General features: G+C 63.0%; 209 protein-coding genes, 1 tRNA gene, 1 other RNA gene and 1 riboswitch (2 of these 212 only partly in view). Of the genes, 113 read left to right on the top strand and 98 right to left on the bottom strand.

The features are described 5' to 3' along the window. The 3 genes from AC6CIG_RS04905 to queF all read left to right on the top strand — a co-directional run. Positions 1–127 carry the 3' end of an anthranilate synthase gene (locus AC6CIG_RS04905; protein WP_127710135.1) on the top strand. 2063 nt of this gene lie to the left of the window's left edge, so 127 of the gene's 2190 nt are visible here — the last part of the coding sequence; its start codon lies beyond the left edge, outside the window; the stop codon is at positions 125–127. A 168-nt stretch (positions 128–295) separates the two neighbouring features. Then, positions 296–1216 carry a cation diffusion facilitator family transporter gene (locus tag AC6CIG_RS04910; RefSeq protein WP_127710133.1) on the top strand — a complete coding sequence of 307 codons (921 nt, stop codon included), beginning with the start codon at positions 296–298 and terminating at the stop codon, positions 1214–1216. Next, on the top strand, positions 1213–1677 hold the full coding sequence (gene queF, locus AC6CIG_RS04915; protein WP_018095676.1) for a preQ(1) synthase: 465 nt from the start codon (positions 1213–1215) through the stop codon (positions 1675–1677). Before AC6CIG_RS04910 ends, queF begins: the two co-directional genes overlap by 4 nt. Before the next feature lie 95 nt (positions 1678–1772). Here queF and AC6CIG_RS04920 read toward each other — a convergent pair whose 3' ends face one another. Further along, complete coding sequence (locus AC6CIG_RS04920; RefSeq protein ID WP_164866931.1) at positions 1773–2261, bottom strand: GNAT family N-acetyltransferase; 489 nt, start codon at positions 2259–2261, stop codon at positions 1773–1775. Continuing rightward, positions 2258–2836 carry a HupE/UreJ family protein gene (locus AC6CIG_RS04925; protein WP_127710131.1) on the bottom strand — a complete coding sequence of 193 codons (579 nt, stop codon included), beginning with the start codon at positions 2834–2836 and terminating at the stop codon, positions 2258–2260. Before AC6CIG_RS04925 ends, AC6CIG_RS04920 begins: the two co-directional genes overlap by 4 nt. A gap of 197 nt (positions 2837–3033) precedes the next feature. Here AC6CIG_RS04925 and AC6CIG_RS04930 point away from each other — a divergent pair, with 197 nt between their 5' ends. Further along, positions 3034–3621, top strand: a complete 588-nt coding sequence (locus tag AC6CIG_RS04930) for an ATP-dependent Clp protease proteolytic subunit (RefSeq protein ID WP_003534438.1) — start codon at positions 3034–3036, stop codon at positions 3619–3621. A gap of 462 nt (positions 3622–4083) precedes the next feature. Next, positions 4084–5793 carry a 2-isopropylmalate synthase gene (gene leuA, locus AC6CIG_RS04935; RefSeq protein WP_127710129.1) on the top strand — a complete coding sequence of 570 codons (1710 nt, stop codon included), beginning with the start codon at positions 4084–4086 and terminating at the stop codon, positions 5791–5793. A 208-nt stretch (positions 5794–6001) separates the two neighbouring features. Here leuA and AC6CIG_RS04940 read toward each other — a convergent pair whose 3' ends face one another. The 3 genes from AC6CIG_RS04940 to AC6CIG_RS04950 all read right to left on the bottom strand — a co-directional run bounded on the left by AC6CIG_RS04940 (position 6002) and on the right by AC6CIG_RS04950 (position 8445). After that, positions 6002–6829 (bottom strand): anti-sigma factor family protein, encoded by an 828-nt coding sequence (locus AC6CIG_RS04940; RefSeq protein WP_127710127.1) that lies wholly within the window; start codon positions 6827–6829, stop codon positions 6002–6004. Positions 6830–6832: 3 nt separating this feature from the next. Continuing rightward, positions 6833–7348: an RNA polymerase sigma factor gene (locus tag AC6CIG_RS04945; protein ID WP_127710125.1), complete on the bottom strand. Its 516-nt coding sequence runs from the start codon at positions 7346–7348 to the stop codon at positions 6833–6835. A 194-nt stretch (positions 7349–7542) separates the two neighbouring features. Further along, positions 7543–8445 (bottom strand): metallophosphoesterase family protein, encoded by a 903-nt coding sequence (locus AC6CIG_RS04950; RefSeq protein ID WP_127710123.1) that lies wholly within the window; start codon positions 8443–8445, stop codon positions 7543–7545. Positions 8446–8527: 82 nt separating this feature from the next. Between AC6CIG_RS04950 and AC6CIG_RS04955 the strand changes: the two genes are divergently transcribed. Beyond that, positions 8528–9019, top strand: coding sequence for an NUDIX domain-containing protein (locus AC6CIG_RS04955; protein ID WP_127710121.1), 492 nt, complete (start codon positions 8528–8530; stop codon positions 9017–9019). A gap of 95 nt (positions 9020–9114) precedes the next feature. On the opposite strand, the gene AC6CIG_RS04960 is transcribed toward AC6CIG_RS04955, so the two are convergent. Beyond that, a complete protein-coding gene (locus tag AC6CIG_RS04960) occupies positions 9115–10107 on the bottom strand; it encodes a glutathione S-transferase family protein (RefSeq protein WP_127710119.1) in 993 nt (330 codons plus the stop codon). A 256-nt stretch (positions 10108–10363) separates the two neighbouring features. On the opposite strand from AC6CIG_RS04960, the gene AC6CIG_RS04965 reads away from it, so the two are divergent. Continuing rightward, entirely contained in the window at positions 10364–10915 is a 552-nt protein-coding gene (locus tag AC6CIG_RS04965; protein ID WP_018095665.1) for a GNAT family N-acetyltransferase, read from the top strand. Between the two features lie 65 nt (positions 10916–10980). On the opposite strand, the gene AC6CIG_RS04970 is transcribed toward AC6CIG_RS04965, so the two are convergent. Genes AC6CIG_RS04970 through AC6CIG_RS04985 form a run of 4 tightly spaced genes read right to left on the bottom strand, consistent with a single transcriptional unit; the run spans position 10981 to position 17808 of the window. After that, positions 10981–13050, bottom strand: a complete 2070-nt coding sequence (locus AC6CIG_RS04970; protein ID WP_127710117.1) for a hypothetical protein — start codon at positions 13048–13050, stop codon at positions 10981–10983. Between the two features lie 10 nt (positions 13051–13060). Further along, a complete protein-coding gene (locus AC6CIG_RS04975; protein ID WP_498322481.1) occupies positions 13061–15874 on the bottom strand; it encodes a DUF4159 domain-containing protein in 2814 nt (937 codons plus the stop codon). After that, complete coding sequence (locus AC6CIG_RS04980) at positions 15871–16791, bottom strand: DUF58 domain-containing protein (protein WP_127710113.1); 921 nt, start codon at positions 16789–16791, stop codon at positions 15871–15873. The genes AC6CIG_RS04975 and AC6CIG_RS04980 overlap by 4 nt, the downstream gene beginning before the upstream one ends. A gap of 3 nt (positions 16792–16794) precedes the next feature. Continuing rightward, complete coding sequence (locus AC6CIG_RS04985) at positions 16795–17808, bottom strand: AAA family ATPase (protein WP_127710111.1); 1014 nt, start codon at positions 17806–17808, stop codon at positions 16795–16797. 357 nt (positions 17809–18165) lie between these two features. On the opposite strand from AC6CIG_RS04985, the gene AC6CIG_RS04990 reads away from it, so the two are divergent. From AC6CIG_RS04990 to AC6CIG_RS05000, 3 genes are read left to right on the top strand one after another with little or no spacing between them, the layout of a single operon-like run. Next, positions 18166–18789, top strand: a complete 624-nt coding sequence (locus AC6CIG_RS04990) for a DUF1285 domain-containing protein (protein WP_026168666.1) — start codon at positions 18166–18168, stop codon at positions 18787–18789. Beyond that, a complete protein-coding gene (locus AC6CIG_RS04995) occupies positions 18786–19418 on the top strand; it encodes a CoA pyrophosphatase (protein WP_127710108.1) in 633 nt (210 codons plus the stop codon). The genes AC6CIG_RS04990 and AC6CIG_RS04995 overlap by 4 nt, the downstream gene beginning before the upstream one ends. Next, entirely contained in the window at positions 19415–20674 is a 1260-nt protein-coding gene (locus AC6CIG_RS05000) for a CCA tRNA nucleotidyltransferase (RefSeq protein WP_437411689.1), read from the top strand. Before AC6CIG_RS04995 ends, AC6CIG_RS05000 begins: the two co-directional genes overlap by 4 nt. A gap of 18 nt (positions 20675–20692) precedes the next feature. Here AC6CIG_RS05000 and AC6CIG_RS05005 read toward each other — a convergent pair whose 3' ends face one another. After that, positions 20693–20878 carry a DUF1059 domain-containing protein gene (locus AC6CIG_RS05005; RefSeq protein ID WP_003534500.1) on the bottom strand — a complete coding sequence of 62 codons (186 nt, stop codon included), beginning with the start codon at positions 20876–20878 and terminating at the stop codon, positions 20693–20695. A 173-nt stretch (positions 20879–21051) separates the two neighbouring features. Between AC6CIG_RS05005 and AC6CIG_RS05010 the strand changes: the two genes are divergently transcribed. Continuing rightward, positions 21052–21594: an adenine phosphoribosyltransferase gene (locus tag AC6CIG_RS05010; protein ID WP_028010466.1), complete on the top strand. Its 543-nt coding sequence runs from the start codon at positions 21052–21054 to the stop codon at positions 21592–21594. A gap of 45 nt (positions 21595–21639) precedes the next feature. Here AC6CIG_RS05010 and AC6CIG_RS05015 read toward each other — a convergent pair whose 3' ends face one another. Together AC6CIG_RS05015 and AC6CIG_RS05020 are read right to left on the bottom strand one after the other, a co-directional pair. Further along, on the bottom strand, positions 21640–22110 hold the full coding sequence (locus tag AC6CIG_RS05015) for a MaoC family dehydratase (RefSeq protein WP_127710104.1): 471 nt from the start codon (positions 22108–22110) through the stop codon (positions 21640–21642). Further along, complete coding sequence (locus AC6CIG_RS05020) at positions 22107–22562, bottom strand: MaoC family dehydratase (protein WP_437411690.1); 456 nt, start codon at positions 22560–22562, stop codon at positions 22107–22109. Before AC6CIG_RS05020 ends, AC6CIG_RS05015 begins: the two co-directional genes overlap by 4 nt. Before the next feature lie 165 nt (positions 22563–22727). On the opposite strand from AC6CIG_RS05020, the gene AC6CIG_RS05025 reads away from it, so the two are divergent. After that, a complete protein-coding gene (locus tag AC6CIG_RS05025) occupies positions 22728–23834 on the top strand; it encodes a hypothetical protein (RefSeq protein WP_498322483.1) in 1107 nt (368 codons plus the stop codon). A 24-nt stretch (positions 23835–23858) separates the two neighbouring features. On the opposite strand, the gene ychF is transcribed toward AC6CIG_RS05025, so the two are convergent. After that, on the bottom strand, positions 23859–24962 hold the full coding sequence (gene ychF / locus AC6CIG_RS05030) for a redox-regulated ATPase YchF (RefSeq protein ID WP_127516871.1): 1104 nt from the start codon (positions 24960–24962) through the stop codon (positions 23859–23861). A 229-nt stretch (positions 24963–25191) separates the two neighbouring features. Between ychF and clpS the strand changes: the two genes are divergently transcribed. Further along, positions 25192–25497: an ATP-dependent Clp protease adapter ClpS gene (gene clpS / locus AC6CIG_RS05035; protein ID WP_127710100.1), complete on the top strand. Its 306-nt coding sequence runs from the start codon at positions 25192–25194 to the stop codon at positions 25495–25497. Positions 25498–25847: 350 nt separating this feature from the next. Here clpS and pth read toward each other — a convergent pair whose 3' ends face one another. From pth to AC6CIG_RS05050, 3 genes are all read right to left on the bottom strand, one after another. Next, positions 25848–26567, bottom strand: coding sequence for an aminoacyl-tRNA hydrolase (gene pth / locus AC6CIG_RS05040; protein WP_127710098.1), 720 nt, complete (start codon positions 26565–26567; stop codon positions 25848–25850). Positions 26568–26812: 245 nt separating this feature from the next. Beyond that, positions 26813–27430 (bottom strand): 50S ribosomal protein L25/general stress protein Ctc, encoded by a 618-nt coding sequence (locus tag AC6CIG_RS05045; RefSeq protein WP_018095651.1) that lies wholly within the window; start codon positions 27428–27430, stop codon positions 26813–26815. A gap of 153 nt (positions 27431–27583) precedes the next feature. After that, entirely contained in the window at positions 27584–28765 is a 1182-nt protein-coding gene (locus AC6CIG_RS05050; RefSeq protein ID WP_127710096.1) for a benzoate/H(+) symporter BenE family transporter, read from the bottom strand. A 318-nt stretch (positions 28766–29083) separates the two neighbouring features. Here AC6CIG_RS05050 and AC6CIG_RS05055 point away from each other — a divergent pair, with 318 nt between their 5' ends. From AC6CIG_RS05055 to AC6CIG_RS05070, 4 genes are all read left to right on the top strand, one after another. Beyond that, a complete protein-coding gene (locus AC6CIG_RS05055; RefSeq protein WP_127710094.1) occupies positions 29084–30040 on the top strand; it encodes a helix-turn-helix domain-containing protein in 957 nt (318 codons plus the stop codon). Between the two features lie 137 nt (positions 30041–30177). Then, on the top strand, positions 30178–31686 hold the full coding sequence (gene adh / locus AC6CIG_RS05060) for an aldehyde dehydrogenase (RefSeq protein ID WP_100671828.1): 1509 nt from the start codon (positions 30178–30180) through the stop codon (positions 31684–31686). 91 nt (positions 31687–31777) lie between these two features. Next, positions 31778–32155, top strand: coding sequence for a DUF779 domain-containing protein (locus tag AC6CIG_RS05065; RefSeq protein WP_018095647.1), 378 nt, complete (start codon positions 31778–31780; stop codon positions 32153–32155). A gap of 71 nt (positions 32156–32226) precedes the next feature. Next, positions 32227–33057, top strand: coding sequence for an isocitrate lyase/PEP mutase family protein (locus AC6CIG_RS05070; RefSeq protein ID WP_026168664.1), 831 nt, complete (start codon positions 32227–32229; stop codon positions 33055–33057). A gap of 40 nt (positions 33058–33097) precedes the next feature. On the opposite strand, the gene AC6CIG_RS05075 is transcribed toward AC6CIG_RS05070, so the two are convergent. The 6 genes from AC6CIG_RS05075 to lgt all read right to left on the bottom strand — a co-directional run bounded on the left by AC6CIG_RS05075 (position 33098) and on the right by lgt (position 39524). Further along, on the bottom strand, positions 33098–34030 hold the full coding sequence (locus AC6CIG_RS05075) for a ribose-phosphate pyrophosphokinase (RefSeq protein ID WP_018095645.1): 933 nt from the start codon (positions 34028–34030) through the stop codon (positions 33098–33100). Positions 34031–34316: 286 nt separating this feature from the next. Beyond that, complete coding sequence (locus tag AC6CIG_RS05080; RefSeq protein WP_127710092.1) at positions 34317–35198, bottom strand: hypothetical protein; 882 nt, start codon at positions 35196–35198, stop codon at positions 34317–34319. Between the two features lie 258 nt (positions 35199–35456). Next, positions 35457–36608, bottom strand: coding sequence for a M24 family metallopeptidase (locus AC6CIG_RS05085; RefSeq protein WP_018095643.1), 1152 nt, complete (start codon positions 36606–36608; stop codon positions 35457–35459). Position 36609: 1 nt separating this feature from the next. Next, positions 36610–37404 (bottom strand): peptidoglycan editing factor PgeF, encoded by a 795-nt coding sequence (gene pgeF / locus AC6CIG_RS05090; protein ID WP_127710091.1) that lies wholly within the window; start codon positions 37402–37404, stop codon positions 36610–36612. A 162-nt stretch (positions 37405–37566) separates the two neighbouring features. After that, on the bottom strand, positions 37567–38670 hold the full coding sequence (locus AC6CIG_RS05095; RefSeq protein ID WP_127710089.1) for a class I SAM-dependent methyltransferase: 1104 nt from the start codon (positions 38668–38670) through the stop codon (positions 37567–37569). 11 nt (positions 38671–38681) lie between these two features. Continuing rightward, the gene (gene lgt / locus AC6CIG_RS05100; protein ID WP_127710087.1) at positions 38682–39524 is read right to left on the bottom strand and encodes a prolipoprotein diacylglyceryl transferase; all 843 of its coding nucleotides are present in this window, start codon (positions 39522–39524) and stop codon (positions 38682–38684) included. Between the two features lie 284 nt (positions 39525–39808). Between lgt and AC6CIG_RS05105 the strand changes: the two genes are divergently transcribed. The 4 genes from AC6CIG_RS05105 to AC6CIG_RS05120 all read left to right on the top strand — a co-directional run bounded on the left by AC6CIG_RS05105 (position 39809) and on the right by AC6CIG_RS05120 (position 42339). Further along, a complete protein-coding gene (locus AC6CIG_RS05105; RefSeq protein WP_100671982.1) occupies positions 39809–40096 on the top strand; it encodes an accessory factor UbiK family protein in 288 nt (95 codons plus the stop codon). Between the two features lie 473 nt (positions 40097–40569). Further along, positions 40570–41070 (top strand): type III secretion system chaperone family protein, encoded by a 501-nt coding sequence (locus tag AC6CIG_RS05110; RefSeq protein WP_018095638.1) that lies wholly within the window; start codon positions 40570–40572, stop codon positions 41068–41070. Position 41071: 1 nt separating this feature from the next. Further along, positions 41072–41890: a pyrroline-5-carboxylate reductase gene (gene proC, locus AC6CIG_RS05115; protein ID WP_127710085.1), complete on the top strand. Its 819-nt coding sequence runs from the start codon at positions 41072–41074 to the stop codon at positions 41888–41890. Positions 41891–41997: 107 nt separating this feature from the next. Beyond that, positions 41998–42339: a tRNA-binding protein gene (locus tag AC6CIG_RS05120; RefSeq protein WP_018095636.1), complete on the top strand. Its 342-nt coding sequence runs from the start codon at positions 41998–42000 to the stop codon at positions 42337–42339. A 12-nt stretch (positions 42340–42351) separates the two neighbouring features. On the opposite strand, the gene AC6CIG_RS05125 is transcribed toward AC6CIG_RS05120, so the two are convergent. The 5 genes from AC6CIG_RS05125 to AC6CIG_RS05145 all read right to left on the bottom strand — a co-directional run bounded on the left by AC6CIG_RS05125 (position 42352) and on the right by AC6CIG_RS05145 (position 46566). Continuing rightward, the gene (locus tag AC6CIG_RS05125) at positions 42352–43734 is read right to left on the bottom strand and encodes an ATP-binding protein (RefSeq protein ID WP_127710083.1); all 1383 of its coding nucleotides are present in this window, start codon (positions 43732–43734) and stop codon (positions 42352–42354) included. 33 nt (positions 43735–43767) lie between these two features. Next, the gene (locus AC6CIG_RS05130) at positions 43768–44469 is read right to left on the bottom strand and encodes a response regulator (protein ID WP_013844742.1); all 702 of its coding nucleotides are present in this window, start codon (positions 44467–44469) and stop codon (positions 43768–43770) included. 217 nt (positions 44470–44686) lie between these two features. Further along, positions 44687–45205, bottom strand: coding sequence for a MarR family winged helix-turn-helix transcriptional regulator (locus tag AC6CIG_RS05135; RefSeq protein ID WP_018095634.1), 519 nt, complete (start codon positions 45203–45205; stop codon positions 44687–44689). Between the two features lie 141 nt (positions 45206–45346). After that, positions 45347–45613, bottom strand: a complete 267-nt coding sequence (locus AC6CIG_RS05140; protein ID WP_127710081.1) for a hypothetical protein — start codon at positions 45611–45613, stop codon at positions 45347–45349. A 323-nt stretch (positions 45614–45936) separates the two neighbouring features. Beyond that, positions 45937–46566, bottom strand: a complete 630-nt coding sequence (locus AC6CIG_RS05145; RefSeq protein WP_018095632.1) for a DUF1236 domain-containing protein — start codon at positions 46564–46566, stop codon at positions 45937–45939. Positions 46567–46784: 218 nt separating this feature from the next. On the opposite strand from AC6CIG_RS05145, the gene AC6CIG_RS05150 reads away from it, so the two are divergent. Beyond that, positions 46785–46940 carry a hypothetical protein gene (locus AC6CIG_RS05150; RefSeq protein ID WP_080636519.1) on the top strand — a complete coding sequence of 52 codons (156 nt, stop codon included), beginning with the start codon at positions 46785–46787 and terminating at the stop codon, positions 46938–46940. A 109-nt stretch (positions 46941–47049) separates the two neighbouring features. Then, positions 47050–47691 (top strand): MBL fold metallo-hydrolase, encoded by a 642-nt coding sequence (locus tag AC6CIG_RS05155; protein WP_018095630.1) that lies wholly within the window; start codon positions 47050–47052, stop codon positions 47689–47691. A gap of 74 nt (positions 47692–47765) precedes the next feature. Here AC6CIG_RS05155 and AC6CIG_RS05160 read toward each other — a convergent pair whose 3' ends face one another. The 6 genes from AC6CIG_RS05160 to AC6CIG_RS05185 all read right to left on the bottom strand — a co-directional run bounded on the left by AC6CIG_RS05160 (position 47766) and on the right by AC6CIG_RS05185 (position 52099). Further along, positions 47766–48191, bottom strand: a complete 426-nt coding sequence (locus AC6CIG_RS05160; protein WP_018095629.1) for a BA14K family protein — start codon at positions 48189–48191, stop codon at positions 47766–47768. Between the two features lie 143 nt (positions 48192–48334). After that, positions 48335–48550, bottom strand: a complete 216-nt coding sequence (locus tag AC6CIG_RS05165; protein ID WP_003532915.1) for a cold-shock protein — start codon at positions 48548–48550, stop codon at positions 48335–48337. 669 nt (positions 48551–49219) lie between these two features. Further along, a complete protein-coding gene (locus AC6CIG_RS05170; RefSeq protein ID WP_127710079.1) occupies positions 49220–50122 on the bottom strand; it encodes a DMT family transporter in 903 nt (300 codons plus the stop codon). Between the two features lie 186 nt (positions 50123–50308). Further along, positions 50309–51499 (bottom strand): PQQ-dependent sugar dehydrogenase, encoded by a 1191-nt coding sequence (locus AC6CIG_RS05175; RefSeq protein ID WP_018095627.1) that lies wholly within the window; start codon positions 51497–51499, stop codon positions 50309–50311. Positions 51500–51624: 125 nt separating this feature from the next. Further along, complete coding sequence (locus AC6CIG_RS05180; protein ID WP_498322492.1) at positions 51625–51909, bottom strand: hypothetical protein; 285 nt, start codon at positions 51907–51909, stop codon at positions 51625–51627. Next, entirely contained in the window at positions 51902–52099 is a 198-nt protein-coding gene (locus tag AC6CIG_RS05185) for a hypothetical protein (protein WP_018095625.1), read from the bottom strand. Before AC6CIG_RS05185 ends, AC6CIG_RS05180 begins: the two co-directional genes overlap by 8 nt. A 398-nt stretch (positions 52100–52497) precedes the next feature. Between AC6CIG_RS05185 and AC6CIG_RS05190 the strand changes: the two genes are divergently transcribed. Next, a complete protein-coding gene (locus AC6CIG_RS05190; RefSeq protein WP_100671814.1) occupies positions 52498–53700 on the top strand; it encodes a pyridoxal phosphate-dependent aminotransferase in 1203 nt (400 codons plus the stop codon). A 119-nt stretch (positions 53701–53819) separates the two neighbouring features. Here the strand turns inward: AC6CIG_RS05190 and AC6CIG_RS05195 are convergent, their stop codons facing one another. Further along, a complete protein-coding gene (locus AC6CIG_RS05195; protein WP_127710075.1) occupies positions 53820–54686 on the bottom strand; it encodes an NAD(P)-dependent oxidoreductase in 867 nt (288 codons plus the stop codon). Positions 54687–54710: 24 nt separating this feature from the next. Continuing rightward, positions 54711–55472, bottom strand: coding sequence for an SDR family oxidoreductase (locus AC6CIG_RS05200; RefSeq protein ID WP_018095622.1), 762 nt, complete (start codon positions 55470–55472; stop codon positions 54711–54713). A gap of 112 nt (positions 55473–55584) precedes the next feature. On the opposite strand from AC6CIG_RS05200, the gene AC6CIG_RS05205 reads away from it, so the two are divergent. Beyond that, positions 55585–56475, top strand: coding sequence for a LysR substrate-binding domain-containing protein (locus AC6CIG_RS05205; protein WP_437408803.1), 891 nt, complete (start codon positions 55585–55587; stop codon positions 56473–56475). 37 nt (positions 56476–56512) lie between these two features. Here AC6CIG_RS05205 and carA read toward each other — a convergent pair whose 3' ends face one another. Further along, a complete protein-coding gene (gene carA, locus AC6CIG_RS05210) occupies positions 56513–57718 on the bottom strand; it encodes a glutamine-hydrolyzing carbamoyl-phosphate synthase small subunit (protein WP_018095620.1) in 1206 nt (401 codons plus the stop codon). A gap of 326 nt (positions 57719–58044) precedes the next feature. Between carA and AC6CIG_RS05215 the strand changes: the two genes are divergently transcribed. The 12 genes from AC6CIG_RS05215 to AC6CIG_RS05270 all read left to right on the top strand — a co-directional run bounded on the left by AC6CIG_RS05215 (position 58045) and on the right by AC6CIG_RS05270 (position 71009). Further along, on the top strand, positions 58045–58494 hold the full coding sequence (locus AC6CIG_RS05215) for a GatB/YqeY domain-containing protein (protein ID WP_127710069.1): 450 nt from the start codon (positions 58045–58047) through the stop codon (positions 58492–58494). A gap of 228 nt (positions 58495–58722) precedes the next feature. Next, positions 58723–60726: a DNA primase gene (dnaG, locus tag AC6CIG_RS05220; protein WP_127710067.1), complete on the top strand. Its 2004-nt coding sequence runs from the start codon at positions 58723–58725 to the stop codon at positions 60724–60726. Between the two features lie 45 nt (positions 60727–60771). Next, the gene (gene recQ / locus AC6CIG_RS05225) at positions 60772–62682 is read left to right on the top strand and encodes a DNA helicase RecQ (protein ID WP_127710065.1); all 1911 of its coding nucleotides are present in this window, start codon (positions 60772–60774) and stop codon (positions 62680–62682) included. Between the two features lie 139 nt (positions 62683–62821). Next, entirely contained in the window at positions 62822–64009 is a 1188-nt protein-coding gene (locus AC6CIG_RS05230; RefSeq protein WP_127710063.1) for a glycine C-acetyltransferase, read from the top strand. A gap of 23 nt (positions 64010–64032) precedes the next feature. Beyond that, complete coding sequence (gene tdh, locus AC6CIG_RS05235; RefSeq protein WP_127710061.1) at positions 64033–65067, top strand: L-threonine 3-dehydrogenase; 1035 nt, start codon at positions 64033–64035, stop codon at positions 65065–65067. Positions 65068–65505: 438 nt separating this feature from the next. Next, positions 65506–67560, top strand: a complete 2055-nt coding sequence (rpoD, locus tag AC6CIG_RS05240) for an RNA polymerase sigma factor RpoD (protein WP_018095614.1) — start codon at positions 65506–65508, stop codon at positions 67558–67560. A gap of 272 nt (positions 67561–67832) precedes the next feature. Further along, positions 67833–68123 (top strand): GYD domain-containing protein, encoded by a 291-nt coding sequence (locus tag AC6CIG_RS05245; protein ID WP_003532955.1) that lies wholly within the window; start codon positions 67833–67835, stop codon positions 68121–68123. Positions 68124–68325: 202 nt separating this feature from the next. After that, complete coding sequence (locus AC6CIG_RS05250) at positions 68326–68895, top strand: transglycosylase SLT domain-containing protein (RefSeq protein WP_018095613.1); 570 nt, start codon at positions 68326–68328, stop codon at positions 68893–68895. A gap of 95 nt (positions 68896–68990) precedes the next feature. Beyond that, the gene (locus AC6CIG_RS05255; protein WP_029956413.1) at positions 68991–69344 is read left to right on the top strand and encodes a DUF1428 domain-containing protein; all 354 of its coding nucleotides are present in this window, start codon (positions 68991–68993) and stop codon (positions 69342–69344) included. Between the two features lie 123 nt (positions 69345–69467). Continuing rightward, positions 69468–69890, top strand: a complete 423-nt coding sequence (locus AC6CIG_RS05260) for a secondary thiamine-phosphate synthase enzyme YjbQ (protein ID WP_127710059.1) — start codon at positions 69468–69470, stop codon at positions 69888–69890. 102 nt (positions 69891–69992) lie between these two features. After that, complete coding sequence (locus tag AC6CIG_RS05265) at positions 69993–70397, top strand: ketosteroid isomerase-related protein (RefSeq protein WP_127712483.1); 405 nt, start codon at positions 69993–69995, stop codon at positions 70395–70397. A 255-nt stretch (positions 70398–70652) separates the two neighbouring features. After that, positions 70653–71009, top strand: coding sequence for a hypothetical protein (locus AC6CIG_RS05270; protein ID WP_018095609.1), 357 nt, complete (start codon positions 70653–70655; stop codon positions 71007–71009). A gap of 93 nt (positions 71010–71102) precedes the next feature. On the opposite strand, the gene AC6CIG_RS05275 is transcribed toward AC6CIG_RS05270, so the two are convergent. Next, positions 71103–71891 carry an SIMPL domain-containing protein gene (locus AC6CIG_RS05275; RefSeq protein ID WP_003537551.1) on the bottom strand — a complete coding sequence of 263 codons (789 nt, stop codon included), beginning with the start codon at positions 71889–71891 and terminating at the stop codon, positions 71103–71105. Between the two features lie 145 nt (positions 71892–72036). On the opposite strand from AC6CIG_RS05275, the gene AC6CIG_RS05280 reads away from it, so the two are divergent. The 10 genes from AC6CIG_RS05280 (at position 72037) to AC6CIG_RS05325 (ending at position 82503) form a co-directional block, all read left to right on the top strand. Next, positions 72037–72112, top strand: a tRNA-Ile gene (locus tag AC6CIG_RS05280). Positions 72113–72762: 650 nt separating this feature from the next. Next, entirely contained in the window at positions 72763–75630 is a 2868-nt protein-coding gene (locus tag AC6CIG_RS05285; RefSeq protein ID WP_127712768.1) for an ATP-binding protein, read from the top strand. A gap of 122 nt (positions 75631–75752) precedes the next feature. Continuing rightward, entirely contained in the window at positions 75753–76751 is a 999-nt protein-coding gene (locus AC6CIG_RS05290; RefSeq protein ID WP_127712769.1) for a zinc-dependent alcohol dehydrogenase family protein, read from the top strand. Between the two features lie 46 nt (positions 76752–76797). Continuing rightward, positions 76798–77097 carry a tautomerase family protein gene (locus AC6CIG_RS05295; protein WP_056584964.1) on the top strand — a complete coding sequence of 100 codons (300 nt, stop codon included), beginning with the start codon at positions 76798–76800 and terminating at the stop codon, positions 77095–77097. Positions 77098–77185: 88 nt separating this feature from the next. Further along, a complete protein-coding gene (locus AC6CIG_RS05300) occupies positions 77186–78175 on the top strand; it encodes an alpha/beta fold hydrolase (RefSeq protein WP_498322497.1) in 990 nt (329 codons plus the stop codon). Between the two features lie 93 nt (positions 78176–78268). After that, positions 78269–79234, top strand: coding sequence for an MBL fold metallo-hydrolase (locus AC6CIG_RS05305; protein WP_100671800.1), 966 nt, complete (start codon positions 78269–78271; stop codon positions 79232–79234). 127 nt (positions 79235–79361) lie between these two features. After that, positions 79362–79799 carry a DsrE family protein gene (locus AC6CIG_RS05310; RefSeq protein WP_018095588.1) on the top strand — a complete coding sequence of 146 codons (438 nt, stop codon included), beginning with the start codon at positions 79362–79364 and terminating at the stop codon, positions 79797–79799. A 125-nt stretch (positions 79800–79924) separates the two neighbouring features. Further along, positions 79925–80770: an SDR family NAD(P)-dependent oxidoreductase gene (locus tag AC6CIG_RS05315; RefSeq protein WP_127712776.1), complete on the top strand. Its 846-nt coding sequence runs from the start codon at positions 79925–79927 to the stop codon at positions 80768–80770. 198 nt (positions 80771–80968) lie between these two features. Further along, on the top strand, positions 80969–81421 hold the full coding sequence (locus tag AC6CIG_RS05320) for a nuclear transport factor 2 family protein (RefSeq protein WP_127712771.1): 453 nt from the start codon (positions 80969–80971) through the stop codon (positions 81419–81421). Beyond that, on the top strand, positions 81418–82503 hold the full coding sequence (locus AC6CIG_RS05325; RefSeq protein ID WP_127712772.1) for a Gfo/Idh/MocA family protein: 1086 nt from the start codon (positions 81418–81420) through the stop codon (positions 82501–82503). Before AC6CIG_RS05320 ends, AC6CIG_RS05325 begins: the two co-directional genes overlap by 4 nt. Before the next feature lie 377 nt (positions 82504–82880). On the opposite strand, the gene AC6CIG_RS05330 is transcribed toward AC6CIG_RS05325, so the two are convergent. The 4 genes from AC6CIG_RS05330 to AC6CIG_RS05345 form a co-directional block, all read right to left on the bottom strand. After that, a complete protein-coding gene (locus AC6CIG_RS05330) occupies positions 82881–84365 on the bottom strand; it encodes a DUF1254 domain-containing protein (RefSeq protein WP_127712773.1) in 1485 nt (494 codons plus the stop codon). A gap of 112 nt (positions 84366–84477) precedes the next feature. Continuing rightward, a complete protein-coding gene (locus AC6CIG_RS05335; protein WP_127712774.1) occupies positions 84478–86013 on the bottom strand; it encodes a DUF1254 domain-containing protein in 1536 nt (511 codons plus the stop codon). A gap of 107 nt (positions 86014–86120) precedes the next feature. Next, a complete protein-coding gene (locus tag AC6CIG_RS05340; RefSeq protein ID WP_437408807.1) occupies positions 86121–87113 on the bottom strand; it encodes a helix-turn-helix domain-containing protein in 993 nt (330 codons plus the stop codon). Between the two features lie 73 nt (positions 87114–87186). Next, positions 87187–88353: a helix-turn-helix domain-containing protein gene (locus AC6CIG_RS05345; RefSeq protein WP_498322500.1), complete on the bottom strand. Its 1167-nt coding sequence runs from the start codon at positions 88351–88353 to the stop codon at positions 87187–87189. 571 nt (positions 88354–88924) lie between these two features. On the opposite strand from AC6CIG_RS05345, the gene AC6CIG_RS05350 reads away from it, so the two are divergent. Next, positions 88925–89638: a DNA helicase gene (locus tag AC6CIG_RS05350; RefSeq protein WP_127712825.1), complete on the top strand. Its 714-nt coding sequence runs from the start codon at positions 88925–88927 to the stop codon at positions 89636–89638. Positions 89639–89838: 200 nt separating this feature from the next. Further along, positions 89839–90465 carry a hypothetical protein gene (locus AC6CIG_RS05355; protein WP_100671791.1) on the top strand — a complete coding sequence of 209 codons (627 nt, stop codon included), beginning with the start codon at positions 89839–89841 and terminating at the stop codon, positions 90463–90465. A 118-nt stretch (positions 90466–90583) separates the two neighbouring features. On the opposite strand, the gene AC6CIG_RS05360 is transcribed toward AC6CIG_RS05355, so the two are convergent. The 3 genes from AC6CIG_RS05360 to AC6CIG_RS05370 all read right to left on the bottom strand — a co-directional run bounded on the left by AC6CIG_RS05360 (position 90584) and on the right by AC6CIG_RS05370 (position 92892). Then, positions 90584–90922: a hypothetical protein gene (locus AC6CIG_RS05360; protein WP_164867141.1), complete on the bottom strand. Its 339-nt coding sequence runs from the start codon at positions 90920–90922 to the stop codon at positions 90584–90586. A 660-nt stretch (positions 90923–91582) separates the two neighbouring features. Further along, complete coding sequence (locus tag AC6CIG_RS05365) at positions 91583–92167, bottom strand: methyltransferase domain-containing protein (protein WP_127712799.1); 585 nt, start codon at positions 92165–92167, stop codon at positions 91583–91585. A 95-nt stretch (positions 92168–92262) separates the two neighbouring features. Continuing rightward, positions 92263–92892, bottom strand: a complete 630-nt coding sequence (locus AC6CIG_RS05370) for a hypothetical protein (RefSeq protein WP_127712800.1) — start codon at positions 92890–92892, stop codon at positions 92263–92265. Positions 92893–93013: 121 nt separating this feature from the next. Between AC6CIG_RS05370 and AC6CIG_RS05375 the strand changes: the two genes are divergently transcribed. Then, positions 93014–93250: a hypothetical protein gene (locus tag AC6CIG_RS05375; protein ID WP_018095575.1), complete on the top strand. Its 237-nt coding sequence runs from the start codon at positions 93014–93016 to the stop codon at positions 93248–93250. 46 nt (positions 93251–93296) lie between these two features. Here AC6CIG_RS05375 and aac(3)-IV read toward each other — a convergent pair whose 3' ends face one another. Further along, on the bottom strand, positions 93297–94106 hold the full coding sequence (aac(3)-IV, locus tag AC6CIG_RS05380; RefSeq protein ID WP_127712801.1) for an AAC(3)-IV family aminoglycoside N-acetyltransferase: 810 nt from the start codon (positions 94104–94106) through the stop codon (positions 93297–93299). Positions 94107–94646: 540 nt separating this feature from the next. Between aac(3)-IV and AC6CIG_RS05385 the strand changes: the two genes are divergently transcribed. From AC6CIG_RS05385 to AC6CIG_RS05400, 4 genes are all read left to right on the top strand, one after another. After that, on the top strand, positions 94647–96473 hold the full coding sequence (locus AC6CIG_RS05385) for an AfsR/SARP family transcriptional regulator (RefSeq protein WP_127712802.1): 1827 nt from the start codon (positions 94647–94649) through the stop codon (positions 96471–96473). 17 nt (positions 96474–96490) lie between these two features. Then, complete coding sequence (locus tag AC6CIG_RS05390) at positions 96491–96706, top strand: hypothetical protein (RefSeq protein ID WP_127712803.1); 216 nt, start codon at positions 96491–96493, stop codon at positions 96704–96706. Next, complete coding sequence (locus tag AC6CIG_RS05395) at positions 96703–97917, top strand: YcaO-like family protein (protein WP_164867134.1); 1215 nt, start codon at positions 96703–96705, stop codon at positions 97915–97917. Before AC6CIG_RS05390 ends, AC6CIG_RS05395 begins: the two co-directional genes overlap by 4 nt. A gap of 124 nt (positions 97918–98041) precedes the next feature. Further along, entirely contained in the window at positions 98042–98275 is a 234-nt protein-coding gene (locus tag AC6CIG_RS05400) for a hypothetical protein (protein ID WP_018095571.1), read from the top strand. 123 nt (positions 98276–98398) lie between these two features. On the opposite strand, the gene AC6CIG_RS05405 is transcribed toward AC6CIG_RS05400, so the two are convergent. Next, entirely contained in the window at positions 98399–99193 is a 795-nt protein-coding gene (locus tag AC6CIG_RS05405; protein WP_437411698.1) for a DUF1194 domain-containing protein, read from the bottom strand. Positions 99194–99427: 234 nt separating this feature from the next. On the opposite strand from AC6CIG_RS05405, the gene AC6CIG_RS05410 reads away from it, so the two are divergent. Together AC6CIG_RS05410 and AC6CIG_RS05415 are read left to right on the top strand one after the other, a co-directional pair. Further along, positions 99428–100741: a glucoamylase family protein gene (locus AC6CIG_RS05410; RefSeq protein WP_127711338.1), complete on the top strand. Its 1314-nt coding sequence runs from the start codon at positions 99428–99430 to the stop codon at positions 100739–100741. 49 nt (positions 100742–100790) lie between these two features. Continuing rightward, a complete protein-coding gene (locus tag AC6CIG_RS05415; protein WP_127711336.1) occupies positions 100791–101270 on the top strand; it encodes an anthrone oxygenase family protein in 480 nt (159 codons plus the stop codon). A 63-nt stretch (positions 101271–101333) separates the two neighbouring features. On the opposite strand, the gene AC6CIG_RS05420 is transcribed toward AC6CIG_RS05415, so the two are convergent. After that, entirely contained in the window at positions 101334–102125 is a 792-nt protein-coding gene (locus AC6CIG_RS05420; RefSeq protein ID WP_018095567.1) for a crotonase/enoyl-CoA hydratase family protein, read from the bottom strand. 84 nt (positions 102126–102209) lie between these two features. Here AC6CIG_RS05420 and AC6CIG_RS05425 point away from each other — a divergent pair, with 84 nt between their 5' ends. Further along, positions 102210–102806 carry a TetR/AcrR family transcriptional regulator gene (locus AC6CIG_RS05425; protein WP_127711334.1) on the top strand — a complete coding sequence of 199 codons (597 nt, stop codon included), beginning with the start codon at positions 102210–102212 and terminating at the stop codon, positions 102804–102806. Continuing rightward, positions 102803–103165 carry a VOC family protein gene (locus AC6CIG_RS05430; protein ID WP_018095565.1) on the top strand — a complete coding sequence of 121 codons (363 nt, stop codon included), beginning with the start codon at positions 102803–102805 and terminating at the stop codon, positions 103163–103165. The genes AC6CIG_RS05425 and AC6CIG_RS05430 overlap by 4 nt, the downstream gene beginning before the upstream one ends. A 112-nt stretch (positions 103166–103277) precedes the next feature. On the opposite strand, the gene AC6CIG_RS05435 is transcribed toward AC6CIG_RS05430, so the two are convergent. Continuing rightward, entirely contained in the window at positions 103278–104561 is a 1284-nt protein-coding gene (locus AC6CIG_RS05435) for a cystathionine gamma-synthase family protein (protein WP_018095564.1), read from the bottom strand. Positions 104562–104792: 231 nt separating this feature from the next. Here AC6CIG_RS05435 and AC6CIG_RS05440 point away from each other — a divergent pair, with 231 nt between their 5' ends. After that, entirely contained in the window at positions 104793–106472 is a 1680-nt protein-coding gene (locus AC6CIG_RS05440) for an alpha/beta hydrolase (RefSeq protein WP_127711332.1), read from the top strand. Between the two features lie 65 nt (positions 106473–106537). On the opposite strand, the gene AC6CIG_RS05445 is transcribed toward AC6CIG_RS05440, so the two are convergent. Next, the gene (locus tag AC6CIG_RS05445; RefSeq protein WP_127711330.1) at positions 106538–107389 is read right to left on the bottom strand and encodes a LysR family transcriptional regulator; all 852 of its coding nucleotides are present in this window, start codon (positions 107387–107389) and stop codon (positions 106538–106540) included. 122 nt (positions 107390–107511) lie between these two features. Between AC6CIG_RS05445 and AC6CIG_RS05450 the strand changes: the two genes are divergently transcribed. The 3 genes from AC6CIG_RS05450 (at position 107512) to AC6CIG_RS05460 (ending at position 114091) form a co-directional block, all read left to right on the top strand. Next, complete coding sequence (locus tag AC6CIG_RS05450) at positions 107512–109959, top strand: GcvT family protein (protein ID WP_127711328.1); 2448 nt, start codon at positions 107512–107514, stop codon at positions 109957–109959. Continuing rightward, a complete protein-coding gene (locus AC6CIG_RS05455) occupies positions 109956–112403 on the top strand; it encodes a GcvT family protein (protein WP_127711326.1) in 2448 nt (815 codons plus the stop codon). Before AC6CIG_RS05450 ends, AC6CIG_RS05455 begins: the two co-directional genes overlap by 4 nt. 143 nt (positions 112404–112546) lie before the next feature. After that, positions 112547–114091 carry a trimethylamine methyltransferase family protein gene (locus AC6CIG_RS05460; RefSeq protein WP_018095559.1) on the top strand — a complete coding sequence of 515 codons (1545 nt, stop codon included), beginning with the start codon at positions 112547–112549 and terminating at the stop codon, positions 114089–114091. Positions 114092–114106: 15 nt separating this feature from the next. Here the strand turns inward: AC6CIG_RS05460 and AC6CIG_RS05465 are convergent, their stop codons facing one another. From AC6CIG_RS05465 to AC6CIG_RS05515, 11 genes are all read right to left on the bottom strand, one after another. After that, positions 114107–114628 (bottom strand): hypothetical protein, encoded by a 522-nt coding sequence (locus AC6CIG_RS05465; protein WP_127711324.1) that lies wholly within the window; start codon positions 114626–114628, stop codon positions 114107–114109. A gap of 106 nt (positions 114629–114734) precedes the next feature. Beyond that, complete coding sequence (locus AC6CIG_RS05470; protein WP_437411699.1) at positions 114735–115871, bottom strand: ABC transporter substrate-binding protein; 1137 nt, start codon at positions 115869–115871, stop codon at positions 114735–114737. 1 nt (position 115872) lies between these two features. Beyond that, entirely contained in the window at positions 115873–116604 is a 732-nt protein-coding gene (fhuF, locus tag AC6CIG_RS05475; RefSeq protein WP_437411784.1) for a siderophore-iron reductase FhuF, read from the bottom strand. A gap of 28 nt (positions 116605–116632) precedes the next feature. Next, entirely contained in the window at positions 116633–118807 is a 2175-nt protein-coding gene (locus AC6CIG_RS05480) for a TonB-dependent siderophore receptor (RefSeq protein WP_127711320.1), read from the bottom strand. 408 nt (positions 118808–119215) lie between these two features. After that, the gene (locus AC6CIG_RS05485; RefSeq protein WP_127711318.1) at positions 119216–120643 is read right to left on the bottom strand and encodes a gamma-aminobutyraldehyde dehydrogenase; all 1428 of its coding nucleotides are present in this window, start codon (positions 120641–120643) and stop codon (positions 119216–119218) included. Between the two features lie 27 nt (positions 120644–120670). Next, positions 120671–121486 carry an ABC transporter permease gene (locus tag AC6CIG_RS05490; protein ID WP_018095553.1) on the bottom strand — a complete coding sequence of 272 codons (816 nt, stop codon included), beginning with the start codon at positions 121484–121486 and terminating at the stop codon, positions 120671–120673. Beyond that, on the bottom strand, positions 121476–122426 hold the full coding sequence (locus tag AC6CIG_RS05495; protein WP_018095552.1) for an ABC transporter permease: 951 nt from the start codon (positions 122424–122426) through the stop codon (positions 121476–121478). The genes AC6CIG_RS05490 and AC6CIG_RS05495 overlap by 11 nt, the downstream gene beginning before the upstream one ends. Next, a complete protein-coding gene (locus AC6CIG_RS05500) occupies positions 122423–123418 on the bottom strand; it encodes an ABC transporter ATP-binding protein (RefSeq protein ID WP_018095551.1) in 996 nt (331 codons plus the stop codon). Before AC6CIG_RS05500 ends, AC6CIG_RS05495 begins: the two co-directional genes overlap by 4 nt. Before the next feature lie 191 nt (positions 123419–123609). After that, a complete protein-coding gene (locus AC6CIG_RS05505) occupies positions 123610–124770 on the bottom strand; it encodes an ABC transporter substrate-binding protein (RefSeq protein ID WP_018095550.1) in 1161 nt (386 codons plus the stop codon). Positions 124771–124892: 122 nt separating this feature from the next. Next, entirely contained in the window at positions 124893–125801 is a 909-nt protein-coding gene (locus AC6CIG_RS05510) for a LysR family transcriptional regulator (protein ID WP_018095549.1), read from the bottom strand. A gap of 99 nt (positions 125802–125900) precedes the next feature. Beyond that, the gene (locus AC6CIG_RS05515; RefSeq protein WP_018095548.1) at positions 125901–126923 is read right to left on the bottom strand and encodes a LacI family DNA-binding transcriptional regulator; all 1023 of its coding nucleotides are present in this window, start codon (positions 126921–126923) and stop codon (positions 125901–125903) included. 267 nt (positions 126924–127190) lie between these two features. Between AC6CIG_RS05515 and AC6CIG_RS05520 the strand changes: the two genes are divergently transcribed. From AC6CIG_RS05520 to AC6CIG_RS05560, 9 genes are all read left to right on the top strand, one after another. Then, positions 127191–128525 carry an ABC transporter substrate-binding protein gene (locus AC6CIG_RS05520; protein ID WP_127711310.1) on the top strand — a complete coding sequence of 445 codons (1335 nt, stop codon included), beginning with the start codon at positions 127191–127193 and terminating at the stop codon, positions 128523–128525. Positions 128526–128623: 98 nt separating this feature from the next. Then, positions 128624–129571 (top strand): carbohydrate ABC transporter permease, encoded by a 948-nt coding sequence (locus AC6CIG_RS05525; RefSeq protein ID WP_018095546.1) that lies wholly within the window; start codon positions 128624–128626, stop codon positions 129569–129571. Next, a complete protein-coding gene (locus AC6CIG_RS05530) occupies positions 129568–130509 on the top strand; it encodes a carbohydrate ABC transporter permease (RefSeq protein ID WP_127711308.1) in 942 nt (313 codons plus the stop codon). Before AC6CIG_RS05525 ends, AC6CIG_RS05530 begins: the two co-directional genes overlap by 4 nt. Continuing rightward, positions 130506–130694, top strand: a complete 189-nt coding sequence (locus AC6CIG_RS05535; protein WP_498322505.1) for a hypothetical protein — start codon at positions 130506–130508, stop codon at positions 130692–130694. The genes AC6CIG_RS05530 and AC6CIG_RS05535 overlap by 4 nt, the downstream gene beginning before the upstream one ends. Positions 130695–130698: 4 nt before the next feature. Then, on the top strand, positions 130699–131796 hold the full coding sequence (locus AC6CIG_RS05540; protein ID WP_127711306.1) for an ABC transporter ATP-binding protein: 1098 nt from the start codon (positions 130699–130701) through the stop codon (positions 131794–131796). Next, complete coding sequence (locus tag AC6CIG_RS05545) at positions 131789–132784, top strand: ABC transporter ATP-binding protein (protein WP_127711304.1); 996 nt, start codon at positions 131789–131791, stop codon at positions 132782–132784. Before AC6CIG_RS05540 ends, AC6CIG_RS05545 begins: the two co-directional genes overlap by 8 nt. Positions 132785–132794: 10 nt before the next feature. After that, entirely contained in the window at positions 132795–134432 is a 1638-nt protein-coding gene (locus tag AC6CIG_RS05550; protein WP_127711302.1) for a dihydroxyacetone kinase subunit DhaK, read from the top strand. 182 nt (positions 134433–134614) lie between these two features. Continuing rightward, positions 134615–135538: an alpha/beta hydrolase gene (locus AC6CIG_RS05555; protein ID WP_127711300.1), complete on the top strand. Its 924-nt coding sequence runs from the start codon at positions 134615–134617 to the stop codon at positions 135536–135538. Positions 135539–135545: 7 nt separating this feature from the next. After that, the gene (locus AC6CIG_RS05560) at positions 135546–135959 is read left to right on the top strand and encodes an ACT domain-containing protein (RefSeq protein WP_127711298.1); all 414 of its coding nucleotides are present in this window, start codon (positions 135546–135548) and stop codon (positions 135957–135959) included. Between the two features lie 67 nt (positions 135960–136026). On the opposite strand, the gene AC6CIG_RS05565 is transcribed toward AC6CIG_RS05560, so the two are convergent. Next, entirely contained in the window at positions 136027–138024 is a 1998-nt protein-coding gene (locus AC6CIG_RS05565) for a CocE/NonD family hydrolase (RefSeq protein WP_127711296.1), read from the bottom strand. 79 nt (positions 138025–138103) lie between these two features. Next, entirely contained in the window at positions 138104–139693 is a 1590-nt protein-coding gene (locus AC6CIG_RS05570) for an ABC transporter substrate-binding protein (RefSeq protein ID WP_127711294.1), read from the bottom strand. A gap of 123 nt (positions 139694–139816) precedes the next feature. Between AC6CIG_RS05570 and AC6CIG_RS05575 the strand changes: the two genes are divergently transcribed. Further along, complete coding sequence (locus AC6CIG_RS05575) at positions 139817–140611, top strand: helix-turn-helix domain-containing protein (RefSeq protein ID WP_018095536.1); 795 nt, start codon at positions 139817–139819, stop codon at positions 140609–140611. Between the two features lie 29 nt (positions 140612–140640). Here AC6CIG_RS05575 and AC6CIG_RS05580 read toward each other — a convergent pair whose 3' ends face one another. The 9 genes from AC6CIG_RS05580 to bcoG form a co-directional block, all read right to left on the bottom strand. Continuing rightward, positions 140641–142272 (bottom strand): ABC transporter ATP-binding protein, encoded by a 1632-nt coding sequence (locus AC6CIG_RS05580; protein ID WP_127711292.1) that lies wholly within the window; start codon positions 142270–142272, stop codon positions 140641–140643. Continuing rightward, on the bottom strand, positions 142265–143092 hold the full coding sequence (locus AC6CIG_RS05585; protein ID WP_100671758.1) for an ABC transporter permease: 828 nt from the start codon (positions 143090–143092) through the stop codon (positions 142265–142267). Before AC6CIG_RS05585 ends, AC6CIG_RS05580 begins: the two co-directional genes overlap by 8 nt. Further along, complete coding sequence (locus AC6CIG_RS05590) at positions 143089–144213, bottom strand: ABC transporter permease (protein ID WP_018095533.1); 1125 nt, start codon at positions 144211–144213, stop codon at positions 143089–143091. Before AC6CIG_RS05590 ends, AC6CIG_RS05585 begins: the two co-directional genes overlap by 4 nt. After that, positions 144198–145787: an ABC transporter substrate-binding protein gene (locus AC6CIG_RS05595; protein ID WP_018095532.1), complete on the bottom strand. Its 1590-nt coding sequence runs from the start codon at positions 145785–145787 to the stop codon at positions 144198–144200. The genes AC6CIG_RS05590 and AC6CIG_RS05595 overlap by 16 nt, the downstream gene beginning before the upstream one ends. 339 nt (positions 145788–146126) lie before the next feature. Further along, complete coding sequence (locus tag AC6CIG_RS05600) at positions 146127–146909, bottom strand: carnitinyl-CoA dehydratase (protein WP_018095531.1); 783 nt, start codon at positions 146907–146909, stop codon at positions 146127–146129. 5 nt (positions 146910–146914) lie between these two features. Further along, positions 146915–148978: an acetate--CoA ligase family protein gene (locus AC6CIG_RS05605; protein ID WP_127711288.1), complete on the bottom strand. Its 2064-nt coding sequence runs from the start codon at positions 148976–148978 to the stop codon at positions 146915–146917. 77 nt (positions 148979–149055) lie between these two features. Next, the gene (locus tag AC6CIG_RS05610) at positions 149056–150216 is read right to left on the bottom strand and encodes an acyl-CoA dehydrogenase family protein (RefSeq protein WP_127711286.1); all 1161 of its coding nucleotides are present in this window, start codon (positions 150214–150216) and stop codon (positions 149056–149058) included. Positions 150217–150401: 185 nt separating this feature from the next. Next, positions 150402–151892 carry a carnitine 3-dehydrogenase gene (locus tag AC6CIG_RS05615; protein ID WP_127711276.1) on the bottom strand — a complete coding sequence of 497 codons (1491 nt, stop codon included), beginning with the start codon at positions 151890–151892 and terminating at the stop codon, positions 150402–150404. 138 nt (positions 151893–152030) lie between these two features. Next, entirely contained in the window at positions 152031–152933 is a 903-nt protein-coding gene (bcoG, locus tag AC6CIG_RS05620; RefSeq protein ID WP_018095527.1) for a 3-dehydrocarnitine:acetyl-CoA trimethylamine transferase BcoG, read from the bottom strand. A 109-nt stretch (positions 152934–153042) separates the two neighbouring features. On the opposite strand from bcoG, the gene AC6CIG_RS05625 reads away from it, so the two are divergent. Further along, positions 153043–154014, top strand: coding sequence for a GlxA family transcriptional regulator (locus AC6CIG_RS05625; RefSeq protein ID WP_018095526.1), 972 nt, complete (start codon positions 153043–153045; stop codon positions 154012–154014). A 91-nt stretch (positions 154015–154105) separates the two neighbouring features. Here AC6CIG_RS05625 and AC6CIG_RS05630 read toward each other — a convergent pair whose 3' ends face one another. The 5 genes from AC6CIG_RS05630 to AC6CIG_RS05650 form a co-directional block, all read right to left on the bottom strand. After that, the gene (locus AC6CIG_RS05630; protein WP_018095525.1) at positions 154106–154867 is read right to left on the bottom strand and encodes an SDR family NAD(P)-dependent oxidoreductase; all 762 of its coding nucleotides are present in this window, start codon (positions 154865–154867) and stop codon (positions 154106–154108) included. Positions 154868–154871: 4 nt separating this feature from the next. After that, the gene (locus tag AC6CIG_RS05635) at positions 154872–155690 is read right to left on the bottom strand and encodes an ABC transporter permease (RefSeq protein WP_018095524.1); all 819 of its coding nucleotides are present in this window, start codon (positions 155688–155690) and stop codon (positions 154872–154874) included. Further along, positions 155690–156556: an ABC transporter permease gene (locus AC6CIG_RS05640; RefSeq protein ID WP_018095523.1), complete on the bottom strand. Its 867-nt coding sequence runs from the start codon at positions 156554–156556 to the stop codon at positions 155690–155692. Before AC6CIG_RS05640 ends, AC6CIG_RS05635 begins: the two co-directional genes overlap by 1 nt. Before the next feature lie 155 nt (positions 156557–156711). Next, on the bottom strand, positions 156712–157875 hold the full coding sequence (locus AC6CIG_RS05645; protein ID WP_127711272.1) for a polyamine ABC transporter substrate-binding protein: 1164 nt from the start codon (positions 157873–157875) through the stop codon (positions 156712–156714). Between the two features lie 51 nt (positions 157876–157926). Next, positions 157927–159048: an ABC transporter ATP-binding protein gene (locus AC6CIG_RS05650; RefSeq protein ID WP_201269685.1), complete on the bottom strand. Its 1122-nt coding sequence runs from the start codon at positions 159046–159048 to the stop codon at positions 157927–157929. 142 nt (positions 159049–159190) lie between these two features. Between AC6CIG_RS05650 and AC6CIG_RS05655 the strand changes: the two genes are divergently transcribed. The 18 genes from AC6CIG_RS05655 to derI all read left to right on the top strand — a co-directional run bounded on the left by AC6CIG_RS05655 (position 159191) and on the right by derI (position 178049). Then, positions 159191–159994, top strand: coding sequence for a helix-turn-helix transcriptional regulator (locus tag AC6CIG_RS05655; RefSeq protein WP_018095520.1), 804 nt, complete (start codon positions 159191–159193; stop codon positions 159992–159994). Positions 159995–160202: 208 nt separating this feature from the next. Continuing rightward, the gene (locus AC6CIG_RS05660; protein WP_026168650.1) at positions 160203–161162 is read left to right on the top strand and encodes a sugar-binding transcriptional regulator; all 960 of its coding nucleotides are present in this window, start codon (positions 160203–160205) and stop codon (positions 161160–161162) included. A 115-nt stretch (positions 161163–161277) separates the two neighbouring features. Further along, a complete protein-coding gene (locus AC6CIG_RS05665; RefSeq protein WP_100671750.1) occupies positions 161278–162723 on the top strand; it encodes an ABC transporter substrate-binding protein in 1446 nt (481 codons plus the stop codon). 188 nt (positions 162724–162911) lie between these two features. Then, entirely contained in the window at positions 162912–163835 is a 924-nt protein-coding gene (locus AC6CIG_RS05670; protein ID WP_018095517.1) for a carbohydrate ABC transporter permease, read from the top strand. An 11-nt stretch (positions 163836–163846) separates the two neighbouring features. Continuing rightward, a complete protein-coding gene (locus tag AC6CIG_RS05675) occupies positions 163847–164704 on the top strand; it encodes a carbohydrate ABC transporter permease (protein ID WP_018095516.1) in 858 nt (285 codons plus the stop codon). 4 nt (positions 164705–164708) lie between these two features. Next, positions 164709–165827: an ABC transporter ATP-binding protein gene (locus AC6CIG_RS05680; protein WP_127711266.1), complete on the top strand. Its 1119-nt coding sequence runs from the start codon at positions 164709–164711 to the stop codon at positions 165825–165827. Continuing rightward, positions 165824–166948: an ABC transporter ATP-binding protein gene (locus tag AC6CIG_RS05685; protein WP_127711264.1), complete on the top strand. Its 1125-nt coding sequence runs from the start codon at positions 165824–165826 to the stop codon at positions 166946–166948. Before AC6CIG_RS05680 ends, AC6CIG_RS05685 begins: the two co-directional genes overlap by 4 nt. Continuing rightward, the gene (locus AC6CIG_RS05690) at positions 166948–168525 is read left to right on the top strand and encodes an FGGY-family carbohydrate kinase (protein ID WP_018095513.1); all 1578 of its coding nucleotides are present in this window, start codon (positions 166948–166950) and stop codon (positions 168523–168525) included. Before AC6CIG_RS05685 ends, AC6CIG_RS05690 begins: the two co-directional genes overlap by 1 nt. Then, positions 168522–169559: a 2-hydroxyacid dehydrogenase gene (locus tag AC6CIG_RS05695; RefSeq protein ID WP_127711262.1), complete on the top strand. Its 1038-nt coding sequence runs from the start codon at positions 168522–168524 to the stop codon at positions 169557–169559. The genes AC6CIG_RS05690 and AC6CIG_RS05695 overlap by 4 nt, the downstream gene beginning before the upstream one ends. A gap of 9 nt (positions 169560–169568) precedes the next feature. Further along, the gene (locus AC6CIG_RS05700) at positions 169569–170237 is read left to right on the top strand and encodes a class II aldolase/adducin family protein (protein ID WP_018095511.1); all 669 of its coding nucleotides are present in this window, start codon (positions 169569–169571) and stop codon (positions 170235–170237) included. A 4-nt stretch (positions 170238–170241) separates the two neighbouring features. After that, the gene (locus AC6CIG_RS05705) at positions 170242–171780 is read left to right on the top strand and encodes a glycerol-3-phosphate dehydrogenase (protein WP_127711260.1); all 1539 of its coding nucleotides are present in this window, start codon (positions 170242–170244) and stop codon (positions 171778–171780) included. A 13-nt stretch (positions 171781–171793) separates the two neighbouring features. Beyond that, positions 171794–172849 (top strand): class II aldolase, encoded by a 1056-nt coding sequence (locus AC6CIG_RS05710; protein ID WP_018095509.1) that lies wholly within the window; start codon positions 171794–171796, stop codon positions 172847–172849. Next, positions 172846–174129, top strand: a complete 1284-nt coding sequence (locus AC6CIG_RS05715; protein ID WP_127711258.1) for an FGGY-family carbohydrate kinase — start codon at positions 172846–172848, stop codon at positions 174127–174129. The genes AC6CIG_RS05710 and AC6CIG_RS05715 overlap by 4 nt, the downstream gene beginning before the upstream one ends. Continuing rightward, complete coding sequence (locus AC6CIG_RS05720) at positions 174126–174971, top strand: TIGR01459 family HAD-type hydrolase (protein WP_127711256.1); 846 nt, start codon at positions 174126–174128, stop codon at positions 174969–174971. Before AC6CIG_RS05715 ends, AC6CIG_RS05720 begins: the two co-directional genes overlap by 4 nt. A gap of 13 nt (positions 174972–174984) precedes the next feature. Next, positions 174985–175923, top strand: coding sequence for a sugar phosphate isomerase/epimerase family protein (locus AC6CIG_RS05725; protein ID WP_018095506.1), 939 nt, complete (start codon positions 174985–174987; stop codon positions 175921–175923). 94 nt (positions 175924–176017) lie between these two features. Then, complete coding sequence (locus AC6CIG_RS05730) at positions 176018–176803, top strand: DeoR/GlpR family DNA-binding transcription regulator (RefSeq protein WP_127711254.1); 786 nt, start codon at positions 176018–176020, stop codon at positions 176801–176803. Then, a complete protein-coding gene (locus AC6CIG_RS05735; RefSeq protein ID WP_437411705.1) occupies positions 176800–177567 on the top strand; it encodes a triose-phosphate isomerase in 768 nt (255 codons plus the stop codon). The genes AC6CIG_RS05730 and AC6CIG_RS05735 overlap by 4 nt, the downstream gene beginning before the upstream one ends. Positions 177568–177611: 44 nt before the next feature. After that, a complete protein-coding gene (gene derI / locus AC6CIG_RS05740; RefSeq protein ID WP_003537271.1) occupies positions 177612–178049 on the top strand; it encodes a D-erythrulose-4-phosphate isomerase in 438 nt (145 codons plus the stop codon). Between the two features lie 145 nt (positions 178050–178194). Here derI and AC6CIG_RS05745 read toward each other — a convergent pair whose 3' ends face one another. From AC6CIG_RS05745 to AC6CIG_RS05780, 8 genes are all read right to left on the bottom strand, one after another. Beyond that, complete coding sequence (locus AC6CIG_RS05745) at positions 178195–180426, bottom strand: TonB-dependent siderophore receptor (RefSeq protein ID WP_164866996.1); 2232 nt, start codon at positions 180424–180426, stop codon at positions 178195–178197. Between the two features lie 152 nt (positions 180427–180578). Further along, entirely contained in the window at positions 180579–181463 is an 885-nt protein-coding gene (locus AC6CIG_RS05750) for an AraC family transcriptional regulator (RefSeq protein WP_127711248.1), read from the bottom strand. A 204-nt stretch (positions 181464–181667) separates the two neighbouring features. Continuing rightward, positions 181668–182141 (bottom strand): 6,7-dimethyl-8-ribityllumazine synthase, encoded by a 474-nt coding sequence (locus tag AC6CIG_RS05755; RefSeq protein ID WP_127711246.1) that lies wholly within the window; start codon positions 182139–182141, stop codon positions 181668–181670. 89 nt (positions 182142–182230) lie between these two features. Continuing rightward, positions 182231–182396, bottom strand: a riboswitch (FMN riboswitch). A gap of 114 nt (positions 182397–182510) precedes the next feature. Beyond that, positions 182511–183572 (bottom strand): ABC transporter ATP-binding protein, encoded by a 1062-nt coding sequence (locus AC6CIG_RS05760; protein ID WP_100671731.1) that lies wholly within the window; start codon positions 183570–183572, stop codon positions 182511–182513. Positions 183573–183576: 4 nt separating this feature from the next. Beyond that, the gene (locus AC6CIG_RS05765) at positions 183577–184365 is read right to left on the bottom strand and encodes an ABC transporter permease (protein WP_018095499.1); all 789 of its coding nucleotides are present in this window, start codon (positions 184363–184365) and stop codon (positions 183577–183579) included. Further along, the gene (locus AC6CIG_RS05770) at positions 184362–185243 is read right to left on the bottom strand and encodes an ABC transporter permease (protein WP_018095498.1); all 882 of its coding nucleotides are present in this window, start codon (positions 185241–185243) and stop codon (positions 184362–184364) included. The genes AC6CIG_RS05765 and AC6CIG_RS05770 overlap by 4 nt, the downstream gene beginning before the upstream one ends. 77 nt (positions 185244–185320) lie before the next feature. Then, positions 185321–186424 (bottom strand): ABC transporter substrate-binding protein, encoded by a 1104-nt coding sequence (locus AC6CIG_RS05775; RefSeq protein ID WP_018095497.1) that lies wholly within the window; start codon positions 186422–186424, stop codon positions 185321–185323. A gap of 186 nt (positions 186425–186610) precedes the next feature. Further along, positions 186611–187489 carry a MurR/RpiR family transcriptional regulator gene (locus tag AC6CIG_RS05780; RefSeq protein WP_127711244.1) on the bottom strand — a complete coding sequence of 293 codons (879 nt, stop codon included), beginning with the start codon at positions 187487–187489 and terminating at the stop codon, positions 186611–186613. A 170-nt stretch (positions 187490–187659) separates the two neighbouring features. Between AC6CIG_RS05780 and AC6CIG_RS05785 the strand changes: the two genes are divergently transcribed. The 8 genes from AC6CIG_RS05785 (at position 187660) to AC6CIG_RS05820 (ending at position 196647) form a co-directional block, all read left to right on the top strand. Continuing rightward, positions 187660–188433, top strand: coding sequence for an N-formylglutamate amidohydrolase (locus tag AC6CIG_RS05785; protein WP_018095495.1), 774 nt, complete (start codon positions 187660–187662; stop codon positions 188431–188433). A gap of 127 nt (positions 188434–188560) precedes the next feature. Beyond that, complete coding sequence (locus tag AC6CIG_RS05790) at positions 188561–189070, top strand: TRAP transporter small permease subunit (protein ID WP_018095494.1); 510 nt, start codon at positions 188561–188563, stop codon at positions 189068–189070. Then, the gene (locus AC6CIG_RS05795; protein ID WP_018095493.1) at positions 189067–190392 is read left to right on the top strand and encodes a TRAP transporter large permease; all 1326 of its coding nucleotides are present in this window, start codon (positions 189067–189069) and stop codon (positions 190390–190392) included. The genes AC6CIG_RS05790 and AC6CIG_RS05795 overlap by 4 nt, the downstream gene beginning before the upstream one ends. A 96-nt stretch (positions 190393–190488) precedes the next feature. Further along, the gene (locus tag AC6CIG_RS05800) at positions 190489–191538 is read left to right on the top strand and encodes a TRAP transporter substrate-binding protein (protein WP_018095492.1); all 1050 of its coding nucleotides are present in this window, start codon (positions 190489–190491) and stop codon (positions 191536–191538) included. A 94-nt stretch (positions 191539–191632) separates the two neighbouring features. After that, the gene (locus tag AC6CIG_RS05805; protein ID WP_018095491.1) at positions 191633–193003 is read left to right on the top strand and encodes a glutamine synthetase family protein; all 1371 of its coding nucleotides are present in this window, start codon (positions 191633–191635) and stop codon (positions 193001–193003) included. A gap of 190 nt (positions 193004–193193) precedes the next feature. Next, a complete protein-coding gene (locus tag AC6CIG_RS05810; RefSeq protein ID WP_127711242.1) occupies positions 193194–194579 on the top strand; it encodes an aldehyde dehydrogenase family protein in 1386 nt (461 codons plus the stop codon). Continuing rightward, on the top strand, positions 194576–195721 hold the full coding sequence (locus tag AC6CIG_RS05815) for an iron-containing alcohol dehydrogenase (RefSeq protein WP_127711240.1): 1146 nt from the start codon (positions 194576–194578) through the stop codon (positions 195719–195721). The genes AC6CIG_RS05810 and AC6CIG_RS05815 overlap by 4 nt, the downstream gene beginning before the upstream one ends. A 209-nt stretch (positions 195722–195930) precedes the next feature. Continuing rightward, positions 195931–196647 carry an AAA family ATPase gene (locus tag AC6CIG_RS05820; RefSeq protein ID WP_003529183.1) on the top strand — a complete coding sequence of 239 codons (717 nt, stop codon included), beginning with the start codon at positions 195931–195933 and terminating at the stop codon, positions 196645–196647. A gap of 26 nt (positions 196648–196673) precedes the next feature. Here the strand turns inward: AC6CIG_RS05820 and AC6CIG_RS05825 are convergent, their stop codons facing one another. Both AC6CIG_RS05825 and AC6CIG_RS05830 read right to left on the bottom strand, forming a co-directional pair. Next, positions 196674–197963, bottom strand: coding sequence for an NAD(P)/FAD-dependent oxidoreductase (locus AC6CIG_RS05825; RefSeq protein ID WP_127711238.1), 1290 nt, complete (start codon positions 197961–197963; stop codon positions 196674–196676). Positions 197964–198150: 187 nt separating this feature from the next. Next, complete coding sequence (locus tag AC6CIG_RS05830; RefSeq protein WP_018095486.1) at positions 198151–199557, bottom strand: L,D-transpeptidase family protein; 1407 nt, start codon at positions 199555–199557, stop codon at positions 198151–198153. Positions 199558–199724: 167 nt separating this feature from the next. On the opposite strand from AC6CIG_RS05830, the gene AC6CIG_RS05835 reads away from it, so the two are divergent. Then, positions 199725–200564, top strand: coding sequence for a DUF4432 family protein (locus AC6CIG_RS05835; protein ID WP_018095485.1), 840 nt, complete (start codon positions 199725–199727; stop codon positions 200562–200564). A gap of 69 nt (positions 200565–200633) precedes the next feature. Then, positions 200634–200972 (top strand): protein tyrosine phosphatase family protein, encoded by a 339-nt coding sequence (locus AC6CIG_RS05840; protein ID WP_127711236.1) that lies wholly within the window; start codon positions 200634–200636, stop codon positions 200970–200972. A 34-nt stretch (positions 200973–201006) separates the two neighbouring features. On the opposite strand, the gene AC6CIG_RS05845 is transcribed toward AC6CIG_RS05840, so the two are convergent. From AC6CIG_RS05845 to AC6CIG_RS05855, 3 genes are read right to left on the bottom strand one after another with little or no spacing between them, the layout of a single operon-like run. Beyond that, positions 201007–202653 (bottom strand): thiamine pyrophosphate-binding protein, encoded by a 1647-nt coding sequence (locus AC6CIG_RS05845; protein WP_127711234.1) that lies wholly within the window; start codon positions 202651–202653, stop codon positions 201007–201009. 35 nt (positions 202654–202688) lie between these two features. Continuing rightward, positions 202689–203642, bottom strand: a complete 954-nt coding sequence (locus AC6CIG_RS05850) for a DMT family transporter (RefSeq protein ID WP_127711232.1) — start codon at positions 203640–203642, stop codon at positions 202689–202691. Further along, a complete protein-coding gene (locus AC6CIG_RS05855) occupies positions 203639–204583 on the bottom strand; it encodes an alpha/beta hydrolase (RefSeq protein WP_127711230.1) in 945 nt (314 codons plus the stop codon). Before AC6CIG_RS05855 ends, AC6CIG_RS05850 begins: the two co-directional genes overlap by 4 nt. 180 nt (positions 204584–204763) lie before the next feature. On the opposite strand from AC6CIG_RS05855, the gene AC6CIG_RS05860 reads away from it, so the two are divergent. The 4 genes from AC6CIG_RS05860 to metF all read left to right on the top strand — a co-directional run bounded on the left by AC6CIG_RS05860 (position 204764) and on the right by metF (position 209712). Then, a complete protein-coding gene (locus AC6CIG_RS05860; protein WP_127711228.1) occupies positions 204764–205531 on the top strand; it encodes a ribonuclease T2 in 768 nt (255 codons plus the stop codon). Between the two features lie 129 nt (positions 205532–205660). Beyond that, positions 205661–207310, top strand: coding sequence for an energy-dependent translational throttle protein EttA (gene ettA / locus AC6CIG_RS05865; protein ID WP_127712425.1), 1650 nt, complete (start codon positions 205661–205663; stop codon positions 207308–207310). Positions 207311–207745: 435 nt separating this feature from the next. Then, positions 207746–208768: an ArsR/SmtB family transcription factor gene (locus AC6CIG_RS05870; RefSeq protein WP_018095479.1), complete on the top strand. Its 1023-nt coding sequence runs from the start codon at positions 207746–207748 to the stop codon at positions 208766–208768. A gap of 2 nt (positions 208769–208770) precedes the next feature. After that, positions 208771–209712 (top strand): methylenetetrahydrofolate reductase [NAD(P)H], encoded by a 942-nt coding sequence (gene metF, locus AC6CIG_RS05875; RefSeq protein ID WP_127712424.1) that lies wholly within the window; start codon positions 208771–208773, stop codon positions 209710–209712. 532 nt (positions 209713–210244) lie between these two features. Here metF and AC6CIG_RS05880 read toward each other — a convergent pair. From AC6CIG_RS05880 to AC6CIG_RS05900, 5 genes are all read right to left on the bottom strand, one after another. Continuing rightward, positions 210245–211189 (bottom strand): DMT family transporter, encoded by a 945-nt coding sequence (locus AC6CIG_RS05880; RefSeq protein WP_127712423.1) that lies wholly within the window; start codon positions 211187–211189, stop codon positions 210245–210247. A gap of 211 nt (positions 211190–211400) precedes the next feature. After that, a complete protein-coding gene (locus tag AC6CIG_RS05885; RefSeq protein WP_127712422.1) occupies positions 211401–212618 on the bottom strand; it encodes a lytic murein transglycosylase in 1218 nt (405 codons plus the stop codon). 137 nt (positions 212619–212755) lie between these two features. Further along, positions 212756–213541 carry a glycoside hydrolase family 25 protein gene (locus tag AC6CIG_RS05890; RefSeq protein WP_018095475.1) on the bottom strand — a complete coding sequence of 262 codons (786 nt, stop codon included), beginning with the start codon at positions 213539–213541 and terminating at the stop codon, positions 212756–212758. 160 nt (positions 213542–213701) lie between these two features. Continuing rightward, positions 213702–214367: a class I SAM-dependent methyltransferase gene (locus tag AC6CIG_RS05895; protein WP_127712421.1), complete on the bottom strand. Its 666-nt coding sequence runs from the start codon at positions 214365–214367 to the stop codon at positions 213702–213704. After that, positions 214364–215614, bottom strand: coding sequence for a BtaA family protein (locus tag AC6CIG_RS05900; RefSeq protein WP_127712420.1), 1251 nt, complete (start codon positions 215612–215614; stop codon positions 214364–214366). The genes AC6CIG_RS05895 and AC6CIG_RS05900 overlap by 4 nt, the downstream gene beginning before the upstream one ends. A gap of 252 nt (positions 215615–215866) precedes the next feature. On the opposite strand from AC6CIG_RS05900, the gene AC6CIG_RS05905 reads away from it, so the two are divergent. Further along, positions 215867–217228, top strand: coding sequence for a serine hydrolase domain-containing protein (locus AC6CIG_RS05905; RefSeq protein ID WP_437411707.1), 1362 nt, complete (start codon positions 215867–215869; stop codon positions 217226–217228). 37 nt (positions 217229–217265) lie between these two features. On the opposite strand, the gene AC6CIG_RS05910 is transcribed toward AC6CIG_RS05905, so the two are convergent. The 3 genes from AC6CIG_RS05910 to AC6CIG_RS05920 all read right to left on the bottom strand — a co-directional run bounded on the left by AC6CIG_RS05910 (position 217266) and on the right by AC6CIG_RS05920 (position 220394). After that, the gene (locus tag AC6CIG_RS05910; protein ID WP_127712418.1) at positions 217266–218270 is read right to left on the bottom strand and encodes a transglycosylase SLT domain-containing protein; all 1005 of its coding nucleotides are present in this window, start codon (positions 218268–218270) and stop codon (positions 217266–217268) included. A gap of 133 nt (positions 218271–218403) precedes the next feature. Beyond that, positions 218404–219039, bottom strand: a complete 636-nt coding sequence (locus AC6CIG_RS05915; protein WP_018095470.1) for a LysE family translocator — start codon at positions 219037–219039, stop codon at positions 218404–218406. 140 nt (positions 219040–219179) lie between these two features. Continuing rightward, the gene (locus AC6CIG_RS05920; protein WP_018095469.1) at positions 219180–220394 is read right to left on the bottom strand and encodes a pyrophosphate--fructose-6-phosphate 1-phosphotransferase; all 1215 of its coding nucleotides are present in this window, start codon (positions 220392–220394) and stop codon (positions 219180–219182) included. A gap of 343 nt (positions 220395–220737) precedes the next feature. Between AC6CIG_RS05920 and AC6CIG_RS05925 the strand changes: the two genes are divergently transcribed. The 7 genes from AC6CIG_RS05925 to rsmH form a co-directional block, all read left to right on the top strand. Next, a complete protein-coding gene (locus AC6CIG_RS05925; protein WP_018095468.1) occupies positions 220738–221445 on the top strand; it encodes a J domain-containing protein in 708 nt (235 codons plus the stop codon). After that, positions 221442–222206, top strand: a complete 765-nt coding sequence (locus tag AC6CIG_RS05930) for an N-acetylmuramoyl-L-alanine amidase (protein WP_127712417.1) — start codon at positions 221442–221444, stop codon at positions 222204–222206. The genes AC6CIG_RS05925 and AC6CIG_RS05930 overlap by 4 nt, the downstream gene beginning before the upstream one ends. Before the next feature lie 226 nt (positions 222207–222432). Continuing rightward, positions 222433–222972: a lytic transglycosylase domain-containing protein gene (locus AC6CIG_RS05935; protein WP_018095466.1), complete on the top strand. Its 540-nt coding sequence runs from the start codon at positions 222433–222435 to the stop codon at positions 222970–222972. A gap of 137 nt (positions 222973–223109) precedes the next feature. Continuing rightward, positions 223110–224297 carry an NAD(P)/FAD-dependent oxidoreductase gene (locus AC6CIG_RS05940; protein ID WP_498322517.1) on the top strand — a complete coding sequence of 396 codons (1188 nt, stop codon included), beginning with the start codon at positions 223110–223112 and terminating at the stop codon, positions 224295–224297. 71 nt (positions 224298–224368) lie between these two features. After that, positions 224369–224766: RNase P RNA component class A (rnpB, locus tag AC6CIG_RS05945), an RNA gene on the top strand. Between the two features lie 417 nt (positions 224767–225183). After that, positions 225184–225624, top strand: a complete 441-nt coding sequence (gene mraZ / locus AC6CIG_RS05950) for a division/cell wall cluster transcriptional repressor MraZ (protein WP_018095464.1) — start codon at positions 225184–225186, stop codon at positions 225622–225624. 14 nt (positions 225625–225638) lie between these two features. Continuing rightward, a protein-coding gene (gene rsmH, locus AC6CIG_RS05955; RefSeq protein ID WP_127712416.1) for a 16S rRNA (cytosine(1402)-N(4))-methyltransferase RsmH crosses the window boundary here: on the top strand, positions 225639–226495 show its 5' portion. 169 nt of this gene lie beyond the right edge of the window; only the first 857 of its 1026 coding nucleotides appear in the window; it begins with the start codon at positions 225639–225641; its stop codon lies beyond the right edge, outside the window.

Consider the following 226495-nt stretch of genomic DNA (forward strand, 5'->3'; position numbering starts at 1 on the left):
GGAGCCGGTGGCGGCCGTGCAGTTCCATCCGGAATCGATCATGACGCTCGGCGGTGACGCCGGCATGCGGATGATCGAGAACGTGGTTGCCCATCTCGCCAAGCGGGCGAAGACCAAGGCAGCCTGACCTCTTGCGCGTCGGCTGTATCGGCCGGAGGCATTCGACCGTTTGACAAGCGGCCCGTAATCGCCCATATGGCGCCCATGATCCGCCTGCGCGAAAACCCGCGCGGGCGGTTTTGCATTTGAATGGCCTTGCATCTGCAACTCGTTTGCATCTGCAGGAGGAATGACGATGACCGGAACCGACAATAGTACCATCCTGCGACTCGCCTTCTGGGGCATCCCCCTGTCGCTGGCCGTGATGGGTCTTAAAATGCTCGCCTGGTGGGTGACGGGCTCGGTGGCGCTCCTGTCCGACGGGCTGGAATCCTCCGTCAACGTGGTCGCCGCGGTGATTGCCTATGCGATGATCGGCTATGCGGCAAAGCCGGCCGATGCCGATCACCCCTTCGGGCATCACAAGGCGGAATACTTCTCCGCGGTCATCGAAGGCGTGCTGATCGTCCTGGCGGCGTTGCTGATTATCTGGGAAGCCATCCCCGAAATGATGGCACCGGTGCTTCTGAATGCACCGACGCTAGGCCTCGCCATCAATTTCGCCGCCGGCGTCGTCAATGCGATCTGGGCCTATGTGCTTATCCGCGCCGGCAGCCGCCATCGCTCGCCGGCCTTGAGTGCGGACGGCCAGCATATTCTCTCCGATGTCGTGACCTCCGTGGGCGTGCTCGTCGGCCTTCTTCTCGCCATCGCCACCGGCTACGCGATCCTCGATCCGCTGCTCGCCGTGATCGTCGCGGGCAACATCCTCTTCCAGGGCTGGAAGGTGATTTCGCGCTCCGTCGACGGGCTGATGGACAGAGCGGTGCCGGCGGACGAGGAGGAGGCGATCAAGGCGGCGATCGCGGCTAATGCCGGCGGGTCTCTCGGGGTCCATGATCTGAAGACGCGTCAGGCGGGCCCGGCGATTTTCGTGGATTTTCACATGGTCGTGCCGGAGGCGATGGCGGTCGGTGACGCGCACGATATCTGCGACCGGATCGAGGAGGCGATTCGCGTCGTGCACTCGGGCGCGGAGATCGCCATTCACGTCGAACCGGAAGGCGAAAAGGCGCACGGGGTGCGCGTTAAAGTTAGTGGAGCATCACGGAAATGACCAAGACTGACGTATCGGGACTTTCACAACTGGGGACGAAGGTCGATCTGCCCCAGAGCCCGGAAGAAGCGGTTCTCGAAAGGGTGCCGAGCGGGCACGGCGGCACGGATTTCGTCGTGCGCTTTACGGCGCCCGAGTTCACCTCGCTTTGCCCTATGACCGGGCAGCCCGACTTCGCGCATATCGTCATCGACTATGTGCCGGACGGCTGGCTGGTCGAATCGAAATCGCTCAAGCTGTTCCTGCATTCGTTCCGCAACCACGGCGCTTTCCACGAGGATTGCACGATCGAGATCGCCAAGCGGCTGGTTTCGCTGCTTTCGCCGAAGTGGCTACGGATCGGCGCCTACTGGTATCCCCGCGGCGGCATCCCGATCGACGTTTTCTGGCAGACGGGAAACCCGCCCGAGGGCGTCTGGCTGCCGGATCAGGGCGTGCCGACCTATCGCGGACGGGGATGATGGCGGTGGCCGATTTGCGAGGACCGTCTCGCCTCTATCTTCGGCTGGATCCGCTGACCTGGGGATGAGCCGCCCGCCGGTTCGCACGGATTTCCCTATCGATCGAGCCGAACTGCTTTTGACAGGCCGATCTTTTCCAGTTCGGTCTGGAGTATCGGGTCGAAAGCGACCTTCCTCCAAAGCACTCGGTAGCCGAGACGCTGGTAGAGTTGAAGCGCCCGCTCGTTTTGGGCCGCCACCTGGATTGCGGCTTGCCTGTATCCACGCTCGGCGATTTGCGCTTCGAGCGCCTTTATGAGGGCCGATCCGGCGCCCCGTCCTTCGAAGGCGGGAGCCACCCAGATATCGCTGATGACATCGTCATCGTGCTCGCGGGCGCCGAGGCCGGCAGCTTCTCCATCGACTTCAGCGACGAGAATGCGAGGCCCCAGTTCTCGCACGAACGGCAGAAACGGATTGTTCTGTTCGGTGGCCGCCGCAACATGCGCCGGCACAAGCGGCTTTATGCCTTTGCGCCAGGCTTCAAGGCCGATTTGAGCGAGAAAGTCCGCCTCCTGCGGCAGCGCGGAGCGAACCAGTATCATCCGAGGATCAAGGCTGCGCCGGCTATGGCGGTGGCGCCGCCGACGATACGAGTGACGACGCCGCGCTCCGCAAGCCGGGCGAGCCCCATGCCGAGACCGATGCCGGCAATGTGCAGAAGAGCGGTTGCGATCACGAATCCTGCTGCAAACGACCAGGTGCCGGCCGAGCCCAATTCTCCACCGTGGGCATGGCCATGGAAGAGCGCGAAGGCCGCGACGATGGCTGCAGCCGTTGCCGCGTCAAGCCGGACGGCTATGGCGACGACCAGGCCGAGCGCCACGACGGAGGCGAGAATGGCCGGTTCGACAAGGGGCAGGGGAGCGCCGGCGTGGGCGAGAACGAAGCCGAGCACCATCGTCGCGACAAAGGCAGCCGGCACGCTCCACAGAGCCCTGCCGCCGATCTGAGCCGCCCAAAGGCCGACGGCGATCATCGCAAGAACGTGGTCGGCTCCGAACAGCGGATGGGAAAGACCCGCCATCACCGACCCGTGTTCGGCTGGATCGAGATGGGCGAAGGCAGGCGCGGAGGAGCCGGCGAAGAGCGCGGCTGCGAGAAGGACGGATTTCTTCATTCTGGGCCCCGATACGGACATTGATGATCCGCTGATCTTATTGGGCTCCCACCGGCTGTCCATACGTCATTTGGCGGGGCCTGTTTACCATCGTGCCGAGGCGGGCGGTTCGAACCGTGTTAACGCCGCCGTTTGCATTGTTTTCGCCGTCGAGTCGCATTATCTGGTTGGAAGACATTTCATGAGGAGTCCGAAGAATGCGGAACGACGACGACCAGGAAGAAAAGAAGACCGAATTGCCCTTGGGCAAGGAGACGGAGGCGAACCTTTTCAAGTCGCGTTCGATTTTCATTTACGGGACCATCACCCAGGAACTCGCGCAGAAGGTCTGCTCGCAGCTCGTGGCGCTTGCCGCGGCCAGCGACGACGATATCCGCCTCTTCGTCAACTCGCCCGGCGGCCATGTCGAATCCGGCGACAGCATCCACGACATGATCAAGTTCGTGAAGCCTAAGGTCTGGACCATCGGCACCGGCTGGGTCGCATCCGCCGGCGCGCTCATCTATGTCGCTGCGCCCAAGGAGCAGCGCTTGTGCCTGCCGAACACCCGCTTCCTGTTGCACCAACCCTCGGGCGGAACGCGCGGCATGGCTTCCGACATCGAGATCCAGGCACGCGAGATCATCAAGATGAACGAGCGTCTGAACCGGATCTTCTCCGAAGCGACCGGACAGCCGGTCGACAAGATCGCCAAGGACACAGATCGCGATTACTGGCTCGGTGCGGAAGAGGCGAAGGCCTACGGTCTCGTTTCGCGCATCGTCACCTCCATCGCGGAAATCTAGAGCGTCCGCCCCTCATCCGCCTGCAGACACCTTCTCCCGCAAGCGGGGCGAAGGGAGGCGAGGCGCCGCCTCAGACCCCTTTCCCCCACGCGCGGGGAAAGGGCTCGTCCTCGGACCAAACCCCGAGGAGAGGGCACTCTTGCTCCGCTTTACCAAGCCGTGTATAGGCTTTTCCATGACTGAGGCCGACGCAAACAAGATCGCAGCGATCTTTTCGGGACACGATGCCAATCGTGCTCCTGCGCGCGCCTTCGCCTCCCTTCTTCTTCTCGGCCTTATCCGCGGTTGCCGGGTTCGCTGAGGAGCGCCCGGCGGCCGAAAAGCCTTGCCGGCACCTGCTCCTCGAAATCCAGAAAAGCTGAACCAAATCGCGCGGCCCCCGCGGCATCGCCATCGCAATGTCCCGAATGATCGGCTATTGCATGCGGCAGGCTACGCTCCAGTGACGAAGAGAAGCTGCACATGATTTTGAAATCGCATTCCATCAAGACCGGCATGCCCGAAGCGGCTGTGAAATATCAGCCCTATCCGCAGATCGCGCTGCCGGATCGCACGTGGCCGTCAAAGGCGATTACCGAGGCGCCGATCTGGTGTTCCGTGGATCTTCGCGACGGCAACCAGGCACTCGTCGACCCGATGGGTCACGACCGCAAGGCGCGCATGTTCCACCTCCTCCTGGACATGGGCTTCAAGGAGATCGAGATCGGCTTCCCCTCCGCGTCGCAGACGGATTTCGATTTCGCCCGCTGGTGCGTCGAGGAAGGCAACGTCTCCGAAGACGTGTCGCTGCAGGTGCTGGTACAGTGCCGGCCGGAATTGATCGCGCGGACCTTCGAGGCGCTTGAAGGTGCGCACCGGCCGATCGTGCATTTCTACAATTCGACGAGCGAGCTGCAGCGCCGCGTCGTCTTCGGCAAGGACGTGGCCGGCATCAAACAGATCGCGACCGACGCCGCCAAGATGATCACCGACATGGCCGCGAAAGCGGGCGGCGGCTATCGCTTCGAGTACTCGCCGGAAAGCTTCACGGGCACCGAACTCGAAGTGGCATTGGAGATTTGCAACGCCGTGATCGAGATCGTCCGGCCGACGGCGGACAACAAGCTCATCATCAACCTGCCCTCGACCGTGGAGATGGCGACGCCGAACATCTATGCCGACCAGATCGAATGGATGTGCCGCAATCTCGACAATCGCGAGAACCTGATCGTCTCGCTGCATCCGCACAATGACCGCGGCACCGGCATTGCCGCAACCGAGCTGGGGCTGATGGCGGGCGCCGACCGTGTCGAGGGGACGCTCTTCGGCAATGGCGAGCGCACCGGCAACGTCGATGTGGTGACGCTGGCGCTCAACATGTTCACGCAGGGCGTCGATCCCAAGCTCGACTGCTCGGACATCGAGCGGATCAAGGAAGTCTACGAATATTCCAACCAGATGGTCATTCCGGAACGCCACCCCTATGTCGGCGAACTGGTTTACACGGCTTTCTCCGGCTCGCATCAGGATGCCATCAACAAGGGCATGAAGGCGATCAAACAGGCGAACAAGCCGACCTGGGAGGTACCCTATCTGCCGATCGATCCGCGCGATGTCGGACGCAGCTATGAAGCGATCATCCGCATCAACTCGCAGTCGGGCAAGGGCGGCATCGCCTATATCCTGCAGGAGGACTACGGGATCAATCTGCCGCGCAATCTGCAGATCGAGTTCCGTGAGGAAGTCCAGCGCATCACCGACGAGGAAGGCAAGGAGCTGCCCTCGAAGCGCATCCATCAGCGCTTCATCGAAAGCTATGTCGAGCAGCCGGGCGCGCGCATCAAGTTCGTCGACCATCACACCTACCCTGTAGGCGAGCACAAAGGCTTGCGCGTCGTTGCCGCCGAGATCACGGACGGCGGCGAGACCAGACAGATCGAGGGCAAGGGCACGGGCCCGATCGACGGCTTCATCAACGCACTGTCGATCTATCTCGGCGTCGAACTCTCGGTGGCGGATTACTCCGAGCATTCGCTGCAGCATGGTTCGAACGCCGCTGCGATCGCTTATGTCGAGGTCGAGTATCCGGGCGGCAAGCTCTTCGGCGTCGGCATCAACACCAATATCGTGGCCGCCTCACTGGAGGCGATTGTCTCGGCTGCCAACCGCGTGCTGGACGTGATGGGGAAGTGACGCGCTTGCCCTGGTAGGTGCCCCTTGCCCCGACCCTCTCTCCGCGCGCGGAGAGAGGGTAATGGTATTGGGCAGCGCTCATTTAGGTTGATCTTCGATAGGGTCGCGGAAACGCTTCCGACCCTGGCTCATATGCGATGGCTCTGCCTCCCATGAGCAGAAGGTCGCGATGGCTCTGTGCGGGGCAGATACTCGGTCTTGATCAGCGTCAAATATTCGCCGCCACCGTTTCGGCAAGGTCCTGCAGAGCGGGGTCGGAGGACGGACCTATCATCACAAATGAGACGCTTTCCCGTTGCCACGATATCAAGCCGAGGTCGCCGCGGATGGTCTCGGTGAATTCGCCGGATTGTTGCGCGTCGCCTTGCTTGAGAAAACAGATGGTGAAGACCTCTCCCTCCCGGTCGCGATAGACGAGCTGGGCAACCGGCCTGCCGTTGGCGGCAAGGAGCCTCGCCCCTTCGAAGGATAATCCCTTGCGGGCGAGATCGGGGACAGCGAAGCTCACGCCGACGCTTGCGGCAAGCCAGGTCTCGATCTCGGCCGCCTGCGTTCCCGGCACCTCGACCAGATGCTCCTTCTGGCGCGAATAGATGCGGTGAGATCCGACGATATCGTCGATCCAGGGGCGGTCATCGGCCTGGTTCATCGGCTCGACGAAATCCGTGGCGCTGCCGAGAATGAAGCCGGCGGCTCCGCCGAGCAGGAAAAGGGCGGTGGAAGCGGCGAGGATGCGCGGCCAGATGCGAGCGCTTCGTCTTGGAAGGCTGGCCGTCGTTACCCGCTCCGATTTCGGGTTGATGCCGGGGCCTTGCTTTATCTGGCGCACCAGCGCCAGCGGCACCGGATCATGGAGGAAGTTTTCGAAAGCCCCGTTGCCGAAGGCGCTGCCCGACTTGAGCTTGTCGAGCAATGCCCTTGCCTCGTCGTCGCGGGCGAGAAGATCGTCAAGCTCGGATTTTTCGCTTTCTGCGAGTTCGCCGTCGATATAGGCGGACAACCGCACCTCGAGCGTCAGCCCCTTCGTTCGCAGCAACGGTCAGGCCCTCCTTTCCGTATTTTCGGACAACATGGCCGCGAGCCTGAGCCGCGCCGTCGACAGTCTGCTCATGACCGTACCGACGGGGATGCCGAGGATCTCCGCCGTTTCCCGGTAGCTGTGGCCTTCGACATTGACGAGGAGGAAGACGCTTGCCAGTCCCTCCGGCATCGACAGGATCATCTTCTGCACCTGATTGGCATAGGCGGCCTTTTCGGCTGTTGCTTCGACGTGCGGTTCTTCCCGCTCGAAAACGTCGACCGCACCGGCGCTGCGCACCTTGCGCTTGCGGATTTCGTCCACCCAGAGATTGCGGGTCATCGCATAGACCCAGCTTTCCAGCCGGCCCTCGCCATTCCATAGGTGACCGCGCGCGATTGCCCGCTCGCAAACTTCCTGGACGAGATCGTCGGCATCATTGGCATTGCGGGCCAGCGTGATCGCGAAGCGGCGCAGTTTGGGCAGCAGGCTGACCAAATCCCGTCTGAAATCCTTCATTTCTGCCGCTGGGCGCATTGCTCTTCCAGTAAAACGTGCCGGATCGCGCGTCCATTCGCCATCCGGACGCACCATCAATGATATGGAACATTTGGTCCTAAGTCTGCAAGGGAAGAGCCGGAACGGAAAGAGGTTTTTGCGCCCCGGCAACCGGTTTTCCCCACGCCGGCGCGGGTCCTTGAATCGGCCGGCACCGAGAGGCTTCCGGCGTTTCAGAAATACGTCGTTTCGGCGAGCACCACGCCGGTCGCGTCCGGGTTGATCGCGTAGCGCTCCCGGGTCAGCCGCCAGTCTCCGGGCTCGCCGTCGACGGAAAAGAGATTATAGGCGGCGACGGGCTTGCTGCCTCCGGGACCCTGCGAAGCGGATGCGATGCCGACGACCGGCACCGGCCCCGTATGCCCCTTGAGCCAGTGGAGCGTATTGAGATGCGTGTGGCCGTGCAGAACCAGCTCGGCCCCGCCGGCGGAGATGGTGGCAGCGAAACGGCGGATGCCGATCATGCGCTTGTGCATCGAGGTCGCGCCGCGAATCGGCGGGTGATGGATCATGACGATGCGGAACAATCCGGCTTCGCCGGCCTGGCGAAGGAGGTTGACCGTCGCGCGCGCCTGTCGCGGCCCGAAATAGCCGCTCGCGGCGAAAGGGGGAGTGGCCACGGCCGTCGAGCAGCCGATGAGCGCCACCCTTCCGCGCACCCGCATATAGGGAAAGCAGGCATGCTTCTTCATCCAGCCGCTGGGGCCGTCGTCGCCGCGCATGAAGGGATACCATGCATGCGTGATCTTCTCGTATGCGCCGGGCACATAGGCGTCGTGGTTGCCTGGAACCACCGAGATTTCATTGGGGTCGCCCGCGTCCGCGAGCCATTCGGTAACCGCTTCGATCTCCAGCGAAGAGGCGAGGTTGACGAGATCTCCGGTGATCGCCAGGTGATCCGGATTGCGCACCTCGATGTCCTGCATCAGGCAGTCGAGCGTCCCGGGAAAGAGATGGCGCACCCTGTTCCTGTGCCAGTTGACGAATCCGGTGATCCGCTTGGAAGCGAGTTCGCGGAGGGAGAGATCGGGCAAAGGCCCCAGGTGGACATCGGATATATGCGCAAGTTTGAACATTAATCTCGTCTAGCGCATATTCCCGGGAAGGGGAATCAGTAATGGACTATTCCCGGAAACCGTGAATGTGAGGAGAAGGCGTATGGACGAGAGCCGCGGGCCGGAGATGCCCTCCTGGCGGCTCCGCTTTCTGACGCGGTTTGCCCATGTTTATTTCGCCCTGGCCCGCGGCATGACGCTCGGCGTGCGGGCTGCCTGTTTCGACGATGAGGGGCGGGTCTTTCTCGTAAGGCATTCCTATCTGCCGGGCTGGCATCTTCCCGGCGGCGGCCTCGACCGCAACGAGACTGCGGTGGAGGGCCTTGCCCGCGAACTCAAGGAGGAGGGCAACCTCGTGCTGACGACGGCACCGCTGCTCTTTCAGGTCTACTACAACCGGCGCACCAGCAAGCGCGATCACGTCATCTTCTTCCGCTGCGATAATGTCCGCCAGGAGCGGCCGAAGCGTGCGGATCTCGAAATCGCCGCGGCGGGCTTCTTTCCGCTCGACGACCTTCCGGCGGACACGACGCCTGCGACCCGGCGCCGGCTGGCGGAGCTCGCTGGAAGCGCGGCGCCCGATACGTTCTGGTAGGCGACCGATCGCCCCCTCATGCGCCTGCTTGTCCCTTCTCCCCCGCAAGCGGACGAAGGGACAAGCGGCTAGCGCCCATTTTCTCTCATCCTTGTTCAGAGGTTATCCCGCCCGTGCGGCGCTCCAAGGTCGAGCACCGGACCCGCCGGCACGATGCCCGTGGGATTGATCGTCGTATGGCTGCGGTAATAGTGCTGCTTGATGTGGTGCATATTGACCGTCTCGGCGACGCCCGGCACCTGGTAGAGCTCGCGCAGATAGCCGTAGAGATTCGGATAGTCCGCAATGCGGCGGATGTTGCATTTGAAATGGCCGACATAGACCGGATCGAAACGGACGAGTGTCGTGAAGAGCCGCCAATCGGCTTCCGTCAGGCGGTCTCCCGTGAGATAGCGCTTCGACGCGAGGCGGTTCTCCAGTTCGTCCAGCATGGAGAAGAGGGCGGCGACGCTCTCCTCATAGGCCGCCTGGCTGGTTGCGAAGCCGGCCTTGTAGACCCCGTTGTTGACCGCGTCGTAGATACGCGCATTGAGCGCGTCGATTTCGGGACGCAGATCTTGCGGGCAGAAATCTGCCGTCGAGCCGGTCAGACGATCGAAGGCCGAGTTGAACATGCGGATGATTTCGGCGGACTCGTTCGAGACGATCGTGTTCTTCCGCTTATCCCAGAGGACCGGCACCGTCACCCGGCCGGAATAGACCGGGTCGGCGCGCAGATAGACTTCCCAGAGCATGCGCGAGCCGAAGAGGTGATCGGCGGTGCCGCCGTTCTCGCCCTCACGGTCCTCTCCCTTGAATTCCCAGCCATTGGCCAGCATCAGCGGGTCGACGATGGAAAGAGAGATGAGGTCTTCGAGCTTCTTGAGCTTGCGGAAGATCAGCGTGCGGTGCGCCCAGGGGCAGGCAAGGGACACATAAAGATGATAGCGGCCCGCTTCGGCCTCGAAGCCGCCTTCGCCGGAAGGGCCGGGCGATCCATCTGCCGTGATCCAGTTGCGGAACTGCGATTCGCTGCGCTTGAAATGACCGTTCGTCGCACGCGTGTCGTACCAGACATCCTGCCAGACGCCATTCACGAGCCTACCCATAGGCCAACTCCTTTCGATCGTTTGCTGACGTCATAATTAGTGCTGAGAACCGCGGCCGATAGATGTGAAATTCCGAACAGTGCGTTTTACCCTTTGACTGGCAGCATTTTTCTGCTATCGGCGAAACGGTAGCTCTTTCATCTGGGAACGATCACAACAATGATCCTGTCGGGAAGCCTGCGACGACGCTGATGCTGCAAACGCCCATTCGGGGCGAGCCATCCTCCATGTCCGTTCGCATGCCGGTTCTCGACACATGAAAAAGCACGATCTCGTCTATCTGACCGAAGACGCATCCCACGACGCAGCCATCGAAATCATCAATGAAGAGGCGTTCGGGCCGGGTCGCTTCACCCGCGCCGCCGCGCGGATTCGCGAGCAGGGGCCCCATGACCGGGCGCTCTCCTTCATCTGCGCCGATAACGGCGAAACGATCGCGTCGGTCCGGATGACGCCGGTAACGGCCGGTTCGGTGAAAGGACATCTGCTCGGCCCGCTTGCCGTCCGGCCCTCGCACAAGAACCAGGGCATCGGCCGGGAACTCGTCCGTATTGCAGTCGAAGCGGCGCGCCGCAAGGGCACCGAAGCGGTTATCCTCGTCGGCGATCCGCCCTATTACCAGCCGCTCGGTTTCGAGAAGGTACGCCACGGCGCGCTCCAATTCCCGGGTCCCGTCGATCCCGCGAGGGTTCTCGTCGTGCCGGTCGCGCCGGACGTTCACGCCCGGCTTGAAGGCGTGATCGCCTGGCGGGATGACGGCGCCACCTGCCTCACTGCGCGCACGGAGGCGCAAGGGGCGGCTGCCTGATCTCTGGACGTCGGCTATTCGTCGTCCTTGGCCCGAGAATGGCGAAGCCGTGGCCTAGTCGGCGTTCACCGACCCTCGCGATACCAGGTAGCGGAGATGAGGAAGAGCAGTGCCGCCAGGCCGAAGAGCCCCGCGAAAAGTGAAAGGGAATCAATGCCCTTCAGCACCGTCTCGTCGGTCATGCGCAGCGACAGGCGCTGATCGTCCGCCACGCGGACGGCGCCGCGAACCGGGAGGATAGACGGGAGGTCGACGGGTCCGTCGGCGCTGGCCAGACGGCGGACCAGGCCCTTCGTCTTCTCCGCCCAGGGTTTGATCTTCTCCTCCGTGGAAATCGCCGCCTTGAATTCGGGCGCATCGACGTTGCCGACATGGACGAGCGTCGTCAATTCGTCGTTGGCAACTTCGAAGAGGCCGATTTCATTGGTCTCGACCTCAGCCTTGTAGAGCCCCGGCTCGCCTTCCGTGAGCGTGACTTCCTGGGTCCGGCCGGAAGGATAGGTGAGGGTCGCCTGGCCGGGATCTCCTTCGATCGTCTGGCGCGTGATCTCGAGCGTCCGGCCCATCGCGCGGGCGGTGAGCGCCTCCTCTTCGAGCGCCGGCTCCTGCATAAGCCAATGCGCCGTGCGGCGATAGAGCGAGACATGCGGCCCACCCCCTTCGAAGCCGCGCGCCCAAAGCCAACCCTGGTCGGAGAGCAGCATGGCGACACGCCCCTTGCCGACGCGATTGAGGACCAGCAGCGGCTTGCCGTCAGCAGCTTCCATTACCGTCTGCCCGAGCGGCCTGTCCACGTCGACGGTACGGAACCAGCGGCCCCAGGCCGGCGGTTCGTCCGCTGCCCCTTCGAGCCCGCGGGTGACCGGGTGCTTCTTTCCTTCCTCCGAGAGCCGGGGGAAGAACGCCTTCTCGTTCATGACGCCGGTCGGCGTTGCCGGCAGCACCGCCGCAAGCGGGGTCGCGGCGATCGAATCGTCGCCGGCGTGCTCCGGCCCGGCGGCGATCAGCAGCGCTCCACCGTTCTGCACGTACTGGGCGATGTTGTCGTAATAGAGGATCGGCAGCACGCCACGATGCTGGTAGCGATCGAAAATGATGAGGTCGAACTCGCTGATCTTGTCGACGAAAAGCTCCCGCGTCGGGAAGGCGATGAGCGAGAGTTCGTTGATCGGCGTGCCGTCTTGCTTCTCCGGCGGCCGGAGAATGGTGAAATGGACGAGGTCGACCGCGGCATCGGATTTCAAGAGGTTGCGCCAGGCGCGCTCGCCCGCATGCGGCTCTCCCGAAACGAGGAGCACGCGAAGATTTTCGCGGATGCCGTCGAGCACATGCACGGCGCGGTTGTTCGTCTCCGTCACCTCGCCGGCAACCGGATTGACGGCGAATTCCAGGATGTTGTTGCCGCCGCGCGGAACGGTGAAGCTGAACGGAACGTCTGTGCCGGGCTCCGCCTGCTCCGTGGCGATCTCGTTGCCGTTCAGGCGGATCGTCACCTCGGCGCTGCCGCCGGGAGCCGCGCCGTCATCCACGACCCGAAAGGTCATTCTCTGCTGTTCGCCGACGATGCCGAAGCGGGGGGCGCTGACGATTTCGATGCGCCGGTCGAACTCGTCCGGCTTGCCGCTGATCAGGGCGTGGACGGGTGCATCGAAGCCGAGCTTCTGGTTGACGTCCGGCACGTCGTGGATCTGGCCGTCGGTAATGAAGATGGCGCCGCCGACACGGGCGGGCGGCACGTCTGCGAGCGCCGTTGTCAGGGCGCCGAAGAGCCTGGTCGAGGGGGCCTCGGTTTCCTCGCCGTCGGCGGCTTCGACAATGCGCGCCTCGATCTGGGGGAAACGGGAAAGGCGTTGCTTGAGCCCCTCGAGTGCCTGGTCGGTCTGCGCGCGGCGGTCACCGTTCTCCTGGCTCTGGCTGCGGTCGACAACGACGGCGACAATGGTGGAGAGGGGTTCGCGCTCCTCCTGGAAGAGGACGGGATTTGCAAGCGCGAGGCAGAATGCAGCCAGCGCCGCCGCCCTGATCCAGGCTCCCCGAACGCCGCGCCAGATACCGAGTGCCGCCAGAACGGCTGCGACAAGCGCCAGTGCCGCGAGATACGGCCAGGCGAGAAGCGGCGAGAAATCGATTGTCATCGCCGGGTCCTCATTGTCCGAGCCGCTCGAGCAGGGCGGGCACGTGCACCTGGTCGGCCTTGTAGTTGCCGGTCAGCATGTACATCATGATGTTGACACCGGAGCGAAAGGCGTATTCGCGCTGCATTTCGTCCGGCGGCACGGTCGGCAGCAGTGCGACTCCGTTCGAATCCACGGCCCATGCACCGGCAAAGTCGTTGCCGGTGATGATGATCGGCGTCACCCCGTCGCCCGGCCGCGCCGGCCGGTTGCTCGGTTCCTCGCGACTATCGAGCTGGGATTCGATCCACAGCGGGCTGCCGGTATAGCGGCCGGGAAAATTCGTCAGCAGATAGAAGGCCTTGGTCAGGACATGGTCGGCCGGAACCGGCTCCAGCGGCGGTATGTCGAGATTGCCGAGGATCGCCTGGAGACGTTCGGTGTTCGCGCTGGTTCCGTTCGATGAAGAGCCGAGCGAGGAAAACTGATCACGCGTGTCGAACAGGACCGTGCCGCCCGCCCGCATATAGGCATCGATTCGGCTGACGGCTTGCGGGCTCGGCATGGGCGCGCTGGCGGAAATCGGCCAGTAGATGATGGGGTAGAGGCTCAATTCGTCCTTGGAGATGTCAAGGCCGACGGGCGCGCCGGGCTCGAGCGTGGTGCGATAGGTGAGGAAGTCGGTGAGGCCTCTCAGCCCGTCTTCGGAAAGGCGGTCCACCTCTTCCTCGCCGGTGACCACATAGGCGAGATGCGTGGTGTCCAGCCGCTCGAGGATGCGCTGGTCGTCCGGGCGCGTGTCGTCGGCAAAGACCTGCGGCGGGGCGAGGAAGACGGTTCCGGCGAGGACTATGATGATTGCCGAAGCGGCCCTTGCCGTCCGAGCGCGTGAAAACACGCCACCCATGAAGAGCACGATCAGAGCGTCCGCGAGCAGCAGCAGGAGGGCGAGCGTCATCAGCGCCGGCTTCAGCGACCAGCTTTCCGTACCGGCCAGCCGCTCGGAGGTATGAGGGCCGGCGGCGGTCATGTCGATCCGCTTGAGCTCGGCGTCGCGCGGTAAGAGGTTGAGCGCCGTAAAGCCGTCCTCGGAGCCGTAGAGCCCCGGAGGATTGTCGGCTGTCGCGACCGGTGCCTTGCCGGGCACGATGTCGAGGGGACGGGCATTGCCCGTCTCGGCGACGAGCACGCCATCGGCGTTCAGAAGCCGGTAGGGCGGCAAGGTCTGCGCCTTCACCGCCTTGCCGTCGCTGGCGATACCGCCGCCGCGCGAGAGCTGGACACTGCGGCGGAGCATTTCAACGAAATGGCCCGAGATCGGCAGGTTCGACCATGTGGCCTCGGCGCTGACGTGAAAGAGCACGATGCGGCCCGCCCCGCGTGTCGCAGTCGTGACCAGCGGTGTGCCGTCGGCGAGGTTTGCCCATGTGCGCTCCGCCAGATCGGCTGTCGGTTCGGCCAGAACCTGACGCTTGACGAGAATGTCGGTGGGGCGGGCCATGCCGGCGAAGGGACTGTTGCCGGGATAGTCGGCGAGCGGCTGCGGTTCGGACCAGGAGAGCGCGCCGCCGAGCGCCCGTTCGCCCTGGCGAAGCGTGACCGGGACGAGCGGATCGTCGGCAGGTGCGGCGGCCAGGCGGGGGCCGGCGAAGCGGATCAGCGTGCCGCCGTTGTCGATCCATTTCGCAAGCAGAGGATAGGTCTCTTCCGGCAGCCGGCCGATGTCGGCCATGATCAGAACCGAGGGGCGCTGCTCGAGAAGCTCCGGAATTGCAACGGCAAGATCGTTCTGGCGGGGCTCGACGAGATCGGCATAGGGGGCGAGCGCCCGATTGATATAGTAGAGCGGCGAGAGCAGCGGCTGCGACAGGTCACGTGCCTCGCCGCTCAGTAGAGCCACGCGACGGCGGCGAAAGCCGTCGTCGAGGAGATGCTGGGCGCCGGCGGTCGCGGCTCCTTCGATGCCGATGCGGGCGAAGTCGTTGCGCAGTTCGAACGGGGCCTCGATCATCCCCTTGGCGGTTGCTGCGCCGGGTGCGAAATCGATGGCCCCGCCGGCGATCGCCCGGCCGCGGGTATCGAACGCAACGATGGGCAGGGAACGGCCGTCGTCGGTCTTCAGCCGGCTCGCCGTCACCGACATGCCGCCGGACTCGTTGCTCGTCGCAGTGAGCGCCACGGCCTCGCTGCCGTCCGCTTCGATCACCTTGAGACCGGCCGCGCCGATCCCGGCCAGCGCCTCCATCGTCTTGCCGTCGCCCCCTTCGATGCCGTCGGTGATGAAGGCGACCGTTCCCGGAGGAGCGTCTTCGAAGGCCGCCTGCAAGGCCGCGATTGCGGAACCACGGTCGGCGGGCAGCGGCTCGGGTCTGGCCGCCGCCAGCCGGTTGCGCGCAGTGCTCGCCGATCCGGGCGTCGCGTCGTGCTGGCGCTCTCCGGTGAAGACGATCGAAATCGCGACATCCTTCGCCTCGGCGTCGTCGATCAGCGCCGAGGCGGCTTCGACACGCCGCTCCCAGTCGGGCGCCGTTGCCCAACTGTTGTCGATCAGCAGCGCCAGCGGCCCGGAGGTCGCGAGCGTATTGCTGCGCGGGTTGAAGACGGGGTCGGCGATCGCGAAGATGACGGCCGCGGCCATCAGCATCCTGAGAAGGGTCAGCCACCAGGGGCTTTTCGAGGGTGTCTCCTCGCGCTTCATCACCGAAGCCAGGATGCGCAGCGGCGGAAAGATTTCGGCCGCAGGTCTTGGCGGCGTCATGCGCAGCAGCCACCAGATCACCGGCAGTGCCACGAGTGCTGCCAGAATGGCGGGGTTGGCAAAAATGAAGGAGAGGCCGCCGATCATGCAAGCCCCCCATGGGCCGCTCGGCCCGGCATGCCTGAAAGATGCATATGCACCGTGACCAGAGCTTCCGACGCCGCCCGATCCGTTCTGTGCGGAATGAAGGTCCAGCCGAGATGGCGCAGGCTCGTGCCGAGGCTTTCGCGGCGGGCGCGATAGGCACGCTGGTAATCCTCGCGCAGGATCTCGGCGCGTCCCGCGGTCAGCTTCTCGCCGGTTTCAGGGTCGGTGAACTCGGTTCTGCCGGCATAGGGGAAGACTTCCTCCGCCGGATCGGCGATCTCCACGACATGGCCGCGCAGGCCCCGGCGGGCGAGCGGTCCAAGTCGTTCCATCACCCTGTCGGCGGGGTCGAGAAAATCGCCGATCAGAACCAGGTCGCTGGCGCCGCGGATCATTGCGGTATCGGGCAGGCCCTCCGAAAGCGGACTATGCATGATTGCGGTTGCCAGCCGCTCGGCGGCGTTGCGTGCCGAAACCGGCTCCATCACGCCCGGGCAGCCGATCCGCTCGCCGGAACGGGCGAGAATTTCGGCGAGCGCCAGCATCAGCACCAGAGCGCGGCTCTCCTTCGAAACGGCGCCGAGCGTCGATTTGTACATCATCGAGGGCGAGAGATCGGCCCAGAGCCAGATCGTGTGCGCTGCCTCCCATTCGCGGTCGCGGACATAGGTGTGGTCGTCCTTGGCGGAACGGCGCCAGTCGATACGCGAGAAGCTTTCCCCGTCGCTGTAGGGGCGGAACTGCCAGAAGTTCTCGCCGATACCGCGCTTGCGCCGGCCGTGCCAACCGGTGATGACCGTGTTGGCGATCCTGCGGGCCTCGACAAGACAGTCGGGCACCAGCATCGCGCGCTGCTGCGCGCGCGACAGGACCTCACCGGAAGGGGTACGCGCGACAATGTGCCCGATCGAGGCCATGCGTCAGCCCTTGGCCCGCTTCACCAGGTCGGCGATGACGTCGCGCACCGACATGCCCTCGGCGCGGGCGGCGAAGGTCAGCGCCATGCGGTGCTGGAGAACCGGCTCGGCGAGCGCAAGGACGTCGTCGATCGAAGGGGCAAGCCGCCCGTCGTAGAGCGCGCGGGCGCGGGCGCAGAGCATGAGCGCCTGTCCGGCGCGCGGACCCGGCCCCCAGGCAACGTTCTTGTCGGTGTCGACATTGCCGTTGCCGGGGCGTGCGGAACGAACGAGCGCCAGGATGGCGTCGACCACCTTCTCGCCGACAGGCATCTGACGGATCAGCCCCTGGATCTGCTGCAGGCGGCCTGCGTCGATCACGGGCCGCGCCTCGGTTTCTGCGAGTCCGGTCGTCTCGAGCAGGATCTGTCTTTCGGCGGCAAGCTCGGGATAGCCGACATCGACCTGCATCAGGAAGCGGTCGAGCTGGGCTTCGGGAAGCGGATAGGTGCCTTCCTGCTCCAGCGGGTTCTGGGTTGCGAGCACGTGGAACGGCTGTGGCAGGTCCTTGCGGTCGCCCGCGATGGTGATGTGATATTCCTGCATCGCCTGCAGCAGGGCCGACTGCGTGCGCGGCGAGGCGCGGTTGATCTCGTCGGCCATCAGGAGCTGCGTGAAGATCGGGCCGGGAATGAAGCGGAAGGAGCGATGACCTGCCGCGTCCTGGTCCATGACTTCCGAACCCAGGATATCGGAGGGCATGAGGTCGGGCGTGAACTGAATGCGGCTGTTGTCGAGCCCGAGAACGATGCCGAGCGTGGCGACGAGCTTGGTCTTGGCAAGTCCCGGAACGCCGACAAGCAGCGCGTGTCCGCCGGAAAGTACCGCGAGCAGCGTTTGCTCGACGACGCTCTCCTGACCGAAAATGACCTTGCCGATCTCGGCGCGGACCAGCGCGACCTCTCCGAGCGCTGCCTCGGCTGCGGCGACGATCGCCTTTTCGTCGGCCAGTTCGGTCGCGCCTTTCATTACACTCATTGCAAGTCTCCCGGTCGTCCGCTTCTGGATCGATCGCCGATGCCGGCTGTCCAGTTCCTGTTTTTCAATTTAGACCCCGCGGGGCGGCTGACAAGCCGCCGCCGTCGCACTATCTCGTGAGCTTGACACCAAAGCCTGAAGCATTGCGTTCCAGGCGCGAATGCGGACATATGCGCCGAAGCGAGCTTGTGGTGCATAGCCGACGCTACAGCGCCGCGTCTTATCAGACGCGCAAGGCTTGCTGTAGCACTTTTAGCTGCTGCATGCGTTTGTCCCCGATCGGCCACGAACAAGGACATGCAGCAGGCAACGGCGTCATGCTTCGGATGCAAGATCGAGACCAAACGGGACGGAACAATGGCAGAAGCCAAGATTCAGCAAATGGGCGATGCGGCCGGCCTGGCGGCGCTGATCGCACGCGCTGCCGGGCAGACGGGCGGCGAGGCGAGAGGGTTGCCGCCGGTCGACCGCTGGAATCCGCCGTTCTGCGGCGACATCGACATGGAAATCCGCGGCGATGGAACCTGGTTCTACATGGGCACGCCGATCGGCCGGCAGCCGCTGGTGAGGCTGTTCTCGACCGTGCTTCGCAAGGACGAGGACGGCAAGACCTATCTCGTCACGCCTGTGGAAAAGGTCGGCATCCGGGTCGCCGACGCGCCGTTCATCGCCGTGGAGATGAGCGTGACCGAGAAGGACGGCGAGAATGTGCTGACCTTCCGCACCAATGTCGGCGACGTGGTCGAGGCGGGCCCGGAGCATCCCTTGCGCTTCGTTATCCACGGCGACAATCGCGAACTCAAACCCTATCTGCATGTGCGCGGGCGGCTGAAAGCGCTCGTCTCGCGACCGGTGATGTACGACATCGTCGAGCTCGGCGAGACCATCGCGGTGGAAGGGGTGGAGATGTTCTGCGTCAGATCGGCCGGAGCGATCTTCCCGATCATGCCCGCGGCCGAGCTGGAAGCTTTGTGCCGATGAACGGTCACCCATACTCCGCCGACGAATTCCGTCGCCGCGCGCTGCAGCAGGCGGGGGGGCCGATCGAGACTGCCTGGCGCGATCACGGGGACTTCCTGCTGAACCCGGGCATCGTATCCTATCTCGAGTCCCTGCATCTGAAGGACGCCGCAGTCCTCGTCCCGGTCGTCGACGACGGCGAAGACGCCAACGTCATCTTCACCCAGCGCACCTCGAATTTGCGCAAGCATTCCGGCCAGGTCGCCTTTCCGGGCGGTGCGGTGGATCCGGAAGACCCCTCCATCGAAGTCGCCGCACTGCGCGAGGCTGAGGAGGAGATCGGGCTCGATCCGCGTTTCGTCGAGACGGTCGCGCGGCTGCCGCATTACATGGCCATGTCCGGCTTCCGCATCACGCCGGTGCTTGCGGTGGTTCAGCCCGGCTTCGTGCTTGAGCCTAATCCGGAGGAAGTGGAGAGCGTGTTCGAGGTGCCGTTGTCGTTCCTGATGAATCCCCGAAATCATGGACGGGGAAGCAGTCACTGGCAGGGCGCTGAGCGCCATTTCTATCGCATGCCCTATGGCGAAAGGAACATCTGGGGGATCACCGCGGGGATCGTCCGCATGCTCTATGAAAGGCTCTATGCATGACTTCCATTGTCGCCGAGCGCTGGTTTCAGGCTCCTCATCTTCGCCGCATCTTCGACCTGTTGAACGCCGATGGCGGCGAGGTTCGGGTCGTCGGAGGCGCGATCCGCAACAGCCTCATGGGTTTGCCGGCCGGCGACGTCGACCTGGCAACCACCTGGCGTCCCGAGGAGGTGACCGAGCGGGCGGGGCGCGCCGGCATCAAGGCGGTGCCGACGGGAATCGACCATGGCACCGTGACGCTCGTCATAGAAGGTGTTCCCTATGAGATAACGACTCTGCGCCGTGACGTCGCGACCGACGGGCGTCGCGCCGAAGTGGCCTTCGGGACCGACTGGAAAGCGGATGCGGAACGCCGCGACTTCACCATCAACGCCCTCTATGCCGGTGCGGACGGCGAGATCATCGACCATGTCGGGGGCCTCGGGGACATAGAGACGCGGACGGTGCGTTTCATCGGCAGCGCGGCCGAACGCGTGGCCGAGGATTACCTCCGTATTCTTCGCTTCTTCCGCTTCTTCGCCCATTACGGCAGCGGCCGTCCGGACGCCGAAGGCCTGCGGGCCTGCGCCCAGGCCCGCGCGAAGCTCGCCACGCTTTCCGCCGAACGCGTGTGGACGGAGACGAAGAAGCTGCTTTCGGCCGACGACCCCGGCCGTGCGCTCCTGTGGATGCGGCAGGCAGGTGTGCTGAGCGAGATCCTGCCCGAGACCGAGAAATGGGGCATCGACGCTATCCCCGCGCTGATCGCGGCGGAGAAGAGTTTTTCCTGGCAGGCGGACCCGCTCCTTAGGCTTGCGGCGATCGTGCCGCCCGACGCCGACCGGCTTGAAGCCATGGCCAAACGTCTGCGGCTGTCCAAGGTGGAGAGCGCCTACCTCGACCGGTTCGCCGAAGCGCCGGAAATCGCCGCTACTCTTGCGGATGCGGCGCTCGACCGCAGGCTCTATCGCCATGGCGCAGAAGGCATCGTCGTCCGGCTGAGGCTTGCGCTTGCCTCGGCACGCCGCAAGGCCGAAACCGATCCGGCATTCCTTGCCGACAGCGCCTCCTTTCACCGACTCCTTGCACGGGCGGAGAAATGGCAGCGGCCTGTCTTCCCGTTGAACGGTGCCGATGTCCTCAAACTGGGGGTTCCCGCCGGTCCCAAGGTGGGGGAAGTGTTGGCAGAGCTTGAAGCCTTCTGGGTCGAGCGCAACTTCAAGGTCGAGCGGGCGACCCTCGTCGCCCGGCTCGAGTCGATGGTGCGGTCGGGCTGAGACCGGTTCGGGCCGCGGTCAGGCGACCTTGGTTTCGTCGACGATGCGGGCCTTGATGTTGTCGACCATGTTTTCGCGGATGATGGTCTCGCCATGGGTCTCGCGCATATGCTCGACGACCCGGCGCACGATTTCCGCATCATTGTCAGCGCGGGTGTGCCAAGCGCAACCCGGGACGAGCGAACCGCATTCGAATAGGCGCATGGTGTTCCTCCTTCCTACAATCGGCAAGCCTCCCCTTGAAAAGCCTAGCATCAACCCGCGCTCTCGCCAAATTGTTCCGGCCGGGACCCCGAGCGAAGAAAATCCTGTAAACGGGCGCTTTGTTGGTGCTATGCCTGTGGCAATCGAGGATCCAGCAAAGGCCGCATTCACACATGACCGCTGTTCAATCGGAACTGATTTCCGCCATTCGAAGCATTCCGGACTATCCGAAGCCCGGCGTCATGTTCCGTGACATCACGACCCTCCTCGGCAATCCGCGGGCCTTCCGCCGGGCGATAGACGAGCTCGTCCATCCCTATGCCGGTACCAAGGTCGACAAGATCGCCGGCATCGAGGCGCGGGGCTTTATCCTTGGCGGGGCGATTGCGCACCAGCTTTCGGCCGGCTTCATACCCATTCGCAAGAAGGGAAAGTTGCCGCACGACACGGTGCGGATCGCCTACAGTCTGGAATACGGCGTGGACGAGATGGAAATGCACAGGGACGCGGTCGCTCCCGGGGACAAGGTGATCCTCGTCGATGACCTGATCGCCACCGGCGGCACCGCCGAGGGCGCCGCCAAGCTCCTGAAGCAGATGGGTGCGGACATCGTCGCAGCCTGCTTCATCATCGATCTGCCTGAGCTCGGCGGGCGCAAGAAGCTCGAAGCGCTCGGCGTCAATGTGCGCACGCTCATCGAATTCGAGGGGCATTGAGCCCACAGGCTTCTAGGCCAGGATCGAACAGCTGGCCCCGGCCATTCAAGCGAATTCGATGACCTTGCTCTCGAAGCGGATGACCGGCTCGCCGTGCTGGTTCTCGCCCTCGCAGAGGATCGTGTTGATCCGCCAGCCGGGTCGCGAGGCGACGATCCGGGCCTCCAGCAACGTGACCGCATAGGTGATCGTGTCGCCGGCATAGACCGGCTTCAGCCACCTGAGTTCCTTGAACCCGGGCGAGGGGCCGAGCGTCGGCGCATGCAGTCCCTCGGCTGCAAGGCGGCGGATCTCCTCTTTCCAGAACCGCAGGAAGCACTGCATCCAGCCGGCGCTGGTATGCCATCCGGAGGCGCAAAGACCGCCGAAAAGCGACTGTCTCGCCTGCTGCTCGTCGACGTGGAAGGGCTGCGGGTCGAAATCGCGGGCGAAGCGGATGATGTCCTCCGCGGTGAATGTCAGGCTGCCGGTGACGACCTTGCGCCCGGCCTGGTAGAGCTCCTCCAGCGTCATCATGCGCGCGCCTCCCCATTGCGGCGCCTGAACATGACGGAGCATTCCGAAACCGCCACGGCTTCACCGCTCTGGTTCTCGATCTCGTTGCGAAATTTGACGAAGCCGATCGCCGGCTTGGTTTTCGACGGACGCGCCTCCAGGACAAGGCTGAAGCCTGAAAGGATATCTCCGGCAAGGACCGGCTTCTTCCACTCCATGAAGTCGACCCCCGGTGACCCTTGCGAGGACGAATCGCCGAGAAAGGCCTCGATCATCATCCGCATGCCGACCGCGCTCGTGTGCCAACCGGAAGCGGCGAGGCCGCCGAGAATGCTGCTCTTGCCGACCTCTTCATTCAGATGCATGGGCTGCGGATCGAATTCGCTGGCGAAGGCGATCATGTCGTTGGCCTGCATCAGGACCGGGCTGTAGTCGAAACGCCGGCCCTGAGTGAAATCCTCGAAATAAAGCATGCCTCATTCTCTCCTTACGGCGACGCGCGTTCCAAGAGAACGCACAAAGGGCCGACCTTACGTGGCTTCGGTCCGGCTGATTTTCCAGGTTGCGCATGTCGATTGTTCATGCGATCACCTTACCGAAAGTTGCGCGTTGCAGCTTTTTCCCGCAAGGATCCGCCCGTGACAGATTTGAACAAGGCCCTGGCGGCAGCCGCCGAAAAGGGACTCATATCAGCCGATCGTGTCAATGATCTTGATGCTTTTCTTTCGGCGCGGGGGGTGAGTGCAGGCCCCGCAATGGCCGCAGCAAGCCGCCCTGACGAGACACGCCACGATGCGCAAGCGGCAGAAGAGAGCGAGCAGCCGCGCTTCCTGCGCGGATTCCACGACATTCTTATCACGATCGGCGTGGTGGTCGTGCTTGTGGGGCTCTGGGGCATCGGCGGCACGATCGCCGTGCTGCCGCTAATCATCTTTCTGGCGGAAATACTCGTGCGCCGGCAGAGGCTGGCCTTGCCCGCGGTTGCGCTGACCCTGGCGCTCGTTCATTGGGTCGGGCAGGGAATGTACAACGTCATGGCGGCCGGACAGCCTGCGTGGACGGACGAGACCTATTTGATGTTGGCCTATGTCTGCGCTTTTCCAGTCCCTCTGGGGCTGTTTTACTGGCGCTACAGAATTCCCCTGTCTTTCGCCCTGTTCCTGCTGTCGATAGCAGCCGTGGCGGTCGCCTTCGTTTTCCTCGCTCTGGACAAAGCCTTCGGGGTCGACTTCGTTCTGGAAGCGTATCCCCATCTGGTCGCAGCGATTCTTCTCGTGGCGGCGCTGGCGATTTTTGCGCTTGCCATGCGCTACGACATCTCGGACCCGCATCGTCTGACCTTGCGCTCCGACATAGCCTTCTGGCTGCATCTCGCCGCGGCACCGGCCTTACTCCATGCGATGCTCGGTTTTATCGTCATATCCGGTCAGGGCGACGTTTGGTGGACGGGCGAGGGAGGCCTGGGTCAGTCAGCCGCCGTTATTTTCCTCGTGGCGCTTTTCATGACGATCGGTCTGGTGATCGATCGCCGCGCATTCGTGACGTCTGGCCTTTTGTCGCTGGGCGCGGCAATTTGGACGATCCTCCAGAAAAGCGGCGCCTCGCTCGATACCTACGTCTTCATCGCCTTCGCGGTGGTTGGGCTGACGGTACTCGTGATCGGCATTTTCTGGCAGCAGCTGCGCCGCGCAGCGATGAGCCTGCTGCCGGTCGCGATCACCGCGCGCCTGCATGCCGTGCGGTGATCCTGGCTCGCAACGGTTCCGCGCTTACGTATTGAACCGGAAATGGATGACGTCGCCGTCCTGGACGACGTATTCCTTGCCTTCGTCGCGAGCCTTGCCGGCCTCCTTCGCGCCGTTTTCGCCGCCATAGGCGATATAGTCGTCATAGGCGATCGTGTTGGCGCGGATGAAGCCGCGCTCGAAATCCGAATGGATGACGCCGGCGGCCTGCGGGGCCTTGGTGCCGCGCGGGATCGTCCAGGCGCGGGTCTCCTTCGGTCCAACCGTGAAATAGGTGATGAGATCGAGGAGCTTGTAGCCGGCGCGGATCAGACGGTCGAGGCCGGCTTCCTCGAGACCGAGCGCCGCGAGGAATTCCTTCGCTTCCTCTTCCGGAAGCTGCGCGACTTCGGATTCGATCGCCGCCGAAATGACGACCGTTTCGGCGCCCTGTTCCCTGGCCATCTTCTCGACGGCGCGGGTGTGCTCGTTGCCGGTCGCCGCGTCGCTTTCGGCGACGTTGCAGACGTAGAGAACCGGGTGCGAGGTGAGCAGGTTGAGGCTCTGGAGAATGCGAAGCTCGTCGGCGTCGAGCTTGGAAAGCAGGGTGCGCACGGGCTTGCCTTCCTGCAGCAGCTTCAACGATGCTTCCATGATCGGAAGCTGCGCCATCGACTCCTTGTCCTTGCCGGTCGCACGCTTGCGCGTCTGTTCGGCACGCCGCTCGAGGCTGTCGAGATCGGCGAGCATCAGCTCGGTCTCGATGGTGTCGGCGTCTTCGACCGGATGGATGCGGCCTTCGACATGGGTGATGTCGTCGTCCTCGAAACAGCGCAGCACGTGCACGACGGCATCCACCTCACGGATGTTGGCGAGGAACTGGTTGCCGAGGCCCTCGCCCTTGGACGCGCCGCGCACCAGCCCGGCGATGTCGACGAAGGAGATGCGGGTCGGGATGATTTCCTTCGACTTGGCGATGTCGGCGAGTTTGCGCATGCGCGGGTCGGGCACGGCGACTTCACCGGTGTTCGGCTCGATCGTGCAGAAAGGATAGTTCGCCGCCTGCGCCGCCGCCGTCTTGGTCAGCGCGTTGAAGAGTGTGGACTTGCCGACATTCGGCAGCCCGACGATACCGCATTTGAAGCCCATGGCTATAATCCGTCGTTCCTGATTTCTTGAGCGTGGCTATGGGATAAAGGAGAGAAGCGGTCAAGCTTTTCGCGCTGGTCCGCTTGCTCCGGGAGCCGGGTTTCACTTGAATGCCGGGGGACGGAGCGCGATATTGGCGGTAGCGGAGTGAGGAAAAAGGTGGGCGGTTTGCCACCTTCGCCCGCTTGATCGCCAACGCTTTTCTCATGCCATCGACGGCGGATTACCCATGAGCGACAATGATGTAGCCGCAAAGCGCCTGACCAAGCCGAAGCTGGAGCGGCCGAAGCTCTACAAGGTGCTGCTGGTCAATGACGACTACACGCCGCGCGAATTCGTGGTCATGGTGCTGAAGGCGGTTTTCCGGATGAGCGAGGAGGCAGGCTACCGGGTGATGATGACGGCCCACAAGATGGGCTCTTCGGTCGTGGTGGTGTGTGCAAAGGACGTTGCGGAGACCAAAGCCAAGGAAGCGACCGACCTCGGCAAGGAGGCGGGCTTTCCGCTGCTGTTCACCGCAGAGCCCGAGGAGTGAGGCGGCGGCCTGCCCGGTTGGAGCGGGATGCGGGCGAAACCGCGCATATCTCTCGTCATTCCTGTGCTTGTCACAGGAATCCAGCCAGACCTGGTCCCTGGGCTGGAAAGGCTCTTCCCGCGCCGCAGACGCGGCTCTGCTGGATCCCTGTGACGAGCACAGGGATGAGGGTAGGAGAGGGTGCGGTCTCCCGGCGCGCTTCATTGCGTCACAGGTTGATCATTCCCTTGCACATTCGCAAGTGAAGGTTGTGGTGGCGGCACATCCCCAGGCCCTCATTCCTGTGCTTGTCACAGGAATCCAGCCAGGCCAAGTCCTTGGACTGAAAGACTCCTCCGCGCGGCAAGGCCTTAATCCCCCTTCGGCCCGAACATCTTCTTGAGCATGTCGGCCATCGGCCCCGTCGCCGGCAGCTTCTTCGGCTGGGCCGTGACGCGCGCCTGATGGATATGGGATTGCCCCGCCTGCTTCTTCGCAGCGACGGGTTTTTCCACCTCCGGCTTGCCGCCGGTTGCCAGGGCGATCTTGTTCATGATCTGCGAATCCTCGCCCTTCACCAGCATGTCCGCATTGTCGGCGATCGCTTCGAGCAGCGGTGACAGCCAGGTCTGGTCGGCCTTGGCGAAATCGCCGAGCACATGTGCGTGGACCAGATCCTTGACTCCGGGATGGCCGATGCCGAGGCGCAGGCGACGGTATTCCTTGCCGCAATGGGCATCGATCGACTTGATGCCGTTGTGCCCGCCGTGGCCGCCGCCGGTCTTGATCCGGGCCTTGCCGGCGGGAAGGTCCAGTTCGTCATAGATGACGACGATGTCTTTCGGCGCGAGCTTGTAGAAGCGCATCGCTTCGCCGAGCGCTTCGCCGGAGAGATTCATGAAGGTCTGCGGCTTCATCAGCAGAACGCGTTTGCCGTCGATCTCGCCTTCGGAGAACTCCGCCTTGAATTTCCTCGACCAGGCGGAAAAGCCCTGGCGTCGCTGAATGGCGTCGACGGCCATGAAACCGATATTGTGGCGGTTGCCGGCGTATTTCGGGCCGGGATTGCCAAGTCCCGCGATGATCAGCATGCGGCCAAACTCCTGCATTCGCCCTGTGGCGATATATTTGAGTGGCAATCGCCACGCCCAGTTCCCTCAGCCCAAAATCACCGCCATCACCCAAAGTCAACGGCTATTTCCGATACCACTTTATCCGGTTCGCGCGCGGGAGGCAGCATTTGACGGGCAAAAGAAAACCCGCCCCACGAAAATGGGACGGGTTCTTTCATTCGGGGGCGATCCGGCGTGGACAGGGCGTCCGCCGGAAACAGAGATCAAGCCTCTTCTTCGCCGCCTTCAGCTTCTTCTTCAGTCGGTTCGACTTCCTGCGTGCGGCCGGCGATCGTGGCAACCGTGAAGTCGCGGTCGGTGATGACCGGGGTCGCGCCTGCGGGAAGCGCGACGTTCGAAATGTGAACGGTGTCGCCGATCTTGAGGCCGGTGAGGTCGACCGTCAGGAATTCCGGGATGTTGTCGGCGGACACGTTGAGTTCGACCTCGTGACGGACGATGTTCAGCGCGCCGCCCTGCTTCAGGCCCGGCGACTTCTCTTCGTTCTCGAAGCGAACCGGAACCTGTACGGATACCTGGCTGCCCTTGGTGACGCGCAGGAAATCGACGTGCATGGTGAAGTCACGCACCGGATCGAGCTGATAGTCCTTCGGCAGGACGCGAATCTTTTCGCCGTTGACGTTGATCGTCGCAACGGTGGTCATGAAACCGCCGCCGTGGATCTTCATCGTCACTTCCTTGGTGGAGAGTGCGATGGCAAGCGGGGCCTGCTTGTCACCGTAGATGACAGCCGGGATAAGACCGTTGCGGCGAAGTTCACGGGAGGACCCCTTACCAACCCGTTCGCGCGTCTCGGCCTTGAGCTCGTAGGTTTCGCTCATAGGTAGACCTTTCTATGTTGTTTGGAGAGTTCGTCCGTCAAGAATGCGGAAAAACCTGAAGCCGCCATGCGGCTTCATCCGCGTTGCCTCCAAGGGTGTCTGCGCGGACGCGGGGTCCATAACCGAGAACCGGCGCAAATGCAAGGCGCGGCTTCAGGCCCTCTTTTTGGCTAGACGCGCGAGCGCCAGCATGAGGCCGCCCGCGACAAGCCCCCAAAAGGCCCCCGACACGCCGGCGAAACCGACGCCCGAGGCGGTGACGAGAAACGTGATGGCGGCTGCTTCGCGGGTCTCGGCATTCGTGAAGGCGGCAACTGCGGAACCCGAGAAGGCGCCGATCAGCGCAAGGCCGGCAACGGCCTCGATGAGGACCGATGGGGCAAGGCTGACGAAGGTCGTGACGGCTCCGGCCAGGAGGCCGAAGACGACGTAGGCGATACCGGCATTGATTGCCGACCAGTAGCGGCGGGCGCGGTCGGGATGAGAATCGGAGCCGGCGCACATCGCCGCGGTGATCGCCGCGAGATTGACGGCATGTCCGCCGAAAGGGGCGCTCAGCAGCGTGAAAAGCCCGGTCGTGGCGAAGAGGGGACCCGGATCGGGGTGGTAGTCATTCACCTTCAGGACCGCGATGCCGGGGATGTTCTGCGATGCCATCGTAACGATGAAAAGCGGCAGAGCGATGCTGACCAGGGCGGAGGTGCTGAGGGAAGGCGGAACGAACTCGACCTTCGGAACGAGCGCGGCGGAGAGCCCAGCCACGGCGCCCTCCGGCATTTCGATCCCGAAGGCGACGACGAGAACGAAGGCGACGAGCGCGGCGGGAACGGCATAGAGCCTGCTGAAGCTGCCGACGACGGCCCAGGCAAGAACGATAGGCAGGCCGAAGAGCGGGTTGAAGGCGATCGCCTTGACCGGAGCGAAGCAAAGGCTCAGGAGTACGCCGGCGAGCATCGCGTTTGCCAATGCCGCGGGGATGGCGGACACCATCCGGCCGAGGGGCTTCCACAGGCCGGCGACGATGATCAGCACTCCGCAGACGAGGAAGGCGCCGACGGCAGCGCTGAAGCCGCCTTCCACTGCGCCGGAACTCGCGAGCAGGGCCGCGCCCGGTGTCGACCATGCGACGCTGACGGGAAGTCTCGTGACGGCGCTGATGACGATAGCGCAGATGCCCATCGAGACCGACAGCGCCATCAGTCCGGAGGCTGCCTGCGTCTCGTTCGCACCGACGCCGGCGAGCCCGTGCAGGACCACGGCGAAGGAGCTGGCAAAGCCCACGAATGCAATCAGCACGCCCATGAAGAGGCTTTGGACGGAGAAATCTCGGAGCATGGCGGACAACCGGGTGTTGCGATAAGCGAGGTTCCGTGTCGAGTAGCATATCCTCGCCGCCTGTCGATACCGATCTGACGGCGCGGGTCGAGGGCGGAACGAAAAAACCTTCGTCTAGCTGGACCTCCCGCAGCATCGATGCCTATAGTTAGGCCGGGGGAATTGCGCCGTGGGGGAGAGTTCGGCGCCTGGTTCCGCCGAAGAACGCTGTCCAAGCGGAGGAGGGGAGCGCGGGTCTCGCCCGTGTGCCTTGCTTGCAAGCGTTGATCACGTCCACGGGCCGGGAGGCCCGATCGCCGCGATCCAGGGAGGGAGCGATTGCCTTCGATCAGGGACCACTCCGAGCGGGTCTACCGCATCGCACATCAATCTTCCGCTGCGGTGACTTCGCCGGTCGCTGCATCGTGGCGCCGCTGCATGACGCTGCACGGCCTGGCGCCCGAGGAGGCGCGTTCACCCTGGCGGCTTTCCGAGAGCGAGTTCCGGCTGGCGCGCGAAAGCTCCGGCGTCCTGATCGCGGAGGCGAAAGGCGAGCTCGACCGGCTGTTCGCCACGGTCGGAAAGGCCGGGTGCTGCCTGCTGCTGACCGACGGAAAGGGCGTTGCGCTGGAACGACGCGGCGCCGGCGGCGACGATGCGGACTTTCGCGGTATCGGGTTGTGGTCGGGAACCGTGTGGAGCGAGACGAGCGTCGGGACCAATGGCATCGGTACGGCGATCGCGGACGAGCGTCCGGTCCTCATCCAGCGCGACCAACACTTTCTCAGCCGCAATATCGGCCTGAGCTGCGCGACGGCGCCGATCCGCGACGAGAGCGGCAAGCTCGCCGCAGCGATAGACATCTCCACCTGCCGCGACGACGCATCCGAGGCGACGCTCTCGATCCTCTCGCAGGCGGTGCGCGATGCCGCAGCACGAATCGAGGCCAATCTTTTCCGCCGCGCTTTCGTCGGCGCTCGCATCGTTCTCGTACCGGTCGATCGGACGGGACCTGCACTGCTTGCGGTCGACCGTGACGATCTCGTTCTCGGCGCGACGCGGGCTGCCCGGCTGTGGCTCGGACTCGACGACGAGCGTATCGCCGCCGGCGTCCCGGCTTCCGACCTGCTTCAGGAAGACCTGCCTGGCGGGGGCGGCGAATTGCCGGACGCCGAGCGTGCGGCGCTGCGCCGCGCGCTCTCTCGGGCGAAGGGTAATGTGTCGATGGCGGCCGATCTCCTCGGCATCAGCCGCGCGACCCTCTACCGCAAGATGAAGCGGCTTTCTCTCAATTGATCGATATGGACGTCGACCTGTCGCAATTCTGAAACAGTCGGTGCCATCAACCGCGGCGCCGCCCTACCGGAAAAGCGCGTTCGGCCTCACTCTCCTTCCACAGCAACCGCACCGCTGTCATCCAAGGGAGGAAGTCCATGCTGCATCAGAAGATCGTCGAGAACCCGTACAAGCAGAAATACGGAAACTTCATCGGCGGCGAATGGCGCGAACCCGTTGCGGGCCGCTATTTCGACAACACGACGCCGATCACCGGCGGCACGCTTTGCCAGGTCGCGCGTTCGGACGCCGCCGACATCGAGCTTGCTCTCGACGCGGCGCACGCCGCAAGGGAGAAATGGGGCCGGAGTTCGGCGACGGAGCGGTCCAACATCCTGATGAAGATCGCCGCCCGCATGGAGGACAATCTGGAGCTTCTGGCACGGGCCGAAACCTGGGACAACGGCAAGCCGATCCGCGAGACGATGGCCGCCGACATTCCGTTGGCGATCGATCATTTTCGCTATTTCGCTGCCTGCATCCGTGCGCAGGAAGGTTCGATCGGCGAGATCGACCATGACACCGTCGCCTACCATTTCCACGAGCCGCTCGGCGTCGTCGGCCAGATCATTCCTTGGAACTTCCCGATCCTGATGGCCGCCTGGAAGCTTGCGCCGGCGCTTGCCGCGGGAAACTGCGTCGTGCTCAAACCGGCCGAGCAGACGCCGGGGTCGATCCTGGTCTGGGCGGAACTTATCGGCGACCTCCTGCCGCCGGGTGTCCTCAACATCGTCAACGGCTTCGGCCTCGAAGCGGGCAAGCCGCTCGCCACCAGCCCGCGCATCGCCAAGATCGCTTTTACCGGCGAGACGACGACCGGGCGGCTTATCATGCAATATGCCAGCCAGAACCTCATCCCGGTCACGCTGGAGCTCGGCGGAAAGTCGCCGAACATCTTCTTCGCGGACGTCGCCAGCGAGGACGACGACTTCTTCGACAAGGCGCTCGAGGGCTTCGCCATGTTCGCGCTGAACCAGGGCGAGGTCTGCACCTGCCCGAGCCGCGCGCTTGTCCAGGAGAGCATCTACGACCGCTTCATGGAGCGGGCGGTAAAGAGGGTCGAGGCGATCCGGCAGGGCAATCCGCTCGATGAAGCAACGATGATCGGTGCCCAGGCTTCGAGCGAACAGCTCGAGAAAATCCTCGCCTATATCGAAATCGGCAAGGAGGAAGGCGCCGAGGTGCTGACCGGCGGCGGGCGCAATGTGCTCGAAGGCGATCTCTCGGGCGGCTACTACGTCAAGCCGACCGTATTCCACGGCCACAACAGGATGCGCATCTTTCAGGAGGAGATTTTCGGGCCGGTCGTGTCGGTCACGACCTTCAAGACGGAAGCCGAGGCGCTGGAAATCGCCAATGACACGCTCTACGGGCTTGGCGCCGGCGTGTGGAGCCGCGATGCCAATCGCTGCTACCGCTTCGGCCGCGCGATCGAAGCGGGCCGCGTCTGGACCAATTGCTACCACGCCTATCCGGCGCACGCCGCCTTCGGCGGCTACAAGCAATCCGGCATCGGGCGCGAGACGCACAAGATGATGCTGGACCATTATCAGCAGACGAAGAACATGCTGGTAAGCTACAGCCCGAAAGCGCTCGGCTTCTTCTGATCCGGCCGGCCCCCTGCCGGCCCGATCCTGGCGGCGGGCTCCCGATGCTTCATCGGGGGCCTTCCGGCTTCTGCGAATGAGGAGATGCAAATTGAGCGACGGAGCAACGGAGCCGCGCGTGCTTGCGACGGATGCGGCGATCGACCTCATCCGCGAAATCCGGCGCGATCATCCGGATATACTCTTTCACCAGTCGGGCGGCTGCTGCGACGGCTCGTCGCCGATGTGCTACCCGGCGGACGATTATATCGTCGGCGACAACGACGTGAAGCTCGGCGAGATCGACGGCGTGCCCGTCTATATCAGCTCGAGTCAGTACGAGGTCTGGAAGCACACGCAGCTGATCATCGACGTCGTGCCCGGCAGGGGCGGCATGTTTTCGCTGGATAACGGCCGGGAGAAGCGGTTCCTCACCCGCTCGCGCCTGTTTGGTGGGGGCGAGGCTTGCCCGGTGCAGCCCCGCGGTTGACTACGGGAAATTTGTCCGCGTGTTTTCGTTTCATGCTATCGCTGGTTATCTTCAGTCGACGGATGGCGGGCATGGGCAAGCAGCAAGACAAGCACCTGAAATTCCGCGCATTGCACGATCGCGAGGGCGCTTTCGTTATTCCAAATCCCTGGGATGCAGGGTCTGCGCGCATTCTCGCGGCGGTCGGCTTCGAGGCGCTGGCGACGACGAGCGCGGGGCTTGCGTTTTCCATCGGCCGGAGGGATTCGGCGGCGGCTCTCTCGCGCGACGTCATATTGCAGAATGCCCGCGATATCGTCGAGGCGACCGAATTGCCGGTGTCCGCGGATCTGGAGGACGGCTTCGGTAAGGATCCGCTGTGCTGTGCCGAGACGATTTCACTGGCGGCAGGCGTCGGGCTCGTCGGTGGTTCGATCGAAGACGCAACCGGTGATGCCGCCGATCCCGTCTTCGAGTTCGGCCTGGCCGTTGAACGTGTTGCCGCTGCCGCAGAGGAAGCCCGCAAGCACCCCTTCGTCCTCACCGCGCGCGCCGAGAACTTCCTGTGCGGACGGCCTGACCTCGACGATACCATCCGGCGCCTCGTCGCGTTCGAGGAGGCCGGTGCGGATGTCCTCTATGCGCCGGGGCTGCCCGACATCGAAGCGATCCGAACGGTCTGCTCTGCCGTCAAGCGCCCGGTCAATGTGGTCATGGGGCTCGCCGGGCAGGTCTACACAGTGGAACAACTGCAGGAAGCGGGCGTGAAGCGCATCAGTGTCGGCGGCTCTTTTGCTCGGGCTGCCCTTGCCGCACTCATGAGCGCGGCGCGAGAGGTCAAGGAGCACGGCACTTTCACCTATGCGAAAAGTGCCATGCCGGCCCGCGAGGCGGCATCATACATGCTGGACGTCAAGAGATGAACGACGTCCGCGTCTGGTGAGACGCGCGGCGTCGTAAACGTCAATCGAACAGGCTCGATACCGATTCTTCCTGGCTCGTGCGGCTGATCGCCTCGCCGAGCAGCGCGGCGGTCGAGATCACACGGATATTGTGCGCCGACTGCACTGCCGTCGTCGGCTGGATCGAATCGGTGATCACCAGTTCCTTCAACATCGAGGAGGTGACGCGCGCGACTGCGCCGCCGGACAGGACGCCGTGGGTGATATAGGCGGTGACGCTGGTCGCGCCGTTCTTCAGCAGTGCCTCGGCGGCGTTGCAGAGCGTACCGCCGGAATCGACGATATCGTCGATGAGGAGGCAGTCCTTGCCGTTGACTTCGCCGATGACGTTCATCACTTCCGATTCACCGGGGCGGTCGCGACGCTTGTCGACGATCGCCAGCAGACAGTCCAGCCGCTTGGCGAGCGCCCGGGCACGCACGACGCCGCCGACATCCGGCGAAACGACCATGACGTTCTTGAGATTGTAGTTCTCCTTGACGTCTCGCGCGAGGATCGGAACGGCATAGAGGTTGTCGGTCGGGATATCGAAGAAGCCCTGGATCTGCCCGGCGTGCAGGTCGAGGGTCAGAACACGGTCGGCACCGGCTTCGGTAATGAGATTGGCGACCAGCTTGGCGGAGATCGGCGTGCGAGGACCGGGTTTTCGATCCTGCCGGGCATAGCCGAAATAGGGAAGGACGGCGGTGATGCGGCGAGCCGAGGAGCGCCGGACCGCGTCGATCATGATGAGGAGTTCCATCAGATGATCGTTGGTCGGGAAGGAGGTCGACTGGACGATGAAGACGTCCTCGCCGCGCACGTTCTCGCCGATCTCGACGAAGATTTCCTGATCGGCGAAGCGCCTTACTGTGGCTTTGCCGAGCGGCAGGTTGAGATAGTTGCAGATCGCTTCGGCCAGCAGCCGGTTCGAATTGCCTGCGAAAACCTTCATTGACGGTCCGCCTTGAGCTGGCGCGGCCACGTCCGGTCGTCCGGGGGGTGGGTTCTCCGCGCAGATTCCGTGAGCCATTCCGATTGCGGGCAATCACTGCGGACGGCCGCTGTCAGAGCTGATCGGCCGCTTTTTAGCGTCCTTGAAGGTGAATGCAAGGGGATTGCTGCGGCGCAACGCTCAATATCCGAAAAACTTTGCGCCAGCCGGCCAGGATGACGGCGATTCCGGGCCGATTGGCCGAAAATCGGAAAGCGCGGGGGAAAGCGGAGCCCGAGCGGAGGCGCTATCCAGCGGTCGACCGACGCCATTCGATATAGGCGTCGATCGTCTGGCTGGCGATCGCCTCCATCGTTTCTGCCGGGACGGCGCTCCAGGGGTCGGCCGCCGTGTTTGCAACGGAGTCCTGTCCCTGGATGCGGTGCAGGCGATTGCCGCTGCCGTCGAGTATGTCCCAGACATAGACGACCGTCGTCTTGCCGCCGTCGTTGAGCGCTGAAAAATATCCCTTGAGGATATGGTCGCTGGTTTTGTCGGTCGAGCTCTTGATTGCGAGGCCCTGACTGCGCGCCGAAGCTCCGAGCTGCTTCGACAGCGGCGTGACCGCCTGGACCGGCGCGCCGATGATCGGCAGAAAACGGATTCCGCCCGAGCCGGTCGCAGCTGCCGCAGGCGATGCGGCGGCTTGCTGCGTCTGCGCGGGCGCCTGCGTCGTTTCGACCGGTGTGGGCTGCTCCTCGCCGCCATTGTCCTGCGTCGCGTCTTCCACGGGCGGTGCCTGATGCCGGGCGATCCGGGCAGGCGCCGACTGAGGCTGCGTCGTCTGTACCGGTGCTTCACCGCCGGCGAGACGGTTTGCCTGGCCTTCCAGCGTGCCGGCCGGGTCGGTGTAGTCGCTATAGCCGACATTGTCGGCGGCGTGCTGCGGAGGCGGGCTCGAAATGTTGGGCTGTGCCGCGAAGGCGGCGGAGCGGCCCGGCGGCACGCTTTCCACCGGCATCACCGCGGTCTGCGCCGACATGGAGTCGAGATCCGACTGGGTCACCGGAGGGGAGCGGAAAGTGCCTTCGCCCACATCCACCTGCGGGATCAGGGCGTCTGTCGTGTTGCAGCCGGCCAAGGCTGCGGCAAGGCCAAGGCTGGCGATCGGATTGATCTGCTTGCGCATCGTTCCCACCGTCTCCGCTAGATCACGATGATTTTAGGTCGAGCCGACCTAAAATCATGACCGTGATCGCTTCCAAAGAGCGAGAGCGGGACGCGGGCGGAAAACCGCACGCACTTTTCCTCATCCCGCTCTCGAACATCCCGGCGCCGGATGCGGCGGCTGCAGCGCCGCGCGCCCTATGGACGCGCAAAGGTCGCTGCAGCAGGATCAGCCGCCGGCGCGTTCTTCACTTTCGACGGAAATCATAGGGCGATTTCCTTACGCAGATATGAAGTCCAGTCCGTAGCGCGAGAGCGGGCGGGGGGTGTCGGCCGTGGTGAGATAGGTCTGGCCGAGCGTCATGGCGGTGCCGCTGTCCGAATCCATGATGATCATGTGGACGAAGAGGGACATGTCCGGCTCGATCTCCTGCGGATTGCCGATATGGAACATCTGGTGTTCCATCCAGGAGGGCGAGAAGCGTGCGCCGAGCGAATAGCCGCAGGCGTTCAGACGGTGCCGGGCAAGCCCGCGCTCGTCCATGATCTTCGCATGCACGTCGAAGACGGTCCCGAAGGTATTGCCGGGTCGAAGCACCATTTCGATCGCCTGGATCGTTTCCCGACAGGCGCTGTAAAGCTCGCGGTGACGGTTGGTGGGCTCGCCGATCACGACCGTGCGCATCATCGCCGCATGGTAATGGGCGCTGACACCGGCCCATTCGAGCGTGAGCTGATCGTTGGCGTCGAGGTTGCGCCGGCCGGCCTTGTAGCGGCAGAGCAGTGCGTCGGCCCCGGAACCGATGATGAACTCATTGGCCGGATAGTCGCCGCCGCCGGCGAAAACGGCACCCTGCATGGCCGCGAGGATATCCGCCTCGCTGCCGCCCGGGCGGATGAGTGGCAGCGCCGCGTCGAGCGCGTCGTCTGCAAGGCTCGCCGCCTTCTCGACATAAGCGATCTCCGCCGGGCTCTTGATCAGACGCAGGCGGCTGACGAGCAGCGACGCGTCGACCAGTTCCCCGAAAGTGGAGAGCTGGTGGTCGACGAGGCGCGCCGTTCTTCCGGTCATGCCGTGGGTGTCGTATTCGACGCCGATGCGGCGGCCGAGGAGATCGAGCTCACTGAGCAGATTCTTGAGGTCCATGGCGGGATCGGCATTGACCCGATCCACCCATATTTCGATGCGCTCGATATTCGACGTATGACGCGCCTGGCGCAGGTCGGCCGAACGGGTGAGCAGGACCATGGAACCATCCCGCTTGACCACCAGCGACTGGAAGAAGCAATAGCCGAAGGTGTCGTAGCCGGTCAGCCAGTACATGCTCTCCTGCGCGAAGAGCAGTATCGCGTCGAGCTTTTCTTCCTGCATCTTGGCCGTGAGCCGCGCCAGGCGGGCCGCATATTCTTCTTCGGCGAAATGAAGCGCCATCTCAAACCTCCCGTATGAAAATCGCTGATATCTGCCGCCCGTAATCAGGCTCCTGCCTGTGCGTCGTACGGCGATAGGAGAAGAAGCGGTCTTCGTCCGCATAGGTGCAGATGCCGAGGTTTTCCGCCGTCACGCCGGCCTCGGTCAGCCGCCGGACCGTCAATCCGGGAAGGTCGAACATGGCGTGGCCGTCGCGGCCCGACGGCGTGAAAAACGACGCATAGCTTGCCTCGGTGGCGACGAAGCGGGCTACGAATTCGGGGCCGACCTCGTAGTGGCTCCGGCTGATCGACGGTCCGAGACAGGCGATGATGCGCTCGCGGCGGGCGCCGAGCGAGATCATCGCTTCGACGGTGCTTTCGAGCACGCCGCCGAGCGCGCCCTTCCATCCGGCATGGGCGGCACCGATGACGCCTGCTTCCGGATCGGCGAAAAGGACCGGACCGCAGTCGGCGGAGAGAACGCCGAGGACGATGCCGGGCGTTGCCGTTACCAGAGCATCGGCATCCGGCCGCGCGCCGTCGTAACCGGCGTCGACGATGATCGCGTCCGGCGAATGGACCTGGTGCACCGTGGCAAGTTGTCGTGGCTCCGCGTCGAACCAGCGGGCGACCCGGGCTCGGTTCTCGCCGACCCGTTCCCGCTCGTCGTTCGAGCCGAGACCGACATTCAAACCGCGGTAGATGCCCTCGGAAACGCCTCCCTGGCGCGTGAAATAACCATGTGCGATTGCCGGGCCTGCCTTTGCGGCGAAGAGCGGGCTCTGCACAGGGGATAGCGAGGCATCATCCTGCATTCGGTGTTTTCGCCCTCGTGATTTTCTAAGCTTCGTTGGAATTGAGGGCGCGTTGCGGCCCGTCGACTTGCAGCTGATTTGCCGGCGCGATGTTGACCCGGCAGGCGGGGACTGTCAATCGCCCTGCCGAGCCGAGAGACCCGAGGCGGTGCACGGCCGGCGCTAAGACGCCTTCTTCCGGAAGGGCGCCAGGGCGACTTCCGGACTGCTTACCACCAGCACCTTGAACAGTTCCCCCATCCTGCCCGCGCCGGAGCCCGCAAGCCGCTCGACATCGTCGCGGATGCTTTCCTGGGTCGTGTCGTCCTTGTCCCGGCCGAGTGCCGCGGCGCGTTCCAGGAGTCCGAGGCCGACCAGGAAATCACCCTGACGGGCAAGTCCGTTGATCTGCACGCCCTCCGCTTTCGCACGGCTCGCCAACTGCTCGAAATCGACATGGCTGGTCAGGTCGGCGAGACCGGGATTGGCAAGCGGCGGATCATATTCGTGATTGCGGACGGCCTGCAGCGTGTCGCCGTAGCCGGTCGCCAGATGACCGTAGTCGATGATGATCGCCGTGCCGCTGCCGGCGCGGAGGCGCTCGCAGAGCGCGGCCATCACCGCGTCGCGGGCAGGGGAGATTTCGAAGATCGTGCCTTCCGCGACGGTTGGCGCGGGAGAGGGCAGCAATGCGGGATCAATGCCGGCAATGCCTGCGGCAAAGGTCAATCGGCCCTCCGCATCGAGGCCGACCATGCGCTCACGGAAGCCCTGTGCGGTCCGCACGAACTGACGGATCGGAATTGCATCGAAAAGCTCGTTCGCAGCCAGGAGCAGGAATCCGGAGGGAAGGCTGTCGAAGCTCTCATGCCAGCGGACCTTGCCTTCGTGTTCGGCCAAGGTCTCGGCCTGCAGCTTGCGAAGCCGGTCGCTGGTTTCGACGAGATGAACGGTTGTGGTCCGGTACAGCGCCGGCGCCAGCCGCCGGATGACGCGGAGCATGTCGGACATCATCGTGCCGCGGCCCGGACCGATCTCGGCGATAATCGCGTCCTCAGGTGTGCCGTGCTGCTGCCATGCATGCACGAGGAATATGCCGATCATCTCGCCGAAGAGCTGGCTGATCTCCGGCGCGGTGGTGAAATCCCCCGCCCGCCCGAACGGTTCGCGGACGCGATAATAGCCATGCTGCGGATCGGCAAGGCAGAGGGAGAAATAGTCGGTCACGCTGATCGGTCCGTTGGTCCGGATCAGCGCCTTGACCTTGTCGGCGAGAGGATTCGTCATGACTTGTCCAGTCAAGCGGCGGCAGCCGCGCTGCGCGCCCGCGCAATGGCCCAGATTCCGACCAGTAGCATGGGCAGTGAAAGTACCATGCCCATGGTAAGCCAGTCCCCCGCAAGATAGCCGATCTGTGCGTCCGGTTCGCGGAAGAATTCCACGAAAATGCGGCTCGCGGCATAGCCGCAGACGAAGATGCCGGTGACAAGGCCGGGTATTTTCAAGGCTCTGCTGCGATAGACGAACCAGGCGAGCACGACCAGAAGCACGATGCCCTCGAGGGCCGCCTCGTAAAGCTGACTGGGATGACGGGCGAAGGGGCCTCCCGTCGGGAAGACGACCGCCCAGGGCATCGAGGACAGGCGGCCCCAGAGTTCTCCATTGATGAAATTGGCGATGCGCCCGAAGAAGAGCCCGATCGGCACCACTGCTGCCACGACGTCGAACAGGCTCCAGAGGGGGATGGCGTTCCTGCGCGCAAAGATGATCATCGCCAGCGTGGTGCCGAGAAGGCCGCCATGGAAGGACATGCCGCCGTTCCAGATCTGGATCGCGCGGACGGGATTCTCGAGGATGGAGCCGAGATCGTAGAACAGGATGTAGCCGATGCGCCCGCCAAGTACGATGCCGCCGGCCGCCCAGAGCAGGAAGTCGTCAAGCTGCGCCAGGTTGAGGGGGGCGATGCCGTTGCGCCAGAGCGAAGCGTTCTGGATGATGCGGCGCGCGTAGAGCCATCCGAGGAGTATCCCCGCGACATAGGCGAGCCCGTACCAGCGCACGGCGAGCGGCCCTATCGTGAAGATGACGGGGTCGATTTCGGGGAAGGGCAGGATGGCGAGGCGGGTCGCGATTGTTTCCAAGGTCTTCTCTCGTGCCGGACCGATGATTTCGGCGGAACATGACGAGCGAATCCGGCGCGGTCAAGCACCCGCTGCCGCCGCGCAACGACGCCCCAGCCTCTTCGAACGTAGAAAGGTGGCCGCAGTACGCTATACTGCCCCATCGCCGCATCGCAAATTCAAGGACCCTGGAGAACGTTGAGCGGCGTCACGGACGTCATTTTCCTTGCATCCTCACGCCGGGGACCCTACCTGAAATCATGAGCTCCGCCGCATGTGGCGGGATGGAAATGGAGACCAGAAAGATGAGCACAGGCGCCAACCGTATTCTCGATGATCTCGCTCGGCTGATGACGGATGCGGCGGGCGCGGCCCAAGGGGTGCGGCGCGAGGTCGAGGCGGCATTCCGGGCGCAAACCGAAAACTGGCTGAATTCGCTCGATGTCGTAAAGCGCGAGGAGTTCGAGGCGGTCAAGGAGATGGCCGCACGGGCACGGGACGAAAACGACGCTCTCCTTGCTCGTATCGAAGCGCTGGAAGCACGTTTGGCCGCGACCGGTCCGGCAGCCGGCGACATCACGACGGGCAAGTAAAAACCTGCCGCAGGTTGGCCTTCGGTCGCCGTCTACCCTCGAGCCGCGTGCCTTTCCGGCTCTCACGGATGCGAATGCGGCACGGGGCCAATCGGCCACCCGCCGTCGCCCGGCGCATTTCACTTCGTCAGCGTCACGGTTAACAAAAACTGAAAAGTTTTCCACCTGTGGACACTGGCAAAAAACCTTTATCGCAGAGTCGTTTAAGCAGCCGCGCTGAATCAGATTCATAGCGCGGGGCGCAATTCTTCCCGGCAATTTTTAGGCTCAGGGGCTGGCATGCTGACTCTGCCGTTATACACTGATTTTAAATGATGATTCGACACGGACCAAGCAAGCTCCGGGCAGGGTGAGTAAGCCAGGATAGTCGCAGGTCCAGCAATCATAGTGTGTTCGTATCCGGTATTGGGTTTGCAGTGTTGCGTCCTGTGAGCGTGACTTTGCGCGCCTTAGCCGCGCCTTTAGGGTGATGCATGAGCCTTTTGGAAATGGAAGTCGAGCGCCAGTCCAACCCGGTCGATATGATCGAGTTCGTTGCCGCGAATAATGACTGGTCGTTCGAGCGATCCGGCGAGGACGAGATTGCCATGACCGTCGAAGGCAGGTGGGCGGACTACCACGTTTCCTTTTCCTGGATGGAGGAGTTCGAGGCGCTGCATCTGGCCTGCGCTTTCGACATCAAGGTGCCGGACAGCCGCGCAAACGAGGTGATACGACTTCTGTCCCATATCAACGGCCAGGTGCTGATGGGTCATTTCGATCTTTGGCGCCAAGAAGAAGTCATCATCTTCCGGCAATCTCTGTTGCTCGCCGGTGGAGCGGAACCGACGAACCAGCAGGTCGAGGTGCTCCTGTCGAACGCGCTCGACGCCTGCGAGTCCTATTTCCAAGCGTTCCAGTTCGTCGTTTGGTCGGGCATGGATGCGCAGCGCGCGGTCGACGCGGTATTGTTCGAGACCGTTGGGGAGGCATGAAGTGAGCTTTGCCGTTTCGGGTCCGATCGTGCTCGTCGGCGCCGGCAATATGGGCGGCGCCATGCTCGCGGGCTGGCTGAAGAGCGGAGTGCGCGGCAACGACGTTCTCGTCATCGATCCGGGCCCGTCACCGGCGATGGCAAAGCTGCTCGCGGATAGCGGTGTGCAACATGCGACCTCCGCTCCGGCGGGCGCCGAGGCGGGCGCGATCTTCATCGCGGTCAAGCCGCAGGTGATGGAAACGGTGCTGCCACCCCTGAAAGGGCTCGTCGGTCCGCAAACCGTGATCGTTTCGGTGGCCGCCGGCAAGACGCTCGGTTTCATCGAACGGCACCTGGGTGAGGCGGCGACGGTGCGCGCCATGCCGAATACGCCGGCAATGATCGGACGTGGTGTGACCGGCGCCTTCGCGAATGCGCGCGTCAGCGAAGCTCAGCGCGCCCTGGTGCATGATCTGCTGAAAGTCAGCGGCCCCGTCGAATGGGTCGGGAGCGAAGCGGATATCGATGCCGTGACCGCCGTCTCCGGCAGTGGCCCGGCCTATGTGTTTTATCTCGTCGAGTGCATGGCGGAGGCCGGGCGCAAGGCCGGACTCGAGGCGGACCTAGCCATGCGTCTTGCTCGGGAAACCGTCGCGGGGGCTGGTGAACTCCTCCATCAGTCCCCCGACGATGCAGCGCGCCTGCGCCAGAACGTCACTTCGCCCGGCGGTACCACGGCGGCTGCACTGGCGGTATTGATGGCGGATGACGGCATGCAGCCGCTCTTCGACCGGGCCATTGAGGCGGCGCGCAAGCGCGCGGAAGAACTGGCCGGGTAATTCCAGGCGAGACGGCGCGTCTCGCAGTTCACTCTGAAGTTGTCGCAATCGTTCACGTTTCCGGTCGTACGTCGAATCGACCCATCGACGTGATCCGGGGAACATTCATGACTGAAATCATTTCCTACGCCGATTTCGAACGCGTCGACATACGTGTCGGTACAATCGTGGAAGCGGAACCCTTTCCCGAGGCGCGCAAGCCGGCAATCAAGCTCAAGATCGATTTCGGCCCTGACATCGGCATCAGGAAATCCTCCGCGCAAATCACGGCGCACTACAAGCCCGAGGAACTCGTCGGCAGGCAGGTTCTGGGTGTCGTCAATTTCCCGCCGCGCCAGATCGGCCCCGTCCGTTCCGAGGTGCTCACGCTCGGCTTCGAAGATGAGGCCGGTGCGATCGTGCTCGCATCCACCGACAAGCCGGTGCCGAACGGCAAGAAGCTGATGTGATCGTCCCCGTATTTACGTCGGGACACGCACCGTCGCGCGCAGGCCGCCGAGAGGGCTGTCTGCGAGCGTGACATTGCCGCCATGGCTGCGGGCGATGTCGCGGGCCACGGCAAGGCCGAGGCCGGTGCCGGAACTGTCGAGATTGCGGGCTTCGTCCAGGCGGAAGAACGGTTTGAACACGTCTTCGCGTGACCGCTCGGGAATACCCGGTCCGTCGTCATCGACTGTGATGGTCAGCCATTTCGCGCTCTGGCGGGCCTCGATATGCACGGTGTTCGCATAGCGATAGGCGTTGGATGCGAGATTGGAGATGAGCCGCGTGAAGGCGTTCGGCCTCACGTGAATCTCGTTCTCGCCCTGGATCGCGGTCGTCAGCGTCTTGCCGTACAACTCCGCCTCCGCCGAAAGCCGCGCCATCAGATCGCTGAGTTTCAGCTGGCCGACATCCTCTTCCGCGTCTCCTCGGGCGAAGGCGAGATAGCCTTCCAGCATGTTCTGCATGTCCTCCACGTCCTGGTTGAGGCTTTCGAGGTCCGGATTGTTGCCCACAAGTGCCAGCTGCAGCTTGAACCGGGTCAGGATCGTCCTCAAGTCGTGGCTGACGCCGGTCAGCATCGCGGTGCGCTGTTCGATCTGGCGCTCGATCCGCTCACGCATCAGGATGAAGGCGAGACCGGCCCGCCGAATTTCATTGGCACCCCGCGGTGCGAAATCGTCGATCTTCTGTCCCTTGCCGAAGCTCTCCGCTGCGCTGGCGAGCGCCAGGATCGGCCTGATCTGCCCGCGCAGGAAGAGAATCGCGATCGTCAGCAAGACGAGAGACGCGCCGACCATCCATACGAGGAAGATGTGTGTGTTCGATGCATAGGCCTGGTTGCGGCGGGCATAGACCCTGAGAATGCGGTCGTCTTCAAGCTTGATGCGAATTTCCACGATCTTGGAATTGCCGACCGTATCGATCCAGAAGGGACGCCGGATCTGGTCCGAAATCTCCTCGCTGAGGATCTGGTCGAGGATTTCGAAGAAGGGCTTGGGGCGCGGCGGCGGCAGCTCTCCGCCGGGCTCGACGGTTATGTTGAGGTCGAGCTGATCGCGGGCGATGCGGACGATCTGGTCGATATCGCCCTCCCGCGGGAAGGTCGTGATCAGGTCGACAATGGCGGCGATGTCGTTGGTCACCGCCGAGGAGAGGCGCTGGGTGACGAGTTGCCAGTGCCGCTCCATGAACACGAAGGCGACCACGGACTGCAGCAGCACCATCGGGATGACGACGATCAGAAGCGAGCGCGCGTAAAGACCCATCGGCAGCCGGCGCCGCAGCCAGCGGACCACGCGCTTCCAGCCGCCGTCCGCGGGTGTCGTTCCTTCGCGCTTCAAACCGTCAAAGCTTGCCATGGCCCTTGATCCGGCCCTCGTTTCTGCCCATCGTCAGTCAACGCTCAGCCGGTAACCGATGCCGCGAACGGTCTGCAGCCAGACGGGGTTGGAAGGATCGTCCTCGATTTTACGCCTTAGCCGGTTTATCTGCACGTCTATCGTCCGCTCGCCGACCTCGGCGTCGTCGCCGATCAGCTCGTGGCGCGGAATGGTTTCGCCGGCGCGCTGCGAAAACAGCGTCATGATCTCCTGCTCACGGTCGGTGAGGCGGATATGGTCGGCTCCGCGGCGCAGTTCCTTGCGCACGACCGAGAAGGTGTAGGGCCCGAAAATAACCTGATCGACCTTATGTGTCTGTGTCGGCTGGTTGCGGCGCAGAATATTGTTGATGCGGAGCACGAGTTCGCGCGGCTCGAAAGGTTTCGGCAGGTAATCGTCGGCGCCCGCTTCCAGCCCTTCGATACGCGAATTCGCCTCCGCCAGGGCCGTGAGCATGATGATTGGCACCGACTTGATCTGCCTGAGACTTTGCGTCAGAGCGATGCCGCTTTCCCCCGGCATCATCACGTCGACGACCAGAAGATCGAAATCGATTCCTATCAGCTTTCGCCGGGCCTCGTCGGCATCGGCTGCCGTCGTTACGCGAAATCCCTGTTCGACCAGATAGCGGTTGAGCAGGTCGCGGATGCGCCGGTCATCGTCGACGACCAGAAGATGCGCCGCATCGTCGGAGACTGTCGCCTTTGCTATCATCTTTCGCTACCCTCATTGCCCGTCAAGCCGGAAAGGCTGCGCCAAAAATGCCGGAGACCGTGCAGCACAGGCGCCGCGGTCTCCCATTCTCATTCAAGGGGCTACCCGTTCTGCCACGAACGACGAGCCGACGTCCAATCAGACGCGCACAGGTCGCGTAACATTTTGAATCGTTGTGTGACTCTCGGGCGGCTTCCCTGCAGCGCCGCACAGTGAATCAACCCGCAACGTCGTTCATCATGTTGGCGAGAAACCGCTTCACGGTTTCCCGTGCACCCGGTCCGGCCCTTGCCAATGCATCCGCTATGCGGCGGGACTGTGGTTCGGCAAGCGCCCGCGCCAGGGCCTGGCCTTCCGGCGTCGTGTAGAGCATGCGCTGCCGCCGGTCTTCGGGACCGGTTACCTGCCGGATATAGCCGGAATCGATCAACTGCTTGAGGACACGGGCAAGGCTCTGCTTGGTGATCTTCAGCGTTTCGAGAAGGTCCGCGACCGTCATGCCGGGTTCGCGGTTGACGAAATGCACGACGCGATGATGCGCGCGGCCGAATCCGCTCTTCTCGAGAATGGCGTCCGGGTCGCCGGTGAAGTCGCGATAGGCAAAGAAAAGCAACTCGATGATCTCGAAATCTATCGTGTCCACATCTTCGCCAGCGCTGTCGCTTACGCTCTTGTTCCTGATCTGGCCGACCACGCGGTCATATCCTTTCAATCGAAAATGCCGTTCGCGAAACATACCGCAATATATGTCAGTTTGGTTGACATATTTCCATCGAGTCGCATTCATTCAGAGCGAAGACACGCATGGCGCCTCGGCGACACGCAGAAAAGGCGGCCGCAGCCGCCTTTTGCATTGCGATGGATGTCGCCTCAAGACTCACGCCTGCTTGCCGACGAACTGCCCGACAATGCCGTTGAGAACGCCGCCGCCGACGAGAGCGCCGATTGCCTGCATGGCCAGACCGGTCGCGGCGGCCTCTCCGCCAAGCATCTGGATCAGGAACCCGCCGCCGAGGCCGCCGATGGCACCGACGATCGTGCGTGCCACGACTGAGAATGCCTGCTGCTTCAGCATGGCGCTGGCGGCGTTTCCGCCAGCTGCCCCCGCAATCAACTGGGTAATGATAGGCACTAATGCTTCCATCGATCCCTCCGTCCTGCGACCCCTCATCCAGAGCCGCGACATACCGGACAATCCGGCACGGGAAGGTTGAAGCCGACGGGGAGAATTGTCAATTTTGCCACCACTGGTGTTGGCCACAGGCGGCGATCCGGAAGCGGACCTGTGGGATAGTCGCTTGAGTTGTTTCGGGAATTTATTTCGGGCGCGCGCGAGCGCACGAGGACCCTCAAAGCGGCATCGCTCGTGCTCTCTCCTGCCGGCGCGCTTCCGACGGGTGATTCGCCATGACGCAGCGTTGTGAATTGTCGCTGCGCCACTGTGCCTTCCCGCTTTTCGCCTGACGCTTAGCGATAGACGTAGACGACCCTTCTTGTCCCCGGATCGACAAGGACGGGCTGGCCATTGATGGTCACGTACTGATACTCGTAGTCGGGAATTGGCTGGACGGCCACCGTGTTCGGCAGCGTGGCACCGACGACGGCCTCTCCCTCTACATAGACGGTGTCGACCGGGTTCTCGGTGATATAGGTGCGCACCGTAGGAGGCGGAGTCACCGCTTCGACCTGCTCGACCGGACCCACCAGTTCGAGCGGTTCGGACGGCGCCACCACGGTCTCGCCCTCATAGGCGACCGTCGGGACCGAGAGTTCCGTGCGGCGTTCCTGGATCACGGCTGTCGTACCGCCCATGTCCGTGGCCAGGTAACGGGCGTAAGCCCAGCCGCGCAAGCCGTTGACGTCGATGCGGCACCAGTTGCTTCCCTCCATGCAGCCGTCGAGCACGGCAGCACTGCCCCGTGTGGCGACGCCGACTGCAGGATATTGCGGGCCCGGTCCCGCACGCACATTGAGGTCCGTCAGCGTCGTTGCGCTCATTTCGGCATGGGCTGCGGGAATGGCGGCGAGCATCGCGCCGGCTGCCAAAACCGCTCTGAGCGGGGCCGCTTTGAACAGAGTTGGAGAGAGGGTCTTCATCATCTTGCTCCTTCATTTGCAGGCCAGAACGCGCCGCGCTGCAGGGATGTTCCCCCCGTCACATCACGAAATACAGGGATGAAACATATTGCCGTCGCCAAGCGTTGCCGGGACTGAAGGAAGCCGACGAAGTCTTCGCTTTATTGTTGGCCGGCAACGCGCGGCTGAATTATCGATTTCTATCCGACACAGGATGGCTCCAAGCAGGGAGTGACGAGATGCAAGGTGAGATTTCGGACGATGCCAAGCTTGCCGCCAAACGGTTGCGTCCGCTGGTGGTGGTCGTCGTGACAGCCAAGCTCGTGGTTTCGGTGCTGTTGCTCGCGACGGTACACTATTCGCCACCGGCTTCGGAAATCGTGGCCCTGCGCTGATTTGCACTGTCATACCGCTCGCTTATCGCTATAGCTGGGAAAACGGCCTGGATCGGGAAGGGCTTCTCACTTCCAGGCTACCTCACGAGCAAGAGCGAGGCATGGTCCGATGTTACAGGCAGGCATTATCCCGGTAACGCATTTCGAGCAGAACTGTACTGTCCTGTTCGATAGCGAGACCAAGGAGGGCGTGGTCGTCGATCCCGGCGGCGACGTCGACATCATCCTGCAGACGATCCGCGAGAACGGCATCGCGTTGAAGGCTATCTGGCTCACACATGGTCACATCGATCATGCCGGCGGCGCCAAGGAATTGAAAGAAGCACTGGGGCTCGACATTGTCGGACCCCACAAGGACGACCTTCCGCTGCTCGAACGGCTGGAGGATCAGGCGGAGCGCTTCGGCCTCGCGATGAAGGTTCAGAACGTCGTACCGGACCGCTGGCTTGAAGAGGGCGATACCGTCTCCTTCGGCAACCACGTCTTCGAGGTCTTGCATTGCCCCGGCCACGCGCCCGGTCATGTGGTCTATTTCAACCGGGCACAAAATTTCGCCCATGTCGGCGACGTGCTTTTTCACGGCTCAATCGGCCGCACCGACCTGCCGGGCGGCAATCATCAGCAGCTTCTGGATTCGATCCGGGACAAGATACTGCCGCTCGGAGACAATGTGGGCTTCATCTGCGGCCACGGCCCGGGCGGCCAGATCGGCGAAGAGCGGCGCACCAACCCGTTTCTCCGCGGTCTTTGACGAGCGGTGCGAAAAAGAAAAGGGCGCATGACTTCTCCAGTCATGCGCCCTTTCGGGTTCATACGCGGCGGTTTTCAGCCGGCGTTGCAGAAATGGCTGCGGCCGTCATAGCCGACGAAGGTTCCGGTGTCCGGATTGAACGAGCGATAGCGCTGCGAGCAATAGCGATACCAAGCCGGTGTCCAGGGCTCGAGGCCGTAGGTCTCGACCGCCACCGGACGATAGACGGGCCGGTAAACCGGGCGCGGACGATAGACCGGGCGGGGCTCGTAATAGTCGGGCTCCGGATCGATATAGACCCGCTCGCCGTAATAGCGCGGCGGCGGCGGCGAGGCGATCGCGCTGCCGATGAGCGCGCCTGCGGCCAAGCCGACGGCGCCCGCTACCCATGCATCGTCGTTATTGCGATGGCGGTGCCCTGCCTGGGCGGTGCCGAAGGTCGGGATAACGATGGCGGCCGCGGCGACCGACAGGACGGCTGCTTTGATGAATTTGTTCATGGGCTTCAATCCTATGCATGCGACCGGATGGTTTCCGGATTTCATGATGAGCAAAGTCTATATAAGACAAACTGAACGGAGCCTGAACGAAAAAACCCGGCAAAACTGCCGGGCTCGAACTTAACTTTCAGCAGAGAACAGCGTTAGCCGACGATCTGCAGGTTGACCGCCTTCGGGCCCTTGCCGCGGCGATCCGGCTCGGTGTCGAAGGATACCTTCTGGTTTTCCGTGAGACCGCTCAGGCCCGAGGCCTGCACGGCAGAAATATGCACGAAGATGTCCGCGCCACCGTTCTCAGGCTTGATGAAGCCAAAGCCCTTGTCTGTGTTGAAGAATTTTACAGTGCCAGTCTCGGCCATGCGTCAGGTCCTTTTCTCTCCACCCGGGTTGCGGGCAGCATTGCAGTTTTGCCCGATATGGGCGTGGGGGCAGTTCTCGACAATTGAGGAAAGGGTCCTGGTTATCGCGACCAGCCGCAGGAAGGAATAACAGCCTCCCCCCGTTGGCCGCCCGGAGTGGGTTGCGTCTCCGGCCCGCTTTTATTCAAGATCTTCCCGTGTTCGCAGATTGCCCGAACACAGTAAGAGTGATGGGTTTATTTTGAATTGGCAAGCAAAACTTTTCTGACGAGGTATTGCGTCTTATCATTGCTCAAAAAGAGGTCAGTTGGTCGTTTAGACTCGCCTGTTCAAAAAGCATCGCAAGCTGTTGAATTCAAAGCTTTTCGGCCATGGATCGGGATGCGGCTGGATCATTTGCGCCAAATTCCGTCGCACATGGGTATGCCGCAACTTTGTGCAGCCTGGTTTGTCGGTCCAAGCGCCTGATATCGCTCGTCGTTCACGCAGCGCACGGGTGCGAGGGGCCATAGACTGCAGGCCTACAGAAAAACTGCAGGATATATTGCCCGCTCAAGCGCAATTCACAGTTCCAAGCAAAATTGAGGGGTTTCCGAGAGTATTAGTAGTATTAACCCCGATGCGAAGCGCGCGGAGAAATTGCACGGGACGGCCAAAAGAAACCGCTGTTCAGACAGCAGCTTCCGCGGCCTCGCCACGTTTCTTCGTCAGTTCCGGCACGAGCTCGACCGCAAGCATCGCCAGGAAGATGACGGCGCAGCCGACGTAGCCGACCGGAGCGATGGTCTCTCCGAGCAGCAGCACCCCGAACAGGGCGGCGAAGAGCGCTTCGCTCGAGAGGAAGATGGCAGCCTGCGGCGCCGTCGTATAGCGTTGGCCGACGACTTGGCAGATGAACGCGATGCCGCTCGAGAAGATCCCGGCGTAGAGGATCTGCGGGAGGGCGCCGCTGATCGCGTCAAGGCTCAGCGGCTCGAGCAGCCCGGCCAGTGCGCAGCCTGCAACGGCACAGACGGCGAACTGCGTCATCGACAGGAGCATCGGCCGGCCCGTGGCCGGAGCGAATAAGCCGACCAACATCAGCTGAACCGCCCAGAACAGGGCGCAGACGATCGTCAGCATATCTCCGCCGGTCAGCGCCGAAAGCGCGCCGCCGCTCAGGAGAAAGATGCCGAAAGCCGCGAGCAGGGCGGCCGGCCAGATGACCCAGTGCGGCCGGCGGCGCAGGAAGACGACAGTCAGTACCGGGACGAATACCACGTAGAGCCCGGTCAGGAAGCCGGAATTGGTGACGGTGGTGGTGAGGAGGCCGTATTGTTGCGTGACGGCTCCGCCGAAAAGCGCCAGTCCGACGAAGACGAAGTTGCGCATGGCGTTGCGCGGCAAGGGCGCAGCGGCCTGCCTCTTTTCAAGGAGCGCCAGGGGCAGTGCCACGAGTGTCGCGATCGCAAAGCGCAGGCCGATGAACCAGAGCGGTCCGATCGCGTCCATCGCCGTCGACTGCGCTACGAAGCCCGCACCCCAGATTGCACCGGAGAACAGAAGGAAGAGATTGGCTTGAATGCGAGTCACCGCTGGCTCCGGGTCGTGGTCCTGCTCACGGGAGGCGCGCGATCTTCGCGCCATATTCCGCGACTTTCGAGAATCACTCCGAAGCCATGCTGCTCAGGTGATTGCGACCTCGCTCTATCAGTTGCGTTTTTTTCGGGCAAGCCGCTCCGTGTCGCCGTCAGGCTGGGCAGCCGTTCCGTAGCGGACTCATTGCGTCGGAGCTTTGGAGACCCTGAGCACTGCGCCGTCCTCCTCGTCGGTGACCATGATCAGTGCCCCGTCGGAAGCGACGATGACGTCGCGGATGCGGCCGAATTCGCCGTCGAACAGCCGTTCCTCGTTGGTCACGGCGCCGGTCTCGTCGCGGTCCAGGCGGGCAAGCAACTGGTACTTCAGTGCCGCGATCAAAAGGTCGCCGTTCCACTCCGGAAACATTTGGCCGCGATAAACGGCGATCGCGCCGGGCGCGATCGATGGGTCCCAATAGAAGAGCGGCTGCTCAAGACCTTCCTTCGCGGTGCCCTCACCGATCTCCACTCCGGAATAATCCTTGCCGAAGGTGATCACCGGCCAGCCGTAGTTTCTGCCGGGCTGCGGGTTGTTCACCTCGTCGCCGCCGCGCGCGCCGTGCTCGACGGTCAAAAGCTTGCCGTCTTCGGGATCGAAGGCGATGCCCTGGGGGTTGCGGTGCCCTATGGACCAGATCTCGGCCAGGCCGCCGGTGCCGCCGCGATAGGGATTGGAGGCGGGAATGCTGCCGTCGGCGTTGATGTGGAGGATCGAACCGGCATGGTCGCGCGGGTCCTGGGCGCGCTCGCCTTCGCCGCGATCGCCGATGCCGAAGAACAGGCTGCCGTCCTTGTCGATGGCGATGCGCGAGCCGAAGTGCTGCCCCTTCCGGGTGAACCTGTTCATCCGGAAGATCTCCTTCACATCCCTCAGGCTCTGCTCGTCCTGCGAAAGAGCCGCCCGCACGAGAACGGTGCCGTAGCCACCATCACCGCGGACGGAAAGAGTGAGATAGAGTGTCCTGTTGGTCGCAAATTGCCGATCGAGGGCGACGTCCAGAAGACCGCCCTGGCCGTGAGCGGCCGCTTTCGGCACCCCCTTGATCGCAGCCGACAGCTTGCCGTCGCGCAGAATGCGCAGCCGGCCGGGTCGTTCGGTGACGATCAGCGCCCCGTCGGGCATGGCTTCGACCGCCCAGGGATGCTCCAGTCCCGAGGCAAGCGTTTCGACGAGAACGGTTCCTGTCTGAGTGGGAAATTCCCGCCTCTCCTGCGCAGCAGCAGGGGACGAGGCGAAGGCCAGAAAGAGCGAGACTGCAGCCGCCGTCGAGAATGTAAACACTGTTCCGATGTCCATTGAGCCGCCAGTATTCCAGCGCGAGTGCCGCATTGCATTCCTCCGGTCCGTCCGTCTGAGCAAATGCATCGTGCCGTCTCGGAGGTCCGAACGCGCGAGCAACGCGCAAACTGGAGCGGCACGCACGGGCCTTCAAGTCAAATCGGATCAAAACGGCTTTATCGCACCGATCCTGTGGTGAGCGGTCCCGGCGCTTCTCGGATCGCCTCGAGGCGCGTCGGCTGGGGTGCGCCTTCCGTCGCCGGACGATGTCGTCCTCCGGAGTTTTGCTGAAGCAGATACCGCGCGACCTCGTCTTTGGCCTTCACGTAGAAGCCTTTGCCGACGAGCATCAGGCCGGCAAGGGCGAAAAGGGCGACAATCGCAACGACGATTGTCTGGACCGCCGACAGTCGTGCAAAGAGGTCGGCGTTCGGCTGCGACGCGTTATCGTTGTCAGCCATGGCGCGCGGCTTCGGACTGGACGTGGGCCGTCGCGGGCTGCTGCCCGATGTCGGCTTGCGTCGTCACCTGCGTCATCAATCCGAGGACCATCACGATGCAGGCCGCAAGTGCGGCGAGCGCGATATAGAAACCCCAGCGTGCCTCGTTGCGGCGGGTGCGCGAGGCGGCGACTTCATCATCGAGAAACATAGCATACCCCCAAGATGCCGATGCATCCGCATCGCGAATTGGCGCTTGGAAATCGGCTCTTGCGGGACGGAATTGCGGCGCGCTGAGACAGTTGTTGTGGCGAAAAAAAGGCACGTCTCGGCCGCGAAAAAGCGCGGGAGTATCCGGGCGGAGGCGCGTCGACCGATGGTGCGCCGGCAGCCGCTCGGCCGCACGAGCTCATCCAGTTTCGATCGATTGCTTTGATCGCACCCATGAAACTTTGTCATGGTGACGCATTTTGCGCTGACTTGCCGCCGTTTTTCGCCTGAGGCGCTTGCAAGACCGGGCGTCTTTCGACATAGACCTAACCGCTAGGGAACCCCGGTTTTCCGTTCCGTAGCGTCTCACGCCGTCTCGAAACGATCAGGAAACACACCATGGCCTTCCTTGCCGATGCCCTTTCCCGTGTAAAGCCGTCCGCCACCATCGCTGTTTCGCAGAAAGCCCGCGAGTTGAAAGCGAAAGGCCGCGATGTCATCGGCCTCGGCGCAGGGGAGCCGGACTTCGACACGCCTGACAACATCAAGGAGGCCGCGATCGACGCGATCAATCGCGGCGAGACGAAGTACACGCCGGTTTCCGGCATTCCGGAACTGCGCGAAGCCATCGCGAAGAAGTTCAAGCGCGAGAACAATCTCGACTACACCGCGGCGCAGACGATCGTCGGCACCGGCGGAAAGCAGATTCTCTTCAACGCCTTCATGGCGACGCTCAACCCGGGCGACGAAGTCGTGATTCCGGCACCGTACTGGGTCTCCTATCCGGAAATGGTGGCGCTGTGCGGCGGCACACCCGTCTTCGTCTCGACCAAGCAGGAGAACAATTTCAAGCTCAAGGCCGAGGATCTCGACCGCGCGATCACGCCGAAGACCAAGTGGTTCGTCTTCAACTCGCCGTCCAACCCCTCGGGTGCGGCCTATTCGCATGAGGAGCTCAAGGCGCTCACGGACGTCCTCATGAAGCATCCGCATGTCTGGGTTCTGACGGACGACATGTACGAGCACCTGACCTATGGCGACTTCAAATTTGCGACCCCCGTCGAAGTCGAGCCCGGCCTCTACGAGCGCACGCTGACGATGAACGGCGTCTCCAAGGCCTACGCGATGACTGGCTGGCGCATCGGCTACGCGGCCGGACCGCTTCATCTCATCAAGGCGATGGACATGATCCAGGGCCAGCAGACTTCGGGCGCCGCCTCGATCGCGCAGTGGGCGGCCGTCGAGGCGCTCAACGGCCCGCAGGACTTCATCGGGCGTAACAAGGAGATCTTCCAGGGCCGCCGCGATCTCGTCGTCTCGATGCTGAACCAGGCCAAGGGCATTTCCTGCCCGACGCCGGAAGGCGCCTTCTACGTCTATCCGTCCTGCGCCGGGTTGATCGGCAAGACCGCGCCCTCGGGCAAGGTCATCGAAACGGACGAGGATTTCGTCTCCGAGCTTTTGGAGACGGAAGGCGTGGCTGTGGTCCACGGCTCGGCCTTCGGCCTCGGCCCGAACTTCCGCATCTCCTACGCGACCTCCGAGGCGCTGCTGGAGGAGGCTTGCCGCCGCATCCAGCGCTTTTGCGCCGCCTGCAGGTAATGCTCCTGCAGACCCACATGAAAGAGCCCGCTGCAACGGCGGGCTTTTTCATGTTCAGAGCTTGATTCAGCGATCTGCCGGTCCGATTCAAGCAGCAGTCCTACCCCGTTGAAACAGAATCACTTTCGCTTCCGGATCACTTCGACGACGGCGGAGATGTCGTCGCCGTGGCCCCCACTGTCGACGCGGTCGCCCGCCAGCCGCAACATGGGTTGCATGAAATCGGGAGCGACGCCCTGTTCTTCGCTTGCCCTCACTATGTTCGCGAGCGCGATCTTCTGCATGGCGATGTTGGAGACGACATCGCGGCCGTGCATGCCGCTATCGATCTTGCCGGCGAGGTCGGGCAGGGTACCGCTCATCGCCTCGATCCAAGGCAGGAGCAGCGGCAGGAAGTCGACGGCCTTGCCTCCGGCGCTGGTCACCAGCGCGCTCGCGTGCAGGAAGCCCGAGAAGAGCCCGTACATGCCTGACAGCAGCGCTATGTCGTAGAGCGAAGCCAATCCCTCGTCTTCGCCAAGGTGACGGCTTTCGGCAAGGGCTTCGAGGGCCGAACTGTACCGATCGAATAACGCACGCGAGCCGCTGTAAAGGATCAGGGCGCCGGCCCCGCCGATCATCGGCGGGATCGCCATGATCCCCCCGTCGAGATAGATCGCTGCCTTGGCCGCCAGCCACGTGCCGAGTTCCCGGGCGTCACCCGGCGTGCCGTTGGTCAGGTTGAGGAGGTCACGGCCGGCAAGCGCCTCCTCCGCCTGTTCCAGGACCGCCCGTGCGGCGGGGTAATCGACGAGGCAGAGGATGGCGAGTTCGCTCGCTGCAATTGCTTCGGCCGGGCTTTCCGCGATCTTCGCACCGGCACCTGCAAGCGGCTCGGCGCGCGATCGCGTCCGGTTCCAGACCGTGACGCTATGGCCGTTCTTGAGGAGCGTGCGTGCAAGCGCCGTCCCCATGGCGCCCATGCCGAGAACTGAAATGCTGCTCATGGATCGTACCTTTCTCGAAATCATTCAGGCGGCGGTCGAGAGCTTCTGGCCCAGGCCGCCGTCGACGGCGAGTTTCGCCCCGGTGGTGAAGGTCGCCTCGAAGGCGAGGAAGAGCACGGCGCGTGCCACTTCATCCGCGGTGCCGTTGCGCTTCATCGGCGTGATGTTGTCGCCGAGCGTCTTGAACTCGGCGCGCTCGGCTTCGGTGATGCCGGCGACGCCTTTGGTCGGCGTATCGATGAAGCCGGGGCTGACGCTGTTGACCCGGATACCGCGCGGCAGAAGCTCGGCGGCGAGCACGGATGCGAAGGAGACGAGTGCCGCCTTGCTCGCGCTGTAGACGCTCATGCCCGGATGGCCACCCTCGTCGGCGACGGAGGAGGTGAAGACGATCGATCCGCCTTCGCGGATCAGAGGCGTCAGCCGCTGCACGGTGAAGAAGGCGCCCTTGGTGTTGACGGCAAACTGGCGGTCATAGGAGGCCTCGCTCACCTGGTCGAAGGGCTCCAGCTCGGAGACGCCGGCATTGATGTGCAGGAGATCGATCGCTCCGAGCGTCTGACCGACGGTCGCACCGAGCACGGCGATTTCGTTGAGATCCGCGATGTCCGAGCGCAATGCATGCACGCGCGGGCCGAACTCCTCCCTAATGCGGGCGAGGTTACTCTCATTGCGGCCCGTGAGCAGTACCTCGGCGCCGCCTTCGACAAGCCGTCTCACGGTCGCCAGGCCCATGCCGTGGGTCCCGCCGATGACGATCGCCTTCTTTCCCTGATAGTTGCCCATGTTCGTTTCCTTTCGGTTCAATAATGATGACCAACAGATGCATCTGTGGACGAACTTGTGCTAGATGGCTCTGCGTGGATCTATCGTTCACGCTTGTGGATGATGGAAAACCATGGCCAATCTCAACGACTTCACGTTCTTTGTTCACGTCGTGGACCACGGGGGTTTCGCGCCGGCCGCGCGAGCGCTGAACCTGCCGAAATCCACGCTCAGCAAGCGCGTGGCCGAACTGGAAAAGGATCTCGGCGCCCGGTTGATCAACCGCACGTCGCGTCATTTCGCTGTGACCGAAACCGGCAAGGATTTCTATCGCCACGCGGCGGCGATGATGATCGAGGCGGAAGCGGCGGAGAATATCGTCAGGGGCAGACTTGCCGAACCCAGCGGCACGGTGAGGATCACGGCTTCGGTGCCGACCGCGCAGCTATCCCTGGCGCCGCTCCTGCCGCAGCTCGCACTTGCCTATCCGAAGCTGCGCGTGACGCTGCATGCGACGGACCGCTTTGTCGACGTCATCCAGGAAGGCTTCGATCTTGCGGTGCGAGACCATTTCGCACCGCTGCCGGATTCGGGCCTCGTCCAGCGCCGCGTCGGATTTCAGGCTAAGCTGATCGTCGCCTCACCGCTCTATTTGCGAGGGAACGGCACTCCCGAACGCCCGGAGGACCTCGATCGTCATGATGGGCTGCTCACGTCGCTGTCGTCCGAAGGCTGGGTGATGGAGCGCGCCGATGGGGCGACCGTGTCGGTCTCGCCGAGGCCGCGTTTCGTGGCCGACGAATCCCGCGTCCTGCGAGAAGCTGCGCTCGCGGGTCTCGGCATCACCACCTTGCCCGGCAAGCTTTGTCAGCAGGAGATCGAAAGCGGCACGCTTGTCCGCATTCTTCCGGAGTGGACCGCCGGCAAAGTGATGACGACGATCTTGATGCCGCACCGGCGCGGGCAGCTCCCCTCCGTGCGGGCAACGGTCGATTTCATCGCCGGGCGTCTCGTCGACGGCTGATGCAAGAAGGCCCGCACGAGGCGGGCCTTGAAAGAACTCAGCGCTCGGCGAGTGCCGGTTCGCCCTTCTTCTCGCGAATGAGATTCAGGAAGCGGCGGAAGAGGTAGTGGCTGTCCTGCGGGCCTGGCGATGCTTCCGGATGATGCTGGACGGAGAAGATCGGCCTGCCGCCGACGCGCAGGCCGCAATTGGTGCCGTCGAAGAGCGAGATGTGAGTCTGTTCAACGCCTTGCGGAAGCGAGTTCGCATCGACCGCGAAGCCGTGGTTCATCGAAACGATCTCAACCTTGCCGGTGGTGTGGTCCTTGACCGGGTGGTTGGCGCCGTGGTGTCCCTGGTGCATCTTTTCGGTCTTGGCACCGAGCGCCAGTGCCAGCATCTGGTGGCCGAGGCATATGCCGAAGACCGGGATATCCGTCTTGAGAAGGTCCTGAATGACCGGCACGGCATACTCGCCCGTCGCGGCCGGGTCGCCCGGGCCGTTCGACAGGAAGATGCCGTCCGGCTTGAGCGCGATGACTTCCTCGGCGCTCGTCTGAGCCGGAACGACGGTGACACGGCAGTTCAGGCCGGCGAAGAGGCGCAGGATGTTGCGCTTGACGCCGTAGTCGAGAGCCACGACGTGATAAGCGGCGTCGGTCTCGCCCAGCGTCGAGTAGCCCTCGTCCCAGACCCACGGCTTCTCGTTCCAGCGATAGGACTGCCCGGACGTGGCGACCTTGGCAAGGTCGAGGCCTTCGAGGCCGCTCCAGGCCTTTGCCTCGGCCTTCAGCGCCTCGACGTCGAAGACGCCTGCCGGGTCGTGGGCGATGACGGCGTTGGGCATGCCGTTTTCGCGGATCCAGGCCGTCAGCGCCCGCGTGTCGATGCCGCAGAGCCCGATGATGCCGCGCGCCTTCAGCCAGGCGTCGAGGTGCTTGGCGGCGCGGTAGTTGGAGGGCTCGGTGATGTCGGCCTTGAAGATGACGCCGACGGCACCGTTGCGGGCGGCAGGCGTAAGATCCTCGATGTCCTCGTCATTGGCGCCGATATTGCCGATATGCGGGAAGGTGAACGTGACGATCTGGCCGAGATAGGAGGGATCGGTCAGGATTTCCTGGTACCCGGTCAACGCCGTGTTGAAACAGACCTCGGCCTGAACCTTACCGGTCGCGCCGATGCCCTTGCCTTCGATCACCGTGCCGTCGGCCAGAACGAGCAGGGCAGTGGGTTTCTGGATTGTCCATGCGGGTGTCGCGGTCATCGTCTCTATCCCGTTGTGGCCGAAAGCGAGGCTTGAAAGCCGGTCGGTTCAGGGCCATTTCAGATCGCATGCGGCATGGCGCGCGGAAACCCCGCGGGAGAAAGTTCATGCCGATGTACGTGCAGGTGCCGGAAAATAGCCAAAGGCTCTGGCAAGGTCAACCAGACGCTGTGAATTGTTCCGAAATAAAATGCGTTATAATTCAATCGGTTGCCAAAGACGTTTGATTGTGCCTGCCGCACTGGTTTAAGACGATGACAAAAGGACGCATCGAACCGGCCCCCGCAGATAGAGCCCTGGGGTCGGTTTCGACATGGAGTTAAGACATGCGCGATCATTTCGCCAATGCACTGAAAGAAGCCCTCAAGGCCAAGGATACCCGGCGCATCTCGACCGTCCGGCTCATCCAGGCCGCGATCAAGGACCGCGACATCGCCAATCGCGGCCACGGCAAGGACCCGGTCGGCGACGACGAGATCCTGCAGATCCTCGCGAAGATGATCAAGCAGCGCGAGGAATCGGCCCGAGTCTATGACGAGGGCGGCCGGCCGGAGCTTGCCGAGCAGGAGCGGCAGGAAATCGCCATCATCAACCAGTTTCTGCCGGAGCAGCTTTCCGAGGAAAAGGTCAAGGAAGTCTGCGCCAAGACCGTCGCGGAAATCGGTGCGCACGGGCTGCGCGACATGGGCAAGTGCATGAATGCCCTGAAGGAGCGTTATCCCGGCAAGATGGACTTCGGCAAGGCCTCCGGGGTGGTCAAGGATCTCCTGAAGTAAGCCGCAGCGCCCGCTACGGCGGGCGCGCATTCCTCAAGGCCGCTGACGGCAAACGACCCGTGCCGGCCGACAAGCGTTACCCTTGGATCGAGCACGTACCTGTGAATAGCGGGCAAGGCGCAGGCTGCCTGTGGCTTCCTTCGGCCATGCCGCTTATATGGAGGTTTGCATGCGTGTCGTTGCCCGAAGCCGCTGCACGGGCTCGGGCGACATGCGGTAGAGGTAACCATGCGCTTTTCACCGTCCTTCCTCGACGAGATACGCGACCGCGTCCCCATTTCGGACGTGATCGGCAAGCGCGTCACCTGGGACCGGCGCAAGACGAATGTTTCGCGCGGCGATTATTGGGCCTGTTGCCCGTTCCACGGCGAGAAATCTCCGAGCTTCCACTGCGAGGACCGCAAGGGCCGCTACCATTGCTTCGGCTGCGGCGTTTCCGGCGATCATTTCCGCTTCCTCACCGAACTCGAGGGCCTGAGTTTTCCGGAGGCCGTGCAGCAGATCGCCGATTTGGCGGGAGTCCCGATGCCGCAGCCGGACCCGCAGGCCGAGCAGCGCGAGCGGGAACGTACGAGCCTGCTCGACGTCATGGAACTGGCGACGCAGTTTTTTCAGGATCAGCTTCAGACGGCGAACGGGGCAAAGGCGCGTGCCTATCTGCGCGAGCGCGGACTGACCGGCCGCACGATCGAGACGTTCCGCCTCGGCTTTGCACCCGACAGCCGCAATGCGCTGAAGGAGTTTCTCGCCGGAAAGGGTATCGGCAAGGAGCAGATCGAGGCCTGCGGCCTCGTCGTGCACGGCGACGGCATTCCGGTTTCCTACGACCGCTTCCGCGACAGGATCATGTTCCCGATCCCGTCCGCCCGAGAAAAGGTGATCGCCTTCGGCGGGCGCGCCATGTCGCCGGACGCCCCGGCAAAATATCTGAACTCCAACGAGACCGAGCTCTTTCACAAGGGCAATGTGCTCTTCAATTTCGCCCGCGCCCGACGGGCTTCGCAGGGTGCCGACGGCGCAGGCACGATCATTGCCGTCGAAGGCTATATGGACGTGATCGCGCTTCATCAGGCGGGGATAGAAAATGCCGTTGCGCCGCTCGGCACGGCGCTGACTGAAAATCAGCTCGATCTCTTATGGAAGATGACGACCCAGCCGGTGCTCTGCTTCGACGGCGACGGCGCCGGCGTGCGCGCCGCCCATCGGGCCGTCGATCTCGCGCTGCCCCATTTGAAGCCTGGCCGGTCCGTGCGCTTTGCCCTGTTGCCGGAGGGCAAGGACCCGGACGATGTGGTGCGCCATGACGGACGCGAGCCCTTCGACAAGGTGCTCGCCAATGCCCGCTCGCTCGCCGACATGGTCTGGCAGCGCGAGGTGCAGGGCGGCGATTTCGACACGCCGGAAAAACGCGCCGAACTCGAAGCGCGGCTGCGGCAGGTGACCTCGGTAATCGCCGACGAGAGCGTGCGCCGCCATTATGGGCAGGACATGCGCGACCGCCTGAATGCGTTTCTCCAGGGGAGCGCGCCGTTCAGAGGCGAAAGGCGGCCCTTCGAGCGAACCGGGAGGCAGGCGGGCAGGCAGGGTGGCAGGGGCTGGTCGCCGGCTCCCAACCCGGTCATGGGCGCGGCCGTGGAGGCTGGGACCGCCGGCAGTTCCAAACTCAATCAGATGCTGAAGGCCCGCGGCTCGCTTCGCCCGCCGGTACTTCGCGAGAGCGTACTTGCGTTGACGATCGTCAATCATCCGCAATTGCTGTTCGACGAGTATGACGAGATTGCCACGATCGAGTTCGACCACCGTGATCTGCAGCGCTGCTGGGCTGCGGTTCTGAACGCCGCGGCGGCGAACGGATTGCGGCTCACGCGGGAAACCCTCATGGAGCAGCTCGAGGCGGAGGGATTCTCCACGCTGATCGGCGCTCTGGACCGGCAGGTGCGCTATGCGCGACTCTGGACCGCAACGGCGGCGGCGGCTCCGGAGGATGCACGCGAAGGTTACCTCCAGGCCCTGACGCTTCATCGGCGGACGAAGGGGCTGCTCTGGCAGAAGCGGGAACTCGAGCGCGAGATCGCGGAAGCCACGGCGTCCGAGGACGTGGAGCAGGGTCAGCGGCTCGTGCGCGCCATGGAGGAGGTGCAGCTCGAGCTTCACCGGATGGACAAGCTCGAAGCGATCATTGAAGGCTTCGGCGTGCTTTCCGGCCGCGTCAAGGGGCCGGCGGCTCGGTAGCCGATACTCTCACGACGGGCCGGTTGAGCAGCGGCCCGAGCCGGTTTGCCTTCAATCAGCCGCGACTCCATACTGCGTGCTCCCGATGAAAGCGATTCCATGCCCGAAAGCCACAACACCGCCCGCCTGTTCGAAACGGAAAGCGTCAACAATCCCCTCGATCTCCTGAAGCGTATCTACGGTTATTCCACCTTCCGCGGCCAGCAGCAGGCGGTCGTCGACCATGTGGTTGCCGGTGGCGACGCCGTCGTGCTCTTTCCGACGGGGGCGGGAAAATCGCTCTGCTTTCAGATCCCGGCGCTCTGCCGCCGGGGCGTCGGCATCGTCGTTTCGCCGCTGATCGCCCTGATGCGCGACCAGGTGGAGGCGCTGAAGCAGCTCGGCATCCGGGCCGCGGCACTCAACTCTTCATTGACGCGGGACGAGGCGATCGCGGTCCGCCGCGCTCTTTCGAGAGACGAACTCGATCTCCTCTACGTGACGCCGGAGCGCGCCGTCACCGATGGCTTCGCCGAAATGATCGCCGATGCCGACATCGCCCTTTTCGCGATCGACGAGGCCCATTGCGTATCGCAATGGGGACATGACTTCCGCCCGGAATATCGCGGTCTCGGCTGCCTCGCCGAGCGCTTTCCCGGCGTGCCGCGCATCGCGCTTACCGCCACCGCGGATCCCCATACGCGCGACGATATGATCGAGCGGCTGGCACTCGGCGGCGCGCGTGTTTTCACCTCCAGCTTCGACCGACCGAATATCGCCTATGAGATCGTGGAACGCGATCAGCCTCGCCAGCAATTGCTGCGCTTCCTGTCGCGCTTCAAGGATGCAAGCGGCATCGTCTATTGCCTGTCGCGCGCGAAGGTCGAGGACACGGCGGAATGGCTCGATGCACAGGGGATCCGTGCACTTCCCTATCATGCCGGCATGGAGCGGGCGGCGCGCGACGCCCATCAGGATGCATTCCTGAAGGAGGAGAATCTGTGCCTCGTCGCAACCGTCGCCTTCGGCATGGGGATCGACAAGCCGAATGTGCGCTACGTCGCCCATCTCGATCTCCCGGGCTCGGTCGAGGCCTACTACCAGGAGACGGGGAGGGCGGGTCGCGATGGCCTGCCCTCCGAAGTGTGGATGGCCTATGGCATGGCCGACGTCATCCAGCGCCGGCGGATGATCGATGAGGGCGGGGCGCCCGAGGAAATCAAGCGCATCGAGCGGGCGAAACTCAATTCGCTGCTTGCCATTTGCGAGACGGCAGGCTGCCGGCGCCAGGCCATCCTCGCGCATTTCGGTGAGGCTCATCCGGGCGGCTGCGGTCATTGCGACACCTGCCTGAAGCCCGTCGAGACCTGGGACGGCACGGAAGCGGCGATCAAGGCGCTTGCCGCCGTCTACCGGACCGGAGAGCGCTTCGGAACCGGCCATCTGATCGATGTGCTTACGGGCAGCGTGAACGAGAAGACGGAGCGCTTCGGCCATATCGACATGCCGGTCTTCGGGGCCGGCAAGGACCTGCCGGCGCGCACCTGGCAGTCGATCTTCCGGCAACTGCTCGCCGCCGGGCTGATCTCCGTGGATCACGGCGCCTTTGGAGCGTTGAAGCTCGAGCCCGAGGCCCGCAGCGTCTTTCGCCGCGAACGGCAGGTGCTCTTCCGCAAGGACCGTCCGAGTTCCGGCAAGGCCAAAGCCGCACGCGGGTCGAAGGCGACCGGCGAACGATCGGACCTCGCGGGATCCGATCTCGAACTGTTCGAGCGGCTCCGGTCCGAGCGCCTCTCTCTCGCCCGAGAGATGGACGTGCCGCCCTATGTCGTCTTTCCGGATACGACCTTGATCGCTCTCGCCAAGCGGCGTCCGCGCGATTTCGACGAATTGCTCGACGTTCCCGGTATCGGCGAGAGCAAGCGGGAGAGATATGGCGAAGCGTTTCTCGCCGTGATCGAGGCGTTCGAGGGCTGAAGTCGACGCGGGATGATGGAACCGCCCTCGTCCCGATGGGGGGCGTGGGCGCAGCATCGAAACCGATTCCATGAGCAGTGCCATCGTGATAGTCGTCTAGACTGGTGAAATGAAGTTCTGTCTCGAAAGCACGCAGCCCATGACCACGGCCTTCCTCTCCCATCTCCGTTCGGAACTCGAAAGCCTCAGGCAGGCCGGGCTCTATAAGTCCGAGCGGGTCATCACCTCCAAGCAGTCGGGCGAGATTGAAGTCGCTTCCGGCGAGCGCGTCCTGAATTTCTGCGCCAACAACTATCTCGGCCTCGCCGACAGCGAGGAGCTTGCGGAAGCCGCGAAGAGCGCGCTCGACCGTTACGGCTACGGCATGGCGTCGGTGCGTTTCATCTGCGGCACGCAGGAGGAACACAAGGAGCTCGAAGCGCGCATATCCTCCTTCCTCGGCATGGAGGATACGATCCTCTATTCCTCCTGTTTCGACGCCAATGGCGGTTTGTTCGAGACGCTGCTCGGCGAGGACGACGCGATCATCTCCGATGCGCTGAACCATGCCTCCATCATCGATGGAGTGCGCCTCTCCAAGGCGAGGCGCTTCCGCTATGCCAACAACGACATGGCAGCACTGGAAGAGGAGCTGAAGAAGGCGGAAGGCAGCCGTTTCAAGATGATCGCCACCGACGGCGTCTTCTCTATGGACGGCATCATCGCCAATCTCCAGGGCGTCTGCGATCTGGCTGAGAAATACCACGCCATGGTCATGGTGGACGACAGCCATGCGGTCGGTTTCGTCGGCAAGCATGGCCGCGGCTCCGCCGAGCATTGCGGCGTCGAAGGACGGGTCGATATCATTACCGGTACGCTCGGCAAGGCGCTCGGCGGCGCTTCGGGCGGGTATACCTCGGCGAAGGCCGACGTCGTCGAGTGGTTGCGCCAGCGCTCGCGGCCCTATCTCTTTTCCAATACGCTCGCGCCCGTCATCGCGGCCGCCTCTCTCAAGGTTTTCGAGCTGATCGAAAACGGCGACGCTCTGCGCAACCGTCTTTACGCAAACGCGGCGCTCTTCCGGAGCGAGATGTCCAGGCTAGGCTTCACGCTTGCCGGCGAGGGCCATCCGATCATTCCGGTCATGCTTGGAGATGCGGCGCTCGCACAGGAGATGGCGGCGCGCATGCTGAAGAAGGGCGTCTACGTCGTGGGCTTCTCCTTCCCGGTGGTGCCGAAGGGGCAGGCCCGCATCCGCACGCAGATGTCCGCGGCGCACAGCGAAGCGGATGTCCGCCGTGCGATCGCGGTCTTCGAGGAGGTGGGCCGCGAACTGGAGGTGATCTAATTGGCACAGGCGAGGATCGAGCGATGACCAACATGATGAAGGCACTCGTCAAGACGAAGCCGGAGGTCGGCCTCTGGATGGAGCGCGTGCCGGTGCCGGAAGTCGGCCCGAACGACGTCCTGATCCGTGTCAGGAAATCGGCGATTTGCGGCACCGACGTCCACATCTGGAACTGGGATCAATGGGCGGAGAAGACAATCCCGGTGCCGATGGTCGTCGGACATGAATTCATGGGCGAGGTCGTCGAGGTCGGGCCGGCCGTCAGCAAGCATCATGTCGGCGAGCGCGTTTCCGGAGAAGGTCACATCGTCTGCGGCAAATGCCGCAATTGCCGCGCGGGCAGGGGGCATCTCTGCCGCAACACGCTCGGAGTCGGCGTCAATCGCCCCGGCTCCTTCGCCGAGTTCGTCTGCCTTCCCGAATATAATGTCGTGTCGATCCCCGACGACGTGCCGGACCAGATCGCCGCAATCTTCGATCCCTTCGGTAACGCCGTCCATACGGCGCTCTCCTTCGATCTCGTCGGCGAGGACGTTCTGGTCACCGGTGCCGGGCCGATCGGCATCATGGGGGCGATGGTGGCCAAGCGTTGCGGTGCCCGCAAGGTGGTGATTACCGACATCAACCCCGTTCGTCTGGATCTCGCGCGCAAGCTCGGCATCGACCACGTCGTCGACGCTTCGAAGGAAAATCTTGCCGACGTCATGCGGGTGATCGGCATGACCGAGGGCTTCGATGTCGGGCTGGAAATGTCGGGCGCTGCGCCCGCGTTCCGCGATATGATCGACAAGATGAACAATGGCGGCAAGATTGCGATCCTCGGCATTGCACCGGCGGGCTTCGAGATCGACTGGAACAAGGTCATCTTCAAGATGCTCAACCTCAAGGGCATCTATGGCCGCGAAATGTTCGAGACCTGGTACAAGATGATCGCCTTCGTCCAGGGCGGGCTCGACCTCTCGCCGATAATCACCCACCGGATCGGCATCGACGATTTTCGCGACGGCTTCGAGGCGATGCGCTCGGGCAATTCCGGCAAGGTGGTGATGGACTGGTAGACGGAGTCGCGGTCGCGATCGATTGCCATCAGGATTCTTCCGGAAAAATCGCGCAACCCTTGTCTTTCTTTGGGGCGCTCCTACATGTTGAGCGAAAGCTGATAAACAGCGCAAAATCCCGTCCATGAGCGTTTTTTGCCGATTTGCGCGGTTTTTCACCGGAAATGCTTGACGGGATCAAAAATTCTGGGAATCACCATTTCAAGCAGAAATGGCGACATGGTACGGCGGATAGGAAATCATGCCAGGGACGTTTCAGTGGCAGGACTGTCGAAGCTTGCCCGTTCACCGCGATCGCTGTCGTGGTTAATCAGGAATTAAATATCATCCCGTTACGTCAGGGGAAATAATCGGTGGCGGGTACGCGGCGTGCCCGGACCTCCGAGTAGCATTGATTACCGGGCGCCGGCCGGTTGCGACAAGGAAAGCGACGAATAAATGGCAACAAAAGTCAAAGAAAACGAAGAAGCCGACGTTGAACGTGAAGGTGCACCGGACGGTCCGCTTCTCGATCTTTCCGACGATGCTGTCAAGAAGATGATCAAGGCCGCCAAGAAGCGCGGCTATGTGACCATGGACGAGCTCAACTCCGTTCTGCCCTCCGAAGAAGTGACTTCCGAGCAGATCGAAGACACGATGTCCATGCTTTCCGACATGGGCATCAACGTCATCGAGGACGAGGAAGCCGAGGAGGCTGCCGCCAGCGACGACGATGACGGCGCCGACGAGGGCGAAAGCGAAGGCGGCGAACTCGCGCCTGCCAGCGGCACCGCGCTTGCAGCCAGCAAGAAGAAGGAGCCGACCGATCGCACCGACGATCCGGTGCGCATGTATCTGCGCGAGATGGGCTCCGTGGAGCTTCTCTCGCGCGAAGGCGAAATTGCCATCGCCAAGCGTATCGAGGCCGGCCGCGAAACGATGATTGCCGGGCTTTGCGAGAGCCCGCTTACCTTCCAGGCGTTGATCATCTGGCGCGACGAGCTGAACGAAGGCCAGACTCTGCTGCGCGAGATCATCGATCTCGAGACGACCTATTCCGGCCCCGAGGCAAAAGCTGCACCGCAGTTCCAGAGCCCGGAAAAGATCGAAGCCGACCGCAAGGCTGCGGAAGAGAAGGAAAAGGTACGCAAGACCCGCGCTGCGGCGAACGACGACGACATCACCAATGTCGGCGGCGAAGGCCAGCCATCCGAAGAAGAAGAGGAGGACGACGACGAGTCGAACCTCTCGCTCGCCGCGATGGAAGCGGAACTGCGTCCGCAGGTGATGGAGACGCTCGACGTCATCGCCGAAACGTACAAGAAGCTCCGTAAGCTGCAGGACCAGCAGGTGGAAGCGCGCCTTGCCGCGACCGGCACTCTGTCGCCGGCGCAGGAGCGCCGCTACAAGGAGCTGAAGGACGAGCTGATCAAGGCCGTGAAGTCGCTGTCGCTCAACCAGAACCGCATCGACGCTCTGGTCGAGCAGCTCTACGACATCTCCAAGCGCCTGACGCAGAACGAGGGCCGCCTCCTGCGCCTGGCCGAATCCTATGGTGTCAAGCGTGAGGCGTTCCTGGAGCAGTATTCCGGCGCCGAGCTCGATCCGAACTGGATGAAGTCGATCAGCAATCTCGCCGGCAAGGGCTGGAAGGAGTTTGCCAGGGCCGAAAACCAGACGATCCGCGACATCCGCCAGGAGATCCAGAACCTTGCCACCGAGACCGGCATTTCCATTGCCGAGTTCCGCCGCATCGTATCCATGGTCCAGAAGGGCGAACGTGAAGCGCGTATCGCCAAGAAGGAGATGGTCGAGGCCAACCTTCGTCTGGTGATCTCTATCGCCAAGAAGTACACGAACCGTGGCCTGCAGTTCCTCGATCTGATCCAGGAAGGCAACATCGGTCTGATGAAGGCGGTCGACAAGTTCGAGTATCGCCGCGGTTACAAGTTCTCGACCTATGCGACATGGTGGATCAGGCAGGCGATCACCCGTTCGATCGCCGACCAGGCCCGCACGATCCGCATTCCGGTGCACATGATCGAGACGATCAACAAGATCGTGCGCACCTCTCGCCAGATGCTGCACGAGATCGGCCGCGAGCCGACGCCGGAGGAACTGGCGGAAAAGCTCGCCATGCCGCTCGAAAAGGTGCGCAAGGTCCTGAAGATCGCCAAGGAGCCGATCTCGCTCGAAACGCCGGTCGGCGACGAGGAAGATTCGCATCTCGGCGATTTCATCGAGGACAAGAATGCGCTGTTGCCGATCGACGCGGCCATTCAGGCGAACCTGCGCGAGACGACGACGCGCGTGCTCGCCTCGCTCACGCCCCGCGAGGAGCGTGTGCTGCGCATGCGTTTCGGCATCGGCATGAACACCGACCATACGCTGGAAGAAGTCGGCCAGCAGTTCTCGGTCACCCGCGAACGCATCCGGCAGATCGAAGCGAAGGCGCTGCGCAAGCTCAAGCATCCGAGCCGTTCGCGCAAGCTGCGCTCGTTCCTGGACAGCTGATTCCAGAACCTTCCACGAAGTAACGAAGCCGGGCCTGGATCTAGCGCCCGGCTTTTCTTTGTGCGCCGGGCCTGGCGCAAAACCGTACCTCGTTTTCCTCGAATTGCTTTATACTTTGCGCGTTGCGGCAGAGAAGGTCGCTCCCTCCCATCGCCGGGAACATGGCGTCCCGAGGCCGCATATGAGCGCGCGAATGCGCTCCGGTATTCTTCGATACAGGGCATCCTTGAGCGCCTTCGGCCGAAGGCGGGATGCTTTGCGGGAGGTGTGAGATGACGACTTACGTTCTGCTTCTCAATTGGACCGAGCTGGGTATCAGGAACGTGCGCGAGTCGCCGAAGCGGCTCGATGCGGCAAGGAGGCAGCTCGAGGAAATGGGCGGTTCCTTCAAGGACTTCTATCTGACGATGGGCGAACACGACATGGTTGCGATCTGCGAAGCGCCCGACGACGCAGTCGCTGCGCGCTTCGCTATCACGCTCGGCATGAACGGTAATGTGCGTACGCGTACGCTGAAGGCCTTCCCGGAGGCCGCCTACCGCGAACTGATCGGTACGCTCTGATAGAGCGCTTCCGGATCGCCGCTGATCTGCCCGCCGGCGCCTTCTCCCCGCAAGGGGCGAACGGACACGTTCGCCCGCTCCCCGCCTGCGGGGAAGCTCGGATTCTAACCCGAGGAGAGGGGTAGCCCACCTTCGCCTACGCATAAAAACCGATCCTTAAGATTTACGTCTTATCAACCTCTCGCAAACGAGAGGTTCCGCGATGCGTTGCGTTTTTGTCGTCGTCCTCCTGTTGTTGGCCGGCTGCGGGACGGTGCCGAGAGAGACCCGGAACGCCTGTGCGGTTTTCGAGCAGCGAGATGGTCTTTTCAACAATTGGCGCAGGGCTGCCTACGCGGCAGAGCGCGAATACGGCGTGCCGGTCCCGGTGCTGATGGCGACGATCTATGCCGAGTCAGGCTTCCGCCATAATGCCAGGCCGCCTCGCACGAAGCTCTTCGGCTTCATCCCGTGGACAAGGGTCTCTTCGGCCTACGGCTACTCGCAGGCGCTTGACGGCACCTGGGCGCGCTATCAGTCCGAGACTGGCCGGTGGACGGCGCGCCGATCGGATTTCGGCGACGCGATCCGCTTTATCGCCTGGTATCACAATCAGAGCCACCAGCGGAACGGCATCGCTCTCAACGATACCTACCGGCTCTATATCGCCTACTACCACGGCCACAGCGGCTACGCCCGCGGCAACTGGAGCGATACGGCAAAGGCAGGCGCCAAGAGAGCATCCGGCATGGCTGCGAACTACGCGCGCCAGCTGCGCGGCTGCGGCTCCTGACGCGAGCGGATGGCGGCAGCCATCAAAATGTCGACCCCCTGTCGGATCCTGCGCTCTTCGATCGTCCTTGTGATGTCAACGTGGAGGAGACGAAAATGGCGTATGTGGACGGTTTTCTCGTTGCGGTGCCGACGGCCAACATAGAGGCCTACAAGAAGCTGGCGAGCGCGGCGGGTGCAGTGTGGAAGGAGCATGGCGCGCTCAATTACGTCGAATGCCTCGCAGACGACGTGCCCTATGGCGAACTCACATCATTCCCGCGCGCGGTTCAGGCAAAGGACGACGAGACCGTCGTCTTCTCGTGGATCGTCTACCGGTCGCGTCAGGACCGGGACGCGATCGTCGCCAAGGTGATGGCCGATCCGAGACTGCAGGGCGACGAATGGAAGTCCATCTTCGATGGAAAACGCATGATCTATGGCGGGTTCGAGGCTTTCCTCGAACTATAGAAACGGCGTTGCGGCCTGCGGTACGATCCCGTAAGTCATGGAGCGAACCGGATGCTAGACGGGCCCCGTACGTCTGTGGACATGCGGGGCCACAGCAGCGCCCGGAAGCCGGCGGAGGGGAGAATGGCGCAGACCGTCATCGCAATGTCTACGAAAGGGCAGGGGCTCTACGAGTTCACGGCCGCGGCCGGCGACTTCGTGCGTGCGTCCGGCGTGGACGAAGGATTGCTCACGGTTTTCGTCCGTCATACTTCCGCTTCGCTGATCATCCAGGAGAACGCCGATCCGGACGTGAAGCGTGACCTCCATGCCTTTTTCCACCGGCTGGTACCGCCGTCCTCCGATCGCTCGATGAGCTGGATCGTCCACACGATGGAGGGGCCGGACGACATGCCGGCCCATATCAAGGCGGCACTCACACAGGTGTCGCTCGGCATTCCCATCATGCAGGGACGCCTGGCGCTTGGAACCTGGCAGGGGCTTTATCTGTTCGAACACCGCGACCGGCCGCACCGCCGCGAGATCGTCCTGCATCTCGGCAGCTGACGAGGCGCAGGTGCGGCGGCGCGGGCGGGCGCTACCATTTTCTCTTTCCGCGCTGCCGGCGCATTGCGGTAGAGTGAAGCGGGGGACAATTCGGAGGAGAAAATGACAGACGCCCAGACGACAGCCAGCCGTTTCATCGAAGCCCTGAACGACCGCGACTTCGACACGCTTTCGCGTCTCGTCGGCGAGGACGTCGCGTTCGACTCGCCCACCGGGGAGCGAACCCTCGGCGCCGGCGCGCTCAGGAGCTGGGTGATGAATTATTTCCGCCATTTCGACGAGAGCTTCGGCGACGTCGTGTTGATGCGGGACGCCGGCGGTGAGCGGGTGGCGGCGGATACGACCGCGCGCGGTACCTATCGCGAGACGATGGCCGGCTTTCCCGAAGCCTCCGGTCAGGCCTATTCCATTGCGAGCGTCTTCGTCTTCGAGATCGAGGACGGTCTCATTGCGCGACTCAGCCACTATCGCAACAGCCGCCTCTTCGAGCGCGAGCTGGCTGGGTGAGCCCGTCTTAACCGTCTGACGCCAACGCGTCCGGACGAAGAACCTTTATACACGTTTCTGAAGTGCTCTTAGCCTGTCGGATCAACAACTTGGCCTGCCGGAATGTACCGGGGGTTTGGAGCGATTCATGGCGCGTCGGCGGCGTGATGAACCTGAATACTGCATGAACGGAGGGTTCCGGTGCCGTTCAGTTTTGCGGGCCTATGTTTGCCTCAATCGTCAACCAGAACCGCTTCGTCACACCGGAGAAAAGCAATGAAAAAGTTCCTCGTTAACGCCGCCGTCGCTGCAGTGATCGGATTGACCGGTCTGGTTTCCACGGCCTCGGCTCAGTCGCTCACCCTGGAATTGGGTCCGGGCGGCGGCGTCCACTACCGCGACTATGACCGCCACGACGACTGGCGCGATCGCCGGCACTATGACCGCCGCGACCGTCGCGGCCGCTGTGCACCCGGCCTCGCCGTCGAAAAGGCACGCGATCGCGGTCTCCGCCGCGCCTATGTTGCCGACGTCACGGGTCGCCGCGTCGTCGTAGAAGGCCGCCGCCATGGGCACCGCCAGGCCATCATTTTCGCCAATGCACGCGGATGCCCGGTCATCGGCCGCTGGTAAATCCCCGGTTTTCCGTCTCGTCTCCCCCGGCCGACGGAAATGGAGCCCTCACGCCCTGGCGTGGGGGCTCTTTGCTTTGCGCTTCGGACCCCGTTACTGATTGACGGCGAACGTCACGTTGACGGTGACGTTATAGGCATTCTCGCCGGTCGCCATCGGAACCGAATCGGCGGCGGCAAATTCCTTCGCCATGCTGCGGACCACGGGGATCGGTTCGGGCCGGGAGGGCTGCTCCGCGATCTCGATCACGCGTCCGAGCGAGACCCCCGCCGCCTCGGCCAGAACCTTGGCCTTGTTGATGGCGTCGGCGACTGCGGCCTTGCGGGCTTCCGTGATCACGGCATCCGGCTTGTCGTTGGTGAACTCGATGCCGCCGCCCTGATTGACGCCGAGGGTCACGGACTTGTCCAGGATCTCGCCGAGCTGTCCCAGATCCCGCACGCGCACGCCGACGCCGTTGACGACCTGATAGCCCACCAGTTCCGGCGGCCGATTACCGCCATCATTGTTCGGCGGATAGTGATATTGCGGATTGATCGAGAAGCCGCTCGTCTGCAGGTCGCGCTCGGCGATCCCGGCCTGCTTCAATGCCGAGAGCACGTCCGCCATCGCCTTGTTGTTGGCATCGAGCGCTTCGCGCGCGGTCTTGGCGTCCTTGACGACGCTGAGCTGCAAAATCGCCATGTCCGGAGCGGTCGTCGAGCGGCCCTCGCCGGAGACCTTGATCACCGCCTGACGGCCCCTGACACCGTCCGGGCGCCCCTTGCCATCTCCCTTGCCGGCGGTGCTCTCCTGCGCCGCCGCCGCGGCTGCAAAGGCGCCGGCAAATGCGGCTGCGACTGCGGCGACATGAACGGTACGGGCAATGCGTGTAGAAAACATGGACGTTTCTCTCCGGTTGTTTATCCTCGATTCCATGCTTACCGATTGTGTAGCTATTGCGGCAATGGCTTGTCGGCAAAAAGGTTTTACGCTAGAGCCTGCACAGCGGACTGCCATTGGTCCGCAACCGCCGGCGACGACGGCAGGGCCTGTAGCTCAATGGTTAGAGCCGGCGGCTCATAACCGCTTGGTTGGGGGTTCGAGTCCCTCCGGGCCCACCATTTTTCTTATAGCCCCGCACGAACGTCTGAACTCACCGCCATCGACGGCTGAACTCTTCGGGCAAAAAAAGACCGCCGCGGGATGGCCCGAGGGTTCGCGCTCGTGACCCAGACCTGCGCAGTCTCGTCGATGCAAGGCTGAAGACCCAGTTAGACCCGAGCGGTATCGCTTCTTCGGAGCGCCGTCAGGAGCCCTTGCGCCTGACGGCTCACCGATAATCGATCCGGACAGGGATATGAAGACGGTGGAACAAGGCGCTTCACTGCGGTTTGGTGCGCCACCGCGCCGGAACTTGAAGCGATAGGCGGTGTCTATTGCGAGAACTGCGGCATAGCGGCAATCAGTCCCGATGGACCCGATGGAGTACGCCCTTATGCCGTCGATCCAGAAAGGGCCGAAAGGCTTTGGCGCGAGACTGTCAGTCTGACAGGTTTAGAACCTACGAGAGCTTGACAGAAACGGCCCGTTCCCGATGGTCTCATGACCAAAGCCACGTAATCTTGACAGACTCGATGAAAATCGATGGACGACGTCCCTCTTCGGAAGCATAAATGTGCGCCGGGGACGTCTTTATTTCAGAATCACGAATTTTGGACTGACGTAGCGCTCAGTCCGCATCAAATTTTCAACGGTCATTCAGGATGATGCAATGGAAGGGCAGGCACTCCCAGCCGGAACTGCTATAGCTGACGTCGCGGTCACCTTCGGGCCATTCTCCCTTTATCCTGGCAGACATGTTCTGCTGAAGGAAGGCGAACCGCTGTCGATCGGCTCGCGCGCGCTCGAGATACTGATCGCGTTGGTGGAGCAGGCGGGCGAGCTTGTAAGCAAAGACGATTTGACCGCAAGGGCCTGGCCAAATGCGGCCGTGGAGGAGTCCAATCTAAGGGCGCAGATCGCATTGCTCCGAAAGGTGCTCGGCGACGACCAGACAGCTCCCCGCTACGTCGTCTCCGTTCCCTCGAGAGGCTATCGGTTCGTTGCTCCGGTCACCCGAATGCCACTCGAACCTGCCGCGGGGGAATTAGTCGACAACAACCTTCCGAAGCAACTTACGCAGGTGATCGGGCGCGAAGAGGCGATCAAGATCGTGGAAGGGCGGTTCCAGCGATTCCGGATTGTCACTATCGTCGGCCCTGGCGGCATGGGCAAGACGACGGTCGGCATTCGCGTGGCAGCCCAGCTCCTGTCATCGCACAAAGACGGCATTTGTTTCCTTGACTTGGCTCCGATAACGAATCCGCAGCTGCTCCCGTCTATCTTGGCCTCGGCACTCCGGCTGACAGAGACGTCGGACGATCCGACGAGGAGCCTGATCGGCTTTCTCCGCGGAAAGAGAATGCTGATCGTTTTCGACAGCTGCGAACACATCCTCGAGGACGCCGCACGACTGGCGGAAACATTGCTCCGTGAAGCACCGGAAGTCGCGATTCTGGCAACCAGTCGCGAAGCGTTGCGAGTGGAGGGCGAAAGTGTTTACAGGCTCCCACCTCTCGACATGCCGCCATCGGCTGTCGTCCTGACCGCCGACGACGCATTGAAATACCCAGCCATCCGTCTGTTCGTGGAGCGGGCTGCCTCTTCCGGAAGCGGGTATTCCTTCGATGACGACGAAGCTCCGGTCGTGGCGCACATATGTCGGCAGCTTGACGGGATTGCTCTGGCAATCGAACTTGCCGCGGCACGGGTCGAGGCATTCGGCACGCGCGGCATTGCCGAACTTCTGAACGATCGCCTGCTACTGCTGACAGGTGGGCGGCGCACGGCTCTTCCCCGTCACCAAACCTTGGCGGCTATGATCGAGTGGAGCTACGGAGCACTTTCGGCTCGAGAGCAGACGGTCCTGCGTCGCCTAGCCATATTAGGAGGAGAGTTCGGACGGGAAGCTGCCGTGGCGGTCGCCGCCGATCAAAACAACCCGCAACCCGATGTGCCGGCACGCCTGGCGGACCTCGTCGCCAAGTCCCTCGTATCGGTCGACACACAAGGGAAAGGCGTCAGGTACCGCCTTCTCGACACGACACGAGCGTTCGCTTTGGACAAACTTCGGCAAGAGGGAGAGACCGATGCCCTCGTGCGCCACCTGGCGCAATATCTGTGCACAATCCTTAGTCACTCGCAGGACGAGGTCGAGACCCTTACGAACGAAGAATGGATGCTGAAATACGCGTCCAATATCAACAACGTTCGCTTCGTTCTTGATTGGGCCTACGCAGAGGGCGGCGACGTCGAGATCGGCCTTGCGGTCACAGTGGCCGCAATTCCCATTTGGTACCAGCTTTCCCTTGTCGACGAATGCATGACGAGCGTTCAGCGCGCGTTACTTGGGATCGCGCCCGGAGAGCGAAGAGACGACCAAGCCCGGCAAATCACGCAGCTCTACAGAGCGTTGGGGTTGTCGCAGGCGTTTAAAATCGGTTTCGCCCCGCAAGCTCTCGCCGCCTTCGCGAAGGCTTTCGAGATATCGAAAGAGTTCGGCGACCTCGACGCCCAAGCCGAAGCCCTCTGGGGCCTGTGGATGGCCCAGGTGGGCATGGGCGAATACAGAGAATCGCTGGGAACCGCGGAACGTTTCGTCGCGCTCGGCGGCAGCGGCCTTGACCGTTTCATCGGCGATCGAATGCTCTCCATGACTCTGTTTTGTGTCGGCGACTTCCGCGGTTCCCGCCGTCACGCAGACCTGATGATGACACACGACACCTCGGCCGAGACCGCCTCCGCAGGGTCGGTTCGCTTCAGGTTCGGTCAGTCGGTCGCCGCGAAAATACAGCCCGCTCAGCTGCTTTGGGTACAAGGGCTTCCAATCCAGGCGATCGCGGCAGTAGACATCGCCGTCGAAGCCGCCCGCGCCTCGGGCCATGCGATCTCGCTGTGTGAGGCCCTGGCGCGCTGGTCCTGTCCTATCCTGGTCCATGTGGGCGACTTTGCGGCAGCGGATACGGCCGTCATTGAGCTCATCGACCTTGCAAAGACGAACGCGCTCGGTCCATGGGAAGTGTTTGGGCGGTGCTGGAAGGCGACGTTGTTGATACAGCGGGGCCTCCCAGACAGAGGCGTTCCCCTGTTGCGGAACGGACTGACCGAACTGTCGCGTGTCAAACTCTTCAATCTCTACAATGTGAGATTTCTAGGCTTTTTGGCCGACGGTCTCTCTTTGCTCGGACAGCATGCCGAAGCCCGCACGGTAGTCGAGGCGGCGATAAACGCCAGCGAAGAGAGGGAGGAACTCTGGTGCGTCTCCGAACTCCACCGTTTGAAGGGCGATGTGATGCTCCGGGGCGGTGGCGATATCGAAGCCGTCCAGCGTTGCTATCTCCGCGCTCTTGAAGTGGCGCGGCGGCAGGACGCGATCTCCTGGGAGCTTCGGGCGGCAACGAGCCTGGCCAAGCTGGCGGGCGACCACGGATACCCTGCCGACGCGCGTGCCACCTTAGCCTGCGTCTACGCGCGTTTCACGGAGGGGTTTGAAACGGCCGACCTAGTCTCCGTCAGGGAGTTGCTCTCGCGGATGGCCTGAGCCCTTAGGTGCCGCTGTGCGGGCGCCGTCACAAGAATTCACCATGATTCACTGGCCCAAAAACGTATCGGTCTGCATCTTCTGCTCGTCGCATAGTCGTCGACCGCATGAAAGGCAAGCAGATGAAGACCACCGCAACTACGATGGACGCCCTCGTCCTGAATGAACACAACTCGCATTTCGTCCGCACCAGCATGGCCTGCCCAGCGCCGGTGACGGGCGAGGTGCTGGTAAGGGTCAAGGCGAGTAGCGTCAACCCGCTTGATCTCAAGATCAAGAGCGGCCAGGCTCCCCATGCGCGGCATCCCTTGCCGGCCATTCTCGGCATGGACGTCTCCGGCGTCGTCGAGGCCGTAGGACCCGGCGTCGCCGCGTTCAAGCCCGGCGACGAGGTTTTCGGAATGACGGGCGGTGTCGGTGGTCTCCAGGGTTCGCTGGCCACCTTCGTCACCGTCGACGCCGACCTGCTCGCACCCAAGCCCGACAACCTGACCATGCGCGAAGCGGCGGCGCTGCCGCTTGTCTTCATAACCGCGTGGGAAGGTCTCGTGGATCGCGCGGACGTAAAGGCGCGGCAGAAGGTGCTCGTGATCGGTGCCGGCGGTGTCGGCCATGTCGCCATCCAGATCGCGCGCGCTTTGGGAGCCGAGGTCTTCGCGGTCGACAAGTCGTCCAAGCACAGCCAAATCGAGGAGCTCTGCGCTACAGCAATCGACCGCCATCAGTCCGCCGAGGAGTATGTGAAGGACCATACAGGCGGACGCGGCTTCGACGTCGTCTACGACACCGTGGGCGGGCCCGGGATCGACGCCGCTTTCAATGCGGTGAGCCGCTTCGGACACGTCGTGAGTTGCCTCGGGTGGGGCACCCACTCACTAGCTCCGCTCTCCTTCCGGGCTGCGAGCTACTCAGGCGTCTTCACGCTGCTGCCGATCCTGACCGGAGAAGGACGCGCCCATCATGGAGCGATCCTGCGCGAGGCCAAGCGCCTCGTCGAAGCCGGAAAGGTCACACCTCTCCTCGACGCGCGCCGCTTCAACTTCGAAACCGTCGCCGAAGCATATGCCGAAATCGAGAACCGGACTGCCAGGGGGAAGATCGTCGTCGACGTCGCCGAGTAGCCGGAACCCACCGCCAACTCATCCAAACGCTTGGAGGAATTACGTCATGCCATTTGTCAATGTGAAACTGGTTGACGGCGTCTTCACGCCGGAAGAGAAGCACGCCATGGCTAAGGCCCTGACCGACGTCATGGTCAAGTTCGAAGGCTCGGAAGCCTTCCGCGAGGTCGTGTGGGTCCTGATCGAGGAGCTCCACACCGACGGTTGGCACATCGGCGGCCGCCCGTTCGAGGGGCCCAAATCGCTGATGACGACACTTTCGAAGTCCAAAGAGGTGGTTGAGATGATCGACGGCACGCCGACGACCCGAAAGGAATGGGCCGCGGCGGCACCTGTCCTGGGCTGATCCCATTCACTAACGGCGACCACAATAGAGCGGCCGGGCGTAATCCGGCCGATAGCGGAGCCGTGTTCACGCCACTGAGGGAAGAGATATGATTACCAGAGAAGCGTTTCCGATGCTCACGGCGACGAGACGTGAAGTCCTGACAGGAACCGCCGTCGTCGCACTTGCAACGACGCTTCCTTTGGAAGTACTGGCCGCCACGGCCTCGTCGAATCCAACCACCCCAATCCTTGAAGGGAGCGAGACCATGAACAGCATCACGACCAAAGACGGCACGCACATTTTCTACAAGGACTGGGGTCCCAAGGACGCGCAGCCCGTCGTTTTCCATCACGGCTGGCCGCTTTCCGCCGACGACTGGGATAACCAGATGCTCTTCTTCCTGGGTAAGGGTTACCGCGTCATCGCCCACGATCGGCGAGGGCACGGACGCTCCAGCCAGACGTCCGGCGGCAACGATATGGACACCTACGCCGCCGATGTCGCGGCGCTTGCCGAAGCGCTCGACCTCCGGGACGCGATCCACATCGGCCACTCGACGGGCGGCGGCGAAGTCACAAGGTATGTCGCCCGGCACGGCAAGGGCCGGGTCGCCAAGGCCGTCCTGATTTCCGCCATTCCTCCCGTTATGGTCAAGTCTGCTAAGAACCCCGGCGGACTTCCGATCGAGGTCTTCGACGGCTACCGTGCTGCTTTGGCGGCGAACCGCGCGCAGCTCTATCTCGATATCGCCAGCGGCCCGTTCTACGGCTTCAACCGCCCCGGCGCAGCCATATCGGAAGGCACCATTCGCAACTGGTGGCGACAGGGGATGATGGGCGGAGCGAACGCCCACTACGAATGCATCAAGGTCTTTTCCGAGACCGACTTCACGGAGGACCTCCAGATCATCGACGTGCCCGTTCTGGTCATGCACGGCAGTGACGACCAGGTCGTTCCGATCGCGGACTCCGCGGAGTTGTCCGTGAAGCTGCTCAAGGACGGCAAGCTCAAGGTCTACGACGGCTATCCGCATGGGATGTTCACGACGCATGCCGACGTGATTAACGCCGACCTGCTGGCCTTTATCAAAGCGTGACGCCCCGGGCAGGCCGCGAGGTCTGCCCTACCTCCCACAAATTCAGCTGGATAGCCGTCGGCTCGCCTGCGACCGGCTGCGGAAAGGTATGCCATGAAATCCGAACACATGCTCTCCCGTCGTGGATTTTGCCTTTGCTGCATCGGGGCGGCGGGCTTCGCGGCTACCAGTGGCTGGATGAGTCCCCGCGCCGCCTACGCCGAAGCGCGCGGCTTGGTGAGCCTCATCAAGGATAGCGCCGCCAGTGCCAAGATCGCCACCCACAAACTGCGAGGAAACGTCACCGTCCTCGAAGGCTCCGGCGGCAACATAGCGGTCCTGGACGGCAAAGACGGCCTCGTCATGGTAGACGCAGGCATCAGCGTCTCCAAGACGCAGATGACGACGACGCTCGCGGCGATCTCCGCCGAGCCCGTCACCCACCTCATCAACACCCACTGGCACTTCGACCACGCGGACGGAAACCCGTGGCTTGGCGCGGGTGGAGCCAAGATCATCGCCCACGAGAACACCCGCAAATATCTCTCGCAGGTGCACAGGGTCGAGGACTGGGACTACAATTTCCTGGCCCTGGAGCCCATCGGCGTGCCCAAGCATGTCTTCGCGAAGGAGCATTCGCTCAAGCTGAACGGCCAGTCGCTGGACATGAAGTATTACGGCCCGGCGCATACGGACGGCGACATCTCCGTGATGTTCGGCGAAGCGGATGTCCTCCATGTTGGCGACACCTACTGGAACGGCATCTACCCCTTTATCGACCACTCGACGGGCGGCAGCATCGACGGGATGATCGCCGCGTCCGACGCCAATCTGGCCGCCTCGACCGATAAGACCATCATCATTCCCGGCCACGGAAACCCCGTGAGTAACCGGGCGGAGCTCCAGGCCTTCCGCGACATGCTCGTCGCCATCCGGGAAAACGTCGCGGCGCTCAAGCGCGAGGGGCGTTCAAAAGACGAGACCGTAGCCGCCAAGCCCACTGCAGCTTTCGACGCTAAGTGGGGCAAATTCGTAATCGACCCGGCGTTCTTCACCAAGCTGGTCTACGAGGGCGTGTAACGCCTGACCCGCAATAACCGTTTCCTGGCGCGTCCCTCCCCATCCTCCCGCGCGCCAACGGGCCCCCCCCATCGGGGGCGTCCCGGCATCAAACCGTCGCAGCAGTCTGAACCCTCAGGAGACAGCCATGTCCGAAGCGAAAAGCGCGCTCTTCATCGACATTCCGGTCGAGCTCAAGGAAGTGAAATCCGTCCATAGCATCGGAGGCCTCGAGTTCGAAGGCGATCTTCCCGCGGCGCTGTTCCATCTCCAACTGATCACAACGGACATCGCGAACTGGAAGGCGGCATCCGACATCATCGTGGTCTTCCACACCAACGCCGGCCATGTCACCCTCGACGATGCCGCCTACAACGCCTCCCGCAACATCGCCACGGGCAACCCGTACAAGAAGCTCGTCTCCGATCTCATAGATGTCGGCGTGAAGGTCGAGCTCTGCGGGGCGACCGCCAAGGTCAACGGATGGGGCAACGCCGACCTCCTTCCCCACATCAAGATCAACCTCGACGCGATGGCGCGCACGATCCAGCTCGTGCAGCAGGGTTTCGTCAAAATCACCGAGTGACTTCACGCGCTCCGTCCGGGTGACGGCTCGATCTGCAGGAGGCTCACATGCTTCAAGTCCCGCAATTCGGATTCCATTCGACGGCGTCGGAAGTCTTGAGCGACGTCGACCTCCATGGGAAGACCATGATCGTCACGGGAGGCGCTAGCGGTATCGGGATCGAGACGACGGCTGCGCTCGCCGCTGCCGGCGCGTCCGTCGTCATCGCCGTCCGTCGCCCGGAGGCCGCCGAGGAAGTCGCGCAAGACCTCAGGATCAGGACGGCCAATCCCGACATTTCGGTCCGGTCGCTCGACCTTGCCGATCTCCGCTCTGTCGGCCGCTTCATCGAAGACTGGGAGGGCCCGATCCACGCGCTGATCAACAACGCGGGAATCATGGCTTTGCCGGACCTTCGGCGCTCTTCTCAAGGCTGGGAGATGCAGTTCGCGACCAATTACCTGGGTCACTTCGCCTTGACCCTCGGCCTCCGCCGGCACCTTGCCAACGCCCAGGGCGCGCGTGTCGTGTCCGTGAGTTCGAGCGGCAGCCTCTTCGGACCCGTATTCTGGGACGATCCCCACTTTCGCTTTATTCCCTATGATCCGCTGCTGGCGTATGCCCAGTCGAAGACCGCGTGCACGCTGCTGTCCGTCGGGATCAAACAGCACTGGAAGGACGACGGGATCGTCTCGAATGCCCTCAACCCCGGCGCGATCGCCACAAACCTTCAGCGCCACACCGGAGGGCTCCGCACCCCAGAGCACCTGCGCAAGACACCCGAGGAGGGGGCAGCGACGTCAGTCTTCGTCGCTGCCTCCCCATTGGTCGAGGGCACCAACGGGCGCTACTTCGAGAACTGCGCTGAGGCACCGATCGTCCAGAGCCGTCCTCAGCTGAAGTTGGAGGGCGTTCCCGGCTACGCGCTCGACCCCTCCAACGCGGAGAGACTTTGGCATATGGCGCTGAAATTCCTGGAAGAGTGCCGATGAACACGCTCCAACACGTGGGTTCCATGTACGAAAATCACCTCGGGTGCGGCTTCCCCCGATGCGCGACAGAGCTCGCCTTCTTGAACATGGCCGGAGTGTGACCCGTGAATTTTGGACGATCAGACAACAGTTCAGGACTAATCGACCTCAAACGTCCAGAGCGAGCGCCTTATGTAGGCCTCCGAACGGAGAATGCAAATGCAGGATAATTCACAGGCATTCGATGAGATCGCAATGAGGAAAGCCCGCTATTGCCGATATGCCGACACCAAGCACTGGGAGAAATTCCGGGAACTTTTCGCCGACGCGCCGACCATCCGTTTCGTTGATCCCGATGGTCATACGATCCATGCCTTCACGTCGGTCGACGAATTCGTCACGACAAGTGCCAGCTACCTTGAAGGCGCGCGCACGATTCATCACGTCCACAACGCAGAGATGGAGCGCGTCGCGGAAGGTCTGGTCGACGCAATCTGGTCGATGGAGGACTACTTGGTCTTCCCGCCCGCGAACGATGAACGCCCCGCCAGCATGCACGGCTACGGCCACTATTACGAAACCTGGGAGTTTCTGGACGGACACTGGCGCATAGCCAAGCTGGAGCTTCGCCGAACCATTCTGGAAATCTCGCCCAAGGAGCGTTTGCAATGACCCAGGGCCCCATCGGAGTCGGCATCATCGGCGTCCATCCGGACCGCGGTTGGGCATCGACCGCCCATGTCCCCGCGTTGCGTGACCTCGAGCAGTTTCGACTTTCCGCAGTGAGCCACACCCGCATGGAGATCGCAAAGGCATCGGCCGAGAAGTTCGGTTTCGACCATGCCGTTTCGTCGATGGAGGAACTCGTCAATCATCCTGAGGTCGACCTAGTCGTGGTCACGGTCAGGGTGCCGGAACATCTTGGGCTGGTGACGGCGGCCCTGGAAGCCGGGAAATCCGTGTTCTCGGAGTGGCCCCTCGGTATGAACCTGCGCGATGCGGAAACCATGAACGCGCTCGCCTTGGAGAAAGGCGTCTCGGCGATGATCGGGCTCCAGACCCGGGCAAACCCGACCATCCGGCATATGCGGAGGCTCGTTTCCCAAGGCTATGTCGGCGAGGTTCTCTCCGCGACGGTCATCGGTTCGGGGATCACGTGGGGCGAAGAGATCGAGGAAGCGTTCCGCTACACCCTCGACCCTTCCCAAGGCGCGAGCATGCTGCACGTGCCGTTCGCACATACGATCGACGCTCTGACTTTCGCTCTGGACGAGGATTTCCAGACCGTCTCCGGCACCCTCGTCAGCCGCCGCCCGACGATCAGGATGACCGAGAGCCAGGAGGTCGTCCCGTTCGAGGTCGCCGATCAGATCGCCTTCACCGGCAAGCTCGCCAATGGCGCGCTGATCACCAGTCACTTCCGCGGCGGGCTGTCGCGTGCGACCAATTTTCACCTGGAGATCAACGGAAGCAAGGGCGACCTGTTGCTGACAAGCCCCGTAGGCTATGTGGGCCTGGGTGGATTCAGACTCATGGGCGCTCAGGACGGCGAGACCTTGCATTCGCTCTCCGTACCGGACGACTTCGGTGCCGACGAAAACGTGCTCACGGGGAACGTCAAGAAACTCTACGAACTCTTCGCGTCCGATATTACCTCAGGCACGCGCCAGAGCCCGACATTCGGGGATGCCGTCAAGTTGCACCGCCTGATCCATGCGGTTGAGCACAGCGGAGGAGTGGCGCGCGATGTTTGAGACGATGCGGGCATTGGTTATGTACGAGCCGGGAGGACCCGAAGTCCTGCAGGTCCGGGACGTGGCGAACAGCGCGCATGGCATCGCGGTAATGCCCAGCAGTGGGCGAAATCTACACGAAAATCTTTCCGCCCTACGCGTTGCTGATCGAGAGCTACCGGAAGGCGCAGGAAGTCGCCACCAACCACGAGCAGCTGGATTAGGCTCGGGGCTGAGCACGGCCGTTGGTCCAACGCAAACAAAGGTTCGACCACTTATGGACGGTTTTGCAAACCGATCGCTTGGTCTCTCCAGTATCGAAAGAATTCGGTGCGCTGCAACCGCGTGCGCCCTTCCTGGATGGTGGTCGTCAAACAGGAAGGGCGACAGTTCACGACTTACGGGTTGACCTTCTCAATGTCGGGCAGCGCCCAGGACTTGTCGAAGAACGCCTCTGTCGGGCCATAGAAGCGGAAGTAGGCGAACCACCCCTTGTCGGGGTTGGTCTGCACCCAGTTCGCCTCCTTGCCTTCGGGGGCTTTCGGGCCGAAATAGACGTCCACCGATCCGTCCTCGTTCGCGACGATGTCTTCCTTGCGCGATGAGATGTCCGGCCGTCCCTGCTCGGTGACCGGCATCTGCCGCGTCGCCTCGTCATAGGCGGTGACGGACCAGAAATTCTTTGCCGGCGGATTGGCCGGGACATGAAGTTTGTAGGTGTTCTCGCCCGAGAGCCATGCCCCGTCCGCGTCCTTGTAGGACGCGATGTAGCGCTGTCCGACGCCCACAGTCTGGGTCAGCATCGCCTTCGAAATCACGACGGCCTCGTAGAACCACGCGGCGCGCTCGTCGAGCTGATCATAGGTGTTCGCCTTCTGATCGGTCGCCACGACCAAAGCATGCTTCCAATTGGTCCCCTCCCAGAAAGGAGGCTCCACTCTTCTGTCGGTGGTGTTCGCCTTCGCCATTGCCTCGCCGACCAGAACCCCGTCCTGGAGCAGTTTGCTCTGTCTTTCGTCGGGCTTGAATGGCCGCCCTCTCTCGAGGCCGAGGAATTTCAATTGAGCCAGGATCAGCCGGTCGCGTTCGTCGATGGGGTTGCGCTGGATGACTTCGTTCAGACTCTCCCAGTAGGTCATGCCGCGTGGTGGCATCTGGCTCCACTTCTTGTCACCGGCGGCGCGTGCCGGCATCGGCTCGCCAGTGCCTTCGACAGTCCAGGAGTAGGTTTTGATCTGCGGGATCATCTCGGCGATCGCCTTTTCCTTGTCGGCATCGAGCAGCCGGAAGCCGGCGAAGACGTCGCGGCTCGTGGCCTGCACCACGAAATAGCCGGGTGCCTCCACCGGTCCGTATCCGGGCGGCATGATCAGGTATTTTCCACCCTTGCCCATGTCGGGGCCGACGACGCCGAGATCGGCAAGCACCCGCTGCCACGGGTCGAGGATCATCCCCGCGATCAACCCCGGAGGCACTTCGACGACGAAAGGACCAGTTTCCTTCAAGTCGATAAAGGTGGCGATGTAAGGCGTCGTGTAGTTCGGCGTCAGGATTCCCAATTTTTCGGCGAAGTCCAGATAGGTGAGCATCTCGCCGCTCTTGCCGCCGAACACGCTGTAGTGGGCGCGACGCCATTCGTTCATACCGACCGCCGGGATGCCCCAGAGATAAGCTTGCGATGCGCGCTGGAAGTCCATCTCGTCATACAGCTTTTTCACCGTCTCGGCGGATGGATATCCGCTCTGGAAGTTCAACTCGCCGATGCGGGTTTTGACTGCGGCATCGCCTTCGAAGGGGTTCGCCTCCTCAGCCCATGCGGCCGATGCGCTGCACAATGCCGATCCCAAAAGAGCCGACGTCAGAATTTTGGAAAGCACGGTCATGATCGTTCTCCTGCAGGTTGGTTTCCGGTCCGGGCCGGCCGATCTGCCCGCCGAATTTCATTTCGCTAGGATTCCCGGCCGTGTCAGCCGTCTCGCCTTGAACGGAAGTTTGTCATTTGATCTTCTCGAAATCGCCCGGCTTCCAGCTATAGTCGACGGCGCGCTCGCCTGGACCGTAGAGCCGAAGGATGGCGAAGAAGCCTCGGCCGGGAGCCGTCGCCAGCCAGTTGGCTTCCTTGCCTTCGGGAGCCTTCGGCCCGATGTAAAGGTCGATCGTGCCGTCTGCATTGACGACCGGTTTGTCGCGAGAGCCGAGCGACGGGTAGCGCCGCTCATCGGTCGCAAGGCCCGATGCGTTCTCCGCCTCGTAGAGCGTCAGCGACCAGAACAACTCGGCCGGTACATCAGGCGGCAGCGTCACCTTGTACGAATTGTCCCCCGACAGCGGCGTGCGGTCCGCATCATTGAAGGCGATTGCGTAGAAGGCACCGCGGCCCGGCGTCAGCGACACCATACCGGGGCTGATTGAATAGTAATCCGTGAACATCCATGCACGGTGCTCGATGTCCGTGAAGCCGTGTTCCCGGTTCACCCAGGATAGGTCGATCGACTTCTCCGGTCCTGGTTCGGCGGCGGTGTTTATCGGATTGGTCCAGCGCCGATCTGGCCAGACGAGGAGCGACTTACCGCCGACCTCCTCGCTAAGGCCGATGGCGCGGCTCATCTTATAGCCGACATCCGCTGCGGTGTTGAGGATTGCCCGCGTCTGCGGAGAGGGCGAGAAGGGTTCCTTCGCGATCAGGCCGACATTGGCGAGGAGACCAAGACCGTCCGGTCCCGCCAGATTCTGGCCTTCACGGTCGATCAGCCACTTCAACTGCTCGAACGCCGAGATATCCGAGCGCGGCAGCATGTTCGCGTTCACGCCGGAAGCATTCGGAAATTGCATCGGCTTGCGCTCGCTCTCGGGGAGGTTCAGCGGATAGAGCTTGACCTGTTCCACCAGTTTGTTGGTGGGCTCGAGATTGTCCGGATCGTCGTAGAATGCGCGTAGGAATACGAAGAGGTTATTGGTGCCCGAGCGGTAGATATAAGCATCTTTGGGTAACTGTCCGTCATAGCCAGGCGGCGTGATGACGAATGTACCACCTTTGCCCGCATCGGGGCCGGGCAGGCCGACGTCGCCGAAAAACTTGCCGCCGTCCATCGGGATCGGCCGCTGCCAGAAGTCAAGCAGGATGCCCTGAAGTTTCGGAGGTGCCTCAAATACGATCGGACCCGTCTCGCCCATGTCGACGAAAGCCATCGCATAGATCAGGTCGGAGTTCGGCGTCGTCACCATTGTCTTGGTGTCAAGCCTCTCTTTCCAGACGGGCATCACGTTGTAGCCGGTGCCAAAGACGTCCTCGGCTCCGCTCCTCATGCCCAGCGTATTGATCAGCGGTAAGGCCCAGATATAGGCTTGGGTCGCCTGCTGAAAGTGAAGCTCGTCCTTCAGGATCCTGGCAGTCTCGGCCGTGGGACGGTTCTGCTCGAACGGCAGGTTGGCCAGTCGATCGAAGCGTGCCTCTTCGGCCGCTGCCGAACCGGTCAGTCCCAACGCAAGGAATGCAGCGGCTATCGATGGAAATGCGGTCGTGCGTTTCATGATACTCGGCCTTCTGCTGTGGTTGGTGTTCCAATGCCGACATGCCGGATTTTTGGGCAGACTATGCACCCCCGCGCCCGCAGGCGGCTATGCGTTTTTTGCCAATCTCAGAGCCAGGCTCGTGAAATCGCGCGGAGGGATTGTGCGGCTACGGTTGCGCTGGGCTTCTCTCCGAAAAGCTCCTGATACCAGCCGGACATGCGCCCGTGTTCGGCAATGCCCCACTTTTTGGCGCTTGCCGATATGGTCGCCAGTTGATCGACAGCCATCAGATCGCGGCGAATTCTATGCAGCCGAAGCCTGCGCAGATAGTGGTTGGGCGTATCGCCCAGCACCTCGAGAAAGGCGCGGTAAAGGGTGCGACGGGACGATCCGCACGCCGTCGTGATATCGGTTATCGATATAGGACTTGCGAGATGCCGGTCGATATATTGTTGCGCCAGTCGAACGATGGTTTCATAGGACGAAGGCCGGCTTGCGGTGGTCGTCCCCCGATCGTTTGCGTAGTGAGAAATTACGGCCCGCAACATCGTGCTTCCTATGTGGACGCCGGCCTCTGTTTCTTCTCCCAGGTGCACCCGGAGCAACGCTTCTCTCAGCTCTTTGAGTTTTTCCTGGGCCAATGGCTTGGAATGAACCGCGGATTGCAGAAACCTGCGGCCAAGACCATCCTCCAGCCGGCGCAGATCAAGAGTTGCCGTTACATACATCGATCCTGGTGCGCATAGGACGTCGACCTCGCAACCCGGAAGGAGAATACCCACCGTTCCTTCCGGGGCCTGTCGCAGACAGACTCGAAATCCACCGACCTGGGAGAGCACAATTCCGACGGTGACGGCAGCGTCCGACAGGACACCCCTCGCCATCGCATTCCCCGCGATAAAGCCCGAACTGAGAATCACGCCGTCGTATGTGCTGAAGGCGAGACTGCCGCCGATCTTGCGCCCCGCCATTTGCACTGCGTCCAGGTCGGCACCCAGTACTGCATTTCGAAGGCCTTCGATGTCTTGCAACGGGAAGCGCTGCCAATGATCGGCCTTTGCATCCGGGAACGGATCACCGCTTAGCTTCTTCAAGGCTGCGACATGGCCATGGACCACGCTCTCCAATTTGCATCCCCAAAATACGAGGATGGCAGGAAGGAAGCGTTCCCTCTATGCGCCTTTTGCCAATCTAGTGGGCTGTCGAGCCTTCCTGTGCGGATTCGGACTGCTTGAACGCTGCTAATGTTTCGCTCGGCAGTTCCCCGAACAATTCGCGATACCATCCCGCCAATCTGCCGAGTTCGCTGATGCCCCACTCATTTGCCACGACCGCGATGGTGCACGCTCGTTCCCGATCAGTCGCGAGGCCCCGTCTTATTCTGTGCAGCCTTAGACGCCGGACGTATGTTTGGGGAGTGTCGTCGAGGATGTCCGCGAACGCGCGGTAGAGCGTACGACGCGAGGCGAAGGCGGCAGCGGCGATGTCATCAAGGGCTATCGGCTCAGAAAGGTGTTCGACTATGTAGGCTCTGGCACGCGCCACGATCCTCGCATGAAGATGTGTGTTGGCCCGGCGTCCGTGGTTGTAAGGGGGGCGACCAAGATGATTGATGAGCGCTCTCAGCAGCATCTTCCCGAGACCGGGCCGTGCGGGGTTGCCCGTGTGGATGCGGCTAAATTCGGCCGCAAGCGCCGTTACCACCTCCGGCGTCATGGATCGATTGTGGATCCCAGTTCCGCCTAGCGCAGCCCTGTCCAGAACCATTCCGTTTTTTCCGGCTTCCTGCTCGAGCTGATCGGCGGAAAGCGTCGCTACGGCGTACACGGAACCCGGCGCGTAGAGAGAATCGTGTTCGTCCCCTCCATGATATATGGCCACGTCTCCAGTTTTGACCTCGGTAAACGAGTGCCAGGATGATCCGGGAAGCCAAAGGCCAAGCCCCAAAGAAAGAGTGTCCGGGGAGAGAGGTCCGCGAAGCGCCACACGGCCTTCTATGAAGCCGCCGCTGTATGTCACGCCATCCTGCTCGGAAAAAATGAGGCTGCCTGACAGCTTGCCACGCGCCATCTGTGTAGCTTCCATTCCGGCACCATGCACGGCATCGGACAGGTCTTCGACTTGCGATATCTCGATACGGTGCCAGGGGGACGGGACCTGCTGGAGAATTCCTTCCATTCCGAAACAACCCTCTTTTCGGAGAAGTTTCATACCGCAAACGGCCTGGGTGCAAGCATTCCACGACTTCAGCATCGTCGATCGTTTCACGACCCAGGATTGAAACATAGAGGAGCGTTTGCCGGGGGGCCAGTGTTCATCGTCATCGCAATGCGAGAACTTGACGGCAATAGTCCCCAATTCGAGGCCTGCTGAGATTCGGGGCGCCCGCCGCCGCTTATTTCATTTCCTCATTCCTGTGCTTGTCACAGGAATCCAGCCAGACCAGGTCGTTGAGCTGCAAGAACTTTTCCCGCGCCGCGGACGCGGCGCTGCTGGATCTCTGTGGCAAGCACAGAAATGAGGAACGAGGAGACGTTGCAGTCCTCCGAAAAGTTTCCTACAGCCGCGCATCTACCGACGCCACCTCCGCGATGTCCTAGAAGTGTCGTGGCAGTCGATCCGGTAGTGACAGCTGTTGGCGCGGTGCAGCCCTAGACAGTGCTCACCTGAACGTGGCGGCAATCTCCCCCCATCCTTCACCATCCAATAGGGGCACCCGAAACGTGCACCGGTATCCGCACTCATTGTCAGAAAGTCTTGTGACGAATCGGCAGGCCCGCTAATTTCCGTAGCACAGGCTTGGCCCACGCCTCCTCCCTCCTTTCGGGGAAGTATCGCACATGCAGGGTAACGACATCATCATCGAACCATCTGTTCGAGCATCGCATAAGGAGGGATTGCGCTTCTGGCTCGGAGTGGAGGTTCTTCGATGAAACTTTCTGCCCCCATTTTCCAATTGAAACGCCGAGCCAAGCTCATGGCCCGGAATAATAGTGTCCCCCTGCACGAAGCACTGGACCAAGTTGCGCGTGAGGAAGGGTTCGCGAGGTGGAGCCTCCTCTCGTCCCAAGTCGCAGCGGCATCACTGTCCAGATCAATCCTAGCTCGGCTGGATAAGGGTGATTTGCTCTTGATGGCCGGCCGCCCAGGACATGGCAAGACCACGCTCGGCCTTCAACTGTTGCTCGACGCTGCGCGAGACGGCAGAAAGGCGGTCTTCTTCACGCTGGAATTTACCGAACAGCAGGCGAGGCGACACCTTCGTTCTTTGGACGAGGGACCCCACGGTTTTTGCGACAAGCTGGAAATCTTGACGTCTGATGATATTAGCGCGGACTACATCATCCGCCATTTATCGGGGTCGGAGCGCGGGACGGTTGCCGTGATCGACTATCTGCAGATACTGGATCAGCAGCGAACTAAGCCAGCACTGTCGAATCAAGTTAGGGCTCTTCGCGACTTTGCCAAACAGACTGGAGTTGTACTCGGATTCATTTCGCAGGTAGATCGGTCGTTTGATCCGGAAAGCAAGCGCCTGCCGGACATTCGGGACATTCGTCTTCCAAATCTCGTTGATTTGGGGCTCTTCAACAAAGCCTGTTTCCTACATAACGGTGAGGCCCAGCTTCAAGACGTTGCCTAACGCGCTCAACTCCCGCGATGCCCTGGAAGTGTCGCGGCAGTCGATCCGGTAGGGACAGCTGTTGGCGCGATGCAGCTCTGGACAGCGCTTGCATGAACGTGGCTCACGCATCGGTTGCCGGTTTTCCAATCACAGGATTTCGATTTTACGCCAGCCGTTTTCAGCAATAGGCTTCACTGACGAAATGCTGGAGAATCGCCATGAACCGCGCGCTTGCATTCACAGTGGCCGTCCTGGCCTGCTCTCCACTGTCGGCACACGCCCAGGACACCTCCATGAGCTTCTTCGTCACCAGCGCAAATCCGGGCAGGGGTGGCGACCTCGGAGGACTGGCCGGAGCCGACGCATACTGCAATTCCTTGGCGACGGCGAGTGGTTCGACGGGCAAGACCTGGAGAGCCTATCTATCCACCGACACCGAGAACGCCAGGGATCGGATCGGAAACGGTCCCTGGTACAACGCCAAGGGCGAGAAGATCGCCGACGATGTCGCCTCCCTTCACAGCGACGGCAACAACGTGACGAAGCAGACGGCTCTCAACGAGAAAGGCGAAGTCATTCCCGGCCGTGGCGACAGCCCCAACCGCCACGACATCCTGACTGGCTCGAAACCAGATGGAACTGCCGCACCGGAAACCTGCGGCAATTGGACAATGGGCGGCGCGGAGGGCGCGGCGATCGTCGGTCACAGCGACCGAACGGGCCTGGACGATTCCGATGCGGCGAAATCCTGGAATTCGTCGCATTCGACGAGGGGCGGCTGCTCGAACGAGGCATTCAAGGGAACCGGCGGAGACGGCCTCTTCTACTGCTTCGCAAGCAATTGACGGTGGCAGGGCCGCTCGCGGCATACACCCGGTGCCGAAAAGCAAGCCGGCGCCACCAATCAAGAATGGCGCGTTTCCGTTTGGGCACAATCTCGCTTGAATAGCTGACCGAAGGCGTTCAGGTCAGAAAGGGCATGATATCTACGCCGTCTCCTGGAAAGACTGTGATGTGCGGGTGGTCCTGGAACAGCCGCGCCGCGGCCTCGATGTTTTCCGCTTCGACGACAAGGTAGCCGCAAAAAGGGTTCACGGCATCGGCGATACCGTCCCTGGTTACGCGTGTCGTCTTGCCCACCATGCCACCACGATCGAGGATGGATGCCGCGTTTCTGTCCTCCCATGCTGCCCACTGTTCCAGTCCGACCGCGTCGATCGCGTCCTGCTCTGCCTTGGGCAGACTGCGAAAGGCGGCGAGGTCTTCGGGCTTCATGGTGTACACGGCTAGAAAACGGGGCATTGGCGCTCTCTTCGTGGTGGTAGATGGCTGCCAACCTACACTCTGTGCAGCCGAAGTCACCCGCATTGCCGCCACTTGTTTGATTTCCTCATTCCTGTGCTTGTCACAGGAATCCAGCCAGACCAAGTCCTTGGGCTGGAAAGGCTCTTCCGCGCCGCAGACGCGGCGCTGCTGGATCTCTGTGACGAGCACAGGGATGAGGGAGGAGAGGGTGCGGTCCCTCGACGCGTGCATAAATTGTGAAGATAGCGAGGCGGCGCGGAAGGTCGCGGGTCACGCCCGCATACAGCGTCCCGCTTCACTTCGATGCGAAAATGCGGACGTAACCTTTCATTGCGTGACAGTTAGACCATTCCCTCGCATGCTCGCCATCTGTAGTAGCCTCACATCCCCGGCCCTCATTCCTGTGCTTGTCACAGGAATCCAGTCAGCCCAAGTCCTTGGGCTGAAAGAACGCTTCCCGCGCCGCAGACGCGGCGCTGCTGGATCCCTGTGACAAGCACAGGAATGAGGAACGAGGAGAGGTTGCAGTCCTCCGCTGTAGCCTTTTAAGCGGCTGCATGTTTTTGTCCATTGATCGGTTACGATCAAAGGAAACATGCAGTGGCGCACGAAGCAGCCGTCATAAACTCAAATGGATCTCAACAGGCCTTAGCGGATTTACTTCATGGCAGTAATCGCCATCCATTCCGTTGCCTTCCGGTCGTAAGCGCCGCCCAACCACGCTTCCGTTTCAATCGCCCGCCAAGGTGCCGCTGCACGCCAGATCCGTATCAACTCGTCTTGCGATAGATAGTTATAATGACGACCAAGTGCGTCCGGACCTTCCTCGGCTCCTGTTTTGAAGCTCGCCCAAACGACCCCGTTTTCGATCATCGCCCGGTAAACTTTCTCGATCACACCGCGAAGGTCGGATCGACGTACATGGGTCAGGGAAGCGCAAGCATATACGCCGTCATAAATCCCGATGGCATCCAACTCATTGAAGAGCATTGTCTTGACCGGCCGTCCGATGCGGCGCGACGCAATGGCGGCGAGTTCGGAGGAGCCGTCAGTGGCGTCCAGATCAAAGCCTCTTTTGATGATGGCGGCTGCATCGACTCCGCCACCGGTCCCCAGTTCCAGGACTTTACCGTTTGGCCTGCAACGGTCGAGGAAGGTGAACAACCTCGGATTGGGGGCGCCCCCGTTGGCAGCATATTCCTCGGCATTCGTGTCGTAGAAGCCTAGTGTTACGTCGGTCATTAGAAAATCGCTCGCCCCAATTCGTGTCGGTCATCATCGACGGCAATTATAAAGAAGGGGTGACCGCGTCCGGGCGCAATCCGGTCGGTTACTGATTACCGAAGAAGTCCATCGCGCCCGAACTCCTCCCATCCGGCCAGGTTGGAGGCGACGTCTCCGTGTTCGGCTTCGGAGTTCGATCCGCCCTTGGTGGTGTTTCTCAACGATCGCGTCAACTTCGCCTTGTACGCAGCCCGTCTGCGGTTTTCGGCGGCAGCCGCCGCGTCTTCCTCGCGCCAATCGTCCACGACGCCTCGGTCGAGAATGTCTCCGACAATCCTCGGGTCGAAGACATGAAACGTTATCTTTCTGGCGCGCCCGCGCAACTTGACCGTTCGCGTTCCAGCACTCGGCAAGCGTCCGTCGGCCAGCCAGCGATGTCTTTCGCTCGTCTTGATCGTGAGAATGTCCTCGATCTCGCGCGGAATCACCGGAAGGGTCTCGATGTTTCCCAACGCCTCGGCGACGACAGCCGATGCGGCGTGGAACGCAGCCTTCTCGCTTGCGGACATCATAAGCGTGAGCTCGGGACCATCGAGATTGAGCGATTTCTTCGTGGCAGACGGAAGCCGCGCGCGAATTTCCAGAAGGATGCCCTTCATGCGGACGGATGAACCCAATGTCGCCGCTGGCGGCAGCACCCACGTCTTGAGCAGCTCTATGCGACTGTTGTCGTGTTTCGGCATCAGGCCTAGATGGGTCGCCTTCTTTAGATCGTCAATGACGTCATGCTGTCGGAGACAGAGCGTCCTCTAGGGTCAAGGCAAAAAGTATGGTAAGCGCCAGCCAGACAACAACAGGAGTGTAATGGTGAGCGAACCGACCGTCGCAGATGCGATAAACCGCATTTATGAATCGCTCCAGGCGGACAATGCCGACATCGACGCGCATATCGCGACTCTCAAGGCAGCGTTGACGCGGGAGGGGTTGAAAGAGGCCGTCTTTGATCCGGGCAGACTCGCACAGAACAACCGTTCTGGCAGGAAGCTGATGCAGGCCTACTTTCGGCAGCGCGGCGTAACGGTCAAATACTCGGATTCGTAAAGCCGTGCCATGTCATCAGACGGGCCGTAGGAGACGGCCGAGCTGATCACCCGGCGAGGCTGCCGCCACGAGCGCAGCCGGCCGACTGGCGCGCCGCATCGCATTCGTCGCACCCTGCCTCTACCGGATGCAGGAAGACGAGTGGATCGCGGGCCAGTTGATCCGTGGCGATCCTCGCGATGTCTCGCGAGCGGATCAGGCGAGCATGGGCATGGCCGACCGGGCCCTCCCGCTGCAAGCCCTTTCGCCGCAGCCAGGTGTCGGCCAGGTTGAAGTTCTGGCAGCAGTGATCGTTCTCGCGATAGTCGATGCGGATCGGCCTGCCGTTATCGAGGACCGTACAGTGTTTCGGCACTCCATAGGGGACCTTCGCCATTAGCTCGGCGAGATGCAGCGTGGTGTCCGAATCGTGCCCGACGCCGATGAGGAGCACTTGCCCGTCTAGTTCGTGGATACGCCCTATCGGACTTGCGGGAGCGTGCGGGGGCAGGGGCAGAGTGTCTGAAGTGATGCGTGCGGCAAGCGGGCCGGCTGCCGCAAACGCGAACGGATGGTCGCTGCGCGTCACATTCTCCAGACGCCAGAACGTGTCGGCGAGTACTCCCAGATCGGACGTTGCAGGTGTCGTCGCGGGGTCGAACGGCTCGTCGTCAAGACCCGACCATGATGGCATGACGAGTGTGCCCTCCGGGCCGATGGCCGTGCGCAGAGCGGCAATCACGCCAAGCGGCCCGCCTTCGACAGGCCGGACGCTGCGAAAGGAACTGTGAACGAGCAGAATGCCTCCAGACTTTACCCCGAGCGCAATGAGTTGATCAACGACTTCCGAAGTCCGCCATTCATATTGTTGCGTCATGGATTGCCTATTGGTAACCGCTGGCATTGCGACAGCAAAAAGCGCGCTTGTTTGGGCCAAGCGCGCTCCGGCGAACGATCTGCAGCGGGGTTTACGGCACCCTCGATCGATCCCGTTGAACATAGCATGAAAACAGCCGGCGAACAACGATGCGGAAGCTCCGCGGACGCCGTCTTGGGCTGCGTCCTTAACAGATATAAGCGGCAATGAGTTGCCATGTTCCGGCTTTTCGAGCATGTTCGCATCTGGGCTGCATGCGTTTCCGCATCGGGCTGGGAAGTGAACAAAGGGACGGGCAGGTATGGCTCCGGGCGTCGCAGCCGCACATCCGGAGGCATGAACCGTGCCGATCGGTGGCTGCGCCTGCAGAGATTGCCGGCCTGTTCGGCGTCCGTCCTTCTTTCTCCAGCGATGAACCGTGGGGCGCAGCGTGCGCTTTGGTGTTCGTGCCGAAGGGGCAGGAGAGGGTGGTGAACGAGATGTCGACGGTCTCGCCGGTCGCCGGCGGCGCTTCCACTATTCGAGCCATTTGAGGTTTTCGTGGCGGGGCCGCATTATCGTCTGCAGACATTCGGGGAGTTGCGGCTGGTCGATTCCGGCGGCGTGGTTGTGGCGTGTCCCGAGCGGGGGTCGCTGATACTCGCCTATCTCTGCGTGTCCGGGGAGAAAACGGCTTCCCGTGAAAAGCTTGCAATGCTGATCTGGCCCGAGCGGGAAAAGAGCGTCGCTTTCAAGAACCTGCGGTCGACATTGTGGCGCATGCGCCACCTTGCTGCGGAGTCGGGGCCGCTCATTACGGCGACGGAAACCGAGGTTACGCTGGGGGAGATTACCTGCGACGTCGACGGTTTCGAGGCTCTGGAACGTTCGGAAGAGGCGTTCCGCACCGGGCTTGCGCTCTGGCGCGACGGGTTTCTGGCAAGCGCGGATGTGCCGCCGGGCCGCTATGCGGATTGGGTCGGAGAACAGCGGCGACTATTCACGCAGGTGATGCGTGCGGCGCTTCTCGGCGGCGAAGAGCGGTTTGCCGACAGGTCTCTGCGGCGCAGCGCGTGCATGCACCTCCTCGAGCTCGATCCGATGGATACGGCCGTGCGTGCGATCCTGGAGCGGATGACCGGCGGGGGGCTGGTCATCGGGGGCGGCAAGCTGGAAAGGGCCCGGCTGCCGCAGGCTGCGTTTGGCAGGGAGTTCGCAAGGGAGGCGAGTGCTCCGCCGGTTGCGCCGGCACCCCGTGTCGCTCTGCTTCCGCCGGCGGCCTTCGGCAGCGATCCGATGCTTCACGCGGTCAGCGTGGCCGTGGTCGAGGACATCACGATCGGGCTATGTGCGCAACGATCGATGTCGGTCGTTGCTCCTTACACGGCGGAGCGGATACGGGATGCCGCGGACAAGGCTGCGTTCCTGGAAAAGCATGGCGTCACCTATGCGCTCGACTGCCGCATGTCGGACCAGGGACTTTTCACGCAGCTCATATTTCTGCCCTCCGACGCGATCGTCTGGGCGGAGCGGTTTGCGATATCTCCGGTCGGCCTGCTCCAGCAACGCCAGGAAATCGCCTTTCATGTCGCCCGGGCGGTGACGGAGCAGGTCGAGACCGGCCGTGCCGCGCGTATCGACTATCTGGCCCATCCGGAGGCCTATTACGCCTACCTCGCCGGCCTGCGAAACCTCTCTAGCGTGGGGCTTCCCGAAATCCGCAGGGCACGCCGCGATTTCAGGGCCGCGCTCAAGCACAAGCCGGATTTCGCTCCGGCGCTGAGCGGGATGGCGCGCACCTATGCAATCGAGTGGATCCTGACGGCCCGCGGCGATCGGGAACTTCTGTCGGTGGCGGAGCATCACGCCAAGGGGGCGATCGAAAGCAATGAGGACCTGCCCGGAGCACACCGCGAGTTCGGTGTCGTCAAACTCTATCAGGGTGATCTCGACGAGAGCCTTGCGGCGCTGGATCTCGCCGAAAATCTGAGTCCGCATTATGCAGACGTGCTTTACAGCCACGCCGACACACTCGTTCATGTCTCCCGTCCGCGCGACGCGCTGGACAAGCTGGCCAAGGCGCTTTCGCTCAATCCGCTGGCGCCCGACACGTACTTCTGGAGCGCTGCCGGTGCCAGCTATTTCCTCGAAAACTATGAGGACGCGATCGGCTACGTTCAGAGAATGAAGGACAAGTCGCCCGGCGACAGGCTGCTTGCGGCAAGCTGGGCGATGCTCGGCGACCAGAAGAAAGCACGGGCGTACCGGATGCGGGCGTTGAAGAGCAATCCGACATTCGACGTCGACAAGTGGCTTGCCGTCGTTCCGATGAAGGAACAATGGCAGAAGGACCTCTATCGTGAGGGGCTGAAAAAGGCGGGGTTTTGAGGATGAGGGATAGCGATATGGCGAAGGTTGTTGTGATAGGCATTGCCGGCGAGCCGGGTCTGTGGCTGGCGGACCTGGGGAGCGGAACCGTGAGGCCGCTCGATCAGGTGACGGGCGACCTGGCCGTGGCGGACAAGCTCCGCGCACAAGGGGGGACGATCGTCAAGAATGTCGACCTCGCAGTGGCTGTGTCCTCCGCCGACAAGGTGTTTTCGGGCCATTTCGACGGGTGACCGGTCCCGGCATCGGGGGTGGGGCCGACTTGCGCAATGAATATTCCGATCGTGTGCTGAGTCCGGAAGAGACCTTCGACCGTGTAAGGCCTCTGCTTTCCGGTTTCGGCATAACCCGCATCGCCAGGCACACGGGACTGGACAGGACCGGAATCCCGGTCTGGTGCGCCTATACGCCGAATGCGCGATCCATCGTGGTTGCACAGGGCAAAGGGCTGACGGATGCGGAGGCGAAGGTTTCCGCCGTCATGGAGGCGCTGGAGCGCGCTGTTGCCGGCGAACCCGCCGTCGAAACCATAGTGGCCACGATGCGCTCCCTGCAGGCGTCCGGGCGGACCGTGAACCCGCTTCCGGGGCTGATTGCGGCCGGGCAGGAGGAAATCGGTCCGGACGAAGAACTGCTCTGGGCTCCCGGCTCCGACCTGATCTCCGGCCGCGAGGTGCTCGTACCGCTCGACGCGGCGCAGTTGGACCGTACCCGGCCTTCGCGTTTCTGGATGTCGTCGGATGGGCTCGCATCGGGAAATTCCATTCAGGAAGCGACATTGCACGGGCTGCTGGAGCGCATCGAGCGCGACGCCCATGTCCTGTGGGGCGTGTCAGGGCCGCAGAGCCGTTACCGAAAGTGCGTTGCTCCCGAGGGGTTCGGCGATGCAGCGCTGAATAGTCTCGTCGAGCGCATCAGAGCCGCCGGTCTCGATCTCCGGCTTTTCGACATTACCAGCGACATCGGTATTCCCTGCTTTCTGGCACTGCTCGGCCCCTCCGACATCGCCATCAGGGACGATGGTCGTTTCGTCGATGTGACAAGCGGCTGCGGGGCGCATGTCTTTGCCGTTCGCGCGGCGATCAGAGCGGTGACCGAAGCGGCGCAGTCGCGGCTCACCTTCATGAGCGGCGCGCGGGACGACGTCTTTCCCGAAACCTTCAGCCGGCCTTTGCCGGACTCGACCCGCCGGGCCTTCCTCGCGGCGCCGTGCCTGCATGCGCCTGCGACGCCGCATGCAGGCGGCAATCCGGACGGGCTGCTGCGGCACGCCATCGATCATCTAAAGGATGCAGGCGTGCAATCTGTAATTGTGGTGCGCCTGTCGGATGAAGCTCTGCCGTTCGCGGTCGTCAAGATCTTCGTTCCCGATCTTGAAAACCCTGACGGTGAAAGAGCGCGCCGTTTCGGTCCGCGCGCGCTTTCCAAAGCGCTCGCATCATAAAGGAGCAGACCCGCAAAGCATTTGGCGAGGTCCGCTCCGGTACTCTACCGGTGCGAGTGCAACGCTCGTGCAACGCGCGGAAAATCCGAACTCGTCTATAGTCGCCGTCAGGGAAGCGCACGGAATGGGGGTTCAAATGAATAATCATCCTTCGTCCTTGACGGATACTGAAACGGAACTTGCGAGCATCGCCAGAATGCTGAGCCACATTCGCGATAGCGCCCGCGCATTGGACGCTCAGGCCGTCGAATATTGCGTCGAGATGGCGCTGCAGGCCGTTGCCAACGAATTGCGGGATCGCAGCGAGCTCGTCATCGCGGCGGCGGGCTTCGACGCCAGAATTCACTCGTTGCAATAGCAGCGGGCGCGGGTCGCGTCGCAAAGAGCCAAGGCGGCTTCGCCGTTCACCGAAACGGCGATGCGATCGATGGTCGGGCGGGGAAAAGCGCGCTGCGGGAAGACCCGCGGCGCGCTCTCACGTCTAGCGATCCAGCTCCGGGTAGACCCTGTCGAGAAAACCGGGCCGCAGCTTTTCGCCTATCATGCAGTCTGCCGCGGCTTCGCCGGCTGCCAGGCGGAGCGCCGGCGCGGGAGTGAGGCCGCTTACTTCCAGGATAAGCTTCTGGCGGATTGCGATCGCGAAATCCTCGGGCTCATGGACGGGCAGGACGAAGGAGCCGGGGCCGCCGATGACGCATTCGGCGTAATACTGGTCGAGCGGCCCGGTCGAGACCGACGGGCGGATGAGGATGGCAAGCCCGTTAATGATGATTCCGCGCGATACGGCATCGTTGCGGGCAGGCGTGACCGGCGGCCCGGTATTGTTCGGTCCGTCACCGGAGATGTCGAGGACCCGTCGCGCACCTGAAAAGGCGTTCGAATCGATGAGGCTCGTGCCGAAAAGGATCGCGTTGGAGATCGAGGTGCCACGCCGCGTCCCGATCGGCCGCGCCTCAAGCTTGACGGCGAAGGCTTCGGCGTCGGCAGCATTTTCGATCACCTGCCAGTTTACGACGGATGTCTCGTTTACGAGCCCTGCCCATTCGAAATAGCCGATGGCGATCCGCCCGAGGAGCCCGCCCTGGACCGCATTGATGAAATCCGGGTGTCGCAGCGCCTGCAGATAGCCGGAGCGCTGCACGCGCGCCTCCTCCATGTCCATCGAACCGGACATGTCGACAGCCAGCAACAGCTCCACGTCCACGTCGGCGGCCACGGCTGCCGACTGTATCGGGCTCCCGCTCAGAGCCAGGATCAATGCTATCGTGCCTAACATCGCATCAGCCAATCATCGTGGATCACGCGTCGGGCGTTCTGCCCCTCTATCCCGGGCACCGCGATTTGCCGTAAAACCGGCCTCGGCCTCCGGGCCGATGTAATCCGACGAATGTACCACAGGATTGGAAATCCGCGACTGCTGGCGCGACGCGGGCCTACAATATTCGGTGATCGCGGCAAGGGCTGCGCCACCCGCCGCAATGTCACCAACGTCATCGAAGAATAGGCCACCATGTTTCACTCGAGCTGGAACTCGGATATCGCATGCGTCGACCGGCTGCAGCGCGCGGCGTTCGGCTACTTTCTTCGATATTCCGATCCGGCAACCGGTCTGGTGGCCGACACCTCGCGCGAGGGTTCTCCGTCTAGCATCGCCGCCACCGGCTTCGGACTGGCAGCCTATTCGGTCGCGGTCGAGCGCGGCTGGATCGGGCGGGCGGAGGCCGCCCGGCGTGTGTTGGCCACCCTCGCATTCTTCGCGGCGAGCCGGCAGGAGAGCGACGTACGGGCAAGCGGCTATCGCGGCTTTTATTATCATTTCCTCGATATACGGTCGGGAGAGCGTGCCTGGCGAAGCGAACTCTCCACGATCGACACCGCGTTGCTGCTTGCCGGTGCCCTGGCCGCAGCGGCCTATTTTTCCGGCTCGGGCGCGCAGGAGCGGGAGATCAGGAGCCTCGCCGCGTTTCTCTATGAAAGGGCCGATTGGAACTGGGCGCTCAATGGCGGCGATACCGTCACAATGGGCTGGCGGCCGCCGGGGCGCTTCCTGAAGCACCGCTGGCGGGGCTACAGCGAGGCGCTGCTCCTTTATGTCCTGGCACTGGGATCGCCGACACGACCGATCATGCCGCAGAACTACGACGCCTACACCGCGGCGCATGAATGGCTCACGCTCGGCGGGATGGCGCATCTCCACGCCGGCGCGCTCTTCGTCCACCTGTTTCCCCAGGCCTGGATCGATTTTCGCGGCCTTCGCGACCGGGGGATGCGTGAAAGGGACAGCGACTATTTCGAAAACTCCCGCCGGGCCATCAGGCTGCAGCGCGCCCATGCCGAAGAAAATCCCCATGGCTTCGCGGGTTACTGCAGCGATCTATGGGGCTTCAGCGCCTGCCACGCGCCGAAAGGCTGGCTGCGGCTTCGCGACGGGCGGCGGCAGAGATTGCTCGGCTACGAGGCACGCGGCGCACCATTCGGCGCCGATGACGGTACGCTTGTTTCATGGGCGTCACTCGCCGGCCTGCCGTTCGAGCCGGACGCGTGTCTCGCCAGCCTTTCTCACCTGATGTCGCATTACCCCGCGCTCGTTAAGGAGGGTTGCCTTCCCGGCGGCTTCAATCCCAGCCTGCCCGGGGACGGCCCCGAGGGTTGGGTGGACGACAGAATCGTCGGGCTTGACCAGGGGCTCGTGGTCATGATGATCGAGAACTGGAGAAGCGGCCTGATTTGGGAACTGACGCGCAGCATTCCGGCATTCAGCCATGGGTTGAGAAGGGCCGGCTTTGCGGGCGGCTGGCTTTCGTCGACGCTGCCTCGAGTCTGAAACGAGGGAAGCGGCCCGAAGCGGCTTCGTTCCCGTCTGGAGTGCCGCGATGGTTGCCCTTGTTCCTGCGCTGGCTTTTGCCGCCGCTATCGGATCCGGTCTGATGGCCGGGCTCTTCTTCGTCTTCTCGGTCTGCATCATGCAGGCGCTGTCGCGGCTCCCGCCTGATCAGGGGGTCGCCGCGATGAACGCCATCAACGTGGTCATTCAGAACCCGCTGTTTCTCTCCGCCTTCATGGGCACGGCGCTGCTTGGCCTGATCCTCCTCGTCATGGCCTTCATCTCGGGCGGGCAGGGGAGTTATCTGCTGGCAGCCGGCGGGCTCGTCTACCTTGTGGGCACGCTCGCGGTGACGGTCGCGATCAATGTTCCGCTGAACGACGCGCTTGCGGCCGCCCCTGCCGGCCAGGCAGCCGCCGAGCTCTGGCAGCAGCGTTACCTGACCGACTGGGTCCGCTGGAACCACGTGCGCACCTTCGCTTCGACAGGCGCGCTCGCCCTTTTCGTGCTCGGCTTCGCGCGGATTTAGAACACTCCTGGAAAAGTGACGAACGGTTCTCCGTGCGGAACCGTGTCGTTTTGAAGAACCGGATCAGCGCCCGGCATAGCGTGGCTCTCGCCGCTCTCTCCAGGCGGCAAGCCCTTCCTTGAGATCATGGCTCGGAACCATTCGTGCGAATTGCTCGCTTTCGCAAAGCAGACCTTCTCCGATGGCCATGTTGAGACCGCGCGTCACGGCCGTGATGATGGCGGCGGTGGCAAGAGGGGAATGGCGGATGATCCGATCGGCAAGCGCTCTGGCCGAGGCGATCAGTTGATCATGCGGCACGACGGCATTGACGAGCCCCATGTCCATCGCGCGTTGGGGCGAGAATGCATCCCCGGTCAGGAGCAGTTCGAGCGCACGCTTTCGTCCTGCCAGGCGAGGCAGTCTCTGCGTGCCCCCGAATGTCGGCGGCATGGCAAGCTTGATTTCCGGTTTGGCAAAGCGAGCCCGCTCGCTCGCTATCGCGAGATGCACCGCTTCGGTCATCTCGCAGCCGCCACCATAGGCGAGACCGTTGACTGCAGCGATCACAGGCTTCGAAAAGGCTTCCAGGCGGTGCGTCAGCTGTTGCCCCCGCCGGACAAAATCGCGGCCGGCGGCGTTCACGCCCTTGGCCACGCTGCCGGCGAATTCGTGAATGTCGCCGCCTGCGGAAAAGGCGCGATCGCCGGCGCCGGTGAGGATGACTGCCTGCACCGTCTCGTCGGTCTCGACACGGTCGAGAAGGGCTAAAAGCCGATCGATCAGTTCGTAGTTGAGGGCATTCAGCTTTTCGGGCCGGTTGAGGGTAAGCAGGGCGATGCCGGCCGAAATTTCGATAAGAACCGTATCGGACATGAATTGTCTCCCATCACGTATTGACGAGTGGAGGCTAAGTCGGCGACAAAGGAATGTATATTCACTAGTCGGTATACATAGCCCATGACGACGGCACCGAACACACGCGAACGCATCGTTTCCGCCGCTTCCACGCTGTTCTATGCCGAAGGGATCCGCGCCGTCGGCGTGGACGCCGTCGCCGAGGCGGCCGGCGTGACGAAGCGAACGCTCTATTATCACTTCAAAAGCAAGGACGACCTGATTGCGGCCTATCTCGAGGGGCGCGATCAGCCGAACCTCAAGCTCTTCCGGAAATGGTTCAGCGAAACCGAAGGCGACGTGGCATCGAAAGTTGAGGGCATCTTCCTCAATCTTGCCCGCGTCGCCCGACATCCGAAATGGAAGGGCTGCGGCTTCCTGCGCACCTCCGCCGAACTCGCCGGCATGCCGGGGCACCCGGCGATCCGTATCGGCGCCGCGCACAAGAAAAAATTCGAGGACTGGCTTCGGCAGGTGTTCGAGGAAGAAGGGATCGTGGACGCGGAAGCGCTCGCGCGGCAGGTCCTGTTGCTCCTCGACGGGAGCTTCGCCGTCGTTCTGCTCCACCGTGATCCGAGCTATATGGAGACGGCGGGGACGGCCGCGGCCTCGCTCGTCAAGTTGGCGCTATCGGAGCGGACAATCGGGAGGGTCGAATGACAGTACGACGCATCGTTCCTAATCTTCAGGTGTCCGATCCGCTTCAGGCGCAGCGGTTCTATGCGGACCTGCTCGGCCTGGAGGTGGTGATGGATCACGGCTGGATCGTCACATTTGCGGCGGTTGGCCGCTCCGCAATGCCGCAGGTGAGCTTCGCCACCGAAGGCGGGTCCGGAACGCCGGTCCCGGCGCTCTCGATCGAGGTGGATGACGTGGACGAAACCTATCACCGCGCCACGGCCGCCGGTGCGGAGATCGTCTACGATATCACCGACGAAAGCTGGGGCGTGCGCCGGTTCTTTCTGCGCGATCCGTTCGGCACTATCGTCAACGTCCTTTCGCATCGGGCAAGGGCTTGACCCCGGTCGTCCCCTAAAAACGAATGGATCGGCACCGCAATGAACAGGACGGCGATGGTCGCGCTGAGCACGCTGTCGCAGACCTCCAAACCGGACGACCTCCAGCAGCAGCCTAGATCATCGTCAGCGCGTTTGCGACGTCGGCGACGAGATCGTCCGGGTGCTCGATGCCGATCGACAGGCGGATCGTGGATTCGAGCACGCCGATCCGGGCGCGGACCTCGATCGGCACGCCGGAATGCGTCATTGCCGCCGGGTGGCTCGCGAGCGATTCCGTACCGCCGAGACTGACGGCGAGCTTGAAGATCTGCAGTGCGTTGAGGAAGCGGAATGCCGCCTCCTGGCCGCCGGCGATGTCGAAGGAGAAGGTCGATCCCGCGCCGGTGCATTGCGTGGCGAATACACGGCCGACCGGCGTGTCCGCGTCGTGGAACGGCAGATAATGGATCCGCTCGACCTTGGGATGGTCACGCAGGAATTCGGCGACGATGCGGGCGTTGTCGTTTGCCTTTTCCATACGCACCGACAGGGTTTCGAGCGAGCGGCCGATCATCCAGCAGGAATGCGGATCGAGCTGTGTGCCGATCGAGCCGCGCAGGGCCTTCACCTGCCTGATCAGCGCCTTGGAGCCGAGAACGGCGCCGGCGATCAGGTCGGAATGGCCGCCGACATATTTGGTCAGGGAATAAAGGGAAAGATCCGCCCCGTGTTCGATTGGGTGTTGAAAGACAGGGCCGAGCAGGGTGTTGTCGCAGGCGACGATCGGCCGATGCGCCTGTCTTTCTTCGACTCTTTCGGCAATGCGCCGGATCAACGCGACGTCGACAAGGCTGTTGGTGGGATTGGCCGGCGTCTCTATCAGGATCGCGGAGACCCGCCCCTTGCTCATCGCTTCTTCAGCCGCGGCATTGACGGCCGCCTCGTCCGTACCATCGCCAAAGCCGACCGCGGAGACACCCAGATTGAGAAAGGTCTTGGCGAGCAGCGTTTCGGTGCCGCCGTAAAGCGGCTGCGAATGCAGGATGGAGTCTCCCGGCCGCACGAAAGCGAGAAGCGTCGTGGCGATCGCCGACATGCCGGAGGAAAAGAGCGCGCCGGCTTCCGCTCGTTCGAAAATGGCGAGCCGGTCTTCGACGATCTCGCTGTTCGGGTGATTGAAGCGGGAATAGACGAGCCCGGCACCCACGCCAGCGGGCGGTTCGCGCCGACCGGAGACGAAGTCGAAGAAGTCACGGCCCTCCTCGGCGGAGTGGAAGACGAAAGTCGAGGTGAGAAAGATCGGCGGCTTGACGGCACCCTCCGAGAGCTCGGGGTCGTAACCATAATTCAGCATCAGCGTTTCGGGATGCAGTTTGTGGTTGCCGATATGGGTCTTGGAGGGGTGCGGCGCGGTCATGGGTTTTTCTCCTTGGCGCAGGCAGACTCTACTACCGGCTTAAATATACCAAACGTCTGCGTCCGATCCTTGCTATTTGCGATCACTTCGTTTTGATGCCCGCGTCTCTTGCCGGCGCAAAATCCTCGACAGTGCCTCTGCACGTTTTTGTCCTTTGCAGCAGGCCAGCGGGAATTGACTACACGCCGGCGGAAAGCGACATTGCCGCCAGCGCGCGAAGTGGAGTCCGCCATGGAACACGTTCAGCAGACGGACCTGCCGAGACCGGTGCACCGTCACATCTCCACCTTCCTGCGTTCGTTTTCCACAAGCGGCCTCCTCGTCGGCATTCTGTTCTTTGCGGTTTCGTTGACGCCGAGTCTGATACCCAGGCCCTATCTGATTCAGGCCGTGATCTCCGGATTTTCCCTTGCAGCCGGATACGCGATCGGCGTGTTTCTGCGCTGGCTCTGGTCCTTCTTCGAACTCCCCGAGCCGACGGTGCGGCGCGCGCGAACATTGAAAATCGCCGCTGCGATCGTTTCGATAGCGGCCGCGGCCGTATTCCTGTGGCAGGCGGCGCATTGGCAAAACACAGTGCGGCACATCATGGGTCTCGAGCCCATCGAGAGCGCCGAGCCGCTCCAGCTCGGCCTGATAGCCGTGCTCATGTTCATCGTCCTGGTCCTCCTGGCGCGGCTGTTCCGGCTGACCTTTCGCGTTCTTTCCCGATGGCTGCAACATTTCCTCACGCGGCCGATCGCCAATGCTCTCGGCGGGCTGGTGGCGCTCGCCCTGTTCTGGTCCGCTGCGAACGGCGTGATCTTCAAGTTCGCGCTTCGTGCCGCAGACAGTTCTTTCCAGCAACTCGATGCACTTATGGATCCCGAGATCGCACCGCCTGCCGATCCCGCCAGGACGGGGAGCGGCGCGTCGCTCGTGCACTGGGACGAGCTCGGGCGGCAGGGACGGCAGTTCATCGCGTCCGGCCCGACCGGCGCCGACATCGGGGCGTTCTTCGGGGCTGCAGCTCCCGATCCCGTGCGTGTCTATGTCGGGCTGAATTCCGCCGAGACCGCGCGGGAGCGGGCGAAGCTGGCCCTGGAGGAGCTGAAGCGTGCCGGAGGCTTCGAGCGCAAGTCGCTGATCGTCGTCGTGCCGACCGGCACCGGCTGGATCGACCCCGCCGCGCTCGATACGCTCGAATATCTGCTTCACGGCGACGTCGCGAGCGTGGCCGTGCAATATTCCTATCTCACCAGCTGGCTCTCCCTGCTGGTCGAGCCGGGCTATGGTGCCGAAGCGGCCGACGCCCTCTTCGACGCGGTCTATGGCTACTGGACGACGCTGCCCCGGGATCGTCGGCCCAAGCTCTATCTGCACGGGCTCAGCCTTGGCGCGATGAATTCGCAAGGATCGGTCGATCTCTTCGATGTCATCAGCGACCCCTTTCAGGGCGCGCTCTGGAGCGGGCCGCCGTTTCCGAGCGCGCTCTGGCGTTCGGTGACGGCCGACCGCGTCGCCGGCTCGACCGCCTGGCTGCCGCGCTATCGCGACAGCTCCGCCATCCGCTTCACCAGTCAGGAGAATGCGCTGGACATTCCCGGTGCGCGCTGGGGCGCGATGCGGATCGTCTATCTGCAATATGCCAGCGATCCGGTGACCTTTTTCGATCCCCATTCCTTCTACCGGGAGCCGGACTGGATGAAGCCCCCGCGGGGGCCGGACGTTTCACCGGCGCTGAGCTGGTTTCCCGTGGTCACCGGACTGCAGCTGCTTGCCGACATGGCGTTGGCGACGACCTCGCCGATGGGCTACGGCCATGTCTATGCACCGGAACACTACATCGACGCCTGGATGGCGGTTACCGATCCGCAAGGTGTTACGGCCGAGGATATCGCGCGATTGAAGGCGCAATTCAGCAAGCGGTGAGCTGCCTTCATCGCTCCCCATCCGACCGCAGAGAGAGGCCGGGGCGCCACAAGCTTCGGATACGTCTAGGTCACGAACCCCGACAGCAGCCCCTCCATTGCGCCGATGATCTTGCGGTGCTGATGGGCATGGCGGGTGCGGAGACTCGTTGCCGCGTAGACGGTCTGCGGGATGACCGGCGCGTCGGCCACGACTGCAACGCGGTCGGCGAGCCGATCGGCAGTCGCCTGCGTCACGTAAGCGGCGCCGCCGAGCGTGCGCAACAGGTCCGTGACGGCCATGTTCTGGCCGGCCGCGAGCGAAGCTCCCGAAAGATGCGGAAGAGCCAGGCGGTGCGCCCGGTCGAAGGCCGGCGAGTAACTGGAACGGATATAGGTTTCAGGCTTCACCCCGGCCATCTCGGGAGCATCGGTGCTGACCAGCACGTAATGCAGTTCGCCGATCCGTTCATAGTGAAGGTCGGGCAGGAAATGCGGTGTGTAGAGGATCGCGAGATCCAGCTCTCCGGCGGCAAGATCGCGGTTCATCTGGTTCGAATAATCCGCCTCCATATAGATCTCGGTGGTCGGCAGGTCGCGGCGGATCGCAGCGACCCAGCGGCCGGCAATGATCTCGGCCAGGTCGTGCTGGATTCCGAGCCGCATCGAACGTTCCAGAGCGCCTGCACTCGCGACTGCACGGGTGGCCTCATGCCACTGGTTTTGCAAGGCTTTCGCATAATCGAGAAAGCGCAGTCCCGCGGCCGTCGGAAGGGTTCCGCCCTTGTTGCGGGTGAAGAGCTTGCGGTTGAACTGCGTCTCCAGCGCCTTCACCCGATGAGAAACCGTGGATTGCGTGATGTTGAGGCGCTCGGCGGTGCGGTTGAAGCTGCGCGTTTCCATCAGGTCAAGAAAGGTCTCGATCAGGTCAACCTGCATTTGTGTCGCTCCTTGCTCCTCCCCGCCAATCTAATCGAATTCTTCGATCAATAAAGCTGAATCGCCGCGCTTGATGGCATCAGGCTTCCCCGTCAAAGATCGCCGTAACAGAGGGAGCCAGCATGTCGAATTTGCCGTCTCACGCACGTGTCGTGATCATTGGTGGGGGAGCCGTCGGCGCCTCCTCGCTCTACCATCTTGCCAAGGCCGGTTGGACCGACTGCGTGCTTGTTGAAAAGAACGAGCTCACGGCCGGCTCCACCTGGCATGCGGCCGGCAACGTGCCGACCTTCTCCTCATCCTGGTCGATCATGAACATGCAGCGCTATTCGGCTTCGCTCTATCGCGACCTGGGAGCGCTCGTCGATTACCCGATGAATTATCATGTGACGGGATCCATCCGTCTTGGCCATTCGAAGGAGCGGCTGCAGGAGTTCAAGCGCGTCGTCGGCATGGGCCGCTACCAGGGCATGGACCTCGATATATTGACTCCCGAGGAAATGCGCAGCCGCTATCCCTTCCTCGAAACGCATGATCTGACCGGTGCGCTATACGATCCCTATGACGGCGACATCGATCCGGCGCAGCTGACCCAGGCGCTCGCCAAGGGCGCGCGTGACATGGGCGCGAAGATCATCCGCTTCTGTCCCGTGACCGGTGCCCGGCGCGAAAGGGATGAATGGGTGGTCGAGACGGCGCAGGGCGAAATCCGCTGCGAATACGTCGTCAATGCCGCCGGATATTATGCCCGCGAGGTCGGGAAGATGTTCGGCCGCGACGTGCCGATGATGGTGATGAGCCATCAGTACGTCCTTTTCGACGAGATCCCGGAACTTGCCGCCTGGTCGAAGGAAGCCGGGCACAAGCTGCCGCTCCTTCGCGACGTCGACTCCTCCTATTATCTCCGCCAGGAGAAATATGGCATGAATCTCGGGCCGTACGAGAAGAACTGCCGCGCTCACTGGGTGAGGCCCGATGACCCGATGCCGGAGGATTTTTCCTTCCAGCTCTTCCCGGACGACCTTGAAAGACTGGAATGGTATCTGAACGATGCGGTCGAGCGCGTGCCGATCCTGGGGACCGCAGGTCTTTCGCGCGTCATCAACGGACCGATTCCCTATGCGCCGGACGGCAATCCGCTGATCGGGCCGATGCCCGGCGTGCCGAACGCCTTCGAGGCCTGCGTCTTCACCTTCGGCATCTGCCAGGCGGGCGGGGCCGGCAAGGTGCTCGCCGAATGGGTGACCGAAGGCCGGACCGAATGGGACATGTGGTCCTGCGACCCGCGCCGCTACACGGACTATACCGACCAGGACTATTGCATCGCCAAGGGGATGGAGATCTACGGCCACGAATATGCGATGCATTTCCCGAAGCACTACTGGCCGGCCGGGCGCGGCAGGAAGCTCTCGCCGATCCATGATCGCGTTGCGGCGCTCGGCGCGCAGTTCAAGCCCTATAACGGCTGGGAACGCGCCATGTGGTACGCGAAACCCGGCGACGACACATCAGAGGCTGCGACGCAGACCTGGGGAAGGGAAGGCCCCTGGGCGAAGCGGATCGAGGAGGAGTGCCTGGCCGTGCGCGATGCTGCCGGCATTCTCGACCTGCCGGGCTTTTCGCGCTTCCGGCTGAAGGGGGAGGGCGCGCGCGACTGGCTCTCCGGCCTCATCACCGGCCGCGTACCGAAGCCCGGCCGCATCGGGCTGGCCTATTTCGCCGACGACAAGGGCCGCATCCTCACCGAAATGTGCGTCATGGCGATCGAGGAGGATTTCTTCTTCCTGATCACCGCGGCGACGGCGCAGTGGCATGATTTCGAGTGGCTGCAGAAGCATCGCCCGGCGGACGCCGCCTTCACGCTGCATGACGTGACGGTGAAATTCGCCTGCCAGATCCTGACGGGGCCGAAATCGCGCGCGATCCTGGCCGAGGTCTCGGACGCCGACCTTGCGAAGGGGTGGCTGACGCATCAAACGGCGCAGATCGCCGGCCGCTATTGCCAGCTCGTGCGGGTCTCCTTCGCCGGCGAACTCGGCTGGGAGATCCACACGAAAGTGGAAGATACCGCCGCGGTCTTCGATGCCGTTTGGGGAGCCGGGCAGAAGCACGGCCTCAAGCCGTTCGGCATGGAGGCGCTCGACAGTCTGCGCATCGAGAAGGGCTACCGCGCCTGGAAGGGCGATCTTTCCACCGATTACACGGTTTTGCAGGGCGGGCTCGAACGCTTCGTCGACTGGTCGAAGCCGGATTTCAAGGGCAAGGCCGCGCTGGAGCGTGAGAAGCAGCAGGGTGTCACGAAGCGCTTCGTGACACTGACGGTAGAGCCCGGCGATTGCGACGCACCCTATATGTCGACGCTCTGGTCGGGCGGCGAGGTGGTCGGCGAGACCACGTCCGGAAACTGGGGCTACCGCACCGGCAAGTCGATCGCACTCGGCATGCTGCGCGCCGATCTGGCCGTTCCCGGCCAGGAGGTCGAGGTAGAGATTTTCGGCGACCGCTTCAAGGCCGTCGTCCAGCCGGACCAGCCGCTCTGGGATCCCTCGAATGAAAGACTGAAGGCATGACGAAGCCCATTCCCGCAAAAGCGCGTGTGGTCATCATCGGCGGCGGCGTTTCCGGCTGCTCGGTCGCCTATCATCTGGCGAAGCAAGGCTGGACCGATGTGGTTCTGCTCGAGCGCAAGCAGCTGACCTGCGGCACGACCTGGCATGCGGCCGGTTTGATCGGCCAGCTGCGCGCTTCGCAGAACATGACACGGCTCGCGAAATACTCGGCCGATCTTTACGTGAAGCTCGAGGCGGAAACCGGCATCGCTACCGGCATGCGCCAGAACGGCTCGATCACCGTGGCGCTGACGGAAGAGCGCAAGGAAGAGATCTACCGGCAGGCCTCGCTGGCGCGCGCCTTCAACGTCGACGTACGCGAGATCACGCCCGACGAGGTCAAAGAGCTTTACCCGCACCTCAACGTTGCCGACGTGAAGGCGGCGGTCCACCTGCCGCTCGACGGCCAGTGCGATCCGGCCAACATCGCCATGGCGCTTGCCAAGGGTGCGCGGCAGAACGGTGCGACAATCGTCGAGGGCGTGAAAGTCACCTCGGTGCTGAAGAAGGACGGCCGAATAACCGGCGTCACCTGCGAGCAGAACGGCGAGAGCTTCACGATCGAGACGGAGAATGTCGTCAACTGCGCCGGCATGTGGGGCAGGGAGCTTGCCCGGCAATCCGGCGTCACCGTGCCGCTGCACGCCTGCGAGCACTTCTATATCGTCACCGAGGCGATACCTGACCTCAGCCGCCTGCCGGTGCTGCGCGTGCCGGACGAGTGCACCTACTACAAGGAAGATGCCGGCAAGATGCTGATCGGCGCCTTCGAGCTCAAGGCGAAGCCCTGGGGCATGGAAGGCATCCGCGAGGATTTCTGTTTCGACCAGCTGCCGGAGGACTTCGACCATTTCGCCCCGATCCTCGAAATGGCCGTCAACCGCATGCCGATGCTTGAAACGGCCGGCATCCACACCTTCTTCAACGGCCCGGAAAGCTTCACGCCAGACGACCGCTACTATCTCGGCGAGGCGCCGGAGCTCAAGGGCTACTGGGTGGCAGCCGGTTACAATTCGATCGGGATCGTCTCCTCGGGAGGCGCCGGCATGGCGCTGGCGCAGTGGATGAACGACGGCGAGCCGCCCTTCGATCTCTGGGAGGTCGATATCCGCCGGGCGCAGCCCTTCCAGAAGAACCGTTCCTACCTCAAGGAACGTGTCAGCGAGACGCTGGGTCTGCTTTACGCCGATCATTTCCCCTATCGCCAGATGGCGACCGCCCGCGGCGTTCGCCGCTCGCCCATCCACGAACATCTGAAGGCGCGCGGTGCCGTCTTCGGCGAAGTGGCGGGATGGGAGCGGCCAAACTGGTTCGCAAGGGACGGCCAGGAGCGCGAATACCGCTATTCGTGGAGACGGCAGAACTGGTTCGAAAACCAGCGGGAGGAGCATCTCGCCGTCCGCAATGGGGTCGGCCTTTTCGACATGACCTCCTTCGGCAAGATCCGCGTTGAGGGCCGCGATGCGCTCGCCTTCCTGCAGCGGCTTTGCGCCAATGAGATGAATGTCGAGCCCGGCCGTGTCGTCTACACCCAGATGCTGAACGCCCGCGGCGGCATCGAGAGCGACCTGACCGTCACGCGGCTTTCGCAGACCGCCTTCTTCCTCGTCGTGCCCGGGGCCACGCTGCAGCGCGATCTTGCCTGGCTGCGAAAACATGTGCGCGACGAGTTCGTGGTGATCACCGACGTCACCGCTGCCGAAAGCGTGCTCTGCGTCATGGGGCCAAGGGCACGCGAGCTCATGCAGAGGGTGAGCCCGAATGATTTTTCCAACGAGGCGCACCCCTTCGCCACCGCCCGCGAGATAGAGATCGGGATGGGCCTCGCCCGCGCCCATCGCGTCACCTATGTCGGCGAACTCGGATGGGAGCTCTACGTCTCCACCGACCAGGCGGCGCATGTGTTCGAGACACTGGAACTGGCGGGTGCCGATGTCGGGCTGAAGCTCTGTGGCCTTCATACGCTCGATAGCTGCCGGATCGAGAAAGCCTTCCGGCATTTCGGCCACGATATCACCGACGAGGATCATGTGCTCGAAGCGGGGCTCGGCTTTGCGGTGAAGCCTGGAAAAGGCGAGTTCATTGGCCGCGAGGCGGTGCTCACCAAGCGCGACGAGGGTCTTTCGCGCCGGCTGGTGCAGTTCCGGCTTTCAGATCCGGAGCCGTTGCTGTTCCACAACGAAGCGATCGTGCGCGACGGAGAGATCGTCGGCACGATCACGTCGGGCAATTATGGCCACCATCTCGGGGGTGCGATCGGGCTCGGCTATGTGGCCTGCCAGGGTGAAAGCGAGGCCGATGTGCTGGCTTCCGCTTACGAGATCGAAATCGCCGGAACGCGGGTCAGGGCCGAGGCTTCGCTGAAGCCGATGTACGACCCGAAGGCGGAGCGGGTGCGGGCCTGAAAAGACTGCCCCCATGCGCCTGCCGGCACTTCTCCCCGTGTTGACGGGGAGAAGGGAGATGCCGTGCAGCCCAGTCCCCCGGGTGCGAAACCAAGGGACAGGGGCAAACAATAGACGACGACAGCGCCATTGGGAGATGAATGATGGCTGAGGAATGCGCAGTTGCGGCTTCGAGACGGTCCGGCGGACGGGCGGCGCGCGTTGCGCTTCGTTCGTCGCCGCTCGCCGAAAACATCCGCCCCGTTCGTCCGGGCCTTTCCGGCGGACAGTACAAGCCGCTGACGGAGGCCAACGTCAGACGGATTCACGAGGCGGCGCTCGATGCGCTGGAACAGATCGGCCTTGCCAACGCGCCGCGATCCGGCGTCGAGATCATGACCGGCGCCGGGGCCATCCTCGGCGAGGATGGACGACTCCGCTTCCCGCGTGCACTGGTCGAGGACATGCTGGCCATCGCCGCGCGCGACATCACCCTTTACGCGCGTGATCCGAAACAGGACCTCGAACTCAGCGGTACGCGCGTCTATTACGGTACGGCGGGCGCGGCGGTTCACGTGGTCGACGTCGAGAAGCGCGAATACCGCGAATCGACCGCCAAGGATCTCCTGAACGCGGCGCAGCTCGTCCATCACCTGGACAATGTCCATTTCTTCCAGCGAGCCATGGTCTGCCGGGACGTTTCCGACAATTTCCTGATGGACATCAACACGCTCTACGCCTGCTGCGCAGGGACGACGAAGCATGTCGGCACGAGCTTCTCCGATCCGTCGCATGTGGAGGGCTGCTTCGACCTCATTCACATGATCGCAGGCGGCGAGGACAAGTGGCGGGCGCGGCCCTTCGTTTCGAACTCGAACTGCTTCGTCGTGCCGCCGATGAAGTTCGCCGAGGAAAGCTGCATCACCATGGAGAAGTGCATCCGCGGCGGCATGCCCGTCCTGCTGCTATCCGCCGGACAGGCGGGGGCGACTGCCCCGGCGCCGCTTGCGACCGCCATCGTGCAGGCGGTTGCCGAGTGCCTTGCCGGCGTCGTCTACGTCAATGCGCTTTCGCCCGGCCATCCGGCGGTCTTCGGCACCTGGCCGTTCGTCTCCGATCTGAGGACGGGCGCCATGTCCGGCGGCTCCGGCGAACAGGCTCTGCTGACCGCCGGCTGCGCGCAGATGCACCAGTTCTATCGCCTGCCCGGCGGCGCCGCCGCCGGCATCGCGGATGCGAAGCTTCCCGATATGCAGGCCGGCTGGGAACAGGCGATCTCCAACGTGATGGCGGGGCTTTCGGGGCTCAACATGGTCTACGAGGCGGTCGGCATGCATGCATCGCTCCTCGGCTTCTGCCTGGAGTCGCTGGTGCTCGGAGACGACATGCTCGGCCAGGTGCAGCGCTGCATCCGCGGCATCGACGTAACGGAGGATTCGGTTTCGCTCGAGACCATGCGTTCGGTCTGCCTCGACGGCCCCGGCCACTATCTCGGCCATCCGCAGACACTCGGGCTGATGCAGACGGAATATATCTATCCGGCCGTCGCCGACCGCACGAGCCCGAAGGAATGGGTCGAGATCGGCCGGCCGGATCTCGTCGCCCGCGCGATCGAGAGGAAGAACCGCATCCTGGCAGACGCTGCCCCGTCGCTGATCTCGGCGGAGGCCGACCGGGCGATACGGGAGCGGTTCGGCATCTTTTGTTGACGTGTCGATTCGCCGTCAGCGTCGACCGGCACCTCTGACCTCGCTTACCCTATAGGTCCATTTCGGTGCAGTCGGCGCTTCATCCGGCCTGTAGGGGAAGGTCAGGAACGTCTCGAATGGGCGGTTCTGGCCGCCCGGCACCCGGAGCAGGATGAGAGCCGTATCCTCGCCGATACGTGTGCAGGCATCCTGCGGGCAGTCCTCGAGCGTCACCGTGAGGCGGAAATATTCGAGCGTGACGTCCGACGCATTGGCTGCGGTGCCACGGACCCGAAAGGTGCGCTCAGTTTCGTTCGGTTCGAACGCCATGTCCCGCAGGGTGATGTCGGCGACGGTCAGCCCGGCGGCGGGCCGGCTCGGGGCCGGCTCCGGGGCTTTGTCCGGAGCAGCTTCGTTCAGCCAGACGAGAAAAGCGACGCTCAGCCCCAGCGCAACCGCAATGGACAGGACCGGTTCGATCCAGCTGCGGAAGCGACCGTAACGGGCCGCGAGATACACGATCGCCAAGCCCAACGGTAACGCAATCAGCCACGCCATGAAGTTCCTCCTGCGAGAACCTTATATAGGGCGAGGCGGCGCTGGCAATCTTTGGGCACGCCCGGTCGACACCCTTCTGCCAATCCGGGGCAGGTTCAGCCGGCGGTCATTTCTTCAAACTGATCCAATAGGTGCCCTCGAAGGGAACTGCAGCGAAGCGCCGGTCGATTTCGGCGAGCGTCGCCGCGTGATCGACGTCGGGGAAGAGGTCGGGGCGAAGCCAGGAGGCAAAGGCTTCCGCCGCGACGATGTTCAGCGGAACGGCGTTGAAGAAATTCCAGAGGCCGTGCACACGCCCGTTGCGGACGGCCGCGATGCTCTCCATCACCGGCTTGTCCACGGCCTGCGCCAAGGTCCGCTCCGCCTCTTCGGCCTTGACGCCGGGCCCGATCGAAAAGCCGCTATATTTCCCGCCCGGCGACGAGGTGGCGATATAGACGTCCGGGTTCTCGGCCATGACGGCTTCCGCGTTCATCATGCCGCCCGGGCGCGGCAGCGCGCCCTCGGCGATGTTGCGGCTGCCGGTGACGGCGATGAATTCGCCCAATCCGCCGACGCCGTAGGCCCAGCAGCAACGGTCTGGCGCGGGAAACGCTTCCATGAGGACTTTAGGGCCGGGCTCGGAACTCTTGGCGACGCGGTCGCGGATGCGGGCAAGACGTTCCTCATAGAAGCGGGCGAACTCCTCCGCCTGTTCTTCTCTCTCGAAGACCCTGCCGAGGAGACGTATGTTGGCAGGCGTGTTTTTGAGTGCTTCGTTGTTGAAATCCACGACGATGACGGGCACGCCGGTGCTCTCGAGGTATTCCATCGCACGCTGTCCCGCTTCCGTATCCGCCTGCCAATTGGCGAGAACCGCAAGATCGGCCTTCAGCGTCAGGATCGTTTCGAAGGAAAGGCCCGGTCCGCTGCCGTCGTCGATCAGCGGCACGTCTGCGAGTTTCGGAAACTTGCGAACGAAGCTCTCGTAGATTTCCGGATTGTCGCCTTTCATGTCGCCGGACCAGCCGGCGAGCAGACTTACCGGGTCCGGATGGATGAGCGAGAGGGCGACGAGATTGAAGCCGCTGCCGAGAAGCACCGCCTTGGGGGGCGCGGGGATCGTTACCTGTCTTCCGACTGCGTCCGTGACCGTGATCGGCCATTGTGCCTGCGCCAGCGCGGCGAACGGGAAGAAGAGGATCGACAGGAGGGCAATGGCCTGAAGGAAGAGGCCGCGGCGGCGTGGGTACGGACGAGACAAGCTATTGTTTCCTTTGGCTTGGAAGGGCGCAGAGGCTGCCGCAGCTCGGAATGCCGGGGAGGAGATATCTCAGACAGCAGATCTTGCGCCGACAGACGCGCGTCCCGTCCTCTTCCTCCTGACGCAGACAGTCGAAGAAAGGATTGGGAGCGCCGTTGGGCATCAGACGGCAGCCGACCATGGCATCGGCCTGGTCGTTCATGGGGTCGGTTCCGGCGGTTCGAAGCGCATAATCGATGTAAACGGCGGCATTGTTCCAGGCGAGCCTCGGCGATATGCCGCCGGCCGCCTTGAGATGCGGGACCACCTTGGCAAGATGCTCGTCCATGAGCGAGCCGATCAGGGCGAAGATGTCACGCCCGTCATCGTCGCGCCACTGGCCTGCCGTCGCGACCCCGAAGGCGCGCGGCAGCCCGTCGTCCGAGAGCGCCACCGTCATTTGGTCGAAATCCGCCGGCAGCGCCTGGTGGTCCAGCACCCGGGCGACGACATAGGGGATGGTCAGGGCGGAGAAATAATAAAGCGACCACATGGAGGCGACGGCGCGGCGGTCGGTGCCGCCGGAGGCCTCGGCATAGTGCGAGAGCGTCCGGTCGAAGGCGCCGGAGGCGAAAAATTCCGGGAGCGAAATGCCGTCGGAAAGATTCGCCGACAGCATCATCTTCTCGTTGCACCAGGCATGCGGGCCGGCAAAGGCCGCCGACAGACCTTTCGGCTCGTCGATTACCGCCATGCCCTCATGCCCGGCTGTTGTCATGAGCTTACCAGTTGTAACGCAGCGAGCCGATGACCATGCGGCCCTGATCGCGATGGCAGTAGCCGGCAGTGCACACGGCCTCGCGGCGGTCGAAGAGATTGGTGGCATTCACCTGCAGATGCAGACCCTCATATTTCTGGTCGATCGCTGCGAAGTCGTAGCCGACAGAAGCATCGAAGAGAACACGCGAACTATTCTTGAAGGTGTTTTCGTCATTACCGTAACTCGATCCCACGAAACGCGCGCCTCCACCCAGGCTGAACCCGTAAAACGGGCCATCTTCCGGCAATGTATAATGGGCCCAGATCGATGCCATATGCTGTGGTGCGGAAGATACATAGTTGCCGATCGTGCCTTCGGGGCCTTTAATGATCTTGACATCGGTATAGGCGTAAGAGGCGATAAGCGAAAGGCCGTTGTCAAGGCTGGTGTTCGCTTCGATTTCGAAACCGCGCGAACGCAGTTTGCCGCGCTGGACCTGTATGTTGGTGACGCCGTCGGCCTCTAAATAAAGGCCATTCTTCTGATCGATGTTGAAGAGAGCGGCCGTGATCAGCGTATTGTTGTTCGGCAGGAGGTACTTGACGCCGACTTCCTGTTGTTCGCTCTCGGTCGGTTTGAACGGCTGGTGCGTTTCCTGGTTGATGCCGGCATTGGGTGTGAAGGCCGTCGAGTAGCTTATATAGGGCGCCAGTCCGAAGTCGGTCTGGTAGGTGAGCCCTATGCGGCCGGAGAACTCCTTGTCCTTCTGCGAAACCGACGTCAGCGAATCGCTGGCAAGGTCGGTGGTGTCCGTATCGGTCGATACCCAGTCGTAGCGCCCGCCCACCGTCAACGTCCAGGCGTCGTAGCGGATCTGGTCTTGCAGATATGTGCCGAGCTGCCACTGGTCCTGGACCGTACGGGTGTTGAAGTCTATCGGGTCGACCGGACGGCCCTGCGTCGGATTGTCGGTATCGAGCGGCGGCGACACGCCGCGTCCGTCGAGCGCACGGAAACGCAGTTTCGTATAGTCGATCCCCGCAAGCAGCGTATGCTCCAGAGCGCCGGTGTCGAATTTGGCTTCGAGCTGGTTGTCGATGACGAACGCGGTCAGCCGCTCGTCATAGGTGCCGGCGGCGCTGTCGAGCAAAGTCGGGTCGTTAGCATTCGGGGCGTAGGCGAAATCCCAGTCGGCGTCGATGTTCAGCGTGGATACACGCGCATTCTGGCGGAAGACGAAGGTGTCGTTGAGCCGGTGCTCGAATTCGTAGCCGATGCGTCCCTGCTTCTGTATCGAATCGTTGAAGTCGGGGTTGCCGGCAAATATGTCGGTGACTTCGCCGGTCAGCGGGTCGTTGTAATAGGTCGCGGTGCCTCCGGTCTTGGTGCGCGAATACTCGCCGAGAACCGTCAGCTTCGTGTCTTCGTCCGGCTTCCAGGTGAAAGCCGGCGCAATATAGGCGCGGTCGTCCGCAAGGCCGACCTGCTCGGTGTCGGCATCGCGCAGCAGGCCGGTCAGGCGATAATAGACCGGGTCGGTTTCGTTCACCGGGCCCGAGAAGTCGAACTGGCCCTGATAGCGGTCGTGACTGCCGTATTGGACCTGCACCTCTCTCAGCGCGTCTTCCGTCGGCCGCTTGGTGATGAGGTTGTAAAGACCGCCGGCGCCTGTTGCGCCATAGAGGGCCGAGGAGGGTCCGCGCAGGATCGAAACGCCTTCGAGCCCGTAGGGTTCGTTCTTGAAGACCGAGTCGACAGCCGCCGGCTGGCGGAGATTGTCGCGGAAGATGCCGGTAAAGGTTACGTCGAAACCGCGGACGAAGAATGCGTCGAAGCGAGGATCGAAACCATAGGCGCCCACGCGTGTGCCCGGCGTATAGGCGAGCGTCTCCAGCAGCGTCTGCGGGTTGCGGTCCTTCAATTGCTGTTCGGTCACCGTGGAAATCGATTGCGGAGTCTCGAGGAACGGCGTGTCGACTTTGGCGCCCGTGGCGCTGCTGATGCCGACATAGCCTTCGGCCGTGATCACGCCGCCACTGCCGTTGACCACCAGCGTTTCGAGCTCGGTCGAATTGCCGCCGGAAGCGGCTTCCTGTTCTGCTTGCTGCGCCTGGGCCGTGGCGACAAGGGCGAGGGCGGACGTTCCGGCGAGGGCAGCGCGAATGAGGGGCAGGAGGAAGGCGGATTTCGAGGGCATGCAACGCAACCTTATAGAGATATAAGTTATGTTCTATAAGATGAGCTATTCACTCATGATTGTTGCGGGCGCAAGCTCTTTTCATGACTTTTTCAGTCATGTTCCGGAAGTATGTGTGAAAAGTGCAACATCGGCGAATGCGCGGGCAGGGGAGCGGCCGGCCCGTGAGGGTTTGGATGGGCAAGTGGAGTGCGACGCGGCATGCCCCCCAGAGCATTTCAATGTTTCATGGAAACCTTGAAATGCTCTAACCGATTGATCCAAAACACTTCCGGACGGAGAACCGTTACACTTTCCTGGAAACGCTCTCACCTCTCTCGAGGAAGCGAGGGACCGGGGCGAGGCTGCCGCGGGCCGCCTCGCCGGACCTGCGGCAGACGGTTGCCGGCAGGATGGGGCGCGGCAAATTCACCCGTGATTGATCATGATGTGACGGACGGCGGTGTAGTCCTCCAGCGCATAGACCGACATGTCCTTGCCATAGCCCGACTGCTTGATGCCGCCATGCGGCATTTCGTTGGTCAGCATGAAATGGGTGTTGATCCAGGTGCAGCCGTATTGCAGGCGGGATGCCGCTCGCATCGCCTTGCTGATGTCCTTCGTCCAGACCGAGGAGGCGAGGCCATAATCGCTGTCGTTCGCCCAGGCCACGGCATCGTCCTTGCCGGTGAAGCGCGTGACGGAGACGACCGGACCGAAGACTTCGCGGCGGACGATCTCGTCCTCCTGAGTGGCGCCCGCGACGACCGTCGGTTGGAAGAAGAAGCCTTGCTCGCTGCCCGTGCCGCCGCCGGTGGTGATCTCGATGTGCTTCTGATCGGCGGCCCTTTCGACGAAGCTTGCCACGCGGTCGCGCTGGCGCCTGGAGATCAGCGGACCGATCTCGTTTTCCGTGTCGTCGTCGAGATTGTAGCGGATGGTCGAGACGGCCGATGTGAGGTCGGCGACGAGTTTCTCGTAGATTCCGGCTTCGGCATAGATGCGGCAGGCGGCGGTGCAGTCCTGACCGGCATTGTAGTAACCGAAGGTGCGGATGCCGTTGACCACCGCCTCGAGGTCGGCGTCGTCATAGACGATGACCGGCGCCTTGCCGCCGAGCTCGAGATGGGTGCGCTTCACCGTCTTGGCGGCGGCCGCGAGCACCTTCTTGCCGGTGGCGATGTCGCCGGTGATCGATACCATGCCGACCTTCGGATGGTTGATCAGCGCGTTGCCGACGGTTTCGCCGCGGCCGGTGATGACGTTGACGACGCCTTCGGGGAGAATGTCGGCGAGGAGCCGCGCGAGCTTCAGCGCCGTCAGCGGCGTCTGCTCGGATGGCTTGAAGACGACGGTGTTGCCGCCGCCGATTGCCGGCGCCAGCTTCCAGGCCATCATCATCAGGGGATAGTTCCACGGCGCGATCGAGCCGACGACCCCGATCGGGTCGCGGCGGATCATCGACGTATGGCCCGGCAGATACTCGCCCGCCGTCGGCGCATGCAGATTGCGCACCGCGCCGGCGAAGAAGCGCCAGCAGTCGATGATCGCCGGCAACTCGTCGTTCTTCACCGCATTGATCGGCTTGCCGCAGTTCAGCGCCTCCAGCGCGGCGAATTCGTCGGCTTCTTTCTCGATGGCATCGGCGACCTTCAAGAGGGCGTTGGAGCGTTCGGCCGGCGTCGTCTGCGACCAGCCGACGAAGGCGCGCTCGGCAGCGTCGACGGCGGCGTCGATCTGCGCGTGGGAGGCCTCTGCGAGGTCGATGATCCCGGCGCCCGTCCTCGGATTAAGAATGTGTTCCTCGGCCTCGGTTCCGGCTTCGAAGCGCGATCCGATCAAGAGCTGGGTGTCCATGTCTGTTCTCCCTTCAAGTGCGAAATGTCATTTGCCGGCGCCGGCGATCTGGTCGCCGTCGCGGGTCAGGTAATACGCGCCGAGGATCGGCAGGAAGGTGGCCATCACGACGACCATGGCGACGACGTTGGTCACCGGGCGCTGACGCGGGCGGATCAGCTCTTCCAGCATCCAGATCGGCAGGGTCGATTGCTGCCCGGCCGTGAAGGTCGTCACGATCACCTCGTCGAAGGAAAGCGCGAAGGCGAGCATACCCCCGGCGAGCAGGGCCGTGCCGATGTTCGGCAGGATCACGTAGCGGAAGGTCTGGAAACCGTCGGCGCCGAGATCCATGGAAGCCTCGATCAGCGAGCCGGAAATCCGGCGGAAACGGGCGACCGCATTGTTGTAGACGACGACGATGCAGAAGGTCGCGTGGCCGAGCACGATGGTCCAGAAGGAGAAGGGGATGTCGGCCATGGAGAAGGCCGAACGCAGCGCAATGCCGGTGATGATGCCGGGAAGCGCGATCGGCAGGATAACGAGGAGCGAGATCGTCTCCCGGCCGAAGAAGCGGGTCTGGCTGACGGCCGCGGCGCACAGGGTGCCGAGGACGAGGGCGACCGCCGTCGCGATCGAGGCGACCTTGACGGAGAGCGTCAGCGCCGCCCAGACATCCGGCCGGTTCCAGGCGACGGCGAACCATTGCGTGGTGAGCCCCGGCGGCGGAAATTGGTAGCTCTTTTCCTCGGTGGTGAAAGCATAGAGAAAAATCAGCAGGATCGGCAGATGCAGGAAGGCGAGGCCGGCGGCGGCAGCGATCTTCAGACCCAATGGAGCGGAATTCGCCTTCTCAGAGCGCATCGAAGGCCCCCATGCGTTTGGCCATCCAGAGATAGGCGCCCATGATGACGATCGGCACGACCGTGAAGGCGGCCGCGAGCGGAATGTTTCCGGCGGTGCCCTGCTGCGCGTAGACGGCCTGACCGATGAAGAGCCGCGACGAGCCGACGATCTGCGGAATGATGTAGTCGCCGAGCGTCAGCGAGAAGGTGAAGATCGATCCGGCGACGATGCCCGGCAGCGCGAGCGGAAAGAGCACATGGCGGAAGGTCTGGGCGGGCGTTCCGCCGAGGTCCGAGGAGGCTTCGACCAGATTGGCCGGCACGCGCTCGAGCGCCGCCTGGATAGGCAGGATCATGAACGGCATCCAGACATAGACGAAGACGATGAAGGTGCCCGTATAGCTGACGGACAGCGAGTTGCCGCCGACGACCGGAAGAGATAACCAGGCATCGATCAGCCAGAGAAGGTTCAGCTTTGCGAAGAACCAGGTCAGGATGCCTTCCTTGGCGAGGATCAGCTTCCAGGCATAGATCTTGACGAGATAGCTCGACCAGAGCGGCAGCATGACGGCGAGATAGAAGAGCGCCTTCCATTTCCCGCGCGCGTAGCGGGCGGCGTAATAGGCGATCGGAAAGGCAATGAGCGCCGAGACGAGCGTCACCAGAGCGGCCATCGAGACGGTGCGGATGATGATGTCCAGATTGGCTTCGCTCAAGAGCTGCCGATAGGTCGCAAGCGTGAACTCGTAATTTATGAGCCCGGAGAAGTCGTCGATCGAAAAGAAGCTCTGCAGCAGCAGCGCGAAGAGCGAACCGAGATAGACGATCCCGAGCCAGAGAAGCGGCGGTGCGAGAAAGATCGCCAGCAGCACATGCGGGTGCCGCCAGAAAAAATCCGAAAGGCGGCCGGCCGGGCTGCGGCGCTGCGGAAGAACGATGCTTTCGGCGACGATCGTCATGCGTCCTCCATCGGGTGGAGGTCGTGCGCGGCGAAGCTGATCGTGACCGGACTGCCGACCGCGGGAACGCGACGCGCCGCCGGGCTCGCCACGGCGATGCGGGCACCTTCGACGTCGATCACGATGCGGTTGGTGGCGCCGAGGAAGCTCTGCGAAGCGACGGTGCCGGAAAGGCTCAGCGCTCCGTCGCTCGGCGGCGCGAGGGTGACGGCCTCCGGGCGGAGACTCGCGAAGGAAGCCTTCAGTCCCAATCTGCGGCAGAGGTCCTCCGAAAGCACGTTGGAGGAGCCGACGAAATCGGCGACGAAACGGGTCTGCGGGCGGTTGTAGACTTCTTCCGGGCTTCCGAGCTGCTGAATACGCCCCTCGTTGAAGACGGCGATCCGGTCGGCCATCGACAGGGCTTCGCCCTGATCATGGGTGACGAAGACGAAGGTGATGCCGAGGGACTTCTGCAGCGTCTTCAATTCCTCCTGCATCTGTTCGCGAAGCTTCAGATCGAGCGCGCCCAACGGCTCGTCGAGAAGCAGAACCTTGGGCTTGTTGACGAGCGCGCGGGCGAGCGCCACGCGCTGGCGCTGGCCGCCGGAAAGCTGTCCGGGCCGGCGCGTGCCGTAGCCCGGAAGCTTCACCATGGCGAGCGCATCCTCGGCCGCCCTGCGGCGCTCCTCGCGTCCGACGCCCTTGACCATCAGGCCATAGGCGACGTTGTCGAGAATGGAGAGATGCGGGAAGAGGGCGTAGTCCTGGAAGACGGTATTGACGCTGCGCCGGTACGGCGGCACGCCTTCGGCAGTCTCGCCGAAGATCTCGATATGGCCTCCGGTCGGCTGCTCGAAGCCTGCCATCAGCCTCAGGCAGGTGGTCTTGCCCGAGCCCGACGGACCGAGCATCGCGAAGAACTCGCCCTCGGCGATCGCAAGGTTCACGCGATCGACGGCACGGACGGCGCCGAAATAGCGGGAAACATTGTCGAAGAGGACGGCGGTCATAGGGATACTCCAGGTAATTATTGCCGCTCATCCGCCTGCTGGCACCTTCTCCCCGCTTGCGGGGAGAAGGGACTCGCGGTCGGTGCCTCGCCTGTATTCCGGGGCGAGGCCTTTGCGGAAGCGTTCCCTGTCCCCGCGAGCGGGAGACGGCCAGGATGAGGGGCGATGCTTGCGACGCGGTTGAGACCGGCTTACCGCCCGCCGATGACGCCGATATAGTCGGAGACCCAGCGATGATAGGGCACGCATTCGCCCTGGCTTTCGCATTTCGTCACGGGCGTCTTCCAGAATTTGACCTTCTCGAAGTCGTCATAGCCGTTGGTCTTGCAACCCTCGTCGGTCAGAAGATCGTTGCCCTTGCAGGCGGCACCGACCGAGGGATTGGCGCCGAACCAGGCGGATACATCGCCCTGGACCTTCGGCGAGAGCGAATGCTCCATCCACATATAGGCACAGTTCGGATGCTCGCTGTCGGCATGCAGCATGGTCGTATCGGCCCAGCCCGTCACGCCTTCTTCCGGGATGACGGAAGCGATCGGCTGCTTCTCCGCCTGCATCAGGTTGACCTGGAAGGGCCAGGAGCCGGAGGCGACGACGCCCTCGTTCTTGAAGTCGTCGATCTGGATCATCGCATCGTGCCAGTAGCGCCCGACGAGGGTGCGCTGGGTGCGCAACAGATCGAGTGCGGCCTTGTACTGATCTTCGTTGAGCTCGTAAGGATCCTTGATGCCGAGATCGGGCTTGTGCGCCATCAGGTAGTTGGCGGCATCCGCCACATGGATCGGACCGTCATAGGCCTGGACGCGGCCCTTGTTGGATTTGCCGTCGGGCAGCGTCATCTCCTCGAAGACGACCTTCCAGCTCTTCGGCGGCTGATCCTTGAAGGCCTCGGTGTTGTACATCAGCACGTTCGGGCCCCAGACATAGGGGGTGCCGTAATGGACGCCGTTGGCGGTGTGCCACGGGGCGTTCTGCATGCGTTCGTCGATCGTTTTCCAGCTGGGGATGAGATCTGTATTGATCGGCTGGACGCGCTTTCCAGCCACGAGGCGCAGCGATGCGTCTCCGGAGGCCGTCACCAGGTCGAAACCGCCTTCGTTCATCAGCGCGACCATTTCGTCGGAGGTCGCCGCCGTCTTGACGCTGACCTTGCAATCCGTCTTCTTCTCGAAATCGGTGACCCAGTCGTAGTTCTTGTCGGTCTCGCCGCGCTCGATATAGCCCGCCCAGGCGACGATCGAGAGCGCACCTTCGCCCTGACCGAGCTCTTTCAGCGGCTCCTGCGCCAGCGCGGGGGCGGCGAGGCCCAGCGACAGGGTAAGTGCCGTGCAGGATTTCAGGATCTGCTTCATCGGAAGTCTCCCCAGTTTCATGCCGTTAGCGGCTTTGTTCCCGGATCGAAGCGTGCCTTGGTTTCTCCGTATTCGCAAATTCATTAATCAGAATGCCGATATCGGGATTTCCGATATCGCGGTCATCGCGGGCGTGCGCTCCGCAGCGCTTCGGCCACGCCGACGAAATCGCGCGCGGACTGGGGCAGGCTCGAACCCTTGCGCCAGACCATGCCGACCTGCACGACCGGCAGCGCCCCGGAAACGTCGCGGCTTTCGATCCGGTCGCCTTCGAGCGACCACGGTCGGTAGACGAGATCAGGCAAAAGCGCGATGCCGGCACCGGTCGCGACCAGGCTTCTGACCGCCTCCACGGAGCGGGTGCGGAAGGCGACATGCGGACGCGCGCCGAGCGCCGTCAGGAGTTTGCCGGTATTCTCCTCGATCTCGTCCACCGTCAACATGATCAGCGGCTCTCTTGCGATATCCTCGACCGAGATGATGTCGGCGCTGACGAGCGGGTGGCCGATCGGCAGCCACAGTCGGTAAGGGGAGGTTTCCAGGATTTCCGCCTGCAGCGCCATGCGGTCGCGCAGGTTCGAAATGACCATCACGGCGACGTCTAGCTCGCCGCCGATCAAGAGGTGCTCGAGATAGGAGCCGTTGTCCTCGATGGCGCTCACCTCGATGCCGGGGCAGGCGCGGCGGTAGCGGGCAAGCAGGTCGGAGAGCACATAGCCGGCGACGAGGGACGTGACCCCGAGATTGAGCTTGCCGCCACGTTCCTCGCGGCTGTCGGAGAAGCTGCGCCGCGCATCGGAGACATCGGCGAGGATCTTGGTCGCGTGGCGCAGAAACTGATGCCCGTTATGGGTGATCGCAAGGCCGCGGGGGTGCCGGTCGAAGAGCTCGACCCCGAGATCGGTTTCGAGCTCCTTGATTGCCTCGGTGATCGATGATTGAGAGATGGAGAGGTTCTGCGCCGCGCGGGTGACCGAGCCCTGCTCGGCGACGGCGACGAAATATTGCAACTGCCGGAGTGTGAATGCCATGTGCGAATTAACACCGTGCGCCGCAGGGAACGCAAGCACGGCGTGAACTGCGGCAGGGGTGACGCATTTCGTCTCGCACGCCGGAGCGACGCTGTTGAGTTAGAGATTTTCCCGCAGGAGGATCTCGATCCGTATGCGTTCCTGTGCCGCGAGAGGCTCGCGTGCGTCGGTGCGTGCTCTCATAATGCGGATTGCGCTTCGCACGGCGTGGCCGGGATCTTGCGCAATGACGGCATCGACCCGGTCGTCGCGTAGCGCCTCCTCGGTGAAAGGGGTCCGTTCGTGGACGACGACGGCAAGGTTGGTCAGATCGATGTTCGCGCCGATCGCCGTCAGGGGCATGCGCGCTTCCGAACTGAGCACATAAACAGCGGCGATGTTGGCTTGGTTGCCGAGCACGCGGGCGATGACTTCCTTACCCCGCCGCTCGTCGGCATGGGTTTCGATCGATGGCAGAGGCGTGAGATGGGGAAATTGCTCATTGATGACGGTATCGAAGCCGTGCCGACGCTGGATGCTGTCCATCGACTGCATCGTCTCCGCGACCACCATCACCTTGCCGGGCGTGCGACAGGTGAGCCTGCCGATCAGCTTTCCTGCCGTTGCTCCGGCTGCAAAATTGTCCACCCCGACGAAATCCGCCTCGGGCAGCTTTTCCTGGCCCGAGAGAAATTGAACGACCTTGATATTTCTTTCGAGAAGGCGTGCGACGGCATCGCGCACCTGCGGTGATTCCGGAGCCATCAGGGCGACCCCATCGACCTCATGCCCGTCGATGCCGGCGAGATATTTCGCGACCCCATGGGCGTCGTCGACGGGAATCTGGACATAATCGATGTCGATCAGGTCGCCCTTGAGCGCACCCTTCGACTCCTCGACGCGCTCAAGCAATTCACGGAGATAGAGGTCGCCGGATCTGGGAAATACAAACCGGAACCGATAGCTCTTGTTCCGCGCAAGGCTCACTGCGGCGGGGTTTCTAATAAAACCAATCCGTTCAATGGCTTCGTTGACGCTTCTGATCGCCTTCTTGCTCACATGGGGACGGTCGTTCAAAACACGATCCACGGTCGCCAGGCTGACGCCGGCCGCTTCTGCAAGGTCTTTGGCTGTTGGCCGCATGAGGGCTCCTGACGCGATCTGCACAGATCACGTTTCTCGCAAAATCGGAAAAAACGCAAGAATTGACGTGCGCACCTCAAAAATAGCTTGAATTGAGGTGCGCACGTCAATATGACTCTGCTGGCCGTGGCATGCTGGAGGAGCCGCAGGCCACAGAGGCGGCGCGGAGGAGAACAGACCCGCCGGGAAGTTTTTCGCGCCAAGTGCCCGCAAAGGGCGTGTTCAGCCTTCCGATGGGGTCGGAAGGCGAGGGAGGAGGTCCCCGCCATGACATTTCGCAACACGAGATCACTGGCCGCTTTCGGTACGCTTCTGGCTGCCGGCGTCGCATATCCAGGTCAGGCCAGCGCCAAGGACCTGACGCTGTGCTGGGCCGCGTGGGATCCGGCCAATGCGCTCGTCGAGCTCAGCAAGGATTTCGAGGCCCAGAGCGGCATCAAGATGAAGTTCGAATTCGTGCCGTGGCCGAACTTCGCCGACCGCATGCTCAACGAACTCAACTCCGGCGGCAAGCTCTGCGATCTGATGATCGGCGACAGCCAGTGGATCGGCGGCGCGGCGGAGAATGGTCAGTACGTCAAGCTCAACGATTTCTTCGACAAGGAAGGGATCAAGATGAGCGACTTCATTCCGGCGACCGTGGTCGGCTACGCCGAATGGCCGAAGAATTCTCCGAACTACTGGGCGCTGCCCGCCTTCGGCGACGTTGTCGGCTGGAGCTACCGGAAGGACTGGTTCGCCCGCCCCGAGCTGCAGGCGGAATTCAAGGAGAAATATGGCCGCGACCTGGCCGTGCCGAAGACCTTCGGCGAGCTGAAGGACATCGCGCAGTTCTTCCAGAAGCGCGAGATCGACGGCAAGACGGTCTATGGCGCGGCGATCTACACGGAGCGCGGCTCCGAGGGCATCACCATGGGCGTCATGGACGTGCTCTACAGCTTCGGCTTCAAATACGAGAACCCGGACAAGCCCTATGATCTGGAAGGCTACGTCAATTCGGCGGAAGCCGTGAAGGGTCTGGAGTTCTATAAGGAACTCTACGATTGCTGCACGCCGCCCGGCCACTCGGATGCCTACATGTCCGAGGACATCGACGCGTACAAGTCCGGCCAGGTCGCGCTGCACATGAACTTCGCCTTCACCTGGCCGGGCATCAATGCCGACGCCAATGTCGGCGGCGAGAAGTCCGGTTACTTCCCCAACCCGGCAGGGCCGGATGGCGCTGCCTATGCGCAGCTCGGCGGGCAGGGCATTTCGGTCGTCTCATCCTCGCAGAAGCAGGAGGATGCGCTCGCCTACATCAAGTGGTTCGCGCAGCCTGAAATCCAGCAGAAATGGTGGCAGATGGGCGGCTACTCGGCGCTCCGGAAAGTCGTCGAGGATCCGGGTTTTGCGACCAGCCAGCCCTATGCGCAGACCTTCCTCGATTCCATGGCCATCGTGCAGGACTTCTGGGCGGAGCCGAGCTACGCCTCGCTGCTGCAGGCGGCGCAGAAACGCTTCCATGACTATGTCGTCGCCGGTCAGGGCTCCGCTCAGGACGCGCTCGACGGTCTCGTCAAGGACTGGACGCAGGTCTTCGACGACGAAGGCAAGTACTGACGTCATCGGCCGGACGCGCCTCCCAGCGGGCCAGGGCGCGGCCGGAGCCGAGGATCTGCCCCGGCTCCGCGCCGCCCACGTGCTACAGGGGAATACCAATGCTGAAATCATCCGTGGACCGGGTCGCCGAGGCGACACCGCACGCCATCGCCAGACGCATGCATGGTCTGTCCGACCGTGCGCTCGCCTGGCTCTTCGTCGCCCCGTCGATCGTGCTGCTTCTGGCGGTCAACATCTTTCCGCTCATCTGGACGATCCGGTTGAGCTTCACCAATTTCCGGGTCAACCGGCCCAATGCCGAGGTCGAATTCGTCGGCCTCAAGAACTACCTGAAAATCCTGTCCGACCGGGATATCTGGCTGACCATGCAGGCGACGGCCCATTTTCTGATCTGGACCATCGTGCTTCAGGTCCTGATCGGCTTCACGCTTGCCTATCTCATCAACAAGAAGTTCCGCGGCAACGATCTGTGGACCACGATCATCGTGCTGCCGATGATGCTGAGCCCGGCCGTGGTGGGTAATTTCTGGACCTTCCTCTACCAGCCGCAGATCGGCCTCTTCAACTATGCGGTCGGCTTTCTGACGAGCGCGGACCCCTCCAGCTTCTCGATGATCGGCGACGTGTCGCTCGCCCCCTGGGCCATTATCATCGTGGATACCTGGATGTGGACGCCCTTCGTCATGCTGATCTGCCTTGCGGGTCTGCGCTCCATTCCGCCCAGCATCTATGAGGCGGCCGAATGCGACCGCGCCAGCAAGTGGCGGCAGTTCTGGACGATCACCATCCCGCTCGTCCTGCCCTTCCTGATGCTCGCCGTGCTCTTCCGCGGCATCGAAAACTTCAAGATGTTCGACCTCGTCGTACAGCTGACCGGCGGCGGGCCGGGCTCGATCACCGAACTCACCTCGATCAACCTCAAGCGCGAAGCGTTCGAGAAATGGCGCACAGGCTATGCCTCCGCCTATGCGGTCATCCTCTTCGTCACGGTCTTCGGTCTCGCCTCGATCTATGTCAAAGCCCTGAACAAGGTGAAACAACGATGAGTAGCTATTCCGTCGCCGAGCCGTCGCTCCGGCAGAAATGGTTCGCGGGCTTCCTGGTCGTGGTCTACGCCTTGATCACCATCCTGCCGCTCGCCTGGATCATCGCGACGAGCTTCAAGAGCCCGTCCGACGCCATCGCCTATCCGCCGAAGACCTTCTTCACGCCGACGGTGGAAGGGTATGTCAACGTTTTCACCACGCGTACGCGCCTTTCCGAGGAGCAGCTTCAGGCGCTCGGCGAGCCCACGACCTGGTACGACAAGCTCGTACGCGAGGATGGGCTGGTCATTTCCGGCCCCTCGCGCTTTGCCGAGCGCTTCACAAATTCGGTGATCATCGGCTTCGGTTCCACGGTGCTCTGCATCGTGCTCGGCACGGCCGCCGCCTATGCCTTCTCGCGCTTCAGGGTGCCGCTAAAGGATGACCTTCTCTTCTTCATCCTGTCCACGCGCATGATGCCGCCGATCGCCGTCGCCATCCCGATCTTCCTGATGTTCCGCTCGCTCGGCCTCAGCGATACCCATGCCGGGATGATCCTGCTCTATACGGCGGTCAACCTGTCGCTCTCCGTCTGGCTGCTGAAGGGGTTCATCGACGAGATCCCCGTCGAATACGAGGAGGCGGCGCTGATCGATGGCTACACCCGCTTCCAGGCCTTCTACAAGGTCGTGTTGCCGCAGGCAGCGACGGGCATCGCCTCGACCGCGATCTTCTGCCTGATCTTCGCCTGGAACGAATATGCCTTCGCGGTGCTGTTGACATCCGGCAACGCCCAGACGGCGCCGCCCTTCATTCCCACCATCATCGGCGTCAGCGGCCAGGATTGGCCTGCCGTCGCCGCCGGAGCCACGCTCTTCCTCGTGCCGGTCATGGTGTTCACCATCCTTCTGCGCAAACATCTCCTGCGCGGCCTCACCTTCGGAGCAGTCCGCAAATGACACGATTTCTCAACGGCCTCCGGCATTTCAGGCGCAGCACCTGGGAAATGCTGGCCTCGGTGCTGATCGCGGCGGGTGTCGTCATGCTGATGCAGCCCTTCGCGCTTGCGCTCTATTCCTGGTCCTTCGTCATAACCTTGCTGGGCACGGTGATGTTCATCATCGTCAGCCATTTCCCGGAGTAGGCCGATGGCGCAAATCAGGATCCAGAATGTGCGCAAGGAGTTCGGCGCCTTTACCGCCGTGCGTTCCTCCACCTTCACCATCGAGGATGGCGAGTTCTTCATGCTGCTCGGCCCCTCCGGCTGCGGCAAGACGACGACATTGCGCATGATGGCCGGCCTCGAATTGCCGACCTCGGGCGAGATATTCATCGACGGAGAGGAGGTCGGCATGAAGCCGGCCAGCCAGCGCGACATCGCCTTCGTCTTCCAGATGTTCGCGCTCTACCCGCATATGAACGTACGTAAGAACATGTCCTATCCCCTGGTCAGCCAGGGCATGAAGCGCGAGGAGGTGGCGACGCGCGTTGCCGAGGTCGCCCGCATCCTCAAGATCGAGCATATCCTCGACAAGCCCGTCGGCGGGCTCTCAGGCGGCGATCGTCAGCGCGTGGCGCTCGGCCGCGCCATCGTGCGCCGCCCCAAGGCCTTCTTCATGGACGAGCCGCTCGGCGCGCTCGACGCGGAGTTCCGCGAGCACATGGCGGAGGAACTGCGCGCGCTGCACGACCGCATGGGCGCCACCACCGTCTATGTCACGCACGACCAGCTCGAAGCTATGCAGATGGGCGACAAGATCGTCGTCATGAACCATGGCGTCATCGAGCAGTTCGGTCGGCCGCAGCAGATCTACGACTGGCCGGCGACGAAATTCGTCGCCCAGTTCATCGGCTCGCCTTCCATGAATTTCCTCGATTTCGACGGCATGATCGGCATCGGCGGCGACAGCGTCGATCTCGGCGGCGTGAAGATGAAAGTGCCGGCCGCGCGGGAGGGCCGCGCCGGCCGCCTCACGCTCGGCGTGAGGCCGGAGCATGTGAAATTCCGCGACGATGCCGCCTACCGCGGGCGCGTCAGCGCCGTCGAATATCTCGGCACGACGCAGATCGTGACAGTTTCGACCGGTCATGGCGATCTGAAGGCGCGCATTTCCTCAAGCTGCAAGGTGCGGGAGGAGGAGATGGTCGGGCTCGATTTCGATACGCGCACCCTTTCGCTTTTCGATGCCGATAAAGGCAATGCGCTCGTCTCCGAGGCCAATGAGGGAGTGTTGGGTCATGGCTGAGGTCGTCCTTGAAAATGTGACGAAGCGGTTCGGCGGCACGCTCGCGCTCGGCGACGTCTCGCTCCGGGTGCCGGACGGCTCCTTCGTCGTGCTGCTTGGCCCGAGCGGCGCGGGCAAGACAACGACGCTGCGCATGGTCTCCGGTCTCGATGCCCCCGACAGCGGCGAGGTCTTCATCGGCGGCCGCGCCATGAAGGGGCTGTCGCCAGCCGAGCGCAATGTCGCGATGGTCTTCCAGCAATATTCGCTCTATCCACATCTCACGGTCCGCCAGAACCTAGAGTTTCCCCTGAAGTCGCCGCTCCTGAAGACGCCGCAGGCGGCGATCGACAGGAAGGTGAAGGAGGTTGCCGAGGTCTTGCAGATCGCCCACAAGCTGGAGAACAAGGCGACCGCGCTTTCCGGCGGCGAGATGCAGCGCGTCTCCATCGGCCGCGCTCTTGTCCGCAATCCGGATATCTTCCTGATGGACGAGCCGCTGAGTTCGCTCGATGCGAAGCTCAGAGCGGACCTGCGCATCGAATTGAAGCGCATCCAGGCGAAGTCAGGCGCGACACTTATCTACGTCACCCATGACCAGATCGAGGCGATGACCATGGCGACCCATGTCGGCGTGCTCAACGAGGGGCGACTGGTGCAGTTCGGTTCGCCGCGGGCCGTCTATGAAGAGCCCGTCAGCGTCTATGCCGCCACCCGTCTCGGCCAGCCGCGCATCAACGTGCTGCCGGCCGATCTCTTCGCCGGCGCTCCGGCGGGCGCAAAGAGCATCGGCCTTCGCCCGGAACACATTGTGCAAGGTGACGGGGAGGAGGCGCTGGTCAAGCGGGTCGAGCATCTCGGCGACCAGACTCGCCTGCACCTCACTTTCAAGCGGCATGACCTCATCACCGTCACCGACGCCCACACGCCGCTGAAGGGCGGCGAGACCATTCGGATCCGACCGTCGCAGCCGCTCTATTTCGACGCGGCGGGCATGCGTTTAGCTTAAGGAGATTTTTATGGCGCAATTCATCAACAAGCGCGAAGACGTCGTCACAGAGGCGATCGATGGCGTGCTGGCTCTTTCGGGCGGTGCTCTTACCCGCCTCGACGGCTATCCGCATATCCGGGTCGTCAAGCGCAGCGATTGGGACAAGTCCAGGGTCGCGATCGTCTCGGGCGGCGGCTCGGGCCACGAGCCAGCCCATGTCAGTTTCGTCGGCAAGGGTATGCTGACGGCGGCTGTCTGCGGCGATGTCTTCGCCTCGCCCGGCGTGGACGCCGTGCTTGCCGGTATCCTCGCCGTGACGGGGCCGGCCGGATGTCTGCTCGTCGTCAAGAATTATACCGGCGACCGGTTGAACTTCGGCCTCGCCGCCGAGCGGGCGCGCGCCTACGGCCTCAATGTCTCGATGGTGATCGTCGGCGACGATATAGCGCTTCCCGATCTCCCGCAGGCCCGCGGCGTCGCCGGCACGCTCTTCGTACACAAGATCGCGGGGGCGCTCGCCGAGCAGGGCGCGGACCTCGACACCGTGACGGCCGCAGCAAGGCGTGTCATCGCGGGAACGCGCTCCATCGGTATGTCGCTCGATACCTGCCGCGTACCGGGCTCCCCGAAGGAGGATCGTATTCCCGAAGGCAAGGCCGAACTCGGCCTCGGCATCCATGGCGAGGCAGGCGTCGAGCAGATCGATTTTGCCGGCGCGCGCGCTTCGGTCGCCACCATGGTGGAGCGGCTGGCTGCGGTGATGGCTGAGGGGCCGCATGTCGCGCTGATCAACAATCTCGGCGGCACGTCGGTGCTCGAAATGTCGGTTCTGGCGCATGATCTCCTCGGCTCGGTTGTCGGCGCGAAGATTACCCATGCCATCGGCCCGGCTCCGCTGATGACCTCGCTCGACATGCAGGGTTTTTCCATCTCCGTCTTCCCGGCTGATGCCGCCGAACTGGAGCTCCTGAAGGCTCCCGTGCCGATCCCCGCCTGGCCGGGCGTTTGCGATGTCCGGCCGGTTGCCGTCGCGGCCCTGCCGGACGGCCTGACGCCGATCATGCCGATCCCGTCAAACCATGCGGCGACGCGCGCTTTCCTGATCGGCTGCTGCGACGTGCTGGTCGCCGCCGAGAAGGATCTCAATGCGCTCGATGCAAAATCCGGTGACGGCGATACCGGCTCGACATTGGCAGGCGCGGCCCGCGCGCTGATCAACGCCGTCGACCGCCTGCCGCTGTCGGACCATACTCAGCTCCTGCGCGCCATCGGCCAGGAACTCAGCCAGACGATGGGCGGCTCCTCCGGTGTGCTGCTCGCGATCTTCTTCGCCGCTGCCGGGGATGGCGCGTCGAGCGGTCTGCCGATTCGCGAGGCGCTGCGGGCAGGGCTTGCCCGAATGCAGGAGATCGGCGGTGCCAGGATTGGCGATCGTACGATGGTCGACGCACTCGCGCCCGCATTGGACGCGCTCGGCCAGGGCATTGCCGCCGCCGCCGCCGCCGCGCGCGAAGGCGCGAACTTCACCGCCACGCTTACCCGCGCGAATGCCGGTCGCGCGGCCTATATCAATGCCAGACAGCTCGAAGGACATATCGACCCCGGCGCTGAGGCGGTGGCGCGGCTTTTTCAGCATCTGGCACGCTATCCCGGCATCGCTGGTTGACAGCGAGCCGAACGAACGGATCGGCACCGCCTCGACGCCAAGCAGCCGCCGGGATTTCAGCCTGCTCAAGGCTCCCGGCGCTGTCGCATCGATCGCGCCGGAAGGGATGCCGGCCGCCGCCTACAACAACCTCGTTGTCAAAGTCGTCAAACTGACTCTAAGGTGCGGTTAGGGGGAATGGGATGGATTCGAAATCGACAAAGCCGATGCCGACAGAAGCGGGGATTCGCGCCTTTCACCAACGTTGCGAGGCGTTCTATCCCGCCGATGCGGTCAATGCCTCCGTCGAGCAGCAACGGCAATGGTACGATGCACTCTGCGCCGAGTTCGACGCGCCGTCTCCCGAAGGGCTGACCCGGCGGGACGGGCGGCTGGCGGGACGAATTCCGGTGCGGTACTACCGTCCGGCGGAGGTCGCGAGCGAGACACGCGTTCTCTATATCCATGGCGGCGGGTTCGTCGTCGGCTCGCTTGAGAGCCATGATGCGATCTGCGCCGAGCTTGCCCATGGTGCACGGGTCGAGCTGGTGTCGGTAGACTATCGCCTTGCCCCCGAACATCTATGGCCCGCAGCCTTCGAAGACTGCTATGACGTGCTCGAAGCGCTTCTTGCCGATGGGCGTCCGCTCGTCGTCGCCGGCGACAGCGCCGGCGGCAACCTGTCAGCCGGAATCGTACTGAAAGCGAAGGCTGAGGGGCTCGCCGGCATCGTCGGCCAGGTTCTGATCTATCCCGGCCTCGGAGGCGATCTGACGCGCGGCTCCTATATCGAGATGGCCGAGGCGCCGCTGCTTTCCACCGCCGACGTCGACTATTACCGCGAGGTGCTGAAAGCGCCGGCGGATGAGCCGTTTGCGCACCCGCTGAAGGCCGCGGACCTGTCCGGGCTTCCCCCGGCCTATATCACTGGAGCCCATTTCGATCCACTGCGGGATGATGCGCGCGCCTATGCAGCCCGGCTCGCCCAGGCCGGCGTGGACGTCACCTACCAGGAAGAGCCGCAGATGGTGCATTCCTGGCTTCGAGCGCGCCACATGAGCCCCGGTGCGCGGGACGGCTTCGTCCGTCTCGTGCAAGCTGTGGCACGATTGACCGGCACGGCTTGAGTCGGCGATGAGCGGCGAGACCGATCTCCAGCGGCTGCTTGCAGAATTGGAGCCGGTGCTACGTGACGGCGAATATGTCTATTGCACGGTTGAAAGTCGTGCTGCGGCCTGGTTCGCGCTTGAGCCGATCGGAACCTTTCGCGAAAATGAGGGGATTACGCTCATCCTCGAGCAGACCCGTGCCGAGGCGGCGGGACTTTCCTATGGACCGGTGCTGCGGCTGATTACGCTGGGCGTCCATTCCGCACTCGAAGCCGTGGGGCTGACGGCGGCGGTTTCAGGCGCACTGACGCAGGCGGGCATCAGCGCCAATGTCGTCGCGGCCTATTACCACGACCACATTTTCGTGCCCACGGCAGATGCAGAAAGAGCCGTCCAAGTGTTGCGGGCGCTCAGCCACGGAAACGCGAGCGCCCGATGAAATTGCCCCTGGCTCACTCCCCCCGACAGGTCGCGGGTAGCGGGACGAGGGGCAGTCGCGCCGAGCCTCACATGAAATCCCGCCGGATCCGCTTTTCGAAGCTCTTCTCGAAGATCTTCGTCTCTCCCTCGAAAGCCTCGACCCTGGCGGAGGTGATCCACTCGCTTTGCGTACAGCCGAGGCGGGAGGTCGAGACGGTCTTCAGCGATTGCTGCCCACGCCGCGCAATACAGGTCCAGGTCGAAGCGCCCGTCATCGAGTGTGGATCGTCCGGCGCGATCGTCCAGGTTTCTTCGCGGATGTCCTGCGTCGCATTGCCCGTGCCGGGATGCTCGACGAGGCCGGTATTCTCGTAGATCCGATAATGCGTCAGGCCCTTGGTCATGTCGCGTTCGACGGTGCGGCGCGTTTCGGACGGCGAATGCTCGATATAGTGCGGCAACGGGTCGGGATTGGCCGGCTGCGGCACGACGATCTCGCGGTGGTCGCCGAGAAGCGGCAGGGAAAGCGAGACGCTGGCCGTATCGATCGTGACGCCCGGATCGGTCGGCGACGGCAGGATGATCGGCCAATAGGAGGTCGACAGCGACAGGCGTATGCGGTGACCGGCGCGGAAGCGATAGCCGCAGGCATCGAGCACCAGCGTGACGCGCGTCTTGCGGTTCTTCTCCATTGGCACCGGCTGCGCATTGCCGTTGTGGTGCGCCAGGTTGAGGACGCCGAAGGCGACGCGGGTTGCCGTTCCGTCCGGATGGACATCGACGATACGCGCGACGAGATTGGCGGTTTCGGCACTGCAGGAAAGCTCGAGGTCGAGCACCGGCTGGCCGAGATAGTCCTCCGCCTCGAGCAGCGGGCGCGTGTCGAAAGTGAGCGAGCCCGCATCGTCGATGCGCTGGTCGCCGGGCATCTCGGCGTCGGGCTTGAGCGTGAAATACTCACCGGCAGCGGTGCCGGTATCGAGCGGCGAACGCAGGTAAACATCGCCGATCCCGCGCTGGGACGGGGAACCGGCCGCCAGGCCTCCCTCGCTCGAAACCGCGAAGGTCCGCATTTCCGGCGTGCTCCAGACATCCTTGGCGATCCAGCGGCCCGGGTCTTCATTGCGCCTGACCGCAGGCCTCGGGCCGTCGAGGATATAGGCGCGCATCTGCGGCAATTGCTCGGCATCGTTCTTTTCGTCGCGAAGCCAGCGGTTCCACCAGCGGATCGCCTCTCCGAGAAAGTCTGCTCGCGGCTTCGGCCAGGCGAAATGCGGATATTTGTGGACCCAGGGGCCGATGAGCGCCTTGGCCTTGCCGCCGAGCCCCTCGACCGCCTTGATCGGCGTGTTGCGGTAGCCGTCCGCCCATCCGGCGATCACCAGCGCCGGGATCGGAAAGCCGTCGAAATCCTCCGAGATCGAGCCATGCCGCCAGAAATCGTCGCGGCGCTGGTGCTCCAGCCATTCCTCCAGGAAGAAGGGCTCGTTCTCGAGGCGCTCCAGCCACATCTCCCGCCAGCGCTCGCCGACGAGTTCCGGATCGGGCGATCGAGACTGGTAGGCGAGCATGGTTGCCGCCCAGGAGAGTTGAGCCGAGAGATGGCAGCCGTTCTTGTAGTGGATGTCGTCATTGTAGCGGTCGACGGTCGAGGCGATCGAGATCACCGCCTTGAGAGCCGGCGGCTTGAGTGCCGCCACCTGCAGACAGTTGAAGCCGCCCCAGGAGATGCCCATCATCCCGACCTTGCCGTTCGACCAGGGCTGTGCCGCAATCCATTCGATGATCTTGCAGCCGTCGGAGAGTTCACGCGGGGTGTATTCGCCGTCGATCACGCCCTCGGACTCGCCCGAGCCGCGGATGTCGACGCGAACGCCGGCAATCCCGGCGGCCGCGAAGGCAGGGTAGGTGGATTCGTCGCGTGCACAGGTTCCGTCGCGCTTGCGGTAGGGCAGGTATTCCAGGACGGCCGGCACCGGCTTCTGTTCGGTGCCCTCGGGCATCCAGATGCGCGCGGCGAGCCGGGTCCCGTCCTCGAGGGTTATCCATTCGTTTTCGATGACGGTGAAATTGCGCTCGACCATGTTGGCTGCCTCCGATCGGTGCGTGACTGTTGAGACGCGAGGCGCAGGCGGAAAACCGCCTGCACCTGCTCATTGCACTTTAGCTGTCGAACCAGACGCGGCTTCCGACGTAGCCGTTGGAAAGGTCGTTGCCGATGTCGTGCACGAAGCCTTTCAGCGAAGTGGAGGCGGCGTTCACATAATCGTTGAAGACGGGCAGGATGAGACCGCCTTCGTCCCGCACCATGAGTGCCATGGTGTGGTAGAGCTCCTTGCGCTTGGCTTCGTCAAGTTCGGAGCGCGCCTGCAGGAGCAGCTTGTCGAAGTCCTCCCGCTTGAACCGCGTATCGTTCCATTCCGCACTCGACAGATAGGACGTGGAATAGCGGGAATCCTGCGTCGGGCGACCGCCCCAGTAGGAAGCGCAGAAGGGCTGGACGTTCCAGACATTGGTCCAGTAGCCGTCTTCCGGCTCCCGGCGTACTTCGATTTCGATCCCGGCCTTGCGGGCGCTTTCCTGGAAGAGGACGGAAGCATCGACCGCACCCGGGAAGGCGGCATCGGAGGTGCGCAGCAGGATCGGCCGATCATGGCCGGACTTCTTGTAATGGAAGGCGGCCTTGTCGGGGTCATAGGCGCGCTGCTCGATGCCTTCAGGTGCCAGCGCGTAGTTTTCGTTGACCGGATAATCGTTGCCGAGCGTGCCGTAGCCGCCGAGCACGCGATCGAGAATAGCCTGCCGATCTATGGCATATTTCAGCGCGAGCCTCAGGTCGTTGTTGTCGAAGGGGGCCGTGTCGCAATGCATGAGGAAGCTGTAGAAGCCCTTGCCCGAGGTCTGCAGGATCTCGACGCGGGGCGCACGCTTCAGCAGCGGCACGGTCTTCGGATCGACGCCGTTGATGAAATGCACCTGCCCGGAGGAAAGCGCCGCAATGCGGGCCGTGTTGTCGTTCATGACGATGATCTCGACGCTGTCGACATAGCCGCGGTCCGAACGCCAGTCGGCGGTGTTCTTCTCGAAGGTTGCCCGGATGCCGGCTTCGTAGCTTGCCAGCTTGTAGGGGCCGGTGCCGATCGGCGAGGTGGGGTTGTCGACGCCGCCGCCGGGCTGGATGATGAGATGATAGTCGGTCAGCAGGAGGGGCAGGTCCGCATTGCCTTCCGTCAGCGTCAGGACGAGGTCTCCGGCTTTTTCCTCGATCGCCTTGACGGACCGCATCAGCCCGAGCGCTCCCGACTTGGAGCCTTCGTCGGAATGCCGCTTCAACGTTGCGATCACGTCTGCGACGGTGAGTTTCTTGCCGTCGTGGAAAGCGATGTCGTTCCGGATCTTGAACGTCCAGACCGAAGCATCCGCCGACGACTCCCAGGAGGAGGCGATCGCGGGCAGCGGAGCGCCGGTCTCGGGATGGGACTCGACCAGCGTGTCGCCCCAGAGATGGCCGATCACGAAAGATACCGAACCGCTATAGGTTGCCGGATCGAGCGAATCGGTCGTCGCTCCGCCGTCGAGGCCGAGCTTCAGGTGGCCGCCGCGTTTGGGCTCCTGCGCCCGTGCCTCGCCCAAGCCGATGGAGCTCCCGATGCCGGCGGCGAGGCCGAGCGCTGCGGTGCCTGCGAGGAAGCCGCGCCGGTTGATGCCGGCCGGTACGATGAGGCCGTCGGGACGCTTCGTGAATTCGGTCATTTCCAGTTCCCCTTGTGTGTCTTGTTCGAGAGAAACCTAACGCCTGCCGGCCCCCAGGCAATTTCGCGACTTGACGCGAATTTTCGCTAGTTTACGCTAGCTGCAATTCGATAGGTGGAGCACTTGCAGCCCGACGACACATTCGTAACAAATCTGCGTTTTGCCTGTGCGACGCGGCGCTCGATCTCCCAGATCTGCCGCGAGATCGGCATCAACCGTCAGCAGTTCAACCGCTACATCAACGGCGAGGCGCGGCCTTCGGCGCACAACGTGCAACGGATTGCCGCGTTCTTCGGACTTGCGGCGGAGGATTTTTCGCTCTCACCCAAGCTGTTCGAGGCGCGTATGATCCGCCCCGAGCGGCACCGGCTGGAAGCGGGTCAGCTCCTCGAAGGGTTCCCGGGCGATGCAGCAGCCCTTCGCCACCATTTCGGCTACTACCAGACCTATCACCTTTCGCTCTCCTGGCCCGGCTTCGTGGTCTGTTCCTGCGCGCATATCTATGAGGAAGGCGGCTCGATCCGGGTGAAATCGATCGAGCGCATTCGCGACAAGGCGAACGAGATCGAACAGTTCTCGAAATATGTCGGCCTCGTCACCTTCTGGCGAAACCGCATCTTCATAGCCGAGCGCACCGTGGGGCAGGCGTCGATGCTGGCGCAGACGATCCTGATGCCCTTCGAGGTGCACCAGCGGGTCTATCTGCGCGGCACGACGATGGGGGTCTCGTGGCGCAAGGAGAACCTGCCCTACGCCTCGCGGATGATCTGGCGGCATATCGGGCTGGATCCGGACAAACGCCAGATGCTTTCGCGGTGCGGGCTGCTTCCTTTCGGGTCGCGGCATCTGCCCTCTGCGGTCCGGCGCTTCCTGGAGACGCCGGAGGCCGAAGTGCTGACCATTCCCGCGGAATACTGACGAATGCGCGTGGCGGCCGCCACGCGCATTCAATTGCCGGCGCTCTCCATCCGTCGCGTCTGCAGGACCTTTTCCAGCCAGCCGATTTCCATTTCCGGAACCGACTTCAAAAGCAGATCGGTATAGTCGTCGAAGGGCGGTGAAAGGACCTTCGACTTCGGGCCGAAGCGCACCAGCCGGCCGCGATGCATTACGGCGACGCTGTCGGCGATTGCCCGGACGATCGCGATGTCATGGGTGATGAAGACGTAGGAAACGGCGGTTTCCTCCTGCAGCTTCAGAAGCAGGTTCAGAATGCCCTCCGCCACCAGCGGATCGAGCGCCGAGGTCGGCTCGTCGCAAAGGATGAGTTCCGGTTGGGCGGCAAGCGCCCGGGCGATCGCGACGCGCTGCTTCTGTCCGCCGGAAAGCTCGGCCGGATAACGATCGAGGAAGCGGGTGCCCATTTCGATCTGGTCGAGCAATTCCTTGACCCGCTCGGTCTTCTTGGCGCCATGCATTCCGAAGTAGAAGGAGAGCGGCCGGCCGACGATATCGCGCACAGTCTGGCGCGGATTCATCGCCGTATCGGCCATCTGATAGATCATTTGGATCCGCCGAAGCTCGTCGTTGGTTCGCCCCTTCAAGGCTTTCGGCAGTTCCTTTCCTTCGAAGGTGATGCGCCCTTCGCTCGGCGGCAGCAGGCCGGTGATGACGCGTGCGAGCGTCGACTTGCCCGATCCGGACTCCCCGACGACTGCAAGCGTCTGCCCCTTCGGCAGATGCATCGAGACGTCGTGCAGCACCTTGAAGCCGTTGGCGTAGCCGGCATGCACATGTTCGATCTTGAGAAGCGCGCCGGTCTGGTCCGGGGCCTCGACGCGTTTCTCCTGGCGGACGCTGACGAGGGCGCGGGTGTATTCTTCCCTCGGGGCCTCGATCACCTGCTTCGTGGTACCGTATTCCACGGTCTTGCCGTGACGCAGCACCATGATGTCGTCTGAGATCTGGGCGACGACTGCAAGATCGTGGGTGATGTAGAGCGCCGCCGTGTCGGTCTCTTCGATCGCGTGCTTGATGGCCGCTAGCACGTCGATCTGGGTCGTCACGTCGAGTGCGGTGGTCGGCTCGTCGAAGACGATCAGTTCCGGATTGGGGCAGAGAGCCATGGCGGTCATGGCGCGCTGCAACTGCCCGCCCGACACCTGGTGGGGATAGCGGTCGCCGAAGGTCTCCGGATTGGGAAGGCCGAGGACCTCGAAAAGGTAGAGCGCGCGCCTGGTCGCCTCTTCACGGCTCATGACGCCGTGACGGACCGACGCCTCGATCACCTGATCGCCGAGCTTGTGCGCCGGGTTGAAGGCGGCTGCGGCGGACTGCGCGACGTAGCAGACATTGCGCCCGCGAACCGCGTTGATGCCGCTGCGGCCGAGCTTCAGGATGTCGCGGCCGTTGAGCAGCACCTCACCGCCGGTGATCCTCACCCCGCCGCGGCCATAGGCGAGCGCCGAAAGGCCGATGGTCGACTTGCCGGCACCGGACTCGCCGATGAGACCGAGCACCTTGCCTTTTTCGAGATCGAAGGAAACGCCCTCGACCAGCGTCACCACCTTCGGCGGTTCGCCCGGCGGATAGCTCGTCGCTTCGATCTTCAGGTTCTTGACGGAAAGCAGCTCAGGCATCGCCGCGGCCTCCTTTCAGGCTCGAGGTGCGCTTCATCAGCCAGTCGACGACGAGATTGACGCAGATGGCGAGGGCGGCGATCGCTCCGCCCGGGATGAGTGCGGCCGATATGCCGAAGATGATGCCATCCTTGTTGTCCTTGACCATGCCGCCCCAGTCGGCGGCCGGCGGCTGGATGCCAAGGCCGAGGAAGGAGAGGGTGGAGAGGAACAGGATCGAGAAGGCGAAGCGCAGACCGAACTCGGCGAGCAGCGGCGACAGCGTGTTCGGCAGGATTTCCCGGAAGATGATCCAGACATTGCCTTCGCCGCGTAACCGCGCAGCCTCGACGAATTCCATCACCGCGACATCGAGGGCGACGGCCCGGCCGATGCGGAAGACGCGCGTCGAGTCGAGCACGGCCATGACGAGGACCAGGATCCACAGATGCTGCGGCAGCACCGCGAGAACGACGAGTGCGAAGATCAGCGTCGGCACCGCCATCATCAGATCGTTGAAGCGGGAGAAGAACTGATCGACGAAGCCGCCGGTGACGGCTGCGGTGAAGCTCAGGATCATGCCGAGAGCGAAGGAAAGCACGGTTGCCGCCAACGCCACGAAGATGGTCGTGCGGGCACCGTAGATCAGGCGCGAGAGCAGGTCGCGGCCGAGATTGTCCGTGCCGAGCAGGAAATCGCCGCCGGCCGGAAGCCAGATCTCGCCGACCACCTCACGCTCGCCGAAGGGCGCGAGAACGGGCGCGAAGAGAGCGCACAGAAGCGCGATCGCGATCCCGATGATGCCTATCCAGGCACTGAAGGGAATGGATTTCAGGTTCATCGCGGGTGCCTCAGTCTCGGATTGGCGAGAATGGCGAGAATGTCGGCCGCCATGTTGAGGAAGATGTAGAAGGCCGCAAAGATCAGCCCGCACGCCTGCACGACGGGCATGTCGCGCACCGTCACGGCATCCACCATGTATTGCCCCATGCCGGGATAAACGAAGACGACCTCGACCACGACGACGCCGACGACCAGATAGGCAAGGTTCAGCGCTATGACGTTGATCACCGGGGCCACGGCATTGGGGGCGGCGTGCCGCGCGATGATGCGGAACGTGCCGAGCCCCTTGAGTTCGGCGGTTTCCACGTAGGCCGACGACATGACGTTGAGGATGGCCGCGCGCGTCATGCGCATCATATGGGCGAGGACCACGAGCACGAGGGTCGCGACCGGAAGGGCGATCGCCGAAAGGCGGTCCATGAAGCCCATGCTGGCGTAGACGGTGGCCGGGAAGGTGGCGACCCCCCATTTGACGGCGAAGAACATGATCAGCAGATAGCCGATGAAGAACTCCGGCAGAGAGATCGCCGCAAGCGATATCACGTTGATGATCTTGTCAGGCAGGCGGTTGCGGAATTGCACCGCGAGCATCCCGAGTCCCACGGCCAGCGGTACGGAGACGAGCGCCGCGAAGAAAGCCAGGAAGAGCGAGTTGCCGAGGCGGTTGCCGATCTGCTCGCTGACGGAATTCCTGCTCGCCCAGGACGTGCCGAAATCACCCTGCACGGCGCCGCCGAGCCAGCTGAGATAGCGCTCGCTCCAGGGGCGGTCGAGCCCGAGATCCTTGCGGATGTTCTCGACGGCCTGCGGCGTCGCCGACTGGCCGAGATAGGTGGTGGCGAAATCGCCTGGCAACGCCTCGATGCCGCCGAAGATCATCAGCGACACGGCGAAGAGCAGGCCGACGCTCAGTCCCAGGCGCTGAAGGATCAGCGCCGCGAGAGGACGGCGAAAGGCGAAGCGCCGCCAGAACGTGCCGCCGAGCTCGTCGGCGGCCGGGTCGGGTTTGGCTGGGGCACCGGAAAGATCGGGGGACCGCAGGGCTGTCTCGCCTGCGGTCGCATCCGTCACGACCGGACCCGTGATCGGTCCGCTTTCCATCATCAGGCGTCCAGCCATACCCTGGTCGCGACATAGCCGTTCGACATGTCGTTGCCGATGTCGTGGACGTAGCCCTTCACCGTTTTGCCGGCCGCGTTCACGAAGTCGTTGAACATCGGCAGGATCAGGCCGCCTTCGTCGCGCACCATCATCGCCATGGTGCGGTACATGTCCTTGCGCTTCGCTTCGTCCAGCTCGGAACGCGCTTCGAGCAGGATCTTGTCGAAGTCCGGACGCTTGAAGCGGGTGTCGTTCCAGTCGGCTGTCGAGAGATAGGCGGTGGAGTACATCTGATCCTGGGTCGGACGCCCGCCCCAATAGGATGTCGAGAAGGGTTGGACGTTCCAGACGTTGGACCAATAGCCGTCGCCCGGCTCGCGCTTGACCTCGATCTCGATGCCCGCCTTCTTGGCGCTCGCCTGGTAGAGGACGGCGGCATCGACCGCGCCCGGGAAAGCGACGTCCGAGGTGCGCAGCAGCACCGGACCGCTATGACCGGATTTCTTGTAGTGGAATGCCGCCTTGTCCGGATCGTAGGCGCGTTGCTCGATGCCTTCGGGGAAGAGCGCATAGGTGTCGTTGATCGGGAAGTCGTTGCCGACCTTGCCGTAGCCGCCAAGAATGCGCTGTACCAGCGTCTCGCGATCCATCGCGTATTTCAGCGCCATGCGCAGGTCGTTGTTGTCGAACGGCGCCGTGTTGCAATGCATGATGAAGACGTAATGTCCTCGGCCCGACGTGTTGAGGATTTCGACGGTCGGCGCCTTCTTCAACAGGTTGACCGTCTTCGGGTCGACGCGGTTGATGAAGTGGACCTGGCCGGAGGACAGCGCCGCGATGCGTGCCGTCGCGTCGTTCATCGCGATCAGTTCGACGGAATCGACATAGCCGCGATCGGTGCGCCAGTCGTCGGCATTCCTTTCGAAGGTGGCCCGTACGCCCGGCTCGAAGCTTGCGACCTTATAGGGGCCGGTCCCGATCATCGCGTCGGGATTGTCCGTGCCGCCGTTCGGCTGGATGATGAGGTGATAATCGGTCAGCAGCAGCGGCAGGTCCGCATTGCCCTCCGTCAGCGTCAAGACGAGCTTGTCGCCGTCGGCCTTGATTTCCTTGATGGATTTCATCACGCCGAGCGCGCCGGACTCGGACTTTTCGTCCGTGTGTCGCTGCAGGGTCTTGATGACGTCGTCGATCGTCAGTTCCTTGCCGTCGTGGAATTTGACGCCTTTGCGGATGGTGAAGGTCCAGGTGGCGGCGTCGGCGGAGGGCTCCCAGGATTCTGCAAGCGCCGGCACCGGTTCGCCGGTCGTCGGGTGGCTCTCGACGAGCATGTCGCCCCAGTTCCGGCCGACCACGAACATGAATTGCGACAGCGCCTTTGCGGGATCCCGCGAATCGGTGGCGGCTGCCCCTTCGAGGCCGAGCTTCAGGTGACCGCCGCGCTTCGGCTCCTGCGCCGCGGCGCTGGACGCGAAGAGCGTATTCGCCGTAGACACGGCAATGCCGAGGGCGGCGGCGCGTCCGAGAAATTCACGCCGGTTCATTTTGCCGAGCATGACCTGACGTGCCAAATAGTCTTTGTAATCGCTCATTCCCCTGTTCCCTTCTTCAGCCGGCATTCGCCGTTCGTTGTGATTGGTAGAGTGTTCGCGTATTTGCCATCGGTCGAGATGGCCGGAGGTGGTTTGCAGTCCACCGGGATCGTCTCTATCCTGACCTCCTTGTCGTCTCTTTGCGCGTTATCCGCGTTGTTCACCCATAAGGCTAAACGCTTGGACGTGGCTTGTAACGTCCTAAATTATAAATCTTTTCCATAAGCATGTCTTATGGAAAGACTGCTCAGCCGCACGCGCCGGTGCTCGCGACGCGTCACGCTGAAGGCCGGCATCCTCCGGCTTCCACTCTGTCCGCGGCCGAAGAGGCCGCGTATCTCAGCGTCCCTTCCAGACCGGGTCGCGCTTCTCCGCAAAGGCGCGGGCGCCCTCGAGCTGGTCCTCGCTCGAATAGAGGACATCGACTGTCCTGAACTGGCGACGGGTGACCTTGTTCATGGTCGTCTGGAAGTCCCGGCCCTCGGCATCGCGGACCACTTCCTTGATTGCGGCATAGACGAGCGGCGGGCCGCTTTCGAGCAGGCGCGCCAGTTCCCAGGCCCGGTCCATCAGCCGTCCGGCCGGCAGGATCTCGTTGACGAAGCCCCAGCGGTTCGCTTCGACCACGTCGAGCCAGCGGCCGGTGAGCAGCATGTCCATGGCGATATGGTAGGGGATTCGCTTCGGCAGCTTGATCGAAGCGGCATCGGCGAGCGTGCCCGAGCGGATTTCCGGGAGTGCGAAACTCGCATGTTCGGCTGCGAGGATGATGTCGGTCGAAAGCGCGATCTCCAGGCCGCCACCGCAACAAATGCCGTTGACGGCCGCGATGATGGGCTTGTTGAGGTCGCGCAGCTCCTGCATCCCGCCGAAACCGCCGACGCCGTAGTCTCCATCGACTGGATCGCCTTCCGCGGCCGCCTTCAGGTCCCAGCCGGGGCAGAAGAATTTCTCGCCGGCGCCGGTGATGATCGCGACCCTGAGCGCCGGGTCGTCCCGGAAATCGCGGAAGATTTCGCCCATGACGCGGCTGGTCTTCAGGTCGATGGCGTTGGCCTTCGGCCGGTCGATCGTGACTTCGAGAATGCCGCCTTCGCGGCGCGTAAGGATCGGTCCGGTCATGGGCGTCATTTCCTCCGGCGGATCAGGGCGTCGGCGGCAACGGCTCCGTGGCCGTCCGGCAGCACCATTATAGGATTGATATCGAGTTCTTCGAGTTTGGAAGCGTTTGCAACGACATAGGATGCCGCGGCAGCGACAGTTCCTGTCAAGGCGGCGATATCGCCCTTGGGATTGCCGCGATAGCCGTCGAGCAGCTTGGCGATCTTCAGGCCCGCAATCGCATCGCGGATCATCTCTTCGGTGACCGGCAGCGTGAGGATCGCGGAATCCTCCAGCAATTCGACGAGAATTCCGCCCGCGCCGATCGTCAGCACCGGACCTGCGACCGCGTCGCGCATCGCCCCGACGATCAACTCCGCCACAGGCCTGGCGATCATCTTCTCGACGAGGTAACCGGAGGCGACCGCAGCCATGCCTCGCGCCGCTGTGATGACCTCCTGACGGCTTGTCAGATTGACCTTGACCGCACCGGCTTCGGTCTTGTGCGCCACGCCGAGGCCCTTGAGGACCACGGGGAAGCCGAGGGCCTCGGCCGCCGCTGCGGCTTCCTCGACTGTCGCGGCGCTCCTGCCACCGGGAACGATGACGCCCGCTGCCGCGAGCTCAGCCTTCGCTTCGGCTTCGCTCAGGGTGACGATCTCGCCTCCCTCAGGGCGCGAGCGGAGGAGGGGAGGTGCTGCGGGCTTCGCCCAGATCGCTCCGATCGCAGCGGCGGTCTCGATGGCGGCGAGCGCCTCGTCGATGCCGAAGAAGGGCACGACGCCCGCCGACACCAGCGAGAGCGCGGTTTCCTCGGGCATGTTCTCGCCGAGGCTCGCAACGATACCGGCGACCGCGCCGGTAGCCTTCGTCGCATCGATGATCGCCTCACAGGTCGTGACCCAGTCGGCCGCGTCGCATCGGTCGAGCCGCGGGAAATCGAGCACGATCAGGTTGAGGGCATAGCCGCCGCGCATCATGGCCGTGAAGGCGGCCGTCTGCTTCTCGCGATTTCCCCAGACGAAGGTGTGGTAGTCGAGCGGATTGGCGATCGTTACCATTTCGCCGAGGCTTTCGCGCAGCGGCTGGCGCTGTTCCTCCCTGAGTGCCCGGAAATTGACTTTGCGCCGGACGCCGGCATCCGCCATCAGCGATGCCTCGCCGCCCGAACAGCTCATCGAGGAGATATCGGCGCTGGGCAGCGGCCCATGAAGATGCAGCAGCTTCAGCGTTTCGAGCAACTCGGGCAGCGTATCGACGCGGCCGATGCCGAGGCGGGCGAGCAGGGCCGAGGAGACCCGGTCGTTGCCGGCTAGCGAGGCGGTATGGGAGACGGTTGCAAGCTGGGCTGCTTCCGATTTCCCGACCTTCAGCGTGACCACGGGTTTGCCCAGCTCGCGTGCGCGGGCGGCAAGCCTTTCCAACGCCTCGATACTGTCGAAGCCTTCGATATGGAGACCGACGGCGGTGACGCGCGGATCCTCGAGCACGGCGCAGGCGATGTCGGAAAGGCCCGTCTGCGCCTGGTTGCCGGCCGTCATGACATAGGCCAGCGGCAGCCCGCGCTTCTGCATGGAGATGTTGCAGGCGATGTTGGAAGATTGCGTGAGGATCGCGACGCCGCGTTCGACCCGAAGCATGCCGTGCTGGTCGGGCCAGAGCAGCGCGCCGTCCAGCATGTTGATGAAACCGTAGCAGTTGGGCCCGACGATCGGCATGTCGCCGGCCGCCGCGACGAGCGCCTCCTGCAGGTCGTTGCCGTCGGCAAGCTCGTTTGCCGCCTCGCGGAAACCGGAGGCGTAGCAGACGGCACCCCCGGCGCCGCGCGCGGCGAGATCGCGGATGATCTCGATCGTGAGCGCGCGGTTGACCCCGACGAAGGAGGCATCCGGCGCCCCCGGCAGGTCGGACACCGAGCGATAGCAGCGGCGGCCGAGGATTTCTTCTTCGCGCGGGTGGACCGGCCAGATGTCGCCGGCAAAGCCCATCTTGTCGCATTGCTCGATGACGCGGCGCGCCTCCTTGCCGCCGAAGACGGCGATGGAGCGTGGGCGGATGAGACGGTCGAGGGAGCGGGGAGTGGAGGTCATGCCGCGCCCCCGTGGAGTGCGCCGGGGAGATGCCCGGCAGGGCAGAGGGGGGTAATTTGCGGAAGCTCGCCCATCGTTCAGGCCCCCAGCGGCCGGAGCAGATCGCGGCTGATGATGTGTCGCTGGATCTCGGACGTCCCATCCCAGATGCGCTCGACGCGGGCGTCGCGCCAGAAGCGGGCGAGCGGCAGGTCGTCCATGAGTCCCATGCCGCCATAGATCTGGATCGCCTCGTCTGTGACGCGGGCGAGCATTTCGGTGGCATAGACCTTGGCCGAAGCGATCTCGCGGTTGGACGGCAGGCCCTGGTCGAGCCGCCAGGCGGCCGAGAGTGTCAGAAGGTCGGCCGCGTCGATCTCGGTGATCATGTCGGCAAGCTTGAAGGAGACTCCCTGGTTGGCGCCGATCGGCTTGCCGAACTGCTTGCGCTCGGCCGCGTAGGAGAGTGCGTAATCGAAGGCGCGACGGGCGCGGCCGACGGAGGTGGCCGCCACGGTCAGGCGCGTGGCGTAGAGCCAGTCGTTGGCAATATCGAAGCCTTTATGGGCCTCGCCGAGGATCTGGGCCGAAGGCAGCCGGCAGTCGTCGAAAGTGAGGATGCAGTTCTTGTAGCCGCGATGCGAGACGGAATTGTAGCCTTCGCGGATTTCGAAGCCGGGGGTGCCGCGGTCGACCAGGAAACAGGTGATCTTCTTCTTCGGTCCGCGCGGCGTCTGCTCCTCGCCGGTGGCGACGAAGACGATGACGAAATCGGCAATGTCGGCATGGCTGATGAAGTGCTTCGTCCCGTTGACGATCCAGTCGTCGCCGTCCTGCCGTGCGAAGCATTTCATGCCGCGCACGTCCGAGCCGGCATCCGGTTCGGTCATGGCGAGCGCGTCGAACTTGTCGCCGCGGACGGCTGGGAGCAGGTATCGCTCTCGCTGATCCTCGTTGCAGGCCATCAGGATGCCGGACGGCCGCCCGAAAAAGACGGTGAGGCCCATGGACCCGCGGCCGAGCTCGCGCTCGACCAGAGTGAAGGTCAGATGGTCGAGGCCGGCGCCGCCGACCTCTTCCGGGAAATTGCAGGCGAAGAAGCCGAGTTCCTTGCATTTGCGGGCGATTTCCAGCCCGAGTTCGCGCGGCACCACTCCGGTCCGCTCGACCTCGTTCTCATGCGGATAGATCTCGGTCTCGACGAAGGTGCGGACCGTGTCGACGATCATCTGCTGTTCTTCGGTCAGTGCGAAATTCATTGTTCTCCCTCGTCAATTCTGGTCCGCGCGGCAGATGGCTCCTCAACGATCTGCTGCGGGCTCTCGGGCGGTGCCCCTCTCCTCGGGCTAATCCGAGGACTATCCCTCTCCCCGTCGGGACGTCCTTGGGACGGGGAGAGGTGCCGGCAGGCGGATGAGGGGCTCTCATCCCGCCAGCATCGCCATCACCGTCTCTGCCCCACATGCCGTCCCGCGCCCTCGGGCGCGTCCAGCTTCGCATGACCTTCCGTGATCGGCTTCAGCTTGGCCATCACCTCCGCCGGTGCCGGCACGGACTTGCCGGCCTTGGCGTCGACATGCAGCATCATCTGTTCGGCGGTGGCGATGACGTCGCCCGACGCCGCATCGTGAATGCGCGTGAAGAAGTGAATGCGCTTCTCGTCCGACGAAAGAAGCTGCAGGGTCGTATAGAGCGCCTGTCCGAGCTTGGCTTCGCCGAGATGGCGGATGTGGGTCTCGACCGTGTAATAGCTGTGGCCGGCCTCGACATAGGCGAAGTCGACGCCGATCAACTTGAGCAGTGCGTCCGAGGTGTCGCCGAAGAGCTGTAAGTATCGATGCTCTGTCATGTGGCCGTTGTAGTCGACCCAGGCGGCGTTGACCCTGGTATCGACCAGACGCAGCGGCCCGGACGCGTCCAGGCTCTTCGACGGACTGCCGCCCTTTTCCCAAAGCCGCTTCTCGAAATCGGCGAGCAGCTTGCCGGCACCCCAGCCTTTGCCGCCGTCGCCGGCCTTCAAGGCATGCATGATGCCGACGAGGTTTTCGTCCCGGATGCGTTCGAGTTCGCGGATGGAGCGACCGGCGGCCTGCGCGTCCGATTGTGCCCCGATCTTCTCGACGAGCGCGTCGTCGAGATCGACCACGTCGGTGAATTTCGTCCAGGGCCATTTGAGGCAGGGGCCGAACTGGGCGAGGAAATGGCGCATGCCCGCTTCGCCGCCGGCGATGCGGTAAGTCTCGAAGAGACCCATCTGTGCCCAGCGCATGCCGAAGGAATAGCGCATGACGTCGTCGAGCGTCTCGGTATCGCAGATGTCGTCCTGGATCAGCCAGAGTGCTTCGCGCCAGAGCGCCTCGAGCAGGCGGTCGCCGACGAAGGCCTCTATCTCCTTGGCGATGACGACGCCCTTCATGCCGATCTCGGCGACCGCTTCCTCGGCGCGCCCGATCGTTTCCGGCGACGTCTTCTTGCCGCCGACGAGCTCCACCAGCGGCAGCAGATAGACCGGGTTGTAGGGATGGGCCACGAACATGCGTTCGGGGTGTTTCATCTCGGCCTGCAGGTCGGACGGGAGCAGGCCCGAAGTGGAGGAGCCGATGAGGGCGTCGGGCCGGGCGGCCGCATCGATCTCGTTGATGACGCCGCGCTTCAACGGCAACCGTTCGGGCACGCTTTCCTGAATCCAGTCAACGTCCTCGACTGCTTCCTGAACGCTCTTGCAGAAGGTGAATTTGCCGCGCGGCGGAAGCGGCGCCATGGTCAGCATGCCATAGGCGCGTTCCGCGTTGGCCATGACCTCGCCGATGATGCGCTCGGCTTCCGGATGCGGGTCGAAGATGTTGACGTCTATTCCTGCAAGCGCAAAACGCGCAGCCCAGGCCCCGCCGATGACGCCGCCGCCGATACAGGCGGCCCTGGTGATTGTGGTCATTCCCCTCTCCATTCAAAATGTCGTAAGAGCCGCTCCCGATCCCTTCGGGACCGACCTCCCCACAAAGGGGAGGGACAGGTGGCGCCTGCCGCGGCAGGTTAAGTCCTCCCCTTGTGGGGAGGGTTGGGAGGGGTCTTGTTACCGCTTCGTCAGCTTCAGCTTCCTGCGGACCTCCTCCGGACCGATGATCTTCGCGCCCATGCTCTCGACGACGGAAACCGCTTTCTCCACGAGCTGGGCATTGGTCGCGAGCTGGCCCTTGCCGACATAGAGATTGTCTTCCAGGCCGACGCGGACGTTGCCGCCGGCAAGGATTGCGGCAGCGGGATAGGCCATGGCGTTGCGGCCGATCGAGAAGGCGGAAAAGGTCCAGTTCGAGGGAACGTTGTTGACCATGGCCATGAAGGTGTTGAGATCGTCCGGCGCGCCCCACGGAATGCCCATGCAGAGCTGGATCAGCACCGGATCCTCGATCAGGCCTTCTTCGGCGAGTTGCTTGGCGAACCACAAATGGCCGGTATCGAAGGCCTCGATCTCCGGACGCACGCCGAGTGCGGTCATCTGCCGTGCCATCTCGCGCAGCATCGACGGCGTATTGGTCATGACGTAATCGCCGAGCGAGAAATTCATGGTGCCGCAGTCGAGCGTGCAGATTTCCGGCAGGCATTCGGCGACATGCGCGACGCGTTCGGTGGCGCCGGCCATGTCCGTGCCCTTCTCGTTGACGGGGAAGGGGCTCTCGACGTTACCGAAGACGAGGTCTCCGCCCATGCCGGCGGTCAGATTGAGCACCACGTCGATGTCGGCGGAGCGGATGCGGTCGGTCACTTCCCTGTAGAGGTCGAGCCGCCGCGCAGGCGCGCCGGTGTCGGGATCGCGGACGTGACAGTGGACGACCGCGGCACCCGCCTTGGCGGCCTCGATCGCCGATTCAGCGATCTGTTTCGGCGTGACCGGAACGTGGCTGGATTTCGAGACGGTGTCTCCGGCGCCGGTGACGGCGCATGTGATGAACACCTCGCGGTTCATGCTGAGCGGCATTGATGTCCTCCCTTTCGTTGCCCGTATTACGGGCCAGAAAGTGCCGCGTTGCTTTGCACTAAGAGAACCATCCTATACATTATCGGAATTCTCTGGAGGAAGTTTTGTCGTGGACAGCAGCATCGCGCAGGCGCAGCATATCGACCTTCTGGTCTTGCCGGAGACCAATCTCATCCTTGTCGCATCGGTTGTCGAACCGTTGCGCGCCGCCAATCGTATCGCCGGGCGCACGCTTTACAGCTGGAGCCTGTTCAGTCCGGACGGGAGAGCGATCGAGACGAAGAGCGGCATTCCCGTCCCGGTGGCCGGCGCCTTCCGCCCGCAGCGCGAGACGGCGCCGCTCTTCGTGCTTTCCAGCTACCACTGGCAGCGCAGCGCCACCTCGCAGCTCAAAATGCTCCTGTCGCAGACGGCGCGGCACCGGGAGATGATGGCCGGAATCGAATCCGGCTCCTGGCTGCTGGCGGAGACGAGCCTCCTCGACAATTTCTCGGCCACCACCCACTGGGAGGATTTCGAGGATTTCGCCGCCGCCTATCCGCAGGTGACGATGGTGCGCGAGCGTTTCGTCATCGACCGAAAACGCATCACCACCGGCGGCTCGCTGCCGACGCTGGACCTGATGCTGGAACTGATCCGCCGCGCGCACGGCTATTCGCTGGCGCTCGAAGTGTCGCGCCTCTTCATCTACGAGCAGGAACGCACCCGCGGTGACCTCCTGCAGGTACCCGCGATCGGCAACATGCGCATTCTCGAGACCCGCGTCGGCGCCGCGGTCAAGCTGATGGAAGAAACGGTCGAGGCTCCGCTGACGCTCGCGCGGCTGGCGCGCCGCGTGGGGGTCAGTGCCCGGCACCTTCAGGATCTCTTCAAGGAGACCATGGGCGTGGCGCCGCACGAACACTATCTGGCGCTGCGGCTGAACGCAGCGCGGCGCAAGGTGATCGAAACGCGGATGGAGTTCGCCGACATTGCGGCGATTTCCGGCTTCAACTCGTCATCTTCATTTTCGCGCAGCTATCGCGCGCATTATCGCGAAAGCCCCAGCGAGACGCGCCGGCGGCTCAAGCTGAAGAACTGATTCAACGGCTTCAGGCGGAAGTTGAGCGAAGGTGAGTTTTGCGAGTCGAATCAGAGGTCTGCGGCCAATCCATCGAGAGATGATTCAGCGATCAGACCACCGTCTCGCCCCCGTCCACCACGAGGATCTGTCCCGTCATGTAGGAGGAACGGTCGGAAACAAGGAAGAGGATCGACTCGGCGATCTCGTCGACGCTCGCCCAGCGGCCGAGCGGAACCCTCTCGCGGATATAGGCTTCGATGGCCTCGCGCCCGCCCATCTGGTCTATGAAGGGTTCGTTGAAGGGCGTGTCGACCCAGCCGGGGCAGAGAGCGTTCACCCTGACACCGTATTTCGCATAGTCGCCCGCCATCTGCCGGGTCATGGCGATGACCGCGTGTTTCGTCGTCGTATAGGCGATCATCTCACGATCGTAGAGGACGCCGGATGAGGACGACGTGTTGACGATCACGCCGCGACCGGCCGCCTTCATCGAGGGCATGACGAGGCGGGCGGCCATGAAATGGGCGCGGACGTTGAGGTTCCAGGACCGGTCGAAACCCGCCACCTCGACCTTTTCCAGGTCGCCGGCGACCTGCGCTCCGGCGTGATTGTGCAGGATGTCGATCCGCCCGTGCCGATAGAGGACATCGGCGATGCCGTCCGCAAGCGCTTCGTCGTCGGTGACGTCGACCGCGAGCGCTTCAGCGCTGCCGCCCCTGGTGGCGATCGCCGCCACGGTTTCGCCCGCGGCTTCCACGCTGCGGTCGACGACGACCACATGGGCGCCTTCGCGGGCCATGATGGCGGCGCCCGCCCGGCCGATTCCGGAGCCCGCTCCGGTCACGATCGCGATCCGGTCATTCAGGATCATGGTTTCACTCCCCGGATTTGCTTTTCTTTTCGCGCATGAGCACGCGGGCGGTCAGGATAAGGAACAGCGAGGCGACCAGGACCAGGGTCGCGATCGCGTTGATTTCCGGCGTCACCCCGCGGCGGATCGAGGCGAAGACATAGATCGGCAGGGTCGTCTTCGAGCCGGCGACGAAGAAGGCGATGATGAAGTCGTCGAAGGAGAAGGTGAAGGCGAGGAGAAAGCCCGCGAGGATCGACGGCAGGATCTGCGGCAGCACGATCAGCCGGAAAGTGGTGAGCGGCGTCGCATAGAGGTCGCCCGACGCCTCGACGATGTCGCGGCCGAGGCTCGCGATGCGCGCCTTGACGATCATGGTGACGAGCGCCATCGAGAAGAGCCCGTGGGCGGCGATGATGGAGCCGTAACCGAGTCCCAGTTGCGGCGGCTGATCGCCCGGCCAGAGGGCTGCGATCGTCGGGTTGACGAAGGAGAAGACAGCGACGAGTGCGACCAGCGTCGCGATGCCGATGACGACGCCCGGGACGACGATCGCCGCGGCGAAGAGAGCATCGAAGAGCGCGCGCATGCGGGAGCCAAGCCGTTCCATGCCGAGCGCCGCCATGGTGCCGAAGACGGCGGCAAGCGTGGCGCTGGTGAAGGCGATGATCAGGCTGTTCTGCAGCGCCGAGACGAGAAAGGTGTTGCCGAGCGCCTTGCCGTACCAGGCGAGCGAAAAGCCCGTGAACTCGCTCGCATTGCGGCCGGCATTGAACGAGAAGAGCACGACCAGGGCGATCGGCGCATAGAGGAAGAGATAGACGGAGGAAATGAAGGCGCGCATCAGACGAGATCCACCTGTCTTGTTCCTGCGACCTTCCAGGCGATTCGCATCGCCACCATGAGCACGACGACGACGACGGCGACGAGTGTCACGGCGATCGCCGATCCGAAGGGCCAGTTCCGAGACTGCAGGAAGAGATCGACCAGCGCATTGCCGATGAAGAAGACCTTGCCTCCGCCGAGCAGCTGCGGGATCAGATACTCGCCGAGAAGCAGGATGGTGACGAGCGCGACGCCCGTCATGACCCCCGGCAGCGACAGCGGCAGAGTGACGCCGAGGAAGGTGGAGACGGGCTTGCCGCCGAGATCGGCGGAAGCCTCCAGCAGGCGGCGGTCGAGCTTTTCCAGGCTCACATAGATCGGCATGATCATCAGCGGCAGATAGCCGTAGACGATGCCGAGCAGCACGGCGCCGGGCGTATTCAGCATGCGGACGTCCTCGATGCCGATCATCGACAGGAGATTGGGAATGCCGCGCGAGCCGAGGATGTACATCCAGGCATAGGTACGCACGAGCAGGCTCGTCCAGAAAGGAACGACGACGAGCGAGACGAGTATGAGGCGGTAGCGCGGATTTGCCTTGACGGCGAGGTAATAGGCGACCGGATAGGCGACGATGAGGCAGAGCAGGGCGCCGGCCGGGGCGAGCATCAGCGTATTCCAGAAGGCGGCCGCGCGAGTCGGCAGATTGGCGAACTGCGCAAAGGTGAAGGCCGGCTGGTATCCGCCTTCAGGCGCCCGCTCGCCAAAGGCGAAGACGAGCATGGCGATGAATGGGAGAACCAGGAAGACGGTGAGCCACGCGGCCGCCGGCGCAATCAGCGCCGCCGTAACCAGTTTCCTCTTCGTGTTCGTTGCTGCCTGCATGGTTTGTCCGTGAACTGGAATGAAACTGCCCCTCACCCTAACCCTCTCCCCGCAGGCGGGGAGAGGGGACTGGGGCGTCGCGGCTTGTGTCCTTCTCCCCGTTAAACGGGGAGAAGGTCGCGGCAGCGGGATGAGGGGCGATCTTGCCCGTATGTTCAAGCCGATTTGAAGCGCGCCATCAACTCGGCGCGGCCGGGATCCGTCAGCGTCACGGCAGCGCCGAATTCGAGCGGGGTGAGGGCCGCTTCGTCCGGATAGACGATCTTGTTCGAGGTGACATCGGTCGGGAGCAGCTTCATGACGCGGCTGTCGGTCGTCGGCGCGCCGTTGGCGATGTGTTCTTTAACGGCATTTTCCGGGGTCATCAGGAAATCGAGCAACGCGTAGCCCGCGGGCTTGTTCGCTGCACTCTTCGGGATCGCATAGAAGTCCGACCAGATCTCGCCGCCGTCCTTGCCGAGCACGAACTTGATCTCCGGCATGTCGCGATTGAGTTGGGCCCCGTCATTGGTCCAGCACATGGTCATCCACGCATCGGTCGCACGCATCGACGGCTGATAGTCGCTGTTGATGGCATAGAGATGCGGCTTGACCTTGATCAGCAACTCTTCGGCCTTGGCGAGCTCCTCGGGCTTGACCGAATTGAAGGAAAAGCCGAGCGAGACCAGCGCGTTGCCGATGGTGGTGAGCTGATAGTCGTGCACCATGGCGCGGCCGTCGGCTTCCGTCATCGCGACCTCGAAGAAGTCCTTCCAGCTCGCAACCGGCGCCTTGATCTTGTCGGAATTCACCGCGATCCCGGTGGTTCCCCAGTTCTTCGGCACGGCATAGGTCTTTCCGTCGACGATGCCTTCATTGGTGAAGCGCCCGTTTTCCGTCGAGGCGTCGTAGTTGGGCAGCTTGGAGAGATCGAGCTCGTCGATCAGGCCGAGCTTCACATAGGTCGAGATCGTGTAGTTCGTGGGCACGAAGAGGTCCCAGCCGGTGCCGCCCGCCTGCAGCTTCGCCAGCATTTCCTCGTTGGAACCGAAGACGTTGACTTCGACCGCAACGCCGGTCGCCGCGGTAAAGGCTTCGAAGGTGGCGGGATCGTGATAGTTCGGCCAGGTGGCGATCGACATCTGTGTGCCGAGGTCGCCGGCGGCGTAAGCGGCGGAGTTGAAGAGGCCGGGCTGGCGCGCCAATACGGCCGTCGCGAGGCCGAGGCCGGTGACGCCGAGGAAGTGACGACGCGAAACGGAGCCGCGCTTCAGGCGCATCAGTTCGTCGGCAAGCTTGTCCGCGGTGATCGGGGCATTCTCTCTGTACCACTTGGTCATGATGCTGTTCCCTTATCGTTGACGTCAATTGTTTGCGACAGATCGGGCCCTTCAGGCCGGAAAGACATGCATTGCATTCGGGTCGAAGCTTAGCCCGATCCTTTCGCCCGGCTCGGCGAGATGGCTGTCGTTCAGGCTGCGGCGGTCTGCGGTAACGAGAAAATCTCCGAGGCCCTCGACCTCGACCGAATATTCGACGGACGAGCCCAGGAAGATACGGTGGGTCACCGTGCCGCGCAGCGCAGCGCTGCCGTCACGCACCAGGCTTATCGCCTCCGGGCGCAGCGCAACCATGACCGGGCCTGCCGTGCCGTTGGCGCGGGCGGGCTTGGCAAGTCCGACGCCATTGGCGAGGAGGACCGCGCCGGCGCCGGGTTCGATGGAACCGGCGATGCGGTTGGCCTTGCCGACGAAGTCGGCGACGAAGAGACTTGCCGGGCGGTCGTAGATCTCCTGCGGGGGTCCGATCTGCACGATGCGGCCGGTGCTCATGACGCAGACGAAGTCGCTCATCGAGAGCGCCTCTTCCTGATCGTGCGTGACGAGCACGAAGGTGATGCCGAGCTCGCGCTGCAGGCTCTGCAGCTCGATCTGCATGGCGGTGCGCAGCTTCTTATCGAGCGCTGCGAGCGGCTCGTCGAGGAGCAGCACCTTCGGCTTGTTGACGATGGCGCGGGCGAGCGCCACGCGCTGCTGCTGTCCGCCGGACATTTCGTGGATCCGGCGCTTGCCGAAGCCGCCGAGGCGGACCATCTCCAGCGCCTCCTGAGCACGCCGGGTGATCTCGGCGGCCGGGATACGGGGACGCATTTGCCTCAAGCCATAGGCGACGTTCTGCTCGACATCGAGATGCGGGAAAAGCGCATATTGCTGGAACACCATGTTGACCGGCCGGCGATAGGCAGGCACGCCGTTCATCGGCTGGCCGCCGATATAGACCATGCCTTCGCTCGGCTGCTCGAAGCCGCCGATCATGCGCAGGCATGTGGTCTTGCCGCAGCCGGATGGGCCGAGCAGTGCAACGAAGGCGCCCTTCGGCACCGCCAGGTTGATGTCCGATACGGCCGTTACGCTGCCATAGCGTTTGGCGACCGAACGGAATTCGATGTCGTTCGTCGAAGCGGATGTCACGTCTGTTCCCTGCGGTCGTTCTTGGAATTGCTCGCGGTTCATGCACCGCCGCTTCCACCGTCATTATCGGATAGCCTAGTCAAAAGCGCCCGGGCCGGTATATACCCCAAGAGAGGTATTTCAACCCAAAACGCCCTGTGGGAGGAGTATACCCCAGAGCGGCGGAGCGACCCGGGAGAACCGTTTGGGCATCGACCTCGACAGACTTTTTCAGGCGATGGCGCCGCTGGTGAACGGCGCCCCGATGGATGACGAGGCTGTCGGCTGCACATTCCGGGGACTGATGTCCACCCTGATGACGTTCGATTACGTCGTCGTCTTCGCCTATCGCGGAAAAGAACGGCCGCTCGACCTTTACAGTACGTTCGACGCCGAGGATCACGTGCTCTTCGTGAGCCTCTATCAGGCCGGACCTTATCTGCTCGATCCGTTCTATCACGCCGCTCGTGCCCCCAAGCCCGGCGTGTGGCGCATGCGCGAACTGGCGCCCGACCGCTTTTTCTCGAGCGAGTACTACCGGACCTACTACGTCCAGACGGGGCTTGCCGAGGAGGTCGGCTTCTTCGTGCCGGTCAGCGAACAGGTCACCGTCGTCCTCTCCTTGATGCGGCGGGAGGCGACGGGGGTCTTCAGCGCGACGGAATTCGCTTTGCTGAAGAAGGCGGAGCTGCTGGTGGCGGCCCTCGTGCGCCATCATTGGGCGGAACTCGACCGTCGCTTCGATATGGCGCTCGCGAAAAAGGGCCGGGGCCGCCGGAAGGCGGCACATCCTCCGGCAGACGGGGTCTGGCGGCACCTCAATCTTACCGAGCGGGAAGCGGCGATCATCGAACTCGTGCTCCAGGGCCATTCTTCCGAATCGATCGGATTGAAGCTCGGCATTTCGACGGGCACGGTCAAAGTCCACCGCCGCAACGTCTATCGGAAGCTCGGCATTTCCTCGCAAACCCAGCTCCTGTCTCTCTACATCAAGAATCTCGGCCATTAGAAGGCGGGCTTCCGCGTCTGCCGATCACCTGACGCCATTGGCTTTTCGAAAACTCCGCGGGACGCATCGCCGATGTGCCCGCGTTTTTTCGGCATGCGACCAACTGAGACTTGACAATTTTTTCAACCCGTGAAAATTATTTCATATCGAGATAAAAATATCATGCGCTGCAAAATTTATCATGCAGCGCAGCATCGGGTGGGAGGATATGGCGAGCATCGGTGGAATGGCTGTCCGCGAGGACGAGGCGAGCATGGCAACCCGCGCCGCCTGGCTGCATTACGCCGGCGGGCTGACCCAGGCCGAGGTCGCCAAGCGCCTGGGGCTCACGTCGCTCAAAGCACACCGGCTGATCATGAAAGCCAACCAGGAAGGGTTGGTGAAAGTCTATATCGACGGGGACGTCTCCGAATGCGTCGAGCTGGAGCAGAAGCTTTCCAGCCGTTACGGCCTGGACTATTGCGAGGTGGTCCCGGACTTCGACAGCGACGACCTGCCGTTGAAGGCGCTCGGCATCTCCGGGGCGCAGTTTCTCAGACGCGAGATAGAGCGCGGAGAGACGGCGTTGATCGGCGTCGGCCACGGACGCACGCTCGCAGCCAGCATCGAGTACATGCCGCGCACGGCGAGCAACAACACGCGCTTCGTTTCTCTGCTCGGCGGGCTCACGCGAAAATTCTCCGCCAATCCGCATGACGTTATCCACCGCCTGGCAGAGCGCACGGGCGCGGAAGCCTATGTGATGCCGGTGCCGTTCTTCGCGAATACGGTCGAGGACCGCGATGTCCTTTTCAGCCAGCGCGGCGTGCGGGAGGTCTTCGATCTCGCGAAGTCGGCCGACCTTCTGATGGTCGGAATCGGTACGGCCGAGCGCGAGGCATCGCTTGTGGCGACCGGGATGATCGAGATGCGCGAAATAGCGGAGATCCAGAAAGCGGGCGGCGTGGGCGAACTGCTCGGCCACTTCTTCGACGAGAAGGGCAGGCCGATAGAGACCGCGCTTTCGAACCGCACCTTCACGCTTGGCCGGCAGGACCTGCAGAACCGCCGCACCGTGGCGATTGCCGGGGGCAGGGTCAAGGCGCGCCCGATTCGCGCGGTCCTGGAGAGCGGGTTCCTGAGCGGACTCATCACCGACGAGCGCACTGCGCAGACGCTCGCCGCTTGAGAAAACACGGGACCGAGGAGCGACGAAAATCGGCGCTGCGGTCCAGGGAGGCAATACCGGTTGGGTAGCCGGCAGCTCAGTCGAGCAGTTTTACCCGTAGTGGAGGAGAAAACAGATGTACGACAAGGAGAAAGACCTCATTGGCGCATTCCTGCGCGGAGAGGTGGACCGTCGCGGCCTGTTGAAGGGCCTTGGCGCGGCAGGCCTGACGGCGGGCACCGCCGGCACCCTGTTCAACATGATGTCGACCCAGGCGCTTGCCGCCGACTTCGACTGGAAGGCACATTCCGGCAAGTCGCTGAAGCTGCTCCTGAACAAGCACCCTTATGCGGATGCGATGATCGCCAATCTTCAGGCGTTCAAGGACCTGACCGGCATCGAAGTCACCTATGACGTTTTCCCGGAGGACGTCTATTTCGACAAGGTGACGGCGGCGCTCTCTTCCGGCTCGTCGGAATACGACGCCTTCATGACCGGCGCCTACATGACCTGGACCTACGGTCCGGCCGGTTGGATCACGGACCTCAACGAGTGGATCAAGGATCCGGCGAAGACAAATCCGCAATATGGCTGGGACGACTTCCTGCCGGGCGTCAAGGCTTCCTGCGCATGGAACGGCCAGCCGGGCGGTGCGCTCGGTTCGGAAGATGCCAAGCAATGGTGCATTCCGTGGGGCTACGAGCAGAACAACCTCTCCTATAATCAGGAGATGTTCGAAAAGGTCGGCGCAAGCGTTCCGAAGAACCTCGATGAACTCGTCGCTACCGCGGCAAAGCTCAACAAGGACGTGGGCGGCGGCGTCTACGGCATCGGCGTGCGCGGGTCCCGTTCCTGGGCGACCATCCATCCGGGCTTCCTTTCCGGCTACGCCAATTTCGGCCAGAAGGATCTGAACGTTTCGGAGGACGGCAAGCTTTCGGCCGCGATGAATACGCCTGAATCCAAGGCCTTCCACGCAAAATGGGTGCAGATGATCCAGGAGAGCGGCCCGAAGGACTGGTCGACCTATACCTGGTACCAGGTCGGCACGGACCTCGGCGCCGGCGCCTCCGCCATGATCTACGACGCCGACATTCTCGGCTACTTCATGAATGGCGGCGATAACAAGATGGCCGGCAAGCTCGCCTACGCGCCGTTTGCCGCCAACCCGGAAGCAAAGGCTCCGACGCCGAACATCTGGATCTGGTCGCTGGCCATGTCCAACTTCGCGAAGGACAAGGATGCGACCTGGTACTTCCTGCAATGGGCATCGGGTCTCGAGCACGCGATCTTCGGCGCGACCAAGATGGACTTCGTCAACCCGGTCCGGGCATCGGTCTGGAAGGACGAGATCTTCCGCGAGCGGTTGAACAAGAGCTATCCCGGATATGTGGAGATGCACGACGTTTCGGCGCCGGGCGCGAAGATCCACTTCACCCCCCAGCCGCTTTTCTTCGACCTCACCACCGAATGGGCGGCGACGCTGCAGAAGATGGTGGCGAAGGAAGTGCCGGTCGACGAGGGTCTCGACAGGCTTGTCGAGAGCATCAACCGGCAGCTCGCGGAAGCCGGGCTCGGCTGATCGCACCTCCGGCTTGGAGCGGAGGCGGGCCGACATCATCGAAGGTTCGCATCCATCCCGCTCCAGGCCAGCCCGCCGCCGGCGGGCCGCCGTTTCGGCACGAAAAGCAAACGGAAGAGGGGGTCTGGCTGCGCCGGCCGCGGCCGACCCCTTATGTCATAGACACAGGCATTTAGACGGAGCTGGCCATGGCTTCAGTAACGCACTCCAGCCCAAGGGGCAGCAGGTTCGGGATCAGCAAGAGGGCCTTGCCCTATGTGCTCTCCCTGCCGGCGCTTCTCGTGTGCATCGGTATCCTGATCCCGTTCTTCACGGCGGTGATCTATTCCTTCCAGCGCTACCGGCTTAGCCAGCCCTGGGCACGCCAGTTCAACTGGGGTGAGAACTATCTGAACTTCTTCACCGATCCGGGTTTCTGGAACACGCTGAAGATCTCGCTGCTCTATGCCGGCGTCACCGTGACCCTGGAGCTGCTGCTCGGTCTCGGCATCGCGCTGCTCTTGCAGCGCCGCTCCACGGTCAACAACTTCATCTCGATCATGCTGCTCCTGCCGCTGATGACGGCCCCGGCGCTCGCCGCGCTGATGTGGAAGCTGATGACCAATCCCGGCTTCGGAATCCTGAGCTATCTCGCAAGCCTCGTAGGCCTTGAGAATTTCCGCTGGGCCTCGTCGCCGGACACGGCGCTGCTGACCGTCGTGCTGGTCGACATCTGGGTCTATACGCCCTTCATCATGATCCTGCTGCTCGCGGGCCTCCGCTCGCTGCCGACGCAGCCTTTCGAAGCGGCGGCGCTCGACGGCGTGCCGCGCAGTTTCGTCTTCTTCCGTATCACCTTGCCGATGCTGACACCCTATATTCTGACGGCGACGCTCTTCCGGCTGCTCGATTCGATCCAGCAGTTCGACATCATCTACGCGATGACGCAGGGCGGACCCGGGGACACGCTGACGGTCTTCCAGGTCGAGGCTTACCTCAACTTCTTCCAGTCGACCAATGTGGGGCGTTCCGCGGCGCTGCTGATCATCCTGTGGGCGATCACCTACGCCCTGTCGAACATCTTCATCAAAAACTGGCTCCGGCTGCGCGAACGCGCCCGCGGCGAAGCGTAAGGAGGCCGAAAATGGAAACCACCTCTCCGGTCGAAAGGCTCCTGCGCGGCGTCGCGCTCACCCTGGTCGTCGTCTTCTTCATGTTTCCGATCATCTGGATCTTCCTCATGTCGTTCCAGACGAACGAGACGATCCTCAGAATACCCCCATCGGTGGTCTTCACGCCGACGCTCGAGAATTATGCGGCGCTGATCACCGGCAAACTCCAGACCGCTTCCGGCACGCTCGATATCGCCTTCATGCGCAATCTCGGCAATTCGGTTCTGCTGTCGGTCGCTTCCGTAGCTCTGGCGCTGGTCCTCGGCGTGCCGGCGGCCTATGCCTTCGCGCGGCACAAGTTCAGGGGGTCGGAGGACATCGCCTTCACGCTGCTCTCCTTCCGCTTTGCGCCGCCGTTGCTCGTGCTGCTGCCCCTGACGCAGTATTTTCAGTGGCTCGGCCTCTCGAACACCTATTTCGGTCTCATCTGGATCTACCAGCTGATCTGCCTGCCGCTCATCCTCTGGATCGTGCGCGGCTACTTCGAGGACATCTCGGCCGATGTCGAATATGCCTACCGCATCGCCGGCCACTCCTGGTTTTCGACGTTCCGCAAGATCGCCCTGCCGCTGGCAGGTCCCGGGATCGCAGCGGCCGGTCTGCTCGCCTTCATCTTCGCGTGGAACAATTTCGTGTTCGCCCTGGTGCTGGCGTCCGCGGACAAGCAGCCGGTGACAGTCGGCGCGCTGGCTTTCGTCACGGCCTCGGGCATCCAGTACGGCCAGATCGCCGCCGCGATCGTGCTCTCGATCACGCCGACGCTCGCACTCGCACTCTACGCCCAGCGCTACCTCGTCGAAGGCCTGTCGCTCGGTGCGGTGAAGGGATAATCGAATGACAACACTGCAACTGAAAAACATCGTCAAGCGCTACAAGAGCCAGGCGGTTCTGGACGATCTCTCGCTCGACGTGGCCAATGGCGAGCGACTGGTGCTCTTCGGCCCGTCCGGTTCCGGCAAGACCGTTCTGCTCCGGCTGATCGCCGGCGTCATCGAACCGGATGGTGGCCGGGTCCTGATCGGCGGCGAAGACATGACCGACGTGGACGCGGAGCATCGCGGGCTCGGCATGGCGTTCCAGAACTTTGCACTGTTCCCGCATATGAGCGCCTTCGACAACATCGCCAGCGCGCTGACCTCGCGGAAATCGTCCCGGGACACGATCGCCGCCGGCGTGCACAAGGTCGCAAAGCTCCTGAAGATCGATCATGTGCTGAGCCATCATCCGAAGGCGCTTTCCAACGGCCAGAAGCAGCGCACGGCACTTGCCCGCGCCCTCGTGGGCTCGCCGCCGCTGCTGCTTCTCGACGATCCGCTTCGCAACGTCGACGCGAAGCTGCGCTTCGAGATGAGGCTGGAACTGCCGCGCCTGCTCGCCGCTCAAGGGGCAACCGTCATCTACGTCACGCAGGACTATAAGGAGGCAATGGCGCTCGGCGACCGCATCGCGGTCATGGCGCATGGGCGTATCCGCCAGATCGGGACGCCGGCGGAAATCTACAACGCGCCCGCCGATATAGAGATCGCCCGGCTCTTCGGCGATCCGACCATCAACCTGCTCGATGTCGTGCCGCAGCGCGGATCGGACGGCGCGTTCGTAGAACTCTCCGACATGCGGCTGCGCCTGCCGGGTTTCGGCGCCCAAATTGTCGGAAAACAATGCGTTCTCGGCCTGCGCCCGGAGACGATCGGTTTTGCCGAAGCCACCGCGCAGGGCGCGATCCCCGTGACGGTCGAGGCGGAAACGCCGCTCAACGAGAAGACCGTGACGCTGGCGCTGACCGCGCGCGGCCGCGAGATCTTGGTGTCCCGTCCTGCCGGTACCCCCGGCCCGGTCGCCGGACCGGCGCATATCGCAGTCGACGGTCGGGCGGCCTTTCTGTTCGACAAGGCGACGGGCCAGCGCATCCTTCCTTCCGAACTGGCATCCAAGCGCGATGGAGAAGCGGCATGAACGCTACCGCTCTTTTGATCGACAACGTCGACAAGTTCTATGGCCCGGTCGACTACGGCGTTCACGCCGTGAAGCAGCTGAACATGGAGGTGAAGAAGGGTGAGATCATCGCGCTTCTGGGCTCCTCCGGCTGCGGCAAGACCTCTACCCTTCGCATGATCGCCGGCTTCGAACCGGTATCGCGCGGCACGATTTCGGTCGCCGGCCGGCAGGTGCATATGCTTGCGCCGGTCCGCCGCAACGTCGCCATGGCTTTCGAAGGCTATTCGCTCTATCCGCCGCTCACGGTGCGCGAAAACATAGCTTTTGCGCTCAAGGCGTCGAAGCTCTCGCAGAGCGTCGTCGAAGAGAAGGTAGCGAGCATCGCCAAGCTGCTCGAGATCGAGGATATTCTCGGACGTTATCCGAGTTCGATTTCCGGCGGTCAGCAGCAGAGGGCGTCCCTCGGACGCGCGCTTATCCGCGACGCCGACCTGCATCTCCTCGACGAACCGATGGGCCAGCTCGAGCCGCAATTGCGCGCCGTGCTGCGCGGCCGTATCAAGCACTACATCAAGGAACGCGGGCTCACCGCCATTCTCGTCACCCACGATCAGACCGAAGCGAACGCGCTCGCCGACCGGATCGCCGTCATGGAAGGCGGCGTGCTGCAGCAGTTCGATACGCCGCAGAAGATCAAGGAACGGCCGGCGAATCTCTTCACCGGAACCTTCGTCGGCGAGCCGCCGATGAACGTCTTCGAGGCAAGCGTCAGCGGCACGGACGCCCGCGTGACCTTCGGCCTCAAGGACGGGGTCCGGCTCGAATACCAGGCCGCCGATTTCTCCCATGCCGTCCGCAATGCGCTGATGAAGCGCCAGAATGTGGTTCTCGGCATCCGACCCTATTCCGTCCGGCGCAGTGCAGACGGGGTGACGGGGCGCGTTGCCGTCAATCAATGGCTCGGCGACCAGACCCATATCGCGGCCGATTTCGCCGGCGGCACCATGGTGCTCGTCGAACACGACCGTACCAGCCTGGAGATCGGTCAGCCGATCGGCATCCGGCTCGACCCTGCAAGCCTGCACGTCTTCGACAGCGAGAGCGGTATGGCGATTTCGCACGGCGAGGAGCTCGCCTGATGCGCGACATCCTCATCGGCATCGATGCCGGGACGTCGGTCATCAAGTCGGTCGCCTTCGATCTCGGCGGCCGGCAGCTGGCGATGACGGCGGTTCCGAACAGCTATGAGGCGGTGGGCCGCACCGGCAGCGTTCAGGAGTTGCGGCGCACCTGGACGGACACGGTCAAAACCCTGGTCGAGCTCTCGGCCAGGATCGAGAACCTCCCTGGCCGTGTTGCCGCCATCGCGGTGACCGGTCAGGGGGACGGCACCTGGATGATCGACAGAGAGGGCGAGCCGGTGGGCAAGGGCTGGCTCTGGCTCGATGCGCGCGCCAGCGCAATCGTCGAACGCCTGCGGGCCGAAAGCGGCGATGCGGAGCGTTTCTCGCGCACCGGCTCCGGTCTTGCCGCCTGCCAGCAGGGCCCGCAGTTGCGCTGGATGAAGGATCATGCACCGGAAATGCTGCAAGGTGCTGCGACCGCTTTCCATTGCAAGGACTGGCTCTATTTCAATCTCACGGACAGGCGCGCGACCGATCCCTCGGAAGCGAATTTCACCTTCGGCGATTTCCGCAAGCGCCAGTATTCCGACGACGTGATCGACTTTCTCGGTCTCAACGAACTCAAACACCTGCTGCCGGAAATCGTCGACGGGGCGAGCACGCATCACCCTCTCTCGGCTGCCGCCGCAGCCGCCACGGGCCTGCCGGCGGGGACGCCGGTGGTGCTCGGCTATGTCGACGTCGTCTGCACCGCGCTCGGCGCTGGCCTCTACGATCCCGGAACCGACACGGGCTGCTCGATCATAGGCTCGACAGGCATGCACATGCGTCTGGCCGCCGGCGCCGACGATGTTCGGCTCAACCAGGATCACACCGGCTACACCATGTGCATGCCGATTCCGGGCACCTATGCGCAGATGCAGTCGAATATGGCTGCGACGCTCAATATCGACTGGATCCTGCAGTTTGCGGGAGGTCTCCTCAAGGGCATGGGGATCGAGAAATCGAAGAACGATCTGCTCGCCCATGTGGATGGCTGGCTTTCCGAGGCGAACGAGACTCCGCTTCTCTTCCAGCCCTACATTTCGGAGGCCGGTGAGCGCGGCCCCTTTGTCGATGCTTCGGCCCGCGCCTCCTTCGTCGGGCTTTCGATCAATCACGGCTTCGGCGACATGGTACGCGCGGTCTTCGACGGTCTCGCCTTTGCCTCGCGGGATTGTTACGCCGCGATGGGGCCGCTGCCGGCCTGCGTTCGGCTGTCGGGCGGCGCTGCGCGCAGCGCCTCGCTGCGCCGCATTCTCGGCGGGGCTCTCGGCGCCAGCATCCAGACGAGCGAACGCGAGGAGGCGGGTGCCGCCGGTGCGGCGATGATCGCCGCCGTCTCTCTCGGCATTTATCCCTCGATGGCCGACTGCGTCCGCGAATGGGTGCGGCCCCACCATCGGCCGGCAGAACCCGCGGATGAAGAGCTTGCGCGCCGCTATGACGCGCTTTTCCCCGCCTACAAGCAGTCGCGCCTAGCGCTTCAACCCGTCTGGCATGCGCTCTCCCACGCAGCCGGAACGGGAAACCAACAGGAAAGACCGCAATGAAGAAGATAGCCATTATCGGCGACCGGTTCATGCTGCCGGATGTTTTTCGCGACAAGATCGTCGAGGCATGCGGCGACGGGCATGAGATCAGCATGCTCGAACTGCCCTGGCCGGACGTGCCGATGGAGCACGGCTATGCCGTGGAGGGTATGGACGGCCTCAAGGAATATCTCGGCAAGCCCGGCGAAATCGTCGACTTCGTCGGCGATGCCGAGATCCTCGTGACGCAGCTTGCGCCGCTGTCGCGAACGATGCTGGCCGACCTGCCGGGATTGAAGCTCGTCGCCGTGTCGCGCGGCGGTCCGGTCAATATCGACATGAAAGCCGCTCGCGAAGCGGGCGTCCTCGTCGTCAACACGCCCGGCCGCAATGCGAGTGCCGTCGCCGAATTCACGATCGGCGCCATCCTCGCGGAGACGCGCCTTATCCGCGTGGGGCACGAAGCGCTGAGGCGGAGCGAATGGCGGGGCGATCTCTACCGTGCCGACCGCACCGGTCGCGAGCTTTCCGAAATGACGGTCGGCGTCATCGGCTACGGCAATATCGGCACCAAGGTGGTCCGCTTGCTTCGTGCTTTCGGCACCAAGGTGCTCGTCCACGATCCCTATGTTCAGCTCAGCGCCGAAGACAGGAATGCCGGCGTCGAGCACGTCTCGCTCGACGAACTGCTTGCCCGCGCCGACCTGGTGACGCTGCATCCGCGCGTCAGCGAAGAGACGAAAAACATGATGAATGCGGAAACCTTCGCGAAGATGAAACCGGGGGCGATCTTCGTGAACACGGCCCGCGGACCGCTCTGCGACTATGACGCGCTTTACGAGAATCTCGTCAGCGGCCATCTCGCAAGCGCGATGCTGGAGACATTTGCCGTCGAGCCCGTGCCGGAAGGCTGGCCGCTGTTGAAACTTCCCAATGTGACGCTGACGCCGCATATCGCGGGCGCGTCGGTACGCACCGTGACCTATGCGGCCGAAATGGCCGCAGAGGAAGTGCGCCGCTACATCGCCGGCCTGCCGCCGGTCAATCCGTGCTGAGGTGGGACGATGAACGAACTTCAACTGCGCCAGTCGATCATCGACCATTGCCGCCACATGAATGCGATCGGCCTCAACCAGGGCACTTCGGGCAATATCAGCCTGCGCCATGGCGGCACGATGCTGATCACCCCGTCTGCGATCCCCTATGCCGAGATGACGCCTGAGATGATCGTCGCCATGCCGATCGACGGCGAGTATGGCGCCTGGGCAGGCCCCAAGAGGCCGTCGGTCGAATGGCCCTTCCACCTCGACATTCTGCGGGCGCGGCCGGATGTCGGCGCCGTCGTTCACACCCACGCGACCTTCTCGACAATCCTCGCGATCGCGCGCAAGCCGATTCCCGCCTGCCACTACATGATCGCCGCCTTCGGCGGTACCGACGTGCGCGTCGCCGATTACGCCCGCTACGGCACGAAGGCGCTGTCGGAGAACGTGCTGAAGGCGATGGAGGGGCGTTCCGCCTGCCTCATGGCCAATCACGGCATGATCGCGACCGGTTCGAGCCTGGAAAAGGCGATGTGGGCGGCGGTCGAGCTCGAGACGATCGCCAAGCAATATTACCACGCGCTCCTGATCGGCGGCCCGGTGGTCCTGCCGCAGGAGGAAATCGCCGGCGTCATCGAGGGATTTGCCACTTACGGCCATCAGGACAAACCCAACGGCGAGGCCGCCTGACCGCATGACGACGACAGGAGACAAGCACGTGAGTTCCGAACCCGGCACATACGACCTTTTCGTCATCGGCGGCGGCATAAACGGTGCGGGCATTGCCCGCGACGCGGCAGGGCGGGGGCTCTCCGTCCTGCTCTGCGAGAAGGACGATCTGGCGCAGGGCACGAGTTCCCGCTCCGGCAAGCTCGTTCATGGCGGCTTACGCTACCTCGAATATTACGAGTTCCGCCTGGTGCGCGAAGCCCTGATAGAGCGCGAGGTTCTGCTGGAATCCGCACCTCACATCATCTGGCCGATGCGTTTCGTGCTGCCGCACAATCCGGCCGACAGGCCGGCCTGGCTCGTACGGCTCGGCCTCTTCCTCTACGATCACCTGGGCGGCCGCAAGCGCCTCCCCGGCACGCGGGTGCTCAACCTGCGCACGGCCCCGGAAGGCGCTGCGATCAAGCCGGCCTATCGCAAGGCCTTCGAATATTCCGACTGTTGGGTGGACGACGCCCGCCTCGTCGTGCTCAACGCGCTCGACGCGAAAACGAAAGGCGCCCGGATACTGACCCGCACCGCCTGCACCGGTATTCGCCGGCGAGGCGACCTCTGGCATGTCGAGATGACCGATGCCGCGACCGGAGCGAAGACGGAGGCCAAGGCGCGCTGCGTGGTCAACACCGCCGGGCCCTGGGTCAACGACGTGATCGGCCGCGTTGCGGGGCTGAATTCGAGCCGCAGCGTTCGCCTCGTCAAGGGCAGCCACATCGTCGTGCCGAAGTTCTGGGAGGGGCGGCAGGCCTATCTCGTCCAGAACCCCGACAAGCGCGTGATCTTCATCAATCCCTATCAGAACGATCTGGCGCTGATCGGCACCACGGATATTCCCTATGACGGGCGGCCGGAGGACGTTACGGCGGACGAAAACGAGGTCGCCTATCTCCTGAAATCCGTCAACCGCTATTTCAAGCAGCAACTGGCGCCGGGCGACATCCTTCACAGCTTCTCGGGTGTGCGTCCGCTTTACGACGACAATGCCGAAAATCCGTCGGCGGTGACGCGCGACTATATTTTCGAGCTCGACGCCGCCGGCAAGGACGCGCCGCTGCTCTCGGTGTTCGGCGGCAAGATCACGACCTTCCGCAAGCTCTCCGAGCACGCGCTCGAACGGTTGAAGCCTTTCTTTCCGAAGATGGGCCCGGCCTGGACGGCGCGTGCGCATCTGCCGGGCGGCGACATGGCGGATGCGGATTTCGACCAGTTCCTCGGCGACCTGCGCGCGCGCTACCGATGGCTGCCGTCGGACCTCGCCAAGCACTACGCCCGGCTTTACGGCACGCGGGCGCATGATCTGATCGGCAGCGCCACCTGTCTCGACGAGCTCGGGGCGGCGTTCACGCCGCTCTTCCGGGAGCGGGAAGCCCGCTTCCTCATAGAGAATGAATGGGCGCGAACGGCGGAAGACCTGATGGAACGGCGCACGAAACACGGCCTGCATATGAGCGACGCCGAGAAGCGGGCCTTCAGCGGCTGGTTCGAGGGCCAGCAGGCTGCGGCGTGAGAAGGAAGAATTGATGTTGCGAAGCTCCGAATTCGAAGCGCTTCTCGATCTGTCGGCGCGTGTCGGCGCCGATCCGGATCTCGTTCAGGGCGCGGGCGGCAATACCTCGATCAAGGAAGGCGGAACCCTCTGGATCAAGGCTTCCGGCCTGTGGCTTGCCCATGCACGTCGGCGCGACGTGATGGTCGCGGTCGCGCTGGACCCGTTGCTCGACGCATTGGAGCGGGACGACCCGGCGACGGAGAAGGCGCAGGATTTCGTCGTCGAGGATCTGAACCCCTCGGGCCTCAGGCCGTCGATCGAAACCACGGTCCACGCGCTGATGCCGCAGAAGGTGGTGGTTCATGTCCATTGCGTCGAGACGATCGCGACCGCCGTTCACGCCGACGCGGCGGCGATTGCCGAAGAGAAGCTTCAGGGCATTCCCTACGCCTTCGTTCCCTATGCCAGGCCGGGGCTGCCGCTCGCCAAGGCAATTGCCGAGCGGATTCGGGATGACACCTCGGTCCTGGTACTCGGAAACCACGGGCTCGCCGTCGCCGCCGAGACGGTCGCGGACGCGGCGCGTCTTCTCGCAGAGGTATCCCAGCGCTTCGCCGTGCCCGTGCGGCGGGCGCCTTCCGCCGACCTGGAGGCGCTGTCGCGCCTTGCGGTCAACAGCGCCTATCGGCTGCCCGACGACGGGCGGATCCACGATGCCGCGACCGATCTCGAAAGCTGCAGAATTGCTGCGGGAGGCAGCCTCTATCCGGACCACGTGATCTTTCTCGGCAAGGGATCGGTTGTCGCCGCTCCGGGAGAGAACGCGCTCTCTCTCGAAGAGGGATTCCGTCGCGCGGGAGAGAGCCTGCCGCCGGTCCTTCTCTTTCCCGGCAAGGGCGCCTTGGTGCTCAAGGATATCTCTGCCGGCGCGCTCGCCATGGCGCGCTGCCTTTCGGACGTGACGGCGCGAATCCCGGAGGGTGCAAGGCTGCGCTATCTCACCGATGCGGAAAACGCGGAACTTCTCGGCTGGGACGCGGAAAAATACCGCCAGCAACTGAACCGTGCAGGGCAGGTGCTGCAATGAGCGGCCAGGGCAAGCTCGTTCTCGGCATCGACCTCGGCACGTCCGGTGCACGTGCCGTGGCGATGACCGCTGCGGGCGAGATCGTCGCGTCGGGCGCAGCCAGGCTTGCCGCCTTTTCCGACGACCATCGCGATCCGCTTGGCTGGTGGAAGGCTGTCCAGGCCGCGCTTGCGCAGGCACTCGAAGCCGTCGACGGCTCGCATATATGTGCGCTCGGCATCGACGGCACGTCGGGCACCATGCTCCCGGTCGCTGTCGACGGAGCGCCGCTTGCGACGCCGCTCATGTATAACGACCCGGTCGGTGATCCCGCCATTCTGGAGCGCATCGCCGTCCATGCACCCAAGGAGAGTGCGGCACATGGCGCGACATCGGGCCTGGCCAAGCTGCTGACCTTCCAGTCGCTGCCGGAGGTCTTCCGTGTCATTCACCAGGCCGACTGGATTGCCGGCCATTTCACCGGGCTTTATGACGTCAGCGACGAAAACAACGCGCTGAAGACCGGCTACGATCCCGTTGCCCGCAACTGGCCGGAATGGCTTGCGCGGACCGGCGCGCGTATCGATCTTCTGCCCGACGTTCTGCCGGCGGGGGCGCCGGTCGCGACGATCTCGCCGGCCGCGGCGAAAGCCTTCGGACTGCCGATCGAAGCCGTTATCGTTGCGGGTACGACGGATGGCTGCGCCTCCTTCCTTGCGACCGGCGCTGACCGGCCGGGTGACGCCGTCAGCGCGCTGGGCACGACGCTGACGGTGAAGATGCTCTCCGACAAGCCGCTCTTTGCCCCGGAATTCGGGCTCTACAGCCATCGGATCGGCGATATGTGGCTTGCCGGCGGCGCCTCCAATACAGGTGGTGCGGTTCTCGCCGCGCATTTCAGCAACGATCGGATCGCCGAGCTTTCGGAGCAAATCGACCCGGCGAGCGACACGGGCCTCGACTTCTATCCGCTGCTGAAACCCGGAGAGCGGTTCCCGGTGGCCGATCCCGCCTTCATGCCGCGCATGGAACCGCGCCCGACGGAGGACGCCGAATTCCTGAAGGCGATCTTCGAAGGCATCGCGGGGGTCGAGCGTCTTGCTTATGAGCGGCTCGTATCCCTCGGCAGCCCGGCCCTGGGCTCGATCCGCACCGTCGGCGGCGGCGCGAAGAACGGGGTGTGGACCGAAATCCGAAAACGGAGGCTCGCCGTTCCCTTCCTGCCGGTGCTATCGGAAGAGGCGGCTGCCGGCGCCGCTCGCCTGGCGCTGTCGGGAGCGAAAGAGGCGGGCGTGCTATGAGCGTCGTCCGGGAAATTCCAGCCCTCTCTGCGATATCGGACGCATATGATGCCTTTCTCGTGGATCAATACGGAGTGCTGAGAGACGGGCGCGGGCCCTATCCGGGTGCGGCGGAAACGCTTGTCCGACTCAAACAGGCAGGAAAGCGGGTCATCATCCTCTCCAATTCCGGCAAGCGCTCGGCCGAGAACGATCGGCGGCTGGAGGCACTCGGTTTCCAGGGCGGAAGCTGGGACTGGTTCCTGACCTCGGGAGAGGTTGCCTGGCAGCTCTTGAAACGGGAGGCCGAAGGCGAGGGCGGCGCAGCGCGCAAGTGCCTGCTGATCAGCCGCGACGGCGATCAGTCGCCGCTCAAGGGGCTGAATCTCGTGCGCACCGAGAGCGGTGAAGACGCCGACATCGTTCTGCTGGCGGGGAGCGAGGGCGATATCCATCCGCTTGCCTATTACGAAGATCTGCTGGGACCGGCTGCCCGGCGGGGCATCCCGTGCCTCTGTACCAACCCGGACAAGGTTATGCTGACGGGGAGCGGCCCGGCCTTCGGCGCCGGTCGCATCGCCGAGCTTTACGAAGAGCTGGGCGGTCCTGTGCGCTGGATCGGCAAGCCGTTTGCCGACATCTACGACTTCGCGCTCGATTTTCTCGGGCGGCCGGAGCCGCGGCGCGTCTGTGCCATAGGCGACAGCGTCGAGCATGACATTGCCGGGGCTGCGGCGGCCGGGCTCGGCTCGGTGCTCGTCGCCACCGGAATTCTCGAGCAGCGGTCGGACGCGGAGCGCCGGCAACTCTTCCGGAAGCACGGTGCGAGCCCCGATTTCATCCTCCCGAAATTCCTCTGGTAGCAAGGAGCCGGCAATGGCCTTCACGCTGTCGCTCAACACCAATCCTCTGGTCAACCGCTTTGCCGAGGCGGACGACCTGATCGACACCATCGCCGAGAAGATCCGCATCGGTTACGTCCAGCTCACCCATGAATTCGTCAATCCAGGCTGGCCGGCGGCGACGATCAACAAGACGCTGCGGCAGTTTCGAACGGCGCTCGGCCGAACCGGCGTGAAAGTCACCTCCGGCATGACGGGCCCCTATGGCCGTCTCAATCATTTCGGACATCCCGACCCGGACGTCCGGCGCTATTATGTCGACTGGTTCAAGACTTTTGCCGATATCTCCGCCGAGCTCGGCGCCTCCGGCATGGGCACGCAGTTCGCGATCTTCACGCTCAGGGATTATCACGACCCGGCGCGTCGCGAGGAGCTGATGGCAATCGCCATCGAATGCTGGCGCGAGGTGGCAGAGCACGCCAAGGCCGCGGGCCTTTCCTATGTCTTCTGGGAGCCGATGTCGGTCGGCCGGGAGTTCGGCCACACGATCGAGGCGTGCAGGGCGCTCGACCGGCGTCTGGCGGCAGCCGACCTGCCGATCCCGATGAGGATGATGGTCGACATCGATCATGGCGACGTCACATCGCCGAACGCCGCCGACGTCGATCCCTATGCCTGGGCGGAGGCCTTTCCGCGGCAGTCGCCGATCATTCACGTCAAGCAGTCCTCGATGAACAAGGGCGGACATTGGCCCTTCACGGCCGCCCACAACAAGGACGGCAGGATCACGCCCGAACGACTGCTCGAGGCCGTCAGGAGGGGAGGCGGGACGGACAACGAAATCTGCCTGGAGCTTTCCTTCCGGGAGCGCGAACCGACCGACCGCAACGTGGTGGAAATGATCCGGGAGTCGGTTGAATTCTGGGAGCCCTTTATCGAAACGGGATTCAATGCTTCGAAATTATCACAATGAAATGTAACAAAATCCCATATCTGAGTTGAAAAATCACATAAGAGTGTTACCTTCCCTTGGCGCGGCGGTTAGCTGCACCTGACGGGACGATGCGATGAAACCGGAAGACAGACGCCAGGCGATCATGGATGTCCTGATTGAGGCGGGAACAGCCTCCGTCGAGGAACTCGCCCTTCGCTTCGGGGTCAGCAAGATGACGGTTCATCGCGACCTTGACGATCTCGAACAGGCGGGGCTCCTGCGAAAGGTCCATGGCGGCGCTTCCATCCAGTCGAGCCCGCAATTCGAAAGCGATTTCCGCTACCGTGAAAAGATCGCGACGGGCGAGAAGCGCCGCCTTGCGGAACATGCCGCGACGCTGATCGAGCCCGGCCAGAGCATCATCATCGACGACAGCTCGACGGCCGGAGCGATCGCCGGGTTTCTAAGGGATATTCGCCCGCTCACCGTCATCACCAACAATCTCGGCGTCATCGCCGATCTTTCGGGAGCCCCGGGCATCAACCTGATCGCGCTCGGCGGGCATTACAGCAAGAAATTCAACGGCTTTTTCGGTGTCGTCACCGAGGAGGCGCTGCGTTCGCTGCGCGCCGACGTGGCCTTCCTGTCGAGTTCGGCCGTCGAGGGCGCGTCAGCGTTCCACCAGGATCAGGAGGTCGTGCAGATCAAGCGCCAGATGGTGAAATCCGCCAGCCGCAAATATCTTCTGGTGGACCACGGCAAGTTCGGCCGGTCGGCCCTGCATTTCCTGACGGGGCTGGAGGCCTTCGATGCGGTGCTGACCGGAAGCGAAGTGTCCGAGGGGAATACGGCGGCGCTCGGCGACGCCGGCGTCAAGCTCGTCAGGATCGACAATCGGAAAATATTGGAGAACGCATGAGCAAGTCTGGTCTCTGGGTCGGCACGAGTTGGAAGATGAACAAGACGCTGGCCGAGGCAATGGTCTTCGCCGACGGTCTTGCGGCCGCCGAGGACGGGCGCGATCAGCGGATACAGCGCTTCGTCATTCCTCCGTTCACCGCCGTGCGGCAGGTGAAGGAAAGGCTTAACGCGACGAGCGTCAAGGTCGGCGCGCAGAACATGCACTGGGACGATGCGGGCGCCTGGACCGGTGAAATTTCTCCGGTCATGCTCAGGGATTGCGATCTCGACATCGTCGAGCTCGGTCACAGCGAGCGGCGGGAGCATTTCGGCGAGACCGACCGCACCGTGGGCTTGAAGACGGCAGCCGCCGTCAAGCATGGGCTCGTGCCGTTGATCTGCATCGGCGAGACTCTCGCCGAACGCGAGGCGGGCGAGGCGGATACGGTCCTGAAGCGCCAGGTGGAAGGCGCCTTTGCCTTTCTCGAAGGCGCGGCGCGGACGGCGCCCGTTCTCCTGGCCTATGAGCCGGTCTGGGCGATCGGCGTCAACGGCATACCGGCCACCGCCGACTATGCGGATTCCCGCCACCGCCGCATTGGCGAAGTCGCCGAGCGTGCACTCGGCGTGAAGGTTCCGGTACTCTATGGCGGCAGCGTCAATTCGCAGAACTGCGAGGAATTGATCCTCCAGCGCCATATCGACGGGCTCTTCATCGGCCGCTCCGCCTGGGATGTGGGCGGCTATCTCGACATTCTGCAACGCGTAGCCCGGGCGATCTGAGCATCGCCGGGTCAGGCAACAACACCTTACGGAAAGGAAACGACATGAAAATCGCGATTGGAGCCGACAGTGCCGGCAAGCCCCTGCTCGACGTCATCGCCGCGCATCTCGCCAAGAGAAGCGATCTCGAAGTCAAGGACCTGAGTCAGACCGGCTACTATGCCGATCTCTCCCGCGATCTGGCGCAGACGATCACGGCCGGCGAAAACGAGCGCGGCATTCTGATCTGCGGCACCGGGATCGGCGTGTGCATCTCGGCCAACAAGGTGCCGGGCATCCGCGCCGCGCTGACCCACGATACCTATTCCGCCGAGCGGGCGGCCAAATCCAACAACGCCCAGATCATCACCATGGGCGCGCGCGTCATCGGCCCGGAACTGGCGAAATCGATCGTCGATACGTGGCTGGCCTCCGAGTTCGACCCCAACGGTCCGTCGGCGGCAAATGTCGAAGCGATCGACCGCCTGGATCAGGCGAAGTAACGGTCGCGAATTCTGCGGCGCGTGCTGATCCTCCCTCATGCGCACGCAGCGAGACGCCCGGCAGCAATGCCGGGTGTTTTCGTTGAAGGGGCGGTGGATGAGTTCCCCCACATCCGGCTCTGCCTATGAGGGGAAGTACCACCCGTCACCACTTCTTGCTAAGCTTCAGCGTGAAAGTCCGGCTTTCGCCGTAGCCGCAGGTCAGGAGACCCTGGCAGCCCGCGACATAGTCCTTGTCGAACAGGTTGGCGACGTTGAGCGACGCCGTCCAGTCGTTCTTCTCATAGCGGATGGCGGCATCTACGAGCGTCGCCGCCGGGACCTTCTTCGTATTCGCGGCGTCGGCCCAGGACTCGCCCTGGCGGCGCACGCCCGCACCGAGGCTCATGCCTTCGAACGCGCCGCCGGTCACGGTGTAGTCGAGCCACAGAGCGGCCTGAGTCTCGGGTATGAGATAGGGCGACTTGCCGAGCAGCGACGGGTTGGTGTCTTCCGTGATCTCCAGATCGGTATAGCTGAACGCCGAGACGACCTTCCAGTTTTCGTCGATATTCACCTTGCCTTCGAGCTCGAAACCGCGGGAGCGCACCTCGCCGAGCTGTGTCGAAACACCGAGTGTGTCGGTCACCTGGACGTTCTGCTTGGTTATCTGGAAGACCGAGGCGGTGAACAAACCATCGATAAACGACGGCTCGTATTTGATCCCCGCTTCGTATTGGTAGCCTTCTTCGGGCTTCAGGGGCACCAGCGTCGTGACCGCGGGATCCGGGTTCGAGTCGCGCGAGCCCACGAGCGGATTGAAGAACGTCGCTACGCTCAAATAGGGCGTAACGCCGCTTTCGAACTCGTAGGCAAGGCCGGCCCGGCCGCTGAGCGCTCCGTCGTCATATCCGAAGTTCGAAGGTGCGGCCCAGGCCGTGGCGCCGTTCCTGAGGTCGGTGTCCACATAGTCGTATCGCCCATTGAGCGTGGCCAGCCAACCGTCGCCGAAGCGCACTTGATCCTGAGCATAGATGCCGATCTGCTGCTGCGTGAAAATCTGGTTGATGTAGACGGATTTCGGGCCCTGCGGCACACCGTAAACCGGATCGGTCGGGCTGATCGGTGTTGCGCCTCCCGAGGCGCCGATGTGGTCCAGTCGGTAATATTTGTAATCCAGGCCGGCGAGGAAGGTGTGGCTCGTGGCGCCGAGATCGAATTCCGTCTCGGCGCGGTTGTCGATCGCAAAGCTGTCGACTTTCGAGGTGGCCTCGAAACCGATGCGGTTCAGAAGGTAGTCCGGAGCGATCGGATCGACATTGCCGAAGCCCGGGCCGACATAGCCGTAGGGATACGGATAGTTCTCGTGTTTGTGGAGATGGGCATAGCGGGCGTTCTGCGTAAATTTCCAGCCGTTGTCGAAGTCATGCGTGAACTCATAGCCGACCATCTGCTGGGCGTAGGTTCCTTCGTCCACGTCCGGCTCGCCGAAATAGGCGTCGCGGTCGATCTTGCCGTAGGGAGCATCGACCACGGTTCCGACATAGGGCAGGAAGCCGTTGCCGACATGAACCTGGTCCAGACCCTGGAGCAGGCCGAAGACGGTCAGGCTGGTCGCGTCGTCGGGTGCATAGGTTACCTGAGGAAGGATGAAACCGCGCAGGTCCTCCGAATAGTCCGAATAGTTGTCGCCGCCGGCGACTTTTCCGGTCAGGCGGTAGCGAACCGTTCCGTCATCGTTCAGCTTGTCGCTGATGTCGACGCCGGTGAAGGCGTTGCCGTCGCTGTTGATGCCGACTTCGGTGTAATAGAGCGGCTCATCGAGCGGACGCTTGCTGATCAGATTGATGATGCCGCCCGGATTGGACCCGCCATAGAGCACGGAGGCCGGGCCCTTCAGCACCTCGATCCGCTCCAGCATAAAAGGGTCGATCTGGAAATTGCCGAAACCGAAGCTGAAGAGCGGCAGGCCGTCGAGGAAGAGGCCGGTCTGGGCCGCATCGAAGCCGCGGATGTAGAACCAGTCCGTGTCGGGATCGGTGCCGAAAGGTGCCGACAGGACGCCGGGTGTATAGCGCAAGGCCTCGTCGACCTTGTTGACCACGGCGCGATCGTCCAGTTCCTCGCGGCCGACGACGGAGACCGACTGGGGGATTTCGCTGAGCGGCGTGGCGGTCTTCGACCCGGTTGCGGTCGCCTTTGCGACGTAGCCGTCCACCGGTCCGCTCGCGCTGGCGCCCGTCGCATTGCCGCCCTCGACGACGATTCGCTCGAGCTGCGTGGCGTTTCCCTCCTGCGCCAGCGCCATTCCGCTCATCATCAGCGGCGCGAGCGCCGCTCCGCTCGCCAGAAGAGTCTTCAGATGCGCCCCGCGAATCCTGCACTTCATCTCATTCATGCCCCGAAAAATCGGCCGGCCCCGCGTTGCCCCGCGTGACCGGCACTGTCGACGATAAGATGAGTGTCTAGATCAACTATTTTGGCGGCGCTTGTCCCGATATCGGGAAATTGAACGATTTTGGGCAAAACTGCGCGCTGCCGGCGGACTGGTCAGGCGATGTGACTTTTCTTCCAGAAGGCCGGAGTCGTGCCGACTGCCTTGCGAAACACACGGGTGAAGTGCGCCTGATCGGCAAAACCCGTCTCGGCGGCAATCGAGGTCAGCGGGGCGTCGCTCCTGAGCAGCATCTGCTTTGCCCGTTCGACCCGCGCATTGATGTGCCACTGGTGAGGCGCGACACCCGTCGAAGCCTTGAAGGCGTGGCTGAAATGCGATTGGGAAAGGCCCGTGAGGTCGGCGAGTTCCTCGAGCCGGACATTACGGGCGAAATTCTCCTCGATGAAATCGACGGCCCGCCGCAATTGCCACGCCGCAAGCTGGCTGCGCTTGCGGCCGCTTCGCTTGCCGATCTTCATGAGATCGATGAAAAGCGCCACCGTGAGGCCGTCGCCGTAAAGATCGTGGAGGGGCTGGGGATTGAGGCACTCGGCTGCGATCAGGCCGGCGATCGTGAGGAAGCGTTGGTCCTGGAACATCAGCCGGGGCGTCTCGATTGCCGCGGCGTCCAGGTCTTCCTTCAGGCGTCTGCCGAGCGCATCGATGTCGAAGTGAAGATCGAGATGCCGGATGTAATGGATGTCGACGACATCGGTCCAGAGCTCCATTCCGGCCGGGATATAGGAGAGGGCCTGCCGATGGTAGTTCTGGACGGCACCCTCGCCGTTTGCGGCGAGCTTCACCCTGCAATTGCCGCCGCCCTTGGCGTCGAGCACGATGAACATGCGGGGGTCCTCGGCGATATAATAGCCGCCCGCATGCGGAACGCATTCCACATCCCAGACATCCGCGACCACACCATTCCACTCTCTGCGGTTGAGGCCGCCGATGATCGAAAACCCGCTGATCCTGTTCTGCATGCGCGGCTGAAATGTCATCGTCGCTTTCTCCGGTCCTGCCGGCGTACCAAGCCCGACCGCAGTAATCCTTCAGGTGTTATTCAAGTTTGTTATCGCGGATCGCGTGGGGTTTCAATCGCTTCAATGTGAAGGCGCGGCCGATGCCGACCGCGCCCCTTTTCTGAATGGAATTGGTACATCTGCCCCTCCCGGGTTTAACCCGAGGAGAGGGGCAGCACCTTTTCAGGCGTCGACCAGCGCGAGCTTCGCACGCGCATCGAGAATCTGCGCGCAGGCATTCGCGGCTTCCTCGCCCTTGACGACGAAATGGTCGCGGAAGAAGGCGATCAGAGGCTCGCTTTCCTGGAAGTTGTGGGGTGTCAGGACCGCGGAGAGCACCGGCACGTCGGTATCGAGCTGGACGCGCATCATGCCGTCGAGCACCGTCCCGGCGACGAAGTCGTGGCGATAGATGCCGCCATTGACGACGAAGGCGGTGCCGAGGATCGACGCGTAGCGGCCGGTCCTGGCGAGCGCCTGCGCATGCAGCGGGATTTCGAGCGCTCCCGGCACGTCGAAGATCTCGACATCGGCGGCGCTGCCGCCGAGTTTCGTCCATTGCGCAATAAAGGCGTCGACGCAACGATCGACGATATCGGCGTGCCAGCGGGCGCGGACGATGGCGATCTTGGCGGAGGGATGGGAAAGTATGGTCATGGTCTCAAGCCTTTCAGGGTTGGCATTTTCCAATGATCCCGTCGGGCGAACATGCATGCGCGAAGACCCCGGGGAGGGGCGACGCCTCTGCTTGCTCTCTTCCATCCGGACTATAACCGTCGGCTCCGGAATTCGACCGGATCTGCTGACCTTCGCACGAAAATGCGAAGCGCTCGCGGGCTTCGACCACCGACCATTCCCGATCCTGTGTTCGCTACCGCCGGTGGGGAATTTCACCCCGCCCTGAGAACGCTTGCGACTATAGCGGCTGTTTCGCCGCCGTCAAATCTGTGCTGCGACGTGAAAGCGAAAAATCACGACAGAATTTTCCAAGGATTTCGCGCCCCTGAACAATTCATTCCCGCCGGTCTATTCGCGGATGACGAGCAGGTCCTTTGCCGCGAAGCGCAGCGTGACGCTCTCGCCGGCGACCGGTGGGGTCATGCCCGGATCGTTGAACATATCGAAGGAGATGATGTCTTCGCCGACCCGCAGCTTGGTGCGGATGACGGAGCCGAGAAAGCTCCTCGATACGACTTGGCCCGGAAGTGCGGTATCGCCCCTGGCGCCCTCGGCGATTGAGCCTGCTTCCGGCCTGAGCGCCAGCGAAATGCTGTCGCCGCCCTTTGCCCCGGCTATCGGCTCTTTCAGCGAAATCCGCTGCCCGCCGATGGTGACCGCGCCGCTTGCGGGATCGGCCACCTTCCCCTCGATGATGTTGAGTGTGCCGACGAAGGAGGCGACGAATCGTGTGGCCGGGGTGTTGTAGATCTCGAAAGGGGTGCCGATCTGATCGGCGCGGCCGGCATTCATGACGACGATCCGGTCGGAGATCGACAGTGCCTCCTCCTGGTCGTGCGTCACGAATACCGTGGTGATGCCGAGCTGCTGCTGGATCTGCCGGATCTCCTCCCGCAGCGAGATGCGGATTTTTGCATCGAGCGCGGAGAGCGGCTCGTCGAGGAGCAGCACCTGCGGCTTGACGGCGAGGGCGCGGGCAAGCGCCACGCGCTGCTGCTGTCCGCCGGACAATTGATAGGGGAAGCGGTCCGCCAGATGCTCGAGCTTGATCAGTCCGAGCATCTGCTTCACCCGTGCCTCGATCTCCGTTTTGGAAGCGCCGGCGACCTTGAGGCCGAAGGCGACATTGTCGTGAACATTCATGTTGGGAAAGAGCGCGTAGGCCTGGAACACCATGCCGATATTGCGCTGGTTGGGCTTCAGCGTGCCCTGGTCCTTGCCGTCGATGAAGATCGAGCCGCCGGACGGCGTTTCGAAGCCGGCAATCATGCGCAGTATGGTCGTCTTGCCGCAGCCGGAGGGGCCGAGGAAGGAGACGAACTCGCCCTTGTCGATCCCCATGTCGAAATTATGCACGACCTGGACCGGGCCGAAGGATTTCTGGATGTTGGTCAGTTGCAGGAATGCCATGTGATCAAGCCTTGGCCGGAGCGGATTTCTGGAAGCGCGACACGAGCTGGATCAATCCCATGCTGAGCCAGGTGATCGCGAATGCGATGACGGCGAGCGCCGAAGGCTCGTAGGCCTTGTTGGCGCCGACAAGCTGCAGATAGGGGCCGAAGGCCGGGCGGTTGAGCAGCGCCGCCATTGTGAATTCGCCCATGACGATCGCGAAGGTGATGAAGGCACCGGAAAGCACGCCGCTCATCACATTCGGGAAAATGCAGCGGAAGAGGATGGTCGGCCATTTGGCGCCGAGGCTTTCCGCGGCCTCGGTCAGCGTTCTGACATCGATGGCCCGCATAGCCGTGTCGACGGCGCGGTACATGTAGGGAAGCGACAGCGTCATGTAGGAGAACATCAGGAGCGCATTGGTGCCGGAAGTGGAGCCGGTCAGCGGCAGGAACGATGAGGAATTATAGAGTCTGAGATAACCGAAGACGATGACGATCGCCGGAATGACGAGCGGCAGCAGCGTGATGAACTCGATGACGGGGCGGACCTGGGGCAGGCGCAGCCGCACCCAGTAGGCGGTCGGCACCACCAGCAGCATGCCGAAGATGATCGTGAAAAACGCCATCAGCATCGAATAGCCGAAGGTCTCGCGAAACTGGAAGTCGGAGAAGACCGACCGGTAAGCGTCGAAGGAATAGGCATCGCGGCGCATGCGCAGCGAGAATTCCAGCGTGCCGAGCAGGGGGACGATGAAATAGCTCGCTCCGATGGCGATGGCGATCCAGGCACCGAGACGTCTTGCTTTCATTTCTGCCACCGTTCGGCGCGCATCCGCAGCCAGATGTAGAGAATATTGGAGATGCCGGTGATGACGATCATGCCGAGCGCCAGCGCATAGCCGAGGTTCGGATTATGGAGCACGTCGCCGCGGATCTGCGCATAGAGCAGGATCGGCACGATATTGAGCGAACTGCCGGTCAGCGCGTAGGCGGTGGCGATCGCGCCGAAGGCGTTGGCGAAGAGCAGGAGCGTCGTGCCGAGCAGGCTCGGCCAGAGGATCGGCAGCGCCACCATGCGCCAGTATTGCCAGGTGGAGGCGCCGAGAATTTCGGAAGCTTCGCGCCATTCCTTCTTCATGCCGTCGAGCGCCGGCGTAAGGATCAGCACCATCAGCGGGATCTGGAAATACATGTAGGTGATGGTGAGGCCGAGGAAGCTCAGGAGATTGAACCCCGTCGAATAGAGATTGAAGCCGAACCAGTCGCGCAGAAACACGGTGACAAGACCGGTGCGGCCGAGGGTGGCGAGAAAGGCGAAGGCGAGCGGAACGCCCGCGAAGTTGGAGGCGACGCCGGAAAAGGTGAGGAGCCCGGAGCGAATCCAGCCCGGCAGCCCGCCAAGCACGATCGCCCACGCAAGGAAAAAGCCGATGAGCGCGCCGCCGAGCGAGGAGGCGACCGATACGCGGATTGAAATCCAGTAGGCGGAGAGGATCGAGGGCGTGAAGAGATCGCCGATATTCTTGAAGGTGAACTCGCCTGCAGGCGTGAGGAAGGCGCCGGTGACGAGATAGAGCGTCGGAACGACCAGGAACATCAGCGCGAAAATCATGAAGGGCGCGATGCCCAGCCAGTCGATGATCGCTCGTTTGCTGATCAGGGGTGCTGCTGCTGTTGTCGTGGTCATAAAGCTTTCGGCTGTCCCGGCGTCGGAGGAAAATGACCTCCCCGCCACGTACGAGGCGGGGAGGTACGCAATGGCAGTTACTGCACGCTCGCGCCGACGACGCTATCCCATTTGGTGGTGATCGCTTCCTTGCCCTTGGCCTGCTCGTCGAGTGTCGGGAACACGGCCTTTTCGTAGGATGCGGCCGGCGGCAGCTTGTCGAGCATTTCCTGCGGAACCTTGCCGTTCTTGACGAGGTCGTTGAAGCGGATCGGGTGGCAGTAGCCCTTCAGCCAGCCGAGCTGACCTTCGTCCGAATAGAGATATTCCATCCAGAGCTTGGCAGCGTTCGGATGCGGAGCGAAGGCAGAGATCGCCTGCACGTAGACGCCGGCGACGACGCCGGAGGCCGGGACGACGACTTCGACCGGCGGGTTGCCGTTCAGGCTGTCGCGCCAGGAGAGGCCGTTATAGTCCCAGGCGATGATAATCGGCGTCGAGCCTTGCGCAAGCGAGGCGGACTTGCCGATGACCGGGACGAAGTTGCCGGCCTTGTTGACCTCGGCGAAGAAGGCCAGGCCCGCTTCCCCGGCCTTTGCCGCATCCGTTTCGCCGGCCGCGAGGCCTGCGGCGTAGACCGCCTGCACCGCCTGGTTGGATGCGCGCGGATCGCCGGCGAGGGCGACCGAGTTCGCATAGTCGGACTTCTTGAGGTCCGCCCAGTCCTTCGGCACGTCCTTGACGATATCGGTGTTCACCACGAAGGAGAGAACGCCGTAATAGTCGCCGTACCAATAGCCTTCCGGATCCTTGGCCGTGTCCGGAATCGTGTCCCAGGTAGAGACCTTGTAGGGCTGAATCAGGCCTTCGGCCTTGGCCGAGGGACCGAACGAGAGGCCGACGTCGATGACGTCGGGGGCCTGCGGGCCGGTGTTGCCCTTGTTGGCCTTGATCGCCTCGATCTCGTCTCCGGAGCCCGCATCCGGGTTCAGTTCGTTGACTTCGATGCCGTATTTGGCCTTGAAGCCGGCGATTACGTCGCCGTACCCGCACCAATTGTGCGGGAGCGCGATTGTCGTCAGCGTGCCTTCCTTCTTGGCGGCTGCGATGAGCTCTTCGCTCGGCTCGGCAACGGCTACTGCCGTCGTTGCGAGCAGCATGGCGGTCGAAAGCGAGAGCAGGCGTTGAGTCCTTGAAATCACTGGCGTTCTCCTTATTGGGTTTTCAGTCAATTTCGCCGATGCAGTTAAAGATATGCGATGAAGCTTATGTGACAGGCTTTGTCCCGCCTGCGGCAGATATGTCGGCTTCGGAGCAATCCGCCCCGGTTGCATTCGAATGTCGCCTGAATGCTCTTCCATCAGGGAATTCAAGCCGCCGGAGCCCTCCTAGACCGGCTTGCGGAAAATGCGGGTGGAATCGAACAGGCCCTCCAGCGTCTTCATCCGGTCCCGGGTTTGGTCCCAGTTCGAGCTCTGTACCGCCTCGATCAGCGCCTCCACGAGGAAGAGCAGCATGACGGAACTGTCCCATGCGGAGGGAACCTCGATCCGGGCGCGGAAAACCTTCGATGAAGACTTGGCGACCGGAGAGCCCCACTGGTCCGTGAAGAGGATGATCTCGACGCCGCGCTCTCGGGCGGAGCGGGCGAGCGTTTCCATCTCCTGCTCGTAACGGCGGATGTCGAACAGGATGAGGACGTCTCCCGAGCGCATGTCCAGCACGTAATGCGGCCACGAACTCGGGTTCGCGGCGATCTGCGTGACGCCGGTTCGGATGACCTGAAGATGAGTGAAGAGGTAATCCGCGAGAGAGCGGGTGATGCGCCCGCCGACGAGATAGACCCTGCGCTTCAAATCGGCAACGAGTGCGGCGGCCGTGTCGAACTCCGCGGGCTCGATCTGCGACAGCGTCTGGCGCATGTTTCCCATGACCGCGTCGGCGAAGCGGTTGAGCGTATGGGTTCCCGGCGCGCTGGCCGCCCAGCGGTCGTGCTTCGCGATCGGATTGGAAATCGTCGCCTCGAGCTCCTGATGAAGCCGTGCCTGGAAGTCCGGGAAGCCGCGAAAACCGAGCTTCTGAACCATGCGGGCGACCGTCGGCGTCGAAACGCCGGCGTTCTCTGCAACGGTGGTGATCGAGCCGAGACCGGAGACCGGGTAGTTGTCGAGAAGTGTCTCCGCCAACTGCCTTTCGGCGCGCGTCAGCGCGGCGAAATGTGCGCTGATCACATCCGACACCGTCATGGAAGCCGTGTTGCCGTTCAATGTCGTCCCCTTGGCCGGTCTTTGCCAGCTTGCCGGAAATTAAACATCGCTGTCACAATCGGAGTCAATCGCAATTTTGAAAAGATCGTTTCAGTTTTCCATTGACAGCAGCCCATTCGTGAAGAATTCTCTTCATAATCATCGTCTGCCAAGGCATTGGGGAGCCGGTTTTGACGAGACTTTTGACTGAGGCAGAGGGCGACCCGGTCGCGATCGAGAACGCTGAAGCAGCGGGAGATTTTCTCTTCGTCTGCGAGCATGCCTCGAACCGTATGCCCGAACGCCTGGGAACGCTCGGTCTCTCCGGAGAAGCGCTCGAAAGCCATATCGCCTGGGATCCTGGCGCGTTGGCTGTCTCCCGGCTGCTCTCCAAAGAGCTGGATGGCACCTTGATTCATCAGCGTTTTTCGCGGCTTGCCTATGACTGCAACAGACCGCCGGAAGCGGCTGCGGCGATGCCTTCCGTCAGCGAGACCTATGAGGTGCCCGGCAACGTCGCCCTGTCGGCCGCGGAGCGGCAGGCGCGGATCCAGGAGATTTACCTGCCGTTTCACGCGGCGGTCACGCGCGCGGTGGCAGACCGCAAGGCCGCGCGCAGAGGGCCGGTTCTCGTGACCATACACAGTTTCACGCCGATCTATTTCGGCAAGCCGCGGACCGTCGAGCTCGGCATTCTGCACGATGCGGACAGCCGGCTCGCGGAGCGCATGCTTGCCGCCGCGGCGACCGCGGAGGCGGGATACGACGTCCGCCGCAACGAACCTTACGGACCGGCCGACGGCGTGACGCACAGTCTGATCGAATACGGTATCCGCCTTGGCGTGCCGAACGTCATGATCGAGATCCGCAACGATCTTATCCGCGATAAAGTCGGCCAAAGGGTCATGGCCGATTATCTGGCGGGGCTGCTCGCGACGAGCGCGGTTGCCCTTCCGGCACAATAATAGACCCGGGGAGCGGCGAAGCCGCGGTGATGACGGTGAACAGGAGAGATGCAGCCCATGATCGGATCGGCAGCTATGGGAGGGGAGCTTCCTCGTCCTGACGGCGCGCGCGGGGCAGGGCGCCGCGATGCCTGAATATTTGAAAACCTATGTGCGGACGGTCGACGGATTCAATCGCCGCGTGGGCCGGACGACCATGTATCTGATCTTCGCGATGATGGGCATTCTGCTCTATTCGTCCGTATCGAAGGCCTGGCTGCTGCCGTCGCTCTGGACGCTCGAAATGGCACAATTCGTCATGGCGGCATACTACCTGCTGGGTGGGGCCTATTCGCTCCAGCTCGACAGCCACGTGCGTATGGACCTGGTCTATGGCCGCTGGACTGCGCGCACGCGCGCTGCGGTCGATGCGATCACCATCCTCATGCTCTTCGTCTATCTGGGCTTCCTACTTTATGGGGGCGTTTCCAGCACTGCTTATGCGTTGAAATACGGTGAGACCAGCTATTCGAGCTGGGCACCCTACATGGCGCCGATCAAGATCGTCATGACGATAGGCATCGCACTCACTCTCCTGCAGGCAACGTCCATCTTCATCAAGGACCTTGCCCGGGCGATGGGGAGGCCGATCGCATGAGCTACGAAATGATCGCCTTCATGATGTTCTCGTCCATGATGATGACGATGCTGACCGGGCAAAGGGTCTTCGCGGCCATCGGTGTCGTCGGCGCGGTTTCGGCTGCCTTCCTCTGGGGCAATGGCGGCTTCGAGATGGCCTTCGCCGCTTCGATGAAGCTGATGAAATGGTATCCGCTGCTCACTTTGCCGCTCTTCATCTTCATGGGCTACATGCTGTCGGAATCCGGGATCGCCGAGGATCTCTACAAGATGTTCCACGTGTGGATGGGCGGCCTGCGCGGCGGGCTTGCGCTCGGCACCATCGGGCTGATGGTCATCATTTCCGCGATGAACGGACTCAGCGTTGCGGGAATGGCGATCGGCGCGACCATCGCGCTGCCCGAGCTCCTGCGCCGCGGCTACGACAAGACGATGGTGACCGGAGTCATTCAGGCGGGCAGTTCACTCGGCATTCTGGTTCCGCCGAGCGTCGTGCTGGTGCTCTACGGCATGATCGCGCGTCAGCCGGTGGGGCAGCTCTGGCTTGCAGGCGTGTTTCCGGGGTTGCTTCTGGCACTGCTGTTTTCGATCTATGTGGTCTTTCGCTGCAAGATACAGCCGCATCTTGGGCCCGCGCTTCCCAAGGAGGAGCGGAACGTCCCGCTTGCCGAAAAGCTCAAGCTGTTACGCGCCGGCATCCTCCCCTTCATGATCTTCTTTCTGATGATGGGCCTCTTCGTGATGGGCGTCACAAGCCTTGTCGAGAGCTCCGCCGTGGGGGCGCTTTCTGCCCTCGTAGCGGCCTGGTGGAAGGGGCGTCTGACATGGACCGTTTTCGACAAGACGATCGAGCAGACACTCGGCATCTCCTGCATGTTCATGTGGATCATCCTGGCAGCGCTCTGCTTCGGTGCGGTCTTCGACGGCCTGGGAGCGGTCAAGGCGATCGAGTTCCTGTTCCTGGAGAAATGGGGTCTGGGTCCCTGGGAAGTGCTGATCCTGATGCAGCTTTCCTATCTGGTCATGGGCACGTTCCTCGACGACACAGCCATGCTGGTGATCGTCGCCCCGCTCTACATACCTCTCGTCGGCAGCCTCGGCTTCGATCTGATCTGGTACGGCGTGCTCTACACGATCACCTGCCAGATCGCCTACATGACTCCGCCCTTCGGCTACAACCTGTTCCTGATGCGTGCGATGGCTCCTCCCGAGATATCGCTGATGGACATCTACAGATCGGTGCTCCCCTTCGTCCTGGTGATGCTCGTGGGACTGGCAATCGTGACCGCGTTTCCGGAGATCGCACTGTGGCTGCCGCACCATGTCTATGTGAAGGGCTGACGGGGAGCCGGCGCCTTGCGCCGCAAGAGGTGAGACCTTCCGATGGGGGGCTCCGAAAAAGAAGTGAACGTTGAACGAAAACAGAGGGAAACGGACATGACCAACAGACGCGATTTTCTGAAGAAGGCCGGGCTTGCAGCCGCGGCCGGAACGACGGCGCTTGCTGCCCCGGCAGTGCGTGCGCAATCCGGAAAGATCACCTGGCGCCTGCAGACCTATGCCGGCCCGGCGCTCGCCGAACATGTCATCAAGCCGGCGATCGATGCCTTCAACAAGGCCGCCAATGGCGAGATGCAGATCGACCTTTACACCGCCGATCAGCTCGTGCCGACCGGCGAATTGTTCCGCGCCATGCAGGCCGGTACGATCGATGCGGTTCAGAGCGACGACGACTCGATGGCTTCACCGGTCGACATCAAGGTATTCGGCGGCTACTTCCCATTCGCTTCGCGCTACAGCCTGGACGTGCCGACGCTCTTTCATCAGTACGGCCTCAACGAGATCTGGGCCGAAGCCTACGGAGAAGTCGAAGGGGTCACCTGGCTTTCGGCCGGATCCTGGGATCCCTGCAACTTTGCAACGGTGAAGCCGATCAAGACGCTTGCGGACCTCAAGGGCCTGCGCATCTTTACCTTCCCGACCGCCGGCAAGTTTCTGACGCGTTTCGGCGTCGTTCCCGTCACTCTGCCCTGGGAGGACGTGCAGGTCGCCATGCAGACGGGCGAACTCGACGGGCTCGCCTGGTCGGGGATTACCGAGGACTACACGGTGGGCTGGGCGGACGTCACCAAGTACTTCCTGACGAACAATATCTCCGGCGCCTGGTGCGGATCGTTTTTTGCGAACTCCGCACGGTGGAAGGAGGTGCCGGAGCATCTGCAGACGCTGTTCCGCCTCTGCATCGACTCCTCGCATTACTATCGCCAGCACTGGTACTGGGGCGGCGAGGCGAAGTTGCGCGCCGAAGGCACCAAGCTGGAACTGACGACCATTCCGGACGAGGAATGGAAAACGGTTGAAGCGGAGGCCCTGAAATTCTGGGACGAGATTGCTGCCACCAGCCCGCGCGCGGCCAAGGTCGTAGAGATATTGAAGAAGTACCGCGAGACAATGGAAAAGGCCGGGCCGCCCTATCGCTATACCTGATCGGGGCCCAGCAACTGACACCCGGGGCTGCGATGCGGCCCCGGAGATGGACGGAACAATTCTACCGGTAGCAGACCGGAACCAGGACCTTCCCATGAGCGCGAACTATACATTCGATGATTTGAAGAGAGACGTGGCCGAGGGCCGCATCGACACGGTGCTGGCTTGCCAGGTCGACATGCAGGGCCGGCTGATGGGCAAGCGGTTTCATGCGGAATATTTCGTGGAAAGCGCATGGAAGGAGACGCATAGCTGCAACTACCTGCTTGCGACGGATATGGAGATGGAGACCGTTCCCGGCTACAAGGCGACGAGCTGGGAGAAAGGGTACGGCGACTACACGATGAAGCCGGACCTCTCGACCCTCCGGCGCATTCCGTGGCTCGAAGGCACCGCGCTGGTCCTCTGCGACATGCTGGACCATGACACGCATGCGGAAGTGCCGCACTCGCCGCGCGCCATTTTGAAGAAGCAGGTGGCGCGCCTCGAAGCCATGGGCTTCAAGGCCTATATGGCGAGCGAACTCGAATTCTTCCTCTTCGATCAGTCCTATGACGATGCGAGGCTCTCGGGATATCGCGACCTGCAGCTCGCCAGCGGCTACAACGAGGATTACCACATCTTCCAGACGACCAAGGAAGAGGATGTGATGCGGGCGATCCGCAACGGTCTTCAGGGTGCCGGGATCCCGGTCGAGAACTCCAAGGGCGAGGCGTCCGCCGGCCAGGAGGAGATCAACGTCCGTTACGCGGAGGCCGTGACGATGGCCGACCGGCATGCGATCATCAAGAACGGCTGCAAGGAAATCGCCTGGCAGCGCGGCAAGGCGATCACCTTCCTTGCCAAGTGGAACTACTCGGCCGCCGGCTCCTCGTCGCACATTCACCAGTCGCTCTGGAGCAAGGACGGAGAAACGCCGCTGTTCTTCGACAAGAACGGGCAGTATGGCATGTCTGAGCTCATGCGCCATTATGTGGCCGGTCAGCTCGCCCATGCGAGCGAGGTAACCTATTTCCTGGCGCCCTATATCAACTCCTACAAGCGCTTCATGGCCGGCACCTTCGCTCCGACTAAGGCGATCTGGAGCAAGGACAACCGCACGGCCGGCTATCGCCTCTGCGGTGAGGGCAGCAAGGCAATCCGTATCGAGTGCCGCGTCGGCGGCTCCGATCTCAATCCGTACCTTGCCTTTGCCGCCCTGATCGCGGCCGGCATTTCCGGCATCGAGAACAAGATGGAACTGGAGGCGCCCTTCGTGGGCGACGCCTATCAGGGCAAGGAGGTGCGCGAGATCCCGCATACGCTGAGAGAGGCGAGCGAGGCGCTTTCCGGTTCGAAGATGCTGCGTGCCGCTTTCGGCGAAGAGGTTGTCGATCATTATGTGCACGCCGCAGAATGGGAGCAGCAGGAATATGACCGGCGGGTGACCGACTGGGAGGTCGCGCGCGGGTTCGAAAGGGCGTAACAACGCCCTCCCCAATCTCTCCCCACGAGGGGGAGGGGCTACGTTGCGGCACCCTCCTATCGAAAGCCGATGCCTCCACAAGGAGCATGGCCGAATTACCGCGCGGAGCGGTGCCGCAAGCTAAGCCCCTCCCTCTCGTGCGGAGGGTTGGGGAGGGGAATTCATGTGAAATGAGAACAGGAAGACGATCATGACGATGATCCGATGTGTTTCGCCGGTCGACGGCGAGGTTTATGCCGAGCGCCCGGCAATGCCGCTGGAGATGGCGAGGCAGGCCGTGGCACATGCGCGCCTCGCGCAGAAGGCCTGGGCCAGGCGCCCGCTCGATGAACGTGTGAAGCTGGTGCTTGCCGGCGTGGCACGCCTCAACGAGATGGTCGACGAGGTGGTGCCGGAACTCGCCTGGCAGATGGGCCGGCCGGTGCGCTATGGCGGCGAGTTCAAGGGATTCAACGAGCGCTCCAATTACGTCGCCTCGATCGCGGCCGATGCGCTGAAGCCGCTCGTCGTGGAGGAGAGCGACCGCTTCGAGCGGCGCATCGCGCGCGAGCCGCATGGCGTCGTCTTCGTCATCGCTCCGTGGAACTATCCCTATATGACCGCGATCAACACGGTCGCGCCGGCGCTGATGGCCGGCAATACCGTGATCCTCAAGCACGCCAGCCAAACGATCCTCGTCGGCGAGCGCATGGTGCGCGCCTTCATCGAGGCGGGCGTTCCGGCGGACGTTTTCCAGAACCTGTTCCTGGATCACGACACGACGGCGGCGCTGATTGCCGCCAAGAGCTTCGACTTCATCAACTTCACCGGATCGGTCGAAGGCGGCCGGTCGATCGAGCGGGCGGCGGCCGGCACCTTTACCGGCCTCGGCCTCGAGCTCGGCGGCAAGGATCCTGGCTATGTGATGGAGGATGCCGACCTCGACGCGGCCGTCGACACGCTGATGGACGGCGCGACCTACAATTCCGGCCAGTGCTGCTGCGGCATCGAGCGCATCTATGTGCATGAGTCGCTCTATGACGCCTTTGTCGAGAAATCGGTCGCCTGGGCGTCCAATTACAAGCTCGGCAATCCGCTCGATCCGGAGACGACGCTCGGTCCGATGGCAAACAAGCGCTTTGCGGCAACCGTGCGCAATCAGATCGCCGATGCGATCTCCAGGGGTGCCAAGGCGCTGATCGACCCGAAGCTCTTCCCGCAGGACGATGGCGGTGCCTATCTGGCGCCGCAAGTCCTTGTCGACGTCGATCACTCCATGGAGTTCATGCGCGAGGAAACCTTCGGGCCGGCCGTGGGCATCATGAAGGTGAAGAGCGACGCCGAGGCGATCGAATTGATGAACGACAGCCGGTACGGTCTCACCGCGTCGCTCTGGACGAAGGATGCGGAGCGCGCGGCGCGGATCGGCAGTGAGCTCGAAACCGGCACCGTTTTCATGAATCGCGCCGACTATCTCGATCCGGCGCTGTGCTGGACCGGCGTCAAGGAGACCGGCCGGGGCGGCTCGCTCTCGGTGCTCGGCTTCCACAACCTCACCCGCCCGAAATCCTATCACCTCAAGAAAGTGACCGCATGACCATCACCGCCAACTGGAGCTATCCGACCGCCGTCAAATTTGGCGCCGGCCGGATCAAGGAGCTTGCCGACCACTGCGAGGCGCTCGGCATCAAGAAGCCGCTGCTCATAACGGATCGCGGACTTGCCCCGATGGCGATCACGCAGCAGGCGCTCGATATTCTGGAAGCGGGTGGCCTCGGACGCGCGATCTTCGCGGACGTCGATCCGAACCCCAACGACAGGAACCTCGAAGCCGGCGTGAAAGCGTTCCGTGACGGCGGCCATGACGGCGTCGTCGCCTTCGGCGGCGGCTCGGGCCTGGACCTCGGCAAGTGCGTCGCATTCATGGCCGGCCAGACGCGGCCGGTCTGGGACTTCGAGGATATCGGCGACTGGTGGACCCGCGCGAGCGTCGAAGGTATCGCGCCGATCGTCGCCGTTCCGACGACCGCCGGTACCGGGTCAGAAGTCGGGCGCGCCAGCGTCATCACCAATTCGGCAAGTCATGTGAAGAAGGTGATCTTCCATCCGAAGTTCCTTCCTGGCGTCACGATCTGCGATCCGGAACTGACGGTCGGCATGCCCAAGGTGATCACCGCCGGCACGGGCATGGACGCCTTTGCCCATTGCCTCGAAGCCTATTCGTCTCCCTTCTATCACCCCATGTCGGCAGGTATCGCCCTCGAGGGCATGCGGCTCGTCAAGGAATATCTGCCGCGCGCCTACAAGGACGGCACGGATCTCGAAGCCCGTGCCAACATGATGAGCGCGGCGGCCATGGGGGCGGTCGCATTCCAGAAGGGGCTCGGCGCGATCCACTCGCTGTCGCATCCCGTCGGCGCGATCTACAACACCCATCACGGCATGACCAACGCCGTGGTGATGCCCCCGGTCCTGCGGTTCAACCGCTCCGCGATCGAGGAGAAGATCGGTCGCGCCGCCGCCTATCTCGGCATTGCGGGCGGTTTCGACGGTTTCTATGACTATGTGCTGCAGCTCCGGGAGGAACTCGGCGTTCCCGACAAGCTGTCGGCGCTTGGTGTCGGCACGGACCGTATCGACGAGATGGCCGAGATGGCGATCGTCGATCCGACGGCCGGCGGCAATCCCGTCGAACTGACGCTCGATGCCGCCAAAAAGCTGTTCGCCGAATGCATTTGACGGGAGCCGTCGTTAATTTTTTCAAGCCCGGAAAACCCATGTTTTCCGGGCTTTTTCGTTGCTCTTCAACGGGAAATGCGCCCCACGGTTAACTTTTGGGGGCCAAAAGTTTCCATTTCGTTAACCATGTTCTGCAAGGTTCTATTAAGGAAACCGCGCGCCGTGCATCGCTCGGCGGACCGGAAACGAGCAAGGACGAGGTGAGAGAAATGGCGGTCATCACATTCGCCAATGCAAAGGGCGGTGCGGGAAAGACGACCGCGGCGCTGATCCTGTCGACGGAACTGGCGAGGCAGGGAAACCGCGTCGTGGTACTGGACGCCGATCCGCAGCGCTGGATCACGAGCTGGTCCGAAGTGTCCGGCCGTGTCGCCAATCTCGAGGTGATTTCGCACGTCACTCCGGCTTCGCTTCCCTGTCATATCCGCGAACTCAAGGGTGAGGCCGATTTCATCGTCATCGACCTCGCCGGAGCCAAGGACGCGATCGTCGCGTTGGCGCTGGGTCTGTCCGATCACGTGCTGATACCGGTTCAGGGCTGTGCCATGGATGCGCGGGGGGCCGTACAGATTCTTGAACTTATCCGCCATATCGGAGAGAAGGCGAGGGTACGCATCAACCACTCGGTCGTGTTGACGCGCGTCAATTCGCTGGTGACGACGCGAGCGCTGCAGACGATCAAGGCGCTGCTCGCCTCCCGCGGCGTTTCGGTCCTCGATACGCCGATCGTCGAGCGTGTTGCCTATCGCGAAATCTTCGAGTGCGGCGGCACCCTGCAGATGATGGACCCGAACAGGGTCAGCAATCTCGACAAGGCGCGCGAAAACGCATACGCGCTTGCCGCCGAGGTGCAGAACCTGCTCCCCGTGACCGCACGCCGCGCCCTGATGTCCCGCCTGCGCTCGGCTTTGCCGCGGGCGGCGTAGCGATCGATCCCGAAGGGCGTTGCCGTTCAGAACCTTTTATCGATGAAATGCTTGGCCTGGGCGCCGGCGTGGTAGAAGACGGATTTCAGAGTCCGCCACGGATCCGGCGTGACCGGCGTCTCGGCAAGCGGGATCGCGGACGTATCGCCGGTCACGTGACGGGCAAGCGCGCGGCCGAAGACGGTACCTGGGGCTATGCCGCGGCCGTTATATCCGCTGATCGATACGACATTCGGGGCGAGCACATGCATGGCCGGCAGATTGTTCGTGGTCATGCCGATGCGGCCGTCCCACCAATATTCGAAGCGGAAATCCCCGATAAAGGGGAAGAGCTTGCGCACGGACCGGGCGGCGAAGGCCCGGTGTGTGCCCGCGGCGATCGCATCGAGCCTGCCGATCGATCCGAAAATCAGCCGGTTCTGCTTGTCCATGCGGAAGGAGGTCATCACCAGCCCCGTGTCCCAGGCCCCCTGGCGTTCGGGCAATATGCGCTCGGCCACGTGGTCGGGCAGCGGATTGGTCGCGAACTGGAAATAGGGAAGGATCGTCAGTTCCTGCCGGAACTCCTTCCATGGGGTATCGGTGACAAGGCTTCCATAGGCGTTGGTCGCGAGAATGACGTGACGGGCCGTGACCGTCCCACGCCCGGTCTTCAATTTCCAGAGATCGCCTTGCCGGCTGGCTGCAAGGAGGGGGGTATCGGTGAAGATTTCGGCGCCGGCGGCAAGCGCCGCACGCGCCAAGCCCCGCGCATAGGCGAGCGGCTGTATCGTTCCGGCTCGACGGTCGAGCAGTGCGCCTGTGAAGCACTCGGCCCCTGAAAGCGCGTGCGCCTTTTCTGCCGAAAGCACCTCAACCGGAGCACCGCGTTTTTTCCATTGCGCCTCGCGCTCCCGGATTTCCTTGAGCCCTTCCGCACCGACCGACATATGCAGCGTGCCGTTGCGAACGGCTTCGCATTCGATTCCATGTTTCGCAACGAGATCATAGACAAATGACGGGCCGTCGCCGAGTTCGTCGAGAAGGCGGTTGCCCGCGGCTGCTCCGAGCGTTGCAATCAGGTCGTCCGGCTGCACCCACATGCCGGCATTGACCAGGCCGACATTGCGGCCCGAACCCCCGAAGCCGATCATCCGCGATTCGATCACCGCCGTCCTGACGCCTGTCTCGGCCAGATGAAGCGCGGCCGAAAGGCCAGTGAAACCACCTCCGACGATCGCCACCTCGACCGCCAGGTCGCCTGCCAGCGGAGCGGTGCGCGGAGCGGCCGGTGCCGTCGCATGCCAGAGATTGGGGAGAGCACGCTCCGTTGCCATCGCGGACAGTTCCTTAGAGTCAGGGGTGTTTCGCCTGTGATAAAGGCAATGCGGCGGAGTTTTTCATGACAATGTTTCATGATGTCATGAGGCTGCTGCGGCCGGCAGGGCTGTATGGCATTCGAGGCAGCTCAAGCGTGTCGCGATCATGCGCATTCACGCGGCACGCTTGGCTGATTGTCGTGCGTCAGTCGACGAATTCGACCGTGACGCCAGTGCTCACCATCTTGCCGAGTTCGGTCGCATCCCAGTTGGTAAGGCGGACGCAGCCATGGCTCTGGGTCTTGCCGATCTTCGACGGCTCCGGTGTCCCGTGAATGCCGTAGGTCGGCTTCGACAGTGCGATCCAGACGGTGCCCACCGGGCCGTTCGGACCCGGCTGCAATTGCAGGATCCTGTCGTTCGCGCCCTGCTGGAAGTTGATCTTCGGGTTATAGGTATAACCTGGATCGAAGGCGATACGCTCGACATGCACCGTCCCGGAAGGTGACGGCGTGTCGGAGGAGCCGATGGTGGCCGGATAGGCGGCGATCAGTTTCCCCGCCTCGTCGTAGGCGAGCACCTGCTTGCGGGCCTTGTCCGCGACGATGCGCGCCACCTTGCCCTTCTTGTTCGGGCCGGGATTGACGACCTTGATCGTCGTGCCGGGGATCGAAAAATCGGCACCGGGATTGAGCTCGCGCAGATAGGCCTCGTCCATGTGGAACTTTTCGCCGAGCATCTCCGTCACGGACGTGAACGACAGATGCGGCAACTGCGCCTTGTGGGCGTAGTCTTCCGGAATGGAGGCGACAAAGGGGCCGGCCGCATCCGCCGCGGTGATCGTGTAGGTCGTAATCGGCAAGCCGCCGTTGAAGCGCAGCCGCTCGAGAATGTCTTCGGTATTGTTCGGATCGAGCGTTTCACCCGTTGCCTGCTGCCAGGCTTCAATGGCCTTGGTGACGTTCGAGCCCATCTTGCCGTCGATCACGCCGGGAGAAAAGCCTTCGCGGTCGAGGAAGACCTGCAGGGCAGCGATCTCGGCGCGCGACTTTCCTCTCACCGTCATGGCCGGCGGCATCGGCTGTGCCAGCGGGTCATTGTATTGCGGATCGTAGGCGGCCTCTTCACGATCGGAGAGCGAGGGAAGGCTGTTGGGCAGATCCTCGCGCTCGACCGGAGCGGGCGCAATATCGCGATATTCGGGAATGGCGCCGGTAAACTCGCCGGGCTCGGAATAGCCGTAACCGCGATCGCGGGGATCGGGATAGCCATCGCGCCCGTATTGGCGGCGCCGCTGTCCGCGACCATAGCCGTCATTCGGCACGACGGTGGCGACGATATTGCCCCACGGATCCACGAGCACCGTGCGTCCGCGCCGGTCGCGCATGGCGTGAACCTCGGCCTCTCCGGGGATATAGTCGAGAATGTCGCCTTCGGGGGTGACGAGCATCACCTCGCCGCCGCCCCAATAGCCACCATAGGCATCCTGTGCGTTGGCGGGCGCAAGCTCCACGGCGATGAGGGCGAGTGCTGCGAAGAGCGAAAGGCCGGTGCGGGTCGCGGGCGTCACTAGGGAACCTGTCTTCATGGCGGTTGCTTTGCGGCGGTACATACCGATTTGGACGTTAATGTGAAAAAAGTGAATTCATCATGAACAACCGGTTAAATTAGTTAGGCCAACATCCTGCCCATTGCAACGCTCGCCGAAATGGCCCGGTTCCGAGGCTTCGACTATCATGGATTCTCTGCCTGATTCCGGGCTCCTTGCGAGGAGGTGAAATGCGGACGACCTTGAACGCGGCCGATGGCGCCGCGATCCACCTCCTGTTCGACCCGTCCTCGGCACTCGATGTCGCGGCCTTCGTCGTGGCCGGCGTCGACCTGTCGCCCGGCGCGGCGATCCCCTCGGACGGCGATCCGCGGATCGACCGCGCGCTTGCGGGTTTCCTGTTCACCTGCGGTCCCGACCACATTCGTCATCCCGAGGCTCTGGAAGGCGGCGCCGGCGCCTATTATCCCCTGCACGGTTCGCTCGCCGGAACGCCTGTCAGCCGGACCGATATGTGCGGGGCAGGCGATCGCCGTACTGCGGTGACCGAAGTCGATCTCGCCTGCGGCGGCCGAGCGGCCATAGAGCGGCTCTGGCAAGTCGATGCGGCCGCGCACGCCGTGACGCTTGCCGACCGCGTCGTCAACATCGGTTCGTCGGCCTTTGCGCCGATGATGATGTATCACATGAACATCGCGGGGCGGCTGCTCGGCGAGAAAACGCGGATCGAAAGCCCGTCGGTCGAGGGCGGGTCGCTTCCCTGGCGCTTCGGCGAGGGGGACAGCGCGCACTTCTGCCGGCCGGCCGTTGCCTGTGACGGATGGTCGGAGGTGGCGCTGAGCGCAATGCCGGGTCTTCAGGGGCGTACACTCCGTGTGCGGTTCCGGACCGAGACGCTGCCGTTCCTGCAGATGTGGCGCTGTCAGCGCGGCGGCGCCAACGTCGTCAGCATCGAACCGGCCTCGCATCGCCTGGCGAAGCGGCCCGAACTTGCCGCAAACGGGGAGCTTGGCCTTCTTCAGCCCGGTCAATCGCGTGAATATCGCCTGGCTTTCGCCGTCTCCCGATGACGCCTTCTCGATTGACGCCGCCCGGCGCCGGGCCTAAATCAGGGCAACGCTTTTCTTGAGGGACGCCACATGGACATTCGCCAGATCAACGATGAGTACTCGGTTTCGGGCCAGATCACCGTCGACGACCTCGACGAGATCAAGGCGCTCGGCTTCAAGTCCATCGTCTGTCATCGCCCGGATTTCGAGGCCCCCGATCAGCCGACCTTCGACGCCATCGCGGCGCGTGCCCAGGAACTCGGGCTGGAGATCACCCATATTCCGGTCGGCCCGATGGGCGTGACCGCGGACGGGGTCAAGAGCATGGTCGACGCATTGGACGAATTCCAGCGACCGATGCTCGGCTATTGCCGCTCCGGCGCCCGCTCCACCGCAGTCTATCAGCAGACGCTGCATATTCGGGGCTGAGGCGGGCCCGGCGCAGCCGGGCCACCAAAAGCACTCACCCGTTGCGGATTTCGCTCAGCGTCCGCGTCGGCGTGATCGCTTCCGGGTCGAGCTTGATCTCGATGATGGCCGGCTTGCCGCTCTCACGCGCCCGCAGGAAGGCGCCTGCAAATTCTTCCGTCCTCGCCACCGTTTCGCCGTGGCCGCCATAGGCGCGGGCGAGCGCTGCGAAATCCGGGTTCGTCAGATCCGTAGCGCTGACGCGGCCGGGATAATCGCGCTCCTGATGCATGCGGATGGTACCGTAGATACCGTTGTTGACGACGAGCACGATGATGGGGAGTTCGTAGCGGACGGCGGTCGCGAACTCCTGGCCGTGCATGAGGAAACAGCCGTCCCCGGCAAAGCAGACCACCTCGCGGTCGCGATGCAGCTGCTTGGCCGCGACTGCGGCCGGCAGGCCGTAACCCATCGAACCGGAAGCGGGAGCAGCCTGCGTCCCGTAACGCCTGAAACGGTGGAAGCGATGGAGCCAGGTGGCGTAGTTGCCTGCACCGTTGGTGAAGATCGTCTCCGGCCCCGTATTCGCCTCCAGCCAGTTCACGATCGGGCCCATCTGCACGTCGCCCGGTCCCTTCTCCGGCGGCGTCGACCATTTGAGGTAGGCCGCATGCATTTCCCCGGTGCGGGCGGACCAATGGGGCTCGGCCGCAGGCGTCAGGCTAGAGAGCGCCGCGACGAAGTCGCGCGGGCTCGCGGCAATTGCGAGGTCCGGACGGTAGACCCGGCCGAGTTCGCCCGGATCCGGATGGACATGCACCAGGGTCTGCCTGGGGTAGGGGACGTCGATCAGCGTGTAGCCGGAGGAAGGCATCTCCGAGAACCGCCCGCCGACGAGGAGGACGAGGTCGGCATCCCGGATTTCGCCTGCCAGCGACGGGTTGATGCCGATGCCGACATCGCCCGCATAGTTCGGATGCAGGTGGTCGAAAAGCATCTGGCGGCGGAAGGAGCAGCCGACAGGCAGCTGCCAACGCTCGGCGAAGCTCTGGAATCCGGCTACGGCCTCGGCGGACCAGCGAGTACCGCCGAGAATGGCGATCGGCCTTTTCGCGGTGGAGAGAAGCTCTGCAAGCTGAGAGATCTGGCCTGGGCCGGGGTGGCTTTCCACCGGCCGGTAAGCGCGTGCGGCCGGTGCTTCGGCGCTCTGTGTCAGCATGTCTTCCGGCAAGGTCAGGACCACGGGGCCGGGACGGCCGGACGTCGCGACGGCGAAGGCACGCGTCACGAATTCCGGGATGCGCGCCGGATCGTCGATTTCGCCGACCCATTTTGCGACTTCGGTAAAGGCCCGGCGATACTCGATTTCCTGAAAAGCCTCCCGCTCGCGGGCGTCGCGCTGTACCTGGCCGATGAAGAGGATCATCGGAACCGAATCCTGCCGGGCCACGTGGAGTCCGGCCGAGGCATTGGTCGCGCCGGGGCCGCGGGTGACCATGCAGATGCCGGGCTCGCCCGTCAGCCGCCCCCAGGCATCCGCCATCATTGCGGCCCCGCCCTCCTGCCGGCAGACGACGACCTCGATGTCGGCGTCGTAAAGCGCATCGAGCACCGCCAGATAGCTTTCTCCCGGTACGCAAGAGATGCGCTTCACCCCGTTTGCGGCAAGCGCCTCCACCACCAGTTGTCCGCCCGTTTTCATGTGCACCTCCCAAATGCTGTCCTGTTTCGCCGCTGTCAGATCGCCGGCGACACCGGCGCGATACCCGCCGTCTTCTGCACCTGTCGCTCGCGCCAGATGATATAAAGTCCTGAGCCGATGATGATCGCGATACCCAGCCATTTCAGCGCGTCCGGCAGATCGCCGAAGACGAGCCAGCCGAAAATCGTCGCCGAGACGATCTCGAGATATTGCAGCGGCGCGAGCACCGAGGCCGGCGCCGCCCGATAGGCATAGACGCCGAGCACGCCGGAGATCGTCGCGGTGACGCCGACTCCCAACAGATAGTACCAGGCGCGCCCGTCCGGCCAGACCGGATCGAAGACGCTCGATCCGCTGCCCTCGCCGAACCAGAGCAGCGCGAGACAGAAGAGGCCTCCCCAGATGCCGGCATGGAACTGCATCGACCAGGGGTCCTCGTTCTGCGCGACCATGCGCGTCACGAGCAGGAAAACGGCGAGACCGAAGGCGGCGACGATCGGCAGAAGCGCGACCCAACCAACTTCCTGCATGATCGGCTGGATGACGAGCAGCGAACCGAGGAAGCCGACAGCGCAGGCGGTGTAACGGCGCCAGCCGATCGTCTCCTTGAGGAAAATGCTGCCGAGAATGGTGAGGATGATCGGTTCCACGAAGAAGATAGCGATGGCATCGGCCACCTCCATGACCTTCAGCGTGGTGATGAAGGAAAGCATGGTCACCACCAAAAGGCCGCCACGCAGCGCATGCAGCGCACTCTTGCGCCAGGTGAGATCGAACAGCGTGCCGCGCAGAAGGACGATCGGCAGGATGAAGACGATCTGCAGCAGGAAGCGTGCCGCCGTGATCTCGGCCGAGGGAACCGTCGCTATGGCGAGCTTCGAGAAGACGTCGATCAGCGGCGACAGCAACACCGAAAGGACCATCAGCGTCAGGCCGTAGGAGATCCGGTTGTGGTCGATTGCCGCCTTGGAAAGGGAGAGCTCGCTCATGGACGGTGCCGCTTTCCCCCGACTGCCTTCAGGCACCAGGCGGCGAACTCCGTCATCGCTTTTTCCCGGCCGATCTCGTTGAGGGTTTCGTGGCGCATGCCCTCGTGAATTACGATCGTGACATCCGTCATGCCCCGCGCTTTCATGCGGTTGCCCAGCCAGCGAACGGCCTCTCCGTTGAGGGTGGAAGGATCGGCGCTGCCGCCGACGAGGTAAACCGGCAGGCTTGACGGGAGCCGCGACAGCCGGTCGGAGCGGGCGCCGGCAAAGGCGAAGGCGAATACGTCGAGCCACAGCGATACGGTCGGGTCGAAACCACAGAGCGGATCTTCGAGATATTTGGCAACCTCGCTCTTATCGCGCGAGAGCCAATCGAAATCGGTCTGCCGGTCGGCGATGCTGGTGCTCCAGGCACCGAAGGTGAGTTTCGTCACGAGCGGACTTGGCACGTCCGAACCCTTCAGCATCTTCTCGATCGCCAGCAGCAACTGGCCGCCGCGCCCGGCAAGGCCGGGCCGGAAATTGGAGTTCCACACAGCAAGCGCGTCGTAGAGTTCCGGATCGGTTTCGGCGGCGTTCAGCGCGATCAGGCCGCCCATCGAATGGCCGAACAGCACGACCGGCAGGCCGGGTTGGCTGGCCACCGCCATATCGCGGAGCGCGCGGAGATCCGCGACGACCTTGGCCGCGCCGTCCCGCTGCGCGAACATGGCGGGACATGCATCGGGGGCACAGCTCGTGCCGTGGCCGCGGTGGTCATGGGCGTAGACGTGGAAACCTTGGCCGGCCATGGCTTCGGCAAAGCGGGCATAGCGGCCGGAATGCTCGGCAAGGCCGTGGCTGATGACGAGAATGCCTTGCGGTTCGCCCGCGGCGCCGAGATGGCGCCAGCCGAGCGTCGCGCCGGTCGGGCTTCGATGTGTCCTCACCTGCCCGAACATGCCATGCGCTCTCCCCACTTGCGGATGCCGTGCGGATATCAAATCGATTTGGGTGGGAAAGGCAACCGCAGCTTGTTGCTCGTTGCGCATGAGATCACAACGAATCCGCAGATGCGATTCAGGGTTGCAATTTTCCCGTATATGGGGTTATTTGTTCCTGTTTTGTTTCCTTTGGGGGCAATGAAGACAAGGGCGATGATGCATCTGATCAGGTTGGCGGCGCTGGCGCTGGGTTTGGCGAATGCGCCCCTCGCTGCGGCTCAGGAGAGTGAGGCGAGCGAGGGCGAAACCGGCGCGGGAAGGACGGAATATGTCCTCGCCGTGAGTTGGCAGCCGGGATTCTGCGAGACCCGGCCCGATCGCAAGGAATGCGTCGATCAGACCGCGGAGCGCTTCGACGCCACGAATTTCTCGCTTCATGGACTATGGCCGCTCAAGAAGAGCTATTGCGGCGTGGAGGCGGATCTGAAAGCGCGCGACCGCAAGGGCGATTGGCTGGAACTGCCGGAAGTCGCCATGGGGGATGAGACGGCCAAGCGCCTGCTCGTGGCCATGCCAGGCGTCAAGTCCGGTCTGGACCGGCACCAATGGCTGCGCAACGGTACCTGCCAGACGGCAAATGCCGAGGACTACTTCGCGCTGCAGCTCCGGCTTCTGGACGAGCTCAACCGGTCGGCGGTGCGTGCGCTCTTCGCCGGCGGGATCGGCAAGGAACTCGACGAAAAACAGATCAAGCAGGCCTTCGACCAGACTTTCGGGGCGGGGGCCGGAGACCGGGTGCGCATGCGTTGCCAGTCGGTGAACGGCCGCGACGTGATTACCGGGCTGACGATCGGGCTCTCGGGCGACCTCTCGGGCAAAGCCGAGCTGGCGGATTTGATCCAGGCGGCGGGGCCGACGGAATTCAAATGCGCGAAGGGGGTCGCAGACGCTGCCGGGCGGGGCTGATCCGGACCGCAATTCGCATTGAGGAGGCGGCGGGGGGAGCGCGGGGGCAGGGGCCTTTGGCGTTGCCCCGCCACCATAATTCGCCTACATAGCGGGCAAAATTCCCTTCCGATGCGGAGCATTTCCTCTATGGCACGTCAATTCATCTATCACATGGCCGGGCTGAACAAGGCCTACGGCAACAAGAAGGTCCTCGAGAACATCCATCTCTCCTTCTATCCGGAGGCGAAGATCGGCATTCTCGGCCCGAACGGGGCCGGTAAGTCGACCGTGCTCCGGATCATGGCCGGCCTTGATACCGAATACACCGGTGAGGCCTGGGTCGCCGAAGGTGCGAGGGTCGGCTATCTCGCACAGGAGCCGCAACTCGATCCTCAGAAGAACGTGCTCGAGAACGTGATGGAAGGGGTGGCTGCCAAGAAGGCGATCCTCGACCGCTACAACGAGCTGATGATGAACTATTCCGACGAAACCGCGGAAGAGGGCGCCAAGCTCCAGGACGTCATCGACAGCCAGAACCTCTGGGACCTCGACAGTCAGGTGGAAATGGCGATGGAAGCGTTGCGTTGCCCTCCGGGCGATGCGGAGGTCACCAATCTCTCCGGCGGTGAGAAGCGCCGCGTGGCGCTTTGCAAGCTTCTGCTGTCGCAGCCCGAACTGCTTCTGCTCGACGAACCGACCAACCACCTCGACGCGGAAACGATCGCCTGGCTCGAAAAACACCTGCGCGAATATCCGGGCGCCGTGCTGATGGTCACGCACGATCGCTACTTCCTCGACAACGTCACAGGCTGGATTCTCGAACTCGACCGCGGACGGGGCATTCCCTATGAGGGCAACTACTCCGCCTATCTGCAGGCGAAGGCCAAGCGCATGGCGCAGGAAGGACGCGAAGAGGCTGCCCGCCAGAAGGCCATCAGCCGCGAGCAGGAGTGGATCTCTTCAAGCCCCAAGGCCCGCCAGGCGAAGTCCAAGGCTCGTATTCGCGCCTATGACGAGCTGGTCGAGGCGGCTGCGGACCGGCGTCCGGGCGATGCGCAGATCGTCATTCCCGTGGGCGAACGGCTGGGACAGGTGGTCATCGAGGCGGAGAATATTTCCAAGGGTTATGGCGACCAGCTGCTGATCGAAGGCCTGAGCTTCAAGCTGCCGCCGGGCGGCATCGTCGGCGTCATCGGCCCGAACGGCGCCGGCAAGACGACGCTCTTCCGCATGATCACCGGCCAGGAGCAGCCCGACGACGGTTCCATCCGGATCGGGGACAGCGTGCAGCTCGCCTATGTCGACCAGAGCCGCGATGCGCTCGACGCCAACAAGACGGTCTGGGAAGAAATCTCGGGCGGCAACGACATCATCAAGCTCGGCAATCACGAGGTCAATTCGCGGGCCTATTGCTCGACCTTCAACTTCAAGGGCGGCGATCAGCAACAGAAGGTCGGCACGCTTTCGGGCGGCCAGCGCAACCGCGTTCACCTTGCCAAGATGCTGAAGTCCGGCGGCAACGTCGTCCTGCTCGACGAACCGACCAACGACCTCGACACCGAGACCCTGGCCGCACTGGAAGATGCGCTGGAAAACTTCGCGGGTTGCGCCGTTATCATCAGCCACGACCGCATGTTCCTCGACCGCCTTGCCACCCATATCCTCGCCTTCGAGGGCGACAGCCACGTCGAGTGGTTCGAAGGCAATTTCGAGGATTATGAAAAGGACAAGATCCGCCGCCTCGGCCCGGACTCGGTCAATCCGAAGCGCGTAACCTACAAGCGCCTGACGCGTTGACCGTCATAGGTTTGCGGCGGCGCATCGCTGACCGCGTTCTTTGAGCCTGCACATCCAGCGAAGGCGGCTTCTCCGGGTCGCCATCGCCGGGCTTCGCCGCGCATCCTCGGGGCTTGACCCGAGGATCCGTTCACAAGCGACCGATACTCAAACAGGCGGCGTTACGCGCAGTCCGTTGCATGCACCGCGTCATCCACGGAGTTCGGCTGCTATGCCCGGCGTGTGGGTCCTCCGGTCCAGAGGTCGACGGGCAGAGCCTGCTCCCGAAGCGTTCTGAAATCTCCACAGATCGTAGCGCGCCATTTGTCGGCCGGGCGACCGCAAGGTCCAGCCGTTCTATCCTCCAGGCGCCATTCCATTGCCTCTATGCGCAAATCTCTTGCGCGGCCGCCACAAATCACATAAACATATCTTTATGTGTTGATGGGGAAGGCTATGGCTGATCGGGAAACGCTTGGTTTGGATGCGCTGGTCGACGTGCTGAAGGCGGCGGGCGAGCCGACGCGCCTGCGCCTGCTGGCCCTTCTCTCGGCCGGCGACCTGACGGTCACCGATCTTACCGAAATTCTCGGGCAGTCGCAGCCGCGCATTTCCCGTCATCTGAAATTGCTGGCCGAGGTCGCGCTCATCGATCGCTATCAGGAAGGCGCCTGGGCCTATTTCCGCCTGCGGCAGGAGGGCCGTCGCGTCGCGCTGATCCGCGAGCTTCTCGCATCGGCTGCAGCCGACGATGCAATTCTGGCCAGGGATGCAATCCGCCTTGCCACGTTGAAGAGAACCCGCGCGGAGAAGGCGCAGGCCTATTTCAGCCGCAACGCCGCCGAATGGGACAAGCTCAGACGTCTGCACATCGCCGAAGGCGACGTCGAGGCGGCGCTCAAGGCGATGGTCGGCGACGAGCCGGTCGACAGCCTGCTCGACCTCGGCACAGGAACCGGACGTATCCTGCAGCTCTTCGAGGGCATTTACCGTCGCGGCATCGGCGTCGACGCCAGCCGCGACATGCTGGCGGTGGCGCGGTCCAACCTGGACAGGGCCGGCATCACCAAGGCGTCGATCCGCCACGGCGACATCTTCAACCTGCCGCTTGATGGTCAATCCTTCGATCTCGTCACGATCCATCAGGTGCTGCATTATCTCGAGGAACCCGAGGCGGCGATTGCCGAGGCCGCGCGCATGCTCGTCCCGGGCGGCCGGCTCGTGATCATCGATTTCGCGCCGCACGGGCTTGAACACCTGCGTGACGACCATGCCCATGCGCGCCTGGGCTTCTCGCACCAGACAATGAGCGAATGGCTGCAGAAGGCGGATCTTTCGCTCGAGAAGACGACCGATCTTGCGCCGGAAGGCGGGCAGGAGGGGAAGCTGACTGTCACCATCTGGCTGGCGCGCGATCAGCGCGCGGTCGAAACCGTTGCCGACTTGCCGCGCCAGCGTCTTCATGCAGGGGGAGTTTGAGAATGAACGGACGGACGCCTTATCCCGTGGACTGCGACGGTCTTAGATTTTCCTTCGAGTACTTCCCTCCGAAGAACGACGAGATGGAGGCGCAACTCTTTCAGACCGTCACGGCTCTCTCCGTCTTCGCGCCCGCCTTCGTCACCGTGACCTACGGTGCCGGCGGGTCGACCAAGGCGCGCTCCCTGACGACGGTCAAGCGGATGATCGGGGAGATGGAGATCGGGAATACGGCCGCGCATCTCACTTGCGTCGGCGCGCCGAAGGCGGAGGTGGATGCGGTCATCGACGAGTTCGTCGCCTGCGGCGTGCGCCATTTCGTGGCGTTGAGGGGTGATCCGCAAGGCGGTATCGGCAGCGTCTACGAGCCCTTTCCGGGCGGCTACGAAAATGCCGCCGCCCTCGTCGAGGCCCTGCGGGCGCGCGGCGATTTCGAGATCTCCGTCTCCGCCTATCCGGAAAAGCATCCGGAGAGCCCCGACGTCGCTGCCGACATAGACATGCTGAAGCGCAAGGTCGACAATGGCGCAACGCGCGCGCTTACGCAGTTCTTCTTCGACAATGACGACTTCGAGCGCTATCTGGAACGCGTAAGGAGCGCGGGCATCGCGATCCCGATCGTACCCGGGATACTGCCGATCAATAATCTCACCCAGGTGCAGAAATTTGCCGGTCTTTGCGGCGCCAGAGTTCCGGAGTCGATCGTCTCGCGGCTGGGCCCTCTTGACGATCAGCCGGAAGGGCGTTTCCGGGAGGCGGCCCATATCGCGGCCGAACAGATCACCGATCTCGTCCGGCGCGGCGTCAGCGATTTCCACCTCTACACGATGAACCGCCCGCAGCTCATAACTGCCGTTTGCGAACTGATGGGCTATGATCCGGAACTCGCGCCGGCTCAGCCGGCAGACACGGAACGCCCGGTCCGGGCCGTCGCGAGGGCATGACGGCCGACCTCGGATAAACAGCACCATAGCGAAAGCCCATGAATGCCGCAGCATTCATGGGCTTTCTGATTGTTGCAGCCTGTCGAACTATTGCGCCTGAGCGGCGGTGAGACCTTGCTGCAAAATGGATTTTCCGGAAATTAAAGTCCCCGTTTCGGCTGGACTGTCAGTGGCCCTGAATCACACGAAAAGCATTACGGCCACGAATGCGAACGCTGCACTGATCATAAGGACGTTCAACGAGTGTGTAAGTCCCATAAGCTGATCCTCCCTGCGTTGACGGGTAAAACATAGGGCGAAAAAACGGCATGTGAAAGCGAAACTTGTGCTGCACTGCGAAATTCCCTATCTCCGATTTTTTCATGAATACATGTAATATGTTGAAAATAATCAACTATTCTGAATGCCACATTTTATTCACAATTCCTGCCAGGAGGTTAATGTAAACATCTGTAACGCTGCGTGAGTGTGTGAAAAAGACGGTGAATCAGTCTACCGGCGCCCGCCGGGCGGATCGTGGCGCGCGGAACGGTCACCGTCCGGCGGAATATCCGAGCTTCAGGACGCGCCCATCCAGGATCGCCAGGCCGACGGCGATGAGCAGCATGCCCCCGATATCCGTCGCCTGCAGTATTTCTCCCAGGAAGAGATAGCCAAGCAGGATGGCGCTTGGCGGGACGAGCAGCGTTACCAGCGAGGTGTTGGTGGCGCCCGCTTCGGCCATGATGCGGAAGAACAGGATATAGGCATAGGCGGTCGAGACGAGCGCCAGTCCGAGGATCGCGAGCACGGTCGTGAGCGGCGGCATGGGCAGGGTCCATGGCATGTCGACGAGGACCGCGACCGGCAGCATGATGAGCGTCGATGCCGTCAATTGCCCGGCGGCCGTCACCGGCGCGGCCAGATTGCGGAAGCGTTTGCCGTAAGAAGCGGAAAAGCCGTAGCTGACTGCCGCCAGGACCGGCAGGACCAGCGCCCAGAGCGGCACGTCGCCGGCAGCGCCGAAGAGGCCGGCAAGCGCACTCGGCCCTATGAGCACGACGGTACCGGCAAGCCCAAGCAGGCAACCGCTGAACTTCGCGGTGCTCAGCTTTTCATCCTCGGTCGCGACATTCGCGATGAGCACCGTCCAGACCGGCGTCGTGGCGTTGAGGATTGCAGCGAGACCGGCGCCGATATGCGTCTGGCCGAGAAAGATGAACGCATGCGGAATGGCGTTGTTGATGAGCCCCATGAGCAGGAACTCGCGCCAGCGCCCGGCGAGCGCCGGATATATGCCGTGTCGGCCGCGAAGATAGAGATGCAGGGCGAGGGCAGCGAGGCCGAGACGCAAAAGCACGAGCGTGAAAGGCGGCACATGGGCAACGGCCACCCGGGCGAAGAAGAAGGAACCGCCCCAGATGAGACCGAGCAGCCCGAGCAGTGCCCAGAGGCGCATGGTCATGTGGGTGCTGATGGAATTTGCGGGTGAAGCCATATCTTGCCTGCGCAGCAGCTGCCGCATCGGCCCGAAATCGGACGATTTCGGAAAGCACGATGCGTCGACCGAATAAGTTGGAGCGCACTTCGTGCGCCCATCCGGAACGACCGCGCTCTAAGCCGGAATAGGAGCCCGACAATTCAGAATTGTGCAAGCAGTATTGCGGCGAAGCGGGTGTCGCCACCCGCTTCTTGCGTCCTGCCAAAGGTTAAAGCGCCTCCAGCAGGCCCGGTGTTGCCCAGCCGTCGGCGGGAAGGCCGAGCTTCAACTGCTCCTTCTGCAGTGCGGCCCGCGTGCCCGAGCCGAGAATGCCGTCGATCTTGCCGACGTCGTGACCAAGCGCCTGCAATCTGGTCTGCAGGGCTTTCATCTCGGCGTCGCCGAGCCCCGGTTCCGGATTGCCCTGCTGATAGGGAGGCGCACCGGCAAGCCGGGTCGCGAAATAGGCGGCGGAGGTCGTGTAGATGAAGGACTGATTCCACTCGAGATAGATCTTGAAGTTCGGGTAGGTCAGGAAAGCGGCGCCTTTGCGGCCCTGAGGGAGAACCAGCGAGGCTTCGAGCCCACTGTTGGAGGTGTTGCCGTCACGCGGCTCGACACCGAGTGCGAACCAGTCGCCGGCGGTCATGCCGGACTGCAGGCCCGTCTTCTCCCAAGGCAGTTGCTCCGGGACACGGACCTCCTGAATCCACGGCTCCCCGGGCTTGAAGCCCAGGCTCTGGATGAATTTCGCCGCCGTCAGAATGGCATCCGGAGAACTCTTCTTGAGATCGACATGGCCGTCGCCGTCGCCGTCGACGCCATAGGCGATGATGTCCTCAGGCAGCATCTGTACCTGGCCGATCTCGCCCGCCCATGCGCCGGTTGTCGTCGCGGGATCGAGATCGCCGTGCTGCACCATCTCGATTGCGGCGAGAAGCTGCGGCCGGAACATTTCCGGGCGGCGGCAGTCATGCGCCAGCGTCACCAGCGCGTTGCGCGTATTGAAATCGCCCTGCACGGCGCCGAAGTCGGTTTCCATCGCCCAGAACGCGGTGATCACGGGCGCCGGTATGCCGAATTCCTGCTCGGCCCGGTCAAAGACGTCGGCATATTCCCGCATTTTCTGCGCACCGATGTCGAGGCGCGACTTGCTGACGGTTCGCTTCGAAAATTCGGTGAAGGTCTGCTTGAACACGCCCTGGGTGCGGTCGCGGCTGAGCACCTTCTGGTCGATCGCGGCGCCTGCGAGCGCCCGATCGGCGACGTCTGCGGGAATGCCCTTGGCGACCGCTTCTGCCTTGACGCCCTCCAGAAAGGAGCTGAGGTCGCCGCCGCACGCGGCGGCTGGGTTTCCCGACTGAGCCGGAGCTTGCGCCAGGGCCGGCGTGCCGGCGATGGCAAGAAATCCGAGGGAGAGAAGGGCTTTGCGCGCTGTGCCTGTCATTACAATTCCTTTCCGTGGCCGGCCGCACGGAATGCCGCCGGGCCCGAAGTCTGTCGAGAATGAAATCTATCGATGCTCTCTCAGAGCATTATGACCGAATGAAGAAAAATGCGGACCATGCCGCCCCGTCCTCTGGTCTATCTTGCCTGCGAGACGGTCGCGACCCACTTCTGCCAGTTCCTGGCGGAACCGGCGAAGGCGTTGATGTCCGTGCTGCCCTGAATGCCGGGGATCACCCCGGTGCTGGTATATTGCCAAAAGGCCCAGCGGCGTTCGACGTAGATGTCCTTTGGGTGCTTGGCTACCGAGCGCACCCAGAAATGATAGTCGTTGAAGGCGCCGACCAGATTGTCGCGGTGAAAATCGACGGACGTGTAGATGATCGGCCGTTTGCCGTAATGGGCCTCGAGCCGGTCCATGAACCGCTTCATTTCGGACCGCACGGTGTCCGGCGCCGGCCGGTAGCGGCAGGTCTTCGATTCGCCGTTCCATTCGACATCCAGGACGGGCGGCAGGTGGACGGCGCTCTTCGGCACGTTGGCAATGAACCAGTCGGCCTGGGCGTCGGCGGTGGAGCAGAAATAATAGAAATGATAGGGCGCGTAGGCGAGGCCGACGGCGCGCGCCTGCTGCCAATATTCGTGGAAGCGCGAGTCCAGCCGGTCCTTGCCTTCGGTTGCCTTGATGAACGCGAAGGACACGCCGGAATTCTTGACCTTTCGCCAATCGATGTCGCCGTTCCACTTGGAGACGTCGATTCCGTGAACGCTGTGATGGTGCGGCGTGCTGCCGCCGAAATCCTGCGGATCCGTATCGTGGAAGCGCGGCTGAATGGAGGCCGTCTTGACGAGGTCGTAATCGGTGGACGTACAGGAAGAGAGAATGGAGGCGATGGGCAGCAATGCCAGGAGAAGCCGGCGCATGGGGGTTCCGTTTCGAGACGAACGACGATCCTGCCTCACGCGATGGTTTCCATGATTGGTGATGTCCCCCAGGGAGGCGTGACCTCCTTTTCACCATATCATCGTAAAAATTGCGTTAGCTCAAGTGTGAATTGCAGCCGAATGCTTCCGCCATCGTCCGCTACGGTGCCGCGCGACGATAGACGGCGAGCCAGGCATAGCCTCGTCCGAGCGATCTGATCTCGAGCGCCGCTCCGTTTCTCTCGGCCCTTTTGCGCATCGCGTCAAAAAGCGATTCGCGCGGCGTGACGTGGAAACGTCCGAGCCAGGCCTGGAGGAGGCGGCGGAAGCCGGCCGGCCAACCTTCCTGCTGGCCGAAATCGACGATATGCAGCGAGCCGCCCGGCTTGAGCGCGGCAATCGCGGCATCGACCGCCTTTTCCCATTCGGGAACCATGGAAAGCGCGTAGGAGATGACGATCCGGTCGAAGCCTTCCTGATCGAAGGAGGCGGCAGTGAAGTTCGTCGCGTCGGCGACCCGCAACACTGCGTCGGGCCGATTGCGGCGCCGGAGCTTGGCTTTGGCGGTCGCCAGCATCTCGGCCGAGATATCGAGGCCGAAGAGGCGCGCATCGGGGTAGAGTTCCCCGAGCACGGCGAGATTGCGGCCCGTGCCGCAACCGACTTCCAGCACGGATGCACCCGGCGGCGGGTTCAATTCACGGATCAGCGTGTCCCGGCCGAAGAGATAGTATTTGCGAGTGAAATCATAGATGTACCGCTGATAGCGATACATGCGGTCCATGAGGTGAGCCTGGCCTTCATTCGCAGTCTGCACGGCGCTCATGCTTTCTTCCGATAGATGTGGAAGCCGCCATAGATCGCCGACCGATCCTCGGCGCCGAGCCTCATCGAGGTCTCGGCATCGTAGTGCCACTGATCGAGGAGCGTGGTGGAGAGGCGCCCCGGCAGGATGCTCGCTTCCGCCGCCGTGCGGAAGATCACCGCCGCGCCGGCGTCGGCGGTGCGGGTGATCTCCATCCAGAGGTCGTTCAGCTGCTGGTCGGTCATCCAGTCCTGTGCGTCGAGGAGCACGTAGCGGTCGACGGAGGCGGCGGGCTTGCCGGCGAGAAGCTCGGTGAAGCTCGCATGGTGGATCTCGACGCGCTCCGCATTGTTGCGAATCGCTTCGTATCGCGATGCCTGAAGATAAGGCGGCAACTCGCCCTCGTCCGGCCGCGGGTAGCGCCGCGCAAAGGCCTGCCAGGCGAAGTAGTTATCGCGCAAGGGGAAATGACAGGTCAGCTTTTCCAGGCGATTGCGCAGCACCGCGGCGACGGATTTCTCCCTGCTCAGGCTCGCGAGTTCGTCGAACTGCTGCGGCGGGATGCCGAGGCCGAAAAGGGAGCTCTTGCGGCTGGTGATCCACCGGATGACCGGACGCTCGAAGAGCGGAGCGAGCTTGTCTTCGAAGAACTGCCGCTGCTCGCGCATGGAGCGCGCCTTCGCGAAATCTTCAGGATTGACGCCATGCAGCCGTGCGAGAACATGGCTCGCGGCAATGAAGCGGCCGAGCAGGCCGGTACGGTAAATGTTGCGCCGGAAGACGCCGATGCGCCGGCGGCCGGTGAAATCCCGGCCGCTCCAATAGGCGCGGGTTGCCGGATCGAGCTTGGGAGCGAGGAACACGTCGTAAGCCTGGCCATTCGTGCGCGTACCCTCGACGGCGAGGAACCGCACCACGTCCTTGTGGCTCGGCAGGTGGCGAAAGGCCGAAAGCTTCAGCCGGTTGAGCGCGATGTGATGGGGATTGAGATCGACCACGTCTATTCGGGCAGGCGCGGCCGAGAGGTAGGTCAGCATGTTGCAGCCGCCGGAACCGATCGTCACGATCCGATGTCCGGGGCGGATCTGCATCGCTTCCATGTCGACAATCGGGTCCTCCCAGATCTGCGGGTAGACGAGTCCGGAAAAGAGCAGACCGAACAGGCGTTCGGAGAGACCGGCGGGGGAGAGAGCTTTATGCTGCAGGAGTGCGCTTTTCAGTTTCGGATTCTTCTTGCCGAAGCCGGCATCCGGGGCGAAGTCGGTCATCTTGCCTATCGTCCAGTTGAAACTGAGCCGCTTCTAAGGTGACTCGGCTACACTTTGATGACGAGGTTTCGCACAGGGGCTCGCAGGGATTCGGGTATTGCCCCTCATCCGCGTGCCGACAGCTTTTCCCCGCAAGCGGGGCGAAGGAGGCTCGCTGCGCCTCTGCTGTCGGATACAAGACGCAATGGTCATGTACACTGGTCAGGCGGGCGAAAGCGCAGTAGCACTTATGCGAAGAGCGGGAGGGCGAGAATGAAGGGTCTTTTGAAGACGCTTGGCGGACTGGTGGCGGCCGCGCTCGCGGGCCTCGTCGGTTGGCTGGCGCTGTTTCCGCCTGAACTCCTCAAGGTGGGGGATGGCTATGCCGCCAAGATCGTCTGCTCCAACGTGTTCCTCGCGGGGCGCGATCCGCAGGAAGTGCTGGCGCAGGACGTGCAGGCGCCTGGCCACCCGCTGCTGAAGCTCGTGCGCGTTTCGGTCGATCAGGAAGAGCAGAGCGTGACGGCGCGTATCCTGGGCTTTGCCGCACCAGGCCGCGCCGTCTACCGTCCGGGCCGCGGTTGCGCCAATGTGAGCGGAGGCAGCGCCGAGGCCATCGCAGGGATGCGCGGGACCGAGTCGGCAACGGCGCCTCTCGCCCACGATCCCGGCGTCGACTGGCCGGACGGGGACAAGCCGGACATCGACGCGGCCATTCAAATGCTCGTCGAAGATCCGGCACTGGCAGGCCCGGGCATGCGCGCAATCGTGGTCGTCAGGGATGGCAGGCTGGTCGCGGAAACCTATGCGGCAGGCTTCGACCGGAACACGCCCCTGCTCGGCTGGTCTATGACGAAGTCCGTGACCGCGGCGATCATCGGCCGGCGCATTGCCGAAGGGCGGATGGATCTGGCCCGGACCAATCTGGTGACCGAATGGAACGGCGACGAGCGGGCTCGCATTAAGCTGACCGATCTTCTCGCGATGCAGAGCGGGCTCGATTTCAACGAGGATTACGGCGACGTCACGGACGTGACGCGCATGCTCTATCTGGAAAGCGACATGGCCGCCTTCGTCGCCTCGAAGCCTCTGGAGGCCGCTCCGGGCACGAAATTCGCCTATTCGAGCGGCACGAGCAATCTTCTGTCCCGGCTCTGGATGGAGACATTCGACGATCCGGCCGAAGCGCTTTCCTATCCGCGCGAGGCGCTCTTCGCTCCGCTCGGGATGACGAGCGCCGTGATGGAGACGGATGCAAGCGGAACCTTCGTCGGCTCTTCCTACATGTATGCGTCGGCGCCGGACTGGGCGCGCTTCGCCGAGTTTCTGCTTCAGGACGGAAGCTGGAAGGGGAGGCGGCTCCTGCCGGAAGGTTACGTATCCTTCATGCGCACGCCGACTGCGGCTTCCGGCGGCGATTACGGGGCCGGCCAGGTCTGGCTCCAGGAAAACGGTATCCGCGCCGGAACGGCGAATTTCCCGCCCGATACGTTCTGGATGCTTGGACATGACGGACAGGCGATCATGATCGTCCCCTCGCTTCGCCTCGCGGTCATCCGCCTGGGGCTGACACCGTCGCGCCTCGGCTACGACGTGCAGAAGCTGAATGCGAGGATAATCGACGCGCTCGATTGAGCGATGTCCGGCAGACAGGCCAGCCGCTCGTCGCGGCTTACCTCATATTCAGCTCGTCGAGCATGCCCTTGCGCTTGGCATGGTAATAATAGCCGCTGGCATAGAGCCTTACCGCGCCGTCGTGCTGGTTGTCGGCAACCATCCACGCTCCGCGCAGATACTTGGTCGCGTATTTGAGGTTGGTTTCCGCGTCGAAGAGCCCTTCGGCCGGACCCTCATAGCCGAGACCCTTGGCCGTGTTATAGCGGATCTGCATCAACCCGAAATTGCCTTTGCTGTAGGCGCGGGGGTTGTAGTTGCTCTCGCGCCTGACCACCCGGTGCACCAGCTCGAGCGGCAGACCGTTCAGTTCGGCATAATATTTGATCAGCCTGTCAAGCTCCGGCCGCGAGCTGGTCGGTGCTTTTCCGGACTTCAGCGAATCGGGGATGACGCTTGCGACCGCGCCGATTGCGGTGTCGAACACGCCCGTCTTCGGGCGCTCCGTCGGAACGATCATGCGCTTGGCGACAAGCGTTTCCAGACCGACCGGCTCGCCGGTGTCGAAATCCGATTCCCACGAGGCGGCAACCCCGATAAGCGGGGCGGACTGATGTCCGGCGCCTTTCTCGGGGACCGGCGGCGCGGCTGCCGGGGAGGTGCCGGCCGAGGCGGGTGTCGCCATCGCTACTTCAAAGGGCTGCGCGGGTTTGGCCGCCGGCACGGCAACCGACTGGGGAGCCGCGAAAGCGAGGGTCGTGTCTGTCGCGGCCCCCGTCTTCGTTTCGCCAGCGAAATCAGTTCCTGCGGCGCTTGCCGGCACCGCCGACGAGGTTTGTGCGGTCAATGCGGCCGAGGTGCTCGCCGTTGCGCCGACCGGCGCGGGCAGTGCGTAAGCCGTCGACTCTGTTCCCGGCTTAGGCAGGGGCGTAACGGTCTGCACGGCCGTTAACTCCGCAAGCGACGTATGCTCGACCGTGGAACACCCGGAAGCAACAGCGACGGAAACAAGGGACACGGCGGCAAGTGCCCGCTTCGAAAGGGGAATACGGAATTTCGCCATGCTGTCACTTTCGTGCTTCTGGGCCCCGTAGCCCCTGCAAATCAGCGGTTGCCACCCCGCCGCGCTTGAATCTCCATTAACCTATGCCGCCGGTTGCGGCAAGCGCGTGAGAGCATTTCAGAGACTGCTCATGTCACGTCGTGGCGCGCTTCAGACCCGCCGTCAGCAGGCCGGCGCCGATGAGCAGCGAACCACCGAGGCGATTGACGATGCGCCGGACATTCGGCTTGCGGATGGTGCTTCCGGCCGCGGCAGCAAGCCAGGCATAAAGCGCCGCGTTGATCGTGGCGAGTATCAGGAATGTCGTCTCGAAGATCGCCATCTGCGCGAAAAGCGGCCGCGACAGATCGAGGAACTGGGGCAGGAAGGCGACGAAGAAGAGAATGCTCTTCGGGTTGAGTGCGGTCACCGCATAGGTGTGAACGAAGATCCGCAGCGGCCTTTCTGCAGGACTCGTTTCAAGGGTGCTCCCGCTGTCGTTGCCGACCGGCGCCTTCCAGAGCTTGATGCCGAGCCAGACGAGATAGGCGGCGCCGACCCACTTCAGCACGGTGAAAATCGCCGCCGAGGTTGCAAGCAGAGCGCCGAGGCCGAGCATCGACGCCGTCATTGCGGTGAAATCGCCAAGAGCCACACCAGCCACGGTCGCCCCCGCGATCTTGCGGCCGTGGCCGAGCGCATAGGATATGACGAGAAGGATCGTGGGGCCGGGAATCGCAAGCAGCACCGCAGATGCGGCGGCGAAGGCGAACCAGTGTTCGAAGGACATGAGGGGGCTCCGCGGTTGAATGGCTGCTGAAGAGGAGGGAGCCATGCCGGCGCGCAGCCGTCAACTCCTCTCGAGCCGAAAGCCTCCGGTGAGAAGCGGTTCGCCGTTTCAGAAAACAGCGAACCGTTCCTCGTCCTTTATCAGTCGGCCACCTGCCATTTCTGACCGACGACATCCATGACCTCGCCGAACCATTTCGCGGACGTGTCGAAATGCTTTCCGCCCTTGATGCGCGGGAACTCGATCGTGCGCAGCCGCCCGCCCTGGTCCTCGTCGTGACCCGTCACGCCGGAGACCTTGTTGAGCGCGCTCTCGACCGCCAGATCGACCATGCTCTGGATGAGGCGCAGATCGTCGACATTGGCGGGGGCGGAGCGGGCATAGTAGCCGGACTTCTGCACCATGGACCGCTCGGCGCCGAGGAGCGCCGCAAACTGCTTGGAGAACCAGTTGCCGACGTTGATCGTATCGATCTTCACGTGGCCGAACGCGTCGCGCTTGACCGTCTCGCCGGCGGCCTCCCGCTCGGCGACGATGGCGTCGAGGCAGGCGCCTTCGCTCACGAACAGTGTGACGAACCCGGCGCGATCCATGACTTCGCGCAGGCGCTCGGCTTCCGCTTCCAGATCGAACGCCATCTCGGGAAGGTAGAGGCCGTCGATGTTCTTCAGCTGTGCGTTCATCATGAAGCCGTCGACATATTCCTTGTTGCCGGCCAGCTGGATATAGGCGCGCGCGGTTGCCGCGGTCAGCCAGCCGCAGTGGCGGCCCATGACTTCATGGACGACGAGGGTGCGCGGCGCAGCGCTCTGTTCGTTGCTGACATGGTCGAAGAAGCGTGCGCCGTATTCGGCCGCCGTCCAGGCGCCGAGTGTCTGGCGGATGGGCACCACGTCGTTGTCGACCGTCTTCGGCAACCCCACGACCGTCAGATCGTAGCCGTTGGCTCCCAGATAGGCTGCGAGATCGGCCGCGGTGGTGTTGGTATCGTCGCCGCCGATCGTGTGCAGGATGCTGATGCCGTCGGAGGCGAGCCTCTCGGCCGCGACGCGCAGCGGATTCTCCCCTTCCTTGACGAGACCGCGCTTCACGCAGTCGGCGGTGTTGGTGAGCTTTACGCGGCTGTTGCCGATCGGCGATCCGCCGTGGCGGTGGAGCACATGCGCCTTCTCGCGCATGGCCGGGGTGATTTCGATCCGGTCGGCGAGAAGCAGGCCCTGATAGCCGGAACGGTAGGCCACGAGCTCATAGTCCGGCGCGATGTCCGTGTAGCGTTCGATCAGGCCGCCGACAGCGGATGAGAGGCAGGGCGCGAGCCCGCCTGCCGTCAACATTGCGACTTTCTTCTTGGCCATGGGGTCCTCCTGGGGATTTCGGCATCAAGCGATCGCTCGTGAGATCAACCGCATTCTAAATCCTTGCCTTAGATCAAAGATAGCGGTGGTCTAACCCAAATCCGATGGAAATTAAATGACAGGGTTGTGGATCACGAGAACCGGGAACCGGCCGCGCGGTTGCAGCGTTGCGCCTGAAGGTCGCACGGCACCGTCCAGGAATTGGATTGAGATTTGTGACGATATGAATTATTGAGGGGCCATCACAAATTCGTCATCCATGATGGTTGACGCGGCTCTGCCGCTTGCAAATCGCCACCGCATCAGATCATGCTCGCGCGGTGGACAGGGAACAATCGCACTCATGTCATTTTGGGACAGCCTCCTCAAAATCGTCACGACCACTGGTAACGCCCTTACGGGAGTGGTCGAGGCGGTCCGGACGCTCTTCGAAGGAGATCCGGAAACCCGGCGAAAGGTCGCCTTTTCGGTCGCCATGATCGCCCTTTCGGCGAAAATGGCGAAGGCCGACGGCATCGTGAACGAGGCCGAGGTGAGCGCCTTTCGCGACATCTTCAAGTTTCCCGCGGACCAGGCGAGGAACGTCGCCAGGCTTTACAATCTCGCCCGCCAGGACGTTGCCGGCTACGAGGCCTATGCGGAGAAAATGGCTTCGCTCTGCTCCTCTTGCGAGAGAAATTGCCCGATTCTCGAAGACATCGTCGACGGCCTGTTCCATATCGCCAAATCCGACGGGGCGGTGCACGAGAAGGAGCTTACGTTCCTGAGGCGTGTGGCTGAGATATTCAGGATGGACGACGAGCATTTCGGGCGCATCATGGCGCGCCACGTTCATGGCGACGACCGCGATCCCTATCAGGTTCTCGGCGTTTCGCCGAAGGATGACTTTTCCGCGATTCGCAAGCGCTATCGCGTTCTCGTTTCCGAGAACCACCCGGACATGCTCGTGGCGCGCGGCGTGCCGGAAGAGTTCCACGCGATCGCCAACGATCGCATGGCCGTGCTCAACGCGGCCTACGAGGCGATCGAACGAGAGCGCCGCGCCGCATGACATCCGAGACCTGCGACTTCCCCGGCGCTCACCTCGTGCCCTCGCCCAACCATGGCGAGCGCGCCGGCGGGCGCAGGCCGGATATGATCATCCTTCACTACACCGGCATGGAGACGGCGGCGTCCGCGCTCGACTGGCTCTGTCGCGAGGAAAGCCAGGTTTCCTGTCACTATTTCGTAGACGAGGAGGGGCAAATCGCCCAGCTGGTGCCGGAAGAACGCAGGGCCTGGCACGCGGGCAAGGGCGTCTGGAAGGGCGAAACGGATATCAATTCGTGCTCCATCGGGATCGAGATTGCCAATGCCGGTCACCCGGGCGGCCTCCCTGATTTCCCCGAAGCGCAGATCGAGGCGGTCGCCGAATTGTGTCTGGACTGTGGCGAACGCTGGCAAATCGCCCCGGAGAGGGTGCTCGCGCATAGCGATATCGCGCCGATTCGCAAGGTAGATCCTGGAGAAAATTTTCCTTGGGATGTGCTGTTTCGTCGCGGGGTCGGACACTGGGTTGAACCGGCCTCCGTGAGGGGCGGTCGCTTCTTCCAGCGCGGCGACCGGGGCCAGCCCGTGGAAGCACTCCAGTCCATGCTTTGGCTTTATGGTTACGGCATTGAAATCACAGGGGATTTCTGCGCGAAGACCGAAGGGGTGGTCGCTGCGTTCCAGCGCCATTTCCGACAATCTCGAGTGGACGGCATCGCCGACGTTTCCACCATCGATACGCTGCATCGTCTGCTTTCGACATTGCCGATTCCGGCCGCCTGAAAAGCGATTTTTGTCCGCCCTAAATTAGCGTCTGATTGATTTTTGCGCACGATTTTCTCGTGCTGCCACATGTTTACCATGATGCGCCGGTCATTTCCGTTGCATCAACTGCAGGGGATGTGGCGCCGGGCGCGGCACTCTTGTCAATGAAAACGATCGGGAAATTCGATCGTCGCGGTGGGGTGCGCCGCGCGATCGGTTCCCCAGACCGGAGACTTCAAACTAAATGAGAATAGCGTCTGTTGCTGCGGTGGCGGCATGCCTTGGCATGTTCTTCGCCGGGATTGGTACGTCGTATGCAGGGGGCATCGACAAGACCGTCAAGACTTCTGCAATTCCGTCGGTAAGCAGAACGACGGGTTATCCGAAACCCGACCTGACTTTGCCGCGCGGATCCCAATATACGATCCTCATCCAGTCCTATGCCAAGCAATACGGCATTCCCGCCGACCTGGCTCACGCGATCGTCGAGGTCGAGAGCAACTTCAATGCCAAGGCTCGCGGAAGCGCCGGCGAAGTCGGCCTGATGCAAATCAAGCCGGCCACGGCCCGGATGATGGGCTATACCGGTTCGATCAAAGACCTCTACGAGCCTGAGACCAATATCAAATTCGGGATGAAGTACCTGGCGAAGGCGCAGGAGCTTTCCGACGGGACGACCTGCGGCACCATCCTCAAATACAATGCCGGCCATGGCGCGAAGCGAATGAACCCCGTTTCGAAGCGCTACTGCGGTAAAGTCAAGAACATCCTGGATTGGTTGTGATCTACCGCATGTGACGCTGTAAGACATACGCCGGATGGGTATTGCGTTCCGGCATATTGTTGATTGTCCGAAGGAATTCGGTGCGGAAGACTGAACGGCGTGCTATCTCGGTCGCGAAGCGAACATCGGGGAAGGGCATGTCGGAGAGCGTTGATTTCGTTATCATTGGCAAGGGGATGATGGGCGCCGCAGCGGCGCGTCACCTTGCGAGGGCGGGCGCCGGTGTCGCGCTTATCGGCCCCGATGAGCCGGAGGACTGGGCGAGCCACGGCGGCGTTTTCGCCAGTCACTACGACAATGCCCGCATCACCCGTACGATCGACGACGACCCGGTCTGGGCGCGTCTGGCCCGGCGCTCGATCGATCGGTATCCGGAAATCGCACAGGAAAGCGGCGTCGACTTCTATTTTCCCGTCGGCTGTCTGATCGCGGCTCCAGCTCCCGGCGGCGCGTTCGACTATCTCGAGAATGTCGAGCGTGCCCGCGACAGGCTGGGCGTCGAGGCACCGCTGATCCTTGGCGACGACCTTGCCGGGCGGTTTCCCTGGTTCCGCTTCCCGCAAGGCTATGCCGGCGTTCATGAGGCAAACGGTGCAGGCTACATAAATCCTCGTTCGCTCGTCCGTGCGCAAACGATCGCGGCCGAAAAATCGGGTGCACGGGTGATCCGCTCGGAGGTGATCTCGGTCGAAGACGGTCCGGATCACGTGGTGGTCGGCACGATCGACGGCCACCTGGTACGGGCCGGCCGCGTCCTGGTCGCCGCGGGCGGCTTCTCGCTTTCGCAGGCGCTTCTTCCGCGGCCGCTCGACCTTGCGGTAAAGGCGCGCACCGTGCTTTTTGCGGAGGTGGGCGCGGATGATCTTTCCTTCTATGAAGGCATGCCGTCGCTGATCGGAGTCGCGCCGGAGCAGGAGAGAAGCTATTACCTGTTGTCGCCGGTTGCCTATGCCGATGGCAAACACTACGTAAAGATCGGCGGCGATCCGACCGATCGGATCCTTGCGAGCGAGCCGGCGATCAGGGACTGGTTCCGAAGCGGTGCAAACGCGGATGCGGCCGAACACATGCGCGGACTGCTCGCCGAGACGATCCCCGGCTTGAGACCCGCTTCGACGCATTATTCGCCCTGCGTCACGGCGTTCACGCGACACGGCTATCCTTATATCGGTTTCGTGAGCGACCGCATTGCCGTGCTCACAGGCGGCAACGGCCAGGCTGCCAAGAGCTCCGACGAGATCGGCAGGCTTGGCGCGGTGCTGGTGGCGGACGGCCGGCTCGAGGCGGACGGGTACGAAACGGACTTCGCGGTCGCGTATCGCTAAGTAACCGCCGGACCGCGCGGCCGTGCCGATTTCTCTGGCGCTTGCCGTCCCGGTCGTTTAATGAGCCTCTGCCAGTTGGCCGGGCAGCCGCGCCTCGCAAGTGCCGAAAGGCCGCGGGGCGAGGAAAGTCCGGGCTCCACGGAAACACGGTGCCGGATAACGTCCGGCGGGGGCGACCCCAGGGAAAGTGCCACAGAAAGCAGACCGCTCCGCTTGCGGAGTAAGGGTGAAAGGGTGGGGTAAGAGCCCACCGCGGACATGGCGACATGGACGGCACGGCAAACCCCACCGGGAGCAAGACCGAATAGGGACGACACGGGCGCGCAAGCGCCCAGCCGGTTTCCAGGCGCGTCGTCCGGGTGGGTTGCACGAGGCTGCGCGCAAGCGCAGCCCCAGATGAATGGCTGCCACGTTTCGTCTCTCCGGAGGCGGAGCCATACAGAACCCGGCTTACAGGCCAACTGGCTTTTTTCTTTGAAGCTTTCGCCACTGCGGCAAAGCACGTCTCCTCAATTCCCTGACTCAGGCGAATCACGCCTGCGAGGCTCGCCGCACCTCACCGGCGCGGCTCGCTTTTGCGCGCGATTCCAAGGCATTAGGGTTTGGATCGTAACCCTTTGTTAAACTTAACAACCTATCAATATTTGATCATCCGCAAGGCTGGTTACGAGCTTCTCCCATTGACGCCCATATGGTCCCATGTTATCCCATAACGGTACTGCGCAAGGGCCATGCAATGGCCCTCCATCGCGAAATTCGAGGCTTCCGTCGATGGGAAGATCAGGCGGGCACGCACGTGCCCGGCGGGGGATCCATGCGCGGTGGTGCGAGTGTATGTGCGGGCCGATGATCGTGGCCCGTCAATCGGAGGCGGCCGTTTCGCGTCATGAACCGCTTCTTGTCACATGTTACGAACCGGATCGATGCCAAGGGGCGGGTCTCCGTCCCGTCGGCCTTTCGCGCCGTGCTTTTGGAGGCAGGCGTGCGGGAGTTATACTGTTTTCAGGACTTCGTCTTTCCGGCGATCAGCGTCGGCGGGCCGGAGCTTCTGGACCGGTTCGAGAAGCAGATGGCCGCCGAGGATCCGTTTTCGGATGCGGCCAACGAGATGTCGCTCCTTGTTCATGGGGGCGGGGTCTATGTGAAGCTCGACCCGGAGGGCCGGCTGATGGTGACGGATTTCATCCGCGACTTCACCGGCATCTCGAACGACGTGACCTTCGTCGGGCGGGGCGATCATTTTCAGCTCTGGGATCCGCAGGCGTTTGCGAGGGCGCAGGCGGAGGCCAGAGAAGGGCGCAAGCAACGGGGGCTGCGTTCACAATAGAATGGAGAGGCGGGATGGTGACGGATCAAGGCGGCGGAACTTCTGATGCCGACGGCGGACCGGTTCGTCACATTCCCGTCCTCCTGAAGGAAGTTCTCGCGACTCTGGATCCCGCTCCCGGCAAGATCGTTCTCGACGGCACTTTCGGCGCCGGGGGCTACGCATCCGCCATTCTCGATGCCGGTGCCGACGTGATCGCGCTCGACCGCGATCCGACGGCGATCGCCGCGGGGCAGGCCATGATGCACGCGAGCGGCGGGCGGCTGAAGCTCGTTCATTCCCGTTTTTCCGATCTGGCCGAGCATGCGCCGGAACAAGGGCTCGACGGCGTCGTGCTCGATATCGGCGTCTCTTCCATGCAGATCGACGAGGCGGAGCGTGGCTTCTCCTTTCAGAAGAAGGGGCCGCTCGACATGCGCATGTCGGCCGCCGGCGTCTCCGCCGCCGATGTCGTCAATCGCGCGAAGGTGTCGGACCTCATCCGCATCTTCGGCTTCCTCGGAGAGGAAAAGCAGGCGGGGCGGATTGCGCGTGCCATCGAAAAGCGCCGCGCCGAGACGCCGTTCGAGACCACCCGCGATCTCGCAAATCTCATCGAGACGGTTACGCCGCGCAAGGCCAAGGACAAAATTCACCCCGCAACGCGCGTTTTCCAGGCGCTGCGCATCTTCGTCAATGACGAGCTGGGCGAGCTCGCCCATGCCCTGTTTGCGGCCGAACGGGCTCTGAAACCTGGCGGCCGGCTCGTCGTCGTTACCTTTCATTCGCTCGAGGATCGAATCGTAAAGACGTTCTTCCAGGATCGGTCCGGCAAGGCGGGCGGCTCCCGCCATCTGCCGCTGGTGACGGCGCGCGCCGCAACCTTCACGCC

The organism is Sinorhizobium sp. GQ132, from assembly GCF_059758575.1.

Excerpts from the sequence above, each read along its gene's own strand:
- mraZ (WP_018095464.1), top strand. The coding sequence starts at position 225,184 with ATGAACCGCTTCTTGTCACATGTTACGAACCGGATCGATGCCAAGGGG.
- AC6CIG_RS05125 (WP_127710083.1), bottom strand. The coding sequence starts at position 43,734 with ATGGCAAGCTTTGACGGTTTGAAGCGCGAAGGAACGACACCCGCGGAC.
- AC6CIG_RS05630 (WP_018095525.1), bottom strand. The coding sequence starts at position 154,867 with ATGATCCTGAATGACCGGATCGCGATCGTGACCGGAGCGGGCTCCGGA.
- AC6CIG_RS04950 (WP_127710123.1), bottom strand. The coding sequence starts at position 8,445 with ATGTTCAAACTTGCGCATATATCCGATGTCCACCTGGGGCCTTTGCCC.
- AC6CIG_RS05175 (WP_018095627.1), bottom strand. The coding sequence starts at position 51,499 with ATGCGGCACTCGCGCTGGAATACTGGCGGCTCAATGGACATCGGAACA.
- AC6CIG_RS05110 (WP_018095638.1), top strand. The coding sequence starts at position 40,570 with ATGAGCCTTTTGGAAATGGAAGTCGAGCGCCAGTCCAACCCGGTCGAT.
- ettA (WP_127712425.1), top strand. The coding sequence starts at position 205,661 with ATGGCACGTCAATTCATCTATCACATGGCCGGGCTGAACAAGGCCTAC.
- AC6CIG_RS05615 (WP_127711276.1), bottom strand. The coding sequence starts at position 151,892 with ATGACCACAATCACCAGGGCCGCCTGTATCGGCGGCGGCGTCATCGGC.
- AC6CIG_RS05270 (WP_018095609.1), top strand. The coding sequence starts at position 70,653 with ATGAAAAAGTTCCTCGTTAACGCCGCCGTCGCTGCAGTGATCGGATTG.
- AC6CIG_RS05590 (WP_018095533.1), bottom strand. The coding sequence starts at position 144,213 with ATGGCTGGACGCCTGATGATGGAAAGCGGACCGATCACGGGTCCGGTC.
- AC6CIG_RS05285 (WP_127712768.1), top strand. The coding sequence starts at position 72,763 with ATGGAAGGGCAGGCACTCCCAGCCGGAACTGCTATAGCTGACGTCGCG.
- AC6CIG_RS05735 (WP_437411705.1), top strand. The coding sequence starts at position 176,800 with ATGAGCAAGTCTGGTCTCTGGGTCGGCACGAGTTGGAAGATGAACAAG.
- AC6CIG_RS05790 (WP_018095494.1), top strand. The coding sequence starts at position 188,561 with ATGCCTGAATATTTGAAAACCTATGTGCGGACGGTCGACGGATTCAAT.
- AC6CIG_RS05690 (WP_018095513.1), top strand. The coding sequence starts at position 166,948 with ATGCGCGACATCCTCATCGGCATCGATGCCGGGACGTCGGTCATCAAG.
- AC6CIG_RS05440 (WP_127711332.1), top strand. The coding sequence starts at position 104,793 with ATGGAACACGTTCAGCAGACGGACCTGCCGAGACCGGTGCACCGTCAC.
- AC6CIG_RS05500 (WP_018095551.1), bottom strand. The coding sequence starts at position 123,418 with ATGACCGCCGTCCTCTTCGACAATGTTTCCCGCTATTTCGGCGCCGTC.
- dnaG (WP_127710067.1), top strand. The coding sequence starts at position 58,723 with ATGCGCTTTTCACCGTCCTTCCTCGACGAGATACGCGACCGCGTCCCC.
- AC6CIG_RS05265 (WP_127712483.1), top strand. The coding sequence starts at position 69,993 with ATGACAGACGCCCAGACGACAGCCAGCCGTTTCATCGAAGCCCTGAAC.
- AC6CIG_RS05400 (WP_018095571.1), top strand. The coding sequence starts at position 98,042 with ATGGGGGTTCAAATGAATAATCATCCTTCGTCCTTGACGGATACTGAA.
- fhuF (WP_437411784.1), bottom strand. The coding sequence starts at position 116,604 with ATGGCGGTAATCGACGAGCCGAAAGGTCTGTCGGCGGCCTTTGCCGGC.
- AC6CIG_RS05490 (WP_018095553.1), bottom strand. The coding sequence starts at position 121,486 with ATGCGCTCTGAGAAGGCGAATTCCGCTCCATTGGGTCTGAAGATCGCT.
- AC6CIG_RS05850 (WP_127711232.1), bottom strand. The coding sequence starts at position 203,642 with ATGAGCGAGCTCTCCCTTTCCAAGGCGGCAATCGACCACAACCGGATC.
- AC6CIG_RS05755 (WP_127711246.1), bottom strand. The coding sequence starts at position 182,141 with ATGACCATACTTTCCCATCCCTCCGCCAAGATCGCCATCGTCCGCGCC.
- AC6CIG_RS05815 (WP_127711240.1), top strand. The coding sequence starts at position 194,576 with ATGACCATCACCGCCAACTGGAGCTATCCGACCGCCGTCAAATTTGGC.
- AC6CIG_RS05745 (WP_164866996.1), bottom strand. The coding sequence starts at position 180,426 with ATGAATGAGATGAAGTGCAGGATTCGCGGGGCGCATCTGAAGACTCTT.
- AC6CIG_RS05305 (WP_100671800.1), top strand. The coding sequence starts at position 78,269 with ATGAAATCCGAACACATGCTCTCCCGTCGTGGATTTTGCCTTTGCTGC.
- AC6CIG_RS05525 (WP_018095546.1), top strand. The coding sequence starts at position 128,624 with ATGCTGAAATCATCCGTGGACCGGGTCGCCGAGGCGACACCGCACGCC.
- AC6CIG_RS05145 (WP_018095632.1), bottom strand. The coding sequence starts at position 46,566 with ATGAAGACCCTCTCTCCAACTCTGTTCAAAGCGGCCCCGCTCAGAGCG.
- AC6CIG_RS05160 (WP_018095629.1), bottom strand. The coding sequence starts at position 48,191 with ATGAACAAATTCATCAAAGCAGCCGTCCTGTCGGTCGCCGCGGCCGCC.
- AC6CIG_RS05015 (WP_127710104.1), bottom strand. The coding sequence starts at position 22,110 with ATGATGACGCTGGAGGAGCTCTACCAGGCCGGGCGCAAGGTCGTCACC.
- AC6CIG_RS04990 (WP_026168666.1), top strand. The coding sequence starts at position 18,166 with ATGGCAGAAGCCAAGATTCAGCAAATGGGCGATGCGGCCGGCCTGGCG.
- AC6CIG_RS05700 (WP_018095511.1), top strand. The coding sequence starts at position 169,569 with ATGAACGAACTTCAACTGCGCCAGTCGATCATCGACCATTGCCGCCAC.
- AC6CIG_RS05425 (WP_127711334.1), top strand. The coding sequence starts at position 102,210 with ATGACGACGGCACCGAACACACGCGAACGCATCGTTTCCGCCGCTTCC.
- AC6CIG_RS05420 (WP_018095567.1), bottom strand. The coding sequence starts at position 102,125 with ATGTCCGATACGGTTCTTATCGAAATTTCGGCCGGCATCGCCCTGCTT.
- AC6CIG_RS05370 (WP_127712800.1), bottom strand. The coding sequence starts at position 92,892 with ATGCCGAAACACGACAACAGTCGCATAGAGCTGCTCAAGACGTGGGTG.
- AC6CIG_RS05920 (WP_018095469.1), bottom strand. The coding sequence starts at position 220,394 with ATGGCCAAGAAGAAAGTCGCAATGTTGACGGCAGGCGGGCTCGCGCCC.
- AC6CIG_RS05045 (WP_018095651.1), bottom strand. The coding sequence starts at position 27,430 with ATGAGCGAAACCTACGAGCTCAAGGCCGAGACGCGCGAACGGGTTGGT.
- AC6CIG_RS05935 (WP_018095466.1), top strand. The coding sequence starts at position 222,433 with ATGAGAATAGCGTCTGTTGCTGCGGTGGCGGCATGCCTTGGCATGTTC.
- AC6CIG_RS04995 (WP_127710108.1), top strand. The coding sequence starts at position 18,786 with ATGAACGGTCACCCATACTCCGCCGACGAATTCCGTCGCCGCGCGCTG.
- AC6CIG_RS05070 (WP_026168664.1), top strand. The coding sequence starts at position 32,227 with ATGGGCAAGCAGCAAGACAAGCACCTGAAATTCCGCGCATTGCACGAT.
- AC6CIG_RS05800 (WP_018095492.1), top strand. The coding sequence starts at position 190,489 with ATGACCAACAGACGCGATTTTCTGAAGAAGGCCGGGCTTGCAGCCGCG.
- AC6CIG_RS05905 (WP_437411707.1), top strand. The coding sequence starts at position 215,867 with ATGAAGGGTCTTTTGAAGACGCTTGGCGGACTGGTGGCGGCCGCGCTC.
- AC6CIG_RS05600 (WP_018095531.1), bottom strand. The coding sequence starts at position 146,909 with ATGACCGGACCGATCCTTACGCGCCGCGAAGGCGGCATTCTCGAAGTC.
- AC6CIG_RS05830 (WP_018095486.1), bottom strand. The coding sequence starts at position 199,557 with ATGTACCGCCGCAAAGCAACCGCCATGAAGACAGGTTCCCTAGTGACG.
- AC6CIG_RS05730 (WP_127711254.1), top strand. The coding sequence starts at position 176,018 with ATGAAACCGGAAGACAGACGCCAGGCGATCATGGATGTCCTGATTGAG.
- AC6CIG_RS05665 (WP_100671750.1), top strand. The coding sequence starts at position 161,278 with ATGTACGACAAGGAGAAAGACCTCATTGGCGCATTCCTGCGCGGAGAG.
- AC6CIG_RS05325 (WP_127712772.1), top strand. The coding sequence starts at position 81,418 with ATGACCCAGGGCCCCATCGGAGTCGGCATCATCGGCGTCCATCCGGAC.
- AC6CIG_RS05455 (WP_127711326.1), top strand. The coding sequence starts at position 109,956 with ATGACGAAGCCCATTCCCGCAAAAGCGCGTGTGGTCATCATCGGCGGC.
- AC6CIG_RS05120 (WP_018095636.1), top strand. The coding sequence starts at position 41,998 with ATGACTGAAATCATTTCCTACGCCGATTTCGAACGCGTCGACATACGT.
- AC6CIG_RS05230 (WP_127710063.1), top strand. The coding sequence starts at position 62,822 with ATGACCACGGCCTTCCTCTCCCATCTCCGTTCGGAACTCGAAAGCCTC.
- AC6CIG_RS04985 (WP_127710111.1), bottom strand. The coding sequence starts at position 17,808 with ATGAGTGTAATGAAAGGCGCGACCGAACTGGCCGACGAAAAGGCGATC.
- AC6CIG_RS05675 (WP_018095516.1), top strand. The coding sequence starts at position 163,847 with ATGGAAACCACCTCTCCGGTCGAAAGGCTCCTGCGCGGCGTCGCGCTC.
- AC6CIG_RS05505 (WP_018095550.1), bottom strand. The coding sequence starts at position 124,770 with ATGAAGCAGATCCTGAAATCCTGCACGGCACTTACCCTGTCGCTGGGC.
- AC6CIG_RS05130 (WP_013844742.1), bottom strand. The coding sequence starts at position 44,469 with ATGATAGCAAAGGCGACAGTCTCCGACGATGCGGCGCATCTTCTGGTC.
- AC6CIG_RS05565 (WP_127711296.1), bottom strand. The coding sequence starts at position 138,024 with ATGGTCGAGCGCAATTTCACCGTCATCGAAAACGAATGGATAACCCTC.
- AC6CIG_RS05545 (WP_127711304.1), top strand. The coding sequence starts at position 131,789 with ATGGCTGAGGTCGTCCTTGAAAATGTGACGAAGCGGTTCGGCGGCACG.
- AC6CIG_RS05465 (WP_127711324.1), bottom strand. The coding sequence starts at position 114,628 with ATGGCGTGGCTGATTGCGTTACCGTTGGGCTTGGCGATCGTGTATCTC.
- AC6CIG_RS04925 (WP_127710131.1), bottom strand. The coding sequence starts at position 2,836 with ATGAAGAAATCCGTCCTTCTCGCAGCCGCGCTCTTCGCCGGCTCCTCC.
- AC6CIG_RS05940 (WP_498322517.1), top strand. The coding sequence starts at position 223,110 with ATGTCGGAGAGCGTTGATTTCGTTATCATTGGCAAGGGGATGATGGGC.
- AC6CIG_RS05605 (WP_127711288.1), bottom strand. The coding sequence starts at position 148,978 with ATGACCTCCACTCCCCGCTCCCTCGACCGTCTCATCCGCCCACGCTCC.
- AC6CIG_RS05275 (WP_003537551.1), bottom strand. The coding sequence starts at position 71,891 with ATGTTTTCTACACGCATTGCCCGTACCGTTCATGTCGCCGCAGTCGCA.
- AC6CIG_RS05085 (WP_018095643.1), bottom strand. The coding sequence starts at position 36,608 with ATGGCGCTTCATTTCGCCGAAGAAGAATATGCGGCCCGCCTGGCGCGG.
- AC6CIG_RS04975 (WP_498322481.1), bottom strand. The coding sequence starts at position 15,874 with ATGATCGGCGGCCTCTCCTTCATTTTTGCCAACCCCGCCATTCTGGCA.
- AC6CIG_RS05205 (WP_437408803.1), top strand. The coding sequence starts at position 55,585 with ATGGCCAATCTCAACGACTTCACGTTCTTTGTTCACGTCGTGGACCAC.
- AC6CIG_RS05695 (WP_127711262.1), top strand. The coding sequence starts at position 168,522 with ATGAAGAAGATAGCCATTATCGGCGACCGGTTCATGCTGCCGGATGTT.
- AC6CIG_RS05195 (WP_127710075.1), bottom strand. The coding sequence starts at position 54,686 with ATGAGCAGCATTTCAGTTCTCGGCATGGGCGCCATGGGGACGGCGCTT.
- AC6CIG_RS05915 (WP_018095470.1), bottom strand. The coding sequence starts at position 219,039 with ATGTCCTTCGAACACTGGTTCGCCTTCGCCGCCGCATCTGCGGTGCTG.
- AC6CIG_RS05405 (WP_437411698.1), bottom strand. The coding sequence starts at position 99,193 with ATGTTAGGCACGATAGCATTGATCCTGGCTCTGAGCGGGAGCCCGATA.
- AC6CIG_RS05720 (WP_127711256.1), top strand. The coding sequence starts at position 174,126 with ATGAGCGTCGTCCGGGAAATTCCAGCCCTCTCTGCGATATCGGACGCA.
- AC6CIG_RS05330 (WP_127712773.1), bottom strand. The coding sequence starts at position 84,365 with ATGACCGTGCTTTCCAAAATTCTGACGTCGGCTCTTTTGGGATCGGCA.
- AC6CIG_RS04960 (WP_127710119.1), bottom strand. The coding sequence starts at position 10,107 with ATGGGTAGGCTCGTGAATGGCGTCTGGCAGGATGTCTGGTACGACACG.
- AC6CIG_RS05460 (WP_018095559.1), top strand. The coding sequence starts at position 112,547 with ATGGCTGAGGAATGCGCAGTTGCGGCTTCGAGACGGTCCGGCGGACGG.
- AC6CIG_RS05320 (WP_127712771.1), top strand. The coding sequence starts at position 80,969 with ATGCAGGATAATTCACAGGCATTCGATGAGATCGCAATGAGGAAAGCC.
- AC6CIG_RS05550 (WP_127711302.1), top strand. The coding sequence starts at position 132,795 with ATGGCGCAATTCATCAACAAGCGCGAAGACGTCGTCACAGAGGCGATC.
- AC6CIG_RS05355 (WP_100671791.1), top strand. The coding sequence starts at position 89,839 with ATGAACCGCGCGCTTGCATTCACAGTGGCCGTCCTGGCCTGCTCTCCA.
- AC6CIG_RS05705 (WP_127711260.1), top strand. The coding sequence starts at position 170,242 with ATGACGACGACAGGAGACAAGCACGTGAGTTCCGAACCCGGCACATAC.
- AC6CIG_RS05610 (WP_127711286.1), bottom strand. The coding sequence starts at position 150,216 with ATGAATTTCGCACTGACCGAAGAACAGCAGATGATCGTCGACACGGTC.
- AC6CIG_RS05295 (WP_056584964.1), top strand. The coding sequence starts at position 76,798 with ATGCCATTTGTCAATGTGAAACTGGTTGACGGCGTCTTCACGCCGGAA.
- adh (WP_100671828.1), top strand. The coding sequence starts at position 30,178 with ATGCTGCATCAGAAGATCGTCGAGAACCCGTACAAGCAGAAATACGGA.
- AC6CIG_RS05835 (WP_018095485.1), top strand. The coding sequence starts at position 199,725 with ATGCGGACGACCTTGAACGCGGCCGATGGCGCCGCGATCCACCTCCTG.
- AC6CIG_RS05530 (WP_127711308.1), top strand. The coding sequence starts at position 129,568 with ATGAGTAGCTATTCCGTCGCCGAGCCGTCGCTCCGGCAGAAATGGTTC.
- AC6CIG_RS05190 (WP_100671814.1), top strand. The coding sequence starts at position 52,498 with ATGGCCTTCCTTGCCGATGCCCTTTCCCGTGTAAAGCCGTCCGCCACC.
- AC6CIG_RS05150 (WP_080636519.1), top strand. The coding sequence starts at position 46,785 with ATGCAAGGTGAGATTTCGGACGATGCCAAGCTTGCCGCCAAACGGTTG.
- AC6CIG_RS05870 (WP_018095479.1), top strand. The coding sequence starts at position 207,746 with ATGGCTGATCGGGAAACGCTTGGTTTGGATGCGCTGGTCGACGTGCTG.
- derI (WP_003537271.1), top strand. The coding sequence starts at position 177,612 with ATGAAAATCGCGATTGGAGCCGACAGTGCCGGCAAGCCCCTGCTCGAC.
- AC6CIG_RS04910 (WP_127710133.1), top strand. The coding sequence starts at position 296 with ATGACCGGAACCGACAATAGTACCATCCTGCGACTCGCCTTCTGGGGC.
- AC6CIG_RS05750 (WP_127711248.1), bottom strand. The coding sequence starts at position 181,463 with ATGACATTTCAGCCGCGCATGCAGAACAGGATCAGCGGGTTTTCGATC.
- AC6CIG_RS05375 (WP_018095575.1), top strand. The coding sequence starts at position 93,014 with ATGGTGAGCGAACCGACCGTCGCAGATGCGATAAACCGCATTTATGAA.
- AC6CIG_RS05075 (WP_018095645.1), bottom strand. The coding sequence starts at position 34,030 with ATGAAGGTTTTCGCAGGCAATTCGAACCGGCTGCTGGCCGAAGCGATC.
- AC6CIG_RS05900 (WP_127712420.1), bottom strand. The coding sequence starts at position 215,614 with ATGACCGACTTCGCCCCGGATGCCGGCTTCGGCAAGAAGAATCCGAAA.
- rpoD (WP_018095614.1), top strand. The coding sequence starts at position 65,506 with ATGGCAACAAAAGTCAAAGAAAACGAAGAAGCCGACGTTGAACGTGAA.
- AC6CIG_RS05315 (WP_127712776.1), top strand. The coding sequence starts at position 79,925 with ATGATCGTCACGGGAGGCGCTAGCGGTATCGGGATCGAGACGACGGCT.
- AC6CIG_RS05670 (WP_018095517.1), top strand. The coding sequence starts at position 162,912 with ATGGCTTCAGTAACGCACTCCAGCCCAAGGGGCAGCAGGTTCGGGATC.
- AC6CIG_RS05390 (WP_127712803.1), top strand. The coding sequence starts at position 96,491 with ATGGCGAAGGTTGTTGTGATAGGCATTGCCGGCGAGCCGGGTCTGTGG.
- AC6CIG_RS05560 (WP_127711298.1), top strand. The coding sequence starts at position 135,546 with ATGAGCGGCGAGACCGATCTCCAGCGGCTGCTTGCAGAATTGGAGCCG.
- AC6CIG_RS05635 (WP_018095524.1), bottom strand. The coding sequence starts at position 155,690 with ATGCGCGCCTTCATTTCCTCCGTCTATCTCTTCCTCTATGCGCCGATC.
- AC6CIG_RS05895 (WP_127712421.1), bottom strand. The coding sequence starts at position 214,367 with ATGAGCGCCGTGCAGACTGCGAATGAAGGCCAGGCTCACCTCATGGAC.
- pth (WP_127710098.1), bottom strand. The coding sequence starts at position 26,567 with ATGCTGATCATCGCGGGACTTGGCAATCCCGGCCCGAAATACGCCGGC.
- AC6CIG_RS05645 (WP_127711272.1), bottom strand. The coding sequence starts at position 157,875 with ATGACCAAGTGGTACAGAGAGAATGCCCCGATCACCGCGGACAAGCTT.
- AC6CIG_RS05010 (WP_028010466.1), top strand. The coding sequence starts at position 21,052 with ATGACCGCTGTTCAATCGGAACTGATTTCCGCCATTCGAAGCATTCCG.
- AC6CIG_RS05005 (WP_003534500.1), bottom strand. The coding sequence starts at position 20,878 with ATGCGCCTATTCGAATGCGGTTCGCTCGTCCCGGGTTGCGCTTGGCAC.
- AC6CIG_RS05485 (WP_127711318.1), bottom strand. The coding sequence starts at position 120,643 with ATGGACACCCAGCTCTTGATCGGATCGCGCTTCGAAGCCGGAACCGAG.
- AC6CIG_RS05480 (WP_127711320.1), bottom strand. The coding sequence starts at position 118,807 with ATGCCCTCGAAATCCGCCTTCCTCCTGCCCCTCATTCGCGCTGCCCTC.
- AC6CIG_RS05215 (WP_127710069.1), top strand. The coding sequence starts at position 58,045 with ATGCGCGATCATTTCGCCAATGCACTGAAAGAAGCCCTCAAGGCCAAG.
- AC6CIG_RS04930 (WP_003534438.1), top strand. The coding sequence starts at position 3,034 with ATGCGGAACGACGACGACCAGGAAGAAAAGAAGACCGAATTGCCCTTG.
- AC6CIG_RS05570 (WP_127711294.1), bottom strand. The coding sequence starts at position 139,693 with ATGACCGAATTCACGAAGCGTCCCGACGGCCTCATCGTACCGGCCGGC.
- AC6CIG_RS05000 (WP_437411689.1), top strand. The coding sequence starts at position 19,415 with ATGACTTCCATTGTCGCCGAGCGCTGGTTTCAGGCTCCTCATCTTCGC.
- AC6CIG_RS05365 (WP_127712799.1), bottom strand. The coding sequence starts at position 92,167 with ATGACCGACGTAACACTAGGCTTCTACGACACGAATGCCGAGGAATAT.
- AC6CIG_RS05515 (WP_018095548.1), bottom strand. The coding sequence starts at position 126,923 with ATGCGGCCAACAGCCAAAGACCTTGCAGAAGCGGCCGGCGTCAGCCTG.
- AC6CIG_RS04945 (WP_127710125.1), bottom strand. The coding sequence starts at position 7,348 with ATGCGCCCAGCGGCAGAAATGAAGGATTTCAGACGGGATTTGGTCAGC.
- AC6CIG_RS05910 (WP_127712418.1), bottom strand. The coding sequence starts at position 218,270 with ATGGCGAAATTCCGTATTCCCCTTTCGAAGCGGGCACTTGCCGCCGTG.
- ychF (WP_127516871.1), bottom strand. The coding sequence starts at position 24,962 with ATGGGCTTCAAATGCGGTATCGTCGGGCTGCCGAATGTCGGCAAGTCC.
- AC6CIG_RS05710 (WP_018095509.1), top strand. The coding sequence starts at position 171,794 with ATGTTGCGAAGCTCCGAATTCGAAGCGCTTCTCGATCTGTCGGCGCGT.
- AC6CIG_RS05450 (WP_127711328.1), top strand. The coding sequence starts at position 107,512 with ATGTCGAATTTGCCGTCTCACGCACGTGTCGTGATCATTGGTGGGGGA.
- AC6CIG_RS05510 (WP_018095549.1), bottom strand. The coding sequence starts at position 125,801 with ATGGCATTCACACTCCGGCAGTTGCAATATTTCGTCGCCGTCGCCGAG.
- AC6CIG_RS05435 (WP_018095564.1), bottom strand. The coding sequence starts at position 104,561 with ATGACCGCGCCGCACCCCTCCAAGACCCATATCGGCAACCACAAACTG.
- AC6CIG_RS05165 (WP_003532915.1), bottom strand. The coding sequence starts at position 48,550 with ATGGCCGAGACTGGCACTGTAAAATTCTTCAACACAGACAAGGGCTTT.
- AC6CIG_RS05810 (WP_127711242.1), top strand. The coding sequence starts at position 193,194 with ATGACGATGATCCGATGTGTTTCGCCGGTCGACGGCGAGGTTTATGCC.
- AC6CIG_RS05095 (WP_127710089.1), bottom strand. The coding sequence starts at position 38,670 with ATGACGAATCCTCTCGCCGACAAGGTCAAGGCGCTGATCCGGACCAAC.
- AC6CIG_RS05880 (WP_127712423.1), bottom strand. The coding sequence starts at position 211,189 with ATGGCTTCACCCGCAAATTCCATCAGCACCCACATGACCATGCGCCTC.
- AC6CIG_RS05725 (WP_018095506.1), top strand. The coding sequence starts at position 174,985 with ATGGCCTTCACGCTGTCGCTCAACACCAATCCTCTGGTCAACCGCTTT.
- AC6CIG_RS05135 (WP_018095634.1), bottom strand. The coding sequence starts at position 45,205 with ATGTTTCGCGAACGGCATTTTCGATTGAAAGGATATGACCGCGTGGTC.
- AC6CIG_RS05840 (WP_127711236.1), top strand. The coding sequence starts at position 200,634 with ATGGACATTCGCCAGATCAACGATGAGTACTCGGTTTCGGGCCAGATC.
- AC6CIG_RS05350 (WP_127712825.1), top strand. The coding sequence starts at position 88,925 with ATGAAACTTTCTGCCCCCATTTTCCAATTGAAACGCCGAGCCAAGCTC.
- AC6CIG_RS05860 (WP_127711228.1), top strand. The coding sequence starts at position 204,764 with ATGAAGACAAGGGCGATGATGCATCTGATCAGGTTGGCGGCGCTGGCG.
- AC6CIG_RS05250 (WP_018095613.1), top strand. The coding sequence starts at position 68,326 with ATGCGTTGCGTTTTTGTCGTCGTCCTCCTGTTGTTGGCCGGCTGCGGG.
- AC6CIG_RS05930 (WP_127712417.1), top strand. The coding sequence starts at position 221,442 with ATGACATCCGAGACCTGCGACTTCCCCGGCGCTCACCTCGTGCCCTCG.
- AC6CIG_RS05855 (WP_127711230.1), bottom strand. The coding sequence starts at position 204,583 with ATGTTCGGGCAGGTGAGGACACATCGAAGCCCGACCGGCGCGACGCTC.
- AC6CIG_RS05410 (WP_127711338.1), top strand. The coding sequence starts at position 99,428 with ATGTTTCACTCGAGCTGGAACTCGGATATCGCATGCGTCGACCGGCTG.
- AC6CIG_RS04970 (WP_127710117.1), bottom strand. The coding sequence starts at position 13,050 with ATGACAATCGATTTCTCGCCGCTTCTCGCCTGGCCGTATCTCGCGGCA.
- AC6CIG_RS05555 (WP_127711300.1), top strand. The coding sequence starts at position 134,615 with ATGGATTCGAAATCGACAAAGCCGATGCCGACAGAAGCGGGGATTCGC.
- AC6CIG_RS05650 (WP_201269685.1), bottom strand. The coding sequence starts at position 159,048 with ATGAACCGCGAGCAATTCCAAGAACGACCGCAGGGAACAGACGTGACA.
- AC6CIG_RS05845 (WP_127711234.1), bottom strand. The coding sequence starts at position 202,653 with ATGAAAACGGGCGGACAACTGGTGGTGGAGGCGCTTGCCGCAAACGGG.
- bcoG (WP_018095527.1), bottom strand. The coding sequence starts at position 152,933 with ATGCCGCTCAGCATGAACCGCGAGGTGTTCATCACATGCGCCGTCACC.
- AC6CIG_RS05415 (WP_127711336.1), top strand. The coding sequence starts at position 100,791 with ATGGTTGCCCTTGTTCCTGCGCTGGCTTTTGCCGCCGCTATCGGATCC.
- AC6CIG_RS05685 (WP_127711264.1), top strand. The coding sequence starts at position 165,824 with ATGAACGCTACCGCTCTTTTGATCGACAACGTCGACAAGTTCTATGGC.
- AC6CIG_RS05890 (WP_018095475.1), bottom strand. The coding sequence starts at position 213,541 with ATGCGCCGGCTTCTCCTGGCATTGCTGCCCATCGCCTCCATTCTCTCT.
- AC6CIG_RS05820 (WP_003529183.1), top strand. The coding sequence starts at position 195,931 with ATGGCGGTCATCACATTCGCCAATGCAAAGGGCGGTGCGGGAAAGACG.
- AC6CIG_RS05020 (WP_437411690.1), bottom strand. The coding sequence starts at position 22,562 with ATGCTTTATTTCGAGGATTTCACTCAGGGCCGGCGTTTCGACTACAGC.
- AC6CIG_RS05430 (WP_018095565.1), top strand. The coding sequence starts at position 102,803 with ATGACAGTACGACGCATCGTTCCTAATCTTCAGGTGTCCGATCCGCTT.
- AC6CIG_RS05580 (WP_127711292.1), bottom strand. The coding sequence starts at position 142,272 with ATGCCTGAGCTGCTTTCCGTCAAGAACCTGAAGATCGAAGCGACGAGC.
- AC6CIG_RS05310 (WP_018095588.1), top strand. The coding sequence starts at position 79,362 with ATGTCCGAAGCGAAAAGCGCGCTCTTCATCGACATTCCGGTCGAGCTC.
- AC6CIG_RS05885 (WP_127712422.1), bottom strand. The coding sequence starts at position 212,618 with ATGACAGGCACAGCGCGCAAAGCCCTTCTCTCCCTCGGATTTCTTGCC.
- AC6CIG_RS05050 (WP_127710096.1), bottom strand. The coding sequence starts at position 28,765 with ATGCTCCGAGATTTCTCCGTCCAAAGCCTCTTCATGGGCGTGCTGATT.
- carA (WP_018095620.1), bottom strand. The coding sequence starts at position 57,718 with ATGACCGCGACACCCGCATGGACAATCCAGAAACCCACTGCCCTGCTC.
- AC6CIG_RS05760 (WP_100671731.1), bottom strand. The coding sequence starts at position 183,572 with ATGGCATTCCTGCAACTGACCAACATCCAGAAATCCTTCGGCCCGGTC.
- AC6CIG_RS04955 (WP_127710121.1), top strand. The coding sequence starts at position 8,528 with ATGGACGAGAGCCGCGGGCCGGAGATGCCCTCCTGGCGGCTCCGCTTT.
- AC6CIG_RS05200 (WP_018095622.1), bottom strand. The coding sequence starts at position 55,472 with ATGGGCAACTATCAGGGAAAGAAGGCGATCGTCATCGGCGGGACCCAC.
- AC6CIG_RS05445 (WP_127711330.1), bottom strand. The coding sequence starts at position 107,389 with ATGCAGGTTGACCTGATCGAGACCTTTCTTGACCTGATGGAAACGCGC.
- AC6CIG_RS05535 (WP_498322505.1), top strand. The coding sequence starts at position 130,506 with ATGACACGATTTCTCAACGGCCTCCGGCATTTCAGGCGCAGCACCTGG.
- AC6CIG_RS05805 (WP_018095491.1), top strand. The coding sequence starts at position 191,633 with ATGAGCGCGAACTATACATTCGATGATTTGAAGAGAGACGTGGCCGAG.
- AC6CIG_RS05715 (WP_127711258.1), top strand. The coding sequence starts at position 172,846 with ATGAGCGGCCAGGGCAAGCTCGTTCTCGGCATCGACCTCGGCACGTCC.
- AC6CIG_RS05080 (WP_127710092.1), bottom strand. The coding sequence starts at position 35,198 with ATGCGCAAGCAGATCAATCCGATCGCCAGCCTTGGCCTTGCCGCAGCC.
- AC6CIG_RS05185 (WP_018095625.1), bottom strand. The coding sequence starts at position 52,099 with ATGTTTCTCGATGATGAAGTCGCCGCCTCGCGCACCCGCCGCAACGAG.
- AC6CIG_RS05585 (WP_100671758.1), bottom strand. The coding sequence starts at position 143,092 with ATGAACCTGAAATCCATTCCCTTCAGTGCCTGGATAGGCATCATCGGG.
- queF (WP_018095676.1), top strand. The coding sequence starts at position 1,213 with ATGACCAAGACTGACGTATCGGGACTTTCACAACTGGGGACGAAGGTC.
- AC6CIG_RS05140 (WP_127710081.1), bottom strand. The coding sequence starts at position 45,613 with ATGGAAGCATTAGTGCCTATCATTACCCAGTTGATTGCGGGGGCAGCT.
- AC6CIG_RS05765 (WP_018095499.1), bottom strand. The coding sequence starts at position 184,365 with ATGAAAGCAAGACGTCTCGGTGCCTGGATCGCCATCGCCATCGGAGCG.
- AC6CIG_RS05770 (WP_018095498.1), bottom strand. The coding sequence starts at position 185,243 with ATGACCACGACAACAGCAGCAGCACCCCTGATCAGCAAACGAGCGATC.
- AC6CIG_RS04980 (WP_127710113.1), bottom strand. The coding sequence starts at position 16,791 with ATGGCCTCGATCGGGCACATTGTCGCGCGTACCCCTTCCGGTGAGGTC.
- AC6CIG_RS05795 (WP_018095493.1), top strand. The coding sequence starts at position 189,067 with ATGAGCTACGAAATGATCGCCTTCATGATGTTCTCGTCCATGATGATG.
- AC6CIG_RS05595 (WP_018095532.1), bottom strand. The coding sequence starts at position 145,787 with ATGAGCGATTACAAAGACTATTTGGCACGTCAGGTCATGCTCGGCAAA.
- AC6CIG_RS05290 (WP_127712769.1), top strand. The coding sequence starts at position 75,753 with ATGAAGACCACCGCAACTACGATGGACGCCCTCGTCCTGAATGAACAC.
- tdh (WP_127710061.1), top strand. The coding sequence starts at position 64,033 with ATGACCAACATGATGAAGGCACTCGTCAAGACGAAGCCGGAGGTCGGC.
- AC6CIG_RS05360 (WP_164867141.1), bottom strand. The coding sequence starts at position 90,922 with ATGCCCCGTTTTCTAGCCGTGTACACCATGAAGCCCGAAGACCTCGCC.
- AC6CIG_RS05660 (WP_026168650.1), top strand. The coding sequence starts at position 160,203 with ATGGCGAGCATCGGTGGAATGGCTGTCCGCGAGGACGAGGCGAGCATG.
- pgeF (WP_127710091.1), bottom strand. The coding sequence starts at position 37,404 with ATGCAGGATGATGCCTCGCTATCCCCTGTGCAGAGCCCGCTCTTCGCC.
- AC6CIG_RS05925 (WP_018095468.1), top strand. The coding sequence starts at position 220,738 with ATGTCATTTTGGGACAGCCTCCTCAAAATCGTCACGACCACTGGTAAC.
- AC6CIG_RS05495 (WP_018095552.1), bottom strand. The coding sequence starts at position 122,426 with ATGACGATCGTCGCCGAAAGCATCGTTCTTCCGCAGCGCCGCAGCCCG.
- metF (WP_127712424.1), top strand. The coding sequence starts at position 208,771 with ATGAACGGACGGACGCCTTATCCCGTGGACTGCGACGGTCTTAGATTT.
- AC6CIG_RS05255 (WP_029956413.1), top strand. The coding sequence starts at position 68,991 with ATGGCGTATGTGGACGGTTTTCTCGTTGCGGTGCCGACGGCCAACATA.
- AC6CIG_RS05520 (WP_127711310.1), top strand. The coding sequence starts at position 127,191 with ATGACATTTCGCAACACGAGATCACTGGCCGCTTTCGGTACGCTTCTG.
- AC6CIG_RS05105 (WP_100671982.1), top strand. The coding sequence starts at position 39,809 with ATGAGCACAGGCGCCAACCGTATTCTCGATGATCTCGCTCGGCTGATG.
- AC6CIG_RS04965 (WP_018095665.1), top strand. The coding sequence starts at position 10,364 with ATGAAAAAGCACGATCTCGTCTATCTGACCGAAGACGCATCCCACGAC.
- leuA (WP_127710129.1), top strand. The coding sequence starts at position 4,084 with ATGATTTTGAAATCGCATTCCATCAAGACCGGCATGCCCGAAGCGGCT.
- AC6CIG_RS04920 (WP_164866931.1), bottom strand. The coding sequence starts at position 2,261 with ATGATACTGGTTCGCTCCGCGCTGCCGCAGGAGGCGGACTTTCTCGCT.
- clpS (WP_127710100.1), top strand. The coding sequence starts at position 25,192 with ATGAGCGACAATGATGTAGCCGCAAAGCGCCTGACCAAGCCGAAGCTG.
- AC6CIG_RS05300 (WP_498322497.1), top strand. The coding sequence starts at position 77,186 with ATGATTACCAGAGAAGCGTTTCCGATGCTCACGGCGACGAGACGTGAA.
- AC6CIG_RS05640 (WP_018095523.1), bottom strand. The coding sequence starts at position 156,556 with ATGCAGGCAGCAACGAACACGAAGAGGAAACTGGTTACGGCGGCGCTG.
- AC6CIG_RS05825 (WP_127711238.1), bottom strand. The coding sequence starts at position 197,963 with ATGGCAACGGAGCGTGCTCTCCCCAATCTCTGGCATGCGACGGCACCG.
- AC6CIG_RS05245 (WP_003532955.1), top strand. The coding sequence starts at position 67,833 with ATGACGACTTACGTTCTGCTTCTCAATTGGACCGAGCTGGGTATCAGG.
- AC6CIG_RS05335 (WP_127712774.1), bottom strand. The coding sequence starts at position 86,013 with ATGAAACGCACGACCGCATTTCCATCGATAGCCGCTGCATTCCTTGCG.
- AC6CIG_RS05155 (WP_018095630.1), top strand. The coding sequence starts at position 47,050 with ATGTTACAGGCAGGCATTATCCCGGTAACGCATTTCGAGCAGAACTGT.
- AC6CIG_RS05680 (WP_127711266.1), top strand. The coding sequence starts at position 164,709 with ATGACAACACTGCAACTGAAAAACATCGTCAAGCGCTACAAGAGCCAG.
- AC6CIG_RS05540 (WP_127711306.1), top strand. The coding sequence starts at position 130,699 with ATGGCGCAAATCAGGATCCAGAATGTGCGCAAGGAGTTCGGCGCCTTT.
- AC6CIG_RS05180 (WP_498322492.1), bottom strand. The coding sequence starts at position 51,909 with ATGGCTGACAACGATAACGCGTCGCAGCCGAACGCCGACCTCTTTGCA.
- AC6CIG_RS05260 (WP_127710059.1), top strand. The coding sequence starts at position 69,468 with ATGGCGCAGACCGTCATCGCAATGTCTACGAAAGGGCAGGGGCTCTAC.